Raw genomic sequence first — 230,686 nt, forward strand, 5'->3', positions numbered from 1 at the left:
CAGCACTTATCGTAGCGCTCGTCGGGCTTATAGAGTCATTGCTTACACTTTCTGTACTGGATGAGATGGGTGGTGAACGTGGTTCCGGGAATAAAGAGTGTATCGCCCTTGGTATCGGGAACTCCACTTCGGGATTCTTTGGCGGTATGGCAGGATGTGCGATGATCGGTCAATCTGTGATCAACTTTACTTCGGGTGGTTTGGGTCGTCTTTCCTCCTTTACCGCAGCGGTGCTGCTTATCATCCTTGTGGTGAGTTTTTCCGATGTCATAGCGGTCATTCCTATAGCAGTACTCGTAGGTATCATGTTCATGGTGAGTATCGGTACTTTTGAATTCTCTTCCCTTAAACGTATCAAACATATGCCTCGATCAGATGCATTTGTATTGGTCGTAGTAACCATCATCACGGTACTTGAAGACCTTGCAGTGGCAGTGATAGCCGGTATCATCATCTCTGCACTGGTATTTGCATGGGAACATGCAAAGATATTTTCACGTACTTCTACCGATGATGAAGGCAGAAAGATCTACACACTTGAGGGACCTCTCTTCTTCGCGTCTGTGACTTCATTTAATGAGCAGTTTGATATAGAGAATGACCCGGATGCTGTTGTCATAGACTTTAAGAATGCCAGAGTCATGGACAGTTCTGGTGCAGAAGCCATAGACAGCATTACAGATAAATATAAACAAGCCGGAAAAAAACTAACACTTAGACACCTTTCCAAAGACTGTAAAAGCATGTTAAAAACAGCAGGACCTTTCTGCACCTATGAAGAAGATGATCCTACGTATAAAGTTGCAGCCAATATATAAATCTTACTATACGCCAAAATTTTCCAATAGATAGAAAACGCTGGCGTCTCTTTTCTTTCGTTACACAGTTTTTCCATACTCTATATACTAGTATAGAGTTAGAAGAACTTTAAGAGGTGAAGTATGTTTTATAAATATTATATGACTGTATTACTGTTTAGTTCCCTTCTCTTGGCACAAAAGATCGGCTTCGAATATGAAGGTATACCTGTAGAAACTATAGATGCAAAAGGTAATAGTGTTTATACCATAGTAAAACGGGATATACCAAATGTGTGTGAAAATATACCTGTTACCAATTTGATGCTATGGACAGGAAATTATGCCCATTCCAAAGTACCTGAAGCATGTAAGTCTACTTTTGTACATACTCTAGGCGGTCATATATACCCAATGTCTATCGATGAGGATATCACTACCTATGGTGAACTGGAAGTTTTGGCCTTCATCAAACAGATGCAAACAGATGATTCCATGATACTTATAGACGTATGCAGAGAAGAGTTCTATACGTACCGTACCATACCTGGAGCTGTCAATATGCCTTTTAACCATTTTAAAGAACGTACAAGTTTTGTGTTTGAGTTTGAACAGCATATGAAGGATCTTGGAGTTTCTATTGATGAAGAAGATGATAGTTTGGACTTTACACACGCTAAAACAATTACCCTGTTCTGTAATGGACCCTGGTGCAGTCTATCTGTAACGGCGATTTTGGCTTTACTTGACATAGGATATCCTGCTGAGAAGATTAACTGGTACCGTGGAGGTATGCAGGAATGGCTGGCCGCAGGTCTGACTTCTACAAGAAAATGATTTAAAAAAGTCTACTTTTACATTTTACTACACACATATTCTACACACAAATGGTATGGTCATGTACAAAGGATGCAATATGTTTTATAAAATGACAATGATCTCATTACTTTTAACTTCTTTGACAGCGTTTGCAAGGACTGGGTTTGAATATGAGGGAATACCCGTAAAAACAGTAGATACAAAGGGTAAGATAAAACAGATTGTTGTAAAACGTGATATTCCAGAAGAGTGTTTAAAAATACCTATCAATAATATGATGGTATGGAGCGAAAACTATGCTAGTGCAAAAGTACCTGAAATATGTAAGTCAACCTATGTACATACCACAGGTAAGCTTCTTCCTATGAAGCTTCATGAAGATATCGATACCTATGGAGAACTTGAAGTTTTAGCCTTCATCAAACAGATGCAAACAGATGATTCTATGATGCTTATAGATGGCCGTAAAGAGGAATGGTATGCCTATCGTACGATTCCCGGTGCCGTGAATATACCTTTTCATCATCTCAAAGAACGAAAAAGTTTTGAATTCGAATTTGAACATGAAATAGAGACATTGGGTGTAAAGATAAATGAAGATGATACATTTGATTTCTCACAAGTAAAAACCATTGTCGTTTTTTGTAATGGTCCATGGTGTAGTCAATCAGTAGCCATGATAGAAGCATTACTGGAGATCGGCTACCCTGCAGAGAAGATCAGCTGGTATCGTGGAGGTATGCAGACCTGGTTGGCTGCGGGGATGACGTGTTCAAGAAAATAACGGTCTATTTGGCAAATACTCTTTTAGATATTTGATGTAAAGGAGCGTAGAAACGTTTACTGAAAATGTGAGATGCCACCAAGAAATATCTAGTACAGGGAGTTAAAGAAAGAACATCCCTACCATAAGAAGTATAAAGGGTACAAACGCCAGAAGATATATCTTCTTTTGTGTTTTTGCTGCTTTGTACGCACCCCAAAAGAACAAGATGACACTTACAGTAAAAATCGTTAAGATCACTGCATTGCTCATCTTACTTCTTTCCCAACTCTTCTTTCCCTAATTTATCAACCATCTTGATACTGTCTAAAGCATTATTGAGTATCTTTTTAGTTGAAGTAAGCGGTTTCATATGAAGATTGGTTTGCTTCTTATCAAGACTTTCATCCATCAGAACAGTCATAACTTCTGCTTCAAGCTCTTTGATGATCTCATTTATTTTATTTTCTATAAATTCTATATTCATATTATTTAGTATATTCCTATTTTGCTTTAGGTCTAAAGATTTTTATAACTTCTTCATTCGCTTCCATAAAAGACCCACCTATTAAGTCTATACAGTATGGAACGGCAGGAAATACAGCATCCAAACATTCACGAATAGATTTTGGTTTTCCTGGCAGATTGATGATCAGTGAACCGTTGCAGATACCTGCTGTCTGACGTGAAAGTATGGCAGTTGGTACATACTGCAAACTCACTGCTCTCATTTGTTCTCCAAAACCCGGAAGAAGCTTTTGGCACACATTTTCTGTTGCTTCAGTCGTTACATCTCTGGGTGCTGGACCCGTACCTCCAGTGGTAACTATAAGGTCACATTTTTCATCACGTGAAAGCTTTATCAGTGTTGTTTCAATCAGGCTCTGTTCATCCGGGATACATCTGTACTCGTATTCACATTCATTGCGCAGGTACTCTTTCATAGTATCCATGATGGCTACACCTGAGATATCTTCATAGATACCCTGTGAAGCTCTATCACTTGTGGTGACAACACCTATTTTTATCTTATCCATATACTATCCTCATTATTTTTTACTGCAGATTATAGCAAAAATCTATTCAAGTCAATTTAGTGTTCTGACACTTCCTACTACTCAATTTTCATTAAGAGCTTGTCCAGACATGAGGTACTTAAAAGTCGTTTTAAATATCCCAGAAGGTATGTCGCTTTCGTAATATAATAACGGGGTTTTGGCTGATCAGCCAATATAATTTTATGGACAACGGCTGCAACAGCATCTGCACCCTCTTTGAACGGTACTTTCTTTTGTGTTCTCTCTTTGAGACTGCGAAGGTATTTCTCTTTAAAGATGGAATGTTCTATATCAACATTCTCTTCAAGTTTTTCTACGGCTGTTTGTCTAAAATTACTTATGATGGGTCCGGTATTGAGAAGTACAGGATAAATGTCCGTATCTTTAAGTTCCAATCTAAGCGTATCTGTCAGCCCTTCTATGGCATATTTGCTTGCATTGTAGGCACCTCGCCCAAAAAGAGAGATAATACCCAGTACAGAACTGTGCTGAATGATCTTCCCCTGTCCCTGCTCTCTCATAACAGGTATGATCTGTCTTGTACATTCATGTAGTCCAAATACATTGGTTTCAAACTGTTCACGCAGGATAGGTGTGCTAATGTCTTCCACCGCACCAGGCTGTCCGTAGCCAGCGTTGTTGAACCATACATCTATATGTCCGTCAAGTGCTAAGACATTCTCTATCACCATTGTGATCATCTCTGGTTTGGTCACATCCAGCAGCATGGCATGTTCAAACCCCAGATCTTTTAGCATCTCTACATCTTTTGGGTCTCTTGCAGTAGGATAGACTTTAATAAATTTATCTTTAAGATACTTTGCAGTTTCAAGTCCAATGCCTGTACTGCATCCTGTGATGATGATATTGGTCACTATTTTATCCTTCTATATACTTTTTGAGTATTTCCGTATTGACATTTTTACCTCGTATGTGCTCTTTGGCAAACTCTACGATCATTCCGTGAAAACGTGCATAAAGCGTATGAAGTGTTATTTCTGTATCATACATTTGGGGTATTTTATCAAAGTTTACTACGATCCCTTCTTGCATCCATTCCTGTATCTGCATATAGCTCTCAAAACTGTAGCCGAATGCCTCAAGTAGTCTTGCTGTATAACTATCGACCACCAAGACTTCACGTCCGCAACCATAACAAAGGATGGAATCCGCACTCTCCATCCCTATCCCTTTTTGTGCAAGCAGCCACTTCCGGGTGACTTCATTTTGAAATCTTTCAAAGGTATGGAACTCATTGAGTATCTGTTGACAAAGCACCTGAAGCCTCTTTGCTTTGGTATTGTAAAAACCACTGGGTTTGATGCATGTAGCGATCTCTCCCACATCAGCCCTGCTTAGCGCCTCCAGTGATAACAGTCCATGCTCTTTTAAATTTACCAGTGACGCTTCTACTTTCTCCCATTTTGTCTGCTGTGTCAGGATCGCACCGATGATGACTTCAAATGTGCCACTGTGAGGCCACCAGAGTGGATCTCTAGTTGTTTTGAGGTAGCCCATATTTTTAAGTGCACACCAAAGATCGTAACTACTTTGCAAAGAAAGCCTTTACTTGTCTGTAGAGTATTGCGACAGATACTCTTTCAGGATATCGCTATGGTCAAAGACCAACTGATCCATCGGTATCTCTTCCAGTGCGTAGAGCTTTGCCTCCTTCGCATCATCTCCGCCTTGGGGTTGACCTTTGGCTTTTGCTATAAAAACAACACTTGCTGTATGAAATCTGGGATCACGCTTAGGGTCAGAATAGACACCCAGCAGTTTGCTGATCTCTACTTCCAAGTTCGTCTCTTCCTGCATCTCCCGTATTAGAGCATCTTCTACACGTTCCCCCACATCCACAAATCCACCAGGAAGTGCCAAGCCTTTAGGATCATTCTTGCGCTCGATGAGTACGATACCCTTAAAGGTATCTCCCTCATATAACTCTATAATACCATCCGTAGTAAGATAAGGTGTCCGGGGTGTAAAAGGCATGGAGGGTCTCCTTTGTATGTATAGAGGTCAAAACTTTATAAAGCACTATTCTCTTCCATACGGTATGTGGGAATGTATAGAACAATTTTAACTAAAAGTATCTATAAATTCACTATTCTCCTGTACAGAAAAAAGATGAAGTCAGGCAATACTCTATAGTTTTACCGTTGGTTTGTCTTCTTTGCCAACAAACTCAGTGGGGACTTGAAATTATGTTATAATTTATTGATCTTTTAGTAAAGCAAGGTAGGTGAAAATGAGACTACGTATCAACACTGAAGACATCATTCAAATAGCCATAGGTGCATTTGCTCTTGCAGTTCCGATCTCTTTTACAGAAGAGGCATGGAAAATGAGTATCACTTTACCCTTTTATAATCTCTTATTGGTTTTTGTACTCTCTGTGACCTTTTTAGGCATTTATGCCTACTATAGTGTCTTCCAAAAGCAGGTATCAAAACGCTACGATATATTCATATTACGTATTTTTATTGCTTATTTCATCTCTGCTTTGGTAGTGGCTTTAGTATTACTGGCTTTAAATAAGTTACCTATTATAGACGAACCTATTATCGCTTTAAAAAGATTGATATTGATTGCCATGCCTGCATCAATGGGGGCCATTGTGGTAGACAGCTTCAACAAAGAATGATCTGAAATAGCCAGTATGCTATAATGGTTATAGTTTGATGATGTAATGAAGGGGCATTGTAGTGTAGATGAATTAAGTCTAAGAAAGGTCAAAAGCAAATATGGAACTAGATCTCAACATAGCAAAATCCATACTTCTTAGCGTACTCCTAGGCTTCTCAATTGGTCTGCAAAGAGAAATAAGTTTCGCTCTTAGAGAAGAAAATATTACATTTACCGGAGCAAGAAGCTTTGCTATCATCTCTTTGCTTGGGGTGTTAGCTGCATATTTCAAAGCAAACTTTATTTGGATCACTATAGTGATCACTTTCATATTCGGTGCACTGCTTATCAGTTCTTTTATCATTCGTGTACTGCGTCATGAAAAGAGTGGTAGTACTACAGAATTTGCAGCTATAGCTGCATTTTTGATCGGTATGATCGTTTATGATGGGTTATACTTATTTGCTACATTTACCACAGTTATAGTTATCTTTATTTTGGATATACGTAGTAATATATTACAGCTTGCAGATAAGACCACAAATAAAGATCTGCATTCTATGGTGTTATTTTTGTTGATTACTTTTATTATCCTCCCTATTTTACCTAACCATACAATTGATCCCTATCAGATTATAAATCCGTATTTTATCTGGATGATGGTTGTCCTTATATCCGGTCTTTCTTTCGCTGGTTATATAGCAGCCCGTCTCATAGGTGTTTCCAGAGGTATTATGGTAGCTGGTTTTTTTGGAGGATTTTTATCTTCAACCGCTACAACGATCACTTTTTCAAAAAAGGTTGATGAACAAAATAAGACAACCCGTCATTTAGCTTCAGCTATTGCACTTGCCTGTACAACCATGTATATCAGAATCATTATCGTATCGGCATTCATAGATATAGGTATTGCCTTGAAACTTCTTCCAGCTTATCTTTTGGCTACGATTACTGGATATATGTGTGTTTACTATTTGTACAAACATTCAGAGAAATGCTCAATAGATGTAGATTTTATGTATCAAAACCCTCTGGATCTGAAAGAGGCATTGAAATTTGGTTTACTGTTTGGTATCGTATTTGGTGTTACGACATTGCTTAAGGATTGGACTGGAGCTCTAGGAGTCTATATCTCTTCATTGCTATCAGGAGTCAGTGATGTTGATGCGATCACCCTTTCACTTAGTACACTTTATAGAGAAGGAAACCTTATGTTGTATACTGCACTTATTGGAATCGTTATAGCAACATTCTCTAACTCTTTGACGAAACTTGCTATCGCATATACAACTGGGAATAAAGTATTGGGGAACTATTTGTCCATTGCCCTTGGTATCCCTTTGACAACGATTATTATTGTGCTGAGTATTCAGGAGCTTCTATTATGAAAAAAAAGAGCGAGATGTTTGATTTTTCAATACTGCCATTGCGGGCAACGATTGTAATGACATCTAATGTGTTGCTTCTTGCACTCTTATTTCCATTGGTCACCTTAGCAAAGGTAACCAGTGTCATCATTCTTTTTGTACTTGCTTTGGGTTTTAAGAGATTTCAGGGATCGGTACTTTCAATATGACAGAATATATACTACTTACTTTTGCACTTGTCAGTTTTTTTGGTATCTTGAGTCAGTGGCTCTCCTGGTACATTAAACTGCCATCGATCATTTTTCTGCTTCTGTTTGGCATAGTGGCCGGACCAGTGACAGGACTGTTTGATCCGGATGCACTGATGGATGAGCTTCTTTTCCCTTTTGTCTCCATGGGTGTTGCTATTATCCTCTTTGAAGGGGGATTAACGCTTCGATTTCATGAGATCAAAGGTTTGACCAAACCACTCTATATCCTTCTTACACTCGGTTTGGGATTGACATGGATGATAGTTGCTGTCTCAACACATCTATTGATTGGATTGTCCTGGGAACTTTCCATACTTTTCGGTGCACTGATGACTGTAACCGGACCAACGGTCATTAAGCCATTACTGAAAACAGTACGTCCTCATACTGATATTGCAAACATCCTCCATTGGGAAGGAATCATATTGGATGTCGCAGGGGCTATACTTATAGTCCTTGTCTATAAAACCATTACCCTGCAGCACCTTGGAGGAATGATCCCTCTTTCTCTGGCTTCCATCGTTGCCACAGGAATCATAAGTGGTGCAGCGGGTGCTTTCTTTCTTGCATTTTTATTGCGTCGATACTTTCTCCCCCATTATTTGCACCATGTGTTTAGTTTGACACTGGTATTGGTCATATTTGCACTCTCAAATGCCATCGCTCATGAGTCAGGGTTGCTGGCAGTGACTCTTATGGGTATGATGCTGGCAAATATGAAAAGTATAAATACAGAGGATATACTCTTCTTTAAAGAGAGTTTGAGCCTGTTGCTGATCTCTATACTTTTTATCATCCTCTCGGCTCGTCTGGACCTTTCAGCTCTGTTTGACATAGGCTGGTCTGCACTGGGGCTATTGGGCATTATCCTCTTTATTGCGCGTCCCCTTTCTGTGATGTCATCAACACTCTTTTCAGACCTCACATTGCGTGCCCGGATCTTTTTGAGCTGGATCGCTCCGCGCGGTATCATCGCTGCTGCCATTTCGGCACTCTTTGCTATACGTCTGGAGGAGTTTGGGTACACGGAGGCTGGGCTTCTTGTACCTCTTACATTTATGGTCATTATCGGTACTATTCTGATACAGGGCTTGAGTGCAAGTTCATTAGCCAAATGGCTTGATCTTAGAGAAGCCGAGACCACCGGTATGCTTATCCTTGGTGCCAATCGTGTCTCTCGTGAAATCGCCAAGTCACTGAAACAACAAGGTTTTACAGTCAGATTGGCTGATACGGATTGGGAAAACATTCATAAGGCCAGAATGGAGGGACTTGATACGTATTATGGACGAGCCGTCTCTGATCATGCAGACCGACACATGGAACTGACCGGTATAGGAAGACTGTTAGCTATCAGCCCTCATGCTACATTAAATGCTCTGGCATCTACACGTTTCAAATCTGAGTTTGGTTCCGAAAATATCTATTATCTTCAGAACACTGAGGGGAAGAAGCTCGAAAAGAGCAAGGCGTCACACTCTACTATCGTTGGCCGTCAACTATTCACTGATGATATGACATTTTCAAAACTATCCTCCCTGATGCATGGTCCTGGAGAGATCAAGACAACGACCTTGTCAGAGAAGTTCACTATGGAAGCCTATAAAGAGGCACATAACAATAAGGTAATACCGTTATACTTAATAGATACAGATGGCAAATTGTATTTTTTTACCATAGATGATGAACTGAAGCCAAAAGAAGGATGGAGGATCACAAGTTTGATATATGAGAATAAGGAGATACAATGAATCACTTGACCCATACCGGAACGATGCTCTTCATACGTTTCGGTTTTATGTTGATCGAAAGGAGAAGTAATGCCTTATGACACACTGGATGAACTTCCTGACTCAGTAAAAGAGAACCTCCCAAATCATGCACAGGTCATCTATAAAGAAGCTTTTAACAGTGCATGGGATAGCTATGCAGACCCTGAAGAGAGGCACGGTGATGCCAGCCGAGAAGAAACAGCGCACAAAGTAGCCTGGGCAGCAGTAAAGCACAGTTATGAAAAAAAAGACGGAAAGTGGATAGAAAAGTAGCGTATTCTATAGGATAGTTTGTGATAGGAGATAAATGATGAAAAGAGAGATCCCCAATAAATTTCAGCAAGGGTTTATACTGTTACTGCTTTTTACTGTTTTGATGGGTTTCATTGGAATGATCCATGAATTTTTGATCGCGCTTGTGCTCGCTGCGATCTTTGCAGGGTTGCTTTATCCGGTCTACCGTAAAATCCTTTACACTCTGAAGAACAGAGCTGCATTGGCAGCGGGCAGCACACTGATCCTTACAGTCTTTCTTTTCGGTTTACCGTTGGCAGGCCTTACCGGTATGGTCACAGGTGAAGCGATACAGATCAGTAAAAAGGCACGTCCTATAGTAAAAAAAGCCTTGGATAATAATCTCACTTTGAGCGAACAATTACCTGACTGGCTGCCTTTGAAAGAAAAACTTGAACCTTTTCATGAGACTATTGTCCAGAAAGTCTCCGAAGCAACCAGTGCGATGGGAAGTTGGCTGGTTTCAAGTTTATCCAGTGCTACAAAAGGAACCTTTGGCTTTTTAATGAGTCTGTTCATAATGTTTTATGCAATGTTTTATTTTTTGATACATGGGCCAAAACTATTAGCTTCGCTGGCCTCTTTACTGCCGCTTTCTGAAGAGGACAGGACTGAAGTGATGAGCCGCGGGTTGACAGTGACCAGAGCATCCCTTAAAGGCATCATCATTGTAGGGATCATTCAGGGTATACTCGTTGGATTGGCTTTTTGGGTGACAGGGATCGAAGGTGCGGCATTTTGGGGAAGTGTTGTGTTCGTCCTTTCTGCAATCCCTGGAGTCGGGGCCCCGTTTATCTGGTTACCGGCAGCTGCTTATTTACTCTTTACAGGCAGTACCGGATGGGGTATAGCTCTTGTTATATGGGGTGTATTGGTTGTAGGATTGGTTGACAATTTCTTACGCCCATGGATCGTTGGGAATGATTCAAAATTGCCCGACCTGGTGATACTTATTTCGATTCTGGGAGGTATTATCTCCTTTGGTCCTTTAGGTATCATTCTAGGTCCGGTAATAGCTGCCCTTTTAGATACGGTTTTAACTATTTATAAAAAAACGTTTCAAAATGTGTTACCAGAATCATGAATAAGGCTATGAAATGATGATGAAGCGATTTAGTATACAACTGTTACTCATAACCCTGTTACCAATTTTACTCTTTGCAAAGAGCGAAAATATAAAAAAGGATAGTGATATGCAAAAAGATAAAAAAACTGTCTCCCTGGTCCTTGGAAGCGGTGGAGCCAGAGGATATGCACACATTGGTGTGATTGAGATCCTTGAAGACCAAGGCTATGAGATCAGATCTATTTCCGGGTCCTCCATAGGTGCATTGATAGGAGGGCTTTATGCGGCAGGAAAACTTGAAGCGTATAAAGAGTGGGTCCTCTCTTTGGATTTTATAGATACACTCAAACTGCTTGATATCTCACTTTCGCATGGTGGCATAGTGAATATCAATACTGTATATAAAAAAATAGAAGAGATGATAGGTGACATTAAAATCGAAGATCTGCCTATAAAGTATATCGCTGTAGCTTCAGACATCAAGCATCATCAAAAGATCGTGTTCAAAGAAGGTAAACTCATCGATGCAATCAGAGCCTCCATTGCCATACCAACCATTTTTACGCCAGTCGTTAAAAACGATATGATACTTGTAGATGGAGGTGTGATCGATCCTTTACCTATAGCTTCTGTATCGTCAGAAGATACAGATATGATCATTGCGGTGAATCTTAATGCGAATGTACCCAATACCTATAAAATAGATAGGCCAGAAAAAGAAGAGAACAAATTGTATACAAAGACTATGCAGCTGGTAGATAAAGCCAAGCAAGTGATAGGTACAGGCACCTCTACAGAAAAGCCGCCGATAGACATTTTTTATATACTTAATAAGAGTTTGGATACCACACAAAGTCTCATAGTGGAAAACATACTTAAGGAGTATCAACCCGATGTAATGATAGAGATCCCTAAAGATGCCTGTGAAACCTATGAGTATGACAAAGCCTATGAGATGATAGAGATAGGTAAAAGGGCCACACAAAAAAGTTTAAAAACTTTGAAATGAATGTGTTTATTATGGAAAGGCTAGACTTCATTATTGATCTATAGTATTTAGCTTTGCAATAGATGCCCTACAGACTTCATGAAGTATGTCGTAGTCATAGGTTTGAAAAAATCAAATGCTTTTTGTGCATCTATGATCTTGTCATCTTCTCCCAAGAAGACTTCAATAATCGTACCTCTATCCAGTATTTCTTGTATCTTCTTCTGATCCCACGTGTAACTAAGCAGCGCTTCAAGCTCTTCTTTTGTACCCACCTCCAAATAGTTCGAAAGATCTATGTTTGAAGGGTACGCTGCATTGGCTAGGAACTGTTTGACGTAGGCTTCCTGCCCTGCTTCAAAGTAACGTAACTGGGTACGGATAAAACTTGGTTTTTCTGTTTGAAAAAAGGCCGGAGAGAGAAGTATGAGTCTGTCAATACGGACTTTAGACTGATATACATATTCAAATGCCTGCTGTGCCCCATAAGAAAAACCTGCAACACAGTAGTCACTATTTAGAAGATACGGCGCAAACAGTTCCTTTTCGCCCTGCAGGGAAAATCCATTAAAGTATTTCATGTTTAAAAGATCTTTCGTAAAATGACTCTACACTCTTCAGCTGTAATGTTCTCATGTGCTAAGAGATAGCTCGAAGTCTCACTTAATGCTTTGTCCAATGTTGTTAGGAGGTTTGTGACTTCTGAGACTGATTCCCGTAAAAGTTCTTCTTCTTGTTGAGGCGTTACGATGAAGTTTTCGCTCATCACATACTCATAGACTACTTTCCTGACTATCTCTTTTGCTTGGGCAATATCACTGTTTGCATTGGTAAATTGTTCATTATAATGCATTTTTGTTGCTATGCTGCCTGCAAGATAGACTTTGATACGTGAGAGAAGTTGGCTCTTGGAGAGTATTTCATGTTCTTGGCTCAGCAGTCTGGTATTTACGATACCTATTTTCTCAAATTCAACATCCATCCATGTTGCTATAACAGCTTTTGCAGCTTGATAAATGGCTTGAATCTCCCTCTCTTCTTCTGTGAAAGAGAGTATTTTCCGTTTTCCCAGTAAGACTTTCTCTTTTACCGCCTCAAAATCAGAAGTTTCAACTACACTGCGCCCTTCTCTCATGGCGTAAATAGCAGCTTCATTTGTCAGTGTATCCAGAGCCGCAGAGTTAAACCCTACGGTCATTCGTGCTATAAGGTCTATATCTACATTATTTGGTTTGTGTGCAAGATAGAGCTCAAGTGTTCTGGCTCTATCTTCCAAATCAGGCAGTGAAATATGTATACGTCTATCAAAACGTCCTGCTCTTAGTAATGCCTCATCAAGCATCTCTATTTTATTGGTAGCACCGATGACTATGACACCTGAACTGTCTTCAAATCCATCCATTTCCGTGAGAAGCTGATTGAGCGTAGCTTCCCTCTCATCATTTCTAAACTCACCGCGGCTCTTGCCTACAGCATCGATCTCATCAATAAAAATAATACTCGGTGCCATCTGTTTTGCTTTTTTAAAGAGTTCAGAGACCCTTTTCGCACCCATTCCTACATAAATATGTACAAAAGATGCACCACTTTGGTAAAAGAAAGGTACATTGGCTTCACCTGCGACGGCTTTTGAAATCAGTGTTTTACCTACGCCGGGAGGACCTACCAGGAGGACACCTTTAGGCAAGCGGATATCCAAGTCACGGTATTTTTGCGGTTCTTTGAGAAAATCAATGATCTCTTCAAGCTCTTCTTTTACGTCTTTGATCCCTGCTACATCTTCAAAAGTGACATTTGAAGTGAGTGCCTGTACAGGATCATTTACAGGAGTATCATCGGCTTTTGAGGCTGCCTTTATATGTTTGAGTTGTTGCAGTCTGTTCTGTTTCATCAGTCTATATAAAAATCCAAATGCAGCGATAATGACAAGAAGTGAAAGAAGATCATAGATATAGCTGTTGTCGGTACGTACTTCTACAGGGTATTTGGTAAAAAAAGCTGTTTTATTGACGGCATCTTTGTATATCTTATAGTTCTCTGTATTTGTCTGTAGACGTATGAAATCCCCATCTATAATGACTTTTTGTATCTTGTCCTCAGTATAGAGAGCATTTGCCTGATCATGGGTAATGAGTGTGTCTGTATCTCTAAAAAAAGCAAATGAAAGTAATAGTACCAATACTGCAAGTAACCCCAAAATGATTTTAATATTTGAGGGATTAAGTGCCGATGGATTAAACCTTGGCTTTATTGCCTTCATTGCTTACCTCCACGTCATTTAGTAAGACCCAGTTTGCACTGAGGTCTTCATCACTTGTTACAGATATTTTATTAAAGTATTGGTCAAAGCCTTGATATACACCATCTTTACCACTCTCAAGCAATACTTCAAGATTCTGCGTATGTTCACGTCTAAAAGCAAAGTTTTTTGCTTTGATAATATTTGTGAGTTCACGATGACGCTCTTTTGCTATGTTGCCTTTTACTTCGGGTTTCATGGTTGCAGAAGCGGTATTGTCACGTTTAGAGTATGAGAAAGCATGAACATGTGTAAGCGGCAACTCTTTGACTCTAGAGATCGCTTCAGCCCACTCTTTCTCATCTTCACCAGGATGTCCTACAATATAGTCCGTCCCTAAAGCATAGCCCTGGTCTGCAATTTTTCTGAAAAGTTCCAGGTCAGTCTTAAATTCATTTCTTCTGTTCATCAGTTTGAGCATTTTATCGCTGGTGTGCTGAAGGGCAATGTGCATATGTTTTGCCATCCAGGGTTCATTGAGCAGCTCCAAAAATTCATCGTCGATCTGTATAGGCTCCATACTTCCAATACGTATTCGTCGAACACCACGGATCATACTCATCTTTTTAAGCAGTTTGGCCATAGATGTGTTGTGATCACGCCCGTAAGATCCTACATTGGTACCGGTAAGGATGAATTCTCCAAATCCATTTGAAGCAAGTTTGTTGATCTGCTCCAAAATAGTCTCTTCTTTGTGAGAACGTGCATCACCGCGTACTGCAGGAATGATACAGTAGGAACATCTAAAGTCACACCCCTCTTGGATCTTAATAAAAGCCCGGCTCTTACCTACAAACTCTTCGACGATGGTTGAATCTATATGTTCAAGGTCACCGATCTGATAAAATGGTTCTTCATTTTTGAGTACCGCGTTGATATTTTCTTTCTCAGAGTGGCCTATGACACCAAATACTTTTTTGTCTTCAAACAATGATTCACCTTTTGAGTGTGATCCACAGCCTGCCAGTACTACTTTTGCATCGGGATTTTTACGATGCATGGATGAGATATAGTTACGTACAGAAGAGTCAGCACCATTGGTAACAGTACAGGAGTTGACAACGATGATATCAGAGCTAAGCTCATCATCTGTCAGTTCGTAATCTTTCAGTTTGGACATCATTACCTGTGTGTCGAATTGGTTAGTACGACACCCAAAGGTTTTAAAATAGACTTTTTGCATGATTATAGCCCTTGATTAGGATCTATAGCATCTAATCCCATTTGAGGACTAGGTACATTTTTATCCACATATATAGATTGTGTAGGAAATGCAAGATGTATCTTCTCTTCTTCTTGAATACGAGCGATTATCTCAATGGAAATAGTACTTCTCAATGTCATAGTCGCATAAGAGTTAGTGAGATACCATGCCGATATTTTTAAACCATAAGGTTCAATATGTGTAAAGATACGAGGCTCAACATTGGTGTTTCTCATACCATACTTGCTTCTTAGTTTGTTGAGCTGTTTTCTTGTGATCTCAGTATACCCTTTTGAGTACTTCTTCGTGATCTCTTTAGCAATATGCATAGCCTTATTTGCATCAGAATCGAAAGTAATGACAAAGTCTATCCCATCCCATACGGTTTTTAGTCCGGAATGAGAGTAGTTAGCTATCATATCAGTAAATATGAAGTTGTTTGGAATGAAGATCATACGCCCTGCTCTTCTGTTGGTCATATAAGACGTGAGGTTTACATCTTCATGCATGGTCATACGGAGCATTGAGATATCAACGATATCCCCTACATACTCCACACCCTCTCGTACAAATCGAACCCTGTCACCTACATGGATTGCACCTCCAAGTACAATGGTCGCCCATCCCATAAGGGACATGAACCAGTCTTTCATCGCAATGGCAATACCGGCTGAGGCAAAACCAAGGATCGTGACAAGATAACTTACGTTTTCTATATAGGCAAGGAGTAAGGTTAAAATTAAAATACTTACAAAAGAGATATTGAGTGCCTTGTTGATAGCATAAAAACTTTCTTCTTCTGACATATATTTTTTAACAAAAAATTTAATAAAAAATAAAAGGAAAATAAAGAAAAGGATGATAGCTCCGATCGTCATAGTTCTTTGTATCTCTCTTTGAATATCATTTTTGAGATTAAGCTCGATTTCATCAATTTTTTTACTATATACATTTTTGGTGGTTTTAAATATCTCCAGGACAGGAATAAATGTTTTAATTTGATCTATAGTGTCTTGTTGTTCATTAATATAGTCCAAGTTTAGAGGGTCTAACTTTAAAAGTTTGTTGAGGACAAGCTGTTTCTCTTTAAACTTTTCGACTATACGATAGAGTGATTCATATCGATTGTTGTACTCTTCTATGTCGGATTGGAGTTTTTCTCTATAGGATACTGCACCGATCACCGCAAAAGGGCTATCTACTTTAGGTACATCAGTTATTTCAGGAGGTGTAAGGAACTTTTTAAAAGGGTCTTTTTCATACTCTCTTAGTAGTTGAAGTTTACCAAGTAGTGTTATCTTATCATTTTGGGCATTTTGTAACTCTTCTTGTTCTGTTCTAGTTTTTTGTTTTATTTTTTCTAAGCGGTCAATGGTTTCATCTAGTGCTATATGTTGTTTTTCAAGTTCTTTATATGTATGATAGTTACTATAGATCTTTGACCAGATATTGTTATCACTAAGTTCTTTGTCCAGCGTTTCTTTTTTATTAAGAAGCTGATTTATTTTGTTCATATCCAAAGGTAGTTTTTGTGTTTCTGTAGACTCTTTTATCACCTCTGCAGTGCTGTTTTCCTCTAAGACTGGTTCAGCATATGCTGTAATAGAAGATAAAAGAGTAAAGGCTATAAGAATGTGTTTAAAACTCATTTTTCTTCTCCAAAGCCGTGAAGTACTTTTTTTACAATACTTTCATCAATATCAGATACCATTTTATAGTGACCCATACCTTGAGGCAAGATAAATGTGATACTCCCTCTGGCACTTTTTTTGTCTAAAAAGAAATGCTCATAAAAGTCATCTACATCTTTGATCACATAGTCTGTAGGTAAAGAAGACTTTTCTAAAAGTCTCTTCACTGCTTCGGCCTCTTCCTGTGAGAATAGACCAAGTTCCACAGCCAAAGCGTTGGCCATGACCATTCCTATAGCTACGGCTTCACCATGTAGATAGGTTGTGTAGTTGGTTTCATTTTCAACCACATGACCAAAAGTATGTCCGTAGTTAAGTACCGCCCGTATACCTGCCTCTTTTTCATCTTGATTGACTACCCATGCTTTTAGCTCTACACTTTTTTTGATCACTTCTTTAAGTGTTTCAGTGTCACTAAAATTAGATTTTTGCAAGAATTCAAAATATGACTTGTCAAACATAACGGCCATTTTGACTATCTCTGCGATACCTGCAGCAAATTCTCTAGGCGGTAATGTTTTTAAAAATGAAGGGTCTATATAAACAGCTTTGGGTTGATAAAAAGCACCAATGAGATTTTTTCCATATTTGTTATTGACCCCTGTTTTGCCCCCTACACTGGCATCAACTTGACTAAGCAGTGTTGTGGGTATCTGTATAAAGTCTATCCCTCTTTGATAAATGCTTGCCGTAAATCCTGTCATATCACCTATCACACCACCACCAAAGGCGATAAGTAGAGATTTTCTATCGAGCTTATGTTCAAAACATTCATTCAGTATATTTTCAACTGTTTCTAGGGTCTTGTACCCTTCCCCATCAGGAATCGTAACCACATTGAGTTTTGTGGCTTTGATGTGAGAAAGAAGTGTTTCAAGATGGTACCCCGCAACTGTAGGGTTCGTAACCACAACAACATTGGTGTCAAAAGTAAGTTGGGGTAATGCATCAATAGTGATATCATAAGTGATGTTTTGAGTATGTGCTAATTCGATAGGGACGATCATTCAGTAAAACCTTGCGCGTTATTATTGGCTCTATTTTATCTTATTTGTGATTAAGTATCGTTTTAAAGGGCTTTATGCCCCAATAGAGCCCTTATGTCATCGCAAAAGGAACAAGCAGTTTTGGATGTCTGTTGGTAGTAAGAAGATAGTCTTGTACCTTGTTAGAGATGAGTTTTCTAAGGCTATCAGTATTGAGATGTTTTTCAAAAGGTGCGATTTGGAGTATATCTTCCATGTTTGAAAGTTCACGTATAGGATTAGCCACTTTCTGTTCGATGTTCACCTCCATATTAAAGATATGTGCGAGTGTCTCATAATGATCAATGATCATCTTTTTACTCTCAAAATCGCCTTCCGGGTTAAAGTCACCTAGTGTAAGCCCTAAGCCCAGTGTTTCAGATATGTCAAAAGCGGTAGATGAAATGGATTCCATTTTTTCATTTTCACTCATCAATACTACAGAGTTTTTGATGTTATAAAGAAGTCTATCACCAAAAAGAAAAACCAATTTTTTCAAGTCATAGAGTATCTCTTTAAGGTCATCTGCTTCAAATGCGGGGATAGTGTTCATCACAAGCCCGACATCAAATTCATGTATATCCTTTTGTATGAGAGATTTAACATTTTCATTTTCATAAGAGATAGAGATCGTAACGTGTTCTGATTCCAAGGTTTTGAGTTCTTCTATTAAGTCAAAATCATTTGGGTATAAAATACGTACAAACAGTTCTTTATCTTCTACCTTTTCCATAAGATAAATACTTTGTTTAAGGCAAAGCAATGCATCTTTTTTATCATGTCTTAGATCTAAGATAAGATAGATATTTTTACCAAAGGGTTCAGGGAAAAGACCTATTCTTTTATTGATGGCCTTATATACACCATTAAGCACGATAGGTTGACCCAGTATGAGTAAGGTATCGTTTGGGCGTATCATCGTGGTATCTTCTGGAAGGATCTGCTTTCCCTCTCTGTAGAGTGCAGCAATCTTCCATTTTTGTTGAAGGATTGATCCTACATGTCTATAGGCGTAAGAACTTCCAAAGGGTACATGGACCTCCATGATCTCTCCTTGCCCAAGTCCAACATTTTGTGCGACCAAAGGTACATTGGGAAGTTGGTCATAAAGATGGGCCGATACCAGTTTATCACTGTGTACGATAGTGATGTTCTCATGATCCTTTCCTATTTTATCGTCATCCCATTGGTTTACAAGCGTAATACGTATTTTAGGTTTAATCATTGCGATATTTTTCAGTACATATCGGGCATCTTCTATATCTTCCATTACCACAAAAAGGTTCGAGAACTTTGTCTCACTCATAATACGATTCAATTTTGAAAAACTTGTAGGGTCAGCATCAATGATCGTAATGTTTTGGCCTATTTGGTCAGGTGTAGTATGCTCTTTATAACATGTGACATAATATTCGTTGTCTGCAACTCTGTTTTTACTGACCCATTCGATAAAATGTTTAGCAATGCTGCCACTAGCTAGAATAAGTATATTTTTGATGAAAATCCTTTATATCATTTACCATATAAGCAAATGTTGTCATGACTTTTTCCATTGATAACAGAGGGATCATGGGAATGGTCACTTTTGTCTTATTTTGTAAAATATAGATATACTTCCGTAATTATTTTTGAGGGATATTATAACACAATGGAATTTCAGATAGATAAAAGAGATGGTAAAGCAAGAGCCTGTACGATAAAGACAGCGCATTCTACGATACAAACACCGGTATTTATGCCCGTAGGTACTGTAGGTGCGGTCAAAGCACTGGATGCAACGGACCTTGCTACATTCATTAAGCCAGAGATCATCCTGGGGAACACATATCATTTATACATGCGTCCGGGTGATGAAACCATCAAGACTATGGGAAAGTTGCATGGATTTACGAAGTATCCTAAAAGCTTTCTGACGGACAGCGGCGGTTTTCAGGCATTTTCACTCTCCGATAATGTCAAGATAGATGAAAATGGTATCACTTTTAGAAGCCATCTAGATGGAAGTAAACACTACTTTACACCTAAAAAAGTAATAGATATCCAGCATAATCTAGGTTCAGACATTATGATGATACTTGATGATCTTGTCGCTCTTCCCGCTACCCAGGAACGTATCAAAGCGAGTATCGAACGTACCACACGTTGGGCGCAGGAATCTATAGATTACTTTAGAGCCAAACAGGAAGAAGGTATCGGTGTTGATCAAAACATTTTTGCTATTATCCAGGGTGGTACCGATAAGGCTTTTCGTGAGAAATCAGCTAAAGAACTCTGTGCGATGGATTATGATGGTTTTGCCATTGGCGGCCTTAGCGTAGGAGAAGCAAATCAGGATATGTATGACACGGTAGAGTGGACCACACAGTTCATGCCAGAAGACAAGCCGCGTTATCTTATGGGGGTAGGAACTCCGGAAGATTTGGTAGAGAATGTTGCACGTGGGGTAGACATGTTTGACTGTGTCATGCCTACCAGAAATGCACGGAACGGAACACTCTTTACAAGTTTTGGTAAAGTTAATATCAAAAAGGCTGCATACACGACTGATGAAGGACCTATTGACCCTGAATGTGGCTGTATGGTCTGTCAAACCTATTCAAGATCATATTTGCGCCACCTCTTCCGTGCAAGAGAGATCACGTATTTTAGACTTGGTACTATTCATAACCTCTACTACTATCTTAACCTGATGAGTCAAATGAGAGAAGCGATACAAGAAGAGAGATTTGATGAATTCAAAGCAGCGTTTTATGAGAAACGAAAGTAATATAAAACGCAGTTTATAGTCAAAAACGGTACATTATCCTTTGATGGACAACCTCAAAATCATATTCCCATCTTTATTATATTCTTCTATGACCTTTGCATCCAGAGAAGGTTGACCTGTGATAAGTGTACCTTTTAATGTATTTAATACATGAAAGAAGTTTTTATTAAAAGGTGTGATGATCTCTTTTATTTTTTTATGCCTGATCACTTTTACTATGTCTTGAATACAGTGCATATAATAGATCTTATTAATAGCTCTTTGTACTCTATAATCTTGCATTAGTTCAATGTTCTTGATCCATACTTCTTTGTCAATATCTGATAGATGCGCTAAGTTTTGTATATATTCTATCTCGTGTTGAATCTTCTGTTTATATGTTTCACACTCCTTTGAAACACATTCTTCTATGTCATTTTCATGGTATTTTAAAATCGTATGTAAATCTTCCTCTTGAAATGCTTTGTTTTCAAAGTGATGGATATAAAAGGGTTTTTTTTTATAATCATTGTCAATATCTTTAAGAATTTCCAAGGCTGCCGTGAGATAAATATATTTATCTTCTTTTGATGTTTTATACACGATACCATGATTTGATATCTCTACTCTTGGACCTGTATATTCTACTTTTGACATAAGTACTACCTTTGTTTAGTACATTGACTAAAATCTATTATAACTATAAATAATTTAATATATTCATAAAAATCAATCTAATGTCTATTAATGGATAAGAAAGAAGATATGAATAAAAGTGTTATAATATTAAATACTATAAACGCTTATATGGTACCTTTGCAGAAGGAGTCTCTTTTGAAGTATCTTTCAAATGGGTATCTTGGTCATCGAAAAATATATCTGCGCCAAACGCTTTAATAACCTCGTATTTTTGTACACCACCTTGGAAAAAGGCTTCATCTACACGTACACCCCACCCCTCCAATGTTCCCAACACTCTTTCATGAGTAGAGAAATTTCTGGCTGTCACAAGTGCTGTACGGATCGGTGAACCCTCCATAGGGAATTTGTCCTGTATCTCTGAGATGGTTTTGAGAAACTTAAAGAATGGTCCTTGACTAAGTGGATTTTTCGCGTTTTGACGTTCGTGTTCGATGAACGCTTCCAAACCTTTTTCCTGATAAATTCTTTCACTCTCATCTCCAAATAAAACAGCATCCCCATCAAAAGCTATCTTAACGATATCACTCTCCTCTGAGGTGATAGGTGTATGTGGCAGTATGGTCGCAGCAGCCACACCTGAGTTTACTGCCTCTTCAACATCCTGTGTGTGTACCGAAAGAAACAGGTCTACTTTAAAAGCATTAAGATATCTGCTTACGGGTGTACCTGCAGTCCATCCCGTGCGTTCGATATCAAGGTTATAGTGTTCTATGGATCGACCTATCCGCAAGCCTGTAGCGGCATTATTACGTGAAAGGATGATTACTTCTATAAGTTTGTTATCAAATTTTTTATTGATAGCAAGCAGGTTCTGCACAAATCTGAAACCAGAGCCTTTAGCCAAAGGATTGTCCAGATGTTCAAGTTGATGCTTATAGTAGCTTTCAAGACCCTCTTCATCAAAAATAGCATTCTCTTCTTCGAGGTTAAATAGTGCACGTGAAGAGATAGCAATTACAAGTTTGTTTTGAAGATCATACGCCATAGATTTCCTTTGATTGTTTGTTGTATTGTAGTCAATTTTACTTTATGAGATAGAGTGAAGAGTCTTCCAAATTAAATCTATGCTAGAATTCTTTCACTAAATGCACCCTAAAACAAAGGTCACAGATGGAAACACTTTTTGTATATGGCACACTCATGCCTAATTGTCCAAATGGTCATGTACTGGAAAATATCACAGGCAAGTTCATCCCTGCAACGGTGAGGGGAAACCTTATAGGTGCCGGCTGGTCAGCTTCTATGGGTTACCCAGGCATAAAACTGGATCCTCATGGCGATACGGTACACGGTTACTTGTTTTACTCACGTAATCTCGATGATCATTGGGAGAACCTGGATGAATTTGAGGGGAATGAGTTTGTTCGAACAGAAGTAACAGTAGAAAGATATGATGAACTTGATGTAGATACATTTATTTATGTACTGAAAGAAGACAAAGATCTTTTGGAAGAGTAAAGAGGCGGTGGTGGTTCTTGGTAATTTTTAGACAGAAAGTATATCTGTCTATGCTGTCATTGGATTGAGAGATAATATAGTTCCCCCGTCTTCTGCTGTAAGAAAAATAGTCTTGTCTTTATAGACAATAAATCCGCAATCCAGCACAGGAAAATAGTCTGCAGCTAAATTTTTTTTCTTCGCATATTCGATATATTCATGAATAGAACGTAAAGAACAAATCGGAATACCCTTCTCCATCTTCTCTAACCATTGACTTATTTCTTTATCACATGTAATCATTAACTCACCATATCTAACTAATAACCAGTAATTATAATATATAATTAAAGTTTTCTATTTTTTGTAAACTATAATGAAGATGTGTTAATTAAGTGTTAAAAATAATTTTTGATAATTATTTTCTCAATATTGGTAAATAATATGTCAATTTGACATATTATTATCTATTTTCTAGCACTAACACTAGAATGTCACAATGTATCATAAAAAGAAAGAAAGATATTATATCTGTGACTTACTAGAAAATCCAGCTGTTCCCTACCCATCTTACTATGTATTGAGTAGTTCTATGTGTAAGAATGAGATGCTGCAAACAGCGTTGATTGCCTTACATAGTTTTGATTTCTCTTATTACGAAACGGCTAAAAATTATGAAGATGTTTTTGCCATGTTTCACTCAGGGACATTTCCTATTTATAAAGAAAAGTATATTGTAGGATACTTCGGAAATAAAATGATGTATTTGGAATCAAATGGATGGAAAGGCATGCCCGCTACAGAGGAGATATTCAAGATTGAAAATTGGCTTGTATGCTAAGTATATATAGAATAGATCAAACTCATAAATAAATGTGACATAAATATGACATCCATATTGTATTATGCAAATGAATAAATTAAAATTATGGATTAAACAATGAAAAGAACACTAATGTATACAGAGGAAGTACTTAATAAGCGTGGAGTCGTTATACAAGTAGTCTACCACTATGATGATGGCACGACCTTAAAACGTAAGATAAATGCTGGACAATGAAAAAAAACTCTCTAAACTTTTCTGTATCAATAAATTGAACAAAGAAGATAGGACACTTGTATTATTTGTGATAAGCATAAATATAATATTCATTATTCTTGCCCTGATAATATATGAATAATAAATATTTTCCTAATTTCTACTAAAAAATAAACTTTTAAACTTATTTTCCATCCACTCAAATACCATTTTTATGTTAAAACCTAAAGACATTTATATGAGCATGAATTATTCGTTCACTAATCTATACCTTTGTATACCAATCGATAGGACACACCTAACAGAAGAGATTTTTAAGATGGGAAATTGGTTTGTTTTTTAAGTCTGAAAAAATAATTTGAACAAATTTTAGTTATAAGTTTTAAATTAAGACTAATTTTATCTTATTTAGTTAAAATTCGAGCATATCTTAGGTATGGCAGTTTTTTTTATTCTTCCTCCTTTTAGAAAACATTGTTGTCTCGACTACCAACGAAACAAACTTCCCTCTGCTGTATCTAAGATAAAATTCCCTTCAATTTACAATTTCAGCACCTATCTTAATCTGCGGCGATTATTATATTGTTCTTTATATTACTATCCACTATAGTAATAATAGTGTGGATGACCGTAGTAGTGAGGATGACTATACACTGAAGCGACCATGATAGTACCAACGCCAACTCTTGTAGTAAAAGTGCATTCCTGAGGTAAAGATCAATGTCGAAGTAAGTATGAAATCATTAAAATTTCTAAGAGATACTCATGAGGTTTATGCTTCTCCACCTCTTAAAACATCTAGTACGTTAGTGGCATAACAGCCTTTAGGTAATGCAAAACTCAATTCATAATGGGCTTTTTCTTCTACATAGTTTTTGTGGATCTCTGTGACTTGTATCCATGCATAGCGTCTGGCACCATTTAAATTGATGTCTTCTGCAAAAGGAGCTTCTATCAAGCCGGCAACACCTTCAGCCCTGTTGGTTTTTTTCCCAGGAAGCAGTCCTGCAGGTGCGATATCTTTAGACTCAAATCGTTTGGCCTCTTCTTCCAGATTCTCCACTGTAAATAAACGTCCGTAAGGATAATGCATCATCACATCACCCTCTACCAGTTTAAAGAAGTGTGGCTGTGACTTGGTACCTTTGAGTGAGCCTTCTGGTAAGTTTAATACCTGTTCTGTCTCTGCTTCGGTAAATTTTTCAAGTAAGTGATTGAGTTCCATACGCTTAGAGAGCCATTTGTTAAACAAGTAACTCTGGTAGGCACCCATAAGAAATTCTTTGGTTTTTCTGTCACGTATCTTCAGTGTACCCTCTATCAGTTTTTTCCCATCTTCCCAATTGTTCCCATCCGTTCCAAAACGCTGATTCCCAAAGTAGTTCGGTACACCGTTTGCTTTGATCCACTTCAGTACAGAATCGAGTTTGTCTTTTTGTACACCTAGCACTTTTTTCAAACGTATCTTGAAACGATTGCCTTTTAGATGCCCTACTCTTATCTTGTTATTGTGACGAACCATAGAGAGGATCTTGATCTTGTCATGTGTAAATGCTTTTAACTTCTCTTCATGTACTGCCATGACTGAAATATACTGTATCGTCATGGCATGTTTATCTTTTAGCCCTGCATATCCCATATCACGACGGCGAATACCTACATGGTTAGAAATCGCATCAAGCATCTCCCATGTCGTTAACTCTTTTTTACGTACTTGAAGCACGAGGTGTTCACCTTCTCCTGTAAACTCATACAGCGGTATCTCTTCGACAGTAAAGTCTCTTGGAGAGGAGTTAAATACAAATTCATTTTTGACATTTAGTGGGTAGATTAGGTTCATAAGATTCTTTCTATTTTATATATTGGTATTTTATCTTAAAGGTTATTAAGTTCGACGTAATAAAAAAGCATCAGAATATGTACATGACTCAAATATTAATATCTATACTTAATGTGCATATTGTTATTATTTCTTGTAATAGTGAGACATTTCTTGTATACTCTTAAATATGAAAAATAAAGCAATAGAGGGACAATCTATTCCCCTAACAGATAGCTAAATGCAACCAAGAATACTAGCATTAATCATAACAATATTGCCATTGTTTATTTCAAATGTTGTTTACCTGCTCAGTGCTTACGAAGGATTCATACCTTGGTGTATACCTTACATAGATGGGTGTACCACTATCAGTAAAGCTGCGCGGAGTGGTGATTCAATATTTATATTTCGTGCAACCATGATCGCATATGGTGTACTACTGATAGGGTTCTGGATATATGTACGACAATGGTTAGATCAGCTTTATGGTTACACTAGCAACATGGCTCGTATCATTTTATGGCTTGGAATAGTTGGTGCGATTTTTTTCATTGTATATATTGATTTTTTAGGCACTACAGGTGAAGTCAATCGTTTTATGCGCCAATACGGCATTCTGATCTATTTCATATGTACACCATTGGCTCAAATATTACTGCTCAGACAACATTACAATATTTTGCCATCATTGCAAGAGGATACTATAAACCCGAAGGCTCTGAAGTATCAGTTGATTATCATAGTATTAATGTTGGTCATTGGCATTGTGCATAGTGTATGGGAAGTCACACATACTAAGACCTATGAAAGCGAAAATATCGTGGAGTGGAATTTGGCACTGTTGATGCAACTCTATTTTTTAGGTCTGTTTTTTATATGGAAAGACTACAGATACTATTTGAAAAATGATTCGAATTCAACTTCCGGAATATAACATGCGTAATGATGAAAAATTCACTTCTAACTGGACCGATTTTGTTAATGAGACTAATATTAAAGACTAAAATATATAATAAAATACAGGGCCAACCGTTGATCAGGAGTGGATCAACTATTGCTCTACTTAAACATTAGGATGACTTCATGAAAAAAATTTCCATTATTATGATCATAGCTATAGTTTTAGGAGGAATGAAAGGGTATTCTTTTTGGCATGAAAGCTTGAGGAACGCTGCACTTACAGCTGTAGCATCTGAAAAAATTAGGCAGAAGAGAGAAATATCTAAACTCAAGAGATCTCATGCTAGGGAAATAGCTAAGCTAAAGAGTAAGTATCAGAAGAGATTAGCAAAAGTGAAAGCTAGAGAAAGGGCTAAAGCAAAAATACAGAGAACCGTATCAGCTATGCCAATCATGGGAGTTGCTGCTTTTGGGTTATTTGAAAAACTTGAATATGATCATTGGAAGAAAGAAAACCCGACAGGCACACTAGAAGTGTATACCGACGAGATCACTTTTGAAATGAATGAAGTTCTCAAAGAGGAATATCAGGAATACTATGAAGAGTATCAAAAATTCCTGTCCATCTATGAAAACAAGGACACTCACCCAAATCTGTAACACTGTCATAGTATGAAAGTTGCAACTTTTCTGTAGATTAAGCATTTTTAGATAAAAAATGTATAATCAACCGGAATAATATAAATAAGTTATATATAAAAAGTCAGAACAAGGTTTTAAATTTGAAATTCAATCATAAAGAAGTTATTTTATTTGATCTGGACGGCACACTGATCGACAGTGTTCCGGACTTGGCATCAGCAGTCAATCATATGTTAGAAGCATTGCACCGTGAGACCTTCAGTGAAAATACCATTCGTTACTGGGTGGGTAATGGGGCACAGGTTTTGGTAAAACGTGCATTATCGGGACAAACTGAGATAGATGAAACCCTGAATCAGAGCCTGTTTGAAAAAGCTTTAGAGATCTTTTTGACTTTCTACGGACAGCATCTATGTATCGATACGGCTGCCTACCCCAATGTAACAGCAACCCTGCATGCCCTAAAAGAAAAAGAGTACCGTTTGGGTATCGTGACCAATAAACCCTTTGATTTTGTAGGCCCTATCTTGGAAGGGCTGGGGTTTCATGGAGTGTTTGATTTTTGGCTGGGCGGAGACAGTTTAGATAAAAAGAAACCAGATCCCCTCCCCTTAGTGCATGCCTGTGAAAAGATGCAGGTCAGTGTAGATCAGTGTGTGATGGTGGGTGACTCTAAAAATGATATCCTGGCAGCCAATGCCTGCGGTATGCAAAATATCGGTGTGACATATGGGTATAATTATGGAGAAGAGATCGGGATACATAACCCAACATTTATCATAGACGATTTTTCGGAGTTAAATGAACTACTATGAGCATGATAGAAGATAATAAAGCAAAAATTGCGATTATTGGTGGAGGTGCTGCAGGGTCAAGTGCAGCACTCTATTTTGGTCAGCTTGGACTTAATGTGACACTGTTTGAAAAGGATGCAAGTTTAGTGAGTGGTCCGCCATGGTGTCATTTGCATGCAGGGGGTAATCTCTATCGTGAAATCTCAGATGCGCAGTGCGTCACTTTACTCAAACAATCCATAGACTTTTTACGCTTTTATCCTTTTGTGGTTGACTACAGACCTACTGTGATAGTCTTACCTACTACTGACAGTTCTTCACCTGAGGCACTACTTCCACGCCTTAAGTTACTGACTGCAGAATATAAAGCACATATCGCTAAAGACCCTGAGAATGAAGTCTTGGGAAAACCAGAGAACTATTATCAAATTTACACCAAAGATGAAATAAAACGACTAAGAGAAAAAGAGTTGGTTAAAACACCCAAGACGTCTGATGAATGGATGATCCCTGTCGCGAAAAACATTGATTTTGATAAAGTACAGTTTCCTCTTGTCATGGTTCAAGAGTATGGACTAAACCTCTTTAGGCTTGCAGCTGGTGCTGAAATGACCCTTGAAGCACTGGATTCAGTTACGTTGAATACAAATACTATCGTATACAATGTGCAGCAAAATGTTGAAACTGAAGGTTGGAATATAAGTTATGTTAAAGAAGATGTCAGCCATACAGACTCTTTTGACTATCTCATTAATGCTGCGGGCTTTAAAACAGGAAAGATCGATGATCTTTTAGGTGCACCTTGTAAGTCGATGGTAGAATTTAAAGCAGCCTATGTGAGTCACTGGGATGGATGTGAGGGGACACAGTTTCCTGAAATTGTCTTTCATGGAGAGCGCGGTACGCCACGAGGTATGGGGCAATTTACGCCCTACCCTGGCGGGTATTTTCAACTGCATGGCATGACCAAAGAGATCACACTTTATGAAGATGGCCTTGTTGCAAATTCTCTTGTAAGTTGCCAACCCAGATTAGGTCAGGATTTTATAGACAAGATAGAAAAATCCTGGACAGAAAAGGAGACAGAAAAACGTACGAAAGCGGCTATTGAACATCTCTCCCAGTACATCCCATCGTTCCATACTGCCACGGTAGGAAGTAAACCACTTTTTGGTGCACAGCAGATCCCTGGAGATGATCCGACTTTACGTGTAGCGGAAGTCTCTTTCCCCCGAGAGCGTTATGCCAGATGCGAAATCGTCAAAGTCTCCTCAGTCTTGGATATGGTAGATGCCATTACGAAACAATTCGTTGATTTAGGATATGTAGAAGCCAATATACTCGGCAAACGTGATTTTCCACATGCTATACAGTTAGATGAAGATGCACTAAGACAAAGAGCGGAATCTATAGCAGCAGAACGTCATTATCCACGTGATCTAGCCAACAGAAATATTTCAAAGCAGGTCTGATGAAAATCTTTTCCCTTTTACTGCTCACTGTAAGCATTCTATTTGCCACTGCCAAGCTTGAACATGTTACGCTAGGAAATCAAGACTTTTCTATTGTCACAGAGTCCTATGACATCTATGACTCTAAGGGTGAAGTAATGAAGTTTTACAAAGAGGAACGCAACAATAACCTGACCTTTGTGTTGAGTTTGATCTTAAAAGATAAAACCGGCTCCTGTGCAGATAAAAGTATGCAAGAAGGAGCCTATGAGATCAACGGTACAACCATCACACTTTACAGTTTTTGGGACAGGAAAGGAAAAGTATATGACAGCCCTTATGGGGCAAGGATACAAGAGTATGAAATGCTCCCAAACCATACGGTAGTATTAAGATCAAGTAAAGTCTATATAGAGTCTGCAAGAAAAAGTTATGATCCAGAGAGTGGGATGAAATATCTTTTTAATCCGCCTAAAAACAAGAGCGAAAAAGAAGCACTTCAAAGCTATGTGAATGCGGTCGAAAAAGAGTATAAAGGCATCTTTGTTTACGGAGAGGAAGCAAAGAGACTTTTAGAAGAGGTGCATGAAGCACTGAGAAGAAGTATGAAAGCCAAATGGCAAAGCAAATAAGTGTTTTGGCTTTCTAAAAGTGGTGACTTTTGCACGTATACCTATCATCATTCTTAGCCACTTTTGCATAAACGGTTAAAGGAGTATTCGTCTCTTCGGCGATCTGCATGACTTCACTGTAATGTTCCGGAGCAAAGCTTACCAGCATTTCAAATTCCTCTCCGCTAAGGCCTATCTCATCGTCTACTTTTTCAAATTCATGAAATCCATATTTATTAATATCTAACATCTTGTTCGTATCACAAAAGAGTCCGTCTGATATATCCATACCTGTGCGTAAAAGCGGTCTGGCTTTGGTTATAAACTCTACCCTTAATTCAGGTTCAAAAAAGCGAGAGTCATCCGCTATTTTTTCACCTCTGGAAAGCGCATCAAGGTCTCGTTTGCTCTCACCCAATGTTCCCGTATAGGCCAAAAGGTCCCCCTCTTTTAATCCTGTACGTAAGAGAGGTGTATCACTTTTCGAAATAATAGTGATTGAAAGATGAAGCTTGTCACCGCCTATCGTGTCTCCGCCGATGATCTCACAACCGTACTCTTTGGCTGTATTTTCCATACTAGTCATAAGTTCATCTATCTGATCTTCAGTGACATCATGAGGCAAGGAGACGGTAATAAGAGCAAATTTTGGTTTTGCATTCATAGCAATGGCATCAGAAATGTTGATAAGCATCGCTTTACGTCCTATCTGTGTTATACTCATCCATTCACGTTTGAAATGTGTATCTTCAAAGAAAGCATCCATGCTGTAAAGAGTATCTCCGACAACAGCAGCATCATCACCTACATACTTCGAACCTAGGTTGTTTATAAGGTATTGTTCTTTATCCTGTTTAGGCATATTTTCTGTCCTTTTGAGAGCTTGATCTTTATAATTGGTAGAATTGTAACATAGTTAAAGTGTTTTAGCTTAAGTAAGAGCTAATTGGTCTTGTTCATAGTTCTATAAGTTATACTAAACAATCTTTATTAAGGAAACACCTATGTCATATAAACTTGAAATAAGAGCATTCTTTTTTAATGCTAAAACAGACTACCTGCCTTACTATAAAAACTTCAGCATCCAAGTAAATGATGATGCAACAGCCAAAGACCTGCTTGTAAAGATACAAGAAGAAAACGAAAACTTCAGTTTTCCGAAACAAAAACTTCTCATGAAGATCAATGGTCTTGTCGTAGAAGCTAAAGAACCTGTTTCCGCCCTGGTAGAAAGACTTGGAACATCTTTACAGATAGATCCGGTAAACAGCTATCGTTCAAATGATGGTCTTAAGATCAATGACAGTGACTTTATGAAAAGTTTTGAACTTTTGGCTCCCTATGCTTCTGAGTCAGATCTCAAATACTACAAAACACTGTATGCCCTTCATTATGCATCAGAAACAGAAAACTTTGACCGTGAATACATCGGTGATGCAGTACTGGTTTTAGCACATAAAATGATCACAGAAGGATCAGAACATAGTGAAGCTATATTGGATGCTATTACTTCTGTGAACTCTGGACTGTTTGACTGTGAGTATGAAAACAACCTATTTAACGCCCAAGACCACAGTGCTGCTATCGATGAACTCAAAGCTATGGCTAAACCAGAGGAAGGTCCTTCTCTCTGTGCACAGCTTATCACACGTTTTTCCAAAAAAGAGGAAAAAGAGCCTGATGTACCAAAAAGAGCGGTAGAGACGATTGAAAACCTGGAAGAGAAACAGGTAGCACATTATCATGGTCCAGCTTGTCATGATACAATACATCAATTGATCGCTCAAAAAGGTATGAAAGGTATTCACTTCTCAAGATCAGGTAAACTTGCTGGACTTGGTCTATTGGAAGACAACAAAGAACTCGCCTTCAAAAAAGCCGGTGCCATACTTGTAGATGCGTATGACCGTGGTGCAGAAGTACTTGTAGTTGAAGATGTTGATGTACTTGACATGTTCAAGAAAAACTATGCAGCTATAGAAAACACAATAGGTAGAAAGATGAGAGGCTTAGAACTTATCTCTACCAATGATTTTGTTTCGCAACTAAATTCTATCACAGCCTGATCAACAAGTAGCGTTGCTGAATTGCCACGCTACAAAACTGTACACCTCCCCACTTTTCATCGCTTATCCTTCGATTTATTACGAAAATTAATGCTAACAAGATATAATAAGCCAAATTGTAAACAAAAGGATATAGATACTATGAGCAAAAACTCAGATATTAAAATCTACGAATATGACGCAGTCATCGTTGGTTCTGGACTGGCTGGTTTAGCTGCAGCTAAAGAGTTGACAGAAGCAGGGAAAAAGACAGCGGTTATTACAAAACTTCATCCACTCCGTTCACACTCAGGTGCTGCGCAAGGTGGTATAAATGCAGCACTTGGTGAGGAAGACTCAACAGAGCTTCACGAGTTTGATACTGTAAAAGGTTCTGACTATCTAGCAGATCAGGATTGTGTTGAACTTATGTGTTCAAAAGCACCTGAAACGATCAGGTGGGCAGAAAGAATGGGAACTACTTTTTCTAGAGATGAAGTCGGAAACATAGCTATTCGTCCTTTTGGTGGTCAGTCAAAACCTAGAGCATGTTATGCAAAAGACAGAACAGGTCTTGCACTACTTCAAGCTATCTATGAACAAGCATTTAGAGCGGGTATTGAAGTCTTTGATGAATGGTATGCAGCTGATCTGCTTTATGAAGATGGAAAAGTATCTGGTGTTGCCGCGTATGATATCCGCAATTCACAACCGGCTATTTTTAATGCAAAAGTAACGATGTTCGCTACGGGTGGACATGGAAGAGCTTATAGATTTAACTCAAATGCACATGCAAATACGGGTGATTCACTCTCTATCGTAGCACGTCATGGTCTTCCACTAGAAGATATGGAATTTGTACAGTTCCACCCAAGTGGTCTTGGTGGTTCAGGTGTACTTATTTCTGAAGCGGCACGTGGTGAAGGTGGTCGTCTCTATAATTCAGAGGGGGAAAGATTTATGAGCAAGTATGCACCAAATGCTATGGAGCTTGCTTCACGTGATGTTGTCTCTCGTGCCATTATGGAAGAAGTACGTCAAGGTCGTGGTGTAGGTAAAGACGGCCAGTCAGTGAACATCGACTTGACGCATTTGGATCCTGAAATCATTTTAACACGTCTTCCGGAGCTTCGCGAACTTGCTATCGCATTCCAGGGGCAGGATATGTTAAAAGAGCCTATTCATATATCAGCAACGGCACACTACTCCATGGGTGGAATTCCAACAAACATTAATTGTGAAGTACGTAAATCTCCAACAGAACTTACAGAAGGTTTCTACGCTGCGGGTGAGTGTTCTTGTGTTTCTGTTCATGGAGCGAACCGTCTAGGAGCCAACTCTGTACTTGAAGCCCTGTTCTTTGGTCGTCATGCAGGTGAGAATATGGTGAAAAAACTTGATGAAGGTATCGAGCTTCGTAAAGCGACTCCGGCTGATGCAGAGAGAATGTTGTCAGAGATAGAAAAACTCAAAACATCAAACGGTAATGAAACAATTCCTGGGCTTAGAGAAGAACTTCAAAATGGTATGACCAAAAATGCAGGTGTATTTAGAACCAAAGAGTCTCTTGAAGAGCAGTTGGCACTGATAGATGAACTTCTTGGACGTTATAACAACATTCGTATCGATGATAAATCCAATACTTTTAACACAGACTTACAAGAGGCTCTTGAACTTGGTCATATGTTAGAATTTTCTAAATTCATCGTATATGGAGCACTGAACCGTGAAGAGAGCCGTGGTGGTCACTACCGTGAAGACTTCCCTACTAGAGATGATGAAAGATTCCTCAAACATACCTATGCATACATGGATAAAGATTTTAACATGACACATGAATGGGGTGATGTAGTGCTTGGTAAGTTTGAACCTAAAGAAAGAACATATTAAGGAGGTTTTGATGAGTGAAGTAAAAGATACTAGAAAAGTAACTATAAAAGCATTTAGATTTAATGCAGAAACTGATTATCTTCCATATACAAAACAGTATGAGATGGAAGTGGGCAAAGATGAACTTATCCTTGACCTGATGAATAGAATTAAGTGGGAACATGATGGTTCTTTTTCTTATAGACGTTCTTGCAGACATGGTATTTGTGGTGCATGTGCGATTAAGGTAAATGGCAAGTCTGTACTTGCATGTAAGCAAAATGCGATCGAACTTCTTGACCTGTTTGATAATGACATCACGCTTGAGCCAAGTTCTAAGAAACGTGCAGTTAAAGATATGATCATCGATAAAGGTGATTTTTGGGAGAAGCATGCAGCGGTTAAACCATACATCGTTTCAGATATAGATCCTAGACCAGAATCTGAGTCTAAACAGTCTATCGCACAGTTTAATGCCCTACTCGATTCTGACCTTTGTATTCAGTGTGGTGCCTGTCACTATGCTTGTCCTGCCCTAGAAGTAAATGATGCATTTCTTGGGCCTGCTGCACTTGCTGCTGCCTATAGATTTACAGCAGATACGAGAGATGAAGCGACAGAAGACAGACTGCAAATTACTTTTGAGTCTGGTTCTGGTGTATGGGATTGTGTTAAATGTTTTGAATGTGCAGAAGCATGTCCTAAAGATGTTAACCCTATCGAGAAGATCGGAAAACTTCACAATATGCAATTTGAACATGGTGTGGCTGTCAGTAATGTTGCCACTCGCCATGCAGAAGGTTTCTTGCGAGGTATGAAGAAGACAGGTTATCTGGATGAAGCAGATATCGTGACTTATTCTGAAGGGTATCTTGGTATGTATAAACATTTAGGTACTGCGATGAAAATGATGAAATCCGGTAAGATCCACTGGCATTCAGGGATACCATTCATCAACAGTATTCCGAAGATAAAAAATTTAGACGAGGTTCAAAAACTAATTGAAATCTCTCAAACAAATAAGCTGTAAGGAGAAAAGATGAGCGAACAATTACATTATGCATTATTTACTGGATGTACGGCTAAACAGTCTACACCAGAGTTACTATCATCTACACTTGCAGTAGCTGATAAATTGGGTATTAAAATTACCATATTGGAAGAAGCGAGTTGTTGTGGTGCATCTCACATACAAGACTTTGATGAGTTTTTAGCACATGTCCTCAATGCCAGAAACATCTGTTATGCAGAAAAACTGGGTCTTACGATGATCACTATCTGTAATACATGTCAGCTTAACTCTGCTATGACAAAACATGCCCTTGACACTGACCCGGAACTTAAAGCTAGGGTCAACGAAAAACTTGCAGAAGTTGGACTAGAGTACAAAGGTACATCTGAGATCAAACACTTCCTCTACACACTTATAGACGAGTATGGTTTGGAGAATGTCAAAGATAAGGTAGAAGTACCGCTTAGTCACTTAAACATCGCTCCATTCTATGGGTGTCATAACATCCGTCCTTCTGAATTACATGAAGAGGCCAACGGTCATGAAAACCCGTACAAACCTACTTCACTTGACAGCCTGATAGATGCATTAGAGGGTAACCCGGTGAACTATGAGAGTAAAAACAAGTGTTGTGGTTTCCATGTAGAACTTCAAGCGAATCACACTTCTGAAGTACTTGCGGGTAATGCCCTGCTAGATGCAATGGATAACAATGCAGACATGATGGTTACACCGTGTCCACTCTGTCACCTAAAAATGGATACCTATCAAGACAGTATAGGTAAAGTGATGGGTCGTGACGTAGAACTTCCAGTACTTCACATGCCGCAAATGGTTGCACTTGCTCTTGGATGTACAGAAAAAGAGATAGGACTTAACTTCCACGTTCAAAAAGCTAAACATCTTTATACTGCATCATAGAAACTAATTTTTTAGACCATTCAAACCCTAACATTTTGAATGGTCTAATGTATACATTTCATATCTTCTCATATTCAAACGATCCCCTTCTTTATATTGACACTTTTGTTCTATACTTTTAGTATTAAAAAGGTTATTATAGTGTCTATTATGTAATTTTAAAATATAAGTAAATAAACTTTATATTTCTTGTGTATACTTATAGTATAACTTGTTGAAGGATGACAATGACAGATTTCTTAACATTTCAGACATTCATCACCCCTACCCTGCTTATCATAATGTACTATATAGGAGCAGTACTTATTCCTATCTTTAGTTGGTTTTTCCTTCACTGGATAAAAAAAGTGTATAAAACAGAGATAGAAACTTACACACCATTTAAAAAGACATTTATCGGTTCTACTACCTTTTTTCTATGTTTTTTCTCACTAGAGATACTCTGGCGAGTGATCTTTGAATTTTTCATCGCATATTTTGATATACATGATGCACTTATGAAGTTAACTTAAGGATTTGAAAGTGCTAAAAAGTTTCAAAAGCATCGTGATTGTATCTTTATCACTCTCCTTTGGTAATGCCGATAGTAACCAAAGCACTCAAAATGAGTTTCTCTACATTGATAAACTACATCAATCTATTTCTCAAACCATTGTAGAATGGTCCGATATCATAGATTCAACATTGAGTCGATGGTTAGAAGAAAATGTAACTGAAATAACGGATATTGAGGATAACAGAACAATTTTTGAAACCAATCTAACAGATATGGAAGGCAATAGTACTATGCTTGAAACCAATCTAACAGATATGGAAGGCAATAGCACGGTTTTTGATACAAATCTAACAAATGTAGAAGACAATACAACGATTCTTGATACAAACTTAACAAAAACAGAAGGTAATACAACGATTAGTGAAAGCACTAAAACTTCTGTAAAAGTTCACACGTATACGCTTTCAAACCAGACAAAGTATGTGCAAAGAGATCCAACTAATGTTAAAAGCAATGAAGTCTCAAATGAAACTAAAATATCTGAAGATACATTTGAAAAAGAAGTTGATACAGTAGACCTATTTTTTCAAAATGATAAGTACCTAGATAAGACTAATGAGACCTTTATTCGTATTCGTTCAGAGAACTACTTTGAATCCAAAGGTTCTAATGATTTTGGCATGGATGTCAAAGTTCAGATGCCATTAAGTAAAACGAAAAAAAGATTTAAGATATTTGTGGATGATCTCACATTAGAGAATGCTAATGACATATTAAAGGATAAGCCGGATACCCCTGATGTAGGAATCCACTATTTTGCATCAAGACACAAGATACTATCTAGATACTCAATCGGTTTTAGTGGCTTGCACCCTTTTGTCAAAGCAAGATTTAATATGCCAATAGAAATAGATCATTGGTTGATAGACCCAATTCAGACTTTTAAATATTCGACAAATAATAAATTTGAAGAAGAGACAAATATTTATTTTGATAGGAAAATAGATAATAGTTCATTTTTTAGGATCTTATTACATAGAAAAACGCAAGATGAAGTTGAAGGTATGGATTATGCCTTATCTGTCCAATACTTTCAAATAAGAAGGAAAGATGCAGGTTTTGGTCTGGCACAGTCATTTTATGGCAATACCAAGTATGCGTATAGTACTGAACCAGGCATTCCAAATCCTAAATTAAAAAAGTATGGTGGTATTCATGATTATGTCACTTCTTTTAGCTGGAGAGCAAACATTTGGCGTAAATGGTTTTATTATGAAGTACGTCCTTCTGTGAGTTTTCATAAACAGTATGATTATGAACCAAATTATCAAGTAAGACTCTTTTTTGACTTTTATTTCGGAAAGATTCATTAAATTTACACAAATAAGACAATTTTTATCCTATTTAATTTTTTTTATGCTATAATATTTGCATCAAAAAATAAAAAAGGAAAAAATATGCCAAAAATAAACAAATACCAAGACATTTCAGAAATCGATAGAGAAGCGAAAAAAGACCTTATCGACAGACACTCTCCATTCATTCACTGTGCAGATACTGCAAAAGCTGGTGAGCCATTTGAAGTAACTGTAAAAATGGGTAACGAATATACTCACCCAGATGATTTTGATCACTTTATCGAGTCTGTAACACTATTTGACGGTGATACTCAACTTGCAAAAGCTACGTATGTACCGGGAACTCTTGGTAACACAAAAGCACACAACACAACTACATTCACTATCATCCCAACAGGTAAAAAACTTAAGCTTAATGCACATGGTTACTGTACAAAACACGGTATCTGGGAAGGTACTGAAAAAGAAGTAGCAGTAGAAGCGTAAGCTACTACTTTACTACCCTGCGCTAAAGCCCTTACTCCAGGGCTTTAGCTTATTTCCCACTCTTTTCAATTCTCTTTTTTATATCATAGACATTCTAAAACATTGATTTTTACACCTTTATCTATCTTCTGCTACACTACGGTTATAAAAACTAAAGGTTAAACATGAATATGCAAGATATGTCAGATAAATGTACAAAAAAGTTTCTTGAAAAAGCAGAAGAGAAAATGGAAGATACTACAAAAGTACCTTCTGCTGCAATCAGCAGATATTGCCGTATGCTGATAGTCTACTGTGATGCAGAAGGTAAAGTGACGGAAAGCTTTATAAAGTCAATGGAAAAATGTATTAAAGAGATAAAATCTGTAGAGGGTATGGAAGAAATTTTTAATGAATGCAATGAATGTCCTGAAGTGTAGGTACGTGGACCTAAGTAAAAAGAAAGCCATGCAATCATGCATAGCTCTTAAAAGATCTGGATCTTCCTTTTAATCATTAAATAGCAATGACATAGATATTTGGATCGAGTTTATCTCTAAGTGCATTTTGTATGGCTTGGAGTGTACCCGTACCTGAACTAGAACAGTCACTACATGCACCAAGATAACTAATATAAACCTCAAATATATCACCATTTTCTTTGACATTAAGCACATCTATATCCCCGCCATCCATAATGAGAAATTGTCTTACCGTATTATCAATCGCAGTCTCAACAGCCATGATCTGATAACCAGTACTTAATTCTCCAAACGGCACATCTGCTAGAGCATCCTCTGCTTCTTTTTGTTCTGCCAATACTTGTTGGTGTGCTTCAATGAGTGCTAAAAGGTTTTCTTTGCAACCCGTGTCTGTGGATCCTGCTTTAGTATACTCACTAAGTGCTTCAAGTGTTTCAATATTATGTAACTTAATAGACTCTTTTATAGAGGCAATGCTCATTGGGCTGTCTTTACAAGGAACGGTTTTTTCCTCATGGCTTAGTGGTGTATGAATATACTCTTTTACCGCCAGTTTTACAGCATCCAGTGCAAAAGTGATCGCATAGCGTTCAGAAGAAGGGAGTGCTTCTATATTAGGGTTGTCACGTAGCAGGCGTTCCAAAGCTATGTAAGTGATATCATTTATCTGTGGTATATTTTTATTTGTACTTATGAGCGACAGAATATGATTTACTGCGATACCAGACGGCACACCATCATATGTGTATCGTGCCAGTACAATAGTGTTCTCATGTGTGTTAACAGCCCAATGTATGGTAAGTTTGTACCCTAGAGCTTCATCTCCATAAGTGTAGCTAAATAGAGAAGCACCAAGTTCTTTGGCTTCTTCTTCAGAGATAGTACCTAAATATTTAGGTTCGTTTATAAACATTGCAACCTTGATACCATATTCATTATTTGTTTGTTGATCCATTTTTTTTCCTTTAGGATATAATGTGCACTTTAGCAAGCTAACCTAAAAATAGGCTAAAATATTATCTAAAATATTTTTAATTTTTTAATTTCTGAATATTACATTCAAGATGATATGATTATCAGCATACAGAAGGAACAAGAATGAAAAAAATAATAACGATTTTGGCGCTATTCACTATAGTGATTCATGCTGCGGATGCGTATAAGAAAAATCAAATAGCCTGTGACAGTGGTGATGCTGAGGCCTGTAACATTCTTGGATCTTTATATGATGAAGGATATGATCATATTGAGGCTAGAACCTATTATGCAAAAGCTTGTGTTGGCGGTAATCCTGATGGCTGTGCAAATCTTGGGAAAAAGTATGAACCTCAAGCCGGTACACATAAACAGTATCTTAAATCTGTAAAGCTTTATCAGAAGGCCTGTGATGCAGGAAGCGCTCTTGGCTGTGCCTATCTTGGAAGTATGTACGAACTTGCTAACGGAGTGAAAAAGGATTTTACTAAAGCCATAGAGCTTTATGGAAGGGCCTGTGAGGCAGGAAGTGCGCTTGGTTGTGCCTATCTTGGAAATATGTATGAACATGGTAAAGGGATCAAAGAAGATCGTGTCAAGGCGGAAGATCTCTACTCGAAGAGTTGTTATGGTGGCAGTGGTTTAGGTTGTTATGATCTTGGTGTGATGTATTATGAGGCACAAAGTGCAGATGATGAACGTTCAGTCGTTAAATCACTGTTTCGTGAAGCGTGTAAACTTGGTGAGATCTTGGGATGTAAAAACTATAGACTTTTAAATAAAGAGTAATATATCTCTAGATTCAGCAAAACATTATGCAGAGAACATATTAAGATGTTTGGGAGTATAATACTTCCATGAAGAACCTTCGAAATGCACTTTTACTTAAACAACTTTATCAACTGAAACAGCTGGGGTACAAATATACATCAGTCACACCATACAAAGAAAATGAACAGGATCTTAGACTTCCGAATACACTGGAGTCATTGAAAAAGCAAGCCATGGAGTGTCATCTGTGTGAGCTGAGTAAAAGTCGCCAGAAAGTGGTTTTTGGTGAGGGGCATCCACAAGCAGATATACTTTTTATCGGTGAAGGACCAGGTACCATGGAAGACAGTTCAGGTAAGCCTTTCGTCGGTAGATCCGGAGAACTGCTTACTAAGATGATAGAAAATGTATTGCATATTTCCAGATCTGATGTCTATATCACCAATATCGTGAAGTGTCGTCCCCCCAATAATGCTACACCTACCCCAACCCAGGCACATACCTGTCAACCCTATTTGATGAAGCAGATCGAACTTATACAGCCAAAGCTCATAGTAACGCTCGGTGCAACTGCGTATCATTATCTTACAGGCGATGATACAGAGATAAGTAAAGTGAGAGGTACCCTACATAAGCAAAATGCATATACGGTGATACCTACCTATCATCCAAGTTATTTACTTAGAAATCCAAGTGCTAAAAAAGAAGTGTTTGAGGACCTGTTGAAAGTAAAAGAGTTAATGGAAAAATAGTCATTGAACTTCCCCAACAAGTTGGGGGGGATAACAAGAGGAATACTTATGCTTCTCTTGCTTTTGTAACAATCTGCTCAACGATAGATGAATCTTCAAGTGTGGATATATCTTGCGTGATCTCTTCGTGTTTTGCGATAGAACGTAAAATCCTTCTCATGATCTTACCGGAACGTGTTTTAGGCAATCCAGGTACTTCAATGATATGATCTGCTTTGGCAATGTTCCCTATCTCAGCTGCAAGTAATGCATTGATATGGTTCTTAATATCTTTGTTGATGTGTCCCTCTTTGAGTACGATATAGATGAAAATAGATTCACCTTTAATGTCATGTGGACGCCCTACTACAGCAACTTCTGCTACAGATTCATCTTTTTTTACTGCTGCTTCGATCTCAGCAGTACCCAAACGGTGACCAGAAACGTTGATAACATCATCCACACGACCTGTGATCGTAATGTAACCTTCTTCATCAACTACTGCACCATCCCCAGAGAAATAAACCGGTTTACCGTCTTTGACTGCATCACCAAAGTATGCTTTTTTATAACGTTCAGGATCACCCCAAACATTTCTTATCATACTTGGCCAAGGTTTTGTAATACAAAGCAGTCCGGTTTCACCTACTTCTTTAGGCGTTCCATCAGGATCAATGATCTCTGCTATGATACCCGGAAGTGCAAATGTTGCACAGGCTGGTTTGATAGGTGTAGCACCGGGAAGCGGAGAGATCATATGTCCACCGGTTTCTGTTTGCCACCATGTATCCACTATGGCACATTTTGAATTACCTACGGTTTCATAATACCATTTCCATGCCGGAGGATCTATAGGTTCTCCTACTGTTCCTAGTACTCTTAAACTTGATAAGTCATATTTTTCAGGCTCATGCTCACCCATCTTATGAAGTACACGGATAGCAGTTGGTGCCGTATAGAATTGATTGATCTTATGATCTTGTACCATTTTCCATGCACGTCCTGCATCAGGGTATGTCGGTACACCTTCAAACATGAGTGTCGTTGTACCGGCTGCCAAAGGTCCGTAAACAATGTAGGTATGCCCTGTGATCCAACCGATATCTGCAGTACACCAGTAGACATCGTCACCTTTTACATCAAATACCCATTCCATAGTCATTTGTGCCCAAAGGATGTATCCTGCACTCGCATGCTGTACCCCTTTTGGTTTCCCTGTACTACCCGAAGTATAAAGTAAGAAAAGTGGATCTTCACTGTCCATTAGTTCAAAAGGACATTCTGCATGCTGAGAAGTAATCAGTTCATTGTAATTATGGTCTCTGCCTTCTACCCAATTGATCTCTTCATTGTTTCTTTTTACGACGAGTACTGCTTCTACACTCTCACCGCCTTGTGAAAGTGCATCATCGACCACTTGTTTAAGCATATAAGGTTTCCCTTTTCTATAGGCACCATCAGCAGTGATAACGATCTTCGCTTCTGCATCTTCAATACGGTCTTTCAGTGCTTCTGCAGAGAAACCGCCAAATACGATAGAGTGTATCGCACCGATACGTGCACATGCAAGCATTGCATAGGCAGCTTCAGGGATCATCGGCATATAGAGTACAACCCTGTCACCTTTACCTATGCCAAATTGATCTCTAAGCAGATTTGCCATTTTATTGACACGTAGTGAGAGCTGTGCATAGGTAATGTGCTCTACATCACCTCTGTCACCTTCGAACAAGATAGCCGTTTTGTCTGCTTTGTCTGCAAGGTGCCTGTCAATACACTGATTGGAAACATTGAGCTTACCGTTGGTAAACCATTTATAAAACGGTGCATCACTCTCATCAAGTACTTGATCATAAGGAGCTAACCAATCGATCTTTTCGTCAGCATATTCTTGCCAAAAACCTTCATAATCTTCTATAGCTTTGTTTTGTAGCTTCCAATATGCATCCATACTGTTTATAGAAGCATTAGCAGCGAATTCTGGATTTGGGTTAAAAGTCTCTTTTATCATTAGCAATCCTTTTGTATGTGTATTAAAATCATTTTAACATAGAATCGGGGGCAACGAAAAATTCTAAAAGAAAGAAAGTTTAAATAGGAGTAAATACTCCTATTTGTTACATGTAGTAATCATTTGTGTTATATGATCTCGATTTTTTCTATGACATCCAGACCAAAACCTCCAAGTCCAACAAATTCCGTATCTTTATTTGTAGTAAGTAGATTAATATTTTTAATGCCAAGGTCTTTGAGTATCTGTGCACCGACACCAAACTCTTTGGCTTGTTCGTGAGAGATGACCTTTGTATCAAGGAAGATAAGTGTTCCTCCATTGAGTTTTAAGTACTCTATGGAGTTGTTAAGTGCACTAAATCGTTTATCGTCAAGTACCAGTCCTATGTCTGAACCTATATTATGAAACTTTACATTGGCAGTTTCATGTGGTTTGTAAAACTGTATGACAGTGTGTGTTCTCTCGAGGTGGTCACAGTATGTGATCTTCTCTACTTTGATGCCTCTAAGCTCACAATCTTCTTCTTTGACACGTTTGATAAGTTTTTCATGGGCTAAACGGTATTCCACGATATCTGAAATGTAAACGATGGACAAATCATGTTTTTTTGAAAAAAGTTTAAGGTCATCCATACGCGCCATCTTACCGTCATCTTTGATGATCTCACAGATCACCGCAGCAGGAGCAAGTCCAGCCAGCTTACAAAGATCTACAGAACCTTCTGTGTGTCCTGTTCTTACCAAAACACCACCGTCTTTGGCGATCAATGGAAAGATGTGCCCCGGACGAACAAAGTCTTCACTTACTGTTTGAGGATTTGCAAGCTTGGAGATACAATCATCTCTCTCTGCTGCAGAGATACCGGTATCAGCATTCGCTGAGTCTATCGATACAGTAAATGCCGTTTCATGGGCAGAGACATTATTGCTTACCATGGGTACAAGATCAAGCTTGGAAGCAATCTCATTGGTAATAGGTGTACAGATCAGTCCTCTAGCTTCTTTTGCCATGAAGTTTACCATATCAGGTGTAGAGAAAGTCGCTGCATAAACAAGGTCTCCCTCATTTTCACGATCTTCATCATCCATCATGATGACCATCTTTCCTCTTTTGATCTCTTCTATAGCTTTTTCTACTCTTTTTATTGCTTCAATTGACATTCAAATTCTCCAAAAACTTTTATACAGTATAGTTTATTAATCGTATTATACCTGTGTCGTACTTCACTTAAGAAACTTTTTCTAGATTTTTTTTAAAACCTCTTGACATGTGAACTATTTGGTGCTATAATGCCGTCCACATAAGCAATTAGCTTGTGAAGATTGGGGTATCGCCAAGCGGTAAGGCACTAGTTTTTGGTACTGGCATTCGGGGGTTCGAATCCCTCTACCCCATCCATAAGATTTAATCTTGGTTTAATTAAATCAAGATACAATCTCACTCCAATTAAATCGTAAAGATTTATATTTCCTGTCGCGGGATAGAGCAGTTTGGTAGCTCGTCGGGCTCATAACCCGAAGGTCGTTGGTTCAAATCCGGCTCCCGCAACCAATTAACCACAAATCAAATTTTTATCTTTATATATAACTGATAATCATCTAAGAATTAGTTCACCCTACTTTCTGAACTATACCTAAAACACTCAACTTTTAAGACGTTTAATGAACCGGGACTTAAACAAAGCTGCGAATAGTCTTATTTAAGGCCGTCTGCGGCAGCGATCATTACCTTATTCGAAATAAAGGTAATAGCAATTTTAGCCTCATCATTTTTCCATTCACAGTTACTTATTCCAAGTGTTTCTGTACAACTTTCTGGCTTACCTAGAACCTTAACAACTTCCTCGTATAACATACCGCTCTTAATTTTGTCGTAATTTTCTTTCGTCACTTTGTTACATCCGTTGAATAATAGGATTAAAGCTGCGATGATTAAATATCGTTTTCCCAAATCATTCCTTTTCTATAGTTCATTCATTGATTCTTTAGATTTATTGTTTTGGGGCATTATAACAAAAGTTAAAGAAATTATTTATAAGAATATTGGCATTTTAAAAAAAGTATCCAAACAATAATAATAGTTTTCTGTACAGTTTGTGGTGAAATTTTGTTTTAAAACCAAAATAATTAGCATAGATGAGCTATCTTTATTTTGTCAAAGATTCCATGGCCTTATTTTGCTCTTCCATCCGTTTGTTACCCTCAATGACCGACTTTCTGGACTTACCCATTGCATCAACTCGACTGTCTAAATAGGTATTTACAGGGTTTTGCAAAGTGTTGGAGATACTAAGTGCATCAACACGCCTCTTATAAGTATGTGCAGGAGTATCAAAAGAGGTTTTTTTAGAGGGTGGGGATTCTATACTATTTGTATGATTATCTTCTATGTCATCTTTAGAGGTAGTAAAAACCATGATGCCTAAAATGATGAACAGAAGTATGCCAATCTTTTTCACGAGGGTTCCTTTATGATGTGTATTTCTTATACTTGTTTGGATGATCGAATGAAAAGAACTGTCATGAAGATCATACCTATAAATACAGTGATAGAGAATAGTGCCAAATATGGGTCAATTGTTTCAAGAGAAACAAAATTCCCATAATATAAAAATAAGCCAATTACAACTCCAAGTGTTCCGACTTGATGAATATAAAATTGGGTAACAGAGAGTTTTGAGATCAGATTATTGAGCCATAGTTTGTGACACAAACCGTATATAAATGAGACAACAAAGCCAATGAGTAGGATATGTGCGTGCGTAACCAAATGACTATGATCTTTGGATGCTGCCATGAAGATCCCCAGTGCCAATCCGATAATGGCATAAATAAAACTGGTTAATATAAATTTTCTATCCATGTTTTCCTCCTATTTTCGTATGAATATTGACCTGAAACAGGCACTTTAAACGGAGTAAGTTTTACACTATTGTATCACTATAAACTGTGTATTACCGACCTCCTCTGTCATTACTTATGATACATTTGAGAAGAAAATACTGCACATTTGTATAGAAACCTCTGCATTTTTTAGGTTATATGGTTTTATAGTCTGTATAACCTTTCTCATCCTGTGTATAGAATGTATGAGGATCAGCCGTAGCTAATGGTGCATCAGTTTCAAATCGTTTAGGTAGATCAGGATTTGCAATGTATAATGTACCGTATGCGACTGCATCTGCAAGATTGTTTTCTATGGTCTCATTACCTCTAGCTTTATCGTATCCTCCATTGGTTATCAATACCCCTTTGTATGCATTGCGAAGTACTTGCAGTTCTACCGTATTGGCACCGTGTTTGATATCTTCTTCCAGTGCATCAATGATATGTAAATATGCCAAGTCATAATCACTCAATTTTTTGCAAATATACTTGAAATCCTCATGGGGGTTGGTATCGGTCATACTGTTAAAGGTACCACTCGGTGAAAGTCTTAGCGCTGTTTTCTTACACCCTATCGCATCAATGACAGCTGATACAACCTCAAATAGAAATCTGCTTCTATTTTCGATACTTCCACCATACTCATCCGTTCTCTTATTGGTACCATCTCTGATAAACTGATCGATCAGATAGCCATTGGCTCCATGTATCTCCACTCCATCAAAACCTGCTTCTATGGCATTAGTAGCTGCCTGTGCATACTCTTTTACAATTTCTTTGATTTCATGAAACTCAAGCGCTCTGGGTGTCTCAAATGGCTGCATTCCTTCAGGGGTATAATGTTCACCATCAATTTTTACGGCTGATGGAGCTACAGGAAGTTTACCATCCAAGAAAGAGGAATGAGAGACTCTACCCACATGCCATAATTGCAGATAGATTAGCCCACCTTTTTCATGTACTGCGGTAGTGACTTTTTTCCACCCCTCTATTTGTGCATCACTGTAGATACCAGGTGTATAGCGATAGCCTACACCCAAAGGAGATATCTGTGATGCTTCAGTGATGATAAGTCCCGCACTTGCCCTCTGGGCATAATATATAGCCATCAGGTCATTGGCACAGTTATTCTCTACTGCTCTACAACGTGTCATTGGTGCCATGATGATTCTATTTTTTAAAGTGTTCTTTCCTATGGTTAGTTCTGAAAATAAGTTCATTTCATTCTCCTTCAAGCAAATATGGCGTTTTGCTTACAAATAATCATGCCCGTTATTTATCTTTTTTGAGCGCATTAGACTTTTCTTTATATTCCTCTTTATCTATTTCTCCACTGGCATAACGTTTATCAAGTATATCCTGTGCAGAAGAGTCTTTTCCCTCACCTTTACTGTTTTCTTTTAAAAAATGTATAACAATGATAATCAACACTATGGGTATTAACCACATACCAAAACCCATTTGCTATCCTTTGGCAACATTTTTATGTGAAAATTATAGTAATAATGGGTGTAATTTATGTGTAGGAAGGGCCAGGTCCAGTAAAAATATGTATACTATGTTCTTAACGATATCAATATCTTATCTGTATATTTATGATCTGAAACTATTTTACTTGAGTCACGATAAACTGTGTATTGTTCAAAATTTTCTGAAACTGCTGTGTAAGAATTTACACCACCTTCACTCGAGGGAGTCAGATGGTGTAGGAAAGATGAATTTGAAAAGCGGTCAGTTATTATGCGTCAGAGGATAACTCAAGCTCAATAGCATCTGTAAGTTCATGTAATACTTTATGGACTTTATTATCTATTCCAAGTCTTCCCATATTCATACTGATTTTATCTACAAACTCTACATTCACATTATTGTCTGTATAGTCTACCTTCACATAAACAGTCATACGTTTATTCTGATGTCTGTTCTGATATCTATATGTATAATAGTCTTTGTTTTTAATTCTCTTTTTAAAATATAGTGTTTGTGAACCATTTTGCATAGCTGGTGTATATTGTGTCCACTCATCATGCATTGCAGCCTTTTGAATGGCATTGATCGTTTTTTCTTCTTTTATTGTCATTTGAGACGCTGCAAATCCGTTTGAACCTAGTAAAAAGCTTGCTATAACTGTAAGCACTAATAATTTTTTCATGTATCTATTCTCCTAATTATGTATATATTTTTGTTATTTTGTATTGGTTAAATTTTTATATACGAACAATCACACGAGTACATACCAATAAATGAAGGCAGTGTGATCGTGTTTTAAGAGAATATAGGAGGTTTAAATATAGTATTGAGATAGAGTTGATCTACAAGAGGTAATGAAGAGTCAAAGCTAGTACATACTTTTGTTTCATTCAGATAGAGTACTGAAAGATTGGCAATCAGCTTTTCATCTGATATTTTTTCTGATTTTTTTTCTTCCAATGAAACTTCAATTTTTGTTTCGGATGTATTATCCATCAACTTAGGCGAAGAAATGTCAAAAGACATGACAGTCAACATAACAACGATAAGTGATAAAATATAATACTTATGTAACTTCATGGCGCAAATATTATCATACTTCATTAACTATGTCAAGTGGCTGTTTCTTATCGAGAATAAGGTAAGTGAGAAGGAAGTATAACCTCCTATCACTTATGTTTGTTTTCTTTTTTACGACCTTTATCTCTTTTATTTTTTTTAGAATCTTTATAGTAACGTTTCTCATCATGATAGTCACGTTGATGTTCACCCAGATAGTGCTTATTATGCTTGTAGTAGCCATTCTTATGGTTTGGATGCTTTGCTTTCTTATACTTTTTTTCATACTCTTTTCTATGATGATCTTGATACCCTCTTTCATAGTAGTGACCGCCTCTTAGTCTCTTACCCTCATAGTAGTAGTTCCCATTTCTCCAATCACCACCATAATAGTATCTGTTATTGTAATAATAGTAAGGTCTGTCATCACGATATTGAGGTTGAGTATATCTTTCATAGGTTCTTTTAAACTGGTCAAGATACCCTCTTTCATAGTATTGACCGTTACTTAGCCGTCTACCTTCATAGTAGTAGTCTCCATTTCTCCATTCACCACCATAATAATATCTGTTATTGTAATAATAGTAAGGTCTGTCATCACGGTACTGCGGTTTATCATAAACACCGAAGATCACACCGTTTACAACTCTTTCGAGCAATGTTTGTGCGGATACCTCCAAAGGCATACATACACTTAGACAGAGTAAACTGCTCATAATCACTTTTTTCATACTTCCTCCTAATCTTAATAAATCATATCATAGTATAAAAATGTGAAATAATTGTATCCAAACTATTTTAATCCTCTAATCCCTCAAAATAGTTTTTATTGTTTCTTGAGCTTTTCAGCCATTTCACAGCCTTTGTTAGAGCCATGCTTACAGGCTTTTCCGTAATATTCAATCGCTTTTGAGATGTCCTTCTCAAGTACTTCGCCTTTTTCATATTTCATTGCTGCTGTAAAACATCCGTAATAATCACCATGATTATTACAGTCATCTATAAAATCCTGAACTATCTCTTTATCTGTTAGATCCTCACCCAGATCATCATCGAATTCATCGGTCTCTGCATATGTAAAGGCGCTCATTCCCAACAAAAGTATCCCTGCAAGTAGTATTTTTTTCATTTCTATTCCTTTTTTAGATTATCTTATATTATTTATTTGTTGGAATGATAATTAATATTTGATATTTTTTTGTTTAATTCTTCAATTATCTTTCATCATGGACCATTGTAGCCGTCATATATAGCAATCTGATCTATCATACCAGTATTTATTTTACACATTATTTTCTATGACAATTTGACATACTTTAACACTCTTCCATTTTTTTCTGTCAGAATACACATATGAAACAGACATCCAAAGAACTGCTTGAAGCAGTCAGTAAGCATTGTTATAATGAATTAACACTGTACAGGTTCAACAATACTACACTTGATGTAAGTGATAAGTATAGAGAAGGTAGATTAACCGCGCTAGAATACCTTACTGAGCTTACTTATTATTATCTACAGGAAGAGAAGAAGATAGAGGAAGAGTTTAAAAAACAAGTATCAAAACAGTTAAAGCTTTATGATTGTCTTGATGATACAGAGTATAAACGCGGTCTTTATGATGCATTAAGTGTTGTATTGGGATTATAGTGCTTTCTATCTGTGAAGGAGAGCATTCAAAAATTCGTGTCTACATGATAGTAATGCAACATAGTGTATTGATTACAACTTTTACAAGAACGATTAGCACAAGGTCATATCATAAAATTGTTATACTACTAATAACTTTTATATGTTTTTTATACTTTATGTGTAAGATTAAACAGAATCTAAAAAAGGACAATATGATGAAAAACACCTTAGTAAAATTGTTATTAACAGGAGTACTTATTGCATCCAGTAGTTTAATGGCCGAGCCATTAAGCAAAATGGATTTAATCAATCAGGCAAAAAAAGAAGTAGGTGAAGTGACACCAAAAAAATTAAAAACCATGCTTGACGATGGTGATAATATTATCATTTTGGATGTACGTGAAACCGAACAATATGCAGAGGGAAGCATACCATTTGATGAGTTTAATGAAGAGAGTTTTCTCTCTGTAACGCGTGGAAATTTGGAGTGGAAAATTAATGAAATTATTCCTGATAAAGATGCATATATTGTAACTTACTGCCGTAGAGGCGGACGTGGAGCTTTAGCAGCACAAGTTTTAAGAAAAATGGGTTACAAAAAGGCTACAACACTTGAAGGTGGTCTAAAAGGCTGGATAAACGCAGGGTATCCTGTAAAAACAGGATTAGGAGATGTTGTATTGAAAAAGGAAAAATAGATATAACAATTTTTCCATCTGTCTGTCCTTTAGAATTTAATATGCTATCGGACCGACACAAAATTTCTAACAGCCCTATCAATATCACTGATAGATAATGTAATGATATCCACAATGTATGTCAAGGCATATATTATAACTCGAACATTATTGCCTACCATTTACTACCTGATCAAATAGTTAGAGGAAGAAAACCTATTCAAAATATGATAGTAGATCTTTAACATGTGCATTTGTAAGATCTTTTCCAATACTCTTTCCGAGTTTTTCTTTGGTTTTGGTATCAATCATTTCAGTAAGTTTATTCAAATTTTCTTGTGGAAAAGCAAGATGCCATGTTCCAGGATTGCTATCAGAGATCAATGCAGTGATATCATCAGCGATCTGTTGCATACCACGACGTTCTACTTCTAATGAACGGTTATGTTGGTCTCCGGTATTATGTCCCTGATTTCCCAACTGGTCGCTCATATCATCCGATGTATGGGTATGAGGTTCTATGTATTGAAATTTTTTAATTGAGGTTAAATTTGTTCTCACTTTTTGCATTCCAGCCGTAACATTTCTTGTCTCTTGAGGATCTATACCTTTGATCGTTTCCGCTTTATATGCTTCAAACCCACCTAAGTTAGCAATAATAATAATATTTCCATCTAAATTCATGACTAAATTACCTCCTTTTTCTTTATTATAACGACTTTATTCACTTAACTCAAGTTTCTTTATAATTATACGTAATACTTCTCTACATATCTATACTCATTGCATAAAATAATCATTACTATGACAGTATATGCCGGCTAATTTTAGATCACTCTTTATTGAAACTATCTACCACAGTCGTCCCTACCCTTAAGTTTTTTGAGGCACAATAAAAAAGAAGAACTGACAAATCAGGGGATAACTATCATGTCAATGACAGAACAGACAAAAAAAATATTAATGGCACTTTTATTAGGTATGGTTGCATTTGGAATAATGATCTTATTTTTTACATTTGAACAGTCTCTTATGGTCGCAGTGATAGTATTGATGGTGACATTATGGACGAATGAAGGATTACCACTGGCTGTGGTTTCACTGCTTCCGATCGTTCTTTTCCCTACTGCAGGTGTATTGTCTACCAAAGAAACAGCTGTCAATTATGCCAACCCTATCATCTATCTATTTCTGGGTGGTTTTCTGATCGCGATCGCTGTTGAGAAAACAGGTCTTCACAAAGTGATAGCAAGTAGAATGTTGGATCTGTTTCCAAGCTCTGTCAGAGGTATTATCTTTGCTTTGATCATCACATCGGGTCTTTTAAGCTCTATACTTTCCAATACTACAACCACCCTTCTCTTACTTCCTATTGCACTTTTTTTAACAGAGGATGTAAAACTCAAAATGAGGTTTGCATTGAGTATAGCGTATGGTGCAAGCATCGGGGGTATATTGACACCTATCGGTACACCGCCAAATCTGATCCTTTTGGGGATCATGAATGAGATGGGGATGGAAGCTATTCCTTTTGTCCAGTGGATGTATATGGTCGCACCATTGGTTTTCTTGATGTTTATAGCCGTAGGGTATATTCTGGGAACGGGTGTTAAAAATCTGTATCTCGAAGCAGATCTCAGTAACAAAACGCTGAATGCCGATCAAAAAAAAGTCGTCTATCTTCTCTCTGGATTGATCCTGATGCTATTGGTCAATGCGCCTATCAAGCCGTATTACAATGGATTGGGATTGAGTGAACCGGGTATTCTGCTTGCAGCAGGACTGCTCCTTTTTGCTCCGCCTTTTTCAATTTTGGAGTGGATGAATGATAAAGACAGTATCCCCTACCGTATTATGTTTCTTTTTGGTGCAGGGTTTGCGATCGCTGCGGCGGTCACAAAGACGGGTATGGCCGAAGAGATTGCCTCACATCTTATTGGCTTCTCGAACATGCCTATGATTCTATTTTTGCTCATCATTGCTGCGATGGTAACATTTACTACAGAGATCACGAGCAATACAGCACTTATATCGATCATGCTGCCTATACTCTACAAGGTGGCAGAACAAACGGGTATTAATGCAACACTGATTATGATGGTTGCGACGATTTGTGCTTCGTATGCCTTCATGCTTCCTATTGCCACCCCGCCTAATGCGATAGCGATGAGTTCAGGTGTGGTCTCGGTAAAAACTATGGCGACCTACGGTATCGTCTTTAATATTTTGGGTATTTTACTTATCGTTACAATTGCCCAATCTTTTTGGATACATTTGCTGTAGATAGTTTATTATTCCATCTCCAGTGTCATCAGATACATATCTTCCCCATCGAGTACAGAGACATCTGTACTTTGACAATGCACACATTGATACCGTACTTCACTTTGTTCACTCTCTTTTTGACATATATTGCAGTGGAGCTTTAGGTCTTGCAGATTCATGATAAATTCTGCCCCGTCACACACAGTATTCTCTTTAAATGTTTCAAAAGCAGTTTTTAGCAGGTGTGGTTCCACACCGCTGAGTTTGCCAATCTTGGTCACTACTTTGGTGACTTTCGTTGAATCATTCGCTTTGGCATGACCTTCACATTGTTCTAAAAGGGCTTGGACTATGGAGTATTCATGCATGGTGTTAGCATATCCTAGGCAAAAGTTCGCCTTTTGGCAAGTCAAGATAACGGCTGCTTCCATAGGCAGAATGGAGGATCACTCTTCCCTCTTTTTTCAGACTTACCTGCCCGATAATAGTTGCTTCCTTTGTAACTTCAACTTTATGCAAAGCAGCCAATGCCATTTGTGCATCTTTTTCAGGGACAGCCACTATGCAGGTACCCTCATTGGCAAAATCAAACGCTTCAAAACCAAACAGTTCGCATATCCCCTGCACTGCTTCATTAACTGGTATACTTGACTCTTCTATTTCCAAACAGACTGAACTTTGTTCAGCCCATTCGTTCAATACAGCAGAAAGACCACCACGTGTGGCATCACGCATGGCAGAGATAGAAATATTTGCATCGATCAAGGCTTGTACTGCGGGCCATAATGTGGCACAATCACTCTTAAGATCACCAGAGATTCCCAATCCTTCACGTTCCATCAAGATCGCTGCACCATGCCGTCCTACGTCACCTGATACGATAATGACATCTCCCTCTTGAAGATGATTTGCTGAAATTCCCTCTTTTTCTATCTCCCCTATGCCTGAGGTATTGATAAATATCTGATCTACTGCACCTTTGGGAACCACTTTGGTATCACCACAGACGATCTTTGCTTCAGAGTGTTTAAGTTCCTCTGCCATCGCTTTTACGATAGTTTCCAAGTCATCAAAAGCAAATCCTTCTTCGATGATGAATGAGGCACTGAGATAAAACGGTTTTGCACCCATCATAGCAAGATCGTTGACCGTACCTGCTATGGCAAGTTTTCCTATGTTCCCACCGTTGAAAAAGATTGGACTCACAGTAAAACTGTCTGTGGTAAAGGCGATCTTGCTTTTCACCTCCAAAACTGCAGCATCTTCTGCAGCAAGCAGTGTATCGTTGGAAAAATAATGATAGAAGAGATCGTGTATAAGGCTGTTGGTCTCTTCTCCGCCACCTCCGTGGCTCAACTGTATCTGTTTAGGACTTGTCATTTATATTTCTCCATATCTGTAATAGGCATTACAGGCACCTTCTGAGCTTACCATACAGCTGCCCATAGGGGTGTTGGGTGTACAAGCGGTTCCAAATACCTGACAGTCATTGGGTTTAGCCAATCCCTTGAGGATCGTTCCGCAGATACAAAGTTTATGATCATCAATAGGCTCAGTCGGTAGAATATCAGCAAATATCTTTTCTGCATCATAAGCAGTATACTGCTCTCTTAATACAAGTGCACTATCTGGCATGTCGCCTATGCCGCGCCAGCGAAAATGTTCACGCGGCTCCATAAACTTTGCGATCATTACCTGTGCTTTAATATTACCCTCTAAGGTGACAGATCGGCTGTATTGAATCTCCATTTCACAGCGCTCTTCATTCTTCTGTCTCACGATCATCAAAATACTCTGCAATACATCAATAGGTTCAAACCCACTGACGACTACAGGGGCACCATATTTCTCAGGTAATGGCTGATAGATTTTCGCTCCACTGATGACACTGACATGTGCAGGACCTATAAATGCATTGATCTTTGCCTGACCGTCTGCCATAATAGCATCTACTGCCGGAGGAACAAGCACATGATTGATATGAAAATAGAGATTGGCGATACCTTGTTTTTCGACCTGCTCCAGTAAAGCTGCTGTCATAGGTGTTGTTGTTTCAAAACCTATGGCAAAGAAAACGACTTTTTTATCTGGATTATCAAGTGCTATCTGGATGGCATCCAAAGGTGAATAGAGTGCCCGTATATCACAACCATTCGCCCGTTCCACAGCCAAAGAACTTTTAGATCCCGGTACACGGATCATATCACCCAGGGTCAATAAAATGGTGTCTTCCATCTGTGCCAAGGCGATTGCATGATCGATCCGTTCTTTTGGCATGATGCACACCGGACAACCAGGACCATGTATAAAATCTATATTTTGAGGGAGCAGCTGCTTTAGACCGTATTTCATAATGGTATGGGTATGCCCGCCACACACTTCCATGATATTTAACGGCTTTTTTAAATTTTTTGCCTCATCTGTAATGGCCTTAGCCAGGGCTTTGATAACATCAGGGTTCCGAAACCCGTCATAAAGATCTTTAAGCTGAAGTTCACTCATACTTGGGTCCGATTGTCACATTGGTCATCTGATTCAATGACCTGCCGCCGCTCTTCCTCTTCCATGGCTTCAAGCATTTCTCTATAAACTTCCAGACTTTGCAAGGCCTCTTCTTCATCTATTTTATTCATGGCAAAACCGACATGGATGAGTATATAGTCTCCTATGTTGATTTCATCTGCTATGAGATCAAGGCTTACATGACGCTTGATCCCCATTGTATCAACCGTAGCCATATTATTATCATCAATCTCAACTACTTTCGATGGTATGGACAGACACATATTAACCTCTCATTTTTCGTTTGAAATTGATCCAGTCTACAACGGATTGTATAGAATCTTTGTCATTGATATTGACTTCCAGTATATCTACATTGGGTTTAATGCGTCTGGCTTCTGCTTTTTCATTTTCTATGTCATACTTGAAGTATGGCAGAAGATCGGTTTTTGTGATGAGGACAAGATCAGCTTGACGGAACATGACAGGATATTTGGCTATCTTGTCTTCACCTTCTGGTACAGAGACAAGCACGATATTTAAATGGGTACCCACATCATAAGAAGCAGGACAGACAAGGTTCCCGACATTTTCCACAAAACATACATCTATTTCATCCAATGGCATATCGTGTAAGCCTTTGTGCACCATAAATGCATCCAAGTGACACGCTGAACCTGTTTGTATCTGCATAGCAGGAATACCTTTTGCTTTAAGTCTGTCTGCATCTTTACTGGTTTCCAAGTCACCCTCGACCACACCGAACTTGAAATCTGCCACATCTGCCATATGTTCCAACAGTGTGGTTTTCCCACTACCCGGACTGCTCATAAGGTTGATACCCAATATGCCGTTGTGGTTAAAATGTTGCCTGTTATGCTCAGCTTCATGGTCATTTTTATCTAAGATCTTTTGAATGACCGAGATGGTTTTTGCATCATTGAGTTGAGGATTATGATGTAAATGTTCATGTGCTTTTTGATGGTCGTGAGAATGACCATGACCTTCTTTATCATGACTATGCTCCATCACATTATCTGTTAAACTACACCCGCAATCTGTACACATCTCTATTCTCCTATCCTAATAATATATTGGTTCCGACAAGCAATGAAACCAAACCGGCAGTTGCAAATGCTCTTCTTAGATTTTGTAGATTACCTAAAAAGTTTTGATTCACATAGAGTATAAAAATACCAAATGCTATAAACACAAGTATCACTCCCAGTGTAAAAAACCCTACCATGGTGAAATCAACCACGCCACCTTGCACAGCACCAAGTGTAATCAACATACCTCTTACACCTCCTGCTCCCATCAAAAGTCCCAATGAGAAGGATGAACTCTTCTCTATGCCATGATGTTCATGTGACTTTCCAAACCAAATGTGTATATGCTCTTTATCTCCATGTTTATGCTTTCTTAGTTGAATACGATGCATAAAAACCATGAAAAGCAGATAGGTTCCCATACCCATAATCACGATGGCAGAAATTACATCACCATAGGCTAAAATATTTTCAGATAATTCAGTGTGCTGGAGTATTTTTGCAAAGATAAAAAGGCTGAGACCATGACCTAAAGCAAAGAGTGAAGTGATCAATAAGGTCTTACGTTTATTCTTTCCTATGGAAAAATCAGCAATAGCGGTAAGATGATCTGGACCAAATGCATGCAGCATACCATACCAAAAAATGAGTAATAGACCAGCTTCCATCTTACCTTCCTTAACTATTTAATTATAGAGTCTTTTCATAAATTTGTGTTTAAATATATGACTCTTTGATCATGCTTTTTTGTACAGAGAGATCATGCAGGGCACACCATGCCTGTCCCAGAGCGATTCCTCCATCATTGATCGCTGTTTCATTTTGAAAATAAGAGGAACGCTTCTCTTCCTTGCAGCGTCTGCTTATTTTCTCCACCAATACTCTGTTCTGGAAAACGCCTCCAGAAAAAAGAAGCGGGAGTGCAGGATGTTTTTGGGCAATCTGAAAAATGATCTCTGTGACGGTATTAAAAAAGGTTGAAACCATGATTTGTTTGTCTTCCATTTGTACCATAGATCTTACCATGGGTTGTAGGTTGATCATGCCACTCTCTATCTCAAAGTGAAAGATATCGGTGATGTTTTCATCCACATACTGTTCCATGACCAAGCCACTTTCCCCTTCAAAACTTGACAGGTGGACAATATCTGCAAAGCTTGCCACGGCATCAAAGAGTCTTCCCATAGAACTGCATAACGGGGCATTCATACCCTTCTTCCATGCTTTATGAAGCATATGGACTTCTTCTTTGGAGAATTGCTGTAATAGCGGTAAATTCAATGCAACTATCTCATCAAGTGTATAGGTTTCAAACAAGAGTGTAAGAGCAGATCTGCGTGGCTCTTTTATGGCCTTTTCTCCACCCAAAAGACGAAAGGGTGTTAAGGTCACGATACGTTCATACTCTTGATGATCAGCTATCATCACTTCCCCACCCCATATGGTTCCATCATCGCCATAGCCGGTGCCATCAAATGCAAATCCCAAAACTTTTTCATCGATCTGATGTTCGGCCATCGTTGCAAGAAGATGTGCATAATGGTGCTGGACTTCAATGGTTTGTAGTTTTGGATGATCTTTTTGTAATTGTTGAGCCCATTTTGTGCTCATGTATCCGGGATGCTTATCATAGACAATGACATCAGGTTCAAAGTCATAAAAGCGTTTAAAGGACTGAAGTGTACGTTCAAAGTATTCAAATGCTTCCAGTGAATTTAAATTGCCAATGTAGGGACTCATAATAAGCGTATCATCAAAGATCAAGGCTAGACTGCTTTTTTGATTTGCTCCGACAGCAAGTATCTTTTTTTTACTCTTAAATGGCAGTTTCATGCTCTTTGGTGCATAGCCTCTGGACATACGAAACGTGATCTTTTCATCACCTGCCATTTGTAAGACACTATCATCATTCGCATTGAGTATATCACGGTCGTGATCAAGTACCAGATCAACAACAGAGCCAAGCTTTTCAAGCAGTTCCATACTGTTTCGTATGATTGGCTCATTCGTGTGATTTGCACTTGTCGCGACAAGCGGCACATTTACCTCTTCGAGTAGAAGATGATGCAAAGGTGTATAAGGAAGAAAAACACCTATACGGTCAATACCCGGTGCTACAAGAGAACTGAGTAAACTGTCTCTTCGTTTGCGAACGATGACGATAGGTTTTTCTTTTGATGTGATCAGCTCTGTTTCCCTTAGAGATATTTCTGCAGAGATTTTTACGCTTTTGATATTTGGAAACATCACAGCAAAAGGCTTAAGGGGTCTTTGTTTGCGTTTTCTTAGTTCATTTACAGCATTGGTGTTGGTTGCATCACAGATCAGATGAAATCCTCCAAGTCCTTTGACTGCTACAATAGCCCCTTTTTTGATAGCATCTACTGTTAATTTTATAATATTGTCACCCACTTTTAATACGTTTTTCTTGGAATCAAGTAATTGGAGTGTAGGTCCACAGTCTGGACAGCTGATAGGCTGTGCATGAAAACGGCGATCCAAGGGATCCATATACTCTTTTTGGCACGCTTGACACATCGTAAACGAATGCATAGACGTGTTGGGTCTGTCATATGGAAGTGTTTCTATAATGCTGTAACGCGGCCCACAGTCAGTACAGTTAATAAAAGGATAAGCGTATCGTCTATTTGCTGGGTCATGCATCTCCTGGAGACAATTGGTACAGATAGCTATATCGGGAGAGACCAGAGTAGATTTCTGACTTTCTTTTTGACTTTGAAGGATTTGAAAACTTGTATAACCAACATACTGCACCTCTTCACTTGTGAGTGTATCGATGCGTGCAAGAGGGGGCAGTTCTCTGTGTAATGCTTCTACAAATGCCTCAATGTCACGCTCTTCACCCTCAAGTTCTATGCTTACTCCAGCTGCAGTGTTTACTATAAAACCACTTAAACGGTAACGGTCAGCAAGCTGGTAGATAAAAGGACGAAAACCAACTCCTTGTACAACTCCGGTGATGTTAAGTTTTCTATTCACTACCAAGGGTTATCGCTCCAAGTGCGACATTGGCATCGTCAATACTCAAACGTTTGTTTCTATAGATAGGATAATTGACACTCAGGCCATTATAGGCACGCATCAATAATTGACGGTTTTCAAATATCCCTCCACTCAGTGTCACACCATGAATACCAATATTTGCATCTGCATTTTCAGCCTGTTGTGCAATAAAGTCTGCCAAAGAATCAATAAAACCGAAACTAAGAAGATAATCATCAAGACCAGCAAGTTTGAAACTCATAGCAGAACGGATGGCAAGCCTTGGATCAAGTTGGTAGCCCTCTTCTGTACTTATGACTTTGTAATCGATACGGGGACCGGATTTACCACTAAATTCAATGGCAGTGGACTCAAGTTTTTCACACGATTCTAAGGCATCATCACCTTCATACAAACCGATAAAAACAGCTGCAATGGACCATATTTTGGTAATGTCAGAAGTATCAATATTGGATTTAAATTCCACTTGTTCGATAGTATCATAGAGATCAGGAAAAGTTTTTTTAAAATTGTCTACCAGGCGCATACCTCTTTCGTCCATGGTTCTGATCGCTTCCAACATATGCTTAGGCTGGGTTATATCGTTATCTCTGAAGATTACCATAGGTGTATAGCCTATTTTAGTAGAAAAAGAAAAGATATGAGAAGGATGTGCATGGCTAAAATGTATCCCACAGAGGGCTTTCTCACGAAGTTCATGTTCAAGTACAATAGAACGCATTGCAGCATGTGCAGGTTCAAAACGTATCGTTTTGGCAACAGAAGGTTTTTCATTGTTCGCAACATACTGTATGGTTAGTTGGTTTTTTAAGTCAACTTCTTTGTTAACCTGTAATCCATTGGCGTCTCCATAGGCTTGAAAACCGTTATACTCACAGAAGGAAGGTTGTTTTAAACGCATATCTATAGACCATGGGAGCATATCACGACCTGCTCCTATGATCAACTTTTCATCCAGCGCAGTAGAAACTCGTAGAGTAGATACCTGATCGCAATACACTGCATCTATACCTTTGTTTTTTAACGCAGTAGAGAGGGCCAAAGTAATTTTATCATCTGCAAAGAATACAAGATAAAAAGGTTGATTCAACTCATGTTCAGAGCGAAACATTAATTTCGGTTTTAAACGAACTGTAGGTTTTTCCACCATCATCAATGACTCTAGTTCCCCTTGGGTGATAAGAAATTTATCCGAAATATCTGTCGGATCGCAAAAGAGTATACCATGATGCTTCTGTTCATCTGTATGTAACAAAGAAAAACGGCGTAACCCATTATAGGTAGGTAAGGTAATTTCACCTTTTTCATCTAAAACAGTTGCTAATTGCGAAAAAAAGTCTTCTTCTGTAGATGCTGTGATCTTAGTAAATGTAGTTAAATCATCCATACAAATAGAGTTATCACTGAATCCACAAACAGAACATGGATTAAATGGATTCAAACTTTTTATCACTTTCTCTTGGCATTCAGGACAATACGGTACCTCATATACAACATCATCGTTGGATAATGTGTCAGATATACTATTTTCAGAATCTTGTGCACTATCTACCTCTTCTATTTTGTATTCCTCTAAGAAGAGTGATTGGGGGATGAGTGAGGAGATTTGTTCTGCAAGTGCTTCTAGACTAGCTTGGTCACCTGAAGTTTCTATTCTGTATTCTGAACCCTCTTGATGAAGTGAAAGTGGTAGTGTTGAGAGTTCATTTATACGAAATAAGAGACGTGCAAATAATCCATTACTATGGATGTATTTAAATTTAAACGCTATATGCATCAAGTGCCCTAAAAGAGTTTGGTAGAATTTCCTGTATATTTACATCAGCTCTTTTGACTGCATCAATACCCATTGTTTTTAGGTAATCTAAAAGCGTCTTTTCCATCAATGGAACGGCAGCAGTCACACCCTCAGAAAGAGAAAATTCTGTGGCTTCTATGACTGTGGGTACGACTCCTATGATCATCGTAGGTGGACGATCACCTGCAAGATCCATCATATTGAGTGTCTGTAGCATTTCGACTTCATGTGCACTGCCCTGCCAGTCCACGGCATCAGGAACTGCATCAAAATCAAAGAAGTAGACTTCACCAGCTTGTACTCCTGGTGCATTGATCGTATCGATAATGATCACATGATCATACTCTACAATGATAGGTATGAGTCTTTGTGCAAGAGTTCCTCCATCAACAAGATCAATTTGAGGTTCACCTTCAAAATGATATTTTTGTCCTATATAATTGATGAAATGAACACCTATTCCCTCATCTCCAAAGAGCAGGTTCCCTATGCCAAGTACTAATATCTTCACGTATTATCTTCTTTATTCTCTTTTTCTTTTTTTAGATGATAGTCATACCCTGTAAACATCACATCAAGTGCAGCATGCTTAAATCGAATTGCTGACCATATGACCATATAGATATGAATAGGAATGAAGATCAAAAAACCCCATATTGCCATATGATGAATATAACGTACAGTAGCAAGTCCACCCATCCATGCTTCAACAGCACGCATAGGATCATATAACCAACCACCAAGACCCTGATGATATACATGTACATAAAGAACCAATCCAGTAATAGAAGATACAATAAGCAATAGCATAATGGCTGTATACGTCAAGAACTGTAACGGTCCATAAAAACCTTTTTTACGTAACTCCCCTAAAAAGAAATAAGATTTTAACTGAACCATCCAAGACTTTATACTAAAGAAATCCTTTAGTGAACGCAACTCCCCTTCACTGTCTTTTCCAAAAAAGAAAAGATATATTCTGAGTAATCCTGAAGCTATCAGAATAAATCCTATGATCAAGTGCCACTTTGTCCACGTAGCATACAAAAGTTTATCGGTTGAGCCATCAGATGTAAGGAACGGATCAGCGATATAAAAACCTGTTATAATTAAGCCCGTGACGACTAGAGCTCGTATCCAGTGTAAAATTCTATTAGCACTGCTGTAGACAAAATCGGGATGATCTGAGGTATATTTTTCTTCTTGTCCCATGTTTTAATCCTTCATTCATTATTATTAAAAACTATTCTAATCTACTAACAGCTTGTACCACTGCTCATAGGGTTCACTTTAAATTCACTGAGTTCTACACCTTTCATATCCATCACATGTACAGAACATGACATACAAGGGTCAAAAGAATGAATGACCCTAAGTACTTCAAGCGGTTTGGTAGGATCTTCAAGTTTTAAGCCAACCAAGGATGCTTCATAGGGTCCAATAGTACCATTACCATCCATTGGTCCGGCATTCCAAGTTGTAGGTACAACGGCTTGGTAATTTTCTATTACACCATCTTTAATACGCACCCAGTGGCTGAGCGTACCACGAGGTACTTCTCCGATGAAACGACCTGTATACTCTTGTGAAGGATCTATTTCAAACTTAGTGTAGGTACTGTCATCACTTTTAATATTTTCCACCAATGAATTAAAAGTTGTGATGGCATTGTCAGAGATCAGCTTTGTTTGAAGCATTCTTGCTGCTGTTCTACCTAATGTCGTAAAGAGTGCACCCACTGGTAACCCTGTACGTTTTAGGAAAGCACCAACCTCATCTTGAACCTTTTTATTTCCTCTGGCATAATTGACAAGCAAACAGGATAAAGGACCTACTTCCATCGCTTCACCATCATAACGAGGTGCTTTTACCCATGAGTATTTCTGCGTTTCATCAATGATCTTTGCTTCGCCATTGACGGTATCACCATCTATAAAACCTGTATATTCAGGCTCAGTAACGCCATCATAGGGTTGAAGAGGAGTTGTTCCTTTGTACCAAGCATGTGTCACATCCTCTTCTATCTTCATATCATCAATATCATATGCTTGAGAGAGATCACCGTTTTTAATGTATCCACTTTGGAAAAGATTTTCTGTACGGTTTAGCATAAATGCATCGGCAGCAAGGAAGTTTTTTACCCCTACACCACCCAGTACAGTCTCTTCGGTACCGTATGCTTCTGCAGCCATCACGATATCCGCCTGATATGCGCGGTCGATAAAATCTTTGACAATTTTATATTTTTCTTTCCACTGTGCCAAACGTGTAGGACTCAAGATATCTCGGACACAAGTCACTCCACCAACTACAAGACTTTGTGGATGTGGCTGTTTAGCCCCAAAGATAGCGAACATTTGTGCTGCTACACGCTGTACTTCAAGTGCCTTGAGATAGTGTGAAAGTGCGATAAGGTTCTGTTCCGGAGAGAATTTGTATGTTTTATTTCCCCAATAAGCATTGGCGAATGGCCCAAGTTGACCTTTATCAACAAATTCTTTCACTCTTTTCTGAACAGCAGTGAGTTCATCTGTACCTGTTGCAATAGGTAAATCAGAATATTTGAAAGCCAATCTAGATGCTTTTTCAGGGTCTGCACTCAATGCTGAAACGACATCCACCCAGTCAAGTCCATGTAAGTGGTAGAAATGCACCACATGATCATGCATATAAAGAGACTCATTGAGCAGTGAACGTACCAATTGTGCATTGTATGGTGCTTCTACACCTAATGCATTTTCTACAGCTTCTACACCTGCCTTATAGTGTGAATAGGTACAAACCCCACATATACGCTGAGACATAAGTCCAGCATCACGAGGATCACGTCCTTTAAGGATAAGTTCGATCCCTCTCCACAACGTCGATGATGAGTAGGCTTTTTGTACAACATTGTTCTCATCTACCTCTACTTCTATACGCAGATGCCCTTCAATTCTTGTTATAGGATCTATAACTACACGTCTGTTACCCATAATCTATCCTTCATTCTCATCATTTTTATTCATAAAGATACTTGCAACGGCATGAGCACCAATACCAACCAAAGTAGCAGTAAGAAGTGTTGTCCCGATCTTATCAACGGTAGAGTTGAGTCCCATGACCAGATGTGAATCAATCGGTTTTTCCAATGGTCCCATCGTGTCCCAGAAGTCTGGTTCTGAACATCCCATGCAACCATGCCCTGCCCCAATAGGCCAATTTACATGTTGATTAAATCGTTCGGTGGAACAGTTATTAAAGGTGTAAGGGCCTTTACAGCCTTGTTTATAGAGACACCAACCGCCTTTTGCCCCATCATCACCAAAGCTCTCTACAAATTCTCCCGCATCAAAATGTCCACGACGTTCACAAAGATCATGTATACGGTTACCGTATGCCCATTTTGGACGATGGTAACGATCAAGTGCCGGTAATGTACCAAACAGTAAGAAGTGCATCAGTGTTCCAACGATATTTGAGGCACTTGGAGGACAACCAGGAACATTGATCACAGGTTGAGATATAACCTTATCTACACCTTTTGCACCGGTTGGATTAGGTGCGGCAGCCTGGATACCTCCAAAAGCTGCACAGGTCCCTATGGAAAAGATCGCTGCAGCATCTTTAGCCGCTTCAGTGACAACACTAAGTCCAGTCCGACCTTGGGGACCCAATGTCAAATACTGACCATTCATAGCTGTTGGTACCCCACCCTCAACAAGTAAGACATATCTTCCAGCATATTTTTTCAAAGCATTATTAAGATTTTCTTCGGCTTGCCAACCTGCGGCAGCCATAAGTGTTTCATGGTATTCAAGAGAGATATAATCAAAGATCAGTGAATCGATAGTTGGCGCATCAGAACGTATAAGAGATTCACTGCATCCTGTACACTCTGCCATATGTAGCCAAACCAATGGTACACGATCCGCCATTTTCGCAGCTTCAGCAAATAAAGGAGTGAACTGAGATGGCAGTGCAAGCATTGCTGTAATACCTGCAGCCCACTTCATGAAGTCACGCCTCTCAATACCACGACCTTCAAGCATCTGTTCTATGGACTCTTCTTTAATCGAAGGCAACTCAGACAACGCATGTATACGATCTTTTGCTTTCGCATAAAGTGCATCAAAACCATTCATCTTCAACCCCTTTTATTTTTTTGTATATTCTAAGTATATCACACTTGATTTATATAATAATGATTTTTATCAAATACTATATAATAATTTATACTTATACTATTACTATGATTTTTTTAAAACCATCCTCTCAACATAAGATACCAGTACATAGGTTTTAACTGATACAGGTCAAATGCCCACCAGAAAAATCTTGGTTTTGCAGGATCTAAGAACGGTATAGTAGGTGCTAGACCTTTATAGTTAAATTCTGCCATGATAATTTCTCCATATCCAGTTTTGATAGGACATACAGTATAGCCATCGAATTTTTCTTTAAGTGGTTTACCTTCCAATGTAGAAACCAGGTTACCTACAGTCACGGGGCCCTGATGTCTTGCTGATCCACCTGTTTTACATAATGGGATGCCACACACATCACCAATCCCAAATACATTTTTGTATCTTCTGTGTTGTAGCGTTTCTTCATCTACTTCCAACCAGCCCTTGGCATTACCTTTTTGCCAACCTAAAGGAGAATCCACCAATGCCTGAGGTGGTCCCATAGGTGGTACGACATGAATGAAGTCATAAGAGATGTCGACCATTCTTTTTTCTTCTGACATGTCATATTCCTCAAGATCCTCATCGTATTCACCTTTAACTTCATATGTCTCTTCAAAAGTGGCTACCTTGTTATTTACATCGATCGCTACAAGATTATGTCTGAAATGATTGGTGATGGTGTCATATCTCTTCTGTACTTCAACCAATGATTTATCAATCTCTGGAATACTAAAAAGTTTCGTACTATCTGTTGCAAAAATATAATTAGCCCCTAAAGCATCTTTTTTTAAATGATCTGCACTGAGGTAGAGCATTTTTTGTGGTGCACCTCCACATTTAATAGGTGTGTTTGGACTTGTATAGATAGCTGTTGGTTTTTTTCCTGAAGCAGCTGCTTCTTTCAATGCGTTAAACCATTCCCAAGTTACTTCACCGCCTTTAGCGGTACCTTTCTCAAAATTGTTCAAATATACACTTGAGATACCATTCCTACCAATATCATCTTCAGTCAGTCCTTTGATCCAGTCATAATGGTATACAATTCCTGTAGCCACTACCATATAGTCATAAGGTACTTCCAAACCTGCACGGGTAGTAACCTTATTGTTATCTGGATCAAAAGAAGCTACTTCGTCTTTGATCCAATTTACATCATCAGGTATGAAGTCTTTATTCTCTTTAGAAATATCATCCAAAGTATAAAGTCCAGCACCCATAAACACTTGTCCTGGCTGATAAAGATGTATCTCATTAGGTGCAATAATCGTAATATCTGCATTTGGCAAAGCCCTGTGAAGCCTAGCAAGTGCCATAATACCACCTGCCCCACCACCTACAACCAAGACCTTCGCGTGCTTTTCACTTTTAGCATTTGGTGCTTCATCTGCATGTAAAGAAGGAGAGAGTCCCATCACTGTAGCTGCCCCACCGACACCCATCATTTTGAGTGCGCTTCTCCTGCTTATGCCTTCAGTTGCTTCTCCATGTAACAGATCTACTAGAGGTTTACTATGCTCGATCTTGTCATTCTTCATATTTAAATCCTTTTGATTTGCATATTTTAAGTATAAGATAAATTAATTTTATTAATACTGAAAATCATTTAGAAATATGCGCTTAAGAGTAAATGATAGTTATTTAACTATTAGAGTAAAATGATCCTCATTGCCTTGTTGCTTGAATCACAATAATATTGATATAATGTGCTAAAAAAGAGATAAATGTATGGCTGCACAACTTATTCAAGCACTTTCTGGTTTGGGAATGTTCTTATTTGGTATGTTGTATATGGAACTTGCACTGAAAGAATCAGCGGGTCGTCGTTTTAAAAGCTGGGTCAAGAACTCAACATCTTCTACGATAAAATCTCTTATGACCGGAACTGTTGCCACTGCCCTGCTTCAAAGTTCTTCCGTTGTCACACTCATGACGCTATCATTTGTAAGTGCTTCAATGATCTCATTACATTCTGGTATTGCCGTCATATTTGGTGCAAATGTTGGGACCACAGTCACATCATGGATCGTTGCAACACTTGGTTTTAAGGTCAAGATCCAAGCTTTTGCTCTTCCTATGATAGGTACAGGAGGTCTACTGCTTATATTTGCATCTTCACATAAAAAAATCACTACAGTGGCTAAAGTTTTTGTCGGGTTCGGCCTTTTATTTCTTGGTCTTGAATTTATGAAAAGTTCTATAGAGTCCTTGACCAGTATCATTGATCTTGAGAAATTTTCACATTATCCTCTGATCGCTTTTATAGGTATTGGTTTTTTTCTTACAGCACTTATTCAGTCAAGTTCGGCGGCTACAGCTATTGCACTAAGTGCACTCTATGTACATATCTTGAACTTTGAACAGTCCGCTGCAATGGTGATCGGTACGAATATCGGGACAACAGTGACAGCACTGCTTGGTTCAATAGGTGGTATCCCTGATAAAAAACGTGCTGCACTGGCACATTTTATATTTAATTTTATTACTGCAGTAGCGGCTTTCTTGATACTGGCACCTTTGACACATTTTTTGATGGGTATTCAAGGATTAAAGAATGATCCGGTCACAGCATTGGCACTCTTTCATACGATATTTAATCTGCTGGGTGTAGTGCTGCTGATTCCTTTTATATCGTTGATGTCTAAGTACCTCAATCAACTCTTTGTACACGGTGAACCCGAACCGACACGATACATACATTTGGTCGATCCTCAATTTTCAGAAACTGCACTTGTTGCATTACGTGATGAAGTAAACAATTTATTTGTTAAAACCATGAAATATGCACTTTTGGTTGCAAATATTAAACCCAATGATGTATTTATAAAAAAACTTGGTCTCAAAGAAGTCGTAGAGTTGAATCAGGAGCAGATAGAATTTGATCATAAAATAGCCTATAACACGATTAAAGAGATAGAGATCAAGATCATGGAGTTTGTATCTGCTTTGAACCAACAAGATCTACTGGAGGATGAAAGAGAAAGCCTACAGACACTTTTAGCATCCGTACGAGAGAGTGTTTATGCAGCAAAGATACTTAAAGATATAAAGAATGATATGAACGAATTTGCTGAAAGTAGCAGTAATACCATTCATACTATTTATGATTCTATACGAAGAAACCTTCTCTACGCAATACTTATTTATGTCAATTATATGGAAGAAGAATGGACTATGGAGAAATGTTTGGAGAAATTTTCTAAATTAGAAGAAGAAAACAAACGTATTATGCAAGAAGCGTCCGTTTCTATCAGTCATAAAGGAATAAATGAGAAAAAGGTGGTTTCTTTGCTCAATACAAACAGAAGTATTGCAATAGCCACTGAAGCTCTTTTTGAAGCATCTAGATCCGTATCATTACACTTCCCGCTCGAAGATTAGGTCATAGCCATTTAGTCCTCTTGTGTTATAATGCTGCCCATACAAAAACAAGGGTGCACAACAGTGGAAACTCCATCAGTAAAAACACAAAAATTCATTATAAAACTTTTTCCAGAGATAATGGTCAAAGGTTCTTCTGCCAAAAGACAAATGGTAGGACAGCTTTATAACAATCTTCTAAAACTATTAGGCAGATACAGTGATGATATCACAGTCAAAAAGTTTTCTGATAAACTTGAAGTTGTTACACCTATAGAATTTCTCACTGAGGTACGTCAAACTCTCCTTGACACTCCAGGCATAGAACAGGTACTTGAAGCATTACAGTTTGACTGCATGGATACACTTGAGAAGATCAAAGTCAAAGTAAATGAAATGATGGCTAAAGAGATCCTAGGTAAGACCTTTGTAGTACGTGTCAAGCGTTCAGGAAAACACTCATTTAGATCACTTGATATAGAGCAAACGGTAGGCGGATATATGCTGGCACACAATGAAACAAAAGGTGTAGACCTGCATCATCCCGAAGTCACTATTCGTCTGGAACTTATTAACAATCAACTCAATATCATTACTATCAAACATGAGGGGCTCAGCGGCTTTCCTTTAGGTACACAGGGAGATATACTTTCACTGATGTCCGGCGGTTTTGACTCTACAATTGCGAGTTACCTAACGATGAAAAGAGGCATAAAGACCCATTTTATATTCTTCAATCTCGGAGGTATTGCACATGAGATAGGTGTCAAACAGGTGGCGCTTTATCTTTGGTCCAAATTTGGTGCTTCTCATCGTGTCTCTTTCATCTCTGTACCTTTTGATACAGTCATCGAAGAGATATTCCGCTCTACACATGAGAGCTACATGGGGGTCACACTGAAGCGGCTTATGCTTATGGCTGCTGAGAAAGTGGCTAATGATATGGAGATAGATGCACTACTTACAGGTGAAAGCGTTGCACAGGTTTCCAGCCAGACCTTGCGTAACCTGGCATTGATCGACCAAGTGACCAATAAACTGATTTTACGTCCATTAGCTACGATGAATAAACCAGAGATCATCAAAATTGCCAGTGAGATAGGCACACGCCGTTTTGCAGAGAATATGCCAGAGTATTGTGGTGTCATTTCGAAAAACCCTATTACACACGGTTCATACAAACGTATGGAAAAAGAAGCTGCACGCTTTGACTACTCTGTGTTAGATAAAGCCGTAGAGGATGCACAGAAGATCTATGTGGATGAGATCATCGATGATGTGACCAATGCAGCACCTGTAGAGATCATACATGATCTAAATGATGATAAGTACGTAGTGATAGACATACGTACGGAAGATGAATGTATAGAAACACCATGTAAGAGCATTAAAATCCCTTTTCATAAACTCAAAACAGAGTTCAAGAAGTTACCCCAAGATAAAGAGTATCTGCTCTATTGCGACAAGGGTATCATGAGTCAACTCCATGCCCAATATTTGCGCGATGCAGAAGATGTTAAAAATGTAAGGGTATACAGACCCGAATAGTGTCTGAAAATCATGACCCTACATGCCATTATTATCGGAGAAAACGCAAAAGAGCCTTTACATTATATCAAGAGTGTCCGTGCTACCAAGGGTAAAGGCTTAGAAGGCGACCGTTATTTTTACGGACAAGGGACATTCAACAAACCTCAACTCTCCCAAGATGTAAGAGAGGTCAGCATACTTCCTTTTGAAGCTCTTGGAGAATGTAACAGCCGCTTAGGGAGTGATCTGGACTTTTTGGACCTACGCAGAAATCTTGTCATCAAAAACTTTGATGCTTCGCTCCTGGAAGAGAAAGTCTTTGCGATAGGTACGGCAAAGTTTCGCATTGTACGTACCTGCCCTCCCTGCCGTTATCTCTCTAGGCTTTTAGATCAAGATATGATGAAAGGCTTGAAGTATATAGGTGGATATAGGGCTGTCATTGTTCAAAGCGGTGTCATATCGGTTGGAGATGAAGTTAACATTGTATAGAATTAATAATATGAGAATTTAAATAACCTAATATAATACATAATTTTATTAGGTTTTGAGAACAAGACATTATTTTATATACTCTTGCTACCGAAAAACATAACAGAAGGATATTTTGATTCTTTAATAAATGGACAGACTTTTAAATATGAAGAGAAGATGAACAATAAAATGATTTAAAGGTGTTAGGTGGCTGGTTAATACTAGTTACTATCGGGATTGTAATTTGAGTATAGTAGTCAATTTATAAAGTATAAATTAATAATAAATAATAAAAGATATACTATAGTTATATTATTCCCAAGAGGGGGGGGGAAAAGAATGAAATATTTTATAACATTTACAATCTTCAGCGTTCTTTTACTTGCCAAAAATGAATATAATGATATGACATGGGGTACAGGAATTGTAGCTAGGAGTGCCGCTATCCCCTATTATGACCCTGTCGTGACAGACAATACTCTCAATGACTTTGTTCCTCTATTTTATTATGAAGATGATTATATTTATCTGCATGGGGTGACCTATGGTGTCAAGCTCTATGATATGGATAACTGGCAGTTCTCTGCTTTGGGTCGTGTTCGCTTCCTGAACATTCCCCAAGAGTATCAGAATGAAGTACAGGGAGATACCATGGATTATGGTTTAAGAGCCCGATACTTTCTCCATAACAATCGCTATATCGACCTTGAAGTGATGGAGAATCCTGATAAAAGTACCCATGCCAATCTTACATACTCTGCTAATATTAAATATGATGATCTCTACTTTGAACCGCATGCCACATTGCGAGTCAAAGATGCAGCATTCAATACCCAATACTATGGTCGAGACAAAGAGGAGATTAAGGAAGATATTGACTTTTCTGCAGGTCTAGACTTGAAATACCATGTCTGGTCCAATTTCTACCTCATGGGAAGTGCCGATATTAATTGGTTTGGCAATAATGTTCAAAAGTCATCAATTATTGATGATGATTACGAATACACTCTGATGGCTGGTTTTGGTCTCCTTAACGACAAAAACAAAAAGTTCTTCGATGTCAATGGTATGAAACCATATATCCGTCTGGCACATGGATGGGCTACGCCATCAGATTTAGAGGACATTTTGATTGGTAATATAGAATCCGATGACTATAACAATCAATCTACCTCTGTCTTTTATGGACATCCCCTTTCAAAAACGTTCTTTAATTTGCCTATAGAGGTCTATCTTAGTCCAGGATTTGCTTACCATTACTCTTCAGAAGTACAAGAGAGCTCTCTGGAGTATATTTTGGGGTTTAAACTCTACTATACACTCCCCCTCCCCAATATTGATATGAGACTGGGATTGGCTGAGGGTGTTTCCTATATGGATGAAGTCATCTATATAGAAAAGTCAGAGATAGAAGAAAAAGGACTTAAGCCGAGCAGTTTGACATTCTATTTAGATGTGAGTGTCGATTTCAATCTTGGCTTCCTCCATGACAATCTTGAACCGCTCTGGATCGGTGCAGCGGTACACCACCGTAGTTCCGGATTTGAAGAGGTATCCCTCTTTGGCCGTATCAAAAGTGGTAGTAATTATAATACTGTTTATCTGCAGTGGCATTTCTAACTGAACATTAGAGTATGAAGAGAAATTTAATGCTCTCAAGATAAGATTTTGTTTTTAAGTTACATAGGCAGTGCACACTTTTACTGCTATTATTTTATCTACTAAGTACACTGTGTTTAGCTAAAGATGTATACTACGATCTCACTATAGACTATCAAACTGTTAACTTTACAGGAAAAGATGTAGAAGCCTTGACCATTAATGGAGGTATTCCTGGTCCAACCATTAAAGCGGAAGAAGGTGATTGGGTTAACATTAAAGTATCAAATAACATGGATGTAAACACCTCTATCCATTGGCATGGTATTCTGTTTCCAGGGCGTAATGATCAAGATGGTGTCCCAAACCTCACTACACCTCCTATTAAAGCCCATGGCTCGCTTAAATTCCGTTTTCCTCTGAAAGAGTTTGACTCCATCACTGGACAAAGTATTAAAGGTGTTGTAAATCAGCATCACATAGTCATAGGAAATATTCATCTATTTGAATCTTTAGATATAGACACAAAAAAACTGAAAGAGAGAGCAGAATCATTCAGAGAAGATGGTGCTACCGTAGTACTTGTCGCTGTAGATAATGAAATTACCGGTCTCATTGCTGTGGCCGACCCTATAAAAGAGACAACGAAAGATGCCATAGATGCACTGCATCATGATGGACTGAAAGTAGTGATGATGACTGTTGACAACCGCAAATGCCTTAGCGAGTAAACTTGGCATTGATGAAGTACATGCAGATGTACTTCCTGAAGACAAAGCCAATATCATCAAAAGGCTTCAAGACAAAGATGAAATCGTCGCTATGGTCGGAGACGGTATCAATGATGCCCCTGCCCTGGCACAGTCTCATGTAGGTATCGCAATGGGAACAGGAACGGATGTGGCTATGGAGAGTGCGGGAATTACACTTATCAAGGGTGATCTTAGAGGTATTATTAAAGCGGTTCATCTCAGCCGTGCTACAATGAAAAATATTCGACAAAATCTCTTTTTTGCCTTTATTTATAATAGTTTAGGTGTACCTGTTGCAGCCGGTGTACTCTACTCTCCCCTATGATCGCTGCTACAGCAATGAGTTTCTCTTCGGTATCGGTGATCATGAATGCATTGAGATTAAAGAACAAAACACTCTGAACAGTCTATTTTGAAGGCCAAGATCATTGATTTATAAAATAAGCTACACGTAGACTGCACACATCTGGACTAATATAAGACAATAAAATTACATACTATATGAGTATTAAAAAGGATTAAGAATGACACACACATTAATGGACTTGCCTTTTGATGAGAATGCATTGGAGCCGCATATTTCAAAAGAAACACTTCAATACCATCATGGTAAACACCATGCTGGATATATAAATAAACTCAATGATCTGATAGAAGGTACGGTGTATGCGGACGCGAAGCTTGAAGAGATTGTGAAAAAAGCCGATGGTGGTATATTTAACAATGGTGCACAGGTCTATAACCATAATTTTTATTGGAATAGCATGAGCGAAAAAGTAACCTCCCCCTCTAAAGAACTGTTAGCCATAATTGAACGTGATTTTACCTCTATGGAAGCATTTAAAAAGAAATTTTTAGAAATGGCCGCAGGTCTTTTTGGTTCTGGTTGGGTATGGCTGAGTATAAATGACTCAGGTACTTTAGTCATAGAATCATTTTCCAATGCCGGTAATCCCCTTCTTTTGAATCATACACCTTTGCTCACTTGTGATGTATGGGAGCATGCCTACTATATAGACTATAGAAATGCCAGAGCTGATTATCTTCAAAAATGGTGGGAGCTTGTGAACTGGGATTTTGTTTCTGATAACCTGGAAGCATGTTCACAATAGTATTACAGATAGTAGTATATACAGAACATTCTGACATCTAAAGGAGCTATCATGAAAACATCAAGAAGAGATTTTTTTAGATTTATCTCTGCACTTGGTTTGGTGAGTTTTGTGACTACACCGCTCAGTGCTAAAACAGCTAAAAATATCGTCAAATATCAATCCACACCAAAAGATGGCAATTCGTGTAAGACATGTATGCACTTTATCCCTGAAACTAATGAATGTAAAACAGTGGAAGGAAGTATTGATCCCAATGGCTGGTGTATCATTTACTTCAAAGATCCTAACTATAAAGAAGTAACAATAGAAGATGATAAACAGACAAATGATAACAATAAAACAATTTGATCTTGTTATTAGATAGTTAGCCACTATGCTTGTAGGTAGGAGCTTATAGTATGACCTTAGAACAATTGAAGCAGTTTAATGGACAAAATCAACAAAAAGCGTATATTGCCTACAAAGGAAATGTCTATGATGTAACCAGCAGCCCATTATGGGAGAATGGAACACATCAAAATATGCATGAAGCGGGTGTTGATCTCACGGATGCACTAGCAAGTGCACCCCATGCTGAAGAGGTCTTTGCGAAGTTTGAGGTTGTAGATACGCTTGATGAGAATGATCGTAATGATGAAAATGATCATGATCGAAATGATGAAAACAGAAGAGATTGGGTTCGCTGGTATCGTAAATACCATCCCCATCCGATGCTGGTTCATTTTCCTATTGCACTACACCTCTTTGCATCCGGTCTGAACCTTATTTTTTTATTTCAACCTAATCCTTCTTTTGCTACAGCAGTTTTTTACACTTTTTTTGTCTCCACTGTATTGGGTATATTTACGATGCTTTCGGGAATATTAAGTTGGTGGATCAATTATCAATTGGCCTTGAACCATATTTTGGTCAAGAAACTAATATTCTCTGTAATTACCCTCATTCTTGGTATTATCGGTATTACGATCTATCTTAATAATCCTAATGTTGTCTACTTAACGACACTGCCGAGTATATTTTATCATGGAACTATATTTCTTACAGGAATTACAGTGATAGTATTGGGATATTATGGAGGTAAACTTACATGGCCAGATACTAAGAAAGATACTATGTCAGATACCGAGAAAGAGACCAAAAACGATATCAAGAAAGAGACTATGAGTGTATCGATGAAAGAGCTAACAATACCGTTTCAGTCAACGATTTCAACACCACCCGTTGCTTTACCGAAAGATGAAGAAGTGAACGTACATGGTGAGAGTCACAGTATCTCTATTCTCATCGGAGGAGCCGCAGGTACAGGGATCCAAACACTGGAAAATATTTTAAGTGCTGCATTTAAACGTAGCGGTTATTTTGTTTTCTCTACCAAGGAGTATATGTCAAGAGTACGAGGCGGAAGTAACACCACGCTGCTTCGTCTCTCAGATACACCACTTATTGCTCCATGTTGGCATGTTGACCTTTTTATAGCCCTGGATGCCGATGCACTGTCTCATGTGCAGGAGCGCTTAAAGGATGATACTATCGTTTTGGCAGATGAAAAGATTAGCCACGAACAGATACCTCTTACAAGTATACCTATGATCAACACAGCCAAAGAACTTGGAAACAAAAATTATGCCAATTCGTATGCCGCTGGTGTGCTCTTTGGTATGTTTAGCCTTGAATCATTTGCATTGTCAGAAAGTATCACTACGTTCTTTAATGAAGAAGATCGTCAAGGGAACGAAAAAGCGATGGCAGAAGGAGTAATGTATGGTAAGAACCTAAAGATCCGCCATCTTCTAAAACTTCCTGCAACGTTATCAAACTCTACCGATTCTATGCATCTAATGGATGGCTCCTCTGCTTCCGGATTCGGTTTTCTGGCGGGAGGATGCAATATGATAACGGCATATCCTATGTCTCCTTCTACAGGCGTACTGAACTTTATGGCATCGATGTCCAAAGATCTTACTCTGTTGGTTGAACAGAGTGAAGATGAGATCGCATCACTGAATATGGTGCTGGGTGGATGGTATGGCGGAGCACGGGCAATGACTTCTACTTCAGGAGGTGGTTTTGCACTTATGAGCGAAGCAATCAGTCTTTCAGGGATGAGTGAAACGCCCGCTGTGATCTACCTCGCACAACGCCCTGGACCTGCGACAGGCTTACCTACAAGAACAGAACAGGGGGATCTGAACCTGGCCATACACAGTGGTCATGGATTTTTTGGACGTATTGTTTTAGCCCCAGGTGATCTGCAGGAATGCATCGACTATGGCTATCTTGCTTTTGAACTCGCAGACAGGTACCAAATGCCTGTGATCTATCTTAGTGACCAATACTTGGCAGATTCTATCAGTCTGTTAAAAACGATTGATTTCGAAGCGTATGAACAAAGACGCTATGTACACACTACGGATGCATCATATGATCGCTATGCACTCAATGATACAGGTATTACAGCACGGGGTGTACCAGGCTTTGGAGATGGGATCGTAGTTTCTACCAGTGATGAACATGATGAGCGTGGACAGATCACTGAGAGCTACCAAATGCGTGAAAAGATGGTAGAGAAGCGGCAAAAAAAGATTGAGTTGAGCATTACTGAAGCACTTGGACCAAAGGTCTTTGGAGAAGGAGATATCGCTCTTATAGGATGGGGGTCATCCAAGGGGGCTATCATGGAGACACTGAACGCGTTGAATGATCCCCGGCTCTTTCATGTACATTTTTTCTGGGTACATCCCCTGAATCCAGAACATCTTGCACTGCTCAAACACACTAAAGTCAATATAGTGATAGAAAACAATGTTACAGGAGAGTTTGCAGGGTTATTGAAAAGCCATGATATCAATATTGATCATCGTATTCTACTGTCCAATGGATTTAGCTTTTTTACTGACCTGTTGAAAGAAGAATTGGAAAAAGTACTAAAGGATATAAAATGAAACATCCGCTTGATAGAACAAACATAGACAATGCATGGTGTCCCGGATGCGGGAACTTCGGAATACTGAAAATGATTGAAGAAGTATTGACGGAACTTGAATGTGATGCTAAAAATACCGTCATCGTTTCAGGTATTGGGCAAGCTGCAAAGATACCTTACTATATAGATACACATATGTTCTGTGGACTTCATGGCCGAGCACTTCCCGTAGCTACAGCGCTAAAAGCTTCCAATCCTGCACTCAATGTCATAGCAGAAGGCGGAGATGGAGATATGTATGGTGAAGGGGGAAACCATTTTATACATACCATCAGGCGCAACCCTGATATCGTACATATCGTACACAACAATATGGTCTATGGGCTTACAAAAGGTCAGGCCTCACCCACAAGCCAAACAGGTTTTAAAACCCCTGTACAGGTAAAGGGTGTCACTAATGAACCATTTAATCCCATTTCAGTTGCTTTAGCACTCAAGGCCGGTTTTGTGTCACGTGTCAATATCGGTAATCTTGCCCATGCCAAAACGGTGCTCAAAGAAGCATTTTTACACAAAGGGTATGCCTTGGTAGATGTTTTTCAACCTTGTGTGGTCTTTAACAAGGTCAACACATATAAATGGTTCAATGAAAACACCTATGAACTGGATAGCACCTATGAGAAGAACAGCCTATCCTCAGCCATGCAAAAAGCACTTGAAAATGACCCCATACCTATTGGTATTTTTTACCAGGATGAGCATACAACATTTGAAGAGCATATCAGGGGAAATGAAAACAATCCACTGGTAACTCTTACTCATGATGTAAAAAAATTACAGGAATTATTTGATTCCTATTGAAATAAAAAGGTAAATAGGATAAAATTACTCCTTATTTATAAAAATACTTGACGGCACATTGTAATTGTGCTATAACGTGTAACTAAAATAATGATCTATATAAGGATTTTAAATGGCAAATGAAGGATTAGATAAAGCTGTCTCAGGTGAGTATGCACTCGGCTTTGAGATAGATATCGAAACCGAAACTGTACCACCGGGACTTTCAGAAGAGACTATCGCATTTATCTCAAAGAAAAAAAATGAGCCTGAATGGATGTTAGAGCTTCGTCTCAAAGCACTGAAGAAATGGGAAACCATGACTGAACCACACTGGGCTAAACTTGACTATGAGCCTATAGATTACCAATCTATCTCATACTATTCAGCACCTAAAGAAGGTATTGACAGTTTAGATGAAGTTGATCCGAAAATTTTGGAAGCCTATGAGAAGTTAGGTATCTCTTTAGAAGAGCAAAAACAACTTGCAGGTGTCAAAGTGGCTGTAGATGCTGTGGTTGACTCAGTCTCAGTTAAAACAACCTATGCAGAAGAGCTTGCTGAACATGGTGTTATCTTCTGTTCGATTTCAGAAGCGATAGAGCGTCACCCAGAGCTCATTAAAAAATATATGTTCTCTGTCGTACCAATGGCAGATAACTACTTTGCAGCACTTAACTCTGCAGTATTTACAGATGGTACCTTTGTGTACATCCCTAAAGGTGTACGTTGTCCTATGGAGCTTAGTACTTACTTTAGGATCAATGCGATGAATACAGGACAATTTGAACGTACACTTATCGTGGCAGATGAAGGATCATACGTTAGTTATAATGAAGGGTGTTCTGCTCCAACACGTGATGAGCACCAACTTCACGCAGCTGTCGTTGAACTTGTTGCGATGAAAGATGCAGAGATCAAGTACTCTACGATCCAAAACTGGTTTCCAGGAGATGAAAATGGAAAAGGCGGGATCTACAACTTCGTTACCAAAAGAGGTATCTGTGAAGGAGATAACTCCAAGATCTCATGGACACAGGTAGAGACCGGTTCAGCTATTACATGGAAGTATCCGTCATGTATCTTAAAAGGTGATAACTCTGTGGGTGAATTCTACTCAGTAGCAGTCACTACCCTGGCCCAGCAGGCTGATACAGGTACAAAGATGATACATATCGGTAAAAATACCTCTTCAACCATCATCTCTAAAGGTATCTCTGCAATGAAGGGTCAAAATACCTATAGAGGATTAGTGAAGATAGGTGCCAATGCTACAGGTGCAAGAAACTACTCTGAGTGTGATTCCCTGCTCATTGGTTCTAATTGTGGGGCACATACTTTCCCTTATCTTGAATCAAAAGATACCCAGGGACAAGTAGAACACGAGGCAACGACATCAAAGATCAGTGACGAACAACTCTTTTACCTCCGTCAAAGAGGTATCAATGAAGAAGATGCTGTGAGTATGATTGTTCACGGTTTCTGTAAACAAGTCTTTAGCCAACTCCCTATGGAGTATGCAGTAGAAGCAAAAGCATTATTAGAATTAACATTAGAAGGAAGTGTAGGATGAGTATTATGAAAATTGAGAATTTAGAAGCAAAAATAGGTGATAAGCAGATTTTAAAAGGTTTAAATCTAGAGCTGGAACCAGGGAAGGTCCATGCGATCATGGGACCCAACGGTGCTGGTAAATCTACGCTTTCAAAAGCACTGGTAGGACACTATGACATTGAATTACTTGGTGGAAACATTATCTACAAAGGCAAAAATATCAATGAAATGGAAGCTGAAGAGAGAGCTTTAGAGGGACTATTCCTTTCCTTTCAACACCCAGTAGAGATTCCGGGCGTTAACAATGCCTATTTCTTAAGAACGGCACTCAATGCTAAGCGTAAACATGAAGGTAAAGAAGAACTGAATTCAGCTGAGTTCTTGCGTCTTATGAGAGACCATTTAGAGATGCTTGGCATGAAGTCAGATATGATCAGCCGTTCACTCAATGAAGGTTTCTCAGGTGGTGAAAAGAAGCGTAATGAAATTCTTCAAATGCTTATCCTTGAGCCAGATGTCATTATTCTTGATGAGATTGACTCTGGGTTGGATATCGATGCGCTAAGAGCTGTATCTGAAGGGATTAACAAGATGAAAGATGGTAAACGTTCATTCTTGGTTATCACGCACTATAGTCGTATTCTTGACTACATTGAACCAGACTACATCCATGTACTTAAAGATGGAAGAGTGATCAAAACAGCAGGACCAGAGCTTGTAGCACAGCTCGAAGATACCGGATATGACGCTATAGAGGAAGAATAATGAACCTTTCAGCGCTTAAAAACACAAACCTGCAAGACGTCAATAGCTTGTTGGATATAAAAGATAGAGATATCTTGGCAGAGCGTTTTGTATCACTAGGACTTCCAAGTAAAAAGTCAGAAGAGTATCGTTACTTTGATGTAGAGAAACTCCTAGAAAAAGAGTATAAAACACTTACATACGTTCCAAAAACGCTTAGAGTCTCTGAAAAGATAGAAATTGTTGATGGTGTAGTAGTAGCTGCTCCACAAGGTTTACGCGTGTACAATGAAGCATGCGGGCAGATCGATATGGATCATTTTGATCCGCTCTATTACCTTGGACACTTACTCTCTCCACAAGCGATCAAAATAGAGTTGGATGGAGATACAGAAGTAGAAATTGAGCATAAATTTACACAAAGTAATGCGCTGATCAACTACCGTATCGTACTTTATACACAGGCGAATCGTCATGCAACGGTGTATGAGAACTTTGTAGAAGAAAATATTGAGAACTCACTGGTACTTTATGGGTATGATATGCATATTTCACAGGACTCTTCACTGCGTATGGTCAAAATGCAGAGTATGCAAAACAGTGGCTATAGTATGGTGGCTTCACATAAGATCAATGTTGCAAAAAATGCACATGCGGTCTTTAAAAGCTTTGATCTGGGTGGAGACAATGCACTGCAACTTCTCAAAGTAGAACTTGATGAGTATGCCCATATAGATGCTGGCCACCTTCTCTATCTCAACAGTGAAGCAAAACGCGGTACCGTTTCTCAGATCGTGCATCGTGGTGAACATTCCACTTCAAAACAAGAAGCTAAAAATATTTTGGATGGTGAATCCAGAGGTATTTTTGATGCACTGATCCGTGTAGAAAAGAGTGGTAAATATACTAAAGCTGAGCAGAATTCCAAAGCAATTTTACTTCATGACAAAGCCTATATGGCTGCAAAGCCACAGCTTGAGATCTATATTGATGAGCTAGAAGCAAGCCATGGAGCAACCACTGGACAACTCAGTGAAAAACAACTTTTCTACCTACAAAGCCGTGGTATCACTCGTACTGAAGCCAGAAAAATGTTGGTGATTGCTTTTGCAAATACACTAATCGAGACGGTGAAAGACAGTAGACATCAAGAGCGTATTCAAAAAGCTTTTGAAGATGTCTTTTACGTAGTACATAAAAAGGATAACGCATGAATATGGAAGAAACAGTAGCAAGATATAAAGAAGATTTTGAACTTTTTCCCACCGATAATGATAAATTAGAGTACATCTTTGATCTGGGAAAACGCCATACAACACTTTCTGAAGAAGAGAAAAATGAAGACACCTATGTACAGGGATGTGCTTCTGATGCATGGCTTGTCGGTGAGTGTAAAGATGGAATACTCGAACTTCGCGGTGAAGGTACTTCTGAGATGGCCAAAGGTATGTTGACCCTGCTTTTGGACATTTTCTCCAACCGTCCGGCCGATGAGATACTCAGTTTTGATCCTGCTAAACTCCATGATATGGGTGTGGTAGAACTGCTCTCACCTGTACGTCAACAAAGTTTGGAAGCATTTTTAAATATGGTTTATGGCTACGCGCAAAAATGTAAAGAACAAGGATAAAATGATGAGTAGTGAAGATAAAAACATCAATGACAAAATGTCTGAAGAGAGACAGAAATTCATAGACTCTCAGCCGACAGATGAAGAGATGACAGAAAAGATCATCGCTCATCTTAAAGAGATCTATGACCCTGAACTTCCGGTAAATATTTATGATCTGGGACTTATCTACAATATAGACACATGGACAGATGAAGTCTCTATGATGAAAAAAGCCAAAATCACTATGACACTGACTTCAGCAACATGTTCATTTTCACAAGTGATCATCGATCTGGTCAAAAGTATCGCTACCCGTCAAGAGGGACTTGAAGAAGTAGATGTAGAAATAGTCTTTGACCCACCATGGAGTCAAGACAGTATGACGGATGAAGCAAAGTTAGCTATGGGATTACTCTAAAAAACAACACTGCTTCCTCCCTATGAGCATTTAGTACAAGAGTGTATTAAATGCTTGCTTTTAATATCACTTCCCTTCTTCACATCTGAATACTAAAACACCCAAATCATAGACTATAAAATGCTTAACTAAAAAACTGATAGATATAACTTTGATTTAAGTACTTGTATAATATAGTTTATAAAAGTCAGTATATAAAAGCCTAATAAGAAGAAAAGAGTCTAAAATGGATCTACCTGTATTAGAAATCACTGATCTCTATGTTTCTGTAGCTATGAAACAGATTATAAAAGGAATGAACCTGAGCATAGGTAAAGGTGAAGTTCACGTTATTTTCGGTCCTAACGGCTCTGGAAAATCTACTTTTCTCAATACTATTTTGAAACTTCCTGGCTATAGCATTGATAAAGGAGAGATCCTAGTAAAATCAAAAAATATAGAAGAGTTAACTACAGATGAAATAGCCAACCTGGGTATTGGTATGTCTTTTCAGCATCCACCAAAGATCAAAGGGGTAACACTCCAAAACTTTCTTCAGGCGATCAACAAGTCCGAGGATCTTGATGATGAGATTCGAGCGCTCAGTATGGAGAATTTTCTGGATAGAGAGCTCAATGTCGGTTTTTCCGGTGGAGAACTCAAAAGAGCCGAAGTACTGAAACTCTATGCACAAAGCCCTGATATGCTTTTGATAGATGAGCCCGAATCCGGGGTCGACATTGAAAATATTGCCGTTATCTCCAAAGCGATCAACAAGATCCTTCAAAAAGAGATGCCGAAAAAGCAGCGTGAACGGTCTGCGATCATCATTACTCATACCGGGCATATCCTCAACTATATCGATGCGGATGTAGGGCATGTCTTCATGGATGGTGAGATCGTCTGCACCGGCGATCCAAAATTAATCATGGATGATATAAAAAGGCTTGGATTTGCTGGATGCGTAGAATGTATGAAGCGAGAAAAGGATGTGACATGAAGCACTTTGATGAGGCTACGAAAACAACCATGAAAAAGGTTGCATTTGATGAAAAAGAGGAACGATCGGCAAGTTTTTTGGCCAAAGACTGGGATATTCTGGATACACACTCCGCGGCAGAAGGGCTTGAGATCCTCCCAATCGAAACAGCATTGAAAAAGTATGAATGGCTCAAAGAACTTTTCTTTACGCTTGTAGACAAGGAGAAAGATGATTATGTTAAGCAGGTTGCCTCCAGTGATGTTCTTCTAGGATACTTTATCCGTGTCAAGGCTGGGATAAAAATTACACTGCCTGTATATACGTGCTATATGATAAACACCGATAAATTTACCCAGTGCACCCATAACATTGTGATCGCTGAAGAGGCTTCTGAGCTTCACCTTATCAATGGATGTACAGCCAATGCGCATGTCACATCCGGACGCCATCTCGGTGTCACGGAATACTTTATCAAAGATGGTGCTACACTTACCAGTACCATGATACACAGCTGGGGAAAAGAGGTTGAAGTCTATCCAAGAAGCGCTGCACATGTGGGTAAAGATGGAAAATTTATCTCAAACTATGTGGCGATGACCAGCGTAAAAAAACTGCAGATGAATCCACTTGCAGTGATAGAAGAATCTGGACTCGGGGAATTTTATACTGTCATATATGCACCTGAAAATTCTCAGTTTGATGTTGGATCGACGGTTGTCTTAAATGGTGATGGAGCATCATCCGAGATTATCAGCCGTGTTGTTTCCAATGGTGGTGAAGTAATAACCAGAGGAGAGATCATCGGTAAACACCCTAATGGCAGGGGTTCAATGGCTTGCAATGGACTGTTGCTAAACAAAAAAGGTTATATTCACGCGATCCCAGAACTGCTTGGAGAGGACCCACATCTTGAACTCTCCCATGAAGCAAGTGTGGGTATGATCTCAAAAGATGAACTTGCCTACTTGATGGCATCAGGGATCGAAGAGGATAAAGCAAAATCATTGATCATCGAAGGCTTTTTGGATCTCAAAATCCCTTCTCTTCCTGAAGACCTGCAACGGCAGATAGATGCTCTCATTAAAGAGACAAAAGATTTTGAAACCATGTAAGTAACATTTGTTTGGTGTGAGTTGGATGATAGATGACACATTAAAAAACATAAATAGAGACTTTACTGTAACAAAGAGATCAATTCTGTTACATCATCCACACAAAAGTCCGGTGTGATACCTCTATCAAGATCAGATGATTGAAATTTCCCTGTTCTAACAAGCGCTGTTTTAAGTCCGGCATCTTGAGCGCCTTTGATATCTGAGACGATGTCATCACCTACCATCATTACTTCCTCAGGATCTAGTCCCATCGAATCTACTGCAAGATGGAAGAAATCTTTACTTGGTTTACCTATGATCTTGGCTTCCACGTCTGCAGCAAACTCCAGTCCAGCAATAAAACCTCCTGCATCCATAGAAAGCCTGTTGTCTTCATCTTTAAAATATCTGTTTTTGGCAGCGGCTATGAGCCCTGCACCCTCTTGTAAATGTCTAAAAGCGATATTGAGTCTTTCATAGTTAAAATTCAAATGTGCATCTCCAACAACAACAAAGTCTGGCGTGTCAGACTCTAATTCCCTAAACCAACTCGCAGCTTCATCTGTCAAAAGTGTATAAACCGTCCCGTTTTGTGATATCACATATTTTTTTGTTGCATCAAGTGCTGTAAATAATTCTTCGGGTTTTACAGAAAATCCCATGGTATTTAGCTTATTCATCATGACTAAAGGTGTACGTCTGGTCGTATTCGTTAAAAAACGCATCGGATAGATGGTCTGTAATGATGCTATAGCCTCATTTGCACCAGGTATAATGCTGTCACCGACATATAATACACCGCCAATGTCAAATAACAATCCTTTTATCTTATGCATATTTATACCTCTTCTTTAGTATAAGATTCTCTATTTAGTATACTACAAAATGAAGCATATTTCTATACATAAATCATAACTATCACCTTGGGTATTGCATATTTTCTATTATCCTGCTATAATTCCGAACTTTTACTGCAAGAGAGTATCAAACTCCTTATTTAGATACATCATGAGATGTATCACCTATTTTCCACATATCAATGTGGACATCTGATAGTTTGGTATCAAGTTGCATAAAACAGGGTGTACCCTATTCGCTTTAGCGATGGGGATATCGGCAATGAGTGCCAGATAACATGCTTGTAACTTTAGAACCGTTCTATCGCCAAGACCTTACCACCCCACACTAATAACAACATAAAGAAAACAATATATGAAATTTACAGATTTTAACCTCAAAGACACTATTCAAGCTGCGATAACAGACGCAGGATTTACAGAACCAAGTCCAGTTCAAAAAGACGCTATACCTTTAGTATTAGAAGGTCATGACATGGTTGCACAAGCACAAACAGGTACAGGTAAAACTGCTGCATTTGGACTTCCTATTATGAGTATGATGAAAGCGGATGGTTCAGTGGAAGGACTTGTTATCGTTCCTACACGTGAATTGGCAATGCAAGTAAGTGATGAACTTTTCCGTTTTGGTCAAAAAAGCGGACTTAAAACAGCTACTGTATATGGTGGTACTCCGTATGGTAAGCAGATAGAGCGTATCAAACAAGCTTCTATCGTCGTAGCAACACCGGGTAGACTCCAAGACTTACTTATGAGTGGAAAGATCAAAATGAATCCTCAGTTCGTTGTACTTGATGAAGCAGATGAAATGCTGGATATGGGTTTCCTCGACGAGATCAAGAACATTTTTACATTCCTACCTAAAGAACGCCAAACATTGATGTTCTCAGCTACAATGCCAAGTGCGATCAGAAAACTTGCAGAACAGATCTTAAAAAACCCTAAAACAGTTTCTATCACAAAGGCTGAGAGTACAAATACTTCTATCACACAGCTTTACTATGTCGTGCAGGACAAAGAGAGAGACGATGCGCTTGTAAGACTTATCGACTACAAGAACCCTAACAAATGTATCATCTTCTGTCGTATGAAAAAAGAGGTGGATAGACTGGTAGCACACATGACTGCGCAAGGGTTCAAAGTATCCGGTCTTCATGGAGATATGGAGCAAAAGCAAAGAGAAGTAACGATCCGTGCCTTTAAACAAGGTGGTATCGATATTTTCATAGCAACAGATGTTGCAGCACGTGGTCTTGATGTCAATGACGTTACGCATGTATTTAACTACCATATTCCTTTTGATTCTGAATCATATGTTCACCGTATCGGTCGTACAGGTCGTGGTGGTAAAACAGGTGAAGCGATCACATTGGTAAGCCCTAATGAGCTTAGAACCATCAAACGTATAGAAAAAGACGTTGGTACGAAGATGACCACACAAGTGATCCCTACTCGTATGGAAGTACAAAATAACCGTGCAGATGCACTCATCACGAAAATTTCTGAGACTAAAGTGACTGAAAGTGCAATCAACCTTGTAAAAACATTACAACATGACTTAGACATCGTGACGATCGCACATCTTCTTGCTTCTTTGGTACAGGAAGAGAATTTTGTAAAAGGTAAAGACAACATTGGTCTTGGTCTTGAAGAGGTAGAACTGCTTATAGAAAGAGCCATGAAAGGCGGAGGCGGTGGTGGCCGTAACCGTGGTGGTTATCGTGGCGGTAACAGAAGTGGCGGCGGTCGCAGTAGACACGGTCGTAACGGACGTTCAAGCGGTAGTCGTGACAGCCGTAACGGCGGACGCGGGAGCAACAGAGGGTAAACTACCCTCCCACCTCTCTTCTCCTTATCTCTTACATATTGATCCACTCCTACATAAGTTCACTCTTTGTACAATAATGTTTAAAAAGTAATAGGTGGCAGGTAACATCTATTACTTTTTATCCCTTATTTAATTTAGATAGAATAACTTCATGAAAACTTTACAATTTAAACAGCAAACTCTAACTCCTTCTAAAGTTATCTGTATAGGACGAAACTATGTAGAACATATCAAAGAGTTGGGTAATGAAATTCCAGAAAATATGGTGGTGTTTAACAAACCTAATTCAGCTATTACGGATAGCTTGTATTTTATAGATGAGACGACGCGTTTTGAAGCAGAGATCTGTTTTTTAGTGGAGCAAAATAAGCTGTCGGGTGTTGGCGTTGGACTTGATCTGACAAAAGCAACTATTCAAAACAAGATGAAAGAGAAAGGCTTGCCTTGGGAACGTGCTAAGGCTTTTGATGGTTCAGCCGTATTAAGTGACTTCATAGCTTTAGATACACCTTTGGAAAGCTTATCGATGAAGCTCTTCGTCAATGACACACTCCAGCAACATGCAACTTATGAACTGATGATGTATAAACCTTTAGAGATGTTAGAAGAGATTCAATCTTTTATGAGCTTAGAGGATGGGGATGTTATCATGTCAGGCACACCTAAAGGGGTGGCGAATTATAAAAGAGGTGATGCTTTTCAGATTGAACTTTATAGCGATGAAGAAGTGATACTTTCTCAAACGTGGCAAGCCAAGTAAGTAAGGTAAGTAAAACAATGGAATATGAGTTTATAGAATTCAAAGAAGGTCAGAGATGGAAGACTCGGATGGGCAAGAGATTTATTATCAAAGAGATTCGCGAGGACGAAGAGTACGCTCTGGTATGCATTAGTATGGATACAGGTAAAAAACATTTTTTTGATGAAGATGGTTTTGAAGTTCCAGGCTATCCTACAGATAATGATTTAGTAGAACAGATCTCTTAGTATTTTGGGACAGGTAGGAGAATAAAGTAGGAAAAATCCCAACTTTTTGCTACCATTAGTAGTATCAGTATTTCACGCATACATCTTACGAGTAAAAAAAGGATTCTATATGAAAATACGATTAATTTTTCCACATATCTTGATTTTGATATTGTTCAATCATACTGCTCACGCGGAGGAACCGACTTATAAACAAGGGGTGAACACCTTCATAGAAACCGGGGTCACCCAACCAGACAATGTCCCTACGTGGTATGCGCCCATGGTGGCCAAGCCTTATGCCCCTGTGTTTGAAATTCTCGCCACCAAAGGAACTCAAGGGAGGTATTACCCGTACACGTATGCCGTAACAATAAAGGATATGATCAAATGGCATGGCCATGATTGTGAAGGAACTACCCATGCTGCAAACATGATGAAAGTTGCATTTGAAATCCTTTTTCCTGATGGCATTATAGATAGAAGTGTTCTGAAGGGTATTTCCGGAACCGGCCCTTGTTGGTCAGATGCTGTGGCTTTCTTGACTGGTGCTCGACTTCAATATGGAAATCTTGGATTTTTTAAAAACAAAGATTACAACCATTCCATACTACTCTACCGGACGGACACCAAGGTCGCTGTTTTAGCGACATGGAAGAAAGGTATCAATAATATTCCTGGTGAGCCGGTTGTCCTGCCTGAAAAAATCAATTGGACAACAAAAATTAACATGCAGGAAGTCATTGCACTTAAAAAAGAAGTGAAAAATGCAAAAGGGAACCCTACACCCTACCAGGTCGATCTCTTACGCTTCTATCAATGGACACATGTTAACGACATTCTGAGTCATCCATTACATGAAAGCTACCAAGCCAAAGTCATTGAAGATTTCAACTGGAACAACTGGGTAGATAACACAAAAAGCATTGCAAAACCGTTTGTAAGATCAGATACACGTTTAAAGAATCACCCATATCGTGAAAAGCCTGTATTAGACACAAAATGATCTGTTTCACTGCAGTTCATTATTACTAAGTGTTCCTCGTTCCCATCGAGACGATGGCACGAGGAAAGAAAAAAGTCATAATTCAAAAGATAGATTTGAAAATGCCCCTTCGACACTTTGTGCCGTTTTATAGCGAGTCTGGAGCAGTCTTACCTTTTTGGTCTTCATATCACATATGGCTATGCGAAAGCTCATACCCATTTGCGGTTCAACAATACAGATAATTTTTCCTTCATACTCTCGTGTGGCGTGGATGATGCCCTGTAGGTTGGGGAAAAAGTATTTTGGATAGCTTAGCGGAGTTATCTCTACGATCTTGACTTGATTGCGTTGATCAAGGGTATCTAGTATAAGCTGTGCATCTTCCACACTCTCAAACTGTACACACCAATCATCAAAAACTTTATTGAAATGCTTTAGATCTTCATCTAAAAAACCTCCGGCAAGTGATTGTAAAGCAAAAATACCCATTCATTTTATCCTATTTTATCAAGGCGGAATTTTAACATAAATAGTTGGAGAACAGAAATAGTCCTTAGGGTCGAATGAGTGTTTTTGACTCATACCTATCTTTTCTATAGGAACTAGAACTTCATACCCAAGTATGGTTCATTATTATATTTACTAAAACTTTACACATTTCTTGTATACTATAAATAATACAATAAAAGTAGCATGTTCCTCAAATAAGGTGAGCTATAAATCACATGTATAAAAAGGGTATTAAAATGAAGCTTATAAAATTATTTTTCACTTCGTTGATCATGATCTTGTCATCCACTGACATAGCGGTTGCAGATACTCCAGAGCCATCAAACAATATTGATTATCCTGTGGGATGGCAGAAGTGGTCACCGATAGCTGTCTCACACCGTACCGATAACAACACAAGTCGTGTAATATTAGGTAATTCAATTGCCGTCGAAGCTGCACGTACGGGAAAAATTAACCCTTGGCCAGATGGTGCTATATTGGGAAAAGTTGTTTGGAAAGACAGACAACTAAAAGATTGGAAGGCAGCGACTGCACCAGGAAAATTTGTCCATGCCGAGTTTATGTTTAAAGACTCAAAGAAATATAATAAGACATACGGATGGGGTTGGGCACGTTGGGTTGGTCTATCACAAAAGCCTTTTAATGATGGAGGAAAGTCCTGTATCTCTTGTCATACGCCAGTTAAAAATCGAGACTGGACATTTACAGATCCAGCTGTATTTCCAACTATAAAATAGCTTAGTTAAAAAAGGAAAGACATGATCAATAAACATGATCATGTCTTGGTATTTTCACTTCTCCCGCGTCATATCTTTTACCCCGTCTACATCGATCGGTATGGACCACTTCGCATCAAATGCGGTTTCCATAGCCTCTACTTCATCTTTGATATCATCTATCCTCTGTCTTAGCTGTTCATGCAGTTTCCTATAACGTTCATCGCTGGACAGCATCTCTTCTTCTTTCTTCTTTTTCCATCGATGTCGGCTCAGTTCCTCGACGACTTCCGGAGCAACGGATCTTAGGATAGCTGATTCGAGGAGTTCTGCTTTGTTTTCCACAACATTAAGCTCGACACCCAGGGTTTGTCCTTTCTTGATCCAGGCCTGGTTTATCTTGTTTTGTTTATGGCTGCTGAGTGTATAGGTGGGATAATGGGAGACGATATCATCATATCCGCTGCCAAAAAGTACAGGAATGGCAGTAAACTCGATATCGGGGTTGATGAGTCCCAGATCTGTCTTGACTTTTAGCGCAAGGGAGTGAAAGATAGACTCCCCTGAAGGATCGAAATCGGTGATAGCTATAAGGTAAGCTTTGTTGTGTTTGGCAGTACGGTTGAGATACTGTGCAATATTCACTGACTCAAAGGACGGGATCTGTCCGGTACTGCTGTAGATACCGCATAGCAGTGCTTCAGATAAACTGTCCGTACTTCGAGTCGGTTTCTCAGAAAAAAGTACGATAGGTGTATTATAGGTATGGGCATCATTGCTCAGTCCCTTAGTGATCACATTGAGTCGACTGTAGATCGTCACATCACCGTCCAAAAAGAGTTCATAGAGGTATTCTCCGATCAGACGGTTGACATAGGTATCCCACTTATCATCAGGCATGTTTTTGAGATATTCGATATCCCCTTTGAACTTATACCAGATATCTCTGATATTTTCTACGGTCTCCCCTGTGTCAAGGAACTGATCGATATAGGTGGTGAGTTTTTTTCGGATGCCTCTGTAGTGTTTCATAGCTAGCCTTTACGCATACAAAGTTAGGAATATTATAACAGTTTTTAACTCTTTTAGAGAACTTCCATTCCAAATGATAATTTTTATTACATAGCTGTAAGTGTAACAACTATATAATGACTTATCTAATTTATAAGGAGAAAATATGAACGTGTCTAAAATCATTGCTGCCTCACTGGTAGCATCATCCGTATTGTTTGCCGGATCATTAGCTGAAAAAGCAAAATCAATGGGGCTTCAAGCGATCCCTACAGATAAAACTGAGCTTACTAAACTTATAGACCCAAATACTACGATCACACCTGAGAGAGTGGAACTGGGTAAAAAGCTTTACTTTGAACCAAGACTTTCAAAAAGTGGTCTTATCTCCTGTAATACTTGTCACAACCTTGCACTTGGAGGAGCAGATGGTGCTCCAGCAGCCATAGGTCACATGTGGGTAGCAAATCCGCACCACCTTAACTCTCCGACCGTTTACAATGCAGTATTCTTTGAGTCTCAGTTCTGGGATGGTAGAAGTCCACACCTTGAAGATCAGGCACAGGGACCTATGCAAGCTGCACCTGAGATGGCCTCACCGGCTTCACTCGTTGTAGAGAGAATCAACTCTATTCCTGAGTATGTAGAAGAGTTTAAAAAAGCATACGGTAATGATGTCAAAGTTGATTTCCCAACGATCACATCTACGATCGGTATCTTTGAGAGAACACTCGTCACACCTTCACGATATGATGACTTCCTTAACGGTAAAGAAAATGCATTGAACGATGCAGAAAAAGAGGGTCTTAAAGTATTTATGGATCAAGGCTGTACATCATGCCATAGCGGTGTAGCACTAGGTGGAAAAATGATGCCTTTCCCAATGGTAAAACCATATAAATTTGCCAATGTAGGTGACTTCAAAGGTGATAAGAACGGTATGGTAAAAGTACCAACACTTAGAAATATTACTGAAACGGCACCATACTTCCATAATGGACAGATCTGGAGTCTTGCTGAAGCGGTTAAAGAGATGGGACGTACACAGTTAGGTAAAGATATCTCTGATGCAGATGCAGCAAAGATCGTTACATTCTTAAAAGCGCTGAAAGGTACAAAACCTGAGATCGTTTATCCACAGCTTCCAGAAAGTACTGCCACTACACCAAAACCTGAGTTTAACTAATCCAAAAGGTATTTACTTTTAGAGCAAGAATTGCTTTCTTGCTCTAAACCACTTTCATCTTCTCATACCCTTCATACATTGCGATTTATATACTTTATTTTTTTATAAGTTATAGGTATTATAATAAACATTAAAAATTATTATAATATGGACAGAATTAATGACAGATAAAAAAATATTTGCGCTTGAATTATGGATATCAATTCAGCTCATTATATTATTAGTAGCAGCACATTATATATTTAACTGTAATCATGAAAACGTAGAAGTTTTATTTGTAGGTATAGAGAGTTTACTCATTATGCCAGCAGGAATCATCACACTATATCTTAATGAGATATTTCATGTGCATCATTATTTTTTAACTCATGAAACATTCTTTTTATTTGTATTCATGAATTGGATTGTCTATAACATTGTTGGATATATACAATGGTTTGTCATTGTGCCTAAAATGATAGAGAAATGTAAAAAAAATGGATGTTTACTACAATAACACTGCCCCATAAGTGTAATAATCTAAAGATTTACCAGGTTTCTTATCTCATCAGCATATAGCAGCTCTTTTTCTGCTAATCTGTCTGAAAGCGCAGTGATCTCCTTCTTGTGTTTTGAGAAGAGGTTCATTACCTCTTCTTCTTTTTCTGTAATGATCTTACGAACTTCGTCATCTATGAGTTTGGCAGTCGCCTCACTGAAGTCCTTTGGCATAGCCATTTCACGCCCCAAGAAAACATGCTCTTCGCCTTTTTGGTAGTAAACCGGCCCAAGCAGTTCACTCATACCCCATTGGCTGACCATATGGGTTGCAAGACTGGTTGCTTCTTTGAGATCATTGGCTGCACCTGAAGAGAGGTCACCAAGCAACGTTTTTTCAGCAGCCCTTCCTCCTAGCATGACCCCTATCTTGTCTAGAAGATAGTCTTTAGGAAAATTTTTGATATCTTTCAATGGTAGCTGTTCTGTCATTCCCAGCGCCTGTCCTCTTGGTATGATACTCACCTTTTCTATGGGGTCTGCATGTTCGAGCAAGAGTGCTGCTAAAACATGACCACTCTCATGGATGGCTACTCTTTTTTTATCTTTTTCATCCAGAACGAACTCTTGTTCCACACCCATAATAATACGGTCACGCGCATACATAAAGTCATCTTGTGTCACATGTCTCTGCCCTTCTCTGGCTGCATGCATGGCTGCTTCATTGACAAGATTGGCCAGGTCTGCACCAGAGAAACCGATGGAGATCTTGGCTATCTTTTCCAGATCTACGGAGCTGTCTATCTGCACTTTGCGTATGTGGATGTTCAGTATTTTTTCTCGTGCTTTTACATCTGGTAAAGTGAGTGTTATTTTACGGTCAAACCTGCCTGGCCTTAACAGGGCATAATCCAGAACATCGGGACGGTTAGTCGCAGCGATGACCACTACTTGCTCTTCTGACTCAAAGCCATCCATCTCTGCTAAAATCTGGTTGAGTGTCTGTTCTTTTTCATCATGACCCCCACCTACACCTGCACCTCTGGCACGTCCTACAGAGTCTATTTCATCAATGAAAATGATCGCAGGAGCTTCTTTTTTGGCATTTTTAAATAGGTCACGTACCCTGGAGGCTCCTACACCAACGAACATTTCGACAAACTCAGATCCGCTGATGGAAAAGAAAGGTACTTCAGCTTCCCCGGCTATAGCTTTTGCCAAAAGGGTTTTACCTGTACCCGGTGCTCCCATCAGTAAAATACCTCTGGGTATCTTAGCACCTATCTTTTCATACTTTTCAGGATTTTTAAGAAAATCCACGACTTCATAGAGTTCTATCTTTGCATTTTCTACACCTGCTACATCATCAAAGGTAATAGATATTTTTTGTTTCTCATATTTTTTGGCAGTAGATTTCATAAAGTCAAAGACCCCACCACCACCCATGCCGCCTATCTGTTCTTTAATGCGTCGTGAACTATAAAATATAAATGCTAAGAAAACAAAAAGGGGCAGTAGCATGAAAAAAGAAAGCCAAAAGCCAGATTCTTTTTGTGACTTAACATGCATCTCAACCTGGTTCTTTTCCAAAAGTTCTAAGAATGTTTCATCATCAAAAGGAGGAAGCGTTGTTCTTAGGTAAGTCGATTTTTCACCTAAGCCACCTTTGAGAGTAGCTACAATCTGGTCCCCATCAATACGAACCTCTTTGATAATATTTTGTTCAATTTTGCTTTTAAATTGATTGTAGGGAATGGTTTGACTCTGTTTTTGCAGAAACATATAATTAAAGAGTTGAAATCCCAGTATCATGATAATGAGTACTACCCATATATTAGGAAAAGGATTGGGTCTATTCTCTTCTATTGGTTCTTTTTGCATTTTTTACTGCCTTTAGGAAACGATGTGAGTAGTATTATTGTACCAAAATAGAGAAAGACTTGTATATGGTTTATTTGATACATATTGAGAATTACGACTTATTGGCTATAATACGAAAATAATGATAAATAAGAAAATGATATATGCAGATACGCAAATCATTTTCCAGCAGATATAATACGTAAAAGCATTAAGAAGGCACCCCATGAGCAAACTTGACCTTAGAGAAACAAAAAACTTTTTACCAACGACCAGAGAAGAGATGGATGCACTAGGATGGAAACAGTGTGACGTGATACTCGTTTCTGGCGATGCCTACATAGACTCCCCGTTCATTGGCGTGGCAACTGTCGGACGTATGCTCGAAAAACTGGGTTATAAAGTCGGGATCATAGGTCAGCCTGATGTAGACAGTGACAGTGATATCAAACGTTTGGGTGAACCAAGACTCTACTGGGGTGTGAGCGGAGGAAGTATTGACTCCATGGTTGCCAACTATACTGCCACAAAGAAGTTCAGAAATTCAGATGATTACACTCCTGGCGGAAAGAATACCAAACGACCTGACCGTGCAGTACTTGTCTATACAAACCTTATACGTAAGAACTTTAAGAACACTGTACCTGTTGTACTGGGAGGGATAGAAGCGTCACTTAGACGTGTAACACATTATGACTACTGGAGCAATAAGCTGAGAAAACCCATATTGTTTGACTCTAAGGCAGATATACTCATCTATGGTATGGGAGAACAGGCTATTCGTGACCTGACTCATGCACTTGATAAAGGAAATGAGTGGAAAGATATACGTGGGGTCTGTTACATAAACAAAGAGCCTGTTGAGAGTTATCACCAACTTCCTTCACACCAGGAGTGTCTGGATAACAAAGAAAAATACATTGACCTTTTTGATCTTTTTTATGACAATAATGATCCCATCGCTGCCAAAGGTCTTTGCCAAAAAGTAGATACCCGCTACTCTATACAAAATCCGCCATGCGACTATCTGAGTGAACCCGAAATGGATGAAGTCTCTGCCCTGCCGTTTACAAGGGAACTTCATCCATACCACCGTCCAGAGGGAAAAGTAAAGTGTTTGGAGACGATCAAATTTTCCATCATGACACATCAGGGATGCTGGGGAGAATGTAACTTCTGTGCCATAGGTGTCCACCAGGGACGTACAATCCGTACACGTTCTGAACAGTCCATCGTTAAAGAAGCCAACCAGTTTAAAGAGTACAAAGATTTTAAAGGCATCATCTCAGACCTTGGTGGACCAACGGCAAATATGTATGGATATGAGTGTAATAAAAAACTTAAACTCGGTACCTGTGACCATCAACGTTGTGTCGATTCACGACATCTGTGTTCTTCTATGAAACCTGACCATACACGTGTAATAGGCATGATGAAGCAGGTACGTAACATAGACGGTATCAAAAAAGCATTTGTCGCTTCAGGGATACGTTATGACCTTATCAATGAAGACAAACGCAAGGGATACTCTTATCTGAAAGAGCTGGTTGAACACCACATTTCCGGACAGATGAAAGTTGCACCTGAACATACCCAGCAGCATGTACTTGATCTTATGGGAAAACCGGGAAAACAGACCCTTATAGACTTTAAAAGGCTGTATGACAAACTCAACAAAGATATGGGAAAAAAGCAGTATCTTACCTACTATCTTATCGCTGCACATCCGGGTTGTGAAGAGAAAGACATGCATGAGCTTAAACGTTTTACCACCCAAGAGCTTAAAATGAATCCTGAACAGGCACAGGTCTTTACACCGACTCCGGGTACCTACTCAGCTGTGATGTATTATACAGAGATGGACCCGGTCACACGTAAAAAGATCTTTGTTGAGAAAGATATACACAGAAAAGAGAAACAAAAAGCCATCGTTCAGGCAAAAACAAATTTTAGCAGCGGATTTTCAAGTTAATGCCAAAAAGACCGATCTTTATCACTGACTTGGACCATACTTTCTTGCGTACAGATCAGAGTATCAGTGATTTCAGTACAGAAGTCTGGAATACCAAGCGTGAAGATGCCATACTCTCAGTAGCCACAGCCAGAAGCTTTCAAAAGACCCATGATTTTTTGGAAAAACTCCATCTGGATGCTCCTATGATACTCTTAGATGGTACGATGATAGTCTCTCCGGATAAAAAGCTTATAGACTTAAAAACCATCAACAAAGTTTTGGGTGATGCTGTTGTTGAGATAGGTTTGCAGTTTGATATTGACCCTTTTATCATAGGGCTGAAAGACATGGAGCTTAATGAAACTTTCTTGTACCCTCGTAAACTCAACGAACACCAGAAATTTGTCCTTAAGGGTTACAAAAACGATCCACGCCTACAGTTCAACCCTCAAAACAAAACGATGGATATGAACCTGAAGATCGTTTATTTTGGAGACAAAAAGACCCTGGAGCCTCTCACGGTCAAACTAAAAGAGACGTTCAAAGATGCCATAGAGTGCAAACTCTCTCCTGAAAAATATTCAGACGGCTACTTTCTTACGATACTTCATCCAGAGGGAGACAAGGCACATGCACTGCAAAAGGTTATGGACTATTTAGAACGTGATACTGCTGATGTAACCGTATTTGGTGACTCAGTCAATGATATAGGGATGTTTAAACTTGCAGGAACCTCCGTAGCAGTTGCCAATGCCCTGGATGAAGTGAAAGCTGTTGCAGATCTTGTGCTTCCTCACTCTAATGATGAGGATGCTGTAGCGAAGTATTTGAAAGATCAGAAGCGTTAATACCGATTCATCAACTGCGCATTCAAAAGTTCCAGTCTCTCTGGTGTTCCTATATCAAGCCATTCACCTTCATAGAGCTCTCCTGTCACTTTCCCTTCTTTCATTGCTGCTCTAAGTAAAGGAGCTAATGCAGATTTACCATAGGGTACATCCTCAAAGAGTTTTGGAGAGTAGTAGCCTATACCTGAGAAAGTGTAGGCTTTGGCATCTATGACTTTATTATCTTTTAAAGCGAAATCACCTTCAGGGTTATGTTCCGGGTTAGGTACTAGGACTAAATGGGCCAGGATGCCTTCTGCTAACTTTCTATGGTCTTGAAAATCATAATCTGACCATATGTCACCGTTTGCGACCAAAAACGGTTCATCACCCAGTAATGGCAGAGCCTTGACTATGCCCCCTGCACTCTCAAGTCCACCCTCTTCCTGTTCATCAGAGTAGGTAATGTTTACTCCCCACTCTGAACCATCACCAAGTGCCTCAGGAATTTGATAACCTAGGTGTGCGATGTTAATGACTATATCAGTATATCCATCATGTGCAAGCCGTTCCAGGTGCCAAACTATAAGGGGTATACCACCTACTTTAAGTAAGGGTTTGGGTGTTGTGTCAGTCAGTGGTCTCATTCTTGTGCCCAATCCTGCGGCAAGTATCATACATTTCATAGTAGAGTATCCTTTTTTGTGTAATGTCAGCACTCAATACGTGTGAAGCAGTGAGATCATTAAAACATTCTCATGGTTACAGGTGCATCTTTAAACTCACCATACTGAGACTTCAATAGAGAGATCAATCCATTTAATTCCGGATACTTATAGCCTACCTCCAGGATATACTTCAATGTCAAAGGAATATCTTTTATGTACTCCTTTTTACCATCTCTTATGGCAAGTCTTGCAAAGATACCAAGTATCTTGATATGACGCTGTAAACCTGTAAAATCAAACCAACGGATAAATGTTTCATCATCTACATCAAGACCTTTTAAATCTCTAAAAAGCAAGATGAGTCTTCGAAGTTCTCTTGTATCAAGTTTCACATATGCATCACGAAGCAATGAGACCAAATCATAAGTCAAAGCTCCCTCTCTCGCATCTTGAAAGTCTATGACCACTATCTCTTCATTTTCATCTACCATCAGGTTTCGTGCATGGTAGTCACGATGCACAAAAATACCTTGTGGCTGACTCAATACCTCTTTTGCAATCAGAGAAAAACTCTCCAGAAGCATACGTCCTTCAAGACATTCAAGCGAAGTATCTAGATACTCCTTGAGGTACCACTCTGTCATAAGATTCATCTCTTCGAGTAAAAAACGCTCATCATAAGGTTCTAAACCTTTTGAAGGTGTGGTTTGTAGTTTAACCAAAGTTTCTATGGCTTTGTCATAATATGGTCTTGCATCAACACCTTCAACACATTTATCCAGTAAATGGGTAGAGCCCACATCCTCTAAAAAGATAAAACCTTTGTTAGTTTCATAAGACTTTATAGTTGGTATACGTACTTTAGCATCCATGAGTCTTTGGCCCACACCGATAAAGACAGGTACGCTCTCTTTAGCCTCTGAAGCATCCATCACGATACCTCCAAGATTATTTTTAAGACGGTAGTAGCTTCTAGAGCTTGCATCACCATGTAACCTATGAAGATCCGGATCCTCCATATCTATCAACTCTAGCCAGTCTTTTAACTCTTTATGCATATATGCCTCCTAAAACTGCATTTTCTCTTGCGCCTGTGACGTCTTTTAAATTGACTTTTTCATGATGAAACCGTTTGTATGCAAGCCATGCAAAAGTCATAGCTTCTATCTCATCTGCATTGGTCGCTATGCTGACTTCTATGTTGGGCATAAGCGCTTTTATACGCTCCACCAAGAAGATGTTTTTAGCCCCGCCACCGCATAGCATGACCATATCTCTATTAAAACGCAGCACTTCATTACTTATGCTTAATGCAGTGAATTCAAGAAGCGTACGTTGGACATCTTCCGGGTTATGTGTTGCTCCTGAAAGGTGACTTTGCAACCAACCTTTGTTAAACTTCTCTCTGCCGGTACTTTTAGGGTATGACTGTTCAAAGTAACTGTCTGACATCATACGGTCTAAAAGTCCATAATCCACTCTGCCTGTCTTTGCCCACGCACCGTCCTTATCGTATGAGGACCCTTCATGCTCAGCTATCCACATATCAAGTAATGCATTTCCACAACCCGTATCATAGCCTATAAGTGTGTCATCCAACACGGTAATATTAGCCATTCCGCCAATATTGACAATAGCGATACTGTTTTTTATATTACTAAATATAAACTCATGAAATGCCGGTGCAAAAGGCGCACCCTGCCCACCCAATGCAACATCTTTACGTCTGAAGTCTGCTACCACAGGTATACCTGTTTTTGCAGTCAATATATTGGGGTCTCCAAGCTGCATAGAAAAAGGATATTCTCCTGTTGGAGCATGCCACAGTGTCTGTCCGTGTAAACCTATGGCTTTGATGCTACTTACATCTATATTCTCACGGATAAGCAAAGCACCTACAGCTTGAGTAAAGAGTAGACCTAAACGATGGTCTAATTGACCTAGTTGTTCTAAACTGCTTTCGTCTTCTATGGTCTTCAATATGTCTGCTTTTAGTTCTAATGAAATGGGATACTCTAACGCGCTTAAGAGTTTACATTCTACATCATCAATTTCACAGAGAACCACATCTACGCCATCTAGAGATGTACCTGACATAATACCTATATAACATTCTTTATTCATCATTTTATTTTCTACTTCCAGTGATTGGCCCAAGTCATATAACGCACTATATCTAAGCTAAAGCTATAAGTTTGGGAATACATATATTATATCAGAATATCAAATAATAAATGACAAATACAACTCCTCCCCGTATTTGTATAAGTGAATTTCAACTATACTTCTAAAAATAAATCAAGGGCACGTTTATAATAGACGTGATCTAAAGTCAGGTCAATATGAAACTAAGTAATCGAGCAAAAAATATCGCACAATCTGAGATCAGAGCGATGTCTATCCTTTGTAATGAGAAAAATGGACTCAATATGGCACAAGGTCTTTGTGATCTTGAAGTACCATACCCTGTTACAGAAGGCGCAAAAGTAGCTATAGACGGTGGTAAAAATGTCTATACCTCGGCATATGGTAATTACAAGTTAAGAGCAGCTATCGCTAAAAAGCAGAATGATTTTTATGATCAGGATATCGATGTGGACAACGTACTTGTAAGTCTGGGAGCAACGGGAGCTTTTTATGCTGCAGCGATGTCACTGCTCAATGAAGGAGATGAAGTCATTCTTTTTGAGCCTTATTACGGCTATCATGTTGCAACCCTGGAATCCATTGGGTGTAAGATTAAATACATTAGAACGACCCCACCAGCTTATGAGATAGACTTTGAAAACTTGAAAGATCAAATATCAGATGAGACAAAGGCTATACTCATCTGTAACCCTTCAAACCCTAGTGGAAAAGTATATACAAAAGAAGAACTGCAAAAGCTTTCTGAGATCATTCACCAAAACGATCTTTTCCTCTTTAGTGATGAGATGTATGAACATTTTATCTACGATGATCTTACGTTTGTATCTGCACTGAGTATCGAGAGTTTAAAAGAAAGAACGGTTGTCATATCCGGGTTTTCAAAGATCTATTCTATCACAGGATGGAGAGTGGGATATGCGATCACACAAAAGGAGATCATTGATGCAGCTTCTGCCTTTAACGATCTGGTCTACGTCTGTCCTCCTGCACCACTACAGAACGGTGTACTAAAAGGACTCAATGCACTGCCAAAATCCTACTATGAAAATGTAGCCATAGAGCATCAGAAAAAAAGAGATAAATTCATAAAAGCCCTCAATGATGTAGGACTTAGTGCTGAATATGTAAAAGGTGCCTACTATGTACTGGCTGATATTTCGAAACTGGAAGGTGAGGATGACAAGCAAAAAGTCGTAAGCCTTCTTGAAAAAACAGGCATTGCCGCCGTGCCTGCAAGGGCATTCTATCAAGACAGCGAAGGTCTTCATCTGGCAAGATTCTGTTTCTCCAAAAAAGAAGCAGAGCTTGATGAAGCTATCGAGAGATTGAAACGTCTCTGAATTCAGTCACGATCGTCTGTCTAAGGGTGTGAGATTCACCTTTAGCCAAAGTCACAGCATCATCTAAAACATTTGCGCTCTCTACACAGAGCATCTTCGTGTGATCGCTTAGGTCTGGCATACGACTTTCTAAAACCTCTCCTGGGTTCCAAACTACAATGGTTTTTGTTCCCTCTGTTTGGATAGTATGATGCACCTTTTCATCTTTTACTACAACATCATTTTTAACATTTTTATAGATTCTATCTACCTCTTTGCTAAAATCGATAGTACCCTCTTGAATGGCAAAAGTATTTTGCGTTTTATCAAAGTACTGCTTCGCTTTGAAACCGTCTACTCGTGTTTCATAAATGGTATCTATAGCCAGGTAGGTGTGCAGTGCAGATGTGAAGGTAAAAGCTTTGGTATCAAGGTTTTGACTTGTAAGTTCTAATCTAAGTACCTTACCTACATAGATATCTAACGTCAGACAAAATGCATAAGGCCAAAGTACAAGTGTTTCAGGTGATGAATGCAGTGTCAGTGTGACCTTGGTCTCCCTATCACTTAAAGTCTGGGTTGATTGATGGGCCCAAAGTGAAGTTCTGGCAAATCCATGATTAGGCAATGCGCTATCATTTTCATTTGCACCAAACCAAGGCCAACAGATAGGAACACCGCCTCTTATGGCCTTACCCTCTCTAAATTCTGATGCTTCACTCAGAAAGAGCACTCTGCCCCTTTCTTTAAGTATGAAATCAAAGATATGCGCACCTTGCAGTGCTATCTTTGCACTTGAAGAACTGTTTTCAACACTGATGTACTCTAAGTCATCTTGTTTATACATGCCGTCTCTTTTCATAATATAATTTTAAGCTCTTTTTTCTTTTCCAAACATCATCAAGACAAATGCCACTAAAGTCCCAGCCAACATCTGCCATGCAAATCCAAGTTTGATATCCAGTGCACTGCCCAGCACATAAGGTTGAAGCAGCAGTACTGTCATAAATCCACCCAAGAGTGCCAATGGCACTGTAGCAGCCGAACCGCGTTGAGTAAAGATAGCCGCTCCAAAGACTCCAAGCAAGCCTGTGTAAGCAAATGCCATTACACCAAGAGCAAAGCTAAGCAGCGGAAGTTCTGTGTAACGTTGCCAGTAGTAGCTGAGCATCGCCATCAGTGAGAGTGCCACAGCAAAGAGAAGTACTGCATTACGCCCTGCTTTGACAAAGTGCATCTCATCTACATTACTTCTTTTTTGTTTCCAAGGTTTATAGAGGTCTTCTATGGCTACTGATGACATGGCACCCAGGACAGAATTGGAACTGGACAAGGCAGCGGCTACAGCTCCTACGGTGACCAGTCCTCTCATGCCCTCTGGCATCTCATGCAAAATGTAATACATGAAAATGGTGATCTTTTCACCATCAAACTTTTGTACCACTTCTGTACTGAAGCCTGAAAGTTCAGGATGCTGGTAAAAGAGGTAGAGTAGAAGACCGATCATTAAAAAAAGTAATGCTACAGGGATAGTCAGATAGATACTCATCATGAGTGAATTTTGGGCTTCTTTGGTACTTTTACAGGTCAATGCTCTTTGTGTCATGTCCTGATCCAGACCATATGCAGCAATATTAAGAAGCAGCCAGCCACCAAACAAGGCCCAAACAGAAAAACCGCCAGACATTGACCAGTCAAGAAATGTGAGTTTGTTCTCAGTTTGCAAGGTAGAGACTATGGTAGAAAAATCTGTATGCATACTCATGTACAGGTAGATGAGTACCGCTATCCCTGCTCCAATGTAGGTCATGGCTTGAATAATGTCAGAAAAGATGATCGATTTCACTCCGCCAAAGTACGCATAGGCCAATGCACCCAGCATTAATAGTGTAATAGATATAGCAACATGTGTTGGCGTAATGTCTAAGAAGAGTATCATAGAGATGGCCAATGCACCTATATAGAGCCTTGCACCCGAAGCAAATAGACGTCCCACAAGGAACATGATACCAGCTTCTCTTTTTGCATTCTCACCGTAACGCTTTTCAAGCAGTTCATACACAGTTACTGCTTTGATCGCATAAAAACGAGGTATTAATACTTTAGCCACAAAAAGGATCGCAAAAAAAGCAGAAATGTAAAATCCTATAAAAGTAAGATCTTTCCCATAGGAGTACTCAGGTCCACCAAGAAAGGTAGCTGCAGACTGAGATGTTGCCAGTACAGACATCGCTGCAGCAAACATGGGAACGCTGTTTCCCCCTACAAAATAATCACGTGTATTCTTCACCTTCACTCTGCTTAAAAGTACGGATGAAACGGTTAATACTAAAAAATATGCAAAAAATATTCCCCAGTCAAGGATACTGAATGCAGAGTTCATTATTGCCCTTTAGGCGGTGCTTTGAGATGGAGGCATTTTACACCCTTTCTAATGTCGGTCATGAACTTGTCTCCCGGATCAGACTTCACTGTTCTGTACCCTTTGTCTTTTTCCAACCACAAGGATGTTTGCTCCATCTGCCGATACTCATGATGTCCTACAAGATACTCGATCGTAGGGTACTTGGCTTTGAGATACATCACAAGGTCAATGTTTGCCTGACGCTGTGCCGGTGTCAGGTCATCTATCTTGTTCTCCTTCCCTCCTATGTTTTCTATGCCGATAGTTGAGTAATTAAGTCCTATAACATGACGAGCCATCCAATTCTCTGGCATTAAACGGTAAATAGTCCCGTCACGAGCCACCATAAACTGTGAAGAGACATTTAAGGCTGAAGCTTTCACGATGTCTTTTCGGTCAGAAAGAAGTTTCTCTGGTTGCAAGCGTTTAAACGATTTGTCAAGATCCATATCCGCTGTCCAGTGAAGCATGATGATCTTTGGCGTGATCTCAATGTTCTCTACATTCATGCCATAATGGGTCTTGATATACTCTTTCGTCATAGCGATACGCTGGGGGCCAAAGTCTATGGGTCTATCAATGATCTGGAGTGGTTGTATAGGTTTTGTGCTACAGACTGAAGGTTTTGCTTCTTCTTTCCCACATGCAGTGAAGCTGAGAAGTGCCATAGATAGCAGTAAGATTCTTGTCATAAAATAAGTCCTGAGTTCTGATTGAACCTATTTTATCTAATCTTGGCTATGGTTTTCTTTTTCTTTTAGAAGGACCCAAACAAGAATCACAGAAGGAAGTCCTAAAGAGAGTATATAACTGGGAATATGCAACAATCCCTGTCTGTTGAGGTACAAAAAACCTAAGATTAGCAGTGCATATGCCCCCAGTCTATAGAAAGAGAGTGCCGCTTTCGTGTCTTTGATCGTTTGATAGACACTGCGTCTGTTCGCTTTGCGTTTTTTCTTCTCTTCTTTAACTGTTTCAGCCAAACTTTTCTCTTCCACGACTTCATCTTCACTATAAAGGTCATATGGATCTTCAAGTTTATCAATCACATCTTTGCTGTCATCCATAGTCACAATGTTGTGTTTCACACGGGCATTGACCATACGTCTATGGCTGACGATCGAAGCTATCATGACTAGAGATGCGGTGATGTACCCTATTTGTGTATTGTAAAGTACTTTCATATCAAAAAATATTATAGAAATCAATAGTAGTAAAATATCGACAGCAACAAGTACTGTAAGGATTTTACGGTTCGCACTATGCATCATCATCCTCAGCATCGTATTTGGCTTGCTGTTCTTTTTTATACGTGTATCTTGGGTCGTTTGCCAGTTCATCTAATGACTTTTTTTGCTTTGCATAGGCTTTGTAGACATTAGAGATAGCAGCACCTATTCCGATAAATACACCGATCCAAAGTGTCCATCCGGCACCCGTAAGATTACGTAATCCTAATCCTATACCTACACCTATAAGTACAGCAACGACCATAGAAATACCGAGGCTAAGCCCGTCTGCAGCATTTACCACTTTTTTGAATTTTGGTTCTTCCGTATTGTTTTGCATTTTTAGTCCTCATGATTTAAAAATGTAGTATAGCTAATTGGTACATAGAGCATGTTTTATAGTAAAGTTTTCTTGCTCTCTTTATTCTATCTACTCTAGCGTGACAATTCAAGAAACAGTAAAATATACTCCTCCACTTTAGGCAGCAGTACGGTACCGTGTCCATCGCCTGAGAGTATGAGTGTGGTACCCGAAATCGCCTTTTTAACGTATTCTAGTGCGTTAACGTTTGCACCTAAGGGGTCATTTTTAGTAGCGACAAAGTAGGTTTTTGTCAGTGAACTGGAGAGCGCCATGTCACTTTCGCTACTGCTTGATTTTCCTGCTGAAAGTGTGATGAGTGCTTTTGCATCGTAATCATTCAGTACTGGGATCAACGATGCACCACCCAGTGATGCACCAATAAGGTAGAGTTGCTGCATATCCAGGCTGTTATCCTCTTCCATCATCTCTAACCATGCTATGAGATCTTGTGGTATCTTGGAAAAACCCACTTTTTGAGCACTTTCAGTAAATGCATCTCTCACTTCACTTGTGTTTTTAGGTATCTTGACTCTGTTCTCCACACCATTTTGCATGATAGACTTTCCATGACCACGCAGATCCACACTGAGTGTTGCCATACCTTTTTCATGCAGTCTCTTCATAAGACTATCCCATGAAGTATGGTCTGAACCAAACTGGTGTGCCAAAAGTACAATAGGTGTAGTTTTCATGGTATTTTTCGGTTTTACCAGCCATCCGTGGAGTTCAAACCCATCTTCGGTAGTAAGACTAAGCTCCGTAGCAAAAAGAGGCATGATAAGCACTAAAGAGAGTAGAAATTTTTTCATAACGTTTCCTTTACAAAGAGTGTAACTTTATGGCTGTTTCATCAACATACTATGAAAGAGTGATCTAGGCTATTTCAGCCATCACTTCATAGGCTGCTTTGATCGTCTCGTCTATCATCTCATCAGTTGTAGCTGCACAGATAAATCCTGCCTCAAAAGATGAACATGCAAGATAGATACCTCTGTCCAACATGCCTTTATGGAATTTTGCGAACCTGGCTGTATCATTTTCCAATGCATCATCAAAGTTTTTTACCGGCTTATCAGAGAAAAAGAAACCAAACATACTTCCTCTTACATCGGTCACCAAAGGTATGTTTGATGCATCTGCTGCTTTTTTGAATCCATCCATGAGTTTTTTAGCTTTATTCCCAAGTGATACATATAAAGAAGGATTGGATTTGAGTTTTCTAAGACTAGTAAGACCTGCTGCCATTGCCACAGGGTTACCTGAAAGCGTTCCCGCCTGGTAGACTGGACCTTCAGGAGAAAGGTGTGCCATGATCTGCGCTGATGCACCAAATGCACCCACAGGCATACCTGCGCCGATAACTTTACCCAGAGTGACCATGTCCGGTTTCACACTTGAAATACCTTGGGCCCCTCTAAGTGAAGCCCTAAACCCACTCATGACTTCATCAAAGATAAGCAGTGCACCATGGTTGGTACAGAGACATCTAAGTTCTTCCAAAAATGCTTCATCCGCAGGTACAAGACCCATATTCCCAGCTATAGGCTCGATGATCACACATGCGATACCCTCTGGTGACTCTTCAAAACATGCCAGTACGGATTCAATATCATTATACGTTGCCAAAAGTGTATGTTTTGTAAGGTCAGCCGGTACACCCGGGCTCGATGGAGAGCCGAATGTAGCGAGACCCGAACCTGCCTGTACAAGAAGTGAGTCTGAGTGACCATGATAACATCCTGTAAATTTTACAATATTTTCTCTGCCTGTCACACCACGAGCCAAACGGATAGCAGACATCACTGCTTCCGTTCCGGAACTAACGAAACGTACTTTGTCAATGCTGTCAAAAAGCGTCACGATCTCATTTGCAAGTTCAGTCTCTATAGTAGTAGGTGCACCAAAACTTAGACCTCTTTTCACTGCATCTATGACTGATGCTTCTATATCTGCATCAGCATGACCAAAGATTAGCGGTCCCCAACTTTGTACATAGTCGATATATCTGTTTCCGTCAATATCAAAAAGGTGTGCTCCCTCACCTTTTTGGATGAATGGTGGTGTACCTTCTACTCCTGAAAATGCACGTACCGGTGAGTCTACACCCCCGGGTATTACTTTATATGCTTCTTCAAATGCCGCTATACTTTTGTCATATGCCATGTTATTAATCCTCATAATGTATAATTGCAAGGATTATACACTAACGGCACTTAGGGCTTTATACAAGGAGAGTATCATCAGAACACTGAAAGGATTATTGCTCTCTTTATTGTTACATTTACTGATCTTGTTGCTCTTTATTCTAAACTGGAGAGAGATCATCGTCCCACCGCCTCAGGGAAAAGAGAAGAAAATAAGTCTTAATCTGCAGCAAATAGTTACGCCTCCCGCACCAAAACAAAAACCTATGGCTCTTCCTCCAAAACCTGTTCCCGTACCCCAACCCATTGTGACTCCGCCAATACCTGAGCCTATAGTTGAGAAACCCAAAGAAGCAGAAGTACAACCTCTGAAGAAAAAAGTGTTAGATAATCGTAAAAAGGTTTTTGCACAGCAGAGTACAGAAGAGAATAATGTCACAAAAAGTGTGCCAAAGCCTGTGCAAAAGATCGTTAAAAAAGAAGAGAAGAAACAACCTATAAAAAAAGTAACAAAAAAACGTGTAGCAAAAAAAACAAAAACCTATAAAAAAGCTAAACGTTCCAAGGACCCTCTTGCCAATATGCTTATGGGATCAGGTACTTCCATGTACCCTTCTCAGCGAAGCCGGCCATCATCTTCTGGCAGTTATGGTGCGAGAATGATCAAGAAACTTTATGGTGAAGAGTTCAATACCTTCAGTGAGACACAAAAAAAGTTTATTAAAAATAATCTGGGTACTATCCACACGATCACACAACGTACACTTACACGAAACGGCTACCCGGATGTTGCTGTACGAACCAGACAGCAAGGTACCAATGTCGTTTCTTTTTATCTGCATCCAAATGGTGATATATCCGATCTTAAACTAAAAAGACATATAGGGCACCAGGCTTTAGATCAAAATACTTTAGAGGTGATACGTATCGCCTATAAGGATTACCCTTTACCAAACAAAAAAACGAAGATCGTTTTTTATGTCAAATACAGTATTTATTAATAATTTATTTAAGCGTTTTCCAAAGCTTTTTGACCACATACTCGGTCCCCTGAATCAAAAGAGGTTCAGCTTCGGGATCCAACCAGCGTAATAGGGTTTGTACCTGATTCTCATCCATGACCGTACATCCGGCTGTTGGCACACTCTTAATATGAATAAAAATGCATGACCCTGCACCTTTTTGTGCTCCCTTTTCATCTATATGATTATGATTCACAACGATACCATATTTGTAGTAGTCTTTGGGAAACTTCATATGCTCTTTACTATTATAATCAACATTTATTTGAGTACTATCGACTATTTTGTTGTAATACTTAGAATTGACATCATCCACACAATGGTCTGTCTCTGTATAGACTTCATATGGGTATGCTATATTGAAGGGTGCATATCCAAAGGCTTGTTTGAGTTTGAAGATACCTGCGGGTGCTTTGCCGTCACCCTCTTTTTTAATGATCTGGGCATCTTTGGGTACTTCATGTAGCCCTATGCCCCATCCTAAGCCATTTCTACCCAGTTTAACAGGTATTGCATTACCCACTTTTTGCCAACTTGTATCAAACCGTTCATAACGTTGCAGCGTCCCTATAGGTGTCGACCAGTTTTTTGTTGTTACGACCAAAAGTTGTTTTGTTTGAGCCTGTAGCGTAATCAGTGTTACACATAGTACAAGTACAATCTTCATGTGGTATAATCCTTCTATGGAATATGGAATATTATCAATAGCAATCCCGTTGCTGACAATCATTTTAGCTATTATAACTAAAGATGTGATCGTTTCACTCATGGGCGGTATCTTTGCAGGTTTCTTGGTACTGCATGCCTATAACCCCATAGATGCCTTCATTGCACTTTTTGATGGTGTGATCGCACTTTTTTCAGAAGCCTGGATCACAAAAACCCTTCTCTTTATCGTGATGGTCGGATCTATTATCAGACTACTCACCCTCAGCGGTGCGGTTGACAGTTTCGTCGTCTACCTGAGCCAAAGATCCAAGAAAATAGACTCGCCAACAGGCGCAATGATGCTTGCTTATATACTCGGTGTCGTTATCTTTATAGAATCCTCTATCACTGCACTGGTTGCTGGTACTGTGGCTAAACCACTGTGTGACAAGAATGGTGTCAGCAGAGAAAAACTTGCGTATATTTGTGACTCTACCTCTGCACCTATTTGTTCTCTCATTCCACTCAATGCATGGGGTGCCTTGCTCTTGGGGCTTATTATGACCGCTATTGAATCTGAAGTGATATCAGGAGATGGTATTTCTTTACTGATTTCTTCTATTCCCTATAACTTCTATTCGCTCTTTACTTTGGCCATAGTTTTGGTTGTAATATTTTTAAATATTAATATAGGTCCGATGAAGTATGCTCGCCCTGTACCCTACAGTGTAGAACAGGATGAAAGCAAGATCAAAGCGACACCCTATAAGATGCTTTTACCTATTTTAGTGATGGTATTGATGGTGCCTGTTGGACTTTATGTCACTGGAGAAGGTGACATCTTTAAAGGTTCAGGTTCCACTTCTGTCTATTACGCGGTGATCCTCACTTTACTCTTTATATACCTCTATTATGTACCGACCAAAACACTCACCCATAAGAACTATTTTATAGGATTGTATGAAGGTATAGGAGACATGATACCCGTAGGATTGATCATGGTCTTTGCCCTGCTTATAGGTAACGTGATAGGTGATCTTGGTACTGCAAAATATTTAGCACATTTGCTTACGGGAAACATTTCACCTGTACTTATACCGCTTCTTATCTTTTTAGTGGCAAGCATCACAGCATTTTCTACGGGAACCAGCTGGGGTACATTTTCCATTATGATGCCTATTGCATTAGCTTTAGGTGCGACGATGGACCTGCATATTCCTTTAGTGATAGCCGCTGTCATCTCCGGAGGTATATTTGGTGACCACTCCTCTCCTATCTCTGACACTACGATTATATCATCCATGGCAGCAGGGTGTGACCATGTAGAACATGTAAGAACACAATTGCCTTATGCACTCTTAGGCGGAGTGTTGGCATCAGGTGCATTTTTAATAGCGGGTTGGTTTACAGTATGAATTTTTTGAAATTTCTCTTTGGCATTATACTGGCTCAAGCCGCTACTTATGTGTTGATCTTGTTATCTCCTGCAGAATTCACTATGACAGGGGTTTTTCGTTTAGCCGTTCCCTTACTGATCATTGCGCTTATCCTTGCTTTTTGGTTTAACTCTATTGCTGGACATCACAGTAAAGATGCGATCGGTAAAGTAAAAGATGATTTTGCAAATGAACGAGATAAGCTTCGAGTCAATGCACAGCGAGCAAAAGAACGTGTCATCAAAGAAGCCCACAAGGATATTGCAAAAGAGACCAAAAAAGCCCATGCAAAGGCAAACTTCAAAGTGGGTGCTGCTTTTGCAGCTGCGTTGGGTGTTGGGGCATTGTTTATTTTTGCACAAATGCTCACAGCCGGTCTCTTAGCCATCACGGCAACCGGCGGTGTGATGGGTGGATATTATTGGAGAGGAAGACGGTTGGAGAATGAAAGACTCAAAGAGATTGAAGGCAGAAGGAATCTGGATCTTATAGAGACAAAGTCATCACAGATCAAAGTATTAAAAAAAGGCAAATCATGAACACTTTACAAGGAAACTTGAAATGAAACTTCTCGTCTCAGCCCTTGAACCCTCATCAAACCTGCATTTAAAAGAGGTCCTCAAGCACACAAATGAGGTTGAACTGTTAGGGATCTACGACAAAAGTATCAAGGAAGGTACACCCCTTTATGACATCAGTGAAATGGCTATCATGGGTGTCGTAGATGCCATCAAAAAGCTACGCTGGTTCTTTAAAGTGGCAGATGAAATGGTTGAACTCGCCAAAGAAGCAGATAAAGTACTTTTAATGGACTCTTCAGGATTTAACCTGCCTTTGGCTAAAAAACTAAAAGAGAAATATCCAGATAAAGAGATCATTTATTACATCCTTCCTCAGGTATGGGCCAGCCGTCCCAAACGTGTAAAGAAGTTGGAACAGTATTGTGATAAACTGCTTGGCATACTCCCTTTTGAGATAGAGTATTACAGTTCTGATAAAGCACAGTATGTCGGACATCCGTTATTGGATGAAATAGATGTACACAGAGTTGAAGAAGAGACCAAAGGGTGCATCGCATTCATGCCAGGTTCTCGAAAAAGTGAGATCAGCCGTCTTATGCCTATTTTTCTGGAACTGCGTAGAAAATTCCCGGAGATACGTCCTCTGCTTGTCATTCCCCCTTCTTTTTCAAGAAACAAGATAGCCAAACTCTACAAAGGCAATCGTGAGTTTGAAATTGTACGTAACACACATGAAGCCCTTAGACGTGCAGAGTTTGCCTTCATATGCTCAGGGACTGCCACCCTCGAAGCAGCACTGATAGGTACACCTTTTACCTTGGCCTACATTGCCAAAAAAGTGGACTTTTTTATAGGGACAAAACTTCTGGGCATCAAACAGGTAGGCTTGGCAAACATCATACTTACTAACTATAACAACACGACCTTACACAAAGAGATCCTGCAAGAAGAAGTCACAGTTGACAACTTGCTAAAAGAGTACTACAATACCGACCGTAAGATCTTTGGACAAAAAGCTGAAGAGTTAAAAACATATCTTTCGCACGGTAGTTCCAAGAACGTCGCGGAAATCATAATGGAGTCATCATGCTAGTACACATCTGTTGTTCGGTAGACAGTCACTACTTTTTACAAAAACTCCAAACAGAGTATCCGGAAGAAAAACTTACAGGATTCTTTTATGATCCCAACATTCATCCCTACTCTGAGTACTATTTACGACTCTTAGATGTGAAACGCAGCTGTAAAATGCTTGGTATTGATCTCATAGAGGGTGACTATGATGTAGAGAACTGGCTCGAAGCAGTACGTGGCTTGGAACATGAACCTGAAAAAGGTTCACGCTGCTCTGTCTGTTTTGACAGACGCTTTGAGGTTTCCGCACAAAAAGCCAGTGAAATAGGTGAAACAAGCTTTACCTCTACACTCCTCACCAGCCCTAAAAAATCACTTAAACAGCTGCAGACTGCCGGTGATGCATTGGCTGAACGGGAAGGCATAGCTTTTGTCGCTCCTGACTACAGAAAAGCTTCCGGAACACAAGAACAAAACATTTTAGCCAAAGAAGATGCACTCTACAGACAAGACTACTGTGGATGCATGTTCGGTCTGACTATCCAGCGTGACCAACAGGACAAACTGGCAGATGAACTTTTTGTACCACTCTCAAAGCAGATACAACCCGAATCCATAGAAGAGCGTATTGAAATGTATGAAAAACGTTGGAAAATGGAAGAAGCAAACATACCTCACAAGATCATCAAGCAACGCTTTTTGAACTGGCGTATCATGATGGGCATGCTGCGTGTACGAAAAGAAGTCGTTCCTGCTCACTTTCTACCCTACTCTACACTCAAAGGCGAATACACAAGAGGAAAGATAGAGTACAATATCGGTGAAATATATCATATGAACCGTGATGAAGTACGATTCATCACACTCAGACATTACAATAAGCTTGCAGATACGGACTATCAAACTGTCACAGAACTCATCTACGCTCCTCCAACATTCAGTAAAGAACTGGAACTGCGTGCTAAACTGGGTGTGACCCCTTATGATCTCTCTATTATCATGGTCGTAGATGAGATACCAAGCAACAAGATAGAAATCATTTGTCAAAGCAAAACCTACAGTGACGTTAAAGAAGTATTAATAGAGTTATAAACCGCTTTTTACCAACTTTTCGATAAAATAATCCAATTTTAAAATAAAGGTTTATACATGCTTTATAACGTCGTTGACATTCAAAATATATTGCCGCATAGATACCCATTCTTACTAGTAGACAGGATTACTGAACTTACTCCGGGTGAATATATCGAAGGTCTTAAAAATATTTCTATATCTGAACCTGTATTTCAAGGACATTTTCCTGGTCACCCTATCTACCCAGGTGTGATGATCATAGAAGGTATGGCTCAGGCTGGTGGTGTCTTGGCGTTTAAAAGTATGGATGTAGCAAGCCAGGAAGAGATAGAAAATAAAGTGGTATATTTTATGAGTATCGATAAAGCGAAATTCCGTGCACCTGTTACACCGGGTGACCAGCTTGTATACAAAATAGATGTGATCAAGAACAAAGGTGCCGTATGGCAACTTGATGCTAAAGCATATGTTGATGACAAAATAGTCGCTCAAGCTGAACTTAAAGCTATGATCGTAGACAAATAGGTATTTTGATGTCTTTAATTCATCCTTCAGCAGTTATAGAAGACGGTGCTATATTAGGTGATAATGTATCTGTAGGGCCATTTGCTTATATCGGACCCAATGTTAAAATAGGTGATAATACTACAGTAGCCCCGCATGCTGTGATCGAAGGTCATACTACTATCGGTAAAGGGAACCGTATTTTTTCTCACTCTGCTGTAGGAACCATACCGCAAGACTTGAAGTTTGCCGGTGAACATGTAGAACTCATCATAGGTGATAACAATACCATCAGAGAGTTTACCCTGCTCAATCCGGGAACCAAAGGCGGCGGTTCTGTGACCAAGATAGGTAACGGGAACCTGCTTATGGGATATGTTCACTTAGGACATGATGTGATCATAGGGGATAACTGTATCCTTGCAAATGGTGCAACACTTGCCGGTCACGTTGAATTAGGTAACCATGTCGTTATCGGTGGACTTACACCTGTGCATCAGTTTGTACATATCGGTGATTATGCCATGATAGGCGGAGCAAGTGCATTATCTCAGGATATTCCGCCTTTCTGTCTGGCTGAAGGAAACCGCGCAAGTTTGAGAGGTCTCAACCTGACTGGCTTGCGTAGAGCGATGGATAGAGAAGAGATCAATGCCCTTAAAGCAGCCTATAGAGAACTTTTTGAAGAAGGTAAACCACTACAGGAAGCAGCACAAAGACTTTTCGAAAGTACAAACTCTGAAAGAGTTAAACAACTTTGTGAATTTATTAAGACCTCTAAAAGAGGTATTCCGTTTACACGAACAAAAACCAATGAGGATAAATAATGACAAAAAAAACATGTAGCTTTTGTGAAGCCCAAGAGAGTGAAGAAAATCCACTCATCGCCGGTGAAAGTGCCTATATTTGTTCAAATTGTGTCGTTTCTGCATATAAAATTCTTTTTGGAGAAGAAGATCAGGAAGAAGCACAACAAGATCTAGGAACTCAGACCCTCTACACACCAAAAGAGTTAAACGCATTACTTGATGATTATGTCATTGGGCAAGAGCAAGCAAAGAAAACACTCTCCGTTGCTGTCTATAATCACTACAAACGTATTTTCAAAGACAACATTGAAGATGATACACAGATCGCTAAATCAAATGTACTTCTCATAGGACCGACCGGTTCAGGAAAAACACTTTTAGCACAAACGATCGCCAGATTTTTAAATGTCCCTATTGCCATAGCAGATGCAACGAATCTCACAGAAGCAGGGTATGTGGGCGAAGATGTTGAAAACATTCTTACGAAACTTCTCATGGCTGCGGATGGTGACCCACAACGTGCCGAACAGGGGATCGTATTCATTGATGAGGTAGATAAGATCGCCAGAATGGGTGAAAACCGTTCTATCACACGTGATGTTTCAGGAGAAGGTGTACAACAGGCCCTCCTTAAGCTCATCGAAGGTTCAGTTGTGAATATTCCGCCAAAAGGTGGACGTAAACACCCTAACCAAGACTTTATACAGATAGACACATCAAATATACTCTTTATCTGCGGGGGTGCATTTGATGGTCTTAATGACATTCTCAAAAGAAGACTTGGAGCGAATATACTTGGTTTTGGTCAGGAAAAACGTTCTAAAAAAGACGAAGAGAATCTTCTTCCTATGGTAGAGGCAGATGATCTTGTCACTTATGGGATCATTCCTGAACTTATAGGACGTCTACATGTACTGGCTACACTGGGTGAGATCTCTAAAGAAGACATGGTGCGTATCTTGGTAGAACCTAAAAACTCTCTTGTCAAACAGTATCAGAAACTCTTTGAAATAGATGACGTAAAGCTTAGCTTTGAAGAAGATGCACTTGCACGTATTGCCCAAAAAGCATTAGTGAGAAAAACAGGAGCAAGAGGATTGCGTTCTATTCTTGAAGAGATACTTCTAGATATCATGTATGAATTGCCTGAGCTTAAGGGATATGAAGTAGTTATTACGGATGAAGTCGTTGAATCAGGTGCAAAACCTTTGTACATAAAAGATAAAAAAACAGCATAAGAGTAGCATTAAAAAGGAAATATAATGTTTAAAAGATTATTAGGAATGTTCTCAAACGATTTAGCGATCGACTTGGGAACAGCAAACACACTTGTACTTGTAAAAGGACAAGGTATCAGTATTAACGAACCTTCAGTTGTTGCTATCCAATATGATAAGCATGGCAGAGAGCGTATTCTTGCTGTGGGTCAGGAAGCAAAAGACATGGTAGGTAAAACACCAGGAAATATTAAAGCTATTCGTCCTATGAAAGACGGTGTTATCGCCGATTTTGAAGTCACTGAAATGATGATCCGTTATTTCATTGAGAAAGCACATAAGAGAAAAGGTTTCTTCTCTCCACGTATCATTATCTGTGTACCTTATGGACTGACTCAGGTTGAAAGACGTGCCGTAAAAGACTCTGCAGAAAATGCAGGTGCAAGATACGTTTACCTGATAGAAGAACCTATGGCAGCAGCTATCGGTGCAGGGATACCGGTAAAAGATCCAAATGGTAACCTTGTCGTAGATATCGGTGGGGGTACAACTGAAATTGGTGTCACTTCACTGGGTGGTCTTGTGATCTCTAAATCCATTCGTGTGGCTGGGGACAATCTTGATCAAGCGATCATTGACTATATTAAAAAGAACTTTAACCTTCTCATTGGTGAGCGTGTGGCTGAAGAACTTAAGATCAAGATCGGAACAGCTATCCCATTACAAGAAGAGATGTCTACTACTGTACGTGGTAGAGATCAAGTTGAAGGTAGCCTTGCTTCTATAGAGATCACTTCTGAACATATGAGAGCTGCGATGAAAGATTCTCTAGAAGAGATCGCAGAAGCACTGAAAGATGTGCTTGAACAAACACCACCGGAACTTGCAGGTGATATCGTAGAAAACGGTATTGTGCTTACCGGAGGTGGTGCACTTATCAGAGGGTTGGACAAATATCTTTCAGATATTGTAAAACTTCCGGTATATATCGCGGAGGACCCTCTTCTTGCTGTTGCAAAAGGTACAGGTATTGCCTTGGATGAAATAGATCTCCTTCAACAAATGGCATATGAAGACTAGACTTGTCATCATAGCCATACTGTTACTCATACTAACAGTACTACTGTCACGAAATGATGAACGTATCTCAGATACGTTTCTCAATATCATTAATCCTATCAAACAAAAATATAAAAATTTTACACAGAATTTAGAAGATAAAAGTCAAAGCTATATTTTTCAAAAAGAGTCTATCGAGAAACTGAGTAAAGAAAACCGTATTTTACGTCAACGCCTTCTCGAACAGATCCACTATATAGAACAAGTAAAAGACATTTATGAGGTACTCCCGACTTTAAGTCACATACCTGTCAAAAATATCTCTATTACGGATACTATCTCTTACGTAAAACTTAACAGTTTTTCTCAGATCATCTTGACCAAACCTAAAGGACTGGAAGAAGATAAACTCTATGGCCTGATACAAGGCAGTGTGGTTGCAGGTACTGCAAGAGTACACAATAATCAACTCTATGGCTATCTCACATCAGATAAAAAGTGCCGTTTTTCTGTTTTCATCGGTAAAACCAAAGCACCGGGTATTGCTTTGGGTCTAAAAGCAAATGAAATGATCATCAAGTTCATACCAAAATGGCATAAAATTAAAGAGGGGGATGCAGTCCTTACCTCAGGTTTAGATGGTATATTTTTTGCAGATATACCTGTGGGTCTTGTGACCAAAGTAGAAGTACAGAGTTCTTATACTGTTGCACATATTAAAACCTACAGTGATATTTTCCATCCCAAAACATTTTTTCTGATCAATGATGCCAAAGCCACGCTTGCAGAAAATTTTGATTCGAACCGTACCGACTTAGCCACAAGATACAGTACCCCGGATATCCATATTGAGCAGAAAGGTTCGATCGAACCGCTCAAAGATGCCAACATAAGTACACCGGTTGTATCAAGCATTCCAAAACGTATCGATCAGACACAAGAAGATGTTATTGAGCCATTAGAAGTTTCAGAAATCGTAGAATCCCCCAGAAAAGTCAGTGAAAAGAAGCATGAAGCTGAGTCAAGCAGTTTAGACCTCTTTTAAAAGCGCATTTTGCCCTTTTTTAAGGGCTTTTTCTATCTAAATCATGTATAATTACCAACTAAAAATTAAGGGTATTCCTCCATGCCAAAACGCAATGACATCAAAACTATTTTACTTATTGGTTCTGGGCCTATCGTTATCGGTCAAGCTTGTGAATTTGACTATTCCGGAACTCAAGCAGCTAAAACACTTAAAGAGTTAGGCTATAGAGTAGTCCTTATCAACTCTAACCCTGCTACGATCATGACAGACCCTGAGTTTGCAGATCGTACCTACATTGAACCCATCACCCCTGAAGTAATTGATAGAATTATCAAAAAAGAAAACGTTGATGCTATCTTACCTACAATGGGTGGACAAACTGCACTTAACGTTGCTATGGATATGTACGATGCGGGTATGCTTAAAGATGTGAAGTTCCTTGGAGCGCATCCGGATGCTATTAAAAAAGGGGAAGATAGACAACTCTTTAATGAAGCGATGATCAAAATCGGTATGGATCTACCTAAAAGTGCCAATGCCTACAGTGTGGACGAAGCAATAAAAGTAGCAAAAGAAATTGGTTTCCCCGTAATCAGCAGAGCTTCATTTACGCTTGCAGGTGGTGGTTCAGGTGTAGCCTACAATATGGAAGAGTTTAAAAAACTGGCTGAAGAAGGTATTGACGCAAGTCCGATCAATGAGATTGAGATCATGGAATCTATGCTGGGATGGAAAGAATATGAAATGGAAGTTATCAGAGACAATAAAGATAACTGCATTATCGTATGTTCTATTGAAAACTTTGATCCTATGGGTGTACATACGGGAGACTCCGTTACCATTGCCCCTGCTCTGACACTTACAGACAAAGAGTTCCAAAACATGCGAGATGCCTCTTTCAAGATCTTACGCGAAGTAGGAGTAGATACGGGTGGATCCAATGTACAATTTTCTATCGATCCAGATACAGGACGTATGATCGTTATCGAAATGAACCCGAGAGTCAGCCGTTCATCTGCACTTGCATCAAAAGCTACAGGTTATCCTATCGCGAAAGTAGCAACACTTTTGGCTGTCGGATTTACCCTGGATGAAATTACAAATGACATCACAGGCACACCCGCTAGTTTTGAACCGGTTATCGATTATGTCGTTACAAAACTTCCAAGATTTACTTTTGAAAAATTCCCGCTTGCGGACTCCACACTCACAACTGCAATGAAGTCTGTAGGTGAAGTCATGAGTATGGGTCGTACCTTTAAAGAGTCTTTTCAAAAAGCACTCTGTTCGCTTGAAACAGGACTTATCGGGTTTAACCCGATCAAATGTGACGGTGAAGAGCTTGTCAGAGAGATCAGACGTCCAAATGAGAACCGTATGCTTTATGTATTTGAAGGACTCAGACGCGGTATGACAGTGGATGCTGTTTTTGACCTTTGTAAGATTGACAGATGGTACCTTTACCAGCTTGAAGAATTGGCTCTGCGTGAAAAAGAGATGGACATTGCCCTGCTTTCTGATCCTACTCGTCTTAGAGAAGTGAAAAGTGAAGGTTTCTCTGACCCGATGATCGCAGAAATCATTAACAAGAAAGAGGGTCTTAACCTTACAGAGAATGATATCTACAATGCCAGAGAAAAAGCCGGTGTAGCACTTGAGTATAATGAAGTGGATACTTGTGCCGCAGAGTTTAAGGCACTCACACCTTACCTTTACTCTACAACGAATATCACAAAGCTTCCAGTACAAGAAGTACCTGCGAGTGAAGATAAAAAAGTACTTGTGATCGGTGGTGGTCCTAACCGTATCGGTCAGGGTATAGAGTTTGACTACTGTTGCGTACATGCAGCCTTTGCACTTCAGGATATGGGTGTAAAATCTATCATGTATAACTGTAACCCGGAAACAGTTTCTACAGATTATGACACGTCTGATGTCCTTTACTTTGAACCTATTGATTTTGAACATGTGAGAAATGTGATCGAACTTGAAAAGCCTGATGGTGTGATTGTACACTTTGGTGGGCAGACTCCGCTGAAACTGGCTAAGAACCTTACAGCGATCGGTGCAAATATCTCTGGGACGACGGCAAAAGTGATCGACCTTGCTGAAGACAGAGAACAATTCTCGACATTCATAGATGAACTGGGACTTAAACAGCCAGATAACGGCACAGCCTTTGCCAAAGATGAAGCGATGGCTATCGCAAACCGTATAGGTTATCCTGTACTTGTTCGTCCTAGTTTTGTTCTTGGTGGCCGTGGTATGCGTACTGTATATAGTGATGCAGAGCTCAGAGAATATATGGATGAAGCAGTAAGCGTATCTCACGATGCTCCAGTCCTTATAGATAAATTCCTTGACAATGCTATCGAACTTGACGTAGATGCCATTTGTGATGGGAAAGATGTCTATATCGGTTCTGTGATGCAGCATATTGAAGAAGCAGGTATTCACTCTGGTGACTCTGCATGTTCACTTCCTCCGGTTTCTATCTCTGAAGAACTTCAAGAAGAAGTAAAAGAGCAAACTGCAAAGATCGCACTTGGTCTTGGTGTGGTGGGTCTTATGAATATACAATATGCTATCCACAAAGGGTTGATCTACCTGATCGAAGTAAACCCTAGAGCTTCTAGAACTGTACCTTTTGTAAGTAAAGCAACCGGTGTCCCTCTTGCCAAAGTAGCAACAAGAGTGATGATCCAGGGTGACCTTAAAGAAGCACTGAAATTCTATGATACATTTAATGTTGTGAACTTTGATAAAAAGATCATGGAACCAAATCTTAAAGGTCATGTTGCTGTCAAAGAAGCGGTTTTCCCTTTCAACAAACTTCCGGGGTCCGACCTTATCTTAGGTCCTGAAATGAAATCTACGGGAGAAGTTATGGGTATTTCTGACAGCTTCGGTATGAGTTTTGCCAAGAGTCAGTTTGCAAGTAAGAATAACATTCCACTTGAAGGAACACTCTTTATCTCACTCACTGAAAATGATAAACCATATGCAGGCGAAGTGGGTAAAATGTTTACAGATCTTGGATTTGACATTGTTGCTACATCGGGAACACATACAGCACTGGAAGAGGCAGGTGTGCCTTCAACAAAGGTACTCAAGATCTCTGAAGGCCGTCCAAATATTGATGATATGATCAAAAATGAAGAGATAGCGTTGGCTATCAATACTTCAGATAACAAAGCAAGTAAAGATGATGCCAAAACCATCAGACAATCTGTTCTTGCCAGCCATGTAGCCTATTTAACGACTATAGCTGCCGCGAAAGCTACTGCATCTGCGATCAAAGAACTTAAGGCCACAAGCGGTGAACTTGAGCCAAAAGCATTACAAGATTATCTAAGTTAATCTCACGTCATCCTCGTGCTTGCACCCAAAGGGCATTTCCTACGGTCACACGTGGATCTAAAAAGGTATTTTATGTTAAATGACAAAGTTTTCCTTACACAAACTGATACCACCATAGGTTTTGTATCCCAAAATGCAGACAAACTTACAAAGATCAAACAACGCCCTCCTCACAAGCATTACATTCAAGCAGTCAACTCACTACATACACTCAATACATTTACCCGTGTGCCTCAAAAGTATAAAAATAGAGTTCGAAGAGCAAAAAAAACAACGTTTATTATGTCAAATGGACATTCTTATCGTGTGATACAAGATACACATCATCTATTGCTCTTAGACCGCCTCAAATGGGCTTATACCACATCGGCTAATCTAAGTAATGAAGCCTATGAAGAATCTTTTGCCAGAGAGATGGCAGATGTCATCATAGAACCGATAAAAGAAACCAAGCAAGCTTCACAGATTTATAAGCTTGGGAAATACGCACTAAAAAGGATACGTTAATGTCAGTAATTTATGAAAATGAAAATATCAGGATTGAAGTAGAACAAAGTGAAATACCTTGGCTTAAGATATTTACCCAACATGCTTACAAAGAGATGAGTGAAGTGCCGGGTTTGATCAAATTTGAAATATATGACCTTTTAGACACCATAGAAAAAGAGATGCTCTCCTACTACAAACCTAAAAAAATAAACATTGCCAGTTTTGGTAACTATATGCCTCATGTACATTGGCACATCATGGCACGTTTTGAAGAAGACAGTTTTTTTCCTGAACCTATGTGGGGAACCAAACAGCGTGAAAGTGATTTGAGTTTACCTGAGTTTGAAGTCTTTTGTAAAAGAGTGGTAAAAGCTATTTCATAATTTCTTCTCAGCCCAAAAAGATTTTTTAGGGCGAGAAAGATTGCGGGTAATTTATTATCACTCGTTATGCTCTTCTTTAGAGTCAAATTTTTCTTCTTCTTTTGCAAATTTATTTGAAAATTTATCTACATCAATAAAAATTGCACCTATTACCCCAATGACTATTCCAACTGCTATATAAACTAATTCCATAATAATCCCTTTCCATTCATTTAAGCCATGTAGGCTATACAGTAGTATAACATAAATATTGTTTTATATATTAAAAACTCAAATATTATAATCTTTTTAAAACGAATGATTTTTATTTTTTATTATCACTACTAAGATTAGTAGGTGTATACTATAAGAATGCACTTATTATAAAAGGATGAAATAAATCGATATGATACAGATGGCCAAAAAAATGGAAAAAGAGGCAATTAAAAGTAGTGGAATTGATTTTATAAGACTTGGGTTTGCACTCTTTTTTCTTGTAGCGGTTTTAACCTATAGTTTTTTAAGTTCAGGTTCAATACCAAATAATATGTTTTTAGCCATAGCAGCACTATTTGGTGCCTATATGGCTATGAATATTGGTGCAAATGATGTTGCAAACAATGTAGGGCCTGCAGTGGGTTCAAAAGCACTTACCATGGGTGGTGCCATAATTATTGCAGCCATTTTTGAGGCAAGTGGTGCATTTATAGCAGGTGGAGATGTGGTTAAAACCATTAAAAAAGGTATTATTGATATCAGTGCATTCGGTGGTAATGCTGATCCATTTATTTGGGCGATGATGTCAGCACTTTTAGCTGCTGCACTATGGCTGAACTTTGCCACAATGATGAAAGCTCCGGTATCAACCACCCACTCAATCGTAGGGGGTGTCATGGGTGCCGGTATCGCTGCGGCAGGATTCACCATTGTCTCGTGGAGTACTATGGGCAAAATTGCAGCTTCATGGATTATCTCACCGCTTCTTGGAGGAGTTATTGCAGCAATATTTTTATATGCTATTAAAAAAACGATCATATTTCAAAACGATAAAGTTGCAGCAGCCAGGAAATGGGTACCGATCTTTGTAGCCATTATGTCTTGGGCATTTGTGACCTATTTAACCATTAAAGGCCTCAAAAAGATATGGCCTTCGATTGTAGATGTTTTGGTATTTCTTCCCGATGAGAAAAAACCTTCTTTTCTCATAGCATCTGTTTTTGGACTTATTGTGGCTGGCGCAGTCTATATTATATTGAAAAAAACGGTTGCTAACAGAGCAACAAATCTTCATAACACCAGAGATTCTATTAATTTATTATTTACTGTACCACTTATTTTTGCAGCAGCGCTTTTAAGTTTTGCCCATGGTGCAAACGATGTTGCAAATGCTATTGGTCCATTGGCAGCGATCAATGATGCAGTGATAACCGGAGGGATTTCGGCTCAAGCAGGTATACCTATATGGGTTATGTCTGTTGGAGCGCTTGGTATTGCTCTTGGTCTTGCTCTTTATGGACCAAAACTGATCAGGACAGTGGGTAGTGAAATAACAGAATTAGACCAAATGAGAGCATTCTCAGTAGCAATTGCAGCTGCAATTACGGTTATTATCGCTTCTCAGTTAGGTCTTCCTGTATCTTCAACACATATTGCACTCGGTGGTATCTTTGGAGTAGGTTTTTTAAGAGAATATCTTGCAACTACTGGACCAAAAGAGATTCTAGTAAAACAACAGACCAATATTGAAGATGAAAAAAGAGTCTTAAAAGCATACAGCAGTGAACTCAAAAGATTAGAGGACAAAGCAGATAAAACAAAAGCAGATTATGAAAGAATTGTTGATCTATATAAAGCCATTGATCATGAAGAAGATAAGATTAAAAGGACAAAAAAACATATAAAAAGTATAGAAAAAGTCAAATATGTCAAAAGAGATGCCATTAAAAAAATTATTGCTGCCTGGGTTATAACAGTACCTGCCTCTGCAGTGCTTTCAGCAGCAATATTTTTCATGATTAAAGGAATTGTACTTTAATAGTGACTAGCCAATTCAACATACTATTAACTCTCATAATAACACTATTGTTATGGGGAGCTTTAGTTCTCTTGGGGACAGGGTCTCTCTACCCAACTGACAAAGAATAAAAAAATTTACAAGGTATAAATATGTTAGAAAACAAAACAGTAGAAATAGATGGCAACACAATCTCACTAGATGAGTTAATCAATACATACAGAGAAGCAAAGTCAGAAAAAAAATCTGAAATAAAAAGAAGAAATGAACAGGAATTAAAACCCTATCAAGCTGAACTCATCAAACTTCAGAGACATCTTGAAGATACGAACCAGAAAATGATCATACTTTTTGAAGGCCGTGATGCTGCAGGTAAAGGCGGAACGATCAGAAGAGTCACACGTTATATGAATGAAAAACACTACCGTGTCGTTGCACTGGGTAAACCAACGGAAGAACAAAGAACACAGTGGTATTACCAAAAGTATATTTCACATTTTCCTAGAGGCGGAGAGATAGTACTCTTTGATAGAAGTTGGTATAACAGAGCCATGGTTGAATCTGTTTTTGGTTTTTGTACAAAAAAAGAATATGATGATTTTATGAAGGGTGTTAAAGGCTTCGAAAAAGATCTTACAAGACAAGGGGTTATACTTATCAAACTTTATTTTTCTGTAACCAAAGATGAACAGGCAAGACGATTTGAGCGTAGAAAAACCGATCCACTTCGACAATGGAAACTTAGTGAAATCGATGTACAGGCACAAGACAGATGGGATGATTTTACTGAGACAAAATATGATATGATCAAACAGACACACTCTCACAATGCACCCTGGACCATTATACGGTCAAATGATAAGCATCAGGCAAGACTTGAAGCACTCAAAGTGATCGTAAATTCAATCAACTATGAAAGCAGAGATGTAAATCTTGATTATACGCTTAATCCTGATATCGTTATATCCGGTGCGAGAGAGATCGAGATCATGGATGCACAAAGAACAAGCAGCGGTAAATTTATAGGCTAATATAAAATAAAGGGACCATATGGAAAAGATAAAAAAGAATAAAAGTAAGTCAATAACTAAAAAGAATGCTGATAAAGTTCAAATTTGGGTCAAGAAAGAAACTTTAGCCTACGAGAAAGAATTAAAAAAACTTCAAGTTGAACTCCTGAAATTTCAAAACCATGTAAAAGATAAAGGGCTTAAGATCTTGATGATTTTTGAGGGCAGAGATGCTGCTGGAAAAGGTGGTACGATAAAAAGAATCACTGAACACTTAAATCCCAGGGGCGCAAGAGTAGTTGCTCTTGAGAAACCTAGCAACATTGAAACTTCACAATGGTACTTTCAAAGATATGTTAAGCACCTTCCAAGTGCTGGCGAGATTGTTTTTTTTGATAGAAGTTGGTATAACAGAGCAATGGTTGAACCTGTCATGGATTTTTGTAGTGAAAGACAGCATCACAAGTTCTTAAGAGATGTGCCAGGGTTCGAGCAAATGATCGTGGATGAAGATATTCAGATATTTAAATTTTATTTTTCTGTATCAAAAGAAGAGCAAGCGAGAAGATTTAAAGCCAGAGAGACAGATCCTCTAAAACAATATAAATTTTCATCTGTAGATGAGAAGTCACAAGAATTATGGAATGAATATTCACTGGCTAAATATATGATGCTGAGTGCTACACATACAGAAGCAGCACCTTGGACCATTGTTAAGAGTGACAATAAGAAAAAAGCCAGAATAAATTGTATAAAACATATCTTGAATTTTGTTGATTATCCAGATAAGATCGATAAGAAAGATATCAAAGTAGACTGTGACATCATTGTCTATGGAAGTGATGAAGCGATATCAATGGAAAGAGCGTTTAAGTTCTCACACAATAAATAAAATGACATTCATCACAAACAACTCATGGTGCAAGATCATCCTTCTCATACTTAAAAAGCCATTTGAGTATAAATGGCGGTGCAATAGTTGTTACAATGATCACAAAGATCAAAACGGCATAAATTTCATTATCCAGTATATTGTTTACGCGCCCTACTTCTGCAAATATCAGCCCAACTTCTCCACGTGGGATCATAGAGATACCTATCAATGCTTTTTTTAATGCACTGCTATCCCTGAGTAAAAAAGCCCCCATATATTTTCCAATAATAGCGATTACCAAGAAAACAAATGCTAAGGTCCAAAATCTTGTGGATGTAAAGTCTATGACTTTTAAGTTCATGGATAGTCCGACCATCACAAAAAATATAGGCGTAAACATCTGTGCGATAGGAGTAATAGCGTTTTTCACTTTCTCTAAAAAGACTTCATCATTTCTCAATCCCATACCAAAAGGCAAAATGAATCGTCTTGAAAGAGCGATACCCGCAGCAAAGGAACCTAAAATTTCAGGCGCACCAAAAAGATGTGAAAAATAAGCAAAAATTGCTATGAGTGAGATAATGATAGTGGGTATAAACCCCGGTACTTTTTGATGTTCATCAGACTTTTTCATAAAAGTAGAGATAAAATTGGCAAAAGTCGGTGCGATGAGTAAAAAAAGCAAGATAAACACAGTGGTATGCAAGGTATTGGTCATATTTAACTCTTGCGTAATGGCATAGTCATAAATGAAAACAAGGATAATAACGCCTAAAATATCATCCAATACAGCTGCACCAATGACTATCTGGGCGACTTCTGAATGTTCTTTTTGAAGATCTTTTAACACTCTCATGGTAATACCTATACTCGTCGCTGTCAGAGTACCACCAATAAAAAGAGAGACAACCAGTGTCAGATCAAATATATAATATGCAAAGAAGGAGGATACAGCAAAGGGAAATACGGCTCCAAATAATGCAACAATAACCGCTTTCCCTCCTGCTTCTTTTAGACGCTGAATATCAGTATCTAAACCGATTTCAAAGAGTAAAAGAAGAATACCTATCTCTGCAAGTACTTTAAGGACATCATTCACCTCTATAATACCCAAGCCTGAGACACCAAGGAGTATACCGGCACTCAACTCACCCAATACAGATGGAATACCCATGCGTGCAAACAATTCACCCAAAATCCTTGCAGTCGCCAATATCAAAAATAGTATGAGAAAAAAGTTATGTACATCCATATTTTATTGTACAGAAAGTTACATAAAATCCGATATTATTACTATAGTTATTCATTGACATTTTGGAACAAGGTCTTATAGAATATTAAAACACATTTTTTATTTCTATCCCATCTTATCAATTTCTGATCGCTTTTCTTTATAAAAAAGTCCTATCAAAGTATCAACCTCTTCACCTAAAAACTCAAGTATGTCGTCGACGGAGAGAATACCGGCTAGGCAACCTTCTTTATCAACAACTGGTAATCTTCTGATTCCATACGTACGCATACGCTCAATACACTCATGAATACCCTCCTCTTGACTTGCAGTTACCAATTCTTGGCTCATGACTTCAGAGACTTTAACGTTTTTAGGATCAGCATTGTTAGCCACAACTTCCATAACAATATCACGATCGGTTACGATACCGATCGGAGTATTAACATCTTCACTTTTGCTTACAACGATCAGGTCCCCAACATGGTAATGCCGCATCAGCTTAGCTGCCTCTACGATATTTTCATCTTTGAGGACAATAATCGTTTCACGATTACAAAGTTCACCAATATTCATTATCACTCCTTTCTATAAGTAGATAGTTCATTATATACCACTGTGATTAAATAATTCATAAATATTTATAATCTTAGATAGTAAAAAGATATAATATTGTTTTAAAGGAATCTAATTATTGTGCAAAGGAGTAACTTTGGCACATAACTATTATCAGCAAAGTATACTAACAAGCCTGATAGTCTTATCTATAGCTCTATTAACCGGTTGTACAAAATCTATTAGCGAATTTTATCCACCGGATCCAGGAAGAGCTGATAACAAAACAGTATACATCGTAAATCATGGATTGCACACAGGCATTGCATTATCCAAAAAAGATGCAGCCCCTTATATCTATTCCTTTGATGATTTTAAGAGTGCACGATATTTAGAAATAGGCTGGGGAGATGAGATCTATTATCAAACAGATCCAAATACACTTTGGATGGCGATAAGAGCATTATTTTGGCCTACAGATTCAGTACTTCATGTAGCTGCACTTAATACAGATCCTATAAAGTATTTTAATGACAATAAAGTCGTTCCGTTAAAACTCTCTAAAACGGGTTTTATCAGATTGGTAGAGTATATCGATAATAGTTTTACATTGGATGAAAAAAAACAGATAATCAAATTGGGAAACGGTCTCTATGGAACAAGCAGATTCTATCGTGCAGAGGGGAAGTTTCACCTATTTAATAACTGTAATACCTGGAGTGCAAGGGCAATCCGCTCATCAGGCTTCCCTATAAATACATGTTGTATATTTACTGCAGACGATCTAATCTACCAGTTAAAGCGTAGGGATGAATGAGATGACTAAATTAAAGCCATATCATATATCTCAAAGATAAATTAAAAGCATCAGGACTATCAGTGTAATAATCCATGTGAAAATATACCGATCCATCGCATGCTTTGCTTTCTCTTTTTCATACCATGTTCGAGGACTGATACCTTTAAATATAAAAATGATTTTACTGGATAGGTTAATACTGACGATATTGATGGCAAGTAGTATTCCCGCATTAACTGCCAGATCAAAACGTGCATCTCCAAGCATTAGTCCAAATACAGCAGCAGGAGGAAGAAGTGCAACGGCCACCATGACACCTACTAAGACACTGGAGAGACCAGTTGTGATCGATAATGCAGCTGCAGCACCCGAAGCCAAAGCCAAAATGACCGAATCAAAACCTACATGAGTTCGCATCAATACCTCCTGACTGTTCACAGGTATGGATAGAATTTTTGCTATGATATAGGGTAGTAATACAGCAATACCGACACCAACCATCATTGACTTAACCGAAGCTAACATTAGTTTTGTATCTCCAAGAGCTGTCGCTAAACTGAATGCAATATTTGGACCAAGCAGTGGAGCAATTACCATTGCCCCTATAACAATAGCAACATTGTTTTCAATCAGTCCAATAGAAGCAACAATCGTTGATAAAGTTACCAATATGATAAAGTCGACAGTGATATGTGCATTTTTCTCAACTTGTTCATAGATGGACTCCCTGGCAGAAGTTGTTTTCTTCTCTTTTTCCTGTGCTTCTACTTTAGGTTTAGGTAAATGTGCTTCAACAGGCATCACGATTACCTTAGCAGTTGGCTGTGTACCAATGATCTTCGAAAAACTGTCAAGCGCTTTTTGAAGATTCTCGTCATTTATGAGCATACGAAATAGCTGCATATTATCTTCATCTTTAGGATGGTAACGCAAATCTTTTGCATCAACGTTTTGTGCAATATTTTGAACTGTTTTGAAACTTTCGGCACTCACTATCACTTCAAGATATTTCATTTGTTTTACCTTTTAAATTCTGCTAGGTACGCTTGCTTGAATGATCACTATACGCCTTGAAATTATAATGACTAATATACTTGTACCATTTTTATATGAGACTGATAATTTTCACTTGCTAAAGTATATCACAAAACAAAATCATCTTCTGATAGCCCCTATAGACTATCTGGAAGTTGATGGGAGAGCTCTTCATCACCAATGATCGAAGCGAGTTCGTCACTTTCTACTATCTCCTGTTCTATCAGTTTTTGTGCCAGCGTTTCTATCTTCTTCCAATGGGTATCTACTAATTTTTCTGCATTTTGTTTTGCTACATGCATCCAATGCAAAAATCTTTTTTCAATCTGTTGTTCCAAGAAATAATTATCTAACGTATTGATCGCATTCAGGTTAATGTAGCCCAGCTCATTATCCATTCCCAATGTGGTAATGGCAGCATAAGCTTGCAAAGAGGCTTGGGCAAGGTCATTTTGTGCTCCGCTGTCCATCTGGTCATCTCCCATTTTTTTAACTTTTGCTATGCGTCCTGACAGCAGAACACAAATGTCATGAAAGAGGTCAATCTTTGAGATATTGGATAAGGGGTCTTCCTCATTGTAAGAAACAAAACCAAGCATTTTGCTTCTAGGTGAAATGGTGACCTGTTCAATTTTAACATGAGGCAAAAGCAACACGGAAAGTACTGCATGTGCCGCTTCATGATAGGCAGTCATTTTAAGTTCTTTTTCAAGCGTTTCAACCATTTTCTTTTCAACTTTATGCCCGTATTTAATGATGTTTATCTGCTCTATGAGTATCTCTTCTGTTATAAGGTCTTTGTCCTGTTCGACTACACTGAGTGCTGCCATACGTCCTATTCTTTCCAGTTCCAAAGCACTCATACCGGTGATGTAACGTACTATGCGTTCAACATTTATCTTGGGATCATGAGGTTTTTCCATGATCTTTTCTATAAAAAATCTTCTAGCATCCTTGTCAAGTTCTAAAACCTCCAATAAAAAATCAAGCTTTTGTGATGAAGTTAATATAGGATCGATCTCATCAAGGCTCTCAGCAGTGGCAATGGTAAAAACCCTCTCTTCCGTGGACTCTAGTACTTTGGCAATATCAGAAAAAGGAACATTAGTAATAGCTCCTTGCATAATACCTTTTACATCAATATCTTCCAATAGTACAATACAGGGAGCATTTTTAGAAGCAATATCGTATACCTCTTTTATATAATCAAGCTCAAAAAGTCTCGAACCGGATATTTCCATATAGGAAAGCCCTGCCTCTTTTGCAAAAGCTTTGGCAAGCATGCTTTTACCGACACTCACAGGTCCGTAGAGCAGCAGTCCTTTAGGTATAGCAGTATCGAACCGTTCAAGCATTTCTGGTTTTTTGATAATCTTAATAATACCTTTCAGACGTTCTTTTATCTGCTTATGACCTACTACATCATCAAAACCTATCTTGGATTGTTTTACTTTGGGAATATCTTTCTTTTTTTTAGTTTCCATTTCCAACCTTTTTGATCTATATCTTCTAACTATATCTAAAACTTTACACTTGTATCAAGCTAGCATGTAATTTTGCATATAGTAAAGATTTTAATATACTATCATTAGTAAATCAGCTAAAGAAGCAAGATGAATACAAAATATACACCTAAATTAAAACGTAATGTCACATTGCCCATGCTGATTCTCTATGGATTAGGTAATATCTTTGGTGCAGGTATTTATGTACTGATAGGAGAGATGGCTGGTATTGCTGGTGTGTATATTCCTCTCTCCTTCCTGCTAGCCTGTATTATTATCTCATTTACAGCTTTAACCTATGCAGAACTGAGTGCAAGATATCCTAAGAGTGCCGGTGAAGCGCTTTATATCAATGCCGGGTTCAATAACACTACGCTCTCTACTCTCGTAGGCCTTAGTGTTGCTTTGGCAGGTCTGCTCTCATCTGCTACAATTTTACATGGATTTCATGGTTACCTGAGTACGTTTATACAGACACCGGAGACCATAAGCATCTTGATCGTTGTTACCCTCCTAAGTGCAATTGCCATATGGGGCATCACACAATCCATCATAATCACTGCCCTACTGACATTGGTTGAAACATTTGGTCTAGTCATGGTCATCTATGTAGGATTTGAGCATGTGCCTTTAAATATTCAAACCCTTCAAAGTTTTATTCCTCCCGTTGAAATGACTCTGATAAACTCCATCATCTTGGGTGCCTTTTTAGCCTTTTATGCCTTTATAGGGTTTGAAGATATGGTGAACATTGCAGAAGAGGTTAAAGTTCCTACTAAAACGATGCCAAATGCCATCATTATTACACTTATCATAGCAACTATTTTTTATGCCGTTATAGCCATAGTGTCCATATCTGTTGTCCCTATAGATGAACTTGCATACTCCAGTGCACCATTAGCAAAAGTGTATGAAACGGCTACGGATTCAAAAGCTACGATTCTAAGTCTTATTGCACTCTTTGCTGTAATTAATGGTGCACTTATTCAAATTATCATGTCATCGAGAATCTTCTATGGCATGAGTACTCAAGGATGGTTACCAAAATTTCTCAGTATTGTCGATCCAAGAACAAGTACACCCATCTATGCTACCATTCTTGCTGGGTTCCTGGTATTTATCCTGGCTACACTCATTCCTATCCTTACCTTGGCTCAGTCAACAAGCTTCATGATCTTCATCATATTCACTCTTGTTAATGCTTCACTAATTCTCATAAAGATCAAAGATCCTAAACCACGGGGCATACGCACTTATCCTATAGTCGTCCCTATTGTAGCGATCATTCTTAACCTCACCCTACTTGGGTTTCAAATTGTGTCACTGTTTTAAACAACATATTCATAGCATCCAATGAGTTTTGGTATAATTAAATATTCTAAGTAAAGGATATACTATGATCTATGAACTATCCAATCCTGTTGCAAAAACTTTATTGAATCATTTGAGAGAAAAGAAAACGGATGCACTGCGTTTTAGACACATTGTTCAAGAACTGTCTCGACTGCTAGTTTATGAAGCACTAAAAAATGAAACACTTTATGATCAAACCATATCCACGTGGCAGGGAGAAGAAAAGTTTGGATTTATTCAAGAAGAAGATATCATCTTTGTCACTATTTTACGTGCAGGACTTCCTATGATCGAATCATTGACTGCACTTTTACCTAATGCATCTTCAGGATTTCTCGCTATGAAACGTGATGAAAATACCCATCAAAGCATTCTTTACTATGACCGTATCCCTGAATGTAATGGTAAAACTGTCATTATACTTGATCCAATGGTAGCAACTGCAGGATCACTCTGTGATGCTATATCTGTCATTCAATCCAAATCACCTAAAAAGATCATTTCACTCAATATTATCGGTTCCCCAGAAGGCATGGCTATTTTAGAACAAAAACATCCAAATGTAGAAGTCTTTATCGCACAAATTGATCAGAAACTAAATGAATATAAGTTTATTGTACCGGGTTTGGGGGATGCTGGTGATCGATCGTACAATACGATAGGGTCTTAATAAACAGGATTATATATCAATATATTTATTTTCATAAGTAAATATGATTGATAATAAAACGTTAGATAATAAATAAACTTGTAGATTCGTGCTGATCTACGCTTTTTAAACCCTATTTTCAGTATCTATTAAGAGAGATTCTCTCATAATCATAATAATAATAATTTTAAATTATTATCTCAACACTGAAAGGTATTTTATGGAAAGAAGAGACTTCTTTAAAAAAGCTATAGTAACTGCTGGAGCAGCGGCTGTAGGAACCAGTACGCTAGAAGCTGGTGTAACAACTCAACCTATTGATAATAGAAAAGTATCAAATGTTGCTTTTCCTGAGAAAAGACCACTGATCATGTATTCTGACAGACCTCCTTTGCTAGAGACACCTAGAGAAGTATTCACCTCTGTACTTACCCCCAATGATCAGTTCTTTGTGCGTTGGCACATGCCGGATATTCCTACGCACATTGACCCAGACACCTATACAATACACGTTAACGGTCTTGTAAAAAATGAGCTGCATATCTCACTTAATGACCTCAAAACCAAGTTTGAACAGGTAGAAGTAACTGCTGTACTACAATGTGGCGGTAACAGCCGTTCTGCATTTAAACCGATTGCAGGAGGTATCCAGTGGGGATCAGGAGCAATGGGTTGTGCAACATGGAAAGGGGTACGTTTAAAAGATATCCTTGACCAAGCAGGTTTGCAAAAAGATGCACAATGGATCGGATTTAACGGTTCTGAAAGAGCAGCCTATTATGAAACACCTGAATTTGTACGTGAACTTGAACTCAGTGAACTTGATGACCACGTTATCTTGGCATACGAGATGAATGGTGAAGATCTTCCATACCTCAATGGTTATCCTCTTAGACTTATACTTCCGGGATACTACTCTGACTCTTGGGTAAAAATGCTTTCGAATATCACCGTGACAAATGAGTATAAAAAACTCTTCTTCATGGATGTTGCCTATCGTGTACCGGATAATGAAACGGAATCAGAAACTCCGGAAAAAAGATTCCCTAAGACAAAGCCTATCAAAAAGATGAATGTAAAATCTGTGATCGGATACCCGACAAAAGATTCAATTGTCAATCATAAATCTCACGTTGTTGTTCGTGGTGTTGCCTGGGATGATGGTCATGGTATACAAGATGTACTGATTTCTACTGATGGTGGGAAGACATGGGATAAAGCCATTCTTGATAATGGTAAACTTGGTCGTTATGCTTATAGAGCCTTTAGATATCCATACAAACCAACTACATTTGGAAAAGTAACGATCATGGCTAAAGCGATCAATAAGATAGGTGAAGAACAACCTTTTGCTAAAGATATCAAATGGAATCACGGCGGATATAAATATAATGGTATCGATGAAGTTACTGTGGAGGTAATATAATGAAAAAATTACTATTAATTGCGACACTACTTGCATCACCACTCTTTTCACAGGTAAAAGAGGATGTGGAAGTACCTTATGTAGCGTTCCCGATCAAAATGGGAAAAGGATTCGATGCCATTCAAACACATTGTCTTATGTGTCACTCTTTTGGATATATCATCAATCAGGGAAGACAGTCAAAAAAGTTTTGGCGTGGAAAAGTGGACAAAATGATCGTACATTTCAAAGCACCTATGGATGAAGCGGCAGCAAAAGAAACCACTGAATATCTATTTGAACATTATGGAAACGGAAAGTTAAAATAAGTGACTCTGCTCCACCTCTTTAAGAGGTGGAACTCTCTAGCATACTCTCTTCTATATCTATATCCATTTTCGTTTTTTTATGACTCATTATCACTATCATTTGTTTTGACTCTGGTCTTTGTTCTGATACGTTCACCGTCCTGATTTACCCTGGTTTTTGTTCTGACACGCTCTCCATTCTGATTGACTCTAGTCTTGGTTCTAACGCGTTCTCCATCCTCTTTTATTCTGGTTTTTGTTCTCACACGTTCACCATTTTGGTTGACTCTGGTCTTTACTCGAACACGTTCCCCATTTGGTTTTACTCTGGTCTTTGTTCTGATACGTTCACCATCCTGCTTTACCCTGGTTTTTGTTATGACACGCTCTCCATCCTGATTAACTCTGGTTTTTACTCGAACTCGTTCACCATTCTGATTGACTCTGGTCTTGGTTCTAACACGTTCTCCATTCTGGTTCACTCTGGTCTGGGTTCGGATAGTATTTCTATCATTTATTCGTCTATTGGTATAATCTCTATTAGTGTTTCGGTTACGATCACGGTTTCTGTAGTGACTTGACCTTTGATACGCAGCTTTGCTTCTATAATATCCATATTTACCTTCTACCGCACGATAACGGCGTCCATTGTAGTATCGATAGCGATTGTGATAATAATGTCCACGACGGAATTTTCTATTTCCATAATAATAATACCCATTTTTATAATATCCGCCATAATAGTAGATCCCACTGTAATAATAGTATGGTACGCCATAATAATATGGATAACTGTAGCTGGAAAGAGACACTCTGACACTGGAGTATGGAACAGGGTCGTAATATCTGGCTTCATAGTACCCTGAGTTATAGGTTGTACATCCGGAGAAGAACAATGTCGAAGAGGCTGCCGTGATGAGTCCCAAATATTTTGTTTTATTTAACATATTAATCCTTTTATTTATTGTATCTTTTGTATCATAAAATATAAAAGTGTAACTATTGTGTAGATCAATAACCTAAGATCTCTTCTTTAAACTCTGAAGGAATCTGACCTTTACTCTTTCGGGCAATGGTATCTCTATAGATCCATTCTGCTTTTATCTTCTCTTTCTTCTCATGGGTTAAGACTGAAGTATCGTATCTGCCGGCATCTTCACGTTGTCTTTGCGCTTCATAAAGTATCAGTCCTGTGGCTACAGAGACATTAAGACTTTGTACCATGCCCTGCATAGGGATGATGATGACTTCGTCTGCCAGCTTCACTATTTCAGCAGAGACACCCTCTTTTTCATTTCCCATCACAAGCAGTGTCGGTTTCGTATAGTCTATGTGTCTAAAAGAAACCGACCGTTCCTCAAGATGTGTGACTACCACTTGAAAACCCTGGTCCTTTTTCTCCTTGAGAAATGCCACCTTGTGATCATCATGCATACGGTAACGGTGCGTCCATCTATGTGCACCCTGTGTAATCGTTTTATGTATACGAAGACTTTCATTTTCTTTTGTACTGTAATAAATGTCAAGTACTCCCACTGCATCAGCAGAACGTATAATGGCAGAAAGGTTTTGTGAACTATGGACATTGTCCAACATCACTTGCAGGTCAGGTTGTTTTTTACTCAATAAATCATCAATACGAGCTATACGTTTTTCATTTAACATAAAGAGATTATAACCATACAAACTAAAATACCTCTAGAGTAAATTCGGGTATAATTGCAAAAAATATAAGGAAGTACTATGTGCGACTTCAATACTTTAACAGATGAAGAAAAAAAGCTTTATCATGAAAAACTTTTAGAGTGTGCAAACAACTTTGGTGGAAAAAACTTTTTTCTTCATCTCTTAGAAGCTATACGTGAAACAAAGCCTCATCCGCTTACGGCAGGCAATAGTCAATTTGATATAGAGTTAGGTACGATCAAATGGAACAAAGTCATTTTCAATGACAAACTCCAACTCTTACTTAAAGCACGCGTAAATGAGAGTGCTCAAGACAATTTTCTACCAGATCCTCATGCAAAGAACTATAAAAAGATACTCAATGTTGTACGTACCCTAAAACCTATCGTTTTTCATGTCAAACCAGTGATTAAAGAAGACGGACCAGGGTTTTTCTTTCAGCCTTTTGATCTCATAAGTGAGAATAAAGTGAAATTAAATCCAATCTTTGACGCAGTATTCTTTTGTTCGGTAGATACGGTTAAAAAAGCACTGAATTATGAACCAAAGGTTTAAAAGATGACAGGCGGGCAAAAAAGAGAAAATATCAAATATGGTTTGGATGTTGGAGTAGTATTGAAAGAAGATCAAGGAACAGGAAGACTTACCTATGGTAAAGTACAGAAGATCCTCACCAATTCTCCTACCCATCCCCATGGCATCAAAGTACGTTTAAATACCGGTGAAGTAGGTAGGGTAAAAGAGATCCTATGACACTCTTCATCGATGGGGATGCTTTTCCAAATCTTCTTAAACCCATAGTCTTGCGAAGTATAGAACGTCTGTCTCTATCTACAAAAGTCATAGCCAACAAAAAGATACATATTGGCACATCAAAACACATCGAATACATTATCGTAGATCAAGGTGCTGATGAGGCAGACCATCATATCGTAGAATTATGTGGTGCGGGTGATCTTGTCATCACTGCAGATATACCGCTTGCAGACAGGATCATAAGTAAAGATGCTCATGCCATAGACCACAGAGGCGAACTCTACAGCGTAGATAACATTAAACAATACCTAGCCATGAGAAACCTTATGGAAAGCATTAGAGAAAGCGGTGAGATGACAAGCGGACCAAAAGCATTTGGTCCAAAAGACGCACATGCATTTGCAAATCAACTCAATGCCTTTTTAGCCAAACATACATAGTCTTCTATACTTTATGAAGACTTCAATTGTTGTCATTACAAATTAAACCTACTTAAACCCAATAAAATACGCTAAAAATTTCAATTGCCTTCTTTATAGTTTTCATTATAAAACATCCTATATAGAATATTTTATAAGGTTTTCTATTGAAGGAGACAAAATTATACCTTGCAAACGTCGCTATAGCGAATAACCTTATAAAATATGTTAGGTTATAAGGTTTTAATCACAGATTTTAATCCTATTGACATGAGTTTATATAGAAATGCTATAATTAAATATCATGAATACACACCCTGAACTCATCTTATCCATTGGTATTGTATTTTTCCTCGGTTTAGCGGCTGATATGCTAGCAAATAAAATATCAGTACCACGGGTGACCCTGCTTATAATCCTTGGTATTTTTATAGGACCAAGTGGTCTTAACTTTCTACCACAAGTTTTTATTGACGAATGGTTTCATACTATCACGATCATAGCCTTAGGAATGATTGGATTCCTAATTGGTCAGCAGTTCACATGGTCTAAATTAAAAAAATCTGGTATAGTCGTCTTTTCAATCGCTTTGGGAAAAGTATTAATGTCCTTTGTGTTTATATCTGTAGTCCTGGTTCTGCTTAGCTTACCGTTACCTGCAGCAGTGATTTTGGCAAGTATTGCTTCAGCAACTGCTCCTACGGCAATTTATGAAGTTGTTCATGAGATGAAAATTAGAAATAAATTTGTAACAACATTACTCGCTGTAGTCGCTTTTGACGATATATTAGCACTATTTTTGTTCAGTATAGTACTTGCAGTTCTAAGTGCAAGTGAGCAGCTAGGATTGTATATAATCATTTCTAGTGGTATGATTGAGATATTTGGTAGTCTCATGCTTGGATATATAATTGGATATCCAATTGCCAAAATAACAGGTAGGATTAAACCAGGTGAACCAAGTATGGTTGAAGCTTTGGGTAGTGTTTTTTTCATTAGTGGTCTCTCTCAATGGTTAGGGTTTTCTCCTATCTTAGGAGCTATGGCGATGGGTAGTGCAGTTACTACATTTGCAAAACACCATAAAAACCCCTTCCATGCTATTGAAAACATTCAATGGATTTTTATGATTATTTTCTTTATTCTTGCAGGTGCTACACTAGAACTTGATGCACTTGTCGGTGTAGGCTTTGTAGGACTTGCATACATTATCTCCCGTCTGGTTGGATTTTATCTGGGCGCACGTTTGGGTGCAAAAATAAGTGGCTCGGATATTAATATTGAAAAGTGGATGGGACTTGCACTGATTCCTCAAGCAGGTGTAGCCATTGGAATGGCATTGATAGCCTCACAGCATTATGCCGAGTATAATCACCTTATATTACCAATTGTGTTAGGAACCACCGTCATCTTCGAAATATTTGGACCTATGATGACCCGTTTCGCTTTACGAAAATCAGACGTAATGAAAAAAAGCACTTAAAGTATAGTTATTGATTTCCAGTCAAAAACCTTATAAAATATATAATTTTATGAGGTTATTATAAAAAATATTAGTCAAATATTTTTGATATACTCTTAATAGTAAAATATCAGATATTAAGGTTAAAAATGAGAGATGTACGTATATGCTATGTTGGAGATTCTTTTGTAAATGGTACAGGAGATCCAATTAAGCTTGGCTGGGCAGGAAGACTGAGTGCAAGTCCTCAAAACAACAATCTGGATATTACACATTATAATCTTGGCATTAGAAGAGAGACATCAGAAGATATATTAAAAAGATGGGAAGCAGAATGCAACTCAAGGTTGACTCAAGTATCAGAAAATAAAGTTGTTTTCTCATTTGGTGTCAATGACACAGTGATTGAAAACGGTCAAAGAAGAGTATCTTTGGAAAGTAGTATTGAAAATGCTAAAACTATATTATTGAATGCTTCAAAAAAATATGATGTGATAATGATTGGTATGCCTCCAATTAATGATGATGAACAAAATGAACGTATTAAAGAGTTAGATCATAAATATCAAGCGTTATGCAATGAATTAAATATTCCATATCTATCAATATTTAATAGACTGGTTCATGAACAAATATGGAGAGATGAAGTTGCATTAAATGATGGTGCTCATCCAAGAGATAAAGGTTATGACATATTGGCAAACTTTATAAAAAATTGGAGTGGTTGGGTGCTTTAATAAATAAGGCAAAGAAGGGTTCAAAATATCTACTTGTTAAAACCTTATAAAATATATAACTTTATGAGGTTTTTCTCTCGTGTTAACATTATGTATATACCTTTACATTTTTATGCACTTTATAGTCGGCAGAAATAGTTTCAAGTATTTCAATTTCTAAGTTTTCTAATTGAGAATCCATAAACTCAAACATCTCAGACTTCTGCGGACCTGACCAGTATGTAGGAGAAGGAAGCACTAATCGTTTTTCTCCCTTGCCATGAATCACTAGAGTTCCTTGGTTACCTTCTTCAATCCACTCAACTTCATCCCAATAAATTCTATACTCAGCAAACGGAGATAACACAGAAATATATTCAGATGTTGATTTTATACTCGAAGCCATAAAAAGTAGAAAAACTCCTATACAAGCAAATAAAAGGAAAAGTGGTGATACATAACCTTGTCCCGCTCTCCATGCCATTACAGCACAAAAGAGAAAGAATACAATACCAACCCATACTATTATTTTATATACAAACAATCCTACTCTAAGTTCTTTTGATTTCATGTTCTATATCCTACACGCTTTAATATCATGTTATTTTTCATAAAGAGTATATCAGAAATGTCTTGTAGTCAAAACCTTATAAAATATATAACTTTATGAGGTTTTCTATTTTATTTTTTGCTTCCTAAAATTTAGTAGCTCATCTCATTAGATTTTAGAGTTTTTTATTGGCACTGACAATTGTGCAGCAATAGTATAGCGCCAACCATACTGACATATATCTACTGAAAAACCATGACTTTTAAGTATTTGTTCTAATACGCCAGGTGAGAAAAAGTTTCCGGGTTCACCCAATATTTTTTCTACCCTACAGATCAGTTTACCCATAAAAGTACTCGAATCGAAATCATAAATAAAGAGTTTTCCCTCTTTTTTAAGTACCCGTACGATCTCATCAATAGACTTTTCAATATCAGTAAAATGGTGAAGCGCTTCACCAATCAGTATCGCTTCAAAGCTATCCTCTTCAAAAGGAATTGTTTCTGCATGACCTTTGTGTGTTTGTATATACTCTGCAGAAAATTTCAGCATACCTTCTGAAGGGTCAAGCGCTGTAAATTGAAGGTCATCTCTGCAGGCATAAGCAAATTCACTCATGATGCCTGTTCCTGCACCAAGGTCTAGTACCGATGCATGGTTCGAAAGCGGTATTAAAAAGCTGCAAAGTGACTCACGTATTTTATGTGGATATATATATGGTCCTATATATTTAAATATCCAACCCAAATGATTAAATGGTATCATGTGTATCACTCCTTCTCAGATATTTCCTAGCTATTTCAATAGAGTACACAACGTCTTTTATATGACAATTTGACATATATGCATACCAAATTATACAACTTTGATATAATGCTCAAATAAAATCAACGATAAAGTAATAGGCATTTATGAAAAAGATACTTTCAGATTTATACAGAAATTTTGTTCTTTACTTTAAACTCTACATGCTGCTATTACTGATTCCTCTTACCTATAATTTTATTCCGATCAATGAAGGGACTAAAACATTCTATATACCCTCTTCAAACATAGATGACGTGATTAAAACACTCAAAACACATGGCTATGAAGTCACCTGGGTGGACAAACAGATGTTAAGACTCAGAAAAACACCTGATGAGGGGTGGTATAGTGTTGAACCTACTGAACATGGACGCATTTTATTTTTTCAGCATCTCTATAAACAGAAAACAGATGAACTTATGGATGTGGTGATCTATGCAGGCGAAACGAAAGAGGAACTTATTGCACGTCTTGCTAATGATATGAAACTGGATCAGGCAAAACTTTTAAACACATACAATACTCTTGCACATTTTAAAGAAGCAGATATATTGGCTCAGCGATACACTCTTGCACGTACAGCAGATGAAAATACAACCATACAATATATTTTCTTAGAATCCAGACGCAAGCTGAACACGTTTATAAAAGAGTATTATACTACAACACCAGAACTGATGGAACTGAAAATTATCCATATCATCGCGTCTATCATACAGAAAGAGAGCAACTCTATAGAGGAGATGCCACTGATCTCTTCAGTGATCTATAACCGTCTTGAAAAGAATATGAGACTACAAATGGACGGTACGCTTAATTACGGACCCTACGCACATACTATCGTTACTCCAGAACGGATCCAAAGTGATGAAAGTGAATATAATACCTACAAACATAAAGGCTTACCGCCACATCCCCTAAGTACAGTGACTTTAGATGCACTAAAAGCTACCATGGAACCAACAAAAAGTAACTATATTTTCTTTATGCTGAATGAAAATGGTACCCATAACTTTACAACAACTTACGACCAACACTTAGAAAATATTAGAGCTTTTAGAAAGTTTCAAAAAAAGAGGTAAAAAGAAAAAAACTATAAAGCTAGCCTCTGAATAGATCATTTTCGGCTGTCGGTCATTAGAGGGGTTACACCCAAGATAAGGTATAACCCAAAAACTATTTTTATTGGAATTACTTAAGAGATATGAACTACAATCTCACTATTTTGTACATCAAACTCAACGCTGGAGCCTTCAACTACTTTATCTTCAAGTATGAGTTCTGCAAGTCTGTCCTCTACCACTTCATAGAGTGCTCTTTTAAGCGGACGCGCACCATATACAGGGTCAAATCCGGCTTCTGCGATATATGCTTTGGCACTATCACTCAACGTAATCGTAATATCACGCTCTGCAAGTTTTGACTGGATACCTTTAAATAAGATATCCACAATGCTCGTAATGGCATCAAGATCCAGCGGATTAAAGATCACCTGCTCATCCAAACGGTTCAGAAACTCCGGTTTGAAGTTTCGCTTGAGCTCGTCGTTCACCGCTGCTCTACGCTCTTCTTTATCCGTGATCGTCATGATCTTGTCTGATGCAATGTTTGATGTCATGATGATGATCGTGTTTTTAAAGTCTATCGTGACCCCTTTATTATCAGTTAAACGCCCGTCATCCAGTACTTGCAACAATGTGTTGAACACATCTGGGTGTGCTTTTTCTATCTCATCGAACAGGACCACTGAATAAGGTTTACGGCGTACCGCTTCAGTCAGCTGTCCACCCTCTTCATAGCCTACATACCCCGGAGGTGCACCAACCAATCTGCTGGCTGCATGTTTTTCCATATACTCACTCATATCGATACGTATCAGTGACTTCTCTGAGTCAAACAAAAACTTCGCTAGCGTTTTAGCTACCTGTGTTTTACCTACACCCGTTGGCCCAAGGAACATAAAGCTACCGATAGGACGGTTGATATCACTCAATCCTGCTTTATTACGTTTAATGGCGCGTGCTACAGCTTTAAGTGCTTCTTCCTGCCCTACAACCTCTTCTTTTAGAATACTTTCGATCGCAAGTATCTTCTCTTTTTCACCTTGCAGCATCTTGTTGACAGAGATACCTGTCCAACGGCTGACAATGCTGGCGATCATCTCTTCATCCACTGAGTTTTTAAGCAATGTTCCTTCAGACATCATCTGTGACCATTTATCTTCAAGATTCTTGAGTTTCTCATTTTCTGCAGGGATCTGTCCATACTCTATCTCTGCTGCTTTGTTGAAGTCTCCTTCTCTTTTGACATGCTCCGCCTGCGTTTTGAGTGAATCGATATTGGTTTTCACTGCAGCGATCTCATTAAAGACATTCTTTTCATTGTCAAATTGATTCTGCAGTGACACACGTCTCTCTTCCAGGTCAGCCAACTCTTTTTCTATCTCTTCAAGACGAGAGGTATTTTTATCACTCTCTTCCATTTTGAGTGCCTCTTTTTCAACCTGTAGTGTTGATATATCACGTTTGGACTTCGCAAGGTCTGTAGGTTCAGACTCTATCTGCATCTTCAGTTCCGCTGCTGCTTCATCGATAAGGTCAATGGCTTTATCCGGTAAAAATCTGTCAGTAATGTAACGATCACTGAGTTTTGCTGAGGCAACCAGAGCAGAATCCGTAATATTGACATTATGGTGTGCTTCCAGCTTGTCTTTGATACCTCTAAGGATCTGTAATGCTTCATTGATACTAGGTTCATCCACTTTTACCGGCTGGAAACGTCTTTGCAGTGCCGCATCTTTTTCAAAATACTTTCTGTACTCTTTGAGTGTGGTTGCACCTATGGTATGCAGTTCACCACGTGCCAGAGCCGGTTTAAGTATATTCGCAGCATCCATGCTTCCTTCGCTTGCACCTGCACCAACGATCGTATGGATCTCATCGATGAACAAGATAACATTGGCTGCTTCTTTGACTTCATCCACTATGGCTTTGAGTCTGTCTTCAAACTCACCTCTATATTTGGCACCGGCGATTAACCTGCTCATATCGAGTGAGATCACACGCATGTTTTGCAGACTAAGCGGTACCTCTTTATTTACGATACGTTGTGCAAGTCCTTCCACGATAGCCGTTTTACCTGTACCCGGTTCACCTATCAGGATTGGGTTATTTTTTGTTTTACGAATGAGTATCTGCATCATGCGCTGTACTTCCTCATCTCTACCGATGACAGGATCCAATTCTCCATCAAGTGCCTTTTGATTCAAGTCAATACCATATTGTGCAAGCGCTTCGAGTGTCTCATCACCACTTTGAGAGTCTATCTGTTTACCCCCTCGAATACTCTCTAAAGTCTTTTCAAATTCAGAGATATCTAGATATTTTGACATGCTATCACGGATAAAACTTTCTCCTACATTTGCCTTAAGCCATGCATCCACAGCAAGATATTGGTCACCGTTTGCCGTCATCACCCCTTCTGCATTTTGTAATGTACGTACCAGATTTTGTGAAAGTTTAATATTTTCTTTGGTCACAGAAGAAACAGTTGGTAATTTATTGGCAATACTTTTTGTTTCTAATTCAATGGCAGCCTTATCAACGTTCATTTTATTAAGTGCCTGGTGTAAGATAGATCCCGAATTGGTTAATAGTGCCCATAACAAGTGTATAGGCTGTACTTCTTGATTTTTATTATGTAATGCTAAAGATAGTCCTGATTCGATGGTACCTTGCATTTGATTGGTTAATTTTTCCAGTATATTCATAGAATAACTCCTTAAAATGATTTAAATTTAAATAATTATACAACCTTTAGTCACTTCTTGTCAAGTTTATTTAGTGATATTTGTTATTCATCCTTATACAAGGAAGATTTCTGTCACAAACCCACCTCCTCTTAGCCCAACATAACATGCTTAGCTTGGCTTGATATTCTGATTTAAATTAAAGATATTATCCGGATCATATTTTTCTTTTATTTCAGACAATCTGGCATAATTTTCACCATAAGCAGCAGGCACACGCTCCTGTTCTTCTTCTGTCATAAAGTTAACATAGGCACCACCCATCGCATACGGTGTTGCACTATTAAAAAATGCTCGTGCCCAATCTATACATAATGCATCCTCATGACTCTCATCCCAGCGTGCGTGGACGTTCATGATATAGTTGGCTTTTCTATGTACATAAGCTGTTTTATTCAAAGGTTGTCTACTTGTGTAGCCACCCATCTGTGCGATAAATATTTCACTTGCCATTGAGGGGATCTTCGATGCATAGTCTGTGATCACATCAATGGTTTCATCATTTAAAATTTCAAAGTTATGTGATTTCCAGTAGTTTCTTGACCCTGGGGTAAGCAGAGGATCAAATATCTGTTGCCACGCTTTGTATGGCATCATACCGGTAAACTCACCATGGGCTTTGGCAAATTCTCTTAACGGTGCTATCAACGCTTCTCCTTCTTTTTCATCCCCTGTGTAGAGAAATGCCATCACCACGACTTCTTTACCGTGAACCTCTTCTGGTAAAAAAGGCAGAGGCGGTGCTTTTCGTATGACAGACCAAATGCTTAATTCATCACGCAGTTTTGCCGTATACTCACGATAGTGTTGTAATATACTTTTTGCAGACTCAAATGGAAATACGATCATGCCACTAAAAGTTTCCGGACCTACAGGGTGTAATTGAAATTCAAATCTGGTAACAATGCCGAAGTTACCGCCACCCCCACGAATCGCCCAAAAAAGATCAGCATGTTCATCGTCGCTTACTCGTATAGATTCACCGTTCGCAGTGACTACCTGAGCGGCTATTAGATTATCAACGGTCATACCGTACTTCCGTGATAACCAGCCAAAACCCCCACCCAGTGTTAATCCGGCAATACCCGTGGTCGAGTTGATACCAAGACTGGTAGCTAAACCGTAAAGTTGTGTTTCATGATCCATATCCCCCAATGTTGCACCTGGCTCTACATAAGCAATACGTTTCTTACTGTCTACAAATACAGACTTCATCATTGATAGGTCTATCATTAAACCGTTATCGCGTATAGAGCTGCCTGCAATGTTGTGTCCTCCGCCCCTAATAGAAAAATCTATACCTGTATCCCTGGCAAATTTTATACAACTGACAACATCAGCAGTTCCGCTGCATCGTGCTATGATCGCTGGACGACGATCGATCATCGCATTCCATATGCTGCGTATTTCATCATAGTCACTGTCTTCACTTGTAACGATACGGCCATGAAAGATGGCAGAGAAGTTTTCAATTTCGTCTTTTGTAAGCGTTTTCATACGATTCCTTTTCCTACTAATTAAATAAAATCAGGTAATGACCTACTGTTCAACTCATTCAACATACCGATTTGTTTACAACCGATGAATATAGCTATATCTCTTAAAAGCACGAGATCTCAACTCAAATTATTCAACATTCTCATCTATCTTGACTATACTTTTTTTTAGTGCACTTGATGTGTAATACGATATTGCGATGATAAAAACTAAGTAAATCTAAGAAAATAGTCAAGTTTAGTCCTAGGAAAAAAATTTCAAAGTAATTTACGTTATGATATACAAATGAATTACATAATTGCTCCGGAATTTACCCCTCTTATTGATGCGATAGAAACCCATTTAATGGGTAAAAGAGAGACTATAGCATTGTCTTTGGCCACTTTTTTTGCAGGCGGACATTTGCTTTTGGAAGATATCCCAGGTGTGGGAAAAACCACTTTAGCTAAACATCTTTCTCAAGTTTTAGGTCTTGATTTTGGTCGCATACAGTTTACTTCTGACATGCTTCCCTCAGATATACTTGGTGTCAACTACTATAACCAGAAAGAAGGTTCTTTCATCTTTAAAAAAGGGCCTATCTTTACCTCTTTTCTTTTGGCTGATGAGATAAACCGTTCCATGCCTAAAACACAGTCTGCTCTGCTTCAAGCTATGGAAGAAGGTATCATCACTATAGATGGCACACGATATACTCTTCCTGAGCCATTTTTTGTCATAGGGACAGAAAATCCACATGAAGAGGTAGGTACTTTTCCTTTACCGACCTCCCAACTGGATCGTTTCATGTGTTCATTTGGCATTGGCTATCCGGACAGAGAATCAGAAAGAGAGATACTTAAAGGTGAAAGAGGACACAGTGCAAGCAACTCTGATGCCCTGCTGACTCCCCAACAGATAGAAAGCTATATGAAACAGGCTTCTATGGTCACCCTCAGCGATACACTGCTGGATTTTCTTCAGGAGATCATCGCCTATACAAGAGAAAGTGGGTTGTTTGAATATGGACTTTCTACGCGTGGAGCATTGTCTTTGACCGCTATGACTAAATCTTGGGCCATGCTACAAGGCCGCACTTACGCAACTGCCGATGATCTGCAAGCAGTCACTTCGGTTGTCTGCTCACACCGCCTGAAATTTAGAGAAGGTCCCACCACAGCCAAACGTATACATGATGAAATCTTTACGCACATTCGCTCAGATATATAGACGCATAGACCAGCATGCTACACGATACAGTGTCGTTGTAGTCGTCTTGCTTTTTGGGCTTTTTTTAGAAGCATATATGCACGATTTCAACCTCGTATACATTACGTTGTTTTTTATGTTTTCGCTTGCGTTTTCTGCAGGGCCTATAGGGATTTTAAACCTTGGACATCTTGAAGCCTCTTATGTACCTTCTGGACGTCTATTTGCTCATCAGGAGGGTCATCTCTCTATGCAGATATACAATAATTCAACGACAACATCATGGTCTATCATGCTCCGTCATGAAAACACTTCTATACCATTGAAGCAACTTAAAGGTGACACATCAAGTGTTTTGCACCTGCCTGTACTACCAAATAAACGTGGATCTTTCACCCATAAAGGCTGCTATCTGGAAAGTAAGTATCCTCTCTCTACAGTACGTTTGGTCATGAAGATAAACGAGGCATTTAGTGGAATAGTCTACCCTGAACCTAAAGGCATCCCTTTGCATTCCTTTTTACAGCAGGAAGAGAATGATTATGGGGAAGAGAAAGAGTTTGATGGTTTGCGTGCCTATGATGGCTCACAAAAACTTTCCCATATCCACTGGGCATCCGTTGCCAAAGGAGACATGTCAGTAAAGGTCTTCAGCAAAGAGACGCAGACACCAAAACTGATTTTTAATTTTTACACAGCTGCCACTGATGATGAGTCACGCTTATCACAGCTGTGTTTGTGGGTACTGGAATGCGAAAAACAAAACCTGCCTTTCATGATACAAATGCCAAACAGAGTCTTAAATTCAGCAAAGGAGAGTACAGATGTTATCCTTGAAACACTTGCAAGATATTAAGCTCTCTCCCTTAGCACTTTTAGATTCTGCTTACATCATCGTTCTATTACCATTGATGCTTATACTGAAAGTCCCTATGTTGATCTTCTCTTTCATAGTTTTGGTATTGCTATTCTTCAAGAAAACACCTGCAGATAAATTTCTCATTGTTTTTGTCTTTTTAATGGGTATTTTGGCACTCTATTTGTCATTATATGGTCTCTTCTCATTCAGAGGTCTTTCACGTTTAAAACTTTTTCTTGAATTATTGGTGTATGTATTGATCATTGTTGTTTCAATGCAAAGACTGACAAGAGAGATCAACTTTTATCTACTACTCTCCCCTATTCTCTTTTTGGCACTCTCCTTATTTTTCTTTCATGGTATTATGATGCTCTCATATGTCATTGTTGAGATCTTCATCTTACTCTGGCTCATACTGGCACATCGCATGAGTGGTGACATGATAGAGAGCTTCCGGGCAAGCATGGTAATGTTTATGTATTCTCTGCCTTGGGTGGTTGTGCTTTTTATCTTCTTTCCGCGTATCTCATTTGATCATGCAGACTATGGATTTAAAGGTGAAAATATACAACGTATGGGACATGACGGTACGATGTATTTAGATCGAAAGGCACTGCTTGTACCTTCAGACCGTATTGTCATGGAAGTGGGTTTTGATAAAGAGGTCCCCTCGTCTGACAAACTTTATTTCAGAGGAAGTATTCTTTATGTGGATAAAAAAGATCATTGGGAACCGCTTCCTTCATACCTAAAAAGAGAAAGTCAAACCTATTATCCTACGCAGGGAGAAAGGGTAGACTATAAAGTGACGTTGTATCCTACACAAAAACGCTGGATCTATCTGTTAGATATGCCTGCACGTGCAGTGAAAGATGCAGATTTAGACAGAGACCTGATAAGTACCGTTGAGAAACCTATCAAAGCACCTATACATTACCTTGCAAGTTCTTCATTGAGTCCAAAATTCCATGATATTTTGGATCAAGATACACTTTATGCCTCAAGCCATTTTGATAGAAATCGTAATCCTAAAACGTATCAGGAAGCACAGAAGATAAATAAACGATTTAATACACCTGATAAGAGAGCGTCAGCACTTATAAAATTTTTTCAAAATCAGTCTTTAACCTATACTTTGAAACCCAAAGCACTGGATATCAATAACACTGCAGACAGTTTTTTATTTGATAAACGTTTGGGGTACTGTGTACATTTTGCATCTTCTTTCGTCATAATGGCCCGTATGGCAGGTATACCTTCGCGGATCGTTACAGGCTATAAAGCCGACAAAGCAAACAGTCTTAAGAATTATCTTCCTGTCAAAGAACGTGATGCACATGCCTGGGCTGAACTCTATATCAATGATCATTGGGTGAGGTTTGAAACCACCAGTACCGCCTCAGCCATAGATGAAGAAGCAGCCGAAGTCTTAGGTACCAATAGTACCGATGAAGGAGAGAAGGCAATCATTAAAAGAGTGAATCTCTATCTCATGTATGTAAAATATCAAGTAGAGACATGGATACTCTACTACAGTAATATCCGTCAGCTTCAACTTCTTCAATACGCGAAAGAGAATCCTAGATTCATCTTTCTTTTTGTACTCTCGTTACTGGCTCTGGTATTGATCACTTTTAGCATCACTTTATATTTTCGTCGTCCTCGTTGTACACATAAAATTCTTTGTATACTGGAACCACTTCTAAAAAAACTAAAGAAAGAAGGGTATAACAGAGAAAAAGATGAAACCATGCATCAATTCTTCTTACGGTATCTCAAAGATCATCCCGATAAAAGTGCCATAAAAGAGGTGGATACCTATTATGAAACTATCTCTTACGGTGGTGACAGTTCAACCGCTACAATAAAACGATTGAAAAGCATGGTCAAGAAGAGTCTATCTTCTTAAAGATCTGTTATTATTTAAAAAACGGTTAACCTTCCTTATGTATAGTAATACAGAGCATTCAAAGCAACCTCTTAGATGTTTTTAAATAAAATTATAAACCAATTCTCATATGGAGACACTACCTTAATGATTAAGAAAAGCAAAAAAGTTATTGTTGCGGGGCTTGTAAGCACTTTGACTGTCGCATACATGTTTGGATCTTTCGCTCAGGCTAAAGGTACTGCTACAAAAACCAATGCATCTTCAACAGCCAAACAAAAGCTGGAAGCCTACATCAAATTTACACAAATTCTTAATGTAATTGAGAGTCAATATGTAGATGATATCAATACAACAGACCTTGTAGACAAAGCACTCAAAGGACTTATGGCAAATCTAGACTCTCACTCTTCTTTTATGGACACCAAAGAATTTAAAGACCTTTCTGTCCAGACAAAAGGTGAATTTGGAGGTTTAGGTATCTCCATAGGTATGAAAGATGGTGCACTGACTGTTATTGCTCCTATTAAGGACACACCTGCATTTCATGCGGGTATCAAAGCCGGAGATATCATTTTAAAGATCAATGACACAGCGACTATCGGCATGAATATCGATGAATCCGTCAAACTGATGAGAGGAAAACCTAAAACTTCTTTGGTTTTAACGATCATCAGAAAAGGAGAGCCTAAACCTCTTGAAGTGAAGATCACCAGAGATATTATTAAAATTCAGTCTGTCTATGCAAAGACCATAGAAGATAATATACTTTATGTCCATGTCACTTCTTTTGACCAAAAAGTGGTTAAAGGTGTGCAAGAAGCCATGAAAGAACACAAGGATACCAAGGGTATGATCTTGGATCTAAGAAATAATCCCGGGGGTCTTCTTGATCAAGCTGTCGGACTTGCAGACCTCTTTGTTGATGAGGGTGTGATCGTCAGTCAAAAAGGAAAAGTGAAAAGTGAAAACCTAGAGTACAGAGCGACTAAAAAAGGGACAGATAAAAATACACCTCTGGTTATCCTCATTAATGGAGGTTCCGCATCTGCTTCTGAGATCGTATCGGGAGCGCTTCAGGACTTTAACCGTTCTATTCTTGTGGGAGAAAAAACTTTTGGAAAAGGCTCTGTTCAAGTTGTGATGCCTATAGGTGCAGATGAAGCTTTAAAGCTTACTGTTGCACGTTACTACCTTCCAAGTGGTCGTACCATACAAGCTTTGGGTGTCACACCTGACATTACAGTACCGCTCGGAAAAATAGACTTTATAGAAGACTCTATCATGCTTAAAGAAAAAGATCTCAAAAAGCACTTACAGAATGAGCTCGCCAAGATAGATATTAATACGACAAAATCATTGAAAACCAAGATTGATACAGAGAACAATGCAACAAAAATAGATGATACGATCATCACCGAAGAGCAGATATATAAAGATCTACAATTAAAAAGTGCTGTAGACATTTTGAAAGCTTTAATCATCACAAATAAAGGAAAAAAATAATGCCAAAGACTGAACTTTTGTATGAAGGTAAAGCAAAGAAAATTTGGAAAACAGAAGATAAAAACCTTCTTATCTCTGAGTTTAAAGACAGCCTGACTGCATTTAATGGTGAAAAAAAATCATCAGAAGAAGGCAAAGGTGCACTTAACAACCAGATTTCAACAGAACTCTTCAAATATCTGGATGAAAAGGGTATCCCTACCCACTACGTAGATACGATAGATGAGAATAATATGCTTCATAAGGCTGCAGAGGTTATTAAGATCGAAGTGATCGTAAGAAATATTGCTACAGGGAGTCTCAGTAAAAACCTTGGCATTGAAGACAAAACCGTACTTCCTTTCACACTGGTTGAATTTGACTATAAGAATGATGCACTGGGTGATCCAAAATTGAATGACCAGCACTGTCTTATTTTGAATTTGGTCAATGACACGTCTGAACTTGATTATATTCGTTTTATGGCAAGAAGGATCAATACCCTGCTTGTAGAATTTTATGCCGGTCTTGACATTAAAGTTGTAGACTTCAAGATCGAATTTGGTAGAGATAAAGATGGCAATATCATCCTTATCGATGAGTTAAGTCCAGATAACTTTAGACTCTGGGATGCCAAAACAGATGAAAAACTCGATAAAGACAGATTTAGACAAGGGTTGGGCGGACTCACTGAAGCCTATAGACAAGTATTAGACAGAATTAAAAACAGATAAGGAATAGTAATGACAGCAGTAGTAAACGTATTTTTAAAAGAGGGTGTTTTAGATCCACAAGGTAAAGCAGCACACCATGCACTTGACTCTTTAGGTTTTGCCGGAGTATCTGATGTTCGTATCGGTAAACAGATCATCATTAAACTTGATACTGAGGATAAAGCAGTAGCTGAAACTGAAGTAAAAGAGATGTGTGAGACACTTCTTGCCAATACTGTCATTGAAGACTATACAATAGAGATCAACTAGTATGAAAGTAGCAGTATTAAGATTTCCTGGAACAAACTGCGAGTTTGATACACAGTATGCTTTTGAAAAATTAGGACATACAACAGAGCTTGTATGGCATGAGAGTGAACAACTTCCAGAAGCGATAGATCTTGTGGTTGTACCTGGTGGATTCTCCTATGGTGATTATTTACGTTCAGGGTCTATCGCAAGATTTTCACCTGTCATGAAAGCAGTTACAGCGTATGCAAATGCTGGTGGTAAAGTACTTGGTATCTGTAACGGTTTCCAGATCCTTACAGAAGCAGGTCTACTTCCTGGTGCATTGAAACGCAATAACAACCTTCACTTCATCTCTAAACACCAAAATCTTTGTGTCATCAACAATGACAATGCATTTTTAAATAAATGTGACAAAGGTGAAGTATTGAACATCCCTATCGCGCATGCAGATGGCAACTACTACATTGATGATGAAGGATTTAAAAAGATCGAAGCCAATGGGCAGATACTTCTTCGTTATTCAGATGAGAACGGTGATCCTGTTGTAGTGAATGGTTCTGTTACATCCATTGCTGGAGTATGTAATGAAGCTAAAAATGTATTTGGCCTTATGCCTCACCCTGAGCGTGCTTTAGAAGCAATACTTGGAAGTGAAGACGGTATACGTATGCTTCAAGGTTTTGAAGCATAATGCAACACTTACGTTCTGTATGGCTCTTTATAACACTAACACTAGCTTATACCACGCTTCTAAGCGCACAGAACGAATTTAAATACAGTTATATGCCTAAAAAGGTATATGAAAACCAACTCTTCGCAGTAACGGTCATCGCTTCAGGTGTGGAGGTTAAAAGTAAACCACAATTTACTTTTGACAGCTCAAGTGAAACTCAGCCTCTTTTTAAAGAACCACTTAGCATTCAAAATGGTCCTGACAGCTTCTATACTTTTTATTTTAAAGCTTCAAATGTAGATATACGTATTCCCAGACTCTTTATATCCTCTGAAAGTGGGGAGCATTCACTTGAACCTAATACTATCTTTATAAAGACGCTTCAACAACGAGAGGACTTCTGCCAGGTACTTGCTGCCGATATGAAGGTGAAAAATTCACAAGTCTCAAACTATGATGAGAAGAGTCATATAGTCACCCTCTCCATAGAAGCCTTTGAAGCGAACCTTGAAGATATGCAACTGGACAAAGTACAAGAGTCTGGTATCGAGAATGTCAAACGTGATTTTGCAAAGGTAGAAGCTGAATTTTACGTGGTGATTCCTGTCGAAGAAAAGTTGCTTAAATTTACCTACTTCAATACGATCAAAGAACAGTATGAATTTCTAGAAGTTCCTGTGGAAGTGGTTGATGCTTCAGTGACGACACAGTCTGATCTAAATCCCAAAGAAGACAGCTTCGAAAAACTAAAAAAGTATACATTTATGTCTTTGGTCGGTTTCTTTTTTATCATGTTTTTATTTAGAAGAGATTTCTTCTATCTCGTTTTTGGCGTTGTATCTCTTATCACCCTCTTGACTTTTTATATACCGCATAAAAAAATATGTGTAAAACAGGGTGCCCCACTTTATATCTTGCCGACACAAACCAGTACGGTCAGTACAAAGATAGATCAGAAACTTGATACCATGCTATTGAGTGAACGCGATGGCTTTAAAAAAGTGGAATACAAAGAAGGTGTCATAGGATGGATCAAGAATGAAGATCTTTGCGACAATTAGGTTTTACTGGGGTGCATTTGTCATCTCATTTAATACCGCTGTTTTGATGATACCTGCTTTAATGCTGTTTGGTAGGTACAAGAGTACCATTGTACATCATATCAACCGTTGGACGCTTTTTATGATGGGTGGCAAATTGGCTCAAGAAGGTACGATGGATACAAGTGCAGATATGTATGTCATGAACCACCAGGGCATCGTAGACATCATAGGGCTTGAAGCTTTGCAAAACAATCATTTACGCTGGGTAGCAAAGAAAGAGCTTTTTGAAGTGCCATGGTTCGGTAATCTTTTGCGTCATGGAGAGATGATCTCACTTGATCGCCAAAATAAAGCAGGTCTGATTAAGCTCATCAAGGATGTAAAAGAGTCTAAAGAAGTGTTCCATCGTCCTGTAGCTATATTTCCAGAAGGCACAAGAACTGATAAGCAGCCTTTGCTTACTTTCAAACAGGGAACAAAGCTCATAGCAGAGAAGCTAGGGCTACGTATACAACCCATCGTTATTACGGGAAGTAAATGGGTTTTAAATGAACATATACGAACAGCTCACAACGGAACGGTAAAATATACTTTTTTACCTAGTTTCACTGTAAACAGTGAAGATAAAGAGTGGTTCAATACACTTAGAGAAAATATGCAAAAGGTTATAGATGACGAGTTTAGCAACAATCATTGCAGTCGCTAGCGGTGGTGCCATAGGAGCAACACTACGAATGCTTATCAACGGAGCAGTCAATAAGCATTTTGTACATGCACTTCCATTAGGAACACTGGCAGTGAACTTCATAGGAAGTCTGATCATAGGTATGCTTTTTGCTTATTTCCATTTGAACACGTCACTCTCTCCTCATGTAAAAACGTTTTTAGTGACAGGTATACTCGGTGCATTGACCACCTACTCTACCTTTGCTATAGAGAGTTTCTTTTTATTGGAAGCCGGTCATTACCTGCATGCCTTTGCCAATATGGCACTTAACCTTTTTGGTACCATACTCCTTGCAGGTATCGGGTACCTTCTCATACTACAAATTTCAAAATAGGAAAAACATTGTCAACACTAAACGAAGAGATAGAAAAACATATCAAAAAGCTTGTAAATCCACTTAAAGAGCCAGAAGAGCTTCTCGAAGTACTTAAGGTAAAACTTACCAAGAAAGAGTTAAAGCTCTTAAAATCATGGGCAGAAGAAACGCCACAAGAAGAGATACAAGCTGATCTCAATCTTGATGAAGAACGTTACGGTGAACTCTCAACAAAACTCATTAAGAAGCTTAATCAAGAGAAGATCAAACAGGCTATGTGCATCTAACCTACAATATCAAAAATAAAGAGCACGCATTATAGAACATGTGAAGAAAGATACTGGCACCTATGTGTCCATACTGCTCTTTAAAATACCCGAAAACCAAAGAAGGTACAAAAACAAGCATTGCCCATAACGGTGTATGATGTACGAAATGCATCGCAACAAATAGTAGAGATGTTATGAAGTTAGCAACTGATATGTAAAAAAGAGATGGATACTGTTTCGTCTTTGAAGCAATGAACTCCTGAATCACTCCACGAAAAGCCAATTCCTCCACTACCGGATAAAAAACGATAAGAAAAAACAGTGATTTTGTATCGAAGTGCAATAGATCTAGGTCAAAAGCTTGATGTTGAAATATACTGTTGTATAGAAGAACAAATAGTGGAGCAGCCAAAATGGCCACTCCGTATTGTATGTGTATTTTATTCAAGGAGAAGACTACTTGATAAATCTTCTTCTAATCGGATAGAGAAGTCCTAATGCCATCATCAACAAGAACGTCATATCGAAGCCTTTGTTGTTAGGATTATAGGTACAACCTCCACCACCACTGCTTGGATTCTCATCATCTGAAGGTACAATTGAAGATGTACTTGCAGTCGTGGATGCTGTTATCGTTGCATTTTCACTTACGTCTATATAGTACGCAGTCACTATTGTTCCGTCAATCGTTGTCATCGTGCCATCGTTCACTCCACCAACATTAATGCTGTCTGTCGGCAATGTACCTTTAAAGATAGAACTGTTTACATCTGTTTCTACCAATAAAACATTTTCCTCATCACCAGTGCTGTTTTTCACGACTATAGTGATGTTCTGTTCCGTTGAAACATCCGTATTTAGATCAGTGTCGGCTACACTAACAGTCAAATTCTCACCGGGTGAAAATGTAGGTGATGGAGATATCGCGACAACGCCTTTTTCAGTTGGAATTATCACTATTGGTGTTGTTCCATAATGAACTGGTGGTGCTTGATCTGTATCTGTATGTGGTGTGATACGAATAGTGAATGTGTCACCTATAAGGTTATTATCTCCAACTTCAACAATATAGTTCAGTCCAAGATTCAATGTATCCTCAATCACACCCATTTCATACCAAGGATCAGTCTCCCAAGCTAAAAGTTCTTGTGGAGTTGGTTTCTCCCAGTTAGTATCGTTTCCTTTGTACCATCCAATGCCTGTTCCAAGTGGATCACCCCAATATGCTACAAGTTCATTATCAGTACTAGGATCTTTATCATCATCCCAAAAAATACCTACAGGTGCCCACTTATAAGTCAACCAGTTTCCAAAAAGTGTTTGATAGTTACCCCCTTGCATAGGGCCCACATAAGAAATAGTATATTTATCTGAACTTAATGTAGCTGGATAATAAGCCCTTACATCATCAAAAAAACCATTTGTATCAAAATGTTGATCTGCCGGTCCCCATAAACCATGTGCAAAATTTGCAAAATCTTGCTCTCCCCAAGTATCAACTGCTATAGAGAGAGTAAGATTTGGATTTTTTTCTTTCTTTGCATCAAGTACTTCAATCTTATAACCATTGAGCCTTTTTGTTGTATAGTTATTTATCTTTTGTAGTACTTGATACAGTTTTGTAGTATTATCGCCTGCTTCAAGATTAAAAGTCAGGTCAAAATAATTACCATAATATCCACCTACACTAGTATTATTATCTATCATAGTTTCTAACATTTTTACTTTAAAACGCTTGTGTGTTTGAAAAGGACTTGAACATATAACGGGAACTGGTCCATCAGCTGAAGTTGTATCAAGATATCCACTTTCACCTGTGCCAGTATTAAATTCATCCAAATAAGAAGTCGTCATAATACAATTTTCTGGTTTACCACCTTGTCCAATATCACCATTGATGACTTTTATCCCAGCGGGTTCTCCAACTGGCCAATCCTTTCCATGAACAGTTGCCAATACTGTTGTATTATCTACAGTACTTTTCACTTGAGAGTAAAAAGTATCACCATAAATTCTTGGATCATACACACCAGTAGTAGTATTAAAATCACCACCATCTGACAATATTACATTTATATTACTAAAGTTCCATCCACCAAAACCATACTGTTTATTAGCAACATGCGCATCACCAACATTAGCACCGATAATCTTACCCGCATATGCATTTGAAGCTAGCAACATTGCTGTCACTAAGCTCATGCCTAAAAATTTATTTTTATAGTTTTTTTTCATAGTTTTTCTCCCCTATATTGCTACTTAACACCTAATTTTATATTATAAGTGTTAAATAAGTATTAAATTATATTTTTCTTAAAACAGCATATTGAAACTAATGAGAAAGTCTCGATAGTCTTCAACAATTGATTTTGATGGTTTGGCCCAGCTATGTTCTATCGATAGCTTCATAGGAAGGTAGTACTTAAATGAATAGTCCATTCCCACCGTGATGGCATTATCTAAGTCTTTTACATTAATATGACTTTTCTTCGTTGGATAACCATAAAGGTCATTCATTGTAAGATAAGCGAGTTTCACACCAAAACCTGGCATAAGATTCACTTCACCCCCTACTGAGAATGCCTCATTATCTATATTATCAAGGTCTTTGGATGTCCCAGCACCGATACCTGTATAGGTCACTTCATTTTTAAAGACTTTACTCATGGTCAAAGTAGCACTTTTATCTCCGATGTACCCTTCAACCATAAAATCCATTCCATACGTTTTACGCTTGATACTGAGAGAACTTCCATCAGATACTGTATCTCCACCGCTAATGGCAAATCCACCCAAAATAAGGTTATAACTGCCTACAGGATACTCATATGCCAATCTGGCAAAAGGAAGCAGGTTGCTTGTAAGTTCCATTTGAACATTGTCTTGCCCCTGAGCATACATACCCACCGTTGCAAAGATATGATCACCATCTGCCAATGCACCATCTTTGTCATAGTAAGCTTGAAGTCCTGTTGAAGAGCCTGTACCTATCTCTGTTGCTTGAAGTGCATTTGAGAGTCTTCTTATATCAAACGTTCTAAACGGTTTATAGAGACCTGAGTTATAAATCTCCATACCTGAGAATGGACCAAAATCAGCTGTAGAATAAGCTGCCAATCCCATATATCCATCTTCTATCTCTTGGGCATAAACCATTTTCCCTGAAATGGAATTATCATTTTGAGATTTGTAAGAAAGATTGACAAGGGTTCCGAAATTCTCTGTTACTCTTCCTCCAACATACAACGCGGCTGTACGAGGTACAGATAAGATACCGTCATTGGTTACAGTAGTATCTTTAACTTTTCCTGACTCACTCGGCTTATTATCTGTTTTTTCATAGATAGACTTAAACATCACTCCTGCATTAATATCTGAACCATTGCTGTTGGGATCTGTAAATTTTTGGCTGATGGTCATACCTGAAGCCAAAAATTTTCTACCAAATTTGTTGAGCCTTTCTATATGTTGTATGTGACATGCTGTACAGTCCATACCTGTCTGTGTAGCAAATAGAGTCACCGCCTTCACTTCACTTGTCAAACTGATGAATCCAAGTAGCCCCACTGCTACCATACTTTGTCTGTTTATTTTTATCATTCTATACCCTCCCCTTTCTTTAAAAAAATAGCTTTGCACTATTTAATTTATTCTAGCACAACTGACTATAAATATACAAGATATATAACCTAAGTTCAAATGATATAAGTATATAATAAAGTTAAATTAGTTGATAAAAGGAATAGAATGACATTCATAAAAATAGGATTTTCACTTGTTGCAGTAAGTTTTCTTTCTGCATCACCAGCAAACACTATCTATGCGCAAAAATGTGCAAGCTGCCACGGTATGAATGCGGATATGAAGGCTATGGGAACTTCTAAAGCGATCAAAGATATGACTGTCGAAGAGATAGAGAAATCTGTCGTTAACTATGCGTCAGGAGAAAGAAAGGCTCTGTCCTTTGTTAAAAGTGTAAAAGAAACTTTTGTGAAAAACTATACTAAAGAAAAGCTCCATGAAGTTGCTGTCTATATTCACGATCTAAAATAAGAAGTATTTACAGAAGAAAGGGTATTTGTAGATAAATACCCTTAAAAAGTAATTTAAATACGTAAAACGATTTAAATTTTGTATATGTTAGTGGCGACCGCCACCACGGCCCTTTGATCCTCTCATCGAACCTTTATTGGGTCTACTTGGATTTGTACCCTGATACTTATATTGGTTTTGTTTTTCATATTTGTATTGGTTTTTTTCACCACTGCCGTCTTTTAATCTCTTTTGATACTGTTCTTGAAGTTTTTGTTCCATTCTAAGATGTTGTTGTAAACTATCTTCTCCAAGAACTAAAGAAGGTGTAGCCAAAAGTGCTGCTGCACTCAACGTTAATAAAGTATTTTTCATGGTCAATCCTTTGTATGTAAATATAATGTGTTACATTCAAAGTATAGGAAAAGAGTGTGAAGCTTCTATGAAGAAAAAGAAGTCTATCTTCGACCTCCTCCGCCTCCGCTGCCTGAGCCACCACCCATGGATCCGCCGCCCATTGATCCACCCGTGCCTGCATTTCCATATCCACCCATGAAGTTACCCTGTGCTGAACCATCGTTAAATTTAAATTTAAACCTTGACTTATTGTCATAGTCAAAACTTTCTGATTTCTTTTCAGCCCTAGCCTCATTACCTGATCCTATACCATTTGATTTATATTCATCTTTAAATACAAAGCGTTTCTTCTTTGATACTTTTTTTTTCGTAGGTGCAGGCTTAACCAGTGCCTGTTTCTGACCTGCTTTTTGAAGGATATTCTCTAAGCCGCTCTCTTCTGCTTGAAGTGAAAGAGTGCCAAATATACAAAGAGTGGGAAGTATATATTTATATTTCATCATTCGAGCACCTTTCTAAATTTATATTTTTATTATAGTAGAAAAGTATGAAAGAAGTATGAAGTACTCTTTTACTGAGTATGTTATAATCATAGTAAATATCAGGAGTGTCGATGAAAATTTTATTATTGGAAGATGACATAGGTTTGGCAGATATTATGTCCGAGTACCTTGAGGACAATGATTTTGAACTGGATCTTGTGTATGATGGAGAAGAAGCACTGGCTAAAGCCTATGAAACACAGTATGACCTGTATATCTTTGATGTCAATGTTCCAGCTATTAAAGGTTTTGATCTCTTGAAAACATTACGTGACAATGGTGATGCAACCCCTACGATATTCGTCACTTCTCTCAATGACATCGATGATGTTTCAAAAGGGTTTGAAAGCGGTGCTGATGATTACCTCAAAAAACCTTTTGAACTTGCCGAACTTCTTTTGCGTATTAAAAATATCCAGAAGCGTTCTTTTACACAACAACGCTCTACAGTGATCCAGATAGATAAAGATATCACTTTTGATATAGATACAGAATTACTGTATACAGGAGGAGAGAGTGTTTCTTTACCACAAAAAGAACTTAAATTACTCAAGTACTTTTTGAAGCATCCCAATGAGGTCGTCACCTTTGAAAGTCTCTATGATGTGGTTTGGGATTACGATGAAACACCTTCATCAGAATCTTTAAGAGCACATATAAAAAACCTTAGAAAACACCTTACAAAAGATATGATACAAAACCTCAGAGGTCTAGGTTACAGGTTTGAAATGGAAACTTCAAACTGATGAAAGCAAGTACTAAAAGTGTTATTATCTTTATGGTTGTATACCTTGGATCACTCAGTATATTGGCCACCTGGATCGGTTATCTTTACTATGAAGACCAGAAAAAATCTTTGATCGATAATATGCATATGGAAATGCGATATAAAGCAAGAAGTATCAATGCACAGTTGGAATACTACCATATGAATCAAAGTGAGCAGTTCACTTTTTATGAAGAGGGGTATGATATTGCTCTCTATGACAATCAAAGAGCATTGATCGCTTCAACATTTATGGATAATACTATAGACTTCTCAAAACTCTTTTATGACAATAGTGGCAAATACTATCTTGTCGAATCACTTTTTAAAGAGTATCTGGGGGTCAAATATATTGTCATTGCAAAAGCGCTTGATACCAGTAAACTTGATGATATATTTGCACAGATCATCAGGGTAGCTTTGTATGGATTTGTCTTTCTTCTGTTGGTTGCATTTCTTTTGGCCAAGATCATGCTTTCACCTGTAAAAAAATCTATTTCTGCATTAACGAAATTTATGAAAGATGCGACGCATGAGATGAACACACCCATCAGTACGATACTGATGAGCTATGAGCACATGGATAAAGACAATCTAAGCACTAAACAGCTTCGCTCACTTGATCGTATAGATATAGCCACCAAAACCCTCTCCAGTCTTTACAGAGACCTCTCTTTTGCTTCTTTTCACGACTATATAGAGTATGAGGACACACCCATCGATGTTAAAGAGGTTATCCTTGAAAGAATAAAGTATATGGATACACTCATACACTTCAAAGGGTTACAGATCAGTACTGCTTTAGAACATAAAATAATCCACATGGATAAGCGAAAACTAATATTGCTTATAGACAATCTTCTCTCAAATGCCATAAAATTTTCTAAGAAAAATGGCCAAATAGAAGTGACTTTAACAGAGCAGTATTTTTCAGTGAAAGATCATGGTATCGGCATTTCAAAAGAAGACCAAAAAACTATCTTTGAGCGTTTTAAATCCTCTCAGAGTTTGCATGGCGGGTTTGGAGTGGGACTGGATATCGTCAATCAGATCTGTAAAGAGTACCATATGAAGATCGTATTGGATTCTGAACCTTCCAAGGGAAGTGAATTTAAATTAATTTGGTCAGAACAGAAAAGTCAAAAATAATATATAATAGCTTTGATATATAAAAAGATGGTCGTAGTTATAGAGTTTTCTCAATAAGCTAAAATGCTCTAGAATACTAGAATATTTACTCTACTTTCCGACCTGCGTAGTAGTTGATCTTCCATCCATCTTTTTCTTTTGAAAAGTAAAGTTTCTTCGTTTTCCCATCTTCTGTATAATCGATAGTCTGACGCTTTTCACCATTCCATGATACAGACGTGATATCTATTTCAGGTGAAACTTTTCTAGAAATGAGGTCAAAAGAGAGCTTGTTTTCAACCTCTGCTAATGCACCTTCATCTTCTTGTATCTTTTTTAATTGTGCCTTGAACTCTTGGTCATGTAATGCCACTCTCAAGCCGAATGTCTCCAAGGTCATTATGTAAGATTCTCCGGTCATCAACTCTTTGACCGTACTAAGATTGCCACTATACAGTGATGTATAGTAGAGAGAAAGTATATCACTGGGCTCTAACAATGAAAAAGTCTTGCTATTGCTTTTGAGCATAATTTATTATGCTCTCTCAATCGCAGTTTGAAATGCATCAAGATGACTTAAACTACCTTCTTTAAGGCTTTCAAATACAGATACTACATCCTCTGGCATACCTTCAGCAGCATGTTCCAAATCTTCTATGTCAGTGTATTCAATCAATTCACCTATTTTAAGTGCATCAAGAAGTGATGTTTCACCTTCACCCACACAGGTATCATAAAGTTCTTGCAGTACAGGTAAGACAAAGCTTCCTACAGCATCTTCATCTACCTCTGAAGTATCAACACCATATATTTCACATAGTTCTTTTGCAGAATCCATATGTCTCTGTTCAGATATCTGAATAGATGCAAAAGTATTTTCATTGGTATAAATATTACCTAATGTAATATATACATCTCTGGCTACTTTTTCTTCCTGGTATATATAAAAGAGCATATCTTTTTGATCTTCCGTCAGTACTACAGTGGTATCTGTCGTTTCTTTTTTTGCATAGGCAGAAGATGAAAATAATGCTACACCACTTGCTCCGGCAACAAACATTTTAGTTAAAAAGTTTCTTCTATTTTTAATATTATTCGTATTCATGATAATCCTTTTAGAATGTTTTATAATTACACGAGCAGTATAAGATAGAAGTATGAAGAAAGTGTGAAAAGTAATATCACACTTAGATGTAGGTAGATCTTTTGATTATGCAGTTGAACAGTATGGTTGATTCTCTTCTGTTTTTTTAGCATGACTAATAAGATCATCCATACTGAGTTCATCGATATGTCTCTTACCCATCACAGCAAGTAAAGAACGTACACCATGAAGAAGTTGATGATGATAGAATGCGACATGTTTTGATTTTTCAATGACAAGATACTTACTTCTTTTGGCTTCATTCATTGTATTAAGCCCTACAGGACAGTTCCTTCCATTTGCACCACTACACTCCCTCGCACGTATACAGCCTGCAGCGATCATAAAACCTCTCGCAATATTGATAAAATCAGCGCCATGACACAGCAATTCAACCACATCATCAGGGGTGAGTACTTTTTCACTTGCTATGATCTTAATATGCTCTCTAAGTTCATACTCATTGAGCACTTCATTGACAATCAGGAGTGCTTCACGTATCGGTAAACCAATTTTACTCATCATCTCTAACGGTGCAGTTGCAGAACCGCCATCACCGCCATCTATCGTAATAAAATCAGCAATATCTTTTCCTTCTAATACTCTTTCTTTCAGAGCTTTAGCATACGTCTCAAAATTCTCTCGTGATGAGATTACGATTTTGAAACCTACTGGTTTATCTGAGAGTTTCTGTAAACGTTCGATAAAATCAAAAAATGTCTCCATATCTGTAGCATAAGGAAAACGATTAGGGCTGACAAGGTCTTTATGTGCAGGAATACCTCTATAGTAAGCAATGTCATCACTAACTTTGGTTGCAAGAAGTTTTCCCCCTGTCTGCTTCGCTCCCTGTGCCAATTTCACTTCAGTCATACGACAAAAACGCATCACTTTTTGATAATGGTCATCACTAAAATTCCCCTCTTCATCTCTCACACCATACAGACCGCTTCCCATCTGGAACGTAATGTCCGGTATACCTTCGGATATACTTTCCGGAAATGATTCTAACGGACTATGCCAATTAATACGGAAATAGACCAATTTGCTTCTGTCAAAAATAAAAGAACCTCTGTCTTTTTGTCGTACGACCATATGTCTATAAAGGCGTTGTGAAACTTCTCTATTGGTAAAAAATCTCATGATTCTATAGACAGTCTTTGCAAACCAGGTTCCCTCTTTAATTTCAAGATAAGAATTCTCACAATCTTTTAGGTTGAGTGTAGCGAGGAAGTTGGAAGTCAAACCGCCCTCTCCCGTATTGATAGGAAACTGTCCATTGAATGCACCACGTGCATACGCACGTGTACCTTCCGGTGAAACAGCCCCATCACTCATTGCAGACCTGCCTATGATACTTTTACTTTCATAGGGTATTTTTCTATTTTCTCCGAACAATACAGAAAACTCAGCCTGTACTTCATGCAGTTCATTGACAAAATTGGCATGTCTAAATAGTGTTTTTTGATTGCCGTAAGGATTTGAGGGTGAAAAGGACAAAGAGGGGTTTTCTCCATGTGAAACTTTATTGATCCAGTCAATTTTTTCAAAAGAATCATAGAATGTCTCATCACCAAAATACTGGCGCATTGGATTCCGCAACATATAAAAAAGATATCTCATTCGCCCTATAAGCGGGAAATTAATAAGAAGTTGATTTTTTCTTTGTATAAATCTATCATAAATGGCAATATTGATAAGAACCAATATCAATATTATGAGTATGAGTTTAATGAACACACCCCAGTCTGCAGAAAATAGAGGGAAATATGAGAATAAGTCTTCTTTAGTCATGTAGACCATCCTTGAACAATACTCTATCTAAACTATATTTTCCTGCACCAAAACTGGCAAGAAATACAAGAAACAGTAGATAATAAAGTGGGATCTCAAATCCATTATCTGCAACAGAAAATCCATTGTCTATATGGACGAAAAATATAGCACCTATCATCACACATGAAAGTAATAATGAAATATAACGGGTAAACAGTCCCAAAAACAAAAATATGATACCCATTGTTTCAATGCTTGAAACGAGATAGGTTGATAAAAATGGTAAAGGTATAGACATACTGTCAAACCAGGTGACAGTATCTTCTAAATTATTGATCTTAAGTAAAGCCGGGGTGGCAAATCCATATGCCAAGATCAGTCTAATTACTAATATAATGAGGTTTTTAGGATACGAAAAAAGAACAGCGACCTCACTCATAAAATTTTTCATAAACCCTCCTTTAAGTTTATCGTGTAGCTTTATAAATGTATATAGATCTTTAACTATAAAATAGACTATGATATAGCTTTAGAACTAAACCGACACTCACCCAGTGTAATGATCTTTCCCTTTTCTATCTGCGCGAGAATATACTTCAAAGTAGCCTGGGCATCTGTTTCAGGCATCTCTTCTTTTATCATACGCAGAACATCTTTTTGACTGGTTTTCTGCCATCTTTTTTCGTAGGTGTATTGTGTATATAGTTCTACCAAATTATATCCAACCCAATTCAGCGAAGATGGGTTCCATCTCCATCCACCATTTTTCAAACCGTACAGATACCTCTGCAATGGCATCATCTTCTTCTTTCCATTCTTCGAGTTTCTCTAAGATCAATGGTTTATTCTCCTCAGATACTTTACTTGATTTCTGCACTTGATTTATAACTTCTTCTATCTTCTTTTTCATACGACAACTCCTTTATTCTTATTCTAGTTCATTCTCATATAATTGTCAATATTAACTAAGCATTTATTTTGATTAGTTAATTTTAGCTAAAATAATGCAACTTACAATAGAGGGTTAAAATTATGTTCACACAGTTTCTTCAAGAGTTCATTAAAAAAGAATCATCCGCAGGTATTTTACTGATCTTTGTCACTATCTTGGCACTGCTCCTGGAAAATTCTTTTATGTCAGAATTCTATACAAGTTTTCTACATACTCCCGTTGAAATACGTTTTGGAGATCTTCAGATAGCCAAACCTCTACTTCTATGGGTCAATGACGGTCTAATGGCAGTATTTTTTCTTGTTATAGGTCTTGAAATTAAACGTGAAGTGAAACAGGGACACCTCTCTTCTCTTTCACAGATCACCTTACCAGGCATCGCTGCATTAGGTGGGATGATCGTACCTGCTTTGATCTTCATCGCATTTAATAAAGGTGAAGATTTCTCTATGAATGGATGGGCGATCCCTACTGCTACAGATATAGCATTTGCTTTAGGTATTTTATCTTTACTAGGGACGAGAATCCCTATCTCTTTAAAAATATTTTTGATGGCATTGGCAATCATAGATGACTTGGGTGCCATTGTGATCATTGCACTTTTTTATACGAGTGAACTTTCAACCACATCTATTGCTATTGCAGCGATCGCACTTATGATTCTTTTTATTATGAACCGTATGCATGTTGCCATTAAATCAGCATACATGGTAGTAGGGGTCATCCTGTGGGTTTCAGTACTCAAGTCAGGCGTACATGCGACACTTGCAGGTGTTGCACTTGCTTTTATGATCCCTCTCTCTTCAAAAGATAAGGAAGGTAATAGCTTCTCCATGGCAAAAGAGATGGAGTATGATCTTCATAACTGGGTTATATTTATGATTTTGCCTCTCTTTGCTTTTGTGAATGCCGGTGTTGATCTTAAAGGTATCTCCATAGAAGAAATGGCTGGTCCTGTACCACTAGGAATCATGCTTGGTCTTTTTATCGGTAAACAGGTGGGCGTATTCGGGTTCTCTTGGTTAGCCATCAAAATGGGACTTGCATCTTTACCGAAGGGAAGCAACTGGACCTTACTGTATGGGGTCAGTGTCCTGACAGGTATAGGTTTTACCATGAGTCTTTTTGTCGATACCCTGGCCTATAATGATACACAGATCTATCATTATGCTGACAAACTTGCTATTTTGCTCGGTTCATTCCTCTCCGCTATTGTAGGGTATCTTATTTTACGTCTAAAAACCACCAAACAAGCGCCGATGGAGTAATGATACTTTAGAGAAATTAAAGTCTTTTTGTTCTATCATATAATAAGGTTATAAAGTAAGAGCCTACAAATATAAAAGGATCAAGAATGATTGAAAAGAAAAAAGTTAAAAAATACATCAAAAAGCAAATGGACAGCATGCTCAAAAAAGAGTTAAAGCAAGAGATCAAAAAACATATTAAAGACTATAAGAAAAAAGAAAAAGCAGAAAAAAAGAAAAAGTAAAACATGCTACTTTTCACCTCGTTCACTATTACTCATGAACGAGGAATGCCCCAACCTCATTATCCCAGATAAATAACTTCTTCAGGCTCTACAATATGTGCCTTTTTACCTAAAGCATTTTCTATCACACTGCGCAGTATCACCTGTTTGTCCTCTTCCCCATGTATAAGGTATACACGGTAAAGATCTTCCATTTTTGATATCCATTTAATGATCGCGTCTTGATCGGCATGGGCAGAAAAACCGTTGATCGTATGAATACTGGCTTTGATCAGTATATCTTCATGAAAGATCTTCACCCAGCGCGCACCGTCAACGATGTGACGTCCTAAAGTACCAACTGCCTGATACCCTACAAATATGACAGCATTTTTAGGATTCCAAAGACGATTTTTAAAATGATGGATGATCCTTCCCCCTGTACACATACCGCTCCCTGCAATGATAATGGCACGGGTATCTACTTCATTAATAGCCCTGGAGCCTTCTACATCGGGTGTATAGACAAGATCTTCAAAATCAAAAACCGTCCCATCTCTTTTTTTGTAATCCTGACATTGTTGGCTTAGTAGGTCACTATGGTTATTATACACTTCTGTCGCACGTGTAGCCATTGGACTATCTAAAAAGATTTTACAGTGAGGAAGTTCTTTTCTATCATGCATTTCCTTGAGAATACATAGTATCTCTTGTGTACGTTCCACAGCAAAAGAAGGAATCAATACATTTCCCCAATCACGTAATGTATCAATAATAACACGTTTAAATTCCACGATACTCGCTTCAATATCCTTATGGTTTCTGTCACCATAAGTTGATTCTACATACAGATAATTAGCATGAGTACATTTCTCCAAGTCTTCCATCACTAGATCGTTATCATTGCCGATATCACCTGAAAATACGATGGTCTGTTCTACATTATCTTCCTTATAAGTAATTTCAATAAAAGCTGCCCCCAGAATATGTCCAGCATCACGAAAAGTTACTTTAAGTCCTTCTTGAATAAGAGAGGAGTTATCATATTCTGGATAATGCCAAACAAGATCAAAAGATGCTTCAACATCATCCTCATCATATAGAGGTTCTCTTACCTCTCCTTCTTTACCGCGACGCTGTTCTTTTTTAAAATTAGTCTTATAATCCTCTTTCATGATCTTTGCACTATCAAGCAGTATGATCTCTGAAATATCACGTGTTGCTTCAGTAGCATAGATCACCCCATTAAAACCTTCTTTTACCAATTTGGGGATACGTCCAACATGGTCAAGGTGTGCATGGGTTATAAGAAGATAATCTATCTCAGAAGGATCAAAATCGAATGCACTATAATTACGATCTTCTTCAGGTCCCTGAAACATTCCACAATCAATGAGGATGCGAGGACCATGTTCGATCGCAAGTAAATGACAAGAGCCTGTAACTACCTTTGCCGCGCCATAAGAGGTTACTGTTGCCATGATGACTCCTTTTATATGAATATATTTTATTTTACTTTTTAAATAATATCTTTATGCTGAGCTTCTAATTCACTTATATTCTGAATAGTCTGTAGCACTGTATCAGGATTTAAACTTATAGATTCTATGCCCATTTTTACCAAAGCTTCTGCCATCTCCGGGTAGTCGGAAGGTCCTTGCCCGCATATACCGCTATGTCGGTGATTACGTTTAGCACCTTCTACTGCCATTTCTATCATTTTCATCACACCAGGATCACGTTCATCATAATCAAATGCCACTATCTCAGAATCTCGATCAACCCCAAGTGTCAATTGGGTTAAGTCATTAGAACCTATGCTGATACCATCAAAAAGCGTACAAAATGCATCTATCTGTATCACATTGTTCGGTATCTCACACATAACATAGACCTTTAAGCCGTTTTCACCACGTTTAAGACCATATTTCTCCATGGCATCCAATACCCTCTGTCCCTCTTCTACTCTACGACAAAAAGGGATCATTAAAATGACATTATCAAAACCCATCTCATCTCTCACATGTTTCATGGCTGCACATTCCAGCGCAAACCCCTCTTCATAGTTTGGATGTGTATAGCGTGATGCACCACGAAAACCGATCATAGGGTTGGCTTCATCGATTTCAAAGAACTCTCCTCCCAGCAAAGAGGCATATTCATTGGATTTGAAGTCACTCATTCTTACCACACATGGGTTAGGATAAACGGATGAAGCAATAGTGGCTACCCCTTCAGAGAGCACTTTTACAAAATATGACTGTGGACTGTCATATGCCGCTGTAAGTTGACCGATTTTTTTATCTGTAGCCTCATCAATTTTTTCAGGATGTATCAGTGCCATCGGATGTACTTTAATGGAAGTATTGATGATAAACTCCATTCGTGCCAACCCGATACCATCAACAGGCAGTGAAGCCAATGAAAATGCCATATCAGGATTACCAAGATTCATCATGATCTTAGTTTTGGTTTTCGATACACTGCTAAGGTCTGTTTTAATGATCTCAAAATCTAATTTTCCCTCATACACTAAACCTATCTCACCTTCGGCACAACTCACAGTAATTTCTTGACCATCTTCTAAGATACCTACTGCATTTTCAGCCCCTACTATCGCTGGAATACCCAACTCTCTTGAGACGATGGCTGCATGACATGTTCTTCCCCCACTGTTTGTCACGATAGCAGAAGCAATTTTCATCACAGGCTCCCAGTCAGGGCTGGTCGTTTCTGCAACCAATACATCACCTGCTTTAAAATTATCCAGTTTACTTGCATCAACGATCTTACATACTTTTCCCGAACCTATCTTTGTACCTACGGCTTGTCCTTCAAGCAATACTTCACTACGTTCTTTAAGATGATACATTTCCAACTGTGTACCTTCTTTTCTTGATTCCACCGTTTCCGGACGTGCCTGCACGATATAAATATGTCCATCCAACCCGTCTTTTGCCCACTCCATATCCATCGGCTTCTTATATCCTGCCTGTTTTGAATAGTGCTCTTCAATTTTTATAGCGTAATCAGCCAAAAGAAGTACATCATTATCATCGATACAAAACCGTCTTTGATCAGCTTTAGGGGTATCTATGTTTTTCGTATACTCCACAGCAAGATTACCCTGATGAATAGCCTCTGAGAAGACCATTTTGAGTGCTTTATCGCCAAGTCTTCTTTTGAGTACTGTACGGTGGCCTTTTTTAAACGTAGGTTTATGCACATAGAAACTGTCTGGAGCAATGCTTCCTTGAACAATATTCTCCCCTAAACCATACGCAGCATTGATAAAGACCACATCCTTAAAACCAGTCTCAGAATCAATGGAAAACATGACTCCGCTCTCACCTATATCACTTCTGACCATTTTCATTACAACCACACTCAAATAGACTTTCAGGTTGTCAAACCCATGGTCAAACTTGTAATGTATGGAACGATCAGTAAAATTAGAAGCCAAACAGCGCCTATAAGCTTCCAAAAGAGCATCTAAGCCATGAATATTAAGATAACTCTCATTCTGTCCTGCAAAAGAGGCTTCAGGAGAGTCTTCAGCCGTTGCCGAACTTCTTATCGCCAGCGTTATATCTTCACCATACTCCACTTTAAGTGCTTCGTAAGCGTCGCTTATCTGTGCAACCATAGTATCAGGAAGTTTACACTCATAGATGATCTCTCGACAACGCTTCCCACATGCTTGCAGTTGGACCACATCATCAGGATTCAAACTGTCAAGCTGGGCATGTAACTTCTCCCAGGCATCGTTGGTATCGAGTATTGCTCGATACGCTTCTGCAGTAATCGCAAAGCCATTAGGGATACGTATACCTTCTTGCGTAAGATTTTGATACATCTCACCTAGCGAAGCATTTTTACCACCCACCAGATCAACATCTTCAATACCAAGTTCATTAAACCATTTAATATACTGAGACATAATCTATCCTTTTTATCATTCTACTCATAAATAGTTAACAACAGAATATATTTTATTATAATATGTATTTATTACAACTACACAAGTATTGCATAAAATACATTTAAAATAACAGAGTAATCGATCTGCTATCAAGTGTATGTAAGTTATCAAGAGTTGTTTCTTTACACTCAAAATAATGGAGGTTATCGTCATGAAGAAAATAGCAATTATAGGAGCCAATGGTTTTATAGGGGAAAATATGCAATCTTTTTTCAAGGCAGAAGGCTTTGATGTGCTCCCTTTAGGTAAAGAAGATACCAAAAAAGATATTGTAGAGATCACCAAGGTGCTTGAAGGTGTAGATATCATTATCAATCTTGCCGGTGCACCCATAATCCATCGGTGGAATGATGCCTATAAAAAAGTACTCTATGATAGCAGGATCGTCACGACCAAGAAGATTGTAACAGCTATGTCTCACATGAAAAAGAAACCGGAACTTTTTATCTCTACTTCCGCTATCGGTATCTATGCTACAAACGGTCCAATGAGTGAATCAGACTATATCTACTCCGATAATTTTTTAGCAAAAATTTGTAAAGATTGGGAATATGAAGCTCAACAGGCGCATGATTTTACCCGAGTCGTCATTTTTCGTTTTGGCGTTGTACTGGGAAAAGGAGGCGGAGCACTCTCTAAAATGCTGCCATCATTCAAGTTGGGTATTGCAGGAACTATAGGAGATGGGACTGAACCGTTTAGCTGGGTACATATAACGGACCTTCTGAATGCTTATCTTTTTGTATTTAAGAACAATGACCTGGAGGGGACATTCAATCTCTCTGCACCCTACCCTGTAACAAACAAGGTGCTTACTAAAACACTTGGCAAAATCTTGCATAGACCGACAGTGATACCCTTACCAAAATTTGTCCTGAGATTTCTCTACTCAGAAGGTGCAACGGTATTGACCGAAGGACAATGTGTTATTCCTGAACGATTAGTGAAACATCACTTTATCTTCAAATACCCAACCATAGAAGAGGCGCTTAGAGAAGTATTAGATTAAATATTTCATGATGTACAAGGAAAAGAAGTACTCTGTATTTATGCTATAATTATTTTATGTTAAACGAATTAAAATCTCTGATCATTAAACCATCACTGCATCATCACAGTTATTCTCATGAAGTATGTGATGAGACTGTTCCAAACGAATTCAGTGTGCTTTGCTGGAATGTGCATAAGAACAATGATACTTTTTCATTCAGTAACTATATTGAAGAGTTTTCTAAAAGGAAACCTGTTGACTTCTATTTATTCCAGGAAGCTGATTTTAAACACAATAAAGAATTAAATCTTCCGAGTCTCACCTTTAATGCTGCAGCAAATTTAGAAAAAGGGCTTACTTTTTATGGTGTTTTAACAGCAAGTAAGTGCAAAACAGAGTACAGTAAGCCTTTTCTCTCGCATGGGAAAGAACTCATATTCGGCCCGCGTAAAAGTCTGCTTTTAACCAGACACTCCTTTGCAGACGGTTCCCCATTATTGATCTTAAATCTACATGCGATCAATTTTAGAGAAAATAGACACTACTACAAAGAGATAGACAACATCATGCATATCATCGATGATTACGACGGGGCGATGATCATTGCCGGCGATTTTAATTCCTGGAATAAACGCAGAATGAAATTCCTCCACAACAAAATGAAAGAACTGAACTTTGATCCTGTACCATTTTCCAAAAGTGATAGAGTGAAGTCTTTTATGAGAAATCATTTAGACTTTATTTTTTACAGAGGTATTGAACTTGTTGAGCAGAGTATAGAAAGAAACCATAACCTGTCTGATCATCATCCTTTATTTGCTAAATTCACCAAGCACTAAGAGAGATAGTTTTATATAAGGATCATTGTTTCACTTCATTCTTCACTGCATTGAGCAAAACACGATAAGTATTACGGTTAAAGAGGTAAGTTTTGGCATTAAATAAACTTTCGAACATGATCTTCCAAAGTGTTGAAAAGTTTTTCTCATCACGTACACTGCAAAGCTTGGCTTGCATTTGATACTCAAGTTCACTGAGTGCCTTGGCATGATGGGCATATGCTTTTAAAACAGTGTGATCTACTCCCACTTCCTTAAAATACATCACTAACCTAATGATACTCGCTTCTCTCTCTGTATAATCATCTTCATGTAAAGGTAACAATATACCATCCTGTAAAAGCGCTTCTAAAAGCGTTGTATCAACCTTGTAATATTCAATAAATTCTTCTTTGGTATAATGCTTCGCATCTGAAGGGATATCACTGAGTGTATTCATCAATGGCTGCAACATGGTTGCTGAACTGGATAAAGACTGATTTTGATTCTGTAGAGCAAACTTGATCTGCTCGTTGGTACTGCCTATCTCTTCTTTCATATATTTAATATAATGAATAAGTTCAATGTGTTCATCACTGTATCGATGCACATTGGATTTGATCTTCTTTGCTTCAGGGAGTAAGCCTTCTCTGATGTAATACAAAATCGTTGATTTAGGAACATCTGTCTTTGCCACAAGTTCAGATATCTTATATTCCATCTTTCTGCCTTTTACAATTAACTTTAATTTAAAGAATTATAGCATATAATTTAAAACGTTAAGTTAAACTTTACGTTTTTTATAAACCATCATTACACTAAGGAAAGAAATGGCACACATACCATTACCAGAATTTGAAGACATGTCTCCAGAAATTCAGAAAAGAGCACAACCCATCTTGGAACAAACAGGACAATTGGGTGAAATATTTAAACTGTTAGCCTTGGATGAAAAGATCTATTTTGCAACGGATGGAATGATTCAGAAGTATCTTTTAGATGAAACAACACTCTCTTATGATACGAAAGAATCCATCGCCCTGCTCATCTCTTTGGAGAATGGTTGCAAAATGTGTGTCGATGTACACAAAGGTATTGCAAAAATGCTTGGTATGTCTGAAGATCGAATCAAAGAAGTACTTCAGGGTGTTGATGCCATGCATGTTCCAGAGAGTGAGAAGGCCCTATTGAATTTTTGTATCAAAGCCTCTGGAAAAGAGAATTATAAAATCCTAAAAGAAGAGATAGATGCACTGAAAGAATATGGCTACAGTGACATTCAAATTCTTGAAGCTGTATCTATTACAGGGTATTTTAACTATATCAATACCCTTTCAAATGTATTTGGTTTGGGACAGTCATGAAAACTATATTCGGACTTATAAAGAAATTTCTCATTGGAGCTTGGGATTTTATCTTCTATCTTGTTGGAGCACCCTATGAACAACAGGCTAAAAAACTGGACTGGGATGAGAAGGATGCTGCGTTTAGAGGTCCCGAAAATCCAAAAACGAAAAAGACACATTACAGAGCCAATAAAGTGAGTAAACCCTAATGAAATTAAGAAAAATACTTCTCTTGGTACTTTTAACCAATATCATGACAAACGCTTCGACGATATTTACTCTATCCGGGGTCAACAAACTTTATTTAGTGGTGGAAATATCCGGTAAAACGATTCCCAAATCATATAAAAGTATGATCATGGAAAATTTACAAACAGTGACCGATGACTTGAAGATCGATACCACAGGTTATGACCCGAGATCTTTAGCTGTACTGGTCAATGAAACAAAGGTCGATGAGAATACGATGATCAATATTCAACTGATCATTGGTGAAGAAGTAAAACGTTTAGACAACAATGAAAAAACATTTGCATTGACGTACCAAAATATGGGGCACTTTGTATTGAATAATGGTGATGATCCAGAGGATGTATTTGAAGATACCTTGGACACAATGCTTGCAAAGTTCTCAGAACAATATATAGAAGAAAACAAAAAACTCACTAAAGTAATCATCAACGAAGAGAACTTTGCATCTGAAATGAAATATGAAACAAATTATGATGCAGCGGTCAAGAAATCCAAAAAACTACAAAAAAATATCATGCTTGTACTGGTGTCGAATTTCTGTCCCTGGTGTAGAAAATTTGAACAAAGAGTACTGCTTAAAAATGAGGTAAATGCTCTTATACAAAAAAACTATATTCCTCTTATTCTGAATAAAGAAAAAGATCCATTTCCAAAGGAATTTGATACGGGATTTACACCTATCATACATTTTATAGACTATAAGACACAAAAAAGCTATCAAAATGTCATCGGTTACAACAATAAAGATGAATTTACTTATATACTGAAATCAGACAATTTAGCAAAATAATATATTCAAACTATCTATCATATATGTGCACTTAAGTTAAATAAGATGTAAATATTTGCTTTTTTTTCAACTAAAAGATATAAGATGCATTTTTAGTCTATAATATAATCTAGGAAAATATAAAGGACCAATACATGGGGATCATAAAAGCATATAAATTTGCTGATGGTTTTGATTTTGACCTAATCAGGAAAGAAGTGCTTGGTACTTTTCGCGCAAAAGCTTTAAAAGATGTTCTCATCATTGCAAAAGACAACAATCTCTGTTTTTTGTTTAAATATGGTGTTGCTGTCTTCTGGGATTTTGAAGATGAGGAATACTTTCTGAAAACAATCAGTTCCTCTATTGGTGCAATAAAAATCTTAGAGGACTACAAGTATCATATTTCTACAATTCAGCCAGTCAAAATTGAGTTAGATACCATCTATATCGATTCTGATGATGAATTAAAAAAACTTTCCATATCCTATGCTATTGAGCAGTCTATAATGATGGGGAAATTTGAAGACTCGATTAAAAAAACACTCGAAGAAACTGAACATATTCCTTTGGATCTTGCAGAAAATGGTCGTGTCCACATGAGTAGACGGGAAATAGCCAAAGAAAGAGGACGCCTTTTTATTACGAAGTCAAACATATATTTACATTTTGAACTTTTAGATACACCAGAGTTTTTCTGGGAGTATCCTGAACTGGATATTTACTATCAAAGTATGAGAAAGTATCTCGAACTGCAACCACGTATCGAAATTCTTAACAGAAAAATGAATGTAATGCAGGAGATATTAGCTATTCTTGCAGATGAGCAAAACCATAAACACAGCAGTATTTTAGAATGGATAATTATTATTCTTATTGCAATAGAGATTATTTTATTTATCTTCAATGATTTTATATCATAGAATTTAAGTATCTTTGAAATTATAAGATAAGCTAAATGGTGATACTCTACAATACTTCAATGACACCATCTCTACCTAGACGATAGACATCAAAGTCATTGGCTATAAAAAGTCTGTTTTTGTACGATTGCTTTATCTCATTATAGATCAACTCTACTCCTTTTTCGCTCTTCATATTATACCTTGGATTAATATGTGTGGCGATCAGATTTTTTACACGGTTTTCCTGAACAACAGTACCAAGATCTTTAGCCGTGGTATGCATCACTTTAACTGCAAGGTTATCGTAATCATCTTGCGTGTAGGTGCATTCATGTACCAACAGATCAAGGTCTTCCAGATAGTCTCCTAAAACATCAGGCTTTCTATTGTCCCCTGCTATGATCAATGATCTTCCTTGTATAGGGGCAAGCGTATACTCTTCAGGTTTGAGTTCTTTCCCTTGAAAAATGACACTTTTTCCTCTTTGTAATTCACCATACAGTGGTGATGGTTCCAGCCCTATTTCTCTTAATTTTTCTTCATTTATCTTGTCATCTGTATCGTTCTCTTTTATATAAAAAGCAAAACTTTCTATGGAATGCTCAAGTGCTAAGACCTTCAATGAAAACTTGTCAAAAAGAAAAGAATCTTCAGCTATAAATTCTATGATCTTCAGCTCATAATTCAAGTTCTCAAATGAAACATCCATGACACACTCTAGAAATTTTTTGATGCCTTTTGGTCCATATATGGTTAGAGGTCTGAATGCGGTATCAAGTTTTTTAGAGCTCAACAGCCCTGGAAGACCATAGTAATGATCTCCATGCATATGCGAAATAAAAATAGTGTCGAGTTTTCCGATGGAGAGACTGCATCGTATCAGCTGATGCTGTGTTCCTTCACCGCAATCAAATAAGTACCACTTGTTGTCTTGCTCAAACTCTAATCCAATTGCAGAAACATTTCTTTCTCTAGTCGGTTTTCCGGCACTTGTACCTAAGAATGTCAGTTGCACCATTTTCTCCTTTGTCTATGATCTCTCATTCCAGGCATGCCAGATAGAATGGATATTGCTTTTCTGTTTTGAAATGATGAGGGTGATAGCAATATTTTCAATCATTGCAATCACTAAAAAATAGATCGCACTATGGAACAAAAGGTTATCATCAAAGACAAGAAGCACCAGCACACCGGCACTCATCAGTACCGCAGAGATTTTAGTGATCCATGTATGATAACTGGCAAGCTTCCCAAATTTTAAAAGAGAAAAAATGGCAGGCAGTATATAGATCACAATTGCAGCAACGATATAGTAAAGTTCTTCTTTCACGATATCTGGCCACAGCCACCAGACTGCGATAGGTGTACAAAGGTAGGTCAATATATCTCCATAGCTATCGAGCCTAGAACCTAGTTCACTGGTTTGATCTAACACTCGTGCTATAATCCCGTCAAGTACATCTGAAAGCAGCAGCATTCCAAAAAGTATAAAAAAGAGTATGGGCATTTCAAACCATCCAGCAAGCAGTATAAATGGTGCTGCAATAATACGAAATAAACTTAATGTGTTAGGGATATTGTGTGACAACATAAAAGCTCCTATCTATGATATTACCCTGCTAATATGAGTGAAAGTTACTATAAGAGCTGCAATGTATGCAAACATGACATTCAATAGTTAATGAAGAGGAATACGCTCCTCTTCATTGCGAAAGAGACTACTTAATTTTGATTTTCTTAGTCTCTTTTTTACTTTTCTTCATCTTCGGAATCACTACTTCCAGTACTCCATCTTGAGAATTTGCTTCGATATTTTCGGCATCTGTATTATCAGGAAGTGTAAAACTTCTTTGAAACTTACCATAAGAGCTTTCCTTCTTATAGTAATCTTTCTCTTTGATCTCTTTCTTTGTTTTTCTCTCACCTGAAATAGTTAAAACATTGTCTTTGAGATCCACATGGATATCATCTTTTTTAACGCCCGGTAGATCTACCTCTACATGATAGGCATAATCTCCTTCTCTCGTATTGACAGAGGGCGTAAAACCCGAAACATTTGAAAATTCACTTTCAATTTCCGGAAATTTTAATGCCCCCGCCATTCTCTCTTCTAAATCTCTAAACTCTCTCATTGGATCAAATTTCGTTAATAACATTATTGCTCCTTTAGGTTTATTATATGTTATTTTATTAGTATATAACTTTTTTATATACTTGTCAAACATATGTATCGTTTGCATTCTGTAGTATAGTTACCATTCAGATATCGTAATATGCTATACTACTCTTAACCTGTCACTTTAATGTGTGAGGAGGAAAACATGAAAGCTTTGATCATCAGTGCAGACCTTTTTGAAGACTGTGAGTTAAAAATACCCTATCAGTTCCTTCGAGAACTGGGCATAGATGTAGACATCACTTCTATGCATAAGGGTGCTATAAAAGGGAAACATGGGTTTAATGTATATCCCACAATCACACTGAATGAAGTGGATCCGGAACAGTATGATATACTGATCCTCCCTGGAGGCAAAGGCCCTTCTTTGATACGCAAAGATATAAAAGCGCTAGAGATCGCCCGATACTTCTTTGATCATAATAAATTGGTTGCAGCCATATGCCATGGTCCCCAGATACTCATTTCAGCAGGCTTAATGAAAGGTAGAGTTGCTACAGGGTATCAAAGTATTGCAGATGAGTTAAAAGAAGCCGGTGCCATATATAAAGATGAAGAAGTTGTCGTAGATAAAAATCTGATCACTTCCAGACAACCTTCAGATCTGCATGCTTTTATGAAAGCTATTAAAGAGTATTTATATTATGAGTCCAAAAGATAAAGAAATACTCCACTCAAAAAACGTTGTCAAAGAACGGTTCACTCTAGAAAAAGATTTTTGTCATGCACTCCTTGTCAAAAAGCCAAAGTTCGGTTTTGGTGGCTTTGGTGAGGCAGTCTATTACCGTACCTACAGTCGGATCAAATCTGACGGTTCCCAGGAGCATTGGGCCGATACGGTCACTCGTGTAATCAATGGCGTGATGTCAATACGTAAAAACCATTATGTTTTGAACTCTCTAGTCTGGGATGAAGCAAAATGGCAAAGCTATGCTCAAAAACTTGCTATCTCCATGTTCGATATGAAGTGGCTTCCACCAGGAAGAGGTTTATGGATCATGGGTACAGAGTACATTTATGAGCGTGGAGGTGCAGCGTTAAATAATTGTGGAGCCGTAAATACAACAGATCTTTCGCTGGCAGCAGAATGGACCATGGATATGCTGATGTGCGGTGTTGGAGTCGGTTTCAATACTGCATGGGAAGGTGAAAATGTTTCTATACCCAACAAAAAGAAAATCACTTACTATGTCATACCCGACAGTAGAGAAGGATGGGCAACCTCAGTACGGTTGCTGATTGAAAGCTATACAAAACGGGGTATCTGGTTTACATTTGACTATAGCAAGATCCGTCCTAAAGGTTCCATCATTCACGGGTTTGGCGGTACTGCATCGGGTCCTGCCCCATTAAAGGCACTGCATGAACGTATAGAGCACTATCTAGAGAGCTATTGCAGAGGTCACATTGATCAGACACGTTGTACTGCTGATGTCATGAATGCAATCGGTGTTTGTGTCGTTGCAGGTAATGTACGTAGAAGTGCGGAGATAGCCCTTGGATCGGCAGCTGATAAAACTTTTCTTGAACTGAAAGATTATACTAAAAATCCAGAGCGTGCCGATATCGGCTGGATATCAAACAATACGGTTATATTGGAAGGTACTGAAGATTTTAAAACACTTCCACAGATCGCAAAACATATTCGTGACAATGGAGAACCGGGCATCATGAACCTGATGAATGTTCAAAAATATGCACGTTACGGTGACAAATCCAAAGACAGTGCATCGCTAGCAAACCCCTGCTCTGAAATTCCTTTAGAGAGTTTTGAACTCTGTAATCTCTCTGAAGTCTTTCCGTCACGCTGTGTCAATGAGGATGAATTTTATGAAGCATTAGAGTATGCGACTTTCTATGCTTCAACAGTCTCTTTGCTACCAACACATCGTCCTGAGACAAACAAAATCATGTTACGAAATCGTAGAATAGGCGTCAGTATTTCCGGTATTGCAGATATGCTTGATATCTATGGCAAAACAGAGCTCACACGCAGACTGAGAAAAGGTTATACTCTTGTTCGTGCAGTGAATCAAAAATTAGCATCAGAAGCAGATATTCCTGTATCGATCAGGGTCACAACTGTTAAACCTTCAGGTACTATCAGCCAATTAGTAGGCTGTAGTGCAGGTATGCACTTTCCAACATTTCAATATGCAATACGCAGGATGCGGGTCGGTAACACATCTCTTATCTGTAAGGTACTAAAGACAGCAGGTGTACCCTATGAAAATGACCGTTCTACTGCCAATACAACTGTTTTTGAATTTCCTGTAGATCATGGCAAAACAAGAAATGCAACGCTTGTTTCTGCATGGGAGCAGTTTTCCATCTTAGCAATGTTACAGAGCGAATGGAGTGATAATATGGTAAGTTGTACTATATATTTTGATCCAAATACAGAAGGTCCCCAAATCGATGACATGCTGAGACAGTTTGTGCCACTCATCAAGTCGGTCTCAATGCTGCCACACTCTGATACGGGTGCTTATAACCAAATGCCGTATGAAGGGTTAACAAAAGAGCAATATGAAGCACGTCTTGCAGAGATGCCCTCTATTGACTGGAACACTTTTGCCAATAACAAAACTATCTCATAAATGATGCAATGACCTTTTTGTAATCAGGATGATGATGTACAGTGTTATGCCCTACATCACTGAGTCTCACAACTTCAATCTCTCTATACTTAAAAGAATCGATAAGATTTTGGGTATTTTCATAAGGTATTATCCTGTCATTAGCTGCAACTATGATCAATGTGTCTGTAGTGATCTTATTAGCTCTTCCAGCCGAATCTAATCGTTCTTTCACGATGAGATCCATCGGAAAAAATCTGTAGAGTTTTTTACCTACACTTACCGCACTATCAAAAGGTGTCACAAGAATAAGCTTATCTACATCACGTTTGGAAGCCAAGTATGTTGCTACAGCCCCTCCTATACTTCGACCCATGGTCGAGAGTGCACTATGCTGTTTAATAAAATGATCGTAAACAAACAATGCATCACTGTACAAGCCTTCTTCATACGGAGATCCGCTACTGCCTCCATAACCGCGGTAGTTGACGAGGTAGACTGTACGGTCGGCAAAAAGTGTTCGAAAATCATCGATATTGTATGCAACGTTCTCAGCATTACCTCCAAAGTAGATAAGCGCTTTCTCTTTGCCCGGGTTAAGTGTCCATACCTTGATACGTACTTCACCTGTATCTAGTACAGTATATGCAGTATCCCGAACACTTACCTCAGAAGTAGGCAAGTAAATCATCTGTCGTTGAAAGAGAAAAAGTAAAAAACACATGAGCACGTAAGCGATACTCAATACAGCTATAAATGAAACCATTTTTCTACCCTTTATTGCATTCTCCATCATACTATGATCCCTTATGCATTAAGATGTAGCAATCCTTGTTAAAAAAGTAACCATCAAGAAGTATGTATGATTAAGCTACTCTTTTACGATTCCCTTCATAAACTGCTGTAGATCTGTCGGGAACGGGAAGATCACTGTATTTGTTTTATCATTGGATATATCACTCAAAGTCTGCAGGTAACGTAATTGTATTCCATGAGGATTGTCGCTAAGAATTTTAGCCGCTTCAACAAGGTTTTTACTTGCTTCAAGTTCTCCTTTGGCATTGATCACTTTCGCACGACGTTCCCGTTCCGCTTCTGCCTGTTTAGCAATGGCACGTACCATGCTTTCATTAAGGTCTACATGCTTGATCTCAACATTGGAGATTTTGATCCCCCAAGTATCAGTCTGTTTATCAAGTATCTCCTGTATATCATAATTCAATTGTTCCCGTTCTGCAAGCATTTCATCAAGTTCATGTCGACCCAGGACGGAACGTAGAGTCGTCTGCGCAAGCTGGCTGGTAGCAGCATAAAAATTCTCTACCTGTATAATCGCTTTTTCAGGGTCAACTACACGAAAGTAGACTACTGCATTGACATTCACAGAAACATTATCATGAGAAATAACATCTTGCTCTGGTACATCCAAAACAATAATACGTAGGTCCACCCGTTCCATTCTCTGTATAAACGGTATCAATATGATCAGACCTGGGCCTTTCACCCCAGTAAAGCGACCAAGTGTAAAAATTACACCACGCTCATATTCACGTAAGATTCGAATGGCAGCAGCCAGAAAAATAATCAGTATCATCACGATATAGACGGTGGTCATTGGTAGTATAGGTAACATAATTTACTCCTTTATTGGATTGACGTGCAGAACCAATCCTGATAGACTCTCTACACGCACTTTTTGACCGATTTCAAGGTCACTCTTAGATTCAGCATACCATACTTCACCATGGCAACGCACACGATATCTTTTTTCTGATGATTCAAGGACTTCGGCAATAGAACCGACCATCTCATCTGCACCGGTTACTATTTTGACAGATCTGGATTTGATAAGGAAACGTATCACAAAGATGAAAAAAACCAGACTCACCAAGGAGAAGGCTATGATAAGTGGAATGGAAACGCCACTTCCCAGTGTATCGGCATCAAAAAGAAGCAGTGAACCAAAGGCAAAAGCAGCGACCCCACCTATCCCTAAAATGCCAAATCCTGTGATCAACACTTCAGCAACCATCAATGCAATCCCTAAGAGTATCAGCAGCAATCCCGCATAATTAAAAGGAAGCATATTTAATGCATACAAGGAGATCACCCCTGATATGACCCCGATCACTCCTGGGAATATGGCACCTGGATTCATCAATTCAAAAAAGATCCCATATATGGCTATAAGCAAGAGCATATAGGCAATATTTGGGTTGGTAATAGTCAATAAGAATTGTGTTTTCCAGTCAGGTTTAAACGTTTGTATCACTGCATTTTTTGTTCTGAGTGTAATCTCTTTCCCGGAAACAGTAAGTGTTGTTCCATCAAGTTTATTCAATAGCTCAGTGCTATTTTCAGCCATCAGATCGATTACATCATAACGCAACGCATCTTTGGCAGAAATACTTTTAGCCTCTTTAACCGCCTCTATTGCCCATGTAATATTACGATCATTTAATTCAGCGAGACTTTTGATGTAAGCAATGGCATCATTGATCGCTTTTTTCTCAAGCGTAGTGGGACTGGTTGCGTTAGCATCTGCAGTCATAGGCGTGGGCATCAGACTAACAGGAGTAGCAGCACCAAGGTTTGTTCCGGGTGCCATGGCTGCAATATGTGAAGCATAAAGAAGATATGTTCCCGCACTTGCAGCCCTTGCACCTTTTGGAGAGACATAGGTGATCACAGGAAGTGTACTGTTTGTGATCACCTGTATCATCTCACGCATAGAAGTAGAGAGACCTCCAGGTGTATCCAGTTCGATCAATATCATCTGGGCATTGTGATGCTCTGCAGTTGCCATACCTTCTTTAAGATAGTTACTGCTTGCAGGTCCCACTGTACCTTTTATCTCTAATTTTATGATAGTTGAAGTGCTAGAAAAAAGTGGCAAAATTGTTATAAGCAACAAAAAAAGCAAGCGTTTCATCTTAATTCACCTCTCATCAAGCATTAAAGATAACTAAAATCTATAATACCCAATAAGCAAAATGAAAGTCAAGTATCATAATTCAAAAAATAGGTATACTATTGACATGAATAATCATAAAGAAATTAATATTCTTAAGATTGAAAGAACTATCCTGAAGCTATCAAATGTGGTCAAAGAGCTTGCAGTCTTTATGCACAACAATCAACTCTTTGCGCTCATCTATCCGAATTTTCAGGAAGCTAAAGAGTGTAAGATCATACGTCTTGAAAATGAGATAAAATGGTATGCAGTAGAACTCTATAACATCAAAGCCCCAAAAGATCAAAAAATCAAAGGCTATCAAATCGTACAAACACCTCTTCCAAAGAATGACAAAGGAGAAGTGAAAAGATCTGAACTTGAACGGTTCATGAAAGAAGAAGCACTGCGTAGTAAAAATCTGGAAGCTGAGCCTAAAGATAAAGTCTATCAAAGTATCAAGCTTTTTCTCTCTACCCTTACTGCCGAGCCTATCACACCATTATCCCATCTTGAACTCGATCTTCATCTTGACTCGCTGAACTATATTGAGCTTTTTACTTTTATAGAGAATTGTTTCGGTGTAGATATTGACGAAGCACAGTTTTCGCAGATGTTGATACTGAATGCACTCTGCAAGTATGTCAATGAAAAAAAACAAAAAATCACTATTAGCGATATAAACTGGAAAACTATTTTAAATGAAAAGATCAGCTTTGATCTTAACTACTCTCCCCTGCCTATCATGATATATAAAACGTTTTTCTTACCCTTGTATAAAATTTACTTTTCACTAAAGGTCTCAGGCTTTGAAAACTTTCCAAAGCAGCCATGCATCATCGCACCAAGTCATCAGAGTATGCTCGATGGTTTTATACTTGCTGCTGCTTTGCCCTATGATGTTTTGAAAAAAACATTTTTTCTAGCTTATCAGGCAGTTTTTGGTACAAAGATCATGCGACCTGTCATACAAAACTCCCAAACTATTCTTATCAATGTCAACAAAGATCTTAAAGCCTCTATGCAAAAAAGTACTCTTCCGTTAAAAAGTGGACAAAATCTTGTTGTATTTCCAGAAGGAGCAAGGTCACGGGACAGAGAACTTTTAGAGTTTAAAAAATTTTTTGCGATCCTTTCGATCGAACTTGATATTCCTGTGGTGCCAGTTGTACTGGATGGCACATTTGAAGCGATGCCCGCAGGTAAAATTTTTCCAAGACCTGCACCTGTCATCATCAAATACCTAGATCCCATCTATCCAAAAGGACTAAGCTATGATGAGCTTGTAAGCAAAGTCAAAGAAGCGATACATAAGGAGATGATCAAACATCCTCTGTATCGTTGATCAACTAAGTCTGGTGCGCACTTCATCTGCAGCTTTGTTTGCATCCACTTTCATAAGCAGTATTGCACCTAGGATAAAAAAGATAGCCACAGAAGCGATACCTACTCTGGAATTCTCAGTGATCAAAGCAACCATCCCGATCAAAAATGGTCCTAAGATCGCGGCAGTTTTCCCCAAAAAATTATAAAATCCAAAAAACTCGGCCGCATATTCATCGGGTATCATCTTGGTATAGTATGATCGGCTCAACGCCTGAATACCTCCCTGCACTAATGCAATCATTGTTGCCAATATATAAAATTCATAGATCTCATCCATGAATGCTGCCCAGAATGTGATAATAAGATAGATACATATGGCTAAAAGAATCGCTTTTTTTGTATCCCAATTTTGGGCCAGTTTGGCAAAAACAAGAGTTGCAGGGAAACCGACAAACTGCACAATCAAAAGTGATAGAACCAAGCTCTTTGCATCTAAACCTATTGCCATTCCATAATCTACTGCCATTCTTATAATTGTATCTACTCCATCTATATACAGCCAATAAGCCATCAAAAAAAGTAGCAGCCCTTTGAGATGTTTAATCATTCTGATCGTCTCAGCAACTCTACGGTATCCCTCTAATATGATTTCAACCGTTCTTTTATCTTTTACAGGTTTCTTTTCTTTCACAAATAAAAACAGAGGTAGAGAAAAGAGCATCCACCACAAAGCAACAGATATAAAAGATATCTGCACAGCTTCTATAATGCTGCTAAGTCCAAAAAAAGAAGGATCCTGATACATCCAAATATTAAGTGAAAAAAGTATTCCCCCTCCAAGATATCCTAACGCAAATCCAAGTCCGGAAACGAAATCCACCTTTTTCTCTTCAGCCACTGACGGTAAAAGTGCATCATAAAAGATGTTTGAACCCATAAAACCTATATTTCCAAGTGCATAAACAAATACAGCTGCTTCCCAGGCACCCTTATCAACAAAAGAGAGTGCTGCACTCATTAAGATCCCAAGATAGGCGAAAAGAAACAAAAACCTCTTTTTCAACCCACCTGCATCAGCTATAGCACCAAGCAAAGGAGCGATGAGTACAATGAACAAACTCGAAATAGAATTGGCAAAACCAAGTTGCGCTGTACTAACAGTGACATCAACATTTGCACTAAAGTACCCTTTGAAAAAAATGGGAAAAAACCCTGCTATGATGGTTGTGACATATGCAGAATTTGCCCAATCATAAAATGCCCATGCATAGATGCTTCTGTTTGTACTTTTTTCCATAGCTACATCATGACCTATTTTGGATAAAATAGAGATTATGAATTTTCTAGAACTTTTTAAAAAGCCAAATCTTATCGCAGCACATCGGGGTGACCGCTCACAAAAACCGGAAAATACATTAAGTGCAATTAGGTCATGTATCGGTAAATGTGACTTTATCGAAATTGATGTACAGCTTACAAAAGATTTGGTACCTGTGATCATCCATGATGATACTCTTAGTCGAACCAGTGATGTCTCAAACATAGAAAAATTTAAAGATCGTACGCCATGGAGAGTCTCTGATTTCACACTGAAGGAACTTCAAAGCCTCGATTTTGGCAGTTGGTTTAATCACGGGTATGAACCGATTCTTACTTTGGGAAAAGCACTCCTGTTTGCAAAAGAAGAGCATCTTTTTATAAATGTTGAGATCAAAGATATGTCAAACACTTTTGCAGATGATATGGTTGTTAAAATTATTATCGATATGATTAAAAAAACACAAACCGAGCATTTAGTGCTTCTTTCATCCTTTTATCATCATTATCTTCCCATGTGCAAAAAACTCTCTCCACAGATTCCCACTGCTGCTTTACAAACACATAAACATCCAGATAATCTCATCGATTATCTTCATACTTTGCAAGTGGATGCCTATCATCCTGATGATAAGATCACCAACCAAAAAATTGTGTTCTCATTAAGAGAAGCAGGCTTTTTTGTCAATGTGTTTACGGTCAATAAAACTGAGCGGCGAAAGAAGCTATTTGACTGGGATGTCAATGGTGTTTTTACCGATTATTTAGTGTAGAGTATTATTTTTGTGCTAAAATAAATTAAAGGTACCGCTAAAGATCATGTATGATTTTAAGAATTTAGATGCGTCCTTTAAATAAAGTTGTGGAGATCTTAGATGAAAAATTATATTTATAATACGAACATTGGAACCTTTGAAATACGGCAGATAAGCCATTTGCTTTATCAACTCTGGATGGGGGAAGAACTGCTTGGTGAATATGCCAGTGCGGAACTGGCTGCAGAAGATGTAGCTGCTTTTGATACTGACTATGCAGCATGGGATCAACTCAAAAATGAACTGGATGATGTGCCAACGGATCTTTCAAAATGGGCAGCTCGCGTAGAGGAAACACCTCGCAAGTAATGCAGTATTCCCATAATTTTGCTAAAAATAACAGCATAAAGTTCATCGCTGATTGCCATCTTGGAAAGCTGGCAAAATTTCTTCGACTTATGGGTATCGACACGCTTTACTTTCCCCATATAGAAGATGATGCGCTGCTTCAACTAGCAAAAAATGAGGATCGCACTATTCTTACCAGAGACCGTTGCCTTTCTCAACGTAAAAATGCTCCAGTATTTTTTTTAGAGCCCAAAGAGACTCAATCACAGCTAAAATTACTGATAGACTTGTATAAGCTAAAAGAACACCCTGCTTCCTTCAGCCGATGTATCGTCTGCAACACTCCACTACAAACGATTGACAAGGAAAAGATTATAGAAAGACTGCCAGAAAAGGTCAAAAAGTATTTTAATTATTTTGAATACTGTCCTAAATGTGATCGTATCTACTGGCGTGGTGATCATTACCGACGTATGAAGGCGTATTTGGATCAGGTATTGGAGTCTTAACAAATAAAGGATGATAATGTCAAAACAGCTATTGTGGTTGATAATATGGGGTGTAACCTTTGGATATATGGAGTCAGCTGTCGTTGTATATCTGCGGGAAATATATTATCCCGAAGGTTTTGCATTTCCTTTGGTCATAATTCAAGATCGTATACTGTTGACCGAAGTACTCCGTGAAGCAGCAACACTGCTCATACTCTGGGCAACTGTATCTCTGACGTACAAGAGACTGCAAAGCCGTTTCGCAGCTTTTCTCGTACTCTTTGGACTATGGGACATCTTTTACTATATATTTTTGAAACTGCTTCTAAACTGGCCAGAAAAGGTGAATACTTGGGATATACTTTTTCTGATCCCTTCGCCGTGGGTTGGACCGGTCTGGGCACCAATCCTTGTCTCCCTCGGATTTATCTATGCCGGTACGACCATACTGATGCGCAACCATCAAAAATACTTTTTTCAGTTTGGTAAAGGTTTTATAGTGTTTGAACTTATTGCAGCACTTCTCATTATCATTTCATTTATTATCCCTGGTGTATCTGTGATTGAGCAGAGTCTCCCAACCCACTTTCCGTGGTATCTATTTCTCACAGGATTTCTCACAGGGCTAGGTATTTTTCTTTATTACTTTCACAATTCTGAGCATACCAAATAAGAACTAATATTCAAAACATCATATGGGGCAAAATACTATCCAAATCATCTACTGGTCTTTAAAGAATTTACTGCCTGCTAATTGATCAGTCCTCTTTCTCTCAGCCACTCCCTACTGATCTTTACTAATTTTTTTGTCAATTCAGGTTTACGTGGATGCATATGACCTTCATCAAGAATCACAACCGTTTTAGGCTGCGGTACCATTCGATGCAGCTTTTCCCAACTGTATCTTGAGACCTGATCATCTCTTGTACCATTGATGAGAAGAAATTCATTATTCATATAGGGTAAATGACGTACTGGTTCTATACTATAGATAGCCGTTTCACCAAGCAATGCAGCAATTGAGCGCCATGGCGAATCAATTTTATCCATATTCATGTAGAGAAGATCAGATATGTCTGCACCTGCATAGGCGATAACACCTGGATTTAGTACTTCATCATGGCTGTCAGCCAGATGGTAGATCGCTGGTAAAAACATCGCACCAAAGCTAAAACCTGCAAATGTAACACGCCCTTTCTCTGTCCACGGTTGTTTGGACACCCATTTATGTAAGGCCACTACTTGAGCCGGTACGTTCAACATCGATTTTCTAATCACGGGGATCTCAACAATTGGTGTGCCTTCATACCAATACTCCGGTGTGTAAGGATATTTAAAGATGACATAAATATTTTCTCCCGGATCATGTATGAGTCTAAAAATATCTGCATCTACTTCAAGACCACCCAAAATAATGACAACAGGAATCCCTTCCTTAGGAATAACTGTCGGCTCAGAAATAATTGCTTTGATATTTCCCAGGTATTCCGTTGTCAAAACAATATGGCGGTATGTCCGTTCAGGAATCTCATCTAGTGTTAGGTTATATCTAATATCATGAGAGAGTTCAACTTTACCAGAGTAAAAATCGATGCCTGCCAGGGCATCACGGTTTCGCTCCCAAAGTACCCAGCTACCAAAGACTAGAAAAAGTATCAAAAAGATGGAAAGTAGTCCGAGTAAAATTACTTTTGCAATTGCAAAGAGTGAAACTTTCATTTCTTAATCTTGATGTTGGCTATTTATCATCACATCATCCTTTTATAAAGCTTTGAAATTTATTCCGTGAATTCAAATCTCTTCATACTCCAGTTCAAAGTGATATTCTGAAAAATTCCTCTCAAGCATTTGTTCGATCTTTTCACGATATTGTGTAGATTTAAGAGAGTTTGGAGAGAGAAAAACAAAAGCAATATCAGCCTCTTTAGCATACTCACCACTTATATCCATCACTGACAGATTAAATGCCTTAAGCTTTTCTTTCATACTGTTGGTGACACTTCTTCGTCCTTTGAGTGATTGGACATATGGTAGTTCCAGATGAAGGATACAGCTACAGATGATCATAAGTCTCTCATATCTTTTTTTGTTTGCTCTTATTGGCAAAAAGCTTCAACTTCTCTTCTACAAGGTAATTGATACTCTCTTTTGGGAAATGACCGTTTGCATCTTTTGTACCGCTTACTTTACCTGTGAGTATCTCCAAGCCCTCATTCACACTCTCAATAGCATAGATCTTAAAGGTATCATTTTTTACTGCTTCCAACACTTCTTCTTTCAACATCAAATGCTTGACATTGGATGCAGGAATGATAATACCATGCGTTTTTTGACCATTGACTAAACTACAGATATCATAAATACCTTCTATTTTTTCATTGATCCCCCCTACTGCCTGAACCTGACCATTTTGATTGACTGAGCCGGTCACTGCAATGGACTGATCGAGCGCTACATCGCTTAATGAAGAGAGTAACGCAAAGAGCTCTGCACATGAAGCACTATCACCATCAATTCTTCCGTAGGATTGTTCAAAAACCAGTGTTGCGGTTATGCTTAAAGGGAAATCTTTTGCATAGGTAGCCGCCAAATAAGATGAAAGGATCATCATCCCCTTATCATGGGTCGGACCGCTGAGCTTTGCTTCTCTTTCTATATTTATCACACCGCCTTTACCCAGTCGAGTGAGTGCTGTGATCTTTGAAGGATTACCGAAAGAGAAGTTTCCAAGATCAAGTACAGCAACACCATTGATCTGACCTATAGCAGATCCTTCTGTCTTTATCAGTATGGTTCCTCTCTGGATCGCTTCATACATCTTATCTTTGATCCTGTCTGATCTTTCTATCTTCTCCATAATGGCTTGATCTATCTGTACTTTTGAAATATGATCCATATGTTCTTGAGAAGCGATAAAGTCAGCCTCATGTATCAGATCACTTAAACCTGCTAAATGTGTGGTGAGTTTTTGGCTGTCCTCAGCCATACGAGAACTGTATTCGATCACCTTGCCAACTGCCTGTTTATCCAATGGTAAAAGGCCATTATCTCTTGCTATCATACCTATCATTCTGGCATAAAGCTGAATATTATCATCATTCCTGTCTGTCTCATTTTCAAAATCAGCATTGATCTTAAAGAGTTCCCTAAATTCAGGATCATAATTATATAGGAGATAATAGAGTAATCTATCGCCTATAAGTACGATCTTTATATCCAGTTCAATGGTCTCAGGCTCCAAAGAAAGCGTACTTATCAAACTCAATGAACGAGCAAGCGGCTCTATACGGATCTCGGAAGATTTCAGCATCCTTTTAAGTCCTTCCCAAACAAATGGCTGCATTAATACCTTTGAAGCATCTAATATCAGATATCCTCCATTCGCTTTATGCAATGCTCCAGCTTTGATCAGATTGAAATCGGTTACAAGTGCGCCCATTTGTGCCATGTGCTCGATTTCACCAAATAAATTTGTGTAGGTTGGATTATTCTCATAAACGATGGGTGCACCCTCTACATCCTTATGTGCTACGATGACATTGACATTGTATCTGTTAAAAATACCACTTTGTTTGGCATAGTTCATTCCCATAGTTGCAAGATTGTTTTGAGCAGAAATTAAAAAATCTTGTGAATTATCTATAATGTCTTCTTCAACATTCTCTAAATAGGCTACGACTTTTTCATAATCTTGATACTTGCCCTTTAATTCATCAATACTTGCATCTACAGCTTTTTTTGTCATTTTTCTTTCAAGTTCTCGAATCTCTTTTTGCTGTATTTTACTCTCTATCACAATATCTTGAACGATATTTTCCAGTTCATTCCTAAATGTAAGTATTTTCTCCTGTATATGCTCTTTATCTTGCGTACTGAGTGCTTGATATTCTTCTTTCCCAAGTACTTTTCCATCATCGCTCATAGGTGAAAGTGTATAGCCTGCTGGAGTGTAGTTGATATAAATATCATTCTTTTTGGCTCTCTCTTTCAATTCTAGGAGAGATTTCTCTTTAGCCTCGGTCAGTTTATCTATAATTGCCTGTTTTTGTATACGATACTCTTCACTTTCAAATATAGAGGGAATGACAGTTTGTAATTCTTCTATAAGCTCTAGCATATCCTTTCTAAGCTGTACGCCCATAGAAGCTTCAAGCTTAAGATAGATCGGTTTTCTAGGGTCTTCGAAATTATTGACATAACACCAGTCACCTGGTTTCTTTTCATCTTTTGCCTTACTCTGGATAAACTTTTCTACCACTGTATGTTTTCCGCTGCCAAGTTTTCCCATCGCATAAAGATTGTATCCCTCTTTTTTGATACCTATACCAAAACTGATGGCTTTAAGTGCTCTGCGCTGCCCTATGATCTCATCAAGTTCTTCAAGCTCATCTGTTGTTTTAAAATCAAACAACGCTAAATCACAATGGTTATAAAGTTTTTCAGTACTAAGTGGTTTCATCATAGTGTATCTCCAAATTCTGTACAATGGTACAGGATATCTTTTAACATATGGTAGTCCATTTTGTGTGCATTAGCTACAGCCTCGTCAGTCACAAATCCACCTGCAACATTAACACCGCTGTATATGGCTTCATCTTTTAAACATGCATTCTTCCACCCCATATCTGCCATCTTCTTTATATAGGGTATCGTTGCATTTGACAATGCTTGAGTGGCAGTTAGAGGATAATCCCCAGGTATATTGGCTACACAATAGTGGAGCACACCATCAACTTCAAAAACAGGGTCATCATGGGTTGTAGGTCTGGAAGTCTCTATACATCCTCCCTGATCAATAGCAACATCAACCAACACTGCTCCTTTTTTACAGTAAGAAAGCATTTTTTTAGTAATGAGTTGCGGTGTTTTTTCACCAGTGACATAAACAGCACAAATAACAATGTCTACTAAAGGCAAGACCTTTTCCATATTATAAGCATTGGAGTAAAGGGTTGAGACATTTGCACTCATAGACTCTTCAATCGATTTCATACTATGTGGATTTCTTCCCATCACTATAACATCCGCACCCATTCCTGATGCAATTTTGGTTGCATTTTTTGCTACAGTCCCACTACCGATGACCAAAACTTTGGAAGGAAGTATACCGGTTGAACCGCCTATCAATGTACCCATTCCCTTATTATGCATTGAAAGAAAATAACTTGCAACCATGGGAGCGACTCTGCCCGCTATTTGACTCATGGGTGAAAGTAGAGGCAATCTTCCATTATCTTCAACTGTTTCATAGCCTATGGCTGTCACTTTTTTTTCAAGCAGTATCTCTGTTAACTTTTTATTGGGAGCAAGATGTAGAAAGGTAAAGAGTATTTGTCCAGATTTTAAAAGATCATACTCCTCTGGCAGGGGCTCTTTCACTTTAACGATCATTTCACAGTTCTCAAATATCTCTTTGGAATCTTCAAGGATCACAGCACCGGCTTGTTTATACTCGCTATTAGGAAATCCGCTTTTCTCTCCAGCATTCTTTTGTATATAGACATCATGTCCACTTTCTACAAGTAACCTTACACCAGAGGGGATCATCCCTACTCTATATTCCTTACTCTTCATCTCTTTTGGAATACCAATTTTCATTTGAAAATTTCCCTTCTCTCTAATGTAAATTCACTTAAATATTTTTTTCATATACACTTAACATGAGACAAAATAAAACAATCACTATTTATGATGCAATTCTTTAATTTTATACTAAACCTTGGTTCTAGCAATAGGGTTGATTCTTAAGCGCTCCTCAGGTATCGGTTTTGCACTTTCTTCACAAATTCCGAAAGTTCCATTTTTTATTTTTCCAAGTGCATGGAGCGTCTCTTTCAGCTCATTTTCCTGCTGATCTAAAAGAGTATTGTCTTTACTGCTGAGACTTTGAAGTGATGCAAGATCTTCCATATCATTAATCCCATCATCAGTTCCGACACTCTCAAGCTCTGATCGAAGCTGTTCAATATTACTTTCAATATGTGCTAATTTCTCTTTTAATATTTTCTCAAATTCATTAAAGTCCAGATCATCTCTCTTTTTCATACTCTACTCCTTAGTTTAAATATACAATTCTATCATGGTGTGGTTCTACGGTACATATATCAAGATATCTTTTGAAGTTTCTCTTAAAATATAATTTGCCACACTTCCCAATAAAGCATTCAATCCTACTGTACCGCGAGATCCGACGACTACAAGGTCATACGACCCCTCCTTGATATAATTGACCAGTGTCTCTTTCGTATAGAGTTCACCATCGATCACTTTACCCTTTTTGACAGATACATCTTCCATAAATTTTTTTAAATCACTTTTGGCACAAGATTTTGCGACTTCATTATATTGTGATAGATCACGACCTACTACAGCATAAGGTCCTTCCATATAGATGGTATCAAAAGCATTGACTACATTTATTTTTGCACTTGGAAAGATATCTTTTGCAAATAAAATACTTTGCTTTGATTGCATTCCGAAGTCTGTTGGTGCTATGATGTTATTATAGGGGGTTTTTGCACTGTTTTTAACGATCAACACAGGCAAATGACTTAGATGTGCTACTTTTTGTGCTGTCGTACCTAAGAAACCTTTTTTCCCTTTTGCCTTACTATGCGCACCTATGACGATCATATCAGTTTGATTTAATTTTGATTCATAGAGTATGATATCTTCTGCATTACCTTCTTTTACAAAGACAAAGCAGTTGACTTTAAACTCTCGGTTCAATGTCTTGATCTTTTTTTCTATATTTTGAGTGATACCCTCTTTATCTATATCAATATCTTGACCACCAAAATAACTTGGTACTCCAACCCAAGGTGTACGTACAGCATGAACAATAAACAGATCAGCTTTGTGTTCATTGGCTATACTTAAAGCTCTTTTTAAAACATTATTTGATTTCTCAGTAACATCTAACCCTACCAGTACTCTTTTTAATTCTTTCATGATATACACCTCTTTCTAAAGTTTTAAAACATACATTGTATGTAACTATTTATATTCTACTATTAAAAAACTTAATAAAGCAACTCAAACATATTAATGAAATTGTTAAAATAAAGAGTGTAAAATAGATTATATTTGAAATAAATATGTGCTAGATCTTAGTCATAAAAAGAGGTTGAACATCAATTTTCATACTAAAACGATTGAACAGACATTTTCAATTTTAGAATCCACTCATTCTGGCTTGACAGGGGATACAGTCCTTGAGCGTCAGGAAAAATATGGTCTAAATATTTTACCTTCAAAGCCTGACATGTCACTCTTAGGACATTTTCTCCAACAATTTAAGAGTCCGATCATCTATGTTTTGCTTATAGCAACATTCATGGCACTCATTATCCAAGAGTATACAGATGCAGGTTTTATACTACTTGTTTTACTTCTTAATGCAGTTATTGGAACCTATCAAGAGTATTCTGCATCGCAAAAAGCAAAACATCTGCAAAATCTTATCAAAACCAGTGTCATGGTGCTAAGAGATGGTGAGATACAGGAAGTGGATAGCCGACAAATTGTTACAGGGGATATACTGATCTTTGAACCTGGTACCAAAGTGGGTGCTGATGTCAGAATGGTTGAGACTAACAACCTCATGGTAGATGAATCATTACTTACAGGAGAATCCATTGATGTGAATAAAGATGCACTCTTTGTCAGCGCTAATGAAGATCTTCTCATTCCAGAGCGAAAAAATATGCTCTTTGCAGGTACCTATATTTCCAGTGGTAGAGGGATGGGTGTTGTGACAGCTATAGGTCAAGATACCGAAGCCGGTAAGATAGCGCAGTTGCTTAGTAAAAAAAGTAAAGCCAAAATACCTTTGGTTGAAAAAATGGAAAAGCTCTCTTTTACTATTTCTATTGCCATAGCTATTATGGTAGTAGTACTTTTTACAGTAGGTTTACTCAAAGGGATGGAGTTTTATGCACTCTTTCTTTTTTCCGTTGCCCTTGCGGTTTCTACCATACCTGAAGGTCTGCCTGTAGCCATTACTGTGGCTTTGACATCCGCTTCTTTATCCATGTCTAAAAAAAATGTCATTATACGTAAATTAGCTGCCATAGAGGGACTGGGTGCCTGTACACTGATAGCCAGTGATAAAACAGGAACACTCACACAAAACAGGCTCAGTGTGGAGTACTTCATCTCACAAAGTCAAGTCTATGACACCAATACATTACATGAAGCCCATGATAAAGTCTATCTCGCTTCTATTCTCTGTAATGAAATACGTTATGATTTTTCTCAAGAAGGCAAGGTTGATTTTTTGGGTGATCAGGTAGATATCGCCTTGGCACAGTTTGCTGCAAATGCAGATGAATCTTACATAACAAGTGCAAGATCATACAGAAAAATAGATGAGATACCTTATGAACCTATCAACCGTTTTTCTGCAGTGATGATGGAACTTGATGATACGATTTTTCAATTTAGCAAAGGTTCGCCTGAAACAGTACTTGAACACTGTAATATCACACAAGAAGAGAAAAAAGATATCTTATCAGAGGTAGATGCATGGGCCCTTAAAGGATACAGAACGATTGCACTTGCATATAAAGAGTCATCAGATGAATCTTCTATTAACCTGAAAAATTTTACCTATCTTGGCTTTGTTGCCATTATTGATCCTGTGAGAGAAGAGAGTCCCGAAGCTATTAAAAAAGCTCAAGAAGCGGGTATCAAAGTAGTCATGGTCACAGGAGATCATCCCAATACAGCACTAAGCATTGCACAAGAGCTTGGCATTGCCGCTTCTCATGAAGAAGTTATGAGCGAAAAAGAGTTACGAACATGGGAAGACAATGGCTCCAAAGCAGAAGATCTAAAAGATAAAAGCGTTTTTTCCCGTGTTACACCCGCACAAAAAATGAAGATCGTTATAGCGTATCAATCCCTTGGACACTATGTTGCAGTCACAGGAGACGGTGTCAATGATGCCCCTGCCCTTAGACATGCCAACATTGGTGTTGCAATGGGTGAAAGTGGTACAGATATTGCCAAAGCGTCCAGTGATCTTATTTTAACGGATGATAACTTTGCTTCTATCGTTAATGGAATCGAAGAAGGAAGACGAGCACATGATAACATCCGGAAAGTGATCTATCTGCTGATATCAACGGGGTTTTCAGAATTGGTCCTGGTGATGCTTTCTTTTATTACAGGAATGCCTTTACCTCTGCTTCCTGTACAACTTTTATGGCTCAATCTTGTGACCAATGGAATAGAAGATGTGATACTTGGATTGGAAAAAGCTGAACCAGGACTCTTGCAAAGAAAACCTAGGTCACCTAAAGAACCTATCTTTAACCGGCTCATGCTTAGACGTATCTTTGTTGGTGGTCTCTATATAGGTATCACCTCTTTTGTACTTTTTTATTTTTTACTACAAGGTGGAGAGAGTGTAGAGAGTGCAAGGAACATTATTTTGCTTCTTATGGTTCTATTTGAAAATGTACATGTCTTTAATGCCAGAACCGAGATTAATTTTCTACATAAAATTGGCTATAGAAGTAGTATGTTTTTGATTTTATGGGTTATCTTTACACAGCTTTTACATATAGCCTGTATGCACATACCGTTTATGCAAAACGTACTCTCTACACAACCTGTCTCGTTTGATCTATGGCTGGAACTTGCAATCATTGCTATAGGATTGGTTATTGTAATGGAAGCTGATAAGTGGTTGATGTTAAAAAAGAGATATGCATAATCTATTGATGCAATTTCTTTTTCAATTTTACCTACTTTTCCAGAAATACTCACCCCACTTACGTATTTCGATCATAGTAAATACCCATAGTGCCATTATCCCTATTATCATTAATGAATCAGAATTTAGTGGCAGTGTGTGAAATACTTCTGAAAGCAGATAAATAGCACATAGCTGTAGGATGATTCCTATACTTATACCGTAAAAAATATACGGGTTGATCTGTAGTGATTTTTTAATATTTTTCAAAAAAGGTTCATGCTCCTTGAGTGACTGCAGACCATTCATCCATGTGGCCATAATGAAAGCTGTGAAAATTGTGGAGACTGCATACTCTTTTGTGTAGTGCTCCAGCATCCAAATATATAAAAAGAGTGCACCCAGACTGATGACAAAAACAACATAAAGTACACGTAAAAGCTGTACTTTATCTAAAAATTGTTCATGTAGTTTGCTTGGGGCCCTATTCATCACATCCTCTTCATCTTTTAAAAAAGGAAATGTTTTATCCAAAGCACTATTGGCAACGAGATTGATCCATAAAATTTGTATAGGATAAAGTGGTAACGGTAACGCCATCAAAATAGCACCTGTAATGAGAATCACTTCATCCAAAGATGTAGAGAGTAGAAAATAGATCGTTTTTCGGATATTATTGGCAATAGAACGTCCCTGTTTTATCGCTTCAACAATAACAGAAAGATTATTATCTGCAAGTACCATATTTGCAGTAGATTTTGCCGCGTCTGTTCCCTCTCCCATAGCTATTCCTAAATCAGCAGCCCTGAGTGCAGGTACATCATTGACACCGTCTCCTGTGACTGCAACGATCTCTCCTTGTTTTTGAAGTGCCTTGACGATGCGGTACTTGTGCTCAGGAAGTACTCTTGCCCACACAGTGACCTTTGGCAAGATTCTTTCAAGTGTTTCATTATCCATGTCGTTGAGTTCTTTACCCGTAACAACTAAATCTCCCTCTTTGTAAATATTGACAGATTTAGCAATAGCAGCGGCAGTTAGTGCATTATCCCCTGTGATCATCATAACTTTGACTCCTGCTTTTTGTGCTATATGTACTGCCTCTAGAACACCTTCTTTAGGAGGATCTATAAACCCTACCAGTCCAACGATTTCAATTTGCCATTTTTCTATATCATCCGTCGTATGTTCTCCCATACCTAAGGCTATCACCCTTAAACCGTTCGAAGCCAGTCTATCATGCTCTTTTTCAAGTATGCTAAAATCATCCTGATTCGTAGCAAACTGCTTGAGAGATTCAAAGGCACCTTTGACAAAAACTTTATGCTCTTTCTCGATCATATTTGAACTTGCCATCAATCTATGCTTGGAATCGAAAGGATAGAGGTTGACTCGCGGGTATTTCTCACGTATATCTTCATACGCATTACCGACCCAGAGTGCAAGGGCTGTATCAACAGGATCACCCTTGCCTTCTATAGATTCATTCGCAAGTGCTGAAACGGTTTGAGAAAAAGTATCATGGAGTGAAAAGACTTCTTCTACTTTAAGATTACCCTGCGTGATGGTCCCAGTTTTATCTGAAGCGATAACTGTAGTACTGCCTAAAGTTTCAACCGAGGGTAAATGACGTATGTAGACTTTTCTCACACTCAGTGCCATAGCCCCTATAGTAAGGACCAACGTGATGACAATAGGCAAACCTTCTGGTACAGAAGCAACCAGCAAAGCGATGACCAGATAAGTGACTTCAACGATCTCTCTACCTTCAAAAAAGGAGAGCATAGCAATGATAAAGATCATGATAAATACAACAACCATATGTTTTTTAATAAAAACTTCCAATGCTTTGCTCAATGGTGTCTCACGGGACTCCTCTTCAGCTTTAGTAGAAATAGATGCCAAGTACGTTTTTTGTCCGGTAAATACGACAAAACCTTCTGCATTTCCTTTGGTTACTGTAGTGCCTGAGAGTGCCATATTATCCATTTCATAGGGAAGCGTCTCTTTGGGCAAAGTGAGTTTTGCATCTTTTTCCACAGGTATAGACTCTCCTGTAAGGATCGATTCATCGATGACACATCCATTGGTATCAAACAGACGTATATCCGCAGGTACTATATCTCCTTCTGACAGGATAATCACATCTCCGGGAACAAGTTCAGAGGAAGAGATCTCAACTACCTTATTATCACGTTTGACCTTTGTTTTGCTTTCTGTAAGTTTTTTTAGTGCTTTAATGGAACTAAGCGCTTTAAGCTCCTGCCAAAACCCTATAAGTGCATTAAGCAAAAGTATAATCAGTATCAGCACACCTTCATGTATATTTCCTAAAAAAAGAGAAAGCATTACTGCTATTACCAGTACATAGACCAAAGGACTTTTGAACTGTAAAAGAAAGAGTATAAAAAGATTATGTTTTTTTTCTTTTATCTCATTCAAACCATAAATGGAAAGATTTTTTTTTGCGTCATCTGTGCTTAAACCTTCTTTGGAAATTTCCATTTTTTGGGCTAAGGACTCAATCGTTTCAAAATGGGGATACTCTGGAATAGTCATTGGTTCTTCCTGTATTTCATCTACATTAGTGTAACATATTTTATTTGTAATAATTATCTAAGAAAGTTACTGTAAACTATTACATATGCTGAACGGAGAGATACTATGCGAATTGTAATCATAGGCGGTGGAATCGCTGCAGCTTACATGGCCAACTCGATTTTAGAGCAGGCTTCTGAGCATGAGGTGTTGATCGTATCAAAAGAATCAAACCCTCCCTATGATCGTATCCATCTGTGCTCTCTGATCAAAGGTACATCGCATATTAATGATATTGCCTTGCCTCTTCCTCCCGGTGTCAAACTTGAACTTGATTCTGAAGTGATCAAAATAGACAAGGATGCCAAACGGATCTACACAAAGAATTCGAGTTTCCGCTATGATATCCTCATCATCGCAACCGGTTCTGATCCTAAAACACTCTTTGATATAAAGGGTATAAAAAATGCAAGGACCTTTAGAAGTGCTGCTGACAGTGAATGTATAGCTGAATGCAGCAAGGGCAAAAATGTTGTCATGATGGGAGTTGGTCCTATTGGGCTGGAACTTCTAGACACGCTTTGCGGATTGGATGGGCCTGAGAAGATCTATCTTGTCTCACGAGGTATGCATCTTTATGATAAAGCACTCAGCCCTGTTGCCGTAGAGATGATGAAGAGTATTTATGAAGAGAGTGACTCCCGTGTTCAGATATTGCTGGAAGAGGAGATCCTCGATAAGAAGATCGAAGGTGATGAGATCACACAGATCATCATGAAGTCACACACTATAAATAATCCTTTTGTTATTTTTGGAGTGGGGATCTCGCCGAGTACTGAGTGTGCTAAGGGGACCCTTGATATAGACAAAGGCATCCTTGTGGATGAACATATGCGTACCTCAGATCCGTATATATATGCCGTTGGTGAAGTCGCACAGATGCCGGATGGTTTTATTGCCGGAAGGGTCAGAGAATGTACCCTTCAGGCAGATGCCGCTATATCTTCGATTTTAGGGATAGAAGGTGAGGGTTTTAAAGAGTTTGTTACGGTTGACGGACTCAAAGTCGGTTCTTTTTTGCTTGCAGACGTCACCTCGACACTTTATGATCCTAAAGATAAAGCGAATGAAGATATTGTTCTTTCATCAAAGCAAGAAAAACGTATTGATCAATATATTATTAATAAAGATAGGCTGGTCCGTTTTATTGGCATAAATACAAACGTTGATGTAATAGAGTTAAAAAAAATGATGGAAGAGGACAAAAAGATTGATACCTCTTCTTTTTACTCCAATCGTCTTGTCAGTGAGCGCGGTAGACTTATCTGCAGCTGTGCAAGCGGCTATAAGAACGACCTTGTTGATATTATCAAGACCAACTGTGTTGAGAGTTTTGCAGAACTTAAGCCCTTTAGTGAGGCCGGCCGGATCTGCGGACGTTGTAAAAAAGACGTGGAGCAGTTGATCATAGATACTCCGGTCGATCCCGAAGAGGCACGACGTATCAAGGCAGAACGAGAAGAGCAGGAAAAGGCAAAAGAATTAGAAAAAGTCCAGCGGCGCATTGACAAATATAATGCCTTGCATCCAAAGAACCAGATAGAGGGGGAGAATCTTGAAGAAGCAATAAAAGCCTTTGATTTGAAAAAGGAATACAATAGCTGGGTCTCCATGATCACTGCAAATATGCGTCTAAGACCGGAATATGAAGACCTGGTCAGCCAGGGACTTGAACATCTAAACAAAATACCGATCATCTGGCTTGAACTAGCCGACTGTTCGGGAAACTCGGAAGGATTTATTAAGTCCGCTCATCCCAAGGTCGATGACCTTATTTTGAAATATATCTCTTTGGATTATCATGAACTTCTTATGACGGCATCAGGAGATCAGTCAGAATCTGTACTTGAGAGTATTATTGAAAATGATGCAGGCAGATATATCCTGATGGTAGAGGGAGCTGTTCCTTTGGGGATGGATGGAAAATTTCTGAGAATCGGACCAAAGGGTGAGACAGGACATACCTTGCTCAAGCGTGTTGCTAAAAATGCAGCAGCCGTACTTGCTGTAGGTTCTTGTGCTTTTGACGGCGGTGTTGTAGCGGCAAAGCCCAATCCTACCGGTGCGGTAGGTGTTGCAGAAGCCTTGGGAAGGAATGATATCATCAATCTTCCAGGCTGTCCGGTAAATCCGATCAATATTGTAGGGACTTTGCTGCACTACATCATGTTCGGTGAATTTCCGAAGCTTGATGAGAAAAACCGTCCTGAATGGGCCTATGGTTTCAGGATCCATGACAATTGTGAAAGACGCGGGCATTATGAGCTGGGTGAATTTGTTGAAGAGTGGGGAGATGAAGGAGCAAAAAAAGGCTGGTGTCTGTTCAAGATGGGATGCAAGGGTCCTTATGCCAATCTCAACTGCTCTTTAGTAAAATTCAATGAAGGAACAAGCTGGCCGGTGCAGGCAGGACATGGCTGTTTCGGCTGTGCACTTGGAAAGATCGCATTTGACCACTTGGCAAATCACAGAGAAGTGGATGATGAGACGAAAAAACTTTTAGAAGAAGCAGGGAAAAATAATGGCAAGTCGTAAAATTGTAATAGATCCGATCACAAGGATTGAAGGGCATTTACGTATCGAAGTCGAAGTCGATAAGAACAATGTGGTCACTGAAGCGTGGGCTTCCGGACAGTTGTTTCGCGGTATTGAGATCATCCTGAAAGGACGTGATCCTCGTGATGTCGGACTGATCGCTCAGCGTATTTGCGGGGTCTGTACCAATGTGCATTACCGTGCTTCCATCAGTGCAGTAGAAGATGCTTACAATATCGCCTTGCCGAAAAATGCAGAGATCATTAGAGATTTGGTGACACTGGCACTTTTTGTTCAAGATCATATTGTTCATTATTACCATCTGCATTCTCTTGATTATGTTGATGTGGTCTCAGCACTTGAAGCAGACCCTGAAAAAGCATCACAAGTCGCAAAAGAATACCATGAGCACCCATATCTAAGTTCAGCTGAACATTTGAAACATGTACAAGAAAAGTTGGATTCATTTGTCAAAGCAGGACGGCTTGGTCTTTTTGCTAACGGTTACTGGGGTCATTCGGCCTATAAGTTCACACCAGAAGAGAACCTTGTACATATGAGCCATTATCTCGAAGCTTTGAACATCCAGCGTGAGATGAGCAAGGCTATTGCAATCTTTGCGGGCAAGACACCGCATCCTCAAAACCTTGTAGTCGGCGGAGTGACAAGCGTGGCAGATATGCTTAACCCTCAACGTCTGAATGACTTTATGTTTATCCTAAAAGATGCGCGTGACTTTATCGAGCGCGCTTATATCCCTGACATGAAAATGGCAGTCAAAGCTTATAAAAATGAGATCAAATCCGGTTTTGGACGAGGAAGCGGTAATTTTATGGCGGTTGGTGGTTACAGTTTTGGCAAGTCAGAACAGCTTTTTGAAGGAGGAGTTATCTATTCTCATGATTTTAAGACTATAGACGCATTTGATGAAGCATACATCACTGAAGAAGCCTCACGGTCTTGGTACGAATATGATGAACCTCTATCGCCATATGATGGAGAGACTACGCCTTTTTATACGGACTTGAATGATGATGGAAGCTTAAAGACAGAGGGTAAATACAGCTGGGTTAAGGCTCCTCGCTATAAAGGTAAACCGATGGAAGTTGGACCAGTTTCACGTATGATTGTGGGCTATAGCAAAGAATCTAAGACCATAAAACCTTATATGCAGGACTTTATGGATGCAACAGGTCTCGAGCTTTTAGATTTTTCTACAACATTGGGACGCAATGCGGCGCGCGCTGTAGAGTCTCAGGTCTGTTGTGACCATATCTTTGATTTTTGCAGCGAGCTTATCGAAAATATCAAATACTATGATGAAGAGACCTGGACAAAGTATGTCTTCGAAGAACTTTCTTTACAGGCAAAAGGGCGTGGAATCTTTGAAGTCCCTCGCGGAGTACTGTCACATTTTGTCTGTATTGAAGATGCCAAGATATCGAATTATCAGGCCGTTGTTCCAACCACATGGAACGCTTCGCCCAAGGATGCATCAGGTATCCGCGGTCCTTATGAAGAGTCACTTATCGGTATCACACTTGCTGATCCCTCTAATCCTTTGGAAGTGTTGCGGGTAGTGCATTCCTTTGATCCCTGTCTTGCATGTGCCGTGCATGTCATTGATCTAAAAGGCATTGATCTTGGCCACTATAAGATCAATGCCTCTTGCAGCATTTAAAAGCATGCTACGCTTTTAAAGATTGAAACCAATCCAGTTCATCCAAAAATTCCCATGGATACTCTGGATACCCTATCTGTCCCTTTGCGGCGATATCAGCATACAGGAAATGCTCTTTGCTTGGTTGATCTAATGCAAATTTTTCAGTGATCCATCTAGGGGTAAGCGGGAACTTGTCTGCAATGATCTGGGAGAGTGTTTCATCCTTCATCTCGGTCAATCCCGTATGTTGTGTATCGACAGTCACTGAAGAAGGTCTCGTCTCAGCGATCACATAAGAGATCTGTACCAGTGCCTTCTTGGCAAGCCCTGCTGCAACAATATGTTTAGCCAGCCATCTTGCAGCATAAAGAGCTGTACGATCCACTTTGGAATAATCTTTTGAGCTTTGTGATCCACCCCCTATAGGTGCATATCCGCCATAAGTATCACATACTACTTTCCTTCCCGTCAAACCCGAATCTGCAATAGGCGAATGCTGTACAAACCTTCCTGTATTGTTGATATAGAATTCTACAGCATCTTCATCAAAATGCCCTGCTTCAAATGTTACATTCTGGGTAATGATCTCTTTGACCAATCTTTTTACTTCTTTTTCTTCTACCGTTTTGTTATGTGCAATGGCTACAATGATCTTTGCGATACGTTGTGGCTTGCACTGATCAAAGTTTTCTTTAGTCTCGTAATCCATGACCACTTCCGTTTTCATATCCACACCAAATGTCTCCGGATGCTTAAGTGCATAGGTATAGAGTACATCCCTGATCTCTCTGGCATAGGAAAAAGCACTGGGCATATAATCAGCTCTCTCAGAACTTGCATACCCAAACATCATTCCCTGGTCACCAGCACCTATCTCATGATCTTCCTTTTCCACACCCATGGTAATATCTGGTGATTGTGCACTGACATACACATGTACCTCTGCTTCATCAGGGAAAAAGGTTTCCCCACTCTCAAACCCTGCTTCAGGATACCCGATCTGTTTCAGTGCATTGATAGCGATCTTTTCATAAAAAGCAGTGTCAACAGGCACTTTGCTTTTTACTTCGCCACCTATGATAATATGCTTCCCGCTGATGAACACTTCCGTTGCTACTTTAGCATCAGGGTCACGTTGTAGTAACATATCCACAATACTGTCTGCAATAATATCAGCACATTTATCAGGGTGCCCTGCCGAAACAGCCTCTGAAGTAAAAAGATACATCCTATCTCCTTTTCTTTCATTACTAATTATTATATTAACAAAACTATACTTTAATCAGGACTTTCAGACTTCTTCTATCGCTTTTAGAAATAGTTCTCTATCTTCATCATTATGAAAAACAAAATGTACTTTCATACCCTCTTTTCTCTCTAAAAAATGCTTCACCTCTTCATAGGCTACAGTAGCCGCTTTATCTTTAGGATAGGCGTATATTCCTGTAGAAATAGCGGGGAAGGCAATATCCTTGCACCCCAGATTATCTGCCAACTTAAGGGACTCGCTGTAACATGAAGCAAGCAATTTGGCACATTGATCCCCACATTGGTGATAGATCGGTCCTACCGTGTGGATGACATACAATGAAGGCAGGTTACCCGCATTTGTGGCTACAGATTTTCCCGTAGGCAAACCATCAGGGTATTTCTCTTGGCGTATCTTTTTGCATGCCTCAAGGATTTCATCTCCTCCTGCTTTGTGGATAGCACCGTCTACACCACCCCCGCCCATCAGTGAACTGTTCGCTGCATTGACGATCGCACAGACTTTTTCTTTCGTAATGTCACCTGTTTTGATAATGATCCTGTCCATCCTTTTGCCTTTAAAAAAGATTTATCCTATAATAACATAAAGTAAGGAGCAGATCATCATGACAGATATTGGGAAAAGTCTTATCATTATAGGTTTTGTGGTCATCATCATAGGTACTGTGTTACTCTTTAGTGACAAACTTCCATTCAATCTTGGAAAACTCCCCGGTGATATCTCCTTCAAAAAAGAAAACTTCTCTTTTTATTTCCCGATCACAACGTCTATCTTGATCAGTGTTATTTTATCACTTCTGTTTTATCTCTTTGGTAGGTTCTTTAGATAAGAACTTCCAATATGGTGTTATAATACTAAAGGAAAAAGGAGAGGATATGCCAAAATCACACAAGTTAATCTATACAATATATCTGGTTATTTGGGTCATTATGGCGATCAATCCCAAATATCCCGCTGATTGGCTTATTGAAAATGTATTGATATTCATTTGTGTTCCTTTTATTATCTGGATGGATACCAAGCATCAATTTACACTTTTAAGCATGATTTTTCTTCTCATATTTTCCAGCCTGCACTCTTTAGGATCGCACTATACCTATTCAGAGATGGTGCACTTTAACACCATCACACAGTTTTTTGGCTTTGAGAGAAATCATTTTGACCGCTTGGTACATTTTCTGTTTGGATTACTTCTCTTTAGGGTACTGTTTGAGATGATTGCTCCTAGTACAACTACGGTTAAAACTGCTTTACTCTTTACCTTTACGATGATTCTTTCTATCTCCACACTCTATGAACTGCTTGAATGGCTTGCAGTGGTTATATTGCACCCTGAACTCGGGATGGCTTTTTTAGGCACACAGGGAGATATATGGGATGCGCACAAAGACTCTGCTCTTGCCATGACAGGTGCTTTGATCAATATACTTTTTTATCAAAGCTATAAGCATTTATGGCTATTAAAAAGAGGATAAAAGCTATCTATGAAAGAGCTGTAGTAGGTTATAAGCCTAATCTCTTTTTCTTGTATTTTACAATGCGTCCGTCATCATCTGCAAGATACACATTATCTTTCGCATCAAAGGCTATACCTTCCCAGGCACCCTTCTCCAATTTAACTTTTTGTACAATTTTCTTCTTTTGAAGATCATACTTGATCAAAAGATCTTCTTTATCACTCACCATATAAAGATATCCATCATAAAAAGTAAGTCCTGCAGTGTCAGCAACATGATGTTCAATCACATCAATGATCCTTGAAGGATAAGGCATCAATCTGACTACAGCAATGAAAGATTTCTTTTTCTTCTTGGATTGTTTGGCTAGATAGACTCTATTGCCTACTTTTGCAATGCCTTCTATTCCCGATTTTTTGTTAAACAGCGGTAACTTTTTCCCATGATAGATGGTATCCAAAGGAATTTCCTTCTTTTCACCTGTCAGAGTGTCAACCATTAACAACCCTTTATTTTCAAGAGCAAAAATCATCTGTGACTCTTCACATACAATACCTTCAAGATCATACTTCCCCAGCTTTATTTTTTGAAGTATCTTTCCTTTTCGGTGGATCTTATAGTAAGCCCCTTCATCATTGGCGACAACAAGTGTATCATCACTGGTACAATAACTTACCCCTGAAGCTTCTGGGATCTTTGCGATCACCTTTCCTTTGGGATCAGCACAGGCACTAACCCATAATACAAAAGGAAGCCATACATAATATTTCATATATGGCACCCGAACTCCATTCCAAGCTTCAATAATTCAGCGTTTATTTCGTATTTTTTAAAAGCAACATCTTCAATATCTTTATGATTAAATCCACTTTTATTGTAACAGATCACGGAGCTTTTATTGCCTTCAAGCAAACCATCTATAGCCTGGGTCACAAAATCAAAAGCCATAAGACGGTCATACACTGTAGGATTTCCCCCACGTTGCATGTGACCCAGTACTGTAATACGGGATTCTATACCTATCTCTTCTTCAAACCACTGTGCAACATCTTCTGAATTTTTCATAGCTTCAGAGACCACTGCGATAAAATACTCTCTGCCCTCTTGTATCTGTTTTTTAAAACATGATTTATAATCGTTTAGTTCATAGGGTATTTCCGGTATTAAGCACATCTCTGCCCCAGAGGTCAGTGCTGAGACAAGTGCCAGATAGCCACACTCTCTTCCCATCGCTTCTATGACAAATGCACGGCTAAAGGATGATGCAGTATCTCTGATAGAGTCTATGGCATACTTAATGACATTAAGTGCTGTATCTACACCAAGACAGTACTCTGTTCCAGCAATATCATTGTCGATCGTAGCAGGAATACCGGCAAAGCTTAACCCTTCACTCTCGTCACTCAGTGCCTGCATCCCTTTAAAGGAACCATCACCACCCAAAACGACCAAATAACCTATATTATGTGCCTTGAGGTTATCAAGTGCCTGTTTACGATAAGACTGCTCCATAAAACGTTTTGAACGAGAAGAGCGTATCTTTGTCCCACCACGTGAAATGATACCTGCAACATCACGGTAACCTGCCTTATAGATGTTGTTGTCTATCAAACCTTCAAAACCATTATTTACAAAATACGGTGTAAGTCCTTTCCCAATGCTGTATTCAACAAAACGCTTGAGTGCAGCATTCATTCCTGAAACATCACCACCTGAACAGAGTATCGCTATATTTTTCATGGTTTAGCCTTTGTACATTCATATAAAAAATTATAACATTAAAATGTATTCAAAGGAATTCATTCAAAAAATATGTATAATATCCATAGAGGTACCAGTATGAAAAAAAAGTCCAATAATTATTCTGACACGTTAAAACAGATCAAAACCATCGTCAATGATCCATCTTATGAAATTGCAGAGGAAGATAAAAATTTTATCTATTCTGATGAGGCCAGAGGAGTAAGACTTCAGCTTGATTATCTCAAAGCAGAGGTAAAAATGCAAAAACAGGGTGTGGACCATACAATTGTGGTTTTTGGTAGTGCCCGTATTGTTGAATTTGATATTGCTATAAAAGAATTGAAAAAGATCGAAAAGGAGTTGGAGGCTTCTCCTCATTCAGAAGCACTTCTTATTGCACTTAAAAAAGCGGAAAGTATAGTAAGAAAGAGTCATTACTATGACGAAGCACGTAAATTTGGTCAACTGGTAGGGAAAAGCGGTAAAAGCCCTGAAGATATGCATGTCACCTTAATGACAGGAGGTGGTCCTGGTATTATGGAAGCAGCAAACCGCGGTGCTTCTGATGTGGGTTCCAAATCTATCGGTCTCAATATAGACCTCTCACATGAACAATTCCCTAACCCATACATTACACCTGAACTCTGTTTCCAGTTTCGATATTTTGCCGTACGTAAACTCCATTTTATGCAACGCGCCAAGGCGCTGGTCATCTTTCCAGGAGGTTTTGGTACCCTTGATGAACTCTTTGAAGTATTAACACTGATACAAACAAAAAAAAGTCACCCTATACCCGTCATTCTGCTTGGAAAAGAGTACTGGAACCGTATGATTGATTTTGATTTTTTACAAGAAGAGGATGCCATAGCGTCTCATGATCTAGATATATTATCGTATGTAGATAATGCAGAGGAAGCATGGGATGCCATTATACAATGGCACAAAAAGAACAAAACTCCACTCTTTTAAGCCCTGCCATAAAAGAAAAAGCACCATTACGCTATAATCGCGACAATATTATCATGTAGGATAGTCTGATGAGCGAATCAACTGAAAAAAAAGCAACATATAACCCAAAAGAAGTAGAAGATAATTACTATAAACTCTGTGAAGAGCGTGGGTACTTTGAAATAGATGGAAATAAGCGTATCCAGGAGGAAGGGAAAAACTTTTCTATTATGATGCCTCCTCCAAATGTTACAGGGTCTCTGCATATCGGTCATGCACTTACATTTACACTCCAAGATATCATTACACGTTATAAGCGTATGGATGGGTTTAAAACACTTTGGCAACCTGGTACTGACCATGCAGGTATTGCTACTCAGAACATTGTAGAAAAGCAGCTTTTAGCCGAAGGTACGACAAAAGAAGAGATAGGAAGAGAGAAATTCTTAGAGCGTGCATGGTTGCAAAAAGAGACAAGTGGCGGCAACATCGTACACCAGATGAGAAAGCTGGGAGTCACACCTGCATGGAAACGTGAGCGTTTTACCATGGATGAGGGGCTTAAAGAAGCCGTCAAAGAAGCATTTGTCTCACTTTACAATGAAGGTCACATCACTCAAAATAATTATATGGTCAACTGGTGTACCCATGATGGTGCATTGTCTGACATTGAAGTAGAACACGAAGAGGTCAATGGCAAATTCTACACGATGATCTATAAATTTGCTGATGGTTCAGGAGAGCTTGAAGTAGCGACTACTAGACCTGAGACATACTTCGGTGATACCGCGATCATGGTACACCCTGATGATGATCGTTATACAGACATCGTTGGTAAAGAGGTTCTTTTACCACTGACGGATAGAAAGATCAAGGTTATTACGGATGAATATGTAGATATGGAGTTTGGAACAGGTGTGGTTAAAGTGACACCTGCACATGACCAAAATGACTATGCGGTAGGGAAAAGACATAACTTAGAGTTCATCAAGGTCTTTGATGAAAAAGGGATATTAAATGACTACTGTGGTGATTTTGCTGGTTTAGAGCGTCTAGAAGCGCGTCCAGTGATCGTAAAAGCACTTGAAGATGCCGGACATATCGTGAAAATAGAAGAGCATATTCATCAAGTAGGACACTGTTACAGATGTAAGAATATCGTTGAACCTTTTATCTCTCAACAGTGGTTCTTGAGTGAAAAAATAGCTGAAAATTCTATCAAAGAGACTAAAAAACACAACAACTTCCACCCTGCCCACTGGATAAACTCTTATACAGCATGGATGGATGAACTTCGTCCTTGGTGTATCTCTCGTCAACTATGGTGGGGACACCGTATACCGGTATTTACCTGTGATGACTGTGGCCATCAATGGGCAGACAGGGAAGATGAACCTGAAACATGTCCAAAATGTGCATCAAAGAAAATAACACAAGACCCTGACGTACTCGATACATGGTTCTCTTCAGCCTTATGGGCAATGTCACCTTTAGGTTGGGGAAATAACGGTAAGCTTACAGAACTCTATAATGAAACTGACATGGAAGATTTTTACCCTAATTCACTGCTCATTACAGGTTTTGACATCATGTTCTTCTGGGTAGCAAGAATGATGATGATGGGTGAACATTTTACAGGGAAACTACCATTTGAAGACATCTATATGCATGCGCTTGTAAGAGATGAACACGGTGCGAAGATGTCAAAGTCAAAAGGCAATGTGATCGATCCACTTGATATGGTGGAAGAACATTCAGCAGATATTATCAGATTTACTTTGGCATACCTGGCTGTACAGGGTCGTGACATAAAACTGGGTGCTAAAAATCTAGAGCAGTTTAGAAACTTTACGAACAAACTTTACAATGCAACAAACTACTTGCAACTCAATGTAGATACTTTTCCAGAACTCAAAGATATAGAAGTTAAAACACTGCTTGGGCGCTATATGCAAAGCCGTTTGAGTCTTGCGGTAGAGAAGATTCGTACCTCAATTGAGTCTTATAAATTTGATGAGTCTGCAAAAACACTCTACAACTTTGTATGGAATGAGTTTTGTGATTGGGGTATCGAATACTCTAAAGCCGACAGAGAAAGCATCGTAGAGCTTGGTGCGATCTTCAAAGAGACACTTAAAATGGTTTCTCCGTTCATGCCGTTTATCTCTGATCATCTTTACCACAAACTCTCAGGTACTACACTAGAAGGTGGTGATTCATTAATGGTCATGAACTTCCCTAAAGAGATAACAAGAGACGTAGAAGCTGAAAACATGTTTGCGATCATCGAAGAGTCTATCACTGCTCTGAGACGTGCTAAAGTAGTCATCGATATGGGTAATAGCAAGATAGAAAAAGCCTACATCAAACTAGATGTAAATATCGATACAGAGATGGCTCGTCCATTCATACAGAAATTGGCTAAAGTGGAAAATATTGAGTTTGTGGATGCAAAAGTAGCAGACTCCATTACGGATGTTTCTGATAATTTAGAAGTGTATCTGCCAACGGGTGAGATAGATATGACACCTATCATCAACAAACTGACTAAACAAAAAGAGAAGCTAGAAAAAGAGATACAAAAATTAAGTGGTATGCTCAATAATGAAAAGTTTGTTGCCAATGCACCAGCAGAAGTACTTGCCACAAATAAGCAAGCACTTGAAGATGCGCAAAGCAAGATAGAAAAAGTGAGTGCAGAACTTGCAGGGTTTGGTGTATAATGACTCCTCTAGCACAAGAAGCGTACAACGCATTACTCGCAAAAGAATACGATAAGGCCCTTGAGCTCTATACTGCTCTAGAAAAACAAAATGACCCTGTATCTTATTACTATCTAGGTTTTCTATATTTTAGAGGCTATGGTGTCAACCAAGATACTAAAAAAGCCTTTGACTACTATCTAGAATCTGCAACCAGAGAAGTACCTTTGGCACAGTTTGAAGTGGCATTGATGCTAGAAAACGGTGAAGGGTGTGAGAAAAATGAATCAGAAGCAGCCTTCTGGTACGAAGAAGCAGCCAAAAGAGGCAACATAGATGCCTTTAATAACCTTGGTGCCATGTACAAAGAGGGTCGTGGTGTACACCAGGATTACAAAAAGGCATTCATACTCTTCTCTAAAGCAGCTCAGGCAGGCAATGCCAAAGCACAGTTTAACCTGGGCGCATTATATGACATGGGGTTAGGTTGCGAAGAGGATAAAGAGAAAGCCATAGAGTGGTGTAGAAAAGCTGCCTATCAAGGCCATGAGATGGCAAAAGGTATTATCAAACGTATGCAGCAAGACGGGCAGATCGTTTTTTAAAATACTTGTAGAGAATTGTTCTAAGCAGCATATAAAAAGAGATTAGATTATTTATCTCTTTTTACTCCAGACACATACTTTGTATGCAGTCTGGAATATATTCAATACATTTTAGTTTGAAGTATTGATATCAACCAATGTTGTTTGTCCTTTCAAGACTTCAACATTATGTTTTTCATAGAAAAATTCATTATATATACCACCTGCTAGGTAGTCTGCCGTAATAAGAGTATAGTTTCCTTCACCAAGGTATGCCAACGTAAAGTTACCATCACTAATATTGACATCGTCTGAGCTTACAGCATTCGGGAAAGGATCTAATTCATCATTCCAATCACCTTCTTTGTAAGCAAAAACCCTCAAATTATTATGGTCTGAAAAATCAAGAACTGTTCCCCTAATCATACCTGAAAGTTCAGTGACCACCAATCTAATCACTGGTTTTAAATTATATTTTCCACTTCCTGTCGGAACAATTGATTTATATATATCGAAATCTGCAGTCACTTCGATTTTTGCATCAGCCGTGATATCAAATGCACCTTTACCTTTATAACCGCTTTGTCCTCCACTAGGAACAAATAATGGCGCAGATGATCCATCAGACCATGTTATATTACAATCTGGATTACTTTTAACTTCTGACTCTTTTGTAGGGGCAGCCAATTTAAAGCGAATCTCCTGATAGTGACCTGCCGGCAGAATCATATTTCCCAAATGAAGTGATTTACCATCATGAAGTTCAAATAGGTTGAATGTCTGAGGCTCGAAATCTTCAGCAGTGATCCAATTTCCCTCATAATTGTATTCAATACCAATAACAGCAATATTCACTTCTGTTACATTTACATCGTTTTCTTTATCCAACTGAGGTTGCGCATCAGTGATACTGAGTGATAAAGTACCCGTTGGAGTAGAAGAACCGCCTCCACAGCCTGTGATGAGTGTGATTAGTGTAAAAGCTAACACAATAGCTATCATATTATGAAATTTTTTCATAAATACCCTTTTTTATATATTGGATGTTGCGCAAAAGAAATATGAATTTATTTTGGCAGCCTGGCGATCTTAAAATGAAGACCCATAGCTTTCCGTCCCTGCTTCACAACAGGTTTGGCACAACAAAATAATTTTGAATTAAATAGAATTTGCAGGCAGAACAAGTTGTAAAAGCAAAATAATACTTTTAGTATTGGTATTTGGCAACCTGGCGATCTTAGAGTTAAGACCCATAGCTTTCCGTCCCTGCTTCACAACAGGTTTGGCACAACAAATTATATTTAAAAAGTCTCTTTACTATAACGTAGGTATTATATATCATTATGAATTAGATACATCTTGAATGATCCAAACTTGCATAATATTTTATAATATTGGAACTTCAGTAACATTTTGTAAAAACTGTTTCTCAAACTCTTCTACATCTACAGCTTTGGAAAAATGATATCCTTGATACCTAAGTTTTGGATCTAGCCCTCTAAGCAGCTCTAGTTGCTGTTCGTTTTCAATACCTTCTATAATGATGTTATAGTTGAATTGTCTTCCTATGTCCAATATACTTGAAACAAGATGTACTTCACTAGGGTTGAATTCTATATTTTTTATAAATTCCTTATCTATTTTCAATGTATGGAAAGAAAGCTTCTTTAGATAAGATAAAGAAGAGTAGCCTGTACCAAAATCATCAATGGCACATCTTACTCCTTGCCTACGTAACTCATTAATGACATCCTCTGTATTATCAAAATTATCAATCAGTGATCGTTCTGTGATCTCTATCATGATGTCATGAGTCTCTAGTCCATATTTTCTTAACTTGTTAAGGAATTCCCTAGCAAAATTATTTTCTACAAATTGCTGTGCATTCACATTGATCGAAACATACTCCAGGTTCCAGCTATTCTCTTTTTTCCATTGAGCTATATGCTGGCATACATTATCAAGAACCCACCATGTAATCTGTGAGATCAAACCTGCTTTAATAGCCAATGGTATAAAATCCTGCGGTGACAGGGCTCCTCTTGTCGGATGATCCCAACGTACAAGTGCCTCAGCAGAGCACACTACATCTTCATCTATGGAAACTACGGGTTGATAAAAAAGACCCAACTGATTATTTTTGACTGCATATACCAGGTCATGCTGAAGCATAAATAGCTCTTTTTGTTGTTTGTCTAAAGAAGAATCATAATATGCAACATGTCCATTATCATTCTTTGCTTGATACATTGAAAGATCTGCATGTCTTATGATCTCTACGATATTCGTATAAGCAGGTTTCATAATAACGATACCTATACTTGATTTAATATGTAAATGCATCTCTTTGATGATAAAGGGTTCTAAGAAAAGATCCTGTATCTCTCTAGAAAACTCTTCAGCTTCTTTATGAGCCATGTTTTTATCTTCTGATACATGTGGAATAATAATGATAAATTCATCTCCACCCAATCTGCTGACCATACAATCTTTTCCTAAGTTATCGGTCAAACGTTTAGATACAGCAAGAAGTACATCATCTCCCACTTGATGCCCCAAAGAGTCATTAATGCTTTTAAACTGATTAAGATCAAGATAAAAAAGTATTGAAAAATATGTTTTATGTTTTACACTCGTTACAAGTTTCTCCATATAGTTCCTAAAACCTCTACGATTGAACAAACCGGTAAGTACATCATGTTGCACCAAATATTCAAGCTCTGTTAAGGCGGTATGTTCTTTCGTTTTATCCTCTATCATACCTACGCCACCCAAAACATTATTATCTGAATCACTAAAAGAAAAAACTTTTGCATCTATCCAAAATGGCTTATTATTGAGGGATACATATGGACCTTCATAAGATTGTGTACCCTCACTAATTGCATTTTTTAATACTTTTAATATACGTCTGTCTGGAAGCATACGAAGATCCATTCCTGTGATCTTCTCTTTTTCATGCTCAAATAATGTCTTTAATTGTTCATTACACTCTAGTACCTTTAAATCTTTATTATAGGTAAAGATACCAAGAGGTGCATTTTTAAATAAACTATTTAAAAGCATATGTTCCGATTGCAACATATTAAAAGCATTTTTTTGTTGATACATATTATAGATGTTGGTCACTTGTGCAAGAAAATACAAGATCAGTGAAATGGTAAGTATGATATGCAAAGGCGTATCATGAAGCAATGCCATAGAAAAAATAAGAGGCAATAAAAGAATAGTTGAATACATGATATTGAGTCGTGCATCTGCCGATAAAGAAACTGTAGAACCTAAAGACAATCCTAAAAGTACCGCAACAATATAAAGTTGATAATAGTGATCTACCTGATGTATAAAAATAAAACCTAATGTTGAAAAAACAAGTGCAGTCAATATTGCATCAACGACAAATTTTTTATACCATAATGCCATGGAGTATTTTTTAGGATTTTGTTTAAAACTATAAGCAGAATAAAGTCTATATCCTGTTAAGATCATCAAGATCAGTGACCACACTAGAATACTGCCATCAAGTATTGGGTATAAAGCTACAATGATTAAAATAGCTAATAGAACAACAACTAACAGTGCTCTCGTCGAAAGTGTATACAATGAATTGACTACAGAGTCATCAACCGTTTGAAGCTCTTTTATGTTCGAGAATAATCTTTTTAAATTCATACAACATTGTAGCATGAAACCCTAATAAGTTGAATATATTTTAAAGTTCATTTCCTGTTTTAATGATATCCAGCCCAAAACGTGCTCTTAACGCATGTATATTTTGATGTAATTGTTTTTCTTTGCTGTCGTCATGGAAATCTATCAGTGAAAGTGTCTTCAGGTTAAGTGAAGCAAAACTTGAAACGTTCAATGTCAGTTTGATAGCTCCTTTATTGCTCTGGGCTATCTCTTCATACATGTCTGAAAGCATAGACTTAAAGAGTGTTTCAGAAAAAACCCTGTTCACAGTTAGTGTCTTTTTAACTTTTACACCATACTCATACCCTATCTTCAAATAATAGCTTGTAGGGTTCACCTCCATAGCCATCACCATATAGATAATATGCCTTGCCATGATCATAATACGTCTTTTGATCTCAGCATTATCATGTATGGCATCAAATGTTCGACTGATGCCTATGGACTTCCTCTCCCCTCTGCTGCTGATACCTTCATGATCTGTTCCGGTAACACGTCCATAGAGTTGGATACCAGGTTTTTTCCATGATTCAAGCAGTCTTTTGTTTCGCTTTATATCACCAAGTGTAGAGATATAATGTGCTTCCAGCCTCTTTTGAAATCCTTTTCCTATACCTGGAAACGCTTTAATAGGAATATTTTCTATATAGGTATCTATATCTTTCACCTCATACACACCATAAGGCTTGGCAGACTCTGTTGCCAGTTTGGCGATCCATTTTGCCTTTGCAATCCCTATCGAAACAGGAATGTCAAAATATTCCAGTATCTTTGCCTGTAACTCTTGAGCAAAACCATACACCTCTTCATCTTTTTTCCAACCGCTGACATCACCAAAAAACTCATCAATGCTGTACTGTTCTACCTTGGGAATATGTGCCAACATGAAATCATGTATCTTATGCGAAAGCTTATGATAAAGTGGATAGTTCGAAGGTATCACCGTCATCTCAGGGCAAAGATGTAATGCCTGTGCTATGGGCATAGCCGTTTTCACTCCACATAATCTCGCTTCATAACTTGCAGTAGTTACGATGCCCCGTATCTTTTTTCTTCCTTCTATCTCATCTACAAAATAAGTCTCAAACGTTTTCTTTTTATCACTATAGAACACAGGAGCAACAAACGCACCGGAATTATCATTCATAAGCCTAATATGGGTGCGTTTTTTATTAAATATCTCAAGGTTACTGCGAGACCCGACACACATAGGTATACCTTTTAAAGCATGATTTACACTCCGTTCGGCAGAAGCAAAAAAACTGTCTATGTCGATATGCAAAAACATACTATTTAACCTTCTCTATCGTATTTGGAAAAGTATATCCGGCTTTAAAAGCAAACATTAAAAATATGACAAAATGTCATAGATTTTTCCAATGTTTTTCAAAAATATAAAATAAATAATTTTTATTTATAAGTTAAATATTATTTAACACTTACTTAACACTTATATTCTAGAATTAAAATGGATTGTTTTATAACAATCCATAGGGGGGATATTAGTATTCTAATATCAATTAGGTTTGACACTTGGTGTCTTGAACATAATTAGACTAAAAGGAAGAAGAATGAAGTTAAATACTAAAGCATTAATGCTTTTGTTAACTGTGGGAGTCGTTTTTTCATTAAGCGGATGTGGTGATGGTAGCAGCACATCTACAGTAACAACAGTTACAGACAGTGATCCTGCTCCAGGCGAGTTAGGCTATCAGATAGTTACAGATCAAAATATCACCTATGTCGACTACACCGGAGGTACACGTGTATCACCGCTATCTGCTGCAGCAGCTGAATATCATACTGGCATAAAATACGGAAATACACTCTTTGACAGTGCCGATAATAAATGTATGAACTGTCATAATGAACTCTATGACACATGGAAAGGTTCTATGCATGGAAAATCGTGGACAGATCCGATATTCCAATCTAAGTTCCAGGATTTCTTACGTACACACTTAGCAAAAATTGGTGAGGTAAAAGATATAGAATACCAGCAAAAAGACATTATTAATGGTACTTCTGTAGGAACTAACAACATGTTTAGTGGTGCAGCACAAACATGTATCAAATGTCATGCTCCAGGTGCTTACTATGCAGGTGATGTAAGAGTAACAGTAACTGATGTAGGAAGTGCACTAGACCTTAACAATACAGAGTTAAAAGGTCTAAAGGCATTACATGAACCAGCAGTACAGGATCCAAATGGAGAGATCGCAGTTATTGCTGCAAATCCTCAAACAGATAGAGTATATAAAGCAACATTCCAGATCGGACATGAAGCCAATCGTGAAGGTATTAACTGTGCGTTCTGTCATAGCATAGAGACGCCTAGACTAATGAAAGAATATGGTATGGATAACGGTATTTATACTTTAGCTAAAGATATGCGTGTAGGCCCTCATGGACCTATCAAGCAAGAAGCAGGAACTGATCTAACATATCATGATGATGCTACTCATGCTAATATGAATAAATTCTTTAGACTTTGGGGACCTGAAAAATATGCTGACTACAATGCAACACCAAAAGGTGTGAATTACTTGGCTGATGCAGGTGAATTTGATGAAGGTAAAACCGTTGATGGTCGTTATACAATGACAAGTAAAGATATCAATGGAACAAATGGCAAAGTACACTTTACTGGTGGACCGTTCTACGGACCATATGGTGTCACAGGTACTAACAATGAAAACGAAACAGATCAGACAGATAGAAAAGCACAGATCAATCCACATTATGAAGTGGAATTAAACAACCACTTTGGAGAAAGCGGTAAAGGCTTATGTCTTTCATGTCATCAACGTTCTGCAGGGGCAGCAGTACCAGGCGGTGAAGATGGTGAAGGTCACTTTATGGAACTTTGTTCAACACAAATGGCTGTGACTACAGGTACTGATGTAGCTTCCAGTGACACATTAAGTTCACCGAAATGTCAAAAATGTCATATGGAAAGAATAGAAGGTACAGTACTACACCAATGGGCACGTCCAGATAAGTTATGGACACTCGCAGATAATCCTAATCTAACTGCTCACTTTGATCCTACGGATCCAGAAAGTCATGGTGATGAAAACCCTGTAGCTGCTGGTTGGTTAAACTCACATGCATTCTTAGGTGCAAGTAAAACAGGTCAAAAAACAAGTGTTACTGCTAAGATCCAAAGTGGATTTGAAGCGAAAGTAAATGAATCAGTGTCAAATGATGGTAACGCATTAACAGTGACTACTGCACTAACAAATAAGACTGCACACATGTTCCCAGGTGCACACCCTATGCGTCGTGTATTAACACGTTTGATCGTGACATCTGACCAAGGTATAGTTCCTATTAGTACTAGTACTGGTGACTCTTCCTTTGATTATATTGAAAATAATGTACAACCATTAGCTGGTAAAGTACTTCACTCAAGTGCATTAACTCCAGTTCCAGTTGCCAATAATGGAAGCGAAAATTTAGACTTCCCTGGAAAAGTAACAGACTTGAATGGCTCAGAAGTAAGTGGGCAGAAATTTGATGGTACAAAATACACTATTACGGGTGTAGATGCAACAGTAAGCTTCGACACGCAATCTACAGATAACAGTGGAGTAACAACAGGTACTGTAACAAATGCAGCGATAGTCGTAGATAGTAATAACTCTACGTTTACTCGTATTTATGGACATGAAACAGGTAAAAGGTATGATGCAAATGGTAAGCCAAGTAAGAACACTAGCGATACCTTTATTGTACGTCCTGGATTTGACTCATGGATGGTTGAAAAAGATAACCGCCTAAGTCCTAATGAAACAGAAACATATACACTGACTTACGATATCACAGGTAAAACGAATGTGAAAGTAGAATATAGAGTATACTACATGCAAAAAGGTGCTAATGGTAAATTCGTCGTTGATCCGGCTACTGGTTTCCTAGACCAAGCTAAGAGTGATGCGAAGAAACTATTGGTTACAGAAGTATATAGATATCCAGAATCACCTTAGGTAAACTTCTTGATTCCACCCCAGTTGAGGGTGGAATAACACTACTCTTCTTTTACATGCTTTTATAACTACTTACAAATATTATCTATAAAACTACATACAAAAGCTAGTTTTTCATACTCATTTTTTACAATTTTGTGCCTAAATTTGAAATAAAAATAGTAGAAAATGATTATATAGTGGATGAGTCTAATGTAAACTTTGAAAGGTATACTGTCAAAAGATGTAATTAAGTGTATAGAGCATTATCTAAGCAACATAATGAGTGTTTACTCATTATGCTAAGGAATAAAAAAAGCCAAGACAGCACCAACAGTTATAAACAAATACGCACCTATAGACCATAATTCAATGGTAGTAGGTACTTCCTGCACACCAAGAAAATTACTGATGGACATACCGCCATAGAAATAAAATAAAAAATAGCTAATCACGAACCCCAAAGTATAAGGTATAAAGACAATCCCTAGAAGTAAAGAAACCTCTGCATATTTCTTAAAAAGATCAGTCAATTCATTTTTTAGAGTAAACTTAGGGCCTAATTTTTGACTTTTGACACGGTTTTTCAAAAATGTTTTCTTTGGTTTAGAGAAAGGGTCATGAGAAACAGTTTCTTCTTTCGTATCCTCTATAAGTTGTTCTTGATTATCTTTTGATACTTGTGTAAGCGCATCCCAGTCTAAATTTTCTTCTTCTATAGTCTCTTCTCTTACGTACATGATGATCCTTTACTGTAGGTATTGCATCTTTAAAAACTCTGTTTAAGTGTCATACACTATATGATATGGGTTCGTTTTTATTAGAACAAAATAATTTAAATTAAATAAGATTTATGCATAAAAGAGTAAAGTAGAACATATACATAAAATACAAGTATTCGTATGTAGCAACCTGGCAATCTTAATCTACTAAGACCCATAGCTTTCCGTCCCTGCTTCACAACAAGTTTGGCTCAATCAATAATATTTAAAAATAACTTTCGTAATTGATTATATTGGATATATAATTAAATAAATCTTACACTCTATTCAATAAGCAGAGGCATTTGCAAAACAAATAATTATATTTATCCTTTATTATTTTTGGCCATTTTTAATGATCTTTTACTATGAATACCAAGCCAATAGACTTCATATCTACACGTGTCATTATTATTTTTTAGAAAAATAGACATCTATTTGTCTTCTTTAAAATATATTGTATAATATTAAGAAGGAAGGAAGGTGTATGATAGAGATGTTGAGAAAAATATTTGGTAAAAAAAAGGAAAAAACCGAAGTCCAAAATCCCCCAGGAAGAACCTTCAATAGAGTTCTAACAGGAAGATATTTTGGCTGTGAAGATGTAAATGCAGATGAAGAGACTATTGCCAAAGCAAAGCAGGACAAGATAGACCAGATAAAAGAACTGGAACTGATACCTATGTTTATAAGATACTCTTACGATAGAAAAAGAGGAGATGGCATTGACAGTGAAGAAGATCATCCTACATCTGCTCATGTTGCATTCCAAAAAGAGGTGTTTGCTGAAAACTGGAACATGGTGCATGTGACGGAAATTTCATTCACAGTATATTATTCAGACTTTGATGAATTTGAAAAAATGGCAGGGGTAAGTCTCAATGATGACTTTAAAGATCTCACCTCTACTATGTTCAATGGAAAAGACAGAAGAAAAGAAGAAAGAGAAGCATAACAAGTTCTTAGAGAAATTTACATCTTTAGTATGTTTACCTTAACTATGACACTTTTCTTTCGAGTCATCTCTTATATTTTATACGAATGCTTCTATTAAGAATTACTAAACATCTCATAACACTTCAGTTCAATTACATTAAAGTTAAGAATAAACTATTATAATCTATAATAATAAATTTAAGAGGTCTGATTAACAAATACATATACTTAGCTGGATAACATGTTTAGAAAAATATTAGTTTTATTAGTTTTATCTGTAGTGACATCATATCCCGCCGTTACACTTACAGATAAAAAAGAACAATATGACCACTTTACACTCTACTATTATTATGATCACAGCAATACACTTGATATTAACACTATTGAAAAGATAGATTTTACCAAGGTGATACCAAGTCAATTTTCTCAAGGTTATTATACGGGGACAGCATGGATAAAACTACATGTAACAAATCATAGTGATAATGAAGATTATGTACTTTATTTTACAGAGCCTTTTTGGTCAACATTAGATCTGTATACAAAAAATAATGATGCATGGGATATACAGAAAAATGGTCTCAATGTAAGGCTTCAAGAAAGAAGTATTCAAAATTACAATCCAGCCTATAAACTACATATCTCACCAAACGAAAGTGCGACATATTATATAAAAGGCAAGACAGATTCGGGACATATTGGGGAATTTAAGATCTTGACTGAAGAAGAGTTTTTTAGACCCAACCGTATTGATATTACAGATATCTATATTATCTATGCTGGTATATTATTCATTATAGTCTTATTCAGTATGTATAATTTAATCATCATTAAAAATCGTATCTTCGCATATTACATTGCATATATACTCTCTTTTATTGTATTTATAGCTATGAAAAGTGGTTTTTACTTAGAGCTTGGTTTTTCTGGTTGGAGTGAAGGGCTGCATGTTGTTGGCACTATTGTAGTATTGTTCCTGGTTCTGTTCTCAGGTCGTTTTTTAGAGTTGCAAAAACGCATGCCAATGATCGATAAGCTTTTTAAGATATCAGCAGCAGTTTTTTTACTTTTTGCACTGCTTATATCACAAGATATCCCCTATGCATGTTTAATGTTTAACATTTATTCATCATTGTTCTTTACTCTTCTTCTTGTTATCGCAGTCAAAGCCTGGTATCAAGGTCTTATAGGTGCCAGATACTATCTTATTGCACTTATCATTTATATGCCTGCTATGGGTATGATGACTTTAACCTTTAATGGTGTCTTAGACAATACAGACATAAACAGATACGCTTTTCTTGCAGGTTCATTTATTGAGATCATCTTCTTTACACTTATCTTGAGCAACAAGTACAGTGAACTGAATCTCAAGAAGATACAAAAACAAAAGCTACTTTTAAAAGCAAAAAAGAGCAATCAAAAGTTTTTGGAAACTAAGATTCTACAAAAAACAAATGATCTTCTTACGATAAATCAACAATTATTAAAGAAAACAAAAGAGCTTGAGATCACTAAAGAGCAGTTAACCAAAGATATTCTTGATCGTACAGAAACTGAAAAAGAAGTAGAAAAACAAAAAAATATTTTGCATCACCAAGCTAATCATGATTCACTTACAGGACTTCCTAACCGTGCACTATTTAACACTCGTTTGAAACAAGGGATTACAAAGGCAAAAAAGAAAGAGAGAGGATTGGCACTATTTTTTATCGACTTGGATAAATTTAAAGAGATCAATGATTCATTGGGTCATGACGTAGGAGATAGAGTTTTAAAAGTAATAACAGAAATACTTAAGAGTTCTATACGTAAAGAAGACACGCTTGCCCGTTTAGCCGGAGATGAATTTACCATTATCATGGAAGATGTCATCTATTCAGAAGATGCATCTAAATTAGGACATGCTATTCTCAATATGTTTTCAGAACCCATACATGTTAATCAGCATGTATTATATATTACAAGCAGTATCGGTATTAGTCTTTATCCCCAAGATGCAGACAATGAAAAAGATCTTTTAAAGTATGCTGATACGGCTATGTATAGGGCAAAAGAAAGCGGACGCAACAACTTTCAGTTCTATAGACCAGAAATGACAAAACATGCACTGGAACAAATGCATATGAAAACCAGTTTACGTCAAGCTATTGATAATGAAGAATTTATCATTCACTATCAACCACAGATCGACATAAATACCGATAAATTGGTCGGGATTGAGGCACTATTACGATGGCAGCACCCAACAAAAGGTTTGCTGATACCTAAAAAATTTATTTCTATGGCAGAAGAGACTGGTATGATACTTGAAATTGATGACTGGGTGATGCATACCGCTATGAAACAGGTTTCCAAATGGCATAATGACGGATTAGACCCTGGTAAACTTGCATTAAATATTTCAATGAGACAATTAGAGTCCACTCATTTCATTCATAGAATTCAAAATACTATGGATACTTACGGTTTTAAACCAGAGTGGCTGGAATTTGAAATTACAGAAGGTCATATGATGAAGAATGCTATGGAAATCATTAATAAACTGAAACAGCTCAATAAGCTGGGTATCAATATTTCCATCGATGATTTTGGAACAGGATACTCTTCATTGTCTCTTTTAAAACGTCTACCCATCAACAGACTCAAGATCGATAAATCATTTATTGAAAACATACCTGAAGATGAAGAGGATATTGCTATTATCAAATCGATCATAGCACTTGCAAAGAGTCTCAATCTTAAGGTCATTGCCGAAGGTGTAGAAACGATAGAACAGATCAATTTTTTAAAAAGTAAAAAGTGTAAGTACGTCCAGGGACACTACTATTTTTACCCTATGTCGGCAGATGAACTTCAAGAAATACTTTTAAACAAAAATGCATAGCAGGATCTATTGGCATTCTTACATTTCTCTACACTAAAAATGTTTACTCTGATTCTTTTTTCATCTTATCATAAAAATAGTTTGTTGCTTCAACAAAACCATCAACACTTCCACAGTCAAAGCGTTTCCCTTTAAACTTATAGGCTAAAACCATACCTTTTTTGGCATGATTCATCAAAGCATCAGTAATTTGTAGTTCTCCATTTTTACCAGGTTTGGTTTCTTCTATGGTTCTAAAAATATCAGGGGTAAGAATGTATCGTCCTATAATCGCTAGATTCGAAGGTGCATCTTCAGGGTCTGGTTTTTCTACCATATCTGATATCATAAAAACATCATCTTGGATCTCTTTTCCTTCGATCACTCCATATTTGTAGGTCTCTTCTTTAGGCACTTCTTGAATGGCAACTACACAACATTTATATTTGTCATAGATCTTTACCAACTGGGCTAAAACATTATCCCCCTCTTCATTCACACAAAGATCATCTGCCAGAATCACACCAAAAGGCTCATTACCGATCAAAGGCTCACCTTTTAAAATGGCATGACCGAGTCCCAACATCTCTGTTTGTCTGGTAAATGTAAAGGTACATTTATCCATCATCTCTCGCGTACTCTTCAGTAATGCTTCTTTGGAACTTCCTTTAATTTGATGCTCTAGCTCATAAGAGATATCAAAATGTTCTACCAAAGCCCTTTTACCACGTCCAGTAATGATCGCCATAACATCCATGCCAGCATCACTGGCTTCTTCTACCCCATACTGTATCAGAGGTTTGGTCAAGATGGGAAGCATCTCTTTTGGTGTTGCTTTGGTTGCGGGCAAAAAGCGTGTGCCATATCCAGCAGCTGGGAATAAACATTTTTTAATCATTTTTCTTTTCTCCTTCTTTTAATGGTTTTAACCACAATATCTCATAGGGTTGCATGATAAATATTCCTTCTTTTATCTGTCGATGTGAAATAATATCCATAAATACATCTTCTTTATAGGGTGACAAATCCACTTCAATTTCTGTTTTTTGGAAATTGTGTAGAGCGATAAGAAATTCATTACTCTCTTTACCATAATGTTTTATAGCAAAAACCTCTTTACCCAGTGATAAAAATTCAAACTTGGCAAAAGGGTCAAAACAAGGTTCATGAATACGTATCGAAATGAGTTGTTTATAACGTTTTAACAAATTATTACGTAGACTTCCTTCTTCACTCAGCTCCTCTATGATGTTGTCAAAATTTAATCTTTCACGATTGATGGCTCGATTTCGTCTCGTTTTTCTCACTGCTTCATGATAATTTCGAGATCCGACAAGTGAGTGAAAATAGATACCTGGAACCCCAGGCATGGCTAATACAACAGCTTGGGAAAGTATCATACGTTTAAGTCGCAATGTATCATCCTCATCAGGGTGGGTTAAAATATCTATATAGCTACAGTTTAACTCATAAGGAGATTTCTCCTCCTCACCCACACTTCGATATGAGACTAAACCACCATGTGCGTTGCAAGAGTTCACTAAGAAGTTCAACTCATCCTTATCAAGAATATTACTCACTGCCCGTACTCCGATACCATCATGACTGGCTGTAAAATTAAAGAAACAGACCCTGTCACTCGGAAGAGTTAAGCTCTTAGCCCATGCTGTCAATTTAGTGGTGTCTCCCGATAAAACAGAAAATGCCAAGAGTGGCGGAAGGGCAAAGTTATAAACCATATGTGCTTCGTCAGTCCCATTACCAAAATAGGAGATATTTTCATCATGTGGCACATTGGTCTCAGTAATGATAATGATCTCAGGAGCCACAGCATGGATCACCTCACGCATAAGTTGTATCAGTTCATGGGTCTGTGGCAGATGCACACAGTTTGTGCCTATCTCTTTCCAGATAAAGGCAATTGCATCAAGTCTTACAAGCGATGCACCTTTTTCTATATAAAAAAGCAGTACATCCAACACTTTGAGCAAGACCTTATAGTTCGCATAATTTAAATCCACTTGATCAGCACTGAATGTTGTCCAAATATGACGGATACTTCCTTCATCATCATTGAACTCAGTGAGTAAGGGGGTCGTCCGTGGTCGTACTACAGCCGATAGATCGAGCGAAGGATCAAGTTCGGTGAAAAAGTTATAATATTCAGGATCATTGGCCAAATACTTTTCAAACCAATGGCTCAGTTGACTCATGTGGTTAATGACACCATCAAACATAAGACGGTGATTTTGATTCAGTGCTTTAATATCTTTCCATGAACCTTTTAAAGGGCAGACGCCTTTATAATCTACAATGGAAAAACCATCATCACTCGAATAAGGGTAAAATGGCAAAATATGTACACTGTTAATGCAGTCTTGGGCATACTCATTTAAAAATCTCTTAAGCGTAGCTAATGCCGTTTCTCCTTCATGAAAGATCTGGTCACCGTAGGTAATCAGTATCACATCTTTTTCAGTCATCACATAGGGTTTGCTTTCAACCTTTTCCTGATACTCCTTGATCATTGCACATACGGCATCATATGCCAAAGAGGCATCCTCTTTGCTGTAGATACTTTCAAGATAATATTTAATAAGGTCCAATCTTTCTTTACTATCTCTTTCTAACATGAGCCATTATCCTTATTGACAGCTTCTTTAAATAGATCTGATATCTCTGGCAATACAGAACGTATACTTGTCCATGCTGAAAGGGAAGGAACCCCCAGTGGATCTGCAAGAAAACTTTCACACGCCTCTTTGAGTGCATTATCAAAAGTTTCAACGGCATCTATCTCTTTTTTTCTATCAAAATTCAAAGCATTAAATTTAGCTACTGCATCATAGCGGGAAATGGCTCTTCGACTCTCATGAAAAAATGAGCTTCGCAGTGTGGTCAGTGACTCTTTAGAAAATGTCACCCCACTCTGTGTCATGACCCTGAAAATAGTTTGTGCAATATCAATGGCCATCTTTGCTACTCCACCTTCAAGCTCCTGGGCAGGGTTTTCTCCTAAGAGTTCTTGGTGTTTATGCTCATAACTCTCCATGATCTCTGTTTGACAAATACGTCGCACAGAAGTTTTATCATAGACTTCACTCAGCGTTGATACCTCTAAGCCCCAGGTAGGTGAAATACGAATCCCCCGCGCAAGTGTACGGGTAAAGGCAAATTCTCCTGAAAGTGCATACCTGAAACTGTCCATATAGTTTAAATAGGCACTCTCTCCATAGGTACTTTTAAGTGCTTTGATCAGCGGAGTGTAAAAGAGCCTTGTGACACGTCCATGCAGCTTGTCTGTCACACGTGAGTAGTAGCCTTTGTTAAATTCAAAATCCAGTGCCGGGTGAATGATCGGG

General features: G+C 38.3%; 231 protein-coding genes, 2 tRNA genes, 2 pseudogenes and 3 riboswitches (2 of these 238 running past the window's edge). Of the genes and pseudogenes, 127 read left to right on the plus strand and 108 right to left on the minus strand.

All coding sequences use genetic code 11. The features are described 5' to 3' along the window. From LDM93_RS02805 to LDM93_RS02815, 3 genes are all read left to right on the plus strand, one after another. A protein-coding gene (locus LDM93_RS02805) for a SulP family inorganic anion transporter (protein ID WP_223890506.1) crosses the window boundary here: on the plus strand, positions 1-818 show its 3' portion. It extends 766 nt beyond the left edge of the window; 818 of the gene's 1,584 nt are visible here — the last part of the coding sequence; its start codon lies off the left edge, out of view; the stop codon is at positions 816-818. 123 nt (positions 819-941) lie between these two features. Further along, positions 942-1,634 carry a rhodanese-like domain-containing protein gene (locus tag LDM93_RS02810; RefSeq protein ID WP_223890507.1) on the plus strand — a complete coding sequence of 231 codons (693 nt, stop codon included), beginning with the start codon at positions 942-944 and terminating at the stop codon, positions 1,632-1,634. Positions 1,635-1,713: 79 nt separating this feature from the next. After that, on the plus strand, positions 1,714-2,400 hold the full coding sequence (locus LDM93_RS02815) for a rhodanese-like domain-containing protein (protein WP_223890508.1): 687 nt from the start codon (positions 1,714-1,716) through the stop codon (positions 2,398-2,400). A gap of 102 nt (positions 2,401-2,502) precedes the next feature. Here the strand turns inward: LDM93_RS02815 and LDM93_RS02820 are convergent, their stop codons facing one another. The 6 genes from LDM93_RS02820 to LDM93_RS02845 all read right to left on the minus strand — a co-directional run bounded on the left by LDM93_RS02820 (position 2,503) and on the right by LDM93_RS02845 (position 5,432). Next, positions 2,503-2,652: a hypothetical protein gene (locus LDM93_RS02820; RefSeq protein WP_223890509.1), complete on the minus strand. Its 150-nt coding sequence runs from the start codon at positions 2,650-2,652 to the stop codon at positions 2,503-2,505. A 1-nt stretch (position 2,653) separates the two neighbouring features. After that, positions 2,654-2,866 (minus strand): hypothetical protein, encoded by a 213-nt coding sequence (locus LDM93_RS02825; protein ID WP_223890510.1) that lies wholly within the window; start codon positions 2,864-2,866, stop codon positions 2,654-2,656. 16 nt (positions 2,867-2,882) lie between these two features. Next, entirely contained in the window at positions 2,883-3,416 is a 534-nt protein-coding gene (gene mog, locus LDM93_RS02830) for a molybdopterin adenylyltransferase (protein ID WP_223890511.1), read from the minus strand. Positions 3,417-3,493: 77 nt separating this feature from the next. Continuing rightward, positions 3,494-4,312 carry an SDR family NAD(P)-dependent oxidoreductase gene (locus LDM93_RS02835; RefSeq protein ID WP_223890512.1) on the minus strand — a complete coding sequence of 273 codons (819 nt, stop codon included), beginning with the start codon at positions 4,310-4,312 and terminating at the stop codon, positions 3,494-3,496. Positions 4,313-4,316: 4 nt separating this feature from the next. Further along, the gene (locus tag LDM93_RS02840; RefSeq protein ID WP_223890513.1) at positions 4,317-4,994 is read right to left on the minus strand and encodes a 3-methyladenine DNA glycosylase; all 678 of its coding nucleotides are present in this window, start codon (positions 4,992-4,994) and stop codon (positions 4,317-4,319) included. 9 nt (positions 4,995-5,003) lie between these two features. Beyond that, a complete protein-coding gene (locus LDM93_RS02845) occupies positions 5,004-5,432 on the minus strand; it encodes an NUDIX hydrolase (RefSeq protein WP_223890514.1) in 429 nt (142 codons plus the stop codon). Positions 5,433-5,688: 256 nt separating this feature from the next. Here LDM93_RS02845 and LDM93_RS02850 point away from each other — a divergent pair, with 256 nt between their 5' ends. The 7 genes from LDM93_RS02850 to LDM93_RS02880 all read left to right on the plus strand — a co-directional run bounded on the left by LDM93_RS02850 (position 5,689) and on the right by LDM93_RS02880 (position 11,824). Further along, on the plus strand, positions 5,689-6,084 hold the full coding sequence (locus LDM93_RS02850; protein ID WP_223890515.1) for a DUF2391 family protein: 396 nt from the start codon (positions 5,689-5,691) through the stop codon (positions 6,082-6,084). Between the two features lie 100 nt (positions 6,085-6,184). After that, positions 6,185-7,453, plus strand: coding sequence for an MgtC/SapB family protein (locus LDM93_RS02855; RefSeq protein WP_223890516.1), 1,269 nt, complete (start codon positions 6,185-6,187; stop codon positions 7,451-7,453). Then, positions 7,450-7,641 carry a hypothetical protein gene (locus LDM93_RS02860; protein ID WP_223890517.1) on the plus strand — a complete coding sequence of 64 codons (192 nt, stop codon included), beginning with the start codon at positions 7,450-7,452 and terminating at the stop codon, positions 7,639-7,641. Before LDM93_RS02855 ends, LDM93_RS02860 begins: the two co-directional genes overlap by 4 nt. Further along, positions 7,638-9,434, plus strand: a complete 1,797-nt coding sequence (locus LDM93_RS02865) for a sodium:proton antiporter (protein ID WP_223890519.1) — start codon at positions 7,638-7,640, stop codon at positions 9,432-9,434. The genes LDM93_RS02860 and LDM93_RS02865 overlap by 4 nt, the downstream gene beginning before the upstream one ends. A 69-nt stretch (positions 9,435-9,503) precedes the next feature. Further along, positions 9,504-9,728: a ChaB family protein gene (locus LDM93_RS02870; protein WP_223890520.1), complete on the plus strand. Its 225-nt coding sequence runs from the start codon at positions 9,504-9,506 to the stop codon at positions 9,726-9,728. 34 nt (positions 9,729-9,762) lie between these two features. Continuing rightward, a complete protein-coding gene (locus LDM93_RS02875) occupies positions 9,763-10,833 on the plus strand; it encodes an AI-2E family transporter (RefSeq protein ID WP_223890521.1) in 1,071 nt (356 codons plus the stop codon). Between the two features lie 109 nt (positions 10,834-10,942). After that, positions 10,943-11,824, plus strand: coding sequence for a patatin-like phospholipase family protein (locus LDM93_RS02880; protein WP_223890522.1), 882 nt, complete (start codon positions 10,943-10,945; stop codon positions 11,822-11,824). A 47-nt stretch (positions 11,825-11,871) separates the two neighbouring features. Here LDM93_RS02880 and bioV read toward each other — a convergent pair whose 3' ends face one another. The 6 genes from bioV to LDM93_RS02910 all read right to left on the minus strand — a co-directional run bounded on the left by bioV (position 11,872) and on the right by LDM93_RS02910 (position 19,328). Continuing rightward, positions 11,872-12,384 (minus strand): pimelyl-ACP methyl ester esterase BioV, encoded by a 513-nt coding sequence (gene bioV / locus LDM93_RS02885; protein WP_223890524.1) that lies wholly within the window; start codon positions 12,382-12,384, stop codon positions 11,872-11,874. A 2-nt stretch (positions 12,385-12,386) separates the two neighbouring features. Next, positions 12,387-14,063: an AAA family ATPase gene (locus LDM93_RS02890; protein WP_223890525.1), complete on the minus strand. Its 1,677-nt coding sequence runs from the start codon at positions 14,061-14,063 to the stop codon at positions 12,387-12,389. Then, positions 14,038-15,285 (minus strand): tRNA (N(6)-L-threonylcarbamoyladenosine(37)-C(2))-methylthiotransferase MtaB, encoded by a 1,248-nt coding sequence (gene mtaB / locus LDM93_RS02895; protein ID WP_223890526.1) that lies wholly within the window; start codon positions 15,283-15,285, stop codon positions 14,038-14,040. Before mtaB ends, LDM93_RS02890 begins: the two co-directional genes overlap by 26 nt. A 2-nt stretch (positions 15,286-15,287) precedes the next feature. After that, a complete protein-coding gene (locus tag LDM93_RS02900) occupies positions 15,288-16,955 on the minus strand; it encodes a mechanosensitive ion channel domain-containing protein (RefSeq protein WP_223890527.1) in 1,668 nt (555 codons plus the stop codon). Continuing rightward, a complete protein-coding gene (aroB, locus tag LDM93_RS02905) occupies positions 16,952-18,004 on the minus strand; it encodes a 3-dehydroquinate synthase (RefSeq protein WP_223890528.1) in 1,053 nt (350 codons plus the stop codon). The genes LDM93_RS02900 and aroB overlap by 4 nt, the downstream gene beginning before the upstream one ends. Positions 18,005-18,095: 91 nt before the next feature. Continuing rightward, positions 18,096-19,328: a COG3400 family protein gene (locus tag LDM93_RS02910; RefSeq protein WP_223890530.1), complete on the minus strand. Its 1,233-nt coding sequence runs from the start codon at positions 19,326-19,328 to the stop codon at positions 18,096-18,098. Positions 19,329-19,670: 342 nt separating this feature from the next. On the opposite strand from LDM93_RS02910, the gene tgt reads away from it, so the two are divergent. Next, positions 19,671-20,789, plus strand: a complete 1,119-nt coding sequence (gene tgt / locus LDM93_RS02915; RefSeq protein ID WP_223890531.1) for a tRNA guanosine(34) transglycosylase Tgt — start codon at positions 19,671-19,673, stop codon at positions 20,787-20,789. 33 nt (positions 20,790-20,822) lie between these two features. Here tgt and LDM93_RS02920 read toward each other — a convergent pair whose 3' ends face one another. Beyond that, positions 20,823-21,425 carry a hypothetical protein gene (locus tag LDM93_RS02920; protein ID WP_223890532.1) on the minus strand — a complete coding sequence of 201 codons (603 nt, stop codon included), beginning with the start codon at positions 21,423-21,425 and terminating at the stop codon, positions 20,823-20,825. A 136-nt stretch (positions 21,426-21,561) separates the two neighbouring features. Beyond that, entirely contained in the window at positions 21,562-22,455 is an 894-nt protein-coding gene (locus LDM93_RS02925; RefSeq protein WP_223890534.1) for a 5'-nucleotidase, read from the minus strand. A gap of 125 nt (positions 22,456-22,580) precedes the next feature. Between LDM93_RS02925 and LDM93_RS02930 the strand changes: the two genes are divergently transcribed. After that, a complete protein-coding gene (locus LDM93_RS02930) occupies positions 22,581-22,928 on the plus strand; it encodes a gamma-glutamylcyclotransferase (RefSeq protein WP_223890535.1) in 348 nt (115 codons plus the stop codon). Between the two features lie 48 nt (positions 22,929-22,976). On the opposite strand, the gene LDM93_RS02935 is transcribed toward LDM93_RS02930, so the two are convergent. Continuing rightward, positions 22,977-23,210 (minus strand): hypothetical protein, encoded by a 234-nt coding sequence (locus LDM93_RS02935; protein WP_223890536.1) that lies wholly within the window; start codon positions 23,208-23,210, stop codon positions 22,977-22,979. Positions 23,211-23,406: 196 nt separating this feature from the next. On the opposite strand from LDM93_RS02935, the gene LDM93_RS02940 reads away from it, so the two are divergent. Then, complete coding sequence (locus LDM93_RS02940) at positions 23,407-23,748, plus strand: hypothetical protein (RefSeq protein ID WP_223890537.1); 342 nt, start codon at positions 23,407-23,409, stop codon at positions 23,746-23,748. Between the two features lie 970 nt (positions 23,749-24,718). On the opposite strand, the gene truD is transcribed toward LDM93_RS02940, so the two are convergent. Then, a complete protein-coding gene (gene truD, locus LDM93_RS02945) occupies positions 24,719-25,786 on the minus strand; it encodes a tRNA pseudouridine(13) synthase TruD (RefSeq protein ID WP_223890539.1) in 1,068 nt (355 codons plus the stop codon). A gap of 220 nt (positions 25,787-26,006) precedes the next feature. Here truD and LDM93_RS02950 point away from each other — a divergent pair, with 220 nt between their 5' ends. The 5 genes from LDM93_RS02950 to LDM93_RS02970 all read left to right on the plus strand — a co-directional run bounded on the left by LDM93_RS02950 (position 26,007) and on the right by LDM93_RS02970 (position 30,187). Beyond that, positions 26,007-26,702, plus strand: coding sequence for a hypothetical protein (locus LDM93_RS02950; RefSeq protein WP_223890540.1), 696 nt, complete (start codon positions 26,007-26,009; stop codon positions 26,700-26,702). A gap of 149 nt (positions 26,703-26,851) precedes the next feature. Further along, positions 26,852-27,328 (plus strand): hypothetical protein, encoded by a 477-nt coding sequence (locus LDM93_RS02955; protein ID WP_223890541.1) that lies wholly within the window; start codon positions 26,852-26,854, stop codon positions 27,326-27,328. Positions 27,329-27,450: 122 nt separating this feature from the next. Next, positions 27,451-28,125, plus strand: coding sequence for a phosphoglycolate phosphatase (locus LDM93_RS02960; protein ID WP_223890543.1), 675 nt, complete (start codon positions 27,451-27,453; stop codon positions 28,123-28,125). Beyond that, positions 28,122-29,576 carry an FAD-dependent oxidoreductase gene (locus LDM93_RS02965; protein WP_223890544.1) on the plus strand — a complete coding sequence of 485 codons (1,455 nt, stop codon included), beginning with the start codon at positions 28,122-28,124 and terminating at the stop codon, positions 29,574-29,576. The genes LDM93_RS02960 and LDM93_RS02965 overlap by 4 nt, the downstream gene beginning before the upstream one ends. Continuing rightward, positions 29,576-30,187 carry a hypothetical protein gene (locus LDM93_RS02970; protein ID WP_223890546.1) on the plus strand — a complete coding sequence of 204 codons (612 nt, stop codon included), beginning with the start codon at positions 29,576-29,578 and terminating at the stop codon, positions 30,185-30,187. The genes LDM93_RS02965 and LDM93_RS02970 overlap by 1 nt, the downstream gene beginning before the upstream one ends. A 13-nt stretch (positions 30,188-30,200) precedes the next feature. On the opposite strand, the gene LDM93_RS02975 is transcribed toward LDM93_RS02970, so the two are convergent. Beyond that, complete coding sequence (locus LDM93_RS02975) at positions 30,201-31,028, minus strand: thiamine-phosphate kinase (protein WP_223890547.1); 828 nt, start codon at positions 31,026-31,028, stop codon at positions 30,201-30,203. Positions 31,029-31,170: 142 nt separating this feature from the next. Between LDM93_RS02975 and LDM93_RS02980 the strand changes: the two genes are divergently transcribed. The 8 genes from LDM93_RS02980 to LDM93_RS03015 all read left to right on the plus strand — a co-directional run bounded on the left by LDM93_RS02980 (position 31,171) and on the right by LDM93_RS03015 (position 38,772). Beyond that, on the plus strand, positions 31,171-32,232 hold the full coding sequence (locus tag LDM93_RS02980) for a hypothetical protein (protein ID WP_223890548.1): 1,062 nt from the start codon (positions 31,171-31,173) through the stop codon (positions 32,230-32,232). 141 nt (positions 32,233-32,373) lie between these two features. After that, positions 32,374-34,101 (plus strand): FAD-binding protein, encoded by a 1,728-nt coding sequence (locus tag LDM93_RS02985; protein ID WP_223890550.1) that lies wholly within the window; start codon positions 32,374-32,376, stop codon positions 34,099-34,101. 10 nt (positions 34,102-34,111) lie between these two features. Next, positions 34,112-35,110, plus strand: coding sequence for a succinate dehydrogenase/fumarate reductase iron-sulfur subunit (locus tag LDM93_RS02990; RefSeq protein WP_223890551.1), 999 nt, complete (start codon positions 34,112-34,114; stop codon positions 35,108-35,110). 9 nt (positions 35,111-35,119) lie between these two features. Beyond that, positions 35,120-36,013 carry a CoB--CoM heterodisulfide reductase iron-sulfur subunit B family protein gene (locus LDM93_RS02995; RefSeq protein WP_223890552.1) on the plus strand — a complete coding sequence of 298 codons (894 nt, stop codon included), beginning with the start codon at positions 35,120-35,122 and terminating at the stop codon, positions 36,011-36,013. Positions 36,014-36,240: 227 nt separating this feature from the next. Next, positions 36,241-36,525 (plus strand): DUF4282 domain-containing protein, encoded by a 285-nt coding sequence (locus LDM93_RS03000; RefSeq protein ID WP_223890554.1) that lies wholly within the window; start codon positions 36,241-36,243, stop codon positions 36,523-36,525. Positions 36,526-36,535: 10 nt separating this feature from the next. After that, entirely contained in the window at positions 36,536-37,882 is a 1,347-nt protein-coding gene (locus LDM93_RS03005; protein WP_223890555.1) for a hypothetical protein, read from the plus strand. Positions 37,883-37,966: 84 nt separating this feature from the next. After that, entirely contained in the window at positions 37,967-38,353 is a 387-nt protein-coding gene (locus LDM93_RS03010; RefSeq protein WP_223890557.1) for a class II SORL domain-containing protein, read from the plus strand. 164 nt (positions 38,354-38,517) lie between these two features. Next, positions 38,518-38,772 (plus strand): hypothetical protein, encoded by a 255-nt coding sequence (locus LDM93_RS03015; protein WP_223890558.1) that lies wholly within the window; start codon positions 38,518-38,520, stop codon positions 38,770-38,772. Positions 38,773-38,848: 76 nt separating this feature from the next. Here the strand turns inward: LDM93_RS03015 and LDM93_RS03020 are convergent, their stop codons facing one another. Beyond that, complete coding sequence (locus tag LDM93_RS03020) at positions 38,849-39,769, minus strand: NifU family protein (protein ID WP_223890560.1); 921 nt, start codon at positions 39,767-39,769, stop codon at positions 38,849-38,851. A 143-nt stretch (positions 39,770-39,912) separates the two neighbouring features. Here LDM93_RS03020 and LDM93_RS03025 point away from each other — a divergent pair, with 143 nt between their 5' ends. Both LDM93_RS03025 and LDM93_RS03030 read left to right on the plus strand, forming a co-directional pair. Then, complete coding sequence (locus LDM93_RS03025; protein WP_223890561.1) at positions 39,913-40,578, plus strand: tetratricopeptide repeat protein; 666 nt, start codon at positions 39,913-39,915, stop codon at positions 40,576-40,578. A 68-nt stretch (positions 40,579-40,646) separates the two neighbouring features. After that, positions 40,647-41,312, plus strand: a complete 666-nt coding sequence (locus tag LDM93_RS03030) for a uracil-DNA glycosylase (protein ID WP_223890563.1) — start codon at positions 40,647-40,649, stop codon at positions 41,310-41,312. 46 nt (positions 41,313-41,358) lie between these two features. Here the strand turns inward: LDM93_RS03030 and acs are convergent, their stop codons facing one another. Together acs and LDM93_RS03040 are read right to left on the minus strand one after the other, a co-directional pair. Continuing rightward, positions 41,359-43,302 carry an acetate--CoA ligase gene (acs, locus tag LDM93_RS03035; protein WP_223890565.1) on the minus strand — a complete coding sequence of 648 codons (1,944 nt, stop codon included), beginning with the start codon at positions 43,300-43,302 and terminating at the stop codon, positions 41,359-41,361. A 128-nt stretch (positions 43,303-43,430) separates the two neighbouring features. Then, the gene (locus LDM93_RS03040) at positions 43,431-44,465 is read right to left on the minus strand and encodes a bifunctional 3,4-dihydroxy-2-butanone 4-phosphate synthase/GTP cyclohydrolase II (protein ID WP_223890566.1); all 1,035 of its coding nucleotides are present in this window, start codon (positions 44,463-44,465) and stop codon (positions 43,431-43,433) included. Between the two features lie 163 nt (positions 44,466-44,628). Here LDM93_RS03040 and LDM93_RS03045 point away from each other — a divergent pair. Next, positions 44,629-44,703: transfer RNA gene (locus tag LDM93_RS03045), tRNA-Gln, on the plus strand. Between the two features lie 76 nt (positions 44,704-44,779). Continuing rightward, a tRNA-Met gene (locus tag LDM93_RS03050) sits at positions 44,780-44,856 on the plus strand. A 144-nt stretch (positions 44,857-45,000) separates the two neighbouring features. On the opposite strand, the gene LDM93_RS03055 is transcribed toward LDM93_RS03050, so the two are convergent. The 9 genes from LDM93_RS03055 to LDM93_RS03095 all read right to left on the minus strand — a co-directional run bounded on the left by LDM93_RS03055 (position 45,001) and on the right by LDM93_RS03095 (position 49,848). Next, positions 45,001-45,255, minus strand: coding sequence for a DUF3862 domain-containing protein (locus LDM93_RS03055; protein ID WP_223890568.1), 255 nt, complete (start codon positions 45,253-45,255; stop codon positions 45,001-45,003). A gap of 196 nt (positions 45,256-45,451) precedes the next feature. Continuing rightward, entirely contained in the window at positions 45,452-45,763 is a 312-nt protein-coding gene (locus LDM93_RS03060) for a hypothetical protein (protein WP_223890569.1), read from the minus strand. Positions 45,764-45,789: 26 nt separating this feature from the next. Next, positions 45,790-46,167: a TonB-dependent receptor gene (locus LDM93_RS03065; RefSeq protein WP_223890571.1), complete on the minus strand. Its 378-nt coding sequence runs from the start codon at positions 46,165-46,167 to the stop codon at positions 45,790-45,792. Positions 46,168-46,342: 175 nt separating this feature from the next. Beyond that, the gene (locus LDM93_RS03070; RefSeq protein ID WP_223890572.1) at positions 46,343-47,410 is read right to left on the minus strand and encodes an alkene reductase; all 1,068 of its coding nucleotides are present in this window, start codon (positions 47,408-47,410) and stop codon (positions 46,343-46,345) included. A gap of 52 nt (positions 47,411-47,462) precedes the next feature. After that, positions 47,463-47,651, minus strand: a complete 189-nt coding sequence (locus LDM93_RS03075; RefSeq protein ID WP_223890573.1) for an SHOCT domain-containing protein — start codon at positions 47,649-47,651, stop codon at positions 47,463-47,465. A 277-nt stretch (positions 47,652-47,928) separates the two neighbouring features. Continuing rightward, entirely contained in the window at positions 47,929-48,342 is a 414-nt protein-coding gene (locus tag LDM93_RS03080; RefSeq protein WP_223890574.1) for a hypothetical protein, read from the minus strand. A gap of 113 nt (positions 48,343-48,455) precedes the next feature. Then, positions 48,456-48,740, minus strand: coding sequence for a hypothetical protein (locus tag LDM93_RS03085; RefSeq protein ID WP_223890575.1), 285 nt, complete (start codon positions 48,738-48,740; stop codon positions 48,456-48,458). An 89-nt stretch (positions 48,741-48,829) separates the two neighbouring features. Then, positions 48,830-49,450: a hypothetical protein gene (locus LDM93_RS03090; protein WP_223890576.1), complete on the minus strand. Its 621-nt coding sequence runs from the start codon at positions 49,448-49,450 to the stop codon at positions 48,830-48,832. Between the two features lie 95 nt (positions 49,451-49,545). Then, positions 49,546-49,848 (minus strand): SEL1-like repeat protein, encoded by a 303-nt coding sequence (locus LDM93_RS03095; protein WP_223890577.1) that lies wholly within the window; start codon positions 49,846-49,848, stop codon positions 49,546-49,548. A gap of 224 nt (positions 49,849-50,072) precedes the next feature. On the opposite strand from LDM93_RS03095, the gene LDM93_RS03100 reads away from it, so the two are divergent. Further along, positions 50,073-50,369 carry a hypothetical protein gene (locus LDM93_RS03100; protein ID WP_223890578.1) on the plus strand — a complete coding sequence of 99 codons (297 nt, stop codon included), beginning with the start codon at positions 50,073-50,075 and terminating at the stop codon, positions 50,367-50,369. A gap of 197 nt (positions 50,370-50,566) precedes the next feature. Next, a complete protein-coding gene (locus LDM93_RS03105; RefSeq protein WP_223890579.1) occupies positions 50,567-51,049 on the plus strand; it encodes a rhodanese-like domain-containing protein in 483 nt (160 codons plus the stop codon). Between the two features lie 195 nt (positions 51,050-51,244). Here LDM93_RS03105 and LDM93_RS03110 read toward each other — a convergent pair whose 3' ends face one another. Then, positions 51,245-51,712 carry a host attachment protein gene (locus LDM93_RS03110; RefSeq protein WP_223890581.1) on the minus strand — a complete coding sequence of 156 codons (468 nt, stop codon included), beginning with the start codon at positions 51,710-51,712 and terminating at the stop codon, positions 51,245-51,247. 252 nt (positions 51,713-51,964) lie between these two features. On the opposite strand from LDM93_RS03110, the gene LDM93_RS03115 reads away from it, so the two are divergent. Then, positions 51,965-53,311, plus strand: coding sequence for a DASS family sodium-coupled anion symporter (locus LDM93_RS03115; RefSeq protein ID WP_223891023.1), 1,347 nt, complete (start codon positions 51,965-51,967; stop codon positions 53,309-53,311). Between the two features lie 8 nt (positions 53,312-53,319). Here the strand turns inward: LDM93_RS03115 and hypA are convergent, their stop codons facing one another. The 13 genes from hypA to LDM93_RS03180 form a co-directional block, all read right to left on the minus strand. Next, positions 53,320-53,661, minus strand: a complete 342-nt coding sequence (gene hypA, locus LDM93_RS03120; RefSeq protein ID WP_223890582.1) for a hydrogenase maturation nickel metallochaperone HypA — start codon at positions 53,659-53,661, stop codon at positions 53,320-53,322. Between the two features lie 4 nt (positions 53,662-53,665). After that, positions 53,666-54,673, minus strand: coding sequence for a hydrogenase expression/formation protein HypE (hypE, locus tag LDM93_RS03125; protein WP_223890584.1), 1,008 nt, complete (start codon positions 54,671-54,673; stop codon positions 53,666-53,668). After that, positions 54,674-55,795, minus strand: coding sequence for a hydrogenase formation protein HypD (hypD, locus tag LDM93_RS03130; RefSeq protein WP_223890585.1), 1,122 nt, complete (start codon positions 55,793-55,795; stop codon positions 54,674-54,676). Next, positions 55,792-56,079 carry a HypC/HybG/HupF family hydrogenase formation chaperone gene (locus LDM93_RS03135; protein WP_223890587.1) on the minus strand — a complete coding sequence of 96 codons (288 nt, stop codon included), beginning with the start codon at positions 56,077-56,079 and terminating at the stop codon, positions 55,792-55,794. Before LDM93_RS03135 ends, hypD begins: the two co-directional genes overlap by 4 nt. Position 56,080: 1 nt before the next feature. Then, positions 56,081-56,863: a hydrogenase nickel incorporation protein HypB gene (gene hypB / locus LDM93_RS03140; RefSeq protein ID WP_223890588.1), complete on the minus strand. Its 783-nt coding sequence runs from the start codon at positions 56,861-56,863 to the stop codon at positions 56,081-56,083. Between the two features lie 10 nt (positions 56,864-56,873). After that, a complete protein-coding gene (locus LDM93_RS03145) occupies positions 56,874-57,512 on the minus strand; it encodes a hypothetical protein (RefSeq protein ID WP_223890589.1) in 639 nt (212 codons plus the stop codon). A gap of 49 nt (positions 57,513-57,561) precedes the next feature. Beyond that, a complete protein-coding gene (gene hypF / locus LDM93_RS03150; RefSeq protein WP_308440690.1) occupies positions 57,562-59,844 on the minus strand; it encodes a carbamoyltransferase HypF in 2,283 nt (760 codons plus the stop codon). Then, on the minus strand, positions 59,837-61,645 hold the full coding sequence (locus LDM93_RS03155) for a hypothetical protein (RefSeq protein WP_223890591.1): 1,809 nt from the start codon (positions 61,643-61,645) through the stop codon (positions 59,837-59,839). The genes hypF and LDM93_RS03155 overlap by 8 nt, the downstream gene beginning before the upstream one ends. Next, the gene (locus LDM93_RS03160) at positions 61,629-62,177 is read right to left on the minus strand and encodes a HyaD/HybD family hydrogenase maturation endopeptidase (protein WP_223890592.1); all 549 of its coding nucleotides are present in this window, start codon (positions 62,175-62,177) and stop codon (positions 61,629-61,631) included. Before LDM93_RS03160 ends, LDM93_RS03155 begins: the two co-directional genes overlap by 17 nt. After that, positions 62,174-62,878 (minus strand): Ni/Fe-hydrogenase, b-type cytochrome subunit, encoded by a 705-nt coding sequence (cybH, locus tag LDM93_RS03165; protein WP_223890593.1) that lies wholly within the window; start codon positions 62,876-62,878, stop codon positions 62,174-62,176. The genes LDM93_RS03160 and cybH overlap by 4 nt, the downstream gene beginning before the upstream one ends. A gap of 44 nt (positions 62,879-62,922) precedes the next feature. After that, positions 62,923-64,641: a nickel-dependent hydrogenase large subunit gene (locus LDM93_RS03170; RefSeq protein WP_223890594.1), complete on the minus strand. Its 1,719-nt coding sequence runs from the start codon at positions 64,639-64,641 to the stop codon at positions 62,923-62,925. Between the two features lie 3 nt (positions 64,642-64,644). Then, positions 64,645-65,790 (minus strand): hydrogenase small subunit, encoded by a 1,146-nt coding sequence (locus tag LDM93_RS03175; RefSeq protein WP_223890595.1) that lies wholly within the window; start codon positions 65,788-65,790, stop codon positions 64,645-64,647. A gap of 116 nt (positions 65,791-65,906) precedes the next feature. Continuing rightward, on the minus strand, positions 65,907-67,370 hold the full coding sequence (locus tag LDM93_RS03180) for an FAD/NAD(P)-binding oxidoreductase (RefSeq protein WP_223890596.1): 1,464 nt from the start codon (positions 67,368-67,370) through the stop codon (positions 65,907-65,909). 190 nt (positions 67,371-67,560) lie between these two features. On the opposite strand from LDM93_RS03180, the gene LDM93_RS03185 reads away from it, so the two are divergent. From LDM93_RS03185 to LDM93_RS03260, 17 genes and pseudogenes are all read left to right on the plus strand, one after another. Further along, positions 67,561-69,213 carry a Na/Pi cotransporter family protein gene (locus tag LDM93_RS03185; RefSeq protein ID WP_223890597.1) on the plus strand — a complete coding sequence of 551 codons (1,653 nt, stop codon included), beginning with the start codon at positions 67,561-67,563 and terminating at the stop codon, positions 69,211-69,213. Positions 69,214-69,276: 63 nt separating this feature from the next. After that, positions 69,277-70,740 carry a tRNA uracil 4-sulfurtransferase ThiI gene (gene thiI / locus LDM93_RS03190; protein WP_223890598.1) on the plus strand — a complete coding sequence of 488 codons (1,464 nt, stop codon included), beginning with the start codon at positions 69,277-69,279 and terminating at the stop codon, positions 70,738-70,740. Positions 70,741-70,752: 12 nt separating this feature from the next. Next, on the plus strand, positions 70,753-71,214 hold the full coding sequence (locus LDM93_RS03195; RefSeq protein ID WP_223890599.1) for an MOSC domain-containing protein: 462 nt from the start codon (positions 70,753-70,755) through the stop codon (positions 71,212-71,214). A gap of 321 nt (positions 71,215-71,535) precedes the next feature. Next, positions 71,536-72,816 carry a MipA/OmpV family protein gene (locus tag LDM93_RS03200; RefSeq protein ID WP_223890600.1) on the plus strand — a complete coding sequence of 427 codons (1,281 nt, stop codon included), beginning with the start codon at positions 71,536-71,538 and terminating at the stop codon, positions 72,814-72,816. Between the two features lie 146 nt (positions 72,817-72,962). Beyond that, a pseudogene (locus LDM93_RS11400) lies at positions 72,963-73,211 on the plus strand (multicopper oxidase domain-containing protein); the annotation flags it as partial. Positions 73,212-73,289: 78 nt separating this feature from the next. After that, positions 73,290-73,872 (plus strand): annotated as a pseudogene (locus LDM93_RS11405) (HAD-IC family P-type ATPase). 199 nt (positions 73,873-74,071) lie between these two features. Next, positions 74,072-74,659, plus strand: coding sequence for a superoxide dismutase (locus LDM93_RS03210; RefSeq protein WP_223890601.1), 588 nt, complete (start codon positions 74,072-74,074; stop codon positions 74,657-74,659). Between the two features lie 51 nt (positions 74,660-74,710). Further along, complete coding sequence (locus tag LDM93_RS03215; RefSeq protein WP_223890602.1) at positions 74,711-75,010, plus strand: iron oxidase oxidoreductase; 300 nt, start codon at positions 74,711-74,713, stop codon at positions 75,008-75,010. 50 nt (positions 75,011-75,060) lie between these two features. Then, complete coding sequence (locus tag LDM93_RS03220) at positions 75,061-77,604, plus strand: 2-oxoacid:acceptor oxidoreductase subunit alpha (RefSeq protein ID WP_223890603.1); 2,544 nt, start codon at positions 75,061-75,063, stop codon at positions 77,602-77,604. Beyond that, positions 77,601-78,446 carry a thiamine pyrophosphate-dependent enzyme gene (locus LDM93_RS03225; RefSeq protein ID WP_223890604.1) on the plus strand — a complete coding sequence of 282 codons (846 nt, stop codon included), beginning with the start codon at positions 77,601-77,603 and terminating at the stop codon, positions 78,444-78,446. Before LDM93_RS03220 ends, LDM93_RS03225 begins: the two co-directional genes overlap by 4 nt. A gap of 112 nt (positions 78,447-78,558) precedes the next feature. Next, entirely contained in the window at positions 78,559-79,998 is a 1,440-nt protein-coding gene (gene sufB, locus LDM93_RS03230) for a Fe-S cluster assembly protein SufB (RefSeq protein WP_223890605.1), read from the plus strand. Next, complete coding sequence (gene sufC / locus LDM93_RS03235) at positions 79,995-80,744, plus strand: Fe-S cluster assembly ATPase SufC (RefSeq protein WP_223890606.1); 750 nt, start codon at positions 79,995-79,997, stop codon at positions 80,742-80,744. Before sufB ends, sufC begins: the two co-directional genes overlap by 4 nt. Beyond that, positions 80,744-81,937, plus strand: a complete 1,194-nt coding sequence (locus tag LDM93_RS03240) for a SufD family Fe-S cluster assembly protein (RefSeq protein WP_223890607.1) — start codon at positions 80,744-80,746, stop codon at positions 81,935-81,937. The genes sufC and LDM93_RS03240 overlap by 1 nt, the downstream gene beginning before the upstream one ends. Next, a complete protein-coding gene (locus LDM93_RS03245; protein ID WP_223890608.1) occupies positions 81,934-82,353 on the plus strand; it encodes a SufE family protein in 420 nt (139 codons plus the stop codon). The genes LDM93_RS03240 and LDM93_RS03245 overlap by 4 nt, the downstream gene beginning before the upstream one ends. Positions 82,354-82,357: 4 nt before the next feature. Next, entirely contained in the window at positions 82,358-82,753 is a 396-nt protein-coding gene (locus LDM93_RS03250) for a metal-sulfur cluster assembly factor (RefSeq protein ID WP_223890609.1), read from the plus strand. Between the two features lie 226 nt (positions 82,754-82,979). Continuing rightward, positions 82,980-83,732, plus strand: a complete 753-nt coding sequence (locus tag LDM93_RS03255; protein WP_223890610.1) for an ABC transporter ATP-binding protein — start codon at positions 82,980-82,982, stop codon at positions 83,730-83,732. Then, positions 83,729-84,826: a SufD family Fe-S cluster assembly protein gene (locus tag LDM93_RS03260; protein ID WP_223890611.1), complete on the plus strand. Its 1,098-nt coding sequence runs from the start codon at positions 83,729-83,731 to the stop codon at positions 84,824-84,826. The genes LDM93_RS03255 and LDM93_RS03260 overlap by 4 nt, the downstream gene beginning before the upstream one ends. Positions 84,827-84,888: 62 nt before the next feature. Here LDM93_RS03260 and LDM93_RS03265 read toward each other — a convergent pair whose 3' ends face one another. Next, positions 84,889-85,644 carry a TIGR01458 family HAD-type hydrolase gene (locus LDM93_RS03265; RefSeq protein ID WP_223890612.1) on the minus strand — a complete coding sequence of 252 codons (756 nt, stop codon included), beginning with the start codon at positions 85,642-85,644 and terminating at the stop codon, positions 84,889-84,891. Between the two features lie 376 nt (positions 85,645-86,020). Between LDM93_RS03265 and LDM93_RS03270 the strand changes: the two genes are divergently transcribed. The 4 genes from LDM93_RS03270 to LDM93_RS03285 all read left to right on the plus strand — a co-directional run bounded on the left by LDM93_RS03270 (position 86,021) and on the right by LDM93_RS03285 (position 89,465). Then, entirely contained in the window at positions 86,021-87,493 is a 1,473-nt protein-coding gene (locus LDM93_RS03270) for a DEAD/DEAH box helicase (protein WP_223890613.1), read from the plus strand. A gap of 151 nt (positions 87,494-87,644) precedes the next feature. Further along, entirely contained in the window at positions 87,645-88,253 is a 609-nt protein-coding gene (locus LDM93_RS03275) for a fumarylacetoacetate hydrolase family protein (RefSeq protein WP_223890614.1), read from the plus strand. A 17-nt stretch (positions 88,254-88,270) separates the two neighbouring features. Further along, positions 88,271-88,480: a hypothetical protein gene (locus tag LDM93_RS03280; protein ID WP_223890615.1), complete on the plus strand. Its 210-nt coding sequence runs from the start codon at positions 88,271-88,273 to the stop codon at positions 88,478-88,480. A gap of 361 nt (positions 88,481-88,841) precedes the next feature. Next, positions 88,842-89,465: a formylmethanofuran dehydrogenase subunit E family protein gene (locus LDM93_RS03285; RefSeq protein WP_223890616.1), complete on the plus strand. Its 624-nt coding sequence runs from the start codon at positions 88,842-88,844 to the stop codon at positions 89,463-89,465. A 75-nt stretch (positions 89,466-89,540) separates the two neighbouring features. On the opposite strand, the gene LDM93_RS03290 is transcribed toward LDM93_RS03285, so the two are convergent. Further along, positions 89,541-89,936: a hypothetical protein gene (locus LDM93_RS03290; RefSeq protein WP_223890617.1), complete on the minus strand. Its 396-nt coding sequence runs from the start codon at positions 89,934-89,936 to the stop codon at positions 89,541-89,543. 257 nt (positions 89,937-90,193) lie between these two features. Here LDM93_RS03290 and LDM93_RS03295 point away from each other — a divergent pair, with 257 nt between their 5' ends. Beyond that, positions 90,194-90,697, plus strand: coding sequence for a cytochrome P460 family protein (locus LDM93_RS03295; RefSeq protein ID WP_223890618.1), 504 nt, complete (start codon positions 90,194-90,196; stop codon positions 90,695-90,697). 54 nt (positions 90,698-90,751) lie between these two features. Here LDM93_RS03295 and LDM93_RS03300 read toward each other — a convergent pair whose 3' ends face one another. Further along, complete coding sequence (locus LDM93_RS03300) at positions 90,752-91,708, minus strand: hypothetical protein (RefSeq protein WP_223890619.1); 957 nt, start codon at positions 91,706-91,708, stop codon at positions 90,752-90,754. A gap of 145 nt (positions 91,709-91,853) precedes the next feature. On the opposite strand from LDM93_RS03300, the gene LDM93_RS03305 reads away from it, so the two are divergent. Both LDM93_RS03305 and LDM93_RS03310 read left to right on the plus strand, forming a co-directional pair. Continuing rightward, positions 91,854-92,873: a cytochrome-c peroxidase gene (locus LDM93_RS03305; RefSeq protein ID WP_223890620.1), complete on the plus strand. Its 1,020-nt coding sequence runs from the start codon at positions 91,854-91,856 to the stop codon at positions 92,871-92,873. A 160-nt stretch (positions 92,874-93,033) separates the two neighbouring features. Further along, positions 93,034-93,369 (plus strand): hypothetical protein, encoded by a 336-nt coding sequence (locus tag LDM93_RS03310; protein ID WP_223890621.1) that lies wholly within the window; start codon positions 93,034-93,036, stop codon positions 93,367-93,369. Positions 93,370-93,392: 23 nt separating this feature from the next. Here LDM93_RS03310 and ftsH read toward each other — a convergent pair whose 3' ends face one another. Continuing rightward, entirely contained in the window at positions 93,393-95,231 is a 1,839-nt protein-coding gene (gene ftsH, locus LDM93_RS03315) for an ATP-dependent zinc metalloprotease FtsH (protein ID WP_223890622.1), read from the minus strand. A 205-nt stretch (positions 95,232-95,436) separates the two neighbouring features. Between ftsH and LDM93_RS03320 the strand changes: the two genes are divergently transcribed. Continuing rightward, entirely contained in the window at positions 95,437-97,182 is a 1,746-nt protein-coding gene (locus tag LDM93_RS03320) for a YgiQ family radical SAM protein (RefSeq protein WP_223890623.1), read from the plus strand. Further along, positions 97,182-98,012: an HAD hydrolase family protein gene (locus LDM93_RS03325; RefSeq protein ID WP_223890624.1), complete on the plus strand. Its 831-nt coding sequence runs from the start codon at positions 97,182-97,184 to the stop codon at positions 98,010-98,012. Before LDM93_RS03320 ends, LDM93_RS03325 begins: the two co-directional genes overlap by 1 nt. On the opposite strand, the gene murU is transcribed toward LDM93_RS03325, so the two are convergent. The 3 genes from murU to LDM93_RS03340 are packed head-to-tail and all read right to left on the minus strand — an operon-like array spanning position 98,009 to position 100,786. Beyond that, positions 98,009-98,677 carry an N-acetylmuramate alpha-1-phosphate uridylyltransferase MurU gene (murU, locus tag LDM93_RS03330; RefSeq protein ID WP_223890625.1) on the minus strand — a complete coding sequence of 223 codons (669 nt, stop codon included), beginning with the start codon at positions 98,675-98,677 and terminating at the stop codon, positions 98,009-98,011. The two genes, LDM93_RS03325 and murU, sit on opposite strands and share 4 nt — an antisense overlap. Positions 98,678-98,736: 59 nt before the next feature. Continuing rightward, complete coding sequence (locus LDM93_RS03335; protein ID WP_223890626.1) at positions 98,737-99,717, minus strand: aminoglycoside phosphotransferase family protein; 981 nt, start codon at positions 99,715-99,717, stop codon at positions 98,737-98,739. Next, entirely contained in the window at positions 99,710-100,786 is a 1,077-nt protein-coding gene (locus LDM93_RS03340; protein ID WP_223890627.1) for an anhydro-N-acetylmuramic acid kinase, read from the minus strand. The genes LDM93_RS03335 and LDM93_RS03340 overlap by 8 nt, the downstream gene beginning before the upstream one ends. A gap of 215 nt (positions 100,787-101,001) precedes the next feature. On the opposite strand from LDM93_RS03340, the gene LDM93_RS03345 reads away from it, so the two are divergent. Further along, positions 101,002-102,147: a pyridoxal phosphate-dependent aminotransferase gene (locus LDM93_RS03345; RefSeq protein ID WP_223890628.1), complete on the plus strand. Its 1,146-nt coding sequence runs from the start codon at positions 101,002-101,004 to the stop codon at positions 102,145-102,147. Here LDM93_RS03345 and LDM93_RS03350 read toward each other — a convergent pair. From LDM93_RS03350 to hemL, 7 genes are all read right to left on the minus strand, one after another. Beyond that, complete coding sequence (locus LDM93_RS03350; protein WP_223890629.1) at positions 102,122-102,973, minus strand: D-hexose-6-phosphate mutarotase; 852 nt, start codon at positions 102,971-102,973, stop codon at positions 102,122-102,124. The two genes, LDM93_RS03345 and LDM93_RS03350, sit on opposite strands and share 26 nt — an antisense overlap. A 24-nt stretch (positions 102,974-102,997) precedes the next feature. Next, positions 102,998-104,509 carry a sodium:solute symporter gene (locus tag LDM93_RS03355; RefSeq protein ID WP_223890630.1) on the minus strand — a complete coding sequence of 504 codons (1,512 nt, stop codon included), beginning with the start codon at positions 104,507-104,509 and terminating at the stop codon, positions 102,998-103,000. Further along, positions 104,509-105,222 (minus strand): peptidoglycan recognition family protein, encoded by a 714-nt coding sequence (locus tag LDM93_RS03360; RefSeq protein ID WP_223890631.1) that lies wholly within the window; start codon positions 105,220-105,222, stop codon positions 104,509-104,511. Before LDM93_RS03360 ends, LDM93_RS03355 begins: the two co-directional genes overlap by 1 nt. Before the next feature lie 36 nt (positions 105,223-105,258). Beyond that, entirely contained in the window at positions 105,259-105,870 is a 612-nt protein-coding gene (locus LDM93_RS03365; RefSeq protein ID WP_223890632.1) for a hypothetical protein, read from the minus strand. Further along, positions 105,791-106,099: an AtpZ/AtpI family protein gene (locus LDM93_RS03370; protein WP_223890633.1), complete on the minus strand. Its 309-nt coding sequence runs from the start codon at positions 106,097-106,099 to the stop codon at positions 105,791-105,793. The genes LDM93_RS03365 and LDM93_RS03370 overlap by 80 nt, the downstream gene beginning before the upstream one ends. Before the next feature lie 95 nt (positions 106,100-106,194). Next, on the minus strand, positions 106,195-106,932 hold the full coding sequence (locus LDM93_RS03375) for a S9 family peptidase (RefSeq protein ID WP_223890634.1): 738 nt from the start codon (positions 106,930-106,932) through the stop codon (positions 106,195-106,197). A gap of 64 nt (positions 106,933-106,996) precedes the next feature. Beyond that, on the minus strand, positions 106,997-108,286 hold the full coding sequence (hemL, locus tag LDM93_RS03380; RefSeq protein WP_223890635.1) for a glutamate-1-semialdehyde 2,1-aminomutase: 1,290 nt from the start codon (positions 108,284-108,286) through the stop codon (positions 106,997-106,999). Positions 108,287-108,302: 16 nt separating this feature from the next. Between hemL and LDM93_RS03385 the strand changes: the two genes are divergently transcribed. Continuing rightward, positions 108,303-109,268 (plus strand): energy transducer TonB, encoded by a 966-nt coding sequence (locus LDM93_RS03385; protein ID WP_223890636.1) that lies wholly within the window; start codon positions 108,303-108,305, stop codon positions 109,266-109,268. A gap of 4 nt (positions 109,269-109,272) precedes the next feature. Here the strand turns inward: LDM93_RS03385 and LDM93_RS03390 are convergent, their stop codons facing one another. Beyond that, positions 109,273-109,956, minus strand: coding sequence for a L,D-transpeptidase (locus LDM93_RS03390; protein WP_223890638.1), 684 nt, complete (start codon positions 109,954-109,956; stop codon positions 109,273-109,275). Between the two features lie 16 nt (positions 109,957-109,972). Here LDM93_RS03390 and LDM93_RS03395 point away from each other — a divergent pair, with 16 nt between their 5' ends. The 12 genes from LDM93_RS03395 to LDM93_RS03450 all read left to right on the plus strand — a co-directional run bounded on the left by LDM93_RS03395 (position 109,973) and on the right by LDM93_RS03450 (position 122,890). Further along, the gene (locus LDM93_RS03395; protein ID WP_223890639.1) at positions 109,973-111,352 is read left to right on the plus strand and encodes a Na+/H+ antiporter NhaC family protein; all 1,380 of its coding nucleotides are present in this window, start codon (positions 109,973-109,975) and stop codon (positions 111,350-111,352) included. Further along, positions 111,349-111,912: a hypothetical protein gene (locus LDM93_RS03400; protein WP_223890641.1), complete on the plus strand. Its 564-nt coding sequence runs from the start codon at positions 111,349-111,351 to the stop codon at positions 111,910-111,912. Before LDM93_RS03395 ends, LDM93_RS03400 begins: the two co-directional genes overlap by 4 nt. Positions 111,913-111,934: 22 nt before the next feature. After that, positions 111,935-112,987 carry a lipid-A-disaccharide synthase gene (lpxB, locus tag LDM93_RS03405; protein WP_223890642.1) on the plus strand — a complete coding sequence of 351 codons (1,053 nt, stop codon included), beginning with the start codon at positions 111,935-111,937 and terminating at the stop codon, positions 112,985-112,987. Next, complete coding sequence (locus LDM93_RS03410; protein WP_223890643.1) at positions 112,981-114,060, plus strand: epoxyqueuosine reductase QueH; 1,080 nt, start codon at positions 112,981-112,983, stop codon at positions 114,058-114,060. Before lpxB ends, LDM93_RS03410 begins: the two co-directional genes overlap by 7 nt. Positions 114,061-114,117: 57 nt before the next feature. Continuing rightward, complete coding sequence (gene fabZ, locus LDM93_RS03415) at positions 114,118-114,567, plus strand: 3-hydroxyacyl-ACP dehydratase FabZ (RefSeq protein ID WP_223890644.1); 450 nt, start codon at positions 114,118-114,120, stop codon at positions 114,565-114,567. 8 nt (positions 114,568-114,575) lie between these two features. Next, positions 114,576-115,373: an acyl-ACP--UDP-N-acetylglucosamine O-acyltransferase gene (gene lpxA / locus LDM93_RS03420; RefSeq protein WP_223890645.1), complete on the plus strand. Its 798-nt coding sequence runs from the start codon at positions 114,576-114,578 to the stop codon at positions 115,371-115,373. Then, a complete protein-coding gene (gene clpX, locus LDM93_RS03425) occupies positions 115,373-116,593 on the plus strand; it encodes an ATP-dependent Clp protease ATP-binding subunit ClpX (RefSeq protein WP_223890646.1) in 1,221 nt (406 codons plus the stop codon). Before lpxA ends, clpX begins: the two co-directional genes overlap by 1 nt. 24 nt (positions 116,594-116,617) lie before the next feature. Then, positions 116,618-117,652, plus strand: a complete 1,035-nt coding sequence (locus tag LDM93_RS03430; RefSeq protein WP_223890647.1) for a rod shape-determining protein — start codon at positions 116,618-116,620, stop codon at positions 117,650-117,652. Further along, positions 117,642-118,676, plus strand: coding sequence for a rod shape-determining protein MreC (gene mreC / locus LDM93_RS03435; RefSeq protein WP_223890648.1), 1,035 nt, complete (start codon positions 117,642-117,644; stop codon positions 118,674-118,676). The genes LDM93_RS03430 and mreC overlap by 11 nt, the downstream gene beginning before the upstream one ends. Positions 118,677-118,757: 81 nt before the next feature. Continuing rightward, entirely contained in the window at positions 118,758-122,018 is a 3,261-nt protein-coding gene (gene carB, locus LDM93_RS03440; protein ID WP_223890650.1) for a carbamoyl-phosphate synthase large subunit, read from the plus strand. 72 nt (positions 122,019-122,090) lie between these two features. Then, on the plus strand, positions 122,091-122,525 hold the full coding sequence (locus LDM93_RS03445; RefSeq protein ID WP_223890651.1) for a Sua5 YciO YrdC YwlC family protein: 435 nt from the start codon (positions 122,091-122,093) through the stop codon (positions 122,523-122,525). Beyond that, a complete protein-coding gene (locus LDM93_RS03450; RefSeq protein WP_223890652.1) occupies positions 122,525-122,890 on the plus strand; it encodes an HIT family protein in 366 nt (121 codons plus the stop codon). The genes LDM93_RS03445 and LDM93_RS03450 overlap by 1 nt, the downstream gene beginning before the upstream one ends. Positions 122,891-122,947: 57 nt before the next feature. Here the strand turns inward: LDM93_RS03450 and LDM93_RS11315 are convergent, their stop codons facing one another. After that, on the minus strand, positions 122,948-123,082 hold the full coding sequence (locus LDM93_RS11315; protein WP_255586204.1) for a hypothetical protein: 135 nt from the start codon (positions 123,080-123,082) through the stop codon (positions 122,948-122,950). Positions 123,083-123,275: 193 nt separating this feature from the next. Here LDM93_RS11315 and LDM93_RS03455 point away from each other — a divergent pair, with 193 nt between their 5' ends. The 3 genes from LDM93_RS03455 (at position 123,276) to ppk2 (LDM93_RS03465) (ending at position 126,785) form a co-directional block, all read left to right on the plus strand. Then, positions 123,276-124,904, plus strand: coding sequence for an inorganic phosphate transporter (locus tag LDM93_RS03455; protein WP_223890653.1), 1,629 nt, complete (start codon positions 123,276-123,278; stop codon positions 124,902-124,904). Between the two features lie 131 nt (positions 124,905-125,035). Next, positions 125,036-125,914 carry a polyphosphate kinase 2 gene (ppk2, locus tag LDM93_RS03460; RefSeq protein WP_223890654.1) on the plus strand — a complete coding sequence of 293 codons (879 nt, stop codon included), beginning with the start codon at positions 125,036-125,038 and terminating at the stop codon, positions 125,912-125,914. 19 nt (positions 125,915-125,933) lie between these two features. Then, positions 125,934-126,785: a polyphosphate kinase 2 gene (ppk2, locus tag LDM93_RS03465; RefSeq protein ID WP_223890655.1), complete on the plus strand. Its 852-nt coding sequence runs from the start codon at positions 125,934-125,936 to the stop codon at positions 126,783-126,785. Between the two features lie 22 nt (positions 126,786-126,807). Here the strand turns inward: ppk2 (LDM93_RS03465) and LDM93_RS03470 are convergent, their stop codons facing one another. Next, positions 126,808-128,019, minus strand: coding sequence for a cation:proton antiporter (locus tag LDM93_RS03470; protein ID WP_223890656.1), 1,212 nt, complete (start codon positions 128,017-128,019; stop codon positions 126,808-126,810). Between the two features lie 105 nt (positions 128,020-128,124). Next, entirely contained in the window at positions 128,125-128,574 is a 450-nt protein-coding gene (locus LDM93_RS03475; protein WP_223890657.1) for a CBS domain-containing protein, read from the minus strand. A 136-nt stretch (positions 128,575-128,710) separates the two neighbouring features. On the opposite strand from LDM93_RS03475, the gene LDM93_RS03480 reads away from it, so the two are divergent. Next, the gene (locus LDM93_RS03480) at positions 128,711-129,370 is read left to right on the plus strand and encodes a DUF2459 domain-containing protein (RefSeq protein ID WP_223890659.1); all 660 of its coding nucleotides are present in this window, start codon (positions 128,711-128,713) and stop codon (positions 129,368-129,370) included. Positions 129,371-129,400: 30 nt separating this feature from the next. Here the strand turns inward: LDM93_RS03480 and LDM93_RS03485 are convergent, their stop codons facing one another. Beyond that, positions 129,401-130,366: a TIGR00341 family protein gene (locus LDM93_RS03485; protein ID WP_223890661.1), complete on the minus strand. Its 966-nt coding sequence runs from the start codon at positions 130,364-130,366 to the stop codon at positions 129,401-129,403. A 158-nt stretch (positions 130,367-130,524) separates the two neighbouring features. Then, positions 130,525-131,871 carry an AAA family ATPase gene (locus tag LDM93_RS03490; RefSeq protein ID WP_223890662.1) on the minus strand — a complete coding sequence of 449 codons (1,347 nt, stop codon included), beginning with the start codon at positions 131,869-131,871 and terminating at the stop codon, positions 130,525-130,527. Positions 131,872-132,000: 129 nt separating this feature from the next. Between LDM93_RS03490 and LDM93_RS03495 the strand changes: the two genes are divergently transcribed. The 4 genes from LDM93_RS03495 to LDM93_RS03510 all read left to right on the plus strand — a co-directional run bounded on the left by LDM93_RS03495 (position 132,001) and on the right by LDM93_RS03510 (position 135,628). Continuing rightward, entirely contained in the window at positions 132,001-133,224 is a 1,224-nt protein-coding gene (locus tag LDM93_RS03495) for an APC family permease (RefSeq protein ID WP_223890664.1), read from the plus strand. Positions 133,225-133,288: 64 nt separating this feature from the next. Then, a complete protein-coding gene (gene upp / locus LDM93_RS03500) occupies positions 133,289-133,915 on the plus strand; it encodes a uracil phosphoribosyltransferase (RefSeq protein ID WP_223890666.1) in 627 nt (208 codons plus the stop codon). Between the two features lie 199 nt (positions 133,916-134,114). Beyond that, a complete protein-coding gene (locus LDM93_RS03505) occupies positions 134,115-135,320 on the plus strand; it encodes a molybdopterin-dependent oxidoreductase (RefSeq protein ID WP_223890667.1) in 1,206 nt (401 codons plus the stop codon). Further along, positions 135,320-135,628 (plus strand): sulfite:cytochrome C oxidoreductase subunit B, encoded by a 309-nt coding sequence (locus LDM93_RS03510; RefSeq protein WP_223890669.1) that lies wholly within the window; start codon positions 135,320-135,322, stop codon positions 135,626-135,628. The genes LDM93_RS03505 and LDM93_RS03510 overlap by 1 nt, the downstream gene beginning before the upstream one ends. 77 nt (positions 135,629-135,705) lie before the next feature. On the opposite strand, the gene LDM93_RS03515 is transcribed toward LDM93_RS03510, so the two are convergent. Next, positions 135,706-136,554 carry a hypothetical protein gene (locus tag LDM93_RS03515; protein ID WP_223890670.1) on the minus strand — a complete coding sequence of 283 codons (849 nt, stop codon included), beginning with the start codon at positions 136,552-136,554 and terminating at the stop codon, positions 135,706-135,708. A 64-nt stretch (positions 136,555-136,618) separates the two neighbouring features. Then, a complete protein-coding gene (locus LDM93_RS03520) occupies positions 136,619-137,272 on the minus strand; it encodes an RNA methyltransferase (protein ID WP_223890672.1) in 654 nt (217 codons plus the stop codon). A gap of 78 nt (positions 137,273-137,350) precedes the next feature. Between LDM93_RS03520 and LDM93_RS03525 the strand changes: the two genes are divergently transcribed. From LDM93_RS03525 to LDM93_RS03545, 5 genes are all read left to right on the plus strand, one after another. Then, a complete protein-coding gene (locus LDM93_RS03525; RefSeq protein WP_223890673.1) occupies positions 137,351-137,848 on the plus strand; it encodes a hypothetical protein in 498 nt (165 codons plus the stop codon). Positions 137,849-137,851: 3 nt separating this feature from the next. After that, positions 137,852-138,046 carry a YwbE family protein gene (locus LDM93_RS03530; protein WP_223890674.1) on the plus strand — a complete coding sequence of 65 codons (195 nt, stop codon included), beginning with the start codon at positions 137,852-137,854 and terminating at the stop codon, positions 138,044-138,046. Beyond that, entirely contained in the window at positions 138,043-138,489 is a 447-nt protein-coding gene (locus LDM93_RS03535) for a YaiI/YqxD family protein (RefSeq protein ID WP_223890675.1), read from the plus strand. Before LDM93_RS03530 ends, LDM93_RS03535 begins: the two co-directional genes overlap by 4 nt. Positions 138,490-138,772: 283 nt before the next feature. Beyond that, on the plus strand, positions 138,773-139,951 hold the full coding sequence (locus LDM93_RS03540) for a cation:proton antiporter (RefSeq protein WP_223890676.1): 1,179 nt from the start codon (positions 138,773-138,775) through the stop codon (positions 139,949-139,951). Between the two features lie 128 nt (positions 139,952-140,079). Then, positions 140,080-140,667 carry a GDSL-type esterase/lipase family protein gene (locus LDM93_RS03545; protein WP_223890677.1) on the plus strand — a complete coding sequence of 196 codons (588 nt, stop codon included), beginning with the start codon at positions 140,080-140,082 and terminating at the stop codon, positions 140,665-140,667. 88 nt (positions 140,668-140,755) lie between these two features. On the opposite strand, the gene LDM93_RS03550 is transcribed toward LDM93_RS03545, so the two are convergent. Together LDM93_RS03550 and LDM93_RS03555 are read right to left on the minus strand one after the other, a co-directional pair. After that, complete coding sequence (locus tag LDM93_RS03550; RefSeq protein ID WP_223890678.1) at positions 140,756-141,217, minus strand: hypothetical protein; 462 nt, start codon at positions 141,215-141,217, stop codon at positions 140,756-140,758. 147 nt (positions 141,218-141,364) lie between these two features. Next, positions 141,365-141,961: a class I SAM-dependent methyltransferase gene (locus LDM93_RS03555; RefSeq protein WP_223890679.1), complete on the minus strand. Its 597-nt coding sequence runs from the start codon at positions 141,959-141,961 to the stop codon at positions 141,365-141,367. Positions 141,962-142,107: 146 nt separating this feature from the next. Here LDM93_RS03555 and mltG point away from each other — a divergent pair, with 146 nt between their 5' ends. Continuing rightward, a complete protein-coding gene (mltG, locus tag LDM93_RS03560) occupies positions 142,108-143,085 on the plus strand; it encodes an endolytic transglycosylase MltG (protein WP_223890680.1) in 978 nt (325 codons plus the stop codon). Between the two features lie 113 nt (positions 143,086-143,198). Here mltG and LDM93_RS03565 read toward each other — a convergent pair whose 3' ends face one another. Beyond that, positions 143,199-145,772 carry an ATP-dependent Clp protease ATP-binding subunit gene (locus LDM93_RS03565; protein WP_223890682.1) on the minus strand — a complete coding sequence of 858 codons (2,574 nt, stop codon included), beginning with the start codon at positions 145,770-145,772 and terminating at the stop codon, positions 143,199-143,201. A gap of 150 nt (positions 145,773-145,922) precedes the next feature. Continuing rightward, the gene (locus LDM93_RS03570) at positions 145,923-147,308 is read right to left on the minus strand and encodes an FAD-binding oxidoreductase (RefSeq protein ID WP_223890684.1); all 1,386 of its coding nucleotides are present in this window, start codon (positions 147,306-147,308) and stop codon (positions 145,923-145,925) included. Positions 147,309-147,593: 285 nt separating this feature from the next. Between LDM93_RS03570 and LDM93_RS03575 the strand changes: the two genes are divergently transcribed. The 11 genes from LDM93_RS03575 to LDM93_RS03625 all read left to right on the plus strand — a co-directional run bounded on the left by LDM93_RS03575 (position 147,594) and on the right by LDM93_RS03625 (position 156,739). After that, positions 147,594-148,517: a MoxR family ATPase gene (locus LDM93_RS03575; protein ID WP_223890685.1), complete on the plus strand. Its 924-nt coding sequence runs from the start codon at positions 147,594-147,596 to the stop codon at positions 148,515-148,517. Next, positions 148,483-149,352, plus strand: coding sequence for a DUF58 domain-containing protein (locus tag LDM93_RS03580; RefSeq protein ID WP_223890687.1), 870 nt, complete (start codon positions 148,483-148,485; stop codon positions 149,350-149,352). Before LDM93_RS03575 ends, LDM93_RS03580 begins: the two co-directional genes overlap by 35 nt. After that, positions 149,321-151,264 (plus strand): DUF3488 and transglutaminase-like domain-containing protein, encoded by a 1,944-nt coding sequence (locus tag LDM93_RS03585; protein WP_223890688.1) that lies wholly within the window; start codon positions 149,321-149,323, stop codon positions 151,262-151,264. Before LDM93_RS03580 ends, LDM93_RS03585 begins: the two co-directional genes overlap by 32 nt. Before the next feature lie 126 nt (positions 151,265-151,390). After that, entirely contained in the window at positions 151,391-152,749 is a 1,359-nt protein-coding gene (locus tag LDM93_RS03590) for a S41 family peptidase (RefSeq protein ID WP_223890690.1), read from the plus strand. Beyond that, positions 152,749-153,462, plus strand: a complete 714-nt coding sequence (purC, locus tag LDM93_RS03595) for a phosphoribosylaminoimidazolesuccinocarboxamide synthase (RefSeq protein WP_223890691.1) — start codon at positions 152,749-152,751, stop codon at positions 153,460-153,462. The genes LDM93_RS03590 and purC overlap by 1 nt, the downstream gene beginning before the upstream one ends. 9 nt (positions 153,463-153,471) lie before the next feature. After that, on the plus strand, positions 153,472-153,711 hold the full coding sequence (gene purS, locus LDM93_RS03600; protein WP_223890692.1) for a phosphoribosylformylglycinamidine synthase subunit PurS: 240 nt from the start codon (positions 153,472-153,474) through the stop codon (positions 153,709-153,711). A 1-nt stretch (position 153,712) separates the two neighbouring features. Continuing rightward, a complete protein-coding gene (gene purQ / locus LDM93_RS03605; protein WP_223890693.1) occupies positions 153,713-154,384 on the plus strand; it encodes a phosphoribosylformylglycinamidine synthase subunit PurQ in 672 nt (223 codons plus the stop codon). Then, a complete protein-coding gene (locus LDM93_RS03610) occupies positions 154,384-155,427 on the plus strand; it encodes a hypothetical protein (protein WP_223890694.1) in 1,044 nt (347 codons plus the stop codon). Before purQ ends, LDM93_RS03610 begins: the two co-directional genes overlap by 1 nt. Continuing rightward, complete coding sequence (locus LDM93_RS03615; RefSeq protein ID WP_223890695.1) at positions 155,405-156,115, plus strand: 1-acyl-sn-glycerol-3-phosphate acyltransferase; 711 nt, start codon at positions 155,405-155,407, stop codon at positions 156,113-156,115. The genes LDM93_RS03610 and LDM93_RS03615 overlap by 23 nt, the downstream gene beginning before the upstream one ends. Next, complete coding sequence (crcB, locus tag LDM93_RS03620) at positions 156,081-156,470, plus strand: fluoride efflux transporter CrcB (protein ID WP_223890696.1); 390 nt, start codon at positions 156,081-156,083, stop codon at positions 156,468-156,470. The genes LDM93_RS03615 and crcB overlap by 35 nt, the downstream gene beginning before the upstream one ends. Positions 156,471-156,478: 8 nt before the next feature. Then, the gene (locus LDM93_RS03625) at positions 156,479-156,739 is read left to right on the plus strand and encodes a hypothetical protein (protein WP_223890697.1); all 261 of its coding nucleotides are present in this window, start codon (positions 156,479-156,481) and stop codon (positions 156,737-156,739) included. A gap of 1 nt (position 156,740) precedes the next feature. Here LDM93_RS03625 and mrtJ read toward each other — a convergent pair whose 3' ends face one another. The 3 genes from mrtJ to LDM93_RS03640 form a co-directional block, all read right to left on the minus strand. Continuing rightward, on the minus strand, positions 156,741-157,169 hold the full coding sequence (gene mrtJ, locus LDM93_RS03630; protein ID WP_223890699.1) for a JDVT-CTERM system glutamic-type intramembrane protease: 429 nt from the start codon (positions 157,167-157,169) through the stop codon (positions 156,741-156,743). 8 nt (positions 157,170-157,177) lie between these two features. After that, positions 157,178-158,956: a choice-of-anchor F family protein gene (locus LDM93_RS03635; protein WP_223890700.1), complete on the minus strand. Its 1,779-nt coding sequence runs from the start codon at positions 158,954-158,956 to the stop codon at positions 157,178-157,180. Between the two features lie 78 nt (positions 158,957-159,034). Then, positions 159,035-160,321, minus strand: coding sequence for a hypothetical protein (locus LDM93_RS03640; protein ID WP_223890703.1), 1,287 nt, complete (start codon positions 160,319-160,321; stop codon positions 159,035-159,037). A gap of 147 nt (positions 160,322-160,468) precedes the next feature. On the opposite strand from LDM93_RS03640, the gene LDM93_RS03645 reads away from it, so the two are divergent. After that, positions 160,469-160,774 carry a c-type cytochrome gene (locus LDM93_RS03645; protein WP_223890704.1) on the plus strand — a complete coding sequence of 102 codons (306 nt, stop codon included), beginning with the start codon at positions 160,469-160,471 and terminating at the stop codon, positions 160,772-160,774. A gap of 87 nt (positions 160,775-160,861) precedes the next feature. Here LDM93_RS03645 and LDM93_RS03650 read toward each other — a convergent pair whose 3' ends face one another. Together LDM93_RS03650 and LDM93_RS03655 are read right to left on the minus strand one after the other, a co-directional pair. Then, a complete protein-coding gene (locus LDM93_RS03650; RefSeq protein ID WP_223890705.1) occupies positions 160,862-161,128 on the minus strand; it encodes a hypothetical protein in 267 nt (88 codons plus the stop codon). A gap of 83 nt (positions 161,129-161,211) precedes the next feature. Continuing rightward, a complete protein-coding gene (locus tag LDM93_RS03655; protein ID WP_223890706.1) occupies positions 161,212-161,613 on the minus strand; it encodes a hypothetical protein in 402 nt (133 codons plus the stop codon). Between the two features lie 110 nt (positions 161,614-161,723). On the opposite strand from LDM93_RS03655, the gene LDM93_RS03660 reads away from it, so the two are divergent. Together LDM93_RS03660 and LDM93_RS03665 are read left to right on the plus strand one after the other, a co-directional pair. Beyond that, positions 161,724-162,398, plus strand: a complete 675-nt coding sequence (locus LDM93_RS03660) for a response regulator transcription factor (RefSeq protein WP_223890707.1) — start codon at positions 161,724-161,726, stop codon at positions 162,396-162,398. After that, a complete protein-coding gene (locus LDM93_RS03665) occupies positions 162,398-163,567 on the plus strand; it encodes a HAMP domain-containing sensor histidine kinase (protein ID WP_223890708.1) in 1,170 nt (389 codons plus the stop codon). The genes LDM93_RS03660 and LDM93_RS03665 overlap by 1 nt, the downstream gene beginning before the upstream one ends. An 85-nt stretch (positions 163,568-163,652) precedes the next feature. Here LDM93_RS03665 and LDM93_RS03670 read toward each other — a convergent pair whose 3' ends face one another. From LDM93_RS03670 to LDM93_RS03695, 6 genes are all read right to left on the minus strand, one after another. Continuing rightward, complete coding sequence (locus tag LDM93_RS03670; RefSeq protein ID WP_223890709.1) at positions 163,653-164,075, minus strand: hypothetical protein; 423 nt, start codon at positions 164,073-164,075, stop codon at positions 163,653-163,655. A 6-nt stretch (positions 164,076-164,081) separates the two neighbouring features. Continuing rightward, on the minus strand, positions 164,082-164,651 hold the full coding sequence (locus LDM93_RS03675; protein WP_223890710.1) for a DUF2202 domain-containing protein: 570 nt from the start codon (positions 164,649-164,651) through the stop codon (positions 164,082-164,084). Between the two features lie 105 nt (positions 164,652-164,756). Beyond that, positions 164,757-166,484 carry an FMN-binding glutamate synthase family protein gene (locus LDM93_RS03680; RefSeq protein ID WP_223890711.1) on the minus strand — a complete coding sequence of 576 codons (1,728 nt, stop codon included), beginning with the start codon at positions 166,482-166,484 and terminating at the stop codon, positions 164,757-164,759. Next, positions 166,477-166,917 (minus strand): DoxX family protein, encoded by a 441-nt coding sequence (locus LDM93_RS03685; protein ID WP_223890712.1) that lies wholly within the window; start codon positions 166,915-166,917, stop codon positions 166,477-166,479. Before LDM93_RS03685 ends, LDM93_RS03680 begins: the two co-directional genes overlap by 8 nt. A 65-nt stretch (positions 166,918-166,982) precedes the next feature. Then, the gene (locus LDM93_RS03690) at positions 166,983-167,180 is read right to left on the minus strand and encodes a hypothetical protein (RefSeq protein ID WP_223890714.1); all 198 of its coding nucleotides are present in this window, start codon (positions 167,178-167,180) and stop codon (positions 166,983-166,985) included. Between the two features lies 1 nt (position 167,181). Then, complete coding sequence (locus tag LDM93_RS03695) at positions 167,182-167,376, minus strand: hypothetical protein (protein ID WP_223890715.1); 195 nt, start codon at positions 167,374-167,376, stop codon at positions 167,182-167,184. A gap of 122 nt (positions 167,377-167,498) precedes the next feature. Between LDM93_RS03695 and nhaA the strand changes: the two genes are divergently transcribed. Then, the gene (gene nhaA, locus LDM93_RS03700) at positions 167,499-168,686 is read left to right on the plus strand and encodes a Na+/H+ antiporter NhaA (protein ID WP_223890717.1); all 1,188 of its coding nucleotides are present in this window, start codon (positions 167,499-167,501) and stop codon (positions 168,684-168,686) included. A gap of 86 nt (positions 168,687-168,772) precedes the next feature. After that, positions 168,773-168,910, plus strand: coding sequence for a hypothetical protein (locus LDM93_RS03705; protein ID WP_223890718.1), 138 nt, complete (start codon positions 168,773-168,775; stop codon positions 168,908-168,910). A gap of 59 nt (positions 168,911-168,969) precedes the next feature. Here LDM93_RS03705 and LDM93_RS03710 read toward each other — a convergent pair whose 3' ends face one another. Together LDM93_RS03710 and ppsA are read right to left on the minus strand one after the other, a co-directional pair. Further along, the gene (locus LDM93_RS03710) at positions 168,970-170,370 is read right to left on the minus strand and encodes an MBL fold metallo-hydrolase (protein ID WP_223890720.1); all 1,401 of its coding nucleotides are present in this window, start codon (positions 170,368-170,370) and stop codon (positions 168,970-168,972) included. Positions 170,371-170,408: 38 nt separating this feature from the next. Beyond that, positions 170,409-172,829 carry a phosphoenolpyruvate synthase gene (gene ppsA, locus LDM93_RS03715; RefSeq protein ID WP_223890722.1) on the minus strand — a complete coding sequence of 807 codons (2,421 nt, stop codon included), beginning with the start codon at positions 172,827-172,829 and terminating at the stop codon, positions 170,409-170,411. A 193-nt stretch (positions 172,830-173,022) separates the two neighbouring features. Here ppsA and LDM93_RS03720 point away from each other — a divergent pair, with 193 nt between their 5' ends. Both LDM93_RS03720 and LDM93_RS03725 read left to right on the plus strand, forming a co-directional pair. Continuing rightward, a complete protein-coding gene (locus LDM93_RS03720) occupies positions 173,023-173,880 on the plus strand; it encodes a TIGR01777 family oxidoreductase (RefSeq protein ID WP_223890724.1) in 858 nt (285 codons plus the stop codon). A 56-nt stretch (positions 173,881-173,936) separates the two neighbouring features. After that, positions 173,937-174,701 carry an endonuclease/exonuclease/phosphatase family protein gene (locus tag LDM93_RS03725; RefSeq protein ID WP_223890725.1) on the plus strand — a complete coding sequence of 255 codons (765 nt, stop codon included), beginning with the start codon at positions 173,937-173,939 and terminating at the stop codon, positions 174,699-174,701. Between the two features lie 22 nt (positions 174,702-174,723). Here the strand turns inward: LDM93_RS03725 and LDM93_RS03730 are convergent, their stop codons facing one another. Then, positions 174,724-175,401, minus strand: a complete 678-nt coding sequence (locus LDM93_RS03730) for a MerR family transcriptional regulator (protein ID WP_223890726.1) — start codon at positions 175,399-175,401, stop codon at positions 174,724-174,726. A 109-nt stretch (positions 175,402-175,510) separates the two neighbouring features. On the opposite strand from LDM93_RS03730, the gene LDM93_RS03735 reads away from it, so the two are divergent. The 4 genes from LDM93_RS03735 to LDM93_RS03750 all read left to right on the plus strand — a co-directional run bounded on the left by LDM93_RS03735 (position 175,511) and on the right by LDM93_RS03750 (position 177,970). Then, positions 175,511-176,044 carry a carboxymuconolactone decarboxylase family protein gene (locus tag LDM93_RS03735; protein ID WP_223890727.1) on the plus strand — a complete coding sequence of 178 codons (534 nt, stop codon included), beginning with the start codon at positions 175,511-175,513 and terminating at the stop codon, positions 176,042-176,044. Then, a complete protein-coding gene (locus tag LDM93_RS03740) occupies positions 176,041-176,235 on the plus strand; it encodes a hypothetical protein (protein ID WP_223890728.1) in 195 nt (64 codons plus the stop codon). The genes LDM93_RS03735 and LDM93_RS03740 overlap by 4 nt, the downstream gene beginning before the upstream one ends. Continuing rightward, positions 176,235-177,068 carry a thioredoxin family protein gene (locus LDM93_RS03745; RefSeq protein ID WP_223890729.1) on the plus strand — a complete coding sequence of 278 codons (834 nt, stop codon included), beginning with the start codon at positions 176,235-176,237 and terminating at the stop codon, positions 177,066-177,068. The genes LDM93_RS03740 and LDM93_RS03745 overlap by 1 nt, the downstream gene beginning before the upstream one ends. A gap of 134 nt (positions 177,069-177,202) precedes the next feature. Next, positions 177,203-177,970 carry an RMD1 family protein gene (locus LDM93_RS03750; RefSeq protein WP_223890730.1) on the plus strand — a complete coding sequence of 256 codons (768 nt, stop codon included), beginning with the start codon at positions 177,203-177,205 and terminating at the stop codon, positions 177,968-177,970. A 46-nt stretch (positions 177,971-178,016) separates the two neighbouring features. Here LDM93_RS03750 and LDM93_RS03755 read toward each other — a convergent pair whose 3' ends face one another. From LDM93_RS03755 to LDM93_RS03765, 3 genes are all read right to left on the minus strand, one after another. Then, positions 178,017-178,967, minus strand: coding sequence for a ribonuclease Z (locus LDM93_RS03755; protein WP_238480472.1), 951 nt, complete (start codon positions 178,965-178,967; stop codon positions 178,017-178,019). 15 nt (positions 178,968-178,982) lie between these two features. Beyond that, positions 178,983-179,543 (minus strand): CDP-alcohol phosphatidyltransferase family protein, encoded by a 561-nt coding sequence (locus LDM93_RS03760; protein ID WP_223890732.1) that lies wholly within the window; start codon positions 179,541-179,543, stop codon positions 178,983-178,985. Positions 179,544-179,670: 127 nt separating this feature from the next. Further along, positions 179,671-180,108, minus strand: a complete 438-nt coding sequence (locus tag LDM93_RS03765) for an Hsp20/alpha crystallin family protein (RefSeq protein ID WP_223890733.1) — start codon at positions 180,106-180,108, stop codon at positions 179,671-179,673. Between the two features lie 165 nt (positions 180,109-180,273). Here LDM93_RS03765 and LDM93_RS03770 point away from each other — a divergent pair, with 165 nt between their 5' ends. Then, positions 180,274-180,789 carry a type 1 glutamine amidotransferase domain-containing protein gene (locus tag LDM93_RS03770; protein WP_223890734.1) on the plus strand — a complete coding sequence of 172 codons (516 nt, stop codon included), beginning with the start codon at positions 180,274-180,276 and terminating at the stop codon, positions 180,787-180,789. Continuing rightward, on the plus strand, positions 180,773-182,728 hold the full coding sequence (locus LDM93_RS03775; RefSeq protein WP_223890735.1) for a fused protease/ribonucleoside-triphosphate reductase: 1,956 nt from the start codon (positions 180,773-180,775) through the stop codon (positions 182,726-182,728). Before LDM93_RS03770 ends, LDM93_RS03775 begins: the two co-directional genes overlap by 17 nt. Here the strand turns inward: LDM93_RS03775 and LDM93_RS03780 are convergent. From LDM93_RS03780 to LDM93_RS03790, 3 genes are all read right to left on the minus strand, one after another. Further along, a complete protein-coding gene (locus LDM93_RS03780) occupies positions 182,718-183,503 on the minus strand; it encodes an alpha/beta hydrolase (protein WP_223890736.1) in 786 nt (261 codons plus the stop codon). The two genes, LDM93_RS03775 and LDM93_RS03780, sit on opposite strands and share 11 nt — an antisense overlap. Before the next feature lie 75 nt (positions 183,504-183,578). After that, positions 183,579-184,340 (minus strand): slipin family protein, encoded by a 762-nt coding sequence (locus LDM93_RS03785; protein ID WP_223890737.1) that lies wholly within the window; start codon positions 184,338-184,340, stop codon positions 183,579-183,581. A 3-nt stretch (positions 184,341-184,343) separates the two neighbouring features. Further along, the gene (locus tag LDM93_RS03790) at positions 184,344-185,639 is read right to left on the minus strand and encodes a nodulation protein NfeD (RefSeq protein ID WP_223890739.1); all 1,296 of its coding nucleotides are present in this window, start codon (positions 185,637-185,639) and stop codon (positions 184,344-184,346) included. Between the two features lie 106 nt (positions 185,640-185,745). Between LDM93_RS03790 and LDM93_RS03795 the strand changes: the two genes are divergently transcribed. Then, positions 185,746-187,005: a 1-acyl-sn-glycerol-3-phosphate acyltransferase gene (locus tag LDM93_RS03795; RefSeq protein ID WP_223890741.1), complete on the plus strand. Its 1,260-nt coding sequence runs from the start codon at positions 185,746-185,748 to the stop codon at positions 187,003-187,005. Here the strand turns inward: LDM93_RS03795 and LDM93_RS03800 are convergent, their stop codons facing one another. Continuing rightward, positions 187,006-188,283 carry an MFS transporter gene (locus LDM93_RS03800; RefSeq protein WP_223890742.1) on the minus strand — a complete coding sequence of 426 codons (1,278 nt, stop codon included), beginning with the start codon at positions 188,281-188,283 and terminating at the stop codon, positions 187,006-187,008. It abuts the gene before it with no gap. Positions 188,284-188,320: 37 nt separating this feature from the next. Between LDM93_RS03800 and LDM93_RS03805 the strand changes: the two genes are divergently transcribed. The 4 genes from LDM93_RS03805 to LDM93_RS03820 all read left to right on the plus strand — a co-directional run bounded on the left by LDM93_RS03805 (position 188,321) and on the right by LDM93_RS03820 (position 190,570). Continuing rightward, a complete protein-coding gene (locus tag LDM93_RS03805; protein WP_223890743.1) occupies positions 188,321-189,076 on the plus strand; it encodes a glycerophosphodiester phosphodiesterase family protein in 756 nt (251 codons plus the stop codon). A 102-nt stretch (positions 189,077-189,178) separates the two neighbouring features. Beyond that, positions 189,179-189,427 (plus strand): hypothetical protein, encoded by a 249-nt coding sequence (locus LDM93_RS03810; RefSeq protein WP_223890744.1) that lies wholly within the window; start codon positions 189,179-189,181, stop codon positions 189,425-189,427. Further along, complete coding sequence (locus LDM93_RS03815) at positions 189,427-189,915, plus strand: Mut7-C RNAse domain-containing protein (RefSeq protein WP_223890745.1); 489 nt, start codon at positions 189,427-189,429, stop codon at positions 189,913-189,915. Before LDM93_RS03810 ends, LDM93_RS03815 begins: the two co-directional genes overlap by 1 nt. A gap of 16 nt (positions 189,916-189,931) precedes the next feature. Further along, complete coding sequence (locus LDM93_RS03820; RefSeq protein WP_223890746.1) at positions 189,932-190,570, plus strand: hypothetical protein; 639 nt, start codon at positions 189,932-189,934, stop codon at positions 190,568-190,570. Between the two features lie 77 nt (positions 190,571-190,647). On the opposite strand, the gene LDM93_RS03825 is transcribed toward LDM93_RS03820, so the two are convergent. From LDM93_RS03825 to LDM93_RS03850, 6 genes are all read right to left on the minus strand, one after another. After that, positions 190,648-191,616, minus strand: a complete 969-nt coding sequence (locus tag LDM93_RS03825) for a S9 family peptidase (protein ID WP_223890747.1) — start codon at positions 191,614-191,616, stop codon at positions 190,648-190,650. Between the two features lie 72 nt (positions 191,617-191,688). Further along, positions 191,689-191,964: a DUF503 family protein gene (locus tag LDM93_RS03830; RefSeq protein ID WP_223891024.1), complete on the minus strand. Its 276-nt coding sequence runs from the start codon at positions 191,962-191,964 to the stop codon at positions 191,689-191,691. A gap of 7 nt (positions 191,965-191,971) precedes the next feature. Then, positions 191,972-194,359, minus strand: a complete 2,388-nt coding sequence (locus LDM93_RS03835; protein ID WP_223890748.1) for a Lon protease family protein — start codon at positions 194,357-194,359, stop codon at positions 191,972-191,974. Then, entirely contained in the window at positions 194,356-195,495 is a 1,140-nt protein-coding gene (gene ald / locus LDM93_RS03840; RefSeq protein WP_223890749.1) for an alanine dehydrogenase, read from the minus strand. The genes LDM93_RS03835 and ald overlap by 4 nt, the downstream gene beginning before the upstream one ends. 114 nt (positions 195,496-195,609) lie before the next feature. Continuing rightward, on the minus strand, positions 195,610-195,942 hold the full coding sequence (locus LDM93_RS03845; protein ID WP_223890750.1) for a hypothetical protein: 333 nt from the start codon (positions 195,940-195,942) through the stop codon (positions 195,610-195,612). A gap of 45 nt (positions 195,943-195,987) precedes the next feature. Beyond that, complete coding sequence (locus tag LDM93_RS03850) at positions 195,988-196,848, minus strand: universal stress protein (RefSeq protein WP_223890751.1); 861 nt, start codon at positions 196,846-196,848, stop codon at positions 195,988-195,990. A 175-nt stretch (positions 196,849-197,023) separates the two neighbouring features. On the opposite strand from LDM93_RS03850, the gene LDM93_RS03855 reads away from it, so the two are divergent. Then, positions 197,024-199,618: an HAD-IC family P-type ATPase gene (locus LDM93_RS03855; RefSeq protein WP_223890752.1), complete on the plus strand. Its 2,595-nt coding sequence runs from the start codon at positions 197,024-197,026 to the stop codon at positions 199,616-199,618. A gap of 27 nt (positions 199,619-199,645) precedes the next feature. Here the strand turns inward: LDM93_RS03855 and LDM93_RS03860 are convergent, their stop codons facing one another. Further along, positions 199,646-202,156, minus strand: coding sequence for a cation-transporting P-type ATPase (locus LDM93_RS03860; protein ID WP_223890753.1), 2,511 nt, complete (start codon positions 202,154-202,156; stop codon positions 199,646-199,648). Between the two features lie 105 nt (positions 202,157-202,261). Here LDM93_RS03860 and LDM93_RS03865 point away from each other — a divergent pair, with 105 nt between their 5' ends. Both LDM93_RS03865 and LDM93_RS03870 read left to right on the plus strand, forming a co-directional pair. Continuing rightward, entirely contained in the window at positions 202,262-204,730 is a 2,469-nt protein-coding gene (locus LDM93_RS03865; protein ID WP_223890754.1) for a hydrogenase small subunit, read from the plus strand. Then, positions 204,717-206,411, plus strand: a complete 1,695-nt coding sequence (locus tag LDM93_RS03870) for a nickel-dependent hydrogenase large subunit (protein ID WP_223890755.1) — start codon at positions 204,717-204,719, stop codon at positions 206,409-206,411. The genes LDM93_RS03865 and LDM93_RS03870 overlap by 14 nt, the downstream gene beginning before the upstream one ends. 7 nt (positions 206,412-206,418) lie before the next feature. Here LDM93_RS03870 and metK read toward each other — a convergent pair whose 3' ends face one another. Both metK and LDM93_RS03880 read right to left on the minus strand, forming a co-directional pair. Further along, positions 206,419-207,621: a methionine adenosyltransferase gene (metK, locus tag LDM93_RS03875; protein ID WP_223890756.1), complete on the minus strand. Its 1,203-nt coding sequence runs from the start codon at positions 207,619-207,621 to the stop codon at positions 206,419-206,421. A gap of 63 nt (positions 207,622-207,684) precedes the next feature. Beyond that, positions 207,685-208,209, minus strand: a complete 525-nt coding sequence (locus LDM93_RS03880; RefSeq protein WP_223890757.1) for an O-acetyl-ADP-ribose deacetylase — start codon at positions 208,207-208,209, stop codon at positions 207,685-207,687. 58 nt (positions 208,210-208,267) lie between these two features. Between LDM93_RS03880 and LDM93_RS03885 the strand changes: the two genes are divergently transcribed. Next, positions 208,268-208,492: a DUF2905 domain-containing protein gene (locus LDM93_RS03885; protein WP_223890758.1), complete on the plus strand. Its 225-nt coding sequence runs from the start codon at positions 208,268-208,270 to the stop codon at positions 208,490-208,492. Between the two features lie 46 nt (positions 208,493-208,538). Then, on the plus strand, positions 208,539-209,138 hold the full coding sequence (locus LDM93_RS03890; RefSeq protein ID WP_223890759.1) for a DUF2238 domain-containing protein: 600 nt from the start codon (positions 208,539-208,541) through the stop codon (positions 209,136-209,138). A gap of 28 nt (positions 209,139-209,166) precedes the next feature. Here the strand turns inward: LDM93_RS03890 and LDM93_RS03895 are convergent, their stop codons facing one another. Both LDM93_RS03895 and LDM93_RS03900 read right to left on the minus strand, forming a co-directional pair. Beyond that, positions 209,167-209,892, minus strand: a complete 726-nt coding sequence (locus LDM93_RS03895) for an SdiA-regulated domain-containing protein (protein ID WP_223891025.1) — start codon at positions 209,890-209,892, stop codon at positions 209,167-209,169. Then, positions 209,889-210,860, minus strand: a complete 972-nt coding sequence (locus tag LDM93_RS03900) for a 6-phosphofructokinase (protein ID WP_223890761.1) — start codon at positions 210,858-210,860, stop codon at positions 209,889-209,891. Before LDM93_RS03900 ends, LDM93_RS03895 begins: the two co-directional genes overlap by 4 nt. A gap of 99 nt (positions 210,861-210,959) precedes the next feature. Between LDM93_RS03900 and LDM93_RS03905 the strand changes: the two genes are divergently transcribed. The 3 genes from LDM93_RS03905 to LDM93_RS03915 all read left to right on the plus strand — a co-directional run bounded on the left by LDM93_RS03905 (position 210,960) and on the right by LDM93_RS03915 (position 215,118). Continuing rightward, positions 210,960-211,832, plus strand: coding sequence for an LOG family protein (locus LDM93_RS03905; RefSeq protein WP_223890762.1), 873 nt, complete (start codon positions 210,960-210,962; stop codon positions 211,830-211,832). 68 nt (positions 211,833-211,900) lie between these two features. Next, positions 211,901-214,534, plus strand: a complete 2,634-nt coding sequence (locus tag LDM93_RS03910; protein ID WP_223890763.1) for a valine--tRNA ligase — start codon at positions 211,901-211,903, stop codon at positions 214,532-214,534. Next, complete coding sequence (locus LDM93_RS03915) at positions 214,534-215,118, plus strand: tetratricopeptide repeat protein (protein ID WP_223890764.1); 585 nt, start codon at positions 214,534-214,536, stop codon at positions 215,116-215,118. The genes LDM93_RS03910 and LDM93_RS03915 overlap by 1 nt, the downstream gene beginning before the upstream one ends. Positions 215,119-215,229: 111 nt before the next feature. Here LDM93_RS03915 and LDM93_RS03920 read toward each other — a convergent pair whose 3' ends face one another. From LDM93_RS03920 to LDM93_RS03930, 3 genes are all read right to left on the minus strand, one after another. Further along, the gene (locus LDM93_RS03920) at positions 215,230-216,099 is read right to left on the minus strand and encodes a DUF4382 domain-containing protein (RefSeq protein WP_223890765.1); all 870 of its coding nucleotides are present in this window, start codon (positions 216,097-216,099) and stop codon (positions 215,230-215,232) included. A gap of 69 nt (positions 216,100-216,168) precedes the next feature. After that, positions 216,169-216,246, minus strand: a riboswitch (cyclic di-GMP riboswitch). 70 nt (positions 216,247-216,316) lie between these two features. Beyond that, positions 216,317-216,394: riboswitch (cyclic di-GMP riboswitch) on the minus strand. 89 nt (positions 216,395-216,483) lie between these two features. Next, positions 216,484-218,769 carry an EAL domain-containing protein gene (locus LDM93_RS03925; protein WP_223890766.1) on the minus strand — a complete coding sequence of 762 codons (2,286 nt, stop codon included), beginning with the start codon at positions 218,767-218,769 and terminating at the stop codon, positions 216,484-216,486. Positions 218,770-218,809: 40 nt separating this feature from the next. Then, positions 218,810-220,078, minus strand: coding sequence for a DNA polymerase IV (locus LDM93_RS03930; protein ID WP_223890767.1), 1,269 nt, complete (start codon positions 220,076-220,078; stop codon positions 218,810-218,812). A gap of 283 nt (positions 220,079-220,361) precedes the next feature. On the opposite strand from LDM93_RS03930, the gene LDM93_RS03935 reads away from it, so the two are divergent. After that, on the plus strand, positions 220,362-222,779 hold the full coding sequence (locus LDM93_RS03935; protein WP_223890768.1) for a cytochrome c family protein: 2,418 nt from the start codon (positions 220,362-220,364) through the stop codon (positions 222,777-222,779). A 281-nt stretch (positions 222,780-223,060) separates the two neighbouring features. Here the strand turns inward: LDM93_RS03935 and LDM93_RS03940 are convergent, their stop codons facing one another. Continuing rightward, a complete protein-coding gene (locus tag LDM93_RS03940; RefSeq protein ID WP_223890769.1) occupies positions 223,061-223,498 on the minus strand; it encodes a hypothetical protein in 438 nt (145 codons plus the stop codon). 163 nt (positions 223,499-223,661) lie between these two features. Next, a riboswitch (cyclic di-GMP riboswitch) is annotated at positions 223,662-223,741 on the minus strand. A gap of 265 nt (positions 223,742-224,006) precedes the next feature. On the opposite strand from LDM93_RS03940, the gene LDM93_RS03945 reads away from it, so the two are divergent. Together LDM93_RS03945 and LDM93_RS03950 are read left to right on the plus strand one after the other, a co-directional pair. Next, entirely contained in the window at positions 224,007-224,474 is a 468-nt protein-coding gene (locus tag LDM93_RS03945) for a hypothetical protein (protein ID WP_223890771.1), read from the plus strand. Between the two features lie 261 nt (positions 224,475-224,735). Then, on the plus strand, positions 224,736-227,345 hold the full coding sequence (locus LDM93_RS03950) for an EAL domain-containing protein (RefSeq protein WP_223890772.1): 2,610 nt from the start codon (positions 224,736-224,738) through the stop codon (positions 227,343-227,345). Between the two features lie 43 nt (positions 227,346-227,388). On the opposite strand, the gene galU is transcribed toward LDM93_RS03950, so the two are convergent. The 3 genes in view from galU to LDM93_RS03965 are tightly spaced (each overlapping or abutting the next) and all read right to left on the minus strand, a layout consistent with a single transcriptional unit that may run on beyond the window. Next, positions 227,389-228,222: a UTP--glucose-1-phosphate uridylyltransferase GalU gene (galU, locus tag LDM93_RS03955; protein WP_223890773.1), complete on the minus strand. Its 834-nt coding sequence runs from the start codon at positions 228,220-228,222 to the stop codon at positions 227,389-227,391. Continuing rightward, positions 228,215-229,957, minus strand: coding sequence for a sugar phosphorylase (locus tag LDM93_RS03960; protein WP_223890774.1), 1,743 nt, complete (start codon positions 229,955-229,957; stop codon positions 228,215-228,217). Before LDM93_RS03960 ends, galU begins: the two co-directional genes overlap by 8 nt. Beyond that, positions 229,951-230,686, minus strand: the 3' portion of a protein-coding gene (locus LDM93_RS03965; RefSeq protein ID WP_223890775.1) for a glycosyl transferase. Its footprint extends 494 nt past the window's final position; only the last 736 of its 1,230 coding nucleotides appear in the window; its start codon lies off the right edge, out of view; it ends in the stop codon at positions 229,951-229,953. Before LDM93_RS03965 ends, LDM93_RS03960 begins: the two co-directional genes overlap by 7 nt.

Origin of the sequence: Sulfurovum sp. TSL6 (assembly GCF_019972115.1) — a bacterium.
Classification (GTDB): domain Bacteria; phylum Campylobacterota; class Campylobacteria; order Campylobacterales; family Sulfurovaceae; genus Sulfurovum.

Coding starts and splice junctions, on each gene's coding strand:
- LDM93_RS02810 (WP_223890507.1), top strand. CDS start 942: ATGTTTTATAAATATTATATGACTGTATTACTGTTTAGTTCCCTTCTC.
- LDM93_RS02815 (WP_223890508.1), top strand. CDS start 1,714: ATGTTTTATAAAATGACAATGATCTCATTACTTTTAACTTCTTTGACA.
- LDM93_RS02820 (WP_223890509.1), bottom strand. CDS start 2,652: ATGAGCAATGCAGTGATCTTAACGATTTTTACTGTAAGTGTCATCTTG.
- LDM93_RS02825 (WP_223890510.1), bottom strand. CDS start 2,866: ATGAATATAGAATTTATAGAAAATAAAATAAATGAGATCATCAAAGAG.
- mog (WP_223890511.1), bottom strand. CDS start 3,416: ATGGATAAGATAAAAATAGGTGTTGTCACCACAAGTGATAGAGCTTCA.
- LDM93_RS02845 (WP_223890514.1), bottom strand. CDS start 5,432: ATGCCTTTTACACCCCGGACACCTTATCTTACTACGGATGGTATTATA.
- LDM93_RS02850 (WP_223890515.1), top strand. CDS start 5,689: ATGAGACTACGTATCAACACTGAAGACATCATTCAAATAGCCATAGGT.
- LDM93_RS02855 (WP_223890516.1), top strand. CDS start 6,185: ATGGAACTAGATCTCAACATAGCAAAATCCATACTTCTTAGCGTACTC.
- LDM93_RS02860 (WP_223890517.1), top strand. CDS start 7,450: ATGAAAAAAAAGAGCGAGATGTTTGATTTTTCAATACTGCCATTGCGG.
- LDM93_RS02865 (WP_223890519.1), top strand. CDS start 7,638: ATGACAGAATATATACTACTTACTTTTGCACTTGTCAGTTTTTTTGGT.
- LDM93_RS02870 (WP_223890520.1), top strand. CDS start 9,504: ATGCCTTATGACACACTGGATGAACTTCCTGACTCAGTAAAAGAGAAC.
- LDM93_RS02875 (WP_223890521.1), top strand. CDS start 9,763: ATGATGAAAAGAGAGATCCCCAATAAATTTCAGCAAGGGTTTATACTG.
- LDM93_RS02880 (WP_223890522.1), top strand. CDS start 10,943: ATGCAAAAAGATAAAAAAACTGTCTCCCTGGTCCTTGGAAGCGGTGGA.
- bioV (WP_223890524.1), bottom strand. CDS start 12,384: ATGAAATACTTTAATGGATTTTCCCTGCAGGGCGAAAAGGAACTGTTT.
- LDM93_RS02890 (WP_223890525.1), bottom strand. CDS start 14,063: ATGAAGGCAATAAAGCCAAGGTTTAATCCATCGGCACTTAATCCCTCA.
- mtaB (WP_223890526.1), bottom strand. CDS start 15,285: ATGCAAAAAGTCTATTTTAAAACCTTTGGGTGTCGTACTAACCAATTC.
- LDM93_RS02900 (WP_223890527.1), bottom strand. CDS start 16,955: ATGAGTTTTAAACACATTCTTATAGCCTTTACTCTTTTATCTTCTATT.
- aroB (WP_223890528.1), bottom strand. CDS start 18,004: ATGATCGTCCCTATCGAATTAGCACATACTCAAAACATCACTTATGAT.
- LDM93_RS02910 (WP_223890530.1), bottom strand. CDS start 19,328: ATGAGTGAGACAAAGTTCTCGAACCTTTTTGTGGTAATGGAAGATATA.
- tgt (WP_223890531.1), top strand. CDS start 19,671: ATGGAATTTCAGATAGATAAAAGAGATGGTAAAGCAAGAGCCTGTACG.
- LDM93_RS02920 (WP_223890532.1), bottom strand. CDS start 21,425: ATGTCAAAAGTAGAATATACAGGTCCAAGAGTAGAGATATCAAATCAT.
- LDM93_RS02925 (WP_223890534.1), bottom strand. CDS start 22,455: ATGGCGTATGATCTTCAAAACAAACTTGTAATTGCTATCTCTTCACGT.
- LDM93_RS02930 (WP_223890535.1), top strand. CDS start 22,581: ATGGAAACACTTTTTGTATATGGCACACTCATGCCTAATTGTCCAAAT.
- LDM93_RS02935 (WP_223890536.1), bottom strand. CDS start 23,210: ATGATTACATGTGATAAAGAAATAAGTCAATGGTTAGAGAAGATGGAG.
- LDM93_RS02940 (WP_223890537.1), top strand. CDS start 23,407: ATGTATCATAAAAAGAAAGAAAGATATTATATCTGTGACTTACTAGAA.
- truD (WP_223890539.1), bottom strand. CDS start 25,786: ATGAACCTAATCTACCCACTAAATGTCAAAAATGAATTTGTATTTAAC.
- LDM93_RS02950 (WP_223890540.1), top strand. CDS start 26,007: ATGCAACCAAGAATACTAGCATTAATCATAACAATATTGCCATTGTTT.
- LDM93_RS02955 (WP_223890541.1), top strand. CDS start 26,852: ATGAAAAAAATTTCCATTATTATGATCATAGCTATAGTTTTAGGAGGA.
- LDM93_RS02965 (WP_223890544.1), top strand. CDS start 28,122: ATGAGCATGATAGAAGATAATAAAGCAAAAATTGCGATTATTGGTGGA.
- LDM93_RS02970 (WP_223890546.1), top strand. CDS start 29,576: ATGAAAATCTTTTCCCTTTTACTGCTCACTGTAAGCATTCTATTTGCC.
- LDM93_RS02975 (WP_223890547.1), bottom strand. CDS start 31,028: ATGCCTAAACAGGATAAAGAACAATACCTTATAAACAACCTAGGTTCG.
- LDM93_RS02980 (WP_223890548.1), top strand. CDS start 31,171: ATGTCATATAAACTTGAAATAAGAGCATTCTTTTTTAATGCTAAAACA.
- LDM93_RS02985 (WP_223890550.1), top strand. CDS start 32,374: ATGAGCAAAAACTCAGATATTAAAATCTACGAATATGACGCAGTCATC.
- LDM93_RS02990 (WP_223890551.1), top strand. CDS start 34,112: ATGAGTGAAGTAAAAGATACTAGAAAAGTAACTATAAAAGCATTTAGA.
- LDM93_RS02995 (WP_223890552.1), top strand. CDS start 35,120: ATGAGCGAACAATTACATTATGCATTATTTACTGGATGTACGGCTAAA.
- LDM93_RS03000 (WP_223890554.1), top strand. CDS start 36,241: ATGACAGATTTCTTAACATTTCAGACATTCATCACCCCTACCCTGCTT.
- LDM93_RS03010 (WP_223890557.1), top strand. CDS start 37,967: ATGCCAAAAATAAACAAATACCAAGACATTTCAGAAATCGATAGAGAA.
- LDM93_RS03015 (WP_223890558.1), top strand. CDS start 38,518: ATGAATATGCAAGATATGTCAGATAAATGTACAAAAAAGTTTCTTGAA.
- LDM93_RS03020 (WP_223890560.1), bottom strand. CDS start 39,769: ATGGATCAACAAACAAATAATGAATATGGTATCAAGGTTGCAATGTTT.
- LDM93_RS03025 (WP_223890561.1), top strand. CDS start 39,913: ATGAAAAAAATAATAACGATTTTGGCGCTATTCACTATAGTGATTCAT.
- LDM93_RS03030 (WP_223890563.1), top strand. CDS start 40,647: ATGAAGAACCTTCGAAATGCACTTTTACTTAAACAACTTTATCAACTG.
- acs (WP_223890565.1), bottom strand. CDS start 43,302: ATGATAAAAGAGACTTTTAACCCAAATCCAGAATTCGCTGCTAATGCT.
- LDM93_RS03040 (WP_223890566.1), bottom strand. CDS start 44,465: ATGTCAATTGAAGCAATAAAAAGAGTAGAAAAAGCTATAGAAGAGATC.
- LDM93_RS03065 (WP_223890571.1), bottom strand. CDS start 46,167: ATGGATAGAAAATTTATATTAACCAGTTTTATTTATGCCATTATCGGA.
- LDM93_RS03070 (WP_223890572.1), bottom strand. CDS start 47,410: ATGAACTTATTTTCAGAACTAACCATAGGAAAGAACACTTTAAAAAAT.
- LDM93_RS03075 (WP_223890573.1), bottom strand. CDS start 47,651: ATGGGTTTTGGTATGTGGTTAATACCCATAGTGTTGATTATCATTGTT.
- LDM93_RS03080 (WP_223890574.1), bottom strand. CDS start 48,342: ATGAAAAAATTATTAGTGCTTACAGTTATAGCAAGCTTTTTACTAGGT.
- LDM93_RS03085 (WP_223890575.1), bottom strand. CDS start 48,740: ATGAAGTTACATAAGTATTATATTTTATCACTTATCGTTGTTATGTTG.
- LDM93_RS03090 (WP_223890576.1), bottom strand. CDS start 49,450: ATGAAAAAAGTGATTATGAGCAGTTTACTCTGTCTAAGTGTATGTATG.
- LDM93_RS03095 (WP_223890577.1), bottom strand. CDS start 49,848: ATGAAAAAAATACTACTTGCAGGGATACTTTTGTTGGGAATGAGCGCC.
- LDM93_RS03100 (WP_223890578.1), top strand. CDS start 50,073: ATGAAACAGACATCCAAAGAACTGCTTGAAGCAGTCAGTAAGCATTGT.
- LDM93_RS03105 (WP_223890579.1), top strand. CDS start 50,567: ATGAAAAACACCTTAGTAAAATTGTTATTAACAGGAGTACTTATTGCA.
- LDM93_RS03110 (WP_223890581.1), bottom strand. CDS start 51,712: ATGAATTTAGATGGAAATATTATTATTATTGCTAACTTAGGTGGGTTT.
- LDM93_RS03115 (WP_223891023.1), top strand. CDS start 51,965: ATGACAGAACAGACAAAAAAAATATTAATGGCACTTTTATTAGGTATG.
- hypA (WP_223890582.1), bottom strand. CDS start 53,661: ATGCATGAATACTCCATAGTCCAAGCCCTTTTAGAACAATGTGAAGGT.
- hypE (WP_223890584.1), bottom strand. CDS start 54,673: ATGACAAGTCCTAAACAGATACAGTTGAGCCACGGAGGTGGCGGAGAA.
- hypD (WP_223890585.1), bottom strand. CDS start 55,795: ATGAGTGAACTTCAGCTTAAAGATCTTTATGACGGGTTTCGGAACCCT.
- LDM93_RS03135 (WP_223890587.1), bottom strand. CDS start 56,079: ATGTGTCTGTCCATACCATCGAAAGTAGTTGAGATTGATGATAATAAT.
- hypB (WP_223890588.1), bottom strand. CDS start 56,863: ATGTGTACAGATTGCGGGTGTAGTTTAACAGATAATGTGATGGAGCAT.
- LDM93_RS03145 (WP_223890589.1), bottom strand. CDS start 57,512: ATGGAAGCTGGTCTATTACTCATTTTTTGGTATGGTATGCTGCATGCA.
- LDM93_RS03155 (WP_223890591.1), bottom strand. CDS start 61,645: ATGCATATAGCGTTTAAATTTAAATACATCCATAGTAATGGATTATTT.
- cybH (WP_223890593.1), bottom strand. CDS start 62,878: ATGGGACAAGAAGAAAAATATACCTCAGATCATCCCGATTTTGTCTAC.
- LDM93_RS03170 (WP_223890594.1), bottom strand. CDS start 64,641: ATGGGTAACAGACGTGTAGTTATAGATCCTATAACAAGAATTGAAGGG.
- LDM93_RS03175 (WP_223890595.1), bottom strand. CDS start 65,790: ATGAATGGTTTTGATGCACTTTATGCGAAAGCAAAAGATCGTATACAT.
- LDM93_RS03180 (WP_223890596.1), bottom strand. CDS start 67,370: ATGAAGAATGACAAGATCGAGCATAGTAAACCTCTAGTAGATCTGTTA.
- LDM93_RS03185 (WP_223890597.1), top strand. CDS start 67,561: ATGGCTGCACAACTTATTCAAGCACTTTCTGGTTTGGGAATGTTCTTA.
- LDM93_RS03195 (WP_223890599.1), top strand. CDS start 70,753: ATGACCCTACATGCCATTATTATCGGAGAAAACGCAAAAGAGCCTTTA.
- LDM93_RS03200 (WP_223890600.1), top strand. CDS start 71,536: ATGAAATATTTTATAACATTTACAATCTTCAGCGTTCTTTTACTTGCC.
- LDM93_RS03210 (WP_223890601.1), top strand. CDS start 74,072: ATGACACACACATTAATGGACTTGCCTTTTGATGAGAATGCATTGGAG.
- LDM93_RS03215 (WP_223890602.1), top strand. CDS start 74,711: ATGAAAACATCAAGAAGAGATTTTTTTAGATTTATCTCTGCACTTGGT.
- LDM93_RS03220 (WP_223890603.1), top strand. CDS start 75,061: ATGACCTTAGAACAATTGAAGCAGTTTAATGGACAAAATCAACAAAAA.
- LDM93_RS03225 (WP_223890604.1), top strand. CDS start 77,601: ATGAAACATCCGCTTGATAGAACAAACATAGACAATGCATGGTGTCCC.
- sufB (WP_223890605.1), top strand. CDS start 78,559: ATGGCAAATGAAGGATTAGATAAAGCTGTCTCAGGTGAGTATGCACTC.
- sufC (WP_223890606.1), top strand. CDS start 79,995: ATGAGTATTATGAAAATTGAGAATTTAGAAGCAAAAATAGGTGATAAG.
- LDM93_RS03240 (WP_223890607.1), top strand. CDS start 80,744: ATGAACCTTTCAGCGCTTAAAAACACAAACCTGCAAGACGTCAATAGC.
- LDM93_RS03245 (WP_223890608.1), top strand. CDS start 81,934: ATGAATATGGAAGAAACAGTAGCAAGATATAAAGAAGATTTTGAACTT.
- LDM93_RS03250 (WP_223890609.1), top strand. CDS start 82,358: ATGAGTAGTGAAGATAAAAACATCAATGACAAAATGTCTGAAGAGAGA.
- LDM93_RS03255 (WP_223890610.1), top strand. CDS start 82,980: ATGGATCTACCTGTATTAGAAATCACTGATCTCTATGTTTCTGTAGCT.
- LDM93_RS03260 (WP_223890611.1), top strand. CDS start 83,729: ATGAAGCACTTTGATGAGGCTACGAAAACAACCATGAAAAAGGTTGCA.
- LDM93_RS03265 (WP_223890612.1), bottom strand. CDS start 85,644: ATGCATAAGATAAAAGGATTGTTATTTGACATTGGCGGTGTATTATAT.
- LDM93_RS03270 (WP_223890613.1), top strand. CDS start 86,021: ATGAAATTTACAGATTTTAACCTCAAAGACACTATTCAAGCTGCGATA.
- LDM93_RS03275 (WP_223890614.1), top strand. CDS start 87,645: ATGAAAACTTTACAATTTAAACAGCAAACTCTAACTCCTTCTAAAGTT.
- LDM93_RS03280 (WP_223890615.1), top strand. CDS start 88,271: ATGGAATATGAGTTTATAGAATTCAAAGAAGGTCAGAGATGGAAGACT.
- LDM93_RS03285 (WP_223890616.1), top strand. CDS start 88,842: ATGATCAAATGGCATGGCCATGATTGTGAAGGAACTACCCATGCTGCA.
- LDM93_RS03290 (WP_223890617.1), bottom strand. CDS start 89,936: ATGGGTATTTTTGCTTTACAATCACTTGCCGGAGGTTTTTTAGATGAA.
- LDM93_RS03295 (WP_223890618.1), top strand. CDS start 90,194: ATGAAGCTTATAAAATTATTTTTCACTTCGTTGATCATGATCTTGTCA.
- LDM93_RS03300 (WP_223890619.1), bottom strand. CDS start 91,708: ATGAAACACTACAGAGGCATCCGAAAAAAACTCACCACCTATATCGAT.
- LDM93_RS03305 (WP_223890620.1), top strand. CDS start 91,854: ATGAACGTGTCTAAAATCATTGCTGCCTCACTGGTAGCATCATCCGTA.
- LDM93_RS03310 (WP_223890621.1), top strand. CDS start 93,034: ATGACAGATAAAAAAATATTTGCGCTTGAATTATGGATATCAATTCAG.
- ftsH (WP_223890622.1), bottom strand. CDS start 95,231: ATGCAAAAAGAACCAATAGAAGAGAATAGACCCAATCCTTTTCCTAAT.
- LDM93_RS03320 (WP_223890623.1), top strand. CDS start 95,437: ATGAGCAAACTTGACCTTAGAGAAACAAAAAACTTTTTACCAACGACC.
- LDM93_RS03325 (WP_223890624.1), top strand. CDS start 97,182: ATGCCAAAAAGACCGATCTTTATCACTGACTTGGACCATACTTTCTTG.
- murU (WP_223890625.1), bottom strand. CDS start 98,677: ATGAAATGTATGATACTTGCCGCAGGATTGGGCACAAGAATGAGACCA.
- LDM93_RS03335 (WP_223890626.1), bottom strand. CDS start 99,717: ATGCATAAAGAGTTAAAAGACTGGCTAGAGTTGATAGATATGGAGGAT.
- LDM93_RS03340 (WP_223890627.1), bottom strand. CDS start 100,786: ATGATGAATAAAGAATGTTATATAGGTATTATGTCAGGTACATCTCTA.
- LDM93_RS03345 (WP_223890628.1), top strand. CDS start 101,002: ATGAAACTAAGTAATCGAGCAAAAAATATCGCACAATCTGAGATCAGA.
- LDM93_RS03350 (WP_223890629.1), bottom strand. CDS start 102,973: ATGTATAAACAAGATGACTTAGAGTACATCAGTGTTGAAAACAGTTCT.
- LDM93_RS03355 (WP_223890630.1), bottom strand. CDS start 104,509: ATGAACTCTGCATTCAGTATCCTTGACTGGGGAATATTTTTTGCATAT.
- LDM93_RS03360 (WP_223890631.1), bottom strand. CDS start 105,222: ATGACAAGAATCTTACTGCTATCTATGGCACTTCTCAGCTTCACTGCA.
- LDM93_RS03365 (WP_223890632.1), bottom strand. CDS start 105,870: ATGAACTGGCAAACGACCCAAGATACACGTATAAAAAAGAACAGCAAG.
- LDM93_RS03370 (WP_223890633.1), bottom strand. CDS start 106,099: ATGCAAAACAATACGGAAGAACCAAAATTCAAAAAAGTGGTAAATGCT.
- LDM93_RS03375 (WP_223890634.1), bottom strand. CDS start 106,932: ATGAAAAAATTTCTACTCTCTTTAGTGCTTATCATGCCTCTTTTTGCT.
- hemL (WP_223890635.1), bottom strand. CDS start 108,286: ATGGCATATGACAAAAGTATAGCGGCATTTGAAGAAGCATATAAAGTA.
- LDM93_RS03385 (WP_223890636.1), top strand. CDS start 108,303: ATGTATAATTGCAAGGATTATACACTAACGGCACTTAGGGCTTTATAC.
- LDM93_RS03390 (WP_223890638.1), bottom strand. CDS start 109,956: ATGAAGATTGTACTTGTACTATGTGTAACACTGATTACGCTACAGGCT.
- LDM93_RS03395 (WP_223890639.1), top strand. CDS start 109,973: ATGGAATATGGAATATTATCAATAGCAATCCCGTTGCTGACAATCATT.
- LDM93_RS03400 (WP_223890641.1), top strand. CDS start 111,349: ATGAATTTTTTGAAATTTCTCTTTGGCATTATACTGGCTCAAGCCGCT.
- lpxB (WP_223890642.1), top strand. CDS start 111,935: ATGAAACTTCTCGTCTCAGCCCTTGAACCCTCATCAAACCTGCATTTA.
- LDM93_RS03410 (WP_223890643.1), top strand. CDS start 112,981: ATGCTAGTACACATCTGTTGTTCGGTAGACAGTCACTACTTTTTACAA.
- fabZ (WP_223890644.1), top strand. CDS start 114,118: ATGCTTTATAACGTCGTTGACATTCAAAATATATTGCCGCATAGATAC.
- lpxA (WP_223890645.1), top strand. CDS start 114,576: ATGTCTTTAATTCATCCTTCAGCAGTTATAGAAGACGGTGCTATATTA.
- clpX (WP_223890646.1), top strand. CDS start 115,373: ATGACAAAAAAAACATGTAGCTTTTGTGAAGCCCAAGAGAGTGAAGAA.
- LDM93_RS03430 (WP_223890647.1), top strand. CDS start 116,618: ATGTTTAAAAGATTATTAGGAATGTTCTCAAACGATTTAGCGATCGAC.
- mreC (WP_223890648.1), top strand. CDS start 117,642: ATGAAGACTAGACTTGTCATCATAGCCATACTGTTACTCATACTAACA.
- carB (WP_223890650.1), top strand. CDS start 118,758: ATGCCAAAACGCAATGACATCAAAACTATTTTACTTATTGGTTCTGGG.
- LDM93_RS03445 (WP_223890651.1), top strand. CDS start 122,091: ATGTTAAATGACAAAGTTTTCCTTACACAAACTGATACCACCATAGGT.
- LDM93_RS03450 (WP_223890652.1), top strand. CDS start 122,525: ATGTCAGTAATTTATGAAAATGAAAATATCAGGATTGAAGTAGAACAA.
- LDM93_RS11315 (WP_255586204.1), bottom strand. CDS start 123,082: ATGGAATTAGTTTATATAGCAGTTGGAATAGTCATTGGGGTAATAGGT.
- LDM93_RS03455 (WP_223890653.1), top strand. CDS start 123,276: ATGATACAGATGGCCAAAAAAATGGAAAAAGAGGCAATTAAAAGTAGT.
- ppk2 (WP_223890654.1), top strand. CDS start 125,036: ATGTTAGAAAACAAAACAGTAGAAATAGATGGCAACACAATCTCACTA.
- ppk2 (WP_223890655.1), top strand. CDS start 125,934: ATGGAAAAGATAAAAAAGAATAAAAGTAAGTCAATAACTAAAAAGAAT.
- LDM93_RS03470 (WP_223890656.1), bottom strand. CDS start 128,019: ATGGATGTACATAACTTTTTTCTCATACTATTTTTGATATTGGCGACT.
- LDM93_RS03475 (WP_223890657.1), bottom strand. CDS start 128,574: ATGAATATTGGTGAACTTTGTAATCGTGAAACGATTATTGTCCTCAAA.
- LDM93_RS03485 (WP_223890661.1), bottom strand. CDS start 130,366: ATGAAATATCTTGAAGTGATAGTGAGTGCCGAAAGTTTCAAAACAGTT.
- LDM93_RS03490 (WP_223890662.1), bottom strand. CDS start 131,871: ATGGAAACTAAAAAAAAGAAAGATATTCCCAAAGTAAAACAATCCAAG.
- LDM93_RS03495 (WP_223890664.1), top strand. CDS start 132,001: ATGAATACAAAATATACACCTAAATTAAAACGTAATGTCACATTGCCC.
- upp (WP_223890666.1), top strand. CDS start 133,289: ATGATCTATGAACTATCCAATCCTGTTGCAAAAACTTTATTGAATCAT.
- LDM93_RS03505 (WP_223890667.1), top strand. CDS start 134,115: ATGGAAAGAAGAGACTTCTTTAAAAAAGCTATAGTAACTGCTGGAGCA.
- LDM93_RS03510 (WP_223890669.1), top strand. CDS start 135,320: ATGAAAAAATTACTATTAATTGCGACACTACTTGCATCACCACTCTTT.
- LDM93_RS03515 (WP_223890670.1), bottom strand. CDS start 136,554: ATGTTAAATAAAACAAAATATTTGGGACTCATCACGGCAGCCTCTTCG.
- LDM93_RS03520 (WP_223890672.1), bottom strand. CDS start 137,272: ATGTTAAATGAAAAACGTATAGCTCGTATTGATGATTTATTGAGTAAA.
- LDM93_RS03525 (WP_223890673.1), top strand. CDS start 137,351: ATGTGCGACTTCAATACTTTAACAGATGAAGAAAAAAAGCTTTATCAT.
- LDM93_RS03530 (WP_223890674.1), top strand. CDS start 137,852: ATGACAGGCGGGCAAAAAAGAGAAAATATCAAATATGGTTTGGATGTT.
- LDM93_RS03535 (WP_223890675.1), top strand. CDS start 138,043: ATGACACTCTTCATCGATGGGGATGCTTTTCCAAATCTTCTTAAACCC.
- LDM93_RS03540 (WP_223890676.1), top strand. CDS start 138,773: ATGAATACACACCCTGAACTCATCTTATCCATTGGTATTGTATTTTTC.
- LDM93_RS03545 (WP_223890677.1), top strand. CDS start 140,080: ATGAGAGATGTACGTATATGCTATGTTGGAGATTCTTTTGTAAATGGT.
- LDM93_RS03550 (WP_223890678.1), bottom strand. CDS start 141,217: ATGAAATCAAAAGAACTTAGAGTAGGATTGTTTGTATATAAAATAATA.
- LDM93_RS03555 (WP_223890679.1), bottom strand. CDS start 141,961: ATGATACCATTTAATCATTTGGGTTGGATATTTAAATATATAGGACCA.
- mltG (WP_223890680.1), top strand. CDS start 142,108: ATGAAAAAGATACTTTCAGATTTATACAGAAATTTTGTTCTTTACTTT.
- LDM93_RS03565 (WP_223890682.1), bottom strand. CDS start 145,772: ATGAATATACTGGAAAAATTAACCAATCAAATGCAAGGTACCATCGAA.
- LDM93_RS03570 (WP_223890684.1), bottom strand. CDS start 147,308: ATGAAAACGCTTACAAAAGACGAAATTGAAAACTTCTCTGCCATCTTT.
- LDM93_RS03575 (WP_223890685.1), top strand. CDS start 147,594: ATGAATTACATAATTGCTCCGGAATTTACCCCTCTTATTGATGCGATA.
- LDM93_RS03580 (WP_223890687.1), top strand. CDS start 148,483: ATGAAATCTTTACGCACATTCGCTCAGATATATAGACGCATAGACCAG.
- LDM93_RS03585 (WP_223890688.1), top strand. CDS start 149,321: ATGTTATCCTTGAAACACTTGCAAGATATTAAGCTCTCTCCCTTAGCA.
- LDM93_RS03590 (WP_223890690.1), top strand. CDS start 151,391: ATGATTAAGAAAAGCAAAAAAGTTATTGTTGCGGGGCTTGTAAGCACT.
- purC (WP_223890691.1), top strand. CDS start 152,749: ATGCCAAAGACTGAACTTTTGTATGAAGGTAAAGCAAAGAAAATTTGG.
- purS (WP_223890692.1), top strand. CDS start 153,472: ATGACAGCAGTAGTAAACGTATTTTTAAAAGAGGGTGTTTTAGATCCA.
- purQ (WP_223890693.1), top strand. CDS start 153,713: ATGAAAGTAGCAGTATTAAGATTTCCTGGAACAAACTGCGAGTTTGAT.
- LDM93_RS03610 (WP_223890694.1), top strand. CDS start 154,384: ATGCAACACTTACGTTCTGTATGGCTCTTTATAACACTAACACTAGCT.
- LDM93_RS03615 (WP_223890695.1), top strand. CDS start 155,405: ATGAAGATCTTTGCGACAATTAGGTTTTACTGGGGTGCATTTGTCATC.
- crcB (WP_223890696.1), top strand. CDS start 156,081: ATGACGAGTTTAGCAACAATCATTGCAGTCGCTAGCGGTGGTGCCATA.
- LDM93_RS03635 (WP_223890700.1), bottom strand. CDS start 158,956: ATGAAAAAAAACTATAAAAATAAATTTTTAGGCATGAGCTTAGTGACA.
- LDM93_RS03640 (WP_223890703.1), bottom strand. CDS start 160,321: ATGATAAAAATAAACAGACAAAGTATGGTAGCAGTGGGGCTACTTGGA.
- LDM93_RS03645 (WP_223890704.1), top strand. CDS start 160,469: ATGACATTCATAAAAATAGGATTTTCACTTGTTGCAGTAAGTTTTCTT.
- LDM93_RS03650 (WP_223890705.1), bottom strand. CDS start 161,128: ATGAAAAATACTTTATTAACGTTGAGTGCAGCAGCACTTTTGGCTACA.
- LDM93_RS03655 (WP_223890706.1), bottom strand. CDS start 161,613: ATGATGAAATATAAATATATACTTCCCACTCTTTGTATATTTGGCACT.
- LDM93_RS03660 (WP_223890707.1), top strand. CDS start 161,724: ATGAAAATTTTATTATTGGAAGATGACATAGGTTTGGCAGATATTATG.
- LDM93_RS03665 (WP_223890708.1), top strand. CDS start 162,398: ATGAAAGCAAGTACTAAAAGTGTTATTATCTTTATGGTTGTATACCTT.
- LDM93_RS03670 (WP_223890709.1), bottom strand. CDS start 164,075: ATGCTCAAAAGCAATAGCAAGACTTTTTCATTGTTAGAGCCCAGTGAT.
- LDM93_RS03675 (WP_223890710.1), bottom strand. CDS start 164,651: ATGAATACGAATAATATTAAAAATAGAAGAAACTTTTTAACTAAAATG.
- LDM93_RS03680 (WP_223890711.1), bottom strand. CDS start 166,484: ATGACTAAAGAAGACTTATTCTCATATTTCCCTCTATTTTCTGCAGAC.
- LDM93_RS03685 (WP_223890712.1), bottom strand. CDS start 166,917: ATGAAAAATTTTATGAGTGAGGTCGCTGTTCTTTTTTCGTATCCTAAA.
- LDM93_RS03695 (WP_223890715.1), bottom strand. CDS start 167,376: ATGAAAAAGAAGATAGAAGAAGTTATAAATCAAGTGCAGAAATCAAGT.
- nhaA (WP_223890717.1), top strand. CDS start 167,499: ATGTTCACACAGTTTCTTCAAGAGTTCATTAAAAAAGAATCATCCGCA.
- LDM93_RS03705 (WP_223890718.1), top strand. CDS start 168,773: ATGATTGAAAAGAAAAAAGTTAAAAAATACATCAAAAAGCAAATGGAC.
- LDM93_RS03710 (WP_223890720.1), bottom strand. CDS start 170,370: ATGGCAACAGTAACCTCTTATGGCGCGGCAAAGGTAGTTACAGGCTCT.
- ppsA (WP_223890722.1), bottom strand. CDS start 172,829: ATGTCTCAGTATATTAAATGGTTTAATGAACTTGGTATTGAAGATGTT.
- LDM93_RS03720 (WP_223890724.1), top strand. CDS start 173,023: ATGAAGAAAATAGCAATTATAGGAGCCAATGGTTTTATAGGGGAAAAT.
- LDM93_RS03725 (WP_223890725.1), top strand. CDS start 173,937: ATGTTAAACGAATTAAAATCTCTGATCATTAAACCATCACTGCATCAT.
- LDM93_RS03730 (WP_223890726.1), bottom strand. CDS start 175,401: ATGGAATATAAGATATCTGAACTTGTGGCAAAGACAGATGTTCCTAAA.
- LDM93_RS03735 (WP_223890727.1), top strand. CDS start 175,511: ATGGCACACATACCATTACCAGAATTTGAAGACATGTCTCCAGAAATT.
- LDM93_RS03740 (WP_223890728.1), top strand. CDS start 176,041: ATGAAAACTATATTCGGACTTATAAAGAAATTTCTCATTGGAGCTTGG.
- LDM93_RS03745 (WP_223890729.1), top strand. CDS start 176,235: ATGAAATTAAGAAAAATACTTCTCTTGGTACTTTTAACCAATATCATG.
- LDM93_RS03750 (WP_223890730.1), top strand. CDS start 177,203: ATGGGGATCATAAAAGCATATAAATTTGCTGATGGTTTTGATTTTGAC.
- LDM93_RS03760 (WP_223890732.1), bottom strand. CDS start 179,543: ATGTTGTCACACAATATCCCTAACACATTAAGTTTATTTCGTATTATT.
- LDM93_RS03765 (WP_223890733.1), bottom strand. CDS start 180,108: ATGTTATTAACGAAATTTGATCCAATGAGAGAGTTTAGAGATTTAGAA.
- LDM93_RS03770 (WP_223890734.1), top strand. CDS start 180,274: ATGAAAGCTTTGATCATCAGTGCAGACCTTTTTGAAGACTGTGAGTTA.
- LDM93_RS03775 (WP_223890735.1), top strand. CDS start 180,773: ATGAGTCCAAAAGATAAAGAAATACTCCACTCAAAAAACGTTGTCAAA.
- LDM93_RS03780 (WP_223890736.1), bottom strand. CDS start 183,503: ATGATGGAGAATGCAATAAAGGGTAGAAAAATGGTTTCATTTATAGCT.
- LDM93_RS03785 (WP_223890737.1), bottom strand. CDS start 184,340: ATGTTACCTATACTACCAATGACCACCGTCTATATCGTGATGATACTG.
- LDM93_RS03790 (WP_223890739.1), bottom strand. CDS start 185,639: ATGAAACGCTTGCTTTTTTTGTTGCTTATAACAATTTTGCCACTTTTT.
- LDM93_RS03795 (WP_223890741.1), top strand. CDS start 185,746: ATGAATAATCATAAAGAAATTAATATTCTTAAGATTGAAAGAACTATC.
- LDM93_RS03800 (WP_223890742.1), bottom strand. CDS start 188,283: ATGGAAAAAAGTACAAACAGAAGCATCTATGCATGGGCATTTTATGAT.
- LDM93_RS03805 (WP_223890743.1), top strand. CDS start 188,321: ATGAATTTTCTAGAACTTTTTAAAAAGCCAAATCTTATCGCAGCACAT.
- LDM93_RS03810 (WP_223890744.1), top strand. CDS start 189,179: ATGAAAAATTATATTTATAATACGAACATTGGAACCTTTGAAATACGG.
- LDM93_RS03815 (WP_223890745.1), top strand. CDS start 189,427: ATGCAGTATTCCCATAATTTTGCTAAAAATAACAGCATAAAGTTCATC.
- LDM93_RS03820 (WP_223890746.1), top strand. CDS start 189,932: ATGTCAAAACAGCTATTGTGGTTGATAATATGGGGTGTAACCTTTGGA.
- LDM93_RS03825 (WP_223890747.1), bottom strand. CDS start 191,616: ATGAAAGTTTCACTCTTTGCAATTGCAAAAGTAATTTTACTCGGACTA.
- LDM93_RS03830 (WP_223891024.1), bottom strand. CDS start 191,964: ATGATCATCTGTAGCTGTATCCTTCATCTGGAACTACCATATGTCCAA.
- LDM93_RS03835 (WP_223890748.1), bottom strand. CDS start 194,359: ATGATGAAACCACTTAGTACTGAAAAACTTTATAACCATTGTGATTTA.
- ald (WP_223890749.1), bottom strand. CDS start 195,495: ATGAAAATTGGTATTCCAAAAGAGATGAAGAGTAAGGAATATAGAGTA.
- LDM93_RS03845 (WP_223890750.1), bottom strand. CDS start 195,942: ATGAAAAAGAGAGATGATCTGGACTTTAATGAATTTGAGAAAATATTA.
- LDM93_RS03850 (WP_223890751.1), bottom strand. CDS start 196,848: ATGAAAGAATTAAAAAGAGTACTGGTAGGGTTAGATGTTACTGAGAAA.
- LDM93_RS03860 (WP_223890753.1), bottom strand. CDS start 202,156: ATGACTATTCCAGAGTATCCCCATTTTGAAACGATTGAGTCCTTAGCC.
- LDM93_RS03865 (WP_223890754.1), top strand. CDS start 202,262: ATGCGAATTGTAATCATAGGCGGTGGAATCGCTGCAGCTTACATGGCC.
- LDM93_RS03870 (WP_223890755.1), top strand. CDS start 204,717: ATGGCAAGTCGTAAAATTGTAATAGATCCGATCACAAGGATTGAAGGG.
- metK (WP_223890756.1), bottom strand. CDS start 207,621: ATGTATCTTTTTACTTCAGAGGCTGTTTCGGCAGGGCACCCTGATAAA.
- LDM93_RS03880 (WP_223890757.1), bottom strand. CDS start 208,209: ATGGACAGGATCATTATCAAAACAGGTGACATTACGAAAGAAAAAGTC.
- LDM93_RS03885 (WP_223890758.1), top strand. CDS start 208,268: ATGACAGATATTGGGAAAAGTCTTATCATTATAGGTTTTGTGGTCATC.
- LDM93_RS03890 (WP_223890759.1), top strand. CDS start 208,539: ATGCCAAAATCACACAAGTTAATCTATACAATATATCTGGTTATTTGG.
- LDM93_RS03895 (WP_223891025.1), bottom strand. CDS start 209,892: ATGAAATATTATGTATGGCTTCCTTTTGTATTATGGGTTAGTGCCTGT.
- LDM93_RS03900 (WP_223890761.1), bottom strand. CDS start 210,860: ATGAAAAATATAGCGATACTCTGTTCAGGTGGTGATGTTTCAGGAATG.
- LDM93_RS03905 (WP_223890762.1), top strand. CDS start 210,960: ATGAAAAAAAAGTCCAATAATTATTCTGACACGTTAAAACAGATCAAA.
- LDM93_RS03910 (WP_223890763.1), top strand. CDS start 211,901: ATGAGCGAATCAACTGAAAAAAAAGCAACATATAACCCAAAAGAAGTA.
- LDM93_RS03915 (WP_223890764.1), top strand. CDS start 214,534: ATGACTCCTCTAGCACAAGAAGCGTACAACGCATTACTCGCAAAAGAA.
- LDM93_RS03920 (WP_223890765.1), bottom strand. CDS start 216,099: ATGATAGCTATTGTGTTAGCTTTTACACTAATCACACTCATCACAGGC.
- LDM93_RS03925 (WP_223890766.1), bottom strand. CDS start 218,769: ATGAATTTAAAAAGATTATTCTCGAACATAAAAGAGCTTCAAACGGTT.
- LDM93_RS03930 (WP_223890767.1), bottom strand. CDS start 220,078: ATGTTTTTGCATATCGACATAGACAGTTTTTTTGCTTCTGCCGAACGG.
- LDM93_RS03935 (WP_223890768.1), top strand. CDS start 220,362: ATGAAGTTAAATACTAAAGCATTAATGCTTTTGTTAACTGTGGGAGTC.
- LDM93_RS03940 (WP_223890769.1), bottom strand. CDS start 223,498: ATGTACGTAAGAGAAGAGACTATAGAAGAAGAAAATTTAGACTGGGAT.
- LDM93_RS03945 (WP_223890771.1), top strand. CDS start 224,007: ATGATAGAGATGTTGAGAAAAATATTTGGTAAAAAAAAGGAAAAAACC.
- galU (WP_223890773.1), bottom strand. CDS start 228,222: ATGATTAAAAAATGTTTATTCCCAGCTGCTGGATATGGCACACGCTTT.
- LDM93_RS03960 (WP_223890774.1), bottom strand. CDS start 229,957: ATGTTAGAAAGAGATAGTAAAGAAAGATTGGACCTTATTAAATATTAT.